We start from the raw sequence: 230,686 nt of genomic DNA, 5'->3' as shown, positions 1-230,686 counted from the left end.
TCCAGATCTTTGTTTTCACTTTCCAATCTGCGGTTCAGTTCTTCCGCAAGGCGAATACTGTCGAGCGCGTGAAACTCTGTGGCGAAACGTGTGAGATATTTGACCTTATTGGTCTGGAGATGGCCGATAATGCTCCAGTTAATCGCAAGATCATCGAGTTTCTCACGTTTATCGCGGGCTTCCTGAAGTTTGTTTTCGCTAAAATCTGTAATGCCTGCGGCAAACGCATAGCGCAGAATATGTGCAGGAACAGTTTTGGTAACCGGTAGCAGACGCACATCTTCTGGCCTGCGATCACTGCGCAAGGCTGCCGCAGCAATGCGTTCCTGTACCAGCTGCAAATTCTGCGCAAAGCGAATTGCGGGTGTTTCACCAAAGCGGGCAATATCTTCGGCAGAAAGCGGTGTGAGCAGTTGATCCATGGCATGTGTCTTTCAGTCTTACTGCCTTGAGTGCAGGCAAAATACGACACAGAGCATAGTATAGAAATGGCTGGTTTAGACCGGCCACTTTTGAATTCACTGGCAGGCCATTTGAAGTTTCAGATTTTGATGTTCTGAAAAGCTGTTTTGAGCTTTTTAACGGCGGTTTCCAGCTCCGCGGGTGTATAGGCCGCAAAACCCATCAGAAAACCGGCTCTGCCTGAGCCGGATGCATGAAGCGGGGAGAGCCCCAGCAATTCGATGCCGACACGTCTTGCGGCATCAATGGCTGCACGCTCCGATATTTCGCAGATCAGCAGGCACGGCATTTGCAAGCCGCCGATTGGTACACGCGGTTCAATAAATTCGCTCAGATGTATCCCGACGAGTTTTGTCAGAACCTCAAGACGCTCGGCATAAATATTGCGCATGGCACGGATATGCGCACCGAAATGTCCGCCCTCCATAAAACGGGCAAGGGTAAGCTGAGCCACGGATGCTGTATGACCGTCCAGCAAGGTACGGGCGACTGTCATGGGTTTAACCAGTTGCGGCGGCAGCACGATGTAGCCAATGCGAAGACCCGGAAACAGAGATTTGGTGAAAGTGCCGATATAGATGGTGCGGTCATGGGGATCGAGCCCCTGCACACAGGCTGTCGGCTTGCCCGTATAGCGAAACTCGCTGTCGTAATCGTCTTCGATAATCCAAGCCTGCTGGCGGGATGCCCATTCGATCAAAGCCAGACGTCTGTCCAGCGCCAGCGTAGCACCGGTCGGGAACTGATGGGACGGGGTGAGAAACACGGCTTTGGCTTTAAGCGGGTCTTCGAGAATGTGCTCGGCAATAATGCCCTGCCGGTCAACGGGAACTGGTACGGGGATCAGTCCCGCCGCATCAAAAGCTCTGCGAGCGCCGTAATAGACCGGATCTTCAATGAAAATACTGTCGCCTGCATCCAGCAACATATTGGCGCAGAGTGTGAGTGCCTGCTGTGAACTGGTCAGCACCAGCACACGGTCAGCGGTGGCACGGGCGCCACGCTCCAGATTGACATAATCGGCAATCGCACGGCGCAGCGGCTCAGTGCCTTGCGGATTGCCGTGCAGCAGTGCCTGCGTGCCGGTTTCTTTGAGAACCTGCCGTTCAAGCCGCTCCCAGAGTTGTATCGGGAAGCTGCGGGTTTCCGGCAGGCCCGGTGCAAAAGGGCGGGGAACCAATTGCTCGCGCACGCCGCCGCTGCGAAACATGGCATTGCCGCGTTTGCTCAGGTTTGGTGCCTGATTACGTGCCAGTGCATCCCGTTGAGAAAGCCTGCGTCCCGCAGAGAAGTCAGTCATCTCAGCCACGAAACTGCCGCTGCCGACCCGACGTTCAATAAAGCCTTCTGCATGAAGCTGGCTATAGGCAGCCTCAATCGTGTCCCGCGAGACATCCAGCGATTTTGCCAAAGTGCGGGAGGCGGGGAGCGGTTTACCCGATGCCAATGCACCATTGACGATCAGTTGGCGGATGGCGCGCTGTATCCGTGCATGAAGCGGAATCGTGGCATGAGCCGGATGGGCAATCCATGCTTTGACGGATTCAAGTTGGGAGTGCCTGAACAATTGGTCTGGCTCCAAGGCGATAAGTGGATGGAGATAACAGACCATTCACGGGTTAAAAGTCAAGCGCATCATGACCATCCTGTGACCGTCGGCTTTATGCAGAACCGGCAGCGTCACAGCCTACTGAAGAGAGCCCGTCTTATGTCTCAGACTATTCCGCCACCATCTCCTTTGCGTTTCAGCGATCTGACCCATCCTATTGTTGCAGGGCTGATTTCTGTGATCGTTAATTACGGAGGCACCTTCATTCTGGTGTTTCAGGCGGCGAAAATTGCCGGTCTCAGCCCTGAGCTGACAGCGTCATGGGTCTGGTCTGTGTCTATTGGTGTCGGCGTGACAGGGCTGATGCTGAGCTGGCATTTTCGCGAGCCGATCATCACCGCATGGTCAACACCGGCGGCGGCTTTTCTGGTTACTGCACTCGCTACAACGCCTTATGCAGAGGCGGTTGGTGCTTATATTATCTCGGCGCTTGCTTTTGTCGTGCTGGGGCTTTCCGGTACATTCGAGAAAGTGATCCGGCTTATTCCGGCAAGTATCGCTTCCGGTTTGCTGGCCGGTATTTTGCTTCAATTCGGTATCGGTGCCTTTGGTGGTGCAACCATTGATCCGCTGCTGGTTGGCGGGCTGATCGTGGCCTATGTTTTGCTCAAGCGCTTTACTGCACGCTATGCGGTGGTCGGGATTTTGGTGCTGGGCATCGGTTTCCTGCTGGTGCAGGGACGGGTGAATTTCTCCGGCCTTAGTCTCACACTGGCCGCACCGGTGTTTACAATGCCGGTCTTTTCGCTGAATGCGCTGCTGAGTGTGGCACTGCCGCTATTCCTCATCACGCTGACCGGTCAATATATGCCGGGCATGTTGGTGCTGCGGAATGACGGTTTTAAAACCAGTGCCAATCCGATTGTCACAGTTACCGGCCTCGGTTCGCTGATCATGGCGCCATTCGGCTCCCATGCTTTTAATATTGCTGCGATTACCGCTGCGATTGCCACGGGGCGTGAAGCGCATGAGGACCCGCGTAAACGCTGGGTCGCTGGTATTGCTGCGGGTGTTTTTTATGTGCTTGTAGGCGTGTTCGGTGTCACGCTTGCTGCGGTCTTTATGGCCTTTCCATCAACATTTATCACCACGCTCGCTGGTCTTGCTCTGCTCGGCACCATTGGCGGCAGTCTGGCAGGCGCGCTGGCTGATCCGAAAACCCGTGAAGCGGCTTTAATCACTTTTCTGGCCTCCGCTGCCAATATTAATCTGCTCGGTATTGGCGGGGCATTTTGGGGGCTAGTGATTGGTCTGGTTGCTTATATGTTGCTGAACGGACAGTTACCGAAGCGGGATCGTGAAGCGCTGGTCACTGTCAAAGAAGGAGTAAAGTAATGTCGCAGCCATTATCAATGCAGACATCGGTGATTTCTATTCAAAGTCAGGTTGTCTACGGCCATGTCGGCAATAGTGCTGCGGTACTGCCAATGCAGGCGCGCGGGCTGAATGTTGCGGCAGTGCCGACCACATTGCTCTCCAACCATCCGGGCTATGAAACTATGCGCGGACGTGTGTTGGAGCCGGAACTGGTGAGTGACCTGCTGCGCGGTGTGGAAGAGCGCGGCTTAATCAGTACCAGCCGCTATATTGTCTCCGGCTATCTGGGCTCGCGTGCCAATGGCGAGGTTGTTGCGGATTTCGTCAAACGGGCGCGTAAGATCAATCCGGAAATCATCTATATTTGTGATCCGGTGATGGGTGATACGGGGCTGGGGGTGTTTGTTGCCGATCCGGTGGTGGATTGTATTATCAATGAGCTGGTGCCGCTGGCCGATCTCCTGACACCCAATCAGTTTGAAGTCGGGCTGATTACCGGAAGCGACGCTTCATCCTTTGATCTTTTGCGGGAAAAGGTGCAGCAAATACAGGCGTTCAACAATGTGCGTTTGATTGCGACGGGTTGTGTGTTTCCCGATACGCCTTATGGCTCACTGGAGAATGTGGTGTTTGAAGGCGGGGAAGTGACAAGACTGACTTCGCCGCGTGTGCCCATTGTACCGGTGGGAACCGGTGATTTGTTCACCGGCACGCTGACGGCCAATCTTGCTCATGGCTGCACTCTAACAGAAGCTGCACGTAATGCTGCGTCGACAGTGCTGAATGTTGTCAGCCGTACAGCAGAGCAGGGCGAACATGAGATGCAATTGGGGAGTGCAATCGATATATTGGTGTCTGCTTAATCCGAATAAAATGGCCGCGTCTTCGATTAGAGGACGCGGCCATTTTGTTATTTGTTGCCGGTGGTGAAGAAAATATCCTTCGGCGACAGTGTGAAAATCTCACAGCCGTCTTTGGTCACACCGATTGTATGCTCATATTGTGCTGTCAGCGAGCGGTCGCGGGTTACGGCTGTCCAGCCGTCTTTCAGCACTTTCACATCCGGCTTGCCGAGATTGATCATCGGCTCGATGGTGAAGATCATGCCCTCGCGGATTTCCACGCCATCAGTCGCTTTGCCATAGTGCAGAATATTCGGGGCATCATGGAATAACTGTCCCACACCGTGACCACAGAAATCACGAACGGCAGAGCAGCGTTCCGCTTCTACATAAGACTGAATGGCCGCGCCGATTGCACCGGTTTTTGCACCGGGCTTCACAGCTGCAATACCGCGCAGCAGGCTTTCATAGGTGACTTCCATCAGGCGCTCGGCAGCGCGCTTGATCTGGCCGACTGCATACATACGGCTTGAATCACCATACCAGCCATCCTGCAGGAAGGTGATGTCGATATTGAGAATATCGCCTTCGCGCAGCGGTTTGTCATCAGGGATACCGTGACAAACAACGTGGTTGATCGAAGTACAGGAGCTTTTGGTATAGCCGCGATAATTCAGCGTGGCAGGCACCACACCGCGATCGGCACCGAATTCAAAGACAAAACGGTCGATCTCATTGGTGGTGACGCCCGGTTTGACAATATCGTTCAGCGCATCAAGGCATTCGGATGTGATTGCGCAGACCTTGCGCATCGCTGCAAAACCTTCAGGTCCGTAAAGCTTGATCTGGCCTGTATATTTAAGCGGGGCGCTGTCGGCATTGACATAGGTTACCATCGGGTGATCCGTATATATGTTAGGACAGCACTCAGGCTGTACCGGAATTGGCTGCCTTGCGACTAAGGCAAAGCAAAAGATTTACAGGTTCAGAACGGGAACCGTCTGATCCGCGATAATTGATTCAGGACTTATGTGGCACCGAATTGCGTAAGCCTCAACCCCATGCTGCCGCGCATTCGCAAATGCTGCGGCATAAGCAGGATCAAGATCGCCGCATATGGACAGAGAATCGCAATCCTGACGCTGAATAACGAAGACCATAACACCGCGGTGACCGGCTTTGACCATCTCGCTGAGCTCAAAGAGATGTTTGGCACCACGGGCAGTTACGCTATCGGGAAACTCTGCCAGTTGTCCTGTGCGCTTAAAATGCACATTCTTGACCTCTACATAGGTCTGCTGATGCGTTTCTCCAAGAAGCAATAAATCAATGCGGGAGTTCTGCCCGTATTTTTGTTCGCGCTTGAGCGTGGTGAAGCCGGATAATTGCGGAATCATACCGGACAGGATCGCTTCCTCAGCAATTTTATTCGGCAGACCGGTATTGATTCCGACCAAAGTGTCGTCGGCTTGAACGATTTGCAGCGTATGGGCATATTTGCGAGTCGGGCTGTCGGATACACTAAGCCATGCTTCTGAACCCAGCGTGGTCAGGCCGCGCATGGAGCCGGTATTCGGCACAGATGCGGTAATCAGTTCACCACTATCAAGCCGGATATCCGCCAGAAAGCGTTTATAGCGCTGCAATAATGTGCCGCGAATAAGGGGAGAAGGAAAAAGCATGTTTCTGGTTAGATCAAAGCTGATCTGAATGCAAAACTGAAATCTGTCTTTGGGAGATTTGTTTCCGGAAAACTGAATTTCTCAAGAGAGAAAGTGGTACGCCCAAGGGGAATCGAACCCCTGTCTGCGCCGTGAAAGGGCGCTGTCCTAACCGCTAGACGATGGGCGCCTGCCGGTGAGCGCTGTATAGCTAAGCCGTATTGAATGCGCAATAGGGAAAATGCAAAAAAATACAAAATATGTGAAAAAAATCTGATGCTTATGAAAAAGCAACGAAACAGCCGGAATCAGAATCGCGGCGGATTAAAGCGCAATATGAAGTTCGGTTTCGAGTGTTTTGATTTAGTTCAGAAGGGGAGGTTTTATATCTGATCCTGAGATCATTCATCTTCATCAGCTTGGAGAAGATGGTACGCCCAAGGGGAATCGAACCCCTGTCTGCGCCGTGAAAGGGCGCTGTCCTAACCGCTAGACGATGGGCGCCTGCTGGTGAACCGGCTTATAGCGGCATGATATTTATCGTGCAAGTGGGTAAAATAAGAAATTTGCAAAAAATGCAGATTTTTTTCATTTGGCAGCGATCTGCCTGTGAATAAAGCCACGGAAGCGCTGCTTTTGTCGTGTGGAATTAAGTGTTTAGCGCTGAATGACGGGAGCTGAGGCGTGTTCGGGTGCCATTTTGCCCTGCAAATAAATGCAAATCTGCCGCACAAATCACCAGAGCGGTTCAGAAAATGAAGACAGGCCGGAATCAGATAGCTGATCCGGCCTGTAAAATGATTTGTCTGACAGTATTTTTTAGCCGCGACGGCAGCGCCAGTTCCAGTCGCGCTCCGGCCCGACATCGATATGTACCGATTCTGTATGGCAATAGGTGCCGACACCGCCGCGACTTGGCCATGTGCGTACCTGACGGGCGATTTCCCATTTGGAAACGCCTGGAATCTGCAAGTCGGCCGCTGAACACGACATATGCAATGAGCGTTTCGCACCTCTGACCGAACGGTTGTGCGCCGGACTGCGGTAGCCGGAGGTGATGACAACCGGTTTGCGGTAGTGGCTTTCAAGGCGTTTAATCATTGAGACCAGCTGCGGTTTCAGGCAGGAAACCTGCACTTTATCATGCTGGGTGCGCAGGCCGTTCGGCGCAAGACGCGCCATGCCGCCTGCGGAGGCGAGTGTTACCGGCGCGCTGAAATCGTCTTCATCAAGATCAATATCGCTTTCGTCGAACACTTTATTACTGTGGCGAATCTCTACGCCGCCATTCGCACGCACACCCGGCAGCGTATAATTATAGTCGCTTGCTCTTTTAGGAGTGGCAGAAGCTGTAACCGTAGCTTCCTGTTTTCCGCTGCCGCGCACACTGTTTTTGCCCGGTGAGAAAAGACGGGCTGCCGCGCCTGCGCTCTGGCTTGTTCTGTCAATTGCATGAGTTTGTGCGGTATTTGCGCTTGCATCCGGCTTGGCAGTTTCGGCCAGAGCGGCATTATCCTGCGGTTTTGTCTGGCTTGTCGCCGGTGTTGCGGCTTCTGCCTGCGGAATCGCTGCTAAAGCAGCAGTAGGCTTGTTTCGTGTGCCGAAAAGTGCAGCCAGTGTGCTCGGTTGTTCGGCAGGGGCTGCGGTTTCCGGTGTCTGTACAATCTGATTGGTTGCGGCGGCGGCTGTATCAGCCAAGGCGACCTGTACCGGTTTTTCTGTCTGTGCTTCTGTCATCTGCTTTGCAGCTTCTGTTGTTGTGGCAGAGGCCGGAGCAGCTTTTGTCGCAGCGGTTGCAGCGGAGGCTGTATTTGCCGCCGGAGTATCAGAAGCGGAATCGCCGGATTTATTTTCGGCCAGAGTCGTATCATTGGCGACGCTTTCCAGCAGGGATGTGCCGGAAGATGTGGTACAGCCACTGATGCTTAAAGCGAGAATGATAGCTGAGCCGCAGAAAAGCTGAGCGTTTTTTTCTCGTATACGTTTTATCGTATCGAACAAAGCAGACCCTTCATTATGCTGCGACTTGTCTGAGTGCATCTGCGGAAACTGAACTCAAATCAAAGGTTTCCTGTGCAACTGCTGGCACAAAGGGCTGTAAAGAGGCTCCGTTTGTGCAAAATTCTGGCTATTATTAATATATGCGGAATGACTGTTTTCGTCGCAAAAATTGTTAATTCTTTATTAATTGGGGCGCAAGTTATGCCCTGTAACAATTCTTTTCAAAACAATAACAATTGTTACATTTCGTGTTCGCGGGCAGACTTGGCAGAATGACGTAAATAAGAGTGTTTTTCACGGCGGAAATGAAAGCTTCCTGTTGCGAAATGCGTCTATACGTTTATTGTCCGGTTATTCGGCCAGAGTTACGACCAGAATTCGATATGCAGGGAATTTCCTCTATGAGCGCACAACAGACACATCACTTCGCAACGCTGCGTAATGCAATGTTTGCCGTGGCTGCTGTGGCGCTCGCGGGTTGCACAAGCGGGCCTTCTGCCGGTGTGCCGCAAGAGGGTGCGCTGCGTACCGGAGCTTATCCGAATTTCGGGATTATGCCGCGCGGTGAAACCAAGCAGCTGACCTTTGAGGAAAAAGACCGGATTACCGGTAGCCTCAGCAGCGCCAAGGCGCGTCAGGGAAGTGCACCCGCAACCGGATCAAGCCGAGCGGAAATCGAAGCCCGCAAACGCCAGTTGCAGGCGGAAACTGATGCCACATTAAAGGCAATCGAAGCCACCGAGTAACAGGCTGATCTGACGACAGGCGTTTTGATACGCCATAAATTTATTCGCATTTTAGAATTTACAGATCGGAGTGCTGTTTTGGCACTCTGGATTCGGGTCGTACTGATCCGGACTTTTAACAGCCGTGCAGTTTTACAAGATTATGCTGCATCGCATTTTAATTAAACGGAAGAGAGATATGTCGGAACAATTCCATAAAATCCGTCGCCTGCCACCTTATGTCTTCGAACAGGTTAACCGCCTGAAGGCGAGTGCGCGAGCGGCGGGTGCCGACATTATTGATCTTGGTATGGGCAATCCTGATCTGCCGACACCGCAGGGCATTATTGATAAGCTTTGTGAGGCTGTGCAGGACCCGCGCACCCATCGCTATTCCTCATCCAAGGGGATTCCGGGACTGCGTAAAGCGCAGGCCAATTATTATGCGCGCCGTTTTGGTGTGAAGCTCAATCCGGATACACAGGTTGTTGCCACGCTTGGTTCCAAAGAGGGGTTCGCCAATATGGCGCAGGCAATTACTGCGCCGGGTGATGTTATTCTGTGTCCGGATCCGACCTATCCGATCCATACTTTCGGCTTTGTCATGTCCGGCGGTGTCATCCGTTCCATCAGTGCAAAACCGGATGACAGTTTCCTCGTCTCGTTGGAGCGCGGTGTTAAGCACTCGATTCCGAGCCCGATTGCGCTGATTCTGAGTTTTCCGTCCAACCCGACTGCGCAAGTGGCGACACTCGACTTCTATAAGGAAGTGGTGGCCTTCGCCCGTAAGCATAATATTATCATCCTGTCAGATCTGGCCTATTCGGAAATCTATTTCGATGAAAACAATCCGCCGCCATCGGTGTTGCAGGTTGAGGGCGCAATGGATGTGGCGGTTGAATTTACCTCCATGTCCAAGACATTCTCGATGGCCGGCTGGCGTATGGGCTTTGCGGTTGGCAATGAAAGGCTGATTGCGGCGCTCACACGGGTCAAATCCTATCTCGATTACGGTGCTTTCACGCCGGTTCAGGTGGCTGCAACGGCAGCGCTGAACGGCGACGGCAGCGATATTGAATATGTGCGTAATGTTTATAAGACACGCCGCGATGTTCTGGTCGAGAGTTTTGGCCGTGCAGGTTGGGAAATTCCGTCTCCTGAGGCGACAATGTTTGCATGGGTTCCGATCCCTGAACGTTACCGTGCCATGGGCTCGCTCGATTTTTCCAAACTATTGATCGAAAAAGCTGATGTAGCTGTTGCGCCCGGCCTCGGTTTCGGTGAACATGGGGATGAATTTGTGCGCATTGCTTTGGTGGAGAACGAACATCGTATTCGTCAGGCCGCGCGTAATATCAAACGCTTTTTGGGGAATGCTGACGGAGCTGCCTGATAAAAAGGCGGCTTCAGGGGAATGTCCTGAGCCAAGCGAATAAAGTGAGGCGGGAGCATACAGTTCCCGCCCGTTGAATTAAGTATATATTGCTGAGGCACAATAATGAGTAATGCATTGCGGATCGGTGTCGCCGGACTTGGCACCGTAGGAGCATCGGTTTTGCGCATTCTGCGCGATAAAGCCGAAATGATGACAAGGCAATGCGGACGCGAAATTGTAGTGACTGCGGTCAGCGCACGTGACCGTACGCGTGACCGTGGTGTTGATCTCAGCAATATTGAATGGTTCGATGATCCGGTTGCACTGGCAAAATCAGATAATATTGATGTTTTTGTTGAGCTGGTTGGCGGCTCGGAAGGTACTGCACGCGCTGCTGTTGAGGCTGCACTCAATTCCGGTCGCCATGTGGTGACAGCCAATAAAGCCTTGCTGGCCTATCATGGTGTGGACCTGGCCAAAATCGCGGAAGCCAAAGGCGTGTTGCTGAATTTTGAAGCAGCGGTTGCAGGCGGCATTCCGGTGATTAAGGCGATGCGTGAATCGCTGACCGGTAATACTGTGTCGCGCGTTTACGGTATTATGAACGGTACTTGTAACTATATCCTGACCCGTATGGGTGAGGAGGGGATTTCCTTCACTGAATGTCTGAAAGATGCACAGCGTCTTGGTTATGCAGAAGCTGATCCGACATTTGATATTGAAGGCAATGACACGGCGCATAAGCTGGCACTGCTGACCAGTATTGCCTTTGGCACGCAGATTGCCGCCGACGATATTTATCTGGAAGGTATCAGCAATATTTCGCTCGCGGATATCCGCGCGGCAGAAGAGCTTGGTTATAAAATCAAGCTGCTGGGCGTAGCGCAGAAGACAGAAACCGGTGTGGAGCAGCGTGTGCATCCGACATTGGTGCCAACCTCTTCTGTCATTGCGCAGGTGCATGGCGTGACCAATGCGGTGGCTATTGAAACCGACCTTCTCGGCGAATTGCTGCTCTCAGGTCCGGGTGCCGGTGGCAATGCCACAGCCTCTGCTGTGATTGGTGATATTGCCGATATCGGTAAAAGCCGTCCGGGCTTCCAGCACGGGCCGGTCTTCGGTACCCCTGCAAAAGATCTGAAGCCGACAGCGCGCGCGAAAATGCGTTCTCATGCCGGTGGTTATTTCATTCGTCTGAATGTGCATGATCGCGCCGGTGTGTTTGCAACGATTGCCAAGCGCATGGCGGAAAATGATATTTCGCTGGAATCTATCGTACAGCGCGGTACGGGTGCCAATGTCGAAGAGGCTGTGATTAAAACAGTTGTTCTCGTAACCCATGCAACGACGGAATCAGCGGTTAAGCAGGCTTTGAAGGCGATTACCGAAGATGGTGATCTCTTCGATAAGCCACAGATGATCCGCATTGAACGTGCGGGGTAGAGCATAATTCCTTAAACTTGGATCAGTTCAAGGTAAAATTATGCTCTCATTTTAAAGTGTTAGAGCGACCTTTGTGTGCCAAGTCTGGCACACGGCGCTCTAATAAAGACAGAGACTGATAAAACCGCCGGAATTTCCGGCGGTTTTTTGTTGCGGATAGCTCTTGTCAGTAAAAAATCTATTTGATAAATTTCTGAGCAGCTCAACGCAGTTTAGGAAAGGAGGGCCGTAAGATGTTTTCTCTGCGACATCAGCATCATCACACATTCGGCCCTGATTACGCCCTGTCTCATTAATTTGTGCAGGGCCGATTAAGACTGTAAAATCTGTCTTTATCAGCCTTTTCTGAAAGGTGCAGTTCTGCTTGGAGCATGCTGCATCTGATTTGAGCCATCCCGTTACCAGTTCGCATCTATGCGATGTTCTGTGCGGCTATGGCAAATTCTGAGCTGATCTTATGTCCTACCTTAATCTTCAAAATCTTTCTCTTACTCTGTCTGTCGAACTGTTTCGTAATTTAAGCCTCGTTGTCGGTGAGGGTGAACGTCTTGGTGTGGTTGCCGCCAACGGACGTGGTAAATCCAGCCTGATGCGTGTGATCAGTGGTGAGCTCGAACCGACAGACGGTATTGTGACCCGTGCCCGCGGGTTGAAAACCGGTGTGGTACCGCAATATGTACCGCAGGACTGGCTGGATATCTCATTATATAATGTGGTGCTGAGCGGGCTGGATGAAGACGCGCAGCTGCATGAAAGCTGGCGCGTTGATATTATTCTTGATGATCTGAGTGTACCGCAGGATATGCGCGACCGTGCAATGCGGCAGTTGAGCGGAGGCTGGCAGCGCCTTGCTTTACTGGCGCGAACGCAGATTGCCGAGCCCGATCTGTTGCTGCTGGACGAGCCGACCAACCATCTGGATCTGGAGAAAATAGCTTTGCTTGAAGGCTGGCTGAATGATCTGCCGCGTTCAACAGCGGTGATTATGTGCAGCCATGACCGTGCGTTTCTCGATGCAGTGACCAAGCGTACGTTGTTTTTGCGGCCTGAAAATTCGCAAATCTATGCTCTGCCTTATAGCCGTGCCCGTGTTGCATTGGATGAGGCCGATGCTGCGGATGCGCGCCAATATCAAAAAGATATGAAAACCGCACAGCAATTGCGCAAACAGGCAGCGAAACTCAATAATATTGGTATCAATTCGGGCAGTGACCTACTGGTGATAAAAACCAAACAGCTGAAGGACCGTGCTGAGAAGCTGGAAGATGCTGCTAAGCCTGCCCATCTGGAGCGGTCTGCCGGTGTTATCAGGCTGGCAGGGCAGAGCAGTCATGCCCGTGCACTGGTGGTGATTGAGAATCTTGATGTGGTCACACCGGATAATCGCGTACTCTATAAAACCGGCCGCTTATGGATCAATCCGGGTGACCGTATCGTGCTGCTGGGTGCCAATGGAACCGGCAAAACGCGGTTGCTGACCATGGTGCGCAATGTGATTACCGGTGCAGCGCCAGAAACCACGGCGCTTAAAGCAACGCCGTCACTGGTGCTGGGCTATAGCGATCAGGCATTGTCGGAACTCAATGACAAGCATACGCCGCTGGAAACCATCATTCGTCGTTTTGATGTCGGCGATCAGAAAGCGCGTTCGCTGCTGGCAGGGGCGGGTATGAATATTGATATGCAGGGGAAGGCGGTTGCACGACTTTCCGGCGGGCAAAAAGCGCGGCTTGCCATGCTGGTATTACGGCTGACACATCCGAATTTCTATATTCTCGATGAACCGACCAACCATCTGGATATTGAGGGGCAGGAGGCGCTGGAAGCGGAACTGCTGAACAGCGATGCCGCCTGTCTGCTGGTGTCGCATGACCGTAGTTTCGTGCGCAATACCGGCAATCGTTTCTGGCAGATTGTGAAGAATAAGCTGGTTGAAGTAGAAACGCCAGAAGCATTCTTTGAAGAAACCGGACAGCTTGCGGGCTGAATAGTCTGATATATAACAAAAGATACCGGCAGTGTAATTCTTGCGAAAATACACTGCCGGTATCACTCGTTTTCAAATGTGATGGTTTTTCAACCGAGTATAATCGATTTACTTTTTATCCCCGCGCTTTATCCCTTGCAGGGAGAGCCCGACTTTGCCAAAAGATGGCGACCATGTCTGACAATCCCCTGTCATCATAATCGGCTACAGCAGTTTTGTATCCGTTGCGCAGCGATACTATTCCGGATTGCAGGCATATCTTTCGATAACGAATTTAGGACTGTTTAAATGGCCAATTCTGCAGATCAGACCCCGCAGGGTCTCGACCGTATTCTGACACTCGAGCTGGTTCGCGTGACCGAGCGCGCCGCTGTGGCTGCTGCCCGTCTGCGTGGCCGCGGTGATGAAAAAGCTGCGGATCAGGTTGCTGTTGACGCAATGCGTAAAGAGCTGAACCGTCTGCCGATCTCCGGTACTGTTGTTATCGGTGAAGGTGAACGCGACGAAGCGCCGATGCTCTATATCGGCGAAGAAGTTGGTACCCGCAACGGTCCTGAAGTCGACATCGCGCTCGATCCGCTGGAAGGCACCACCATCTGCGCCAAGAACCTGCCGAACTCGCTGGCTGTTGTAGCAATTGCTGAAAAAGGCAATCTGCTTTACGCACCGGACGTTTACATGCAGAAAATCGCTGTTGGTCCGGGCTATCCGCGCGGCGTTGTAGATATTGACGCATCTGCCACTGAAAACCTGAACGCGCTAGCAAAAGCCAAAGGCGTTAAGGTCAATGAAATCACCGCCTGCATCATGGATCGTCCGCGTCACGCACGCCTGATCGAAGAAGTACGCGCAACCGGCGCTGCAATCCGTCTGATCGGTGATGGTGACGTTGCCGGTGTTATGCACACCACCAATCCGGATGAAACCGGCATTGATATCTATCTCGGCATTGGCGGCGCGCCTGAAGGCGTTCTGGCGGCAGCAGCTCTGCGTTGCATCGGCGGCCAGATGCAGGGTCGTCTGCAGTTCAATTCCGATGATCAGATCGCCCGCGCTCTGAAAATGGGCGTTACAGACCCGAACAAAGTTTACCTGATGGAAGAAATGGCCAAAGGCGACGTGCTGTTTGCAGCCACCGGTGTAACCGACGGCAATATGCTCTCCGGCGTTAAATTTGCCCGCGACTACATCCAGACCCACACCATCGTCATGCGTGCTCAGTCACAGACTGTGCGTGAGATTAAGGCGCGTCATCAAGACCTGTCCAAATTCGCATAAAGTAAAAATCGCCAGCTTGGTCTGCAAATGGCGTCTGTCTCGAAATCCGGTGCTCACGTACTATATGTACGCTCCGCTCCGGTTTCAAAACAGCCACCATTTTCGCCGCAACCTGACGGTTTTTAACCTCGGCGCTAGTTTGCCTGCTACGGCAGAGTTCAGACAGTGGCACCATAATTAAATTCTGCTATAAGGCGACATTGAAAAATGTCGCCTTTTGCGTTTGTAAGAACTCAATACCAACAGGAGTTGCCCGCGTGGATATGAATGAGCGTTTGTTTCTCGGAATACGTTCTTCTGCAACGGGCATGAAATGGGTTGATCGTCTAGGCCTGCGTGAAGCCAATACTGCACTCGCCATCGCCCAGAATTACGGCATCCCCGATCTGGTTTCCCGCGTTATGGCCGGTCGTGGCGTTGGCCTTGAAGCCGCTGAAGAATTTCTCAATCCGAGCATCCGCTCCCTGATGCCTGATCCGCTGACTTTGACGGATATGAAACAGGCTGCAGTTCGTATTGCCGATGCTATTCAGCGCCGTGAGAATGTAGCCATTTTCGGTGACTATGACGTGGATGGTGCCTGTTCTTCGGCGCTACTGTCCCGCTTTCTCAATGCTTATGACATCAGGAATGTCATTTATATTCCGGATCGCATTTTTGAAGGCTACGGCCCGAACCCCGATGCCATGCGTGAGCTGGTTGCCAAAGGCGCGTCGCTGATTGTGACTGTCGATTGCGGTACCAATAGTGCTGTCTCAATTACCGCTGCGAAAGATGCCGGTGCCGATGTTGTGGTTCTGGATCACCACCAGCTTGGTGGTGCCTTGCCGGAAGATGCCGCCGCGATTGTTAACCCGAACCGTGAGGACGATATTTCAGAGCAGGGGCATCTCTGTGCTGCCGGTGTTGTCTTTATGACTTTGGTGCAATTGGCGCGGGAATTGCGTGAGCGCGGTATAAAAGCGCCAAATGGTACGCCGGATTTGCTGGGTTATCTCGATCTGGTGGGCTTGGCCACGGTTTGTGACGTTGTGCCGCTGATCGGTGTGAACCGTGCTTTTGTTGTCAAAGGTCTGCTTGCTGCCCGCAATCAGAGCAATGCTGGCTTGGCGGCGCTGGCGCGGGTATCTCGCATTGGTGAGCCGCTCAATAGTTTCCATTTTGGTTTTCTCATTGGCCCCCGCATTAATGCGGGCGGGCGTATCGGTAATGCTGCTCTTGGCAGTCGGTTGCTGACGCTGGACGATCCGGTTGAAGCCAATACCATCGCCGAAGAGCTGGACAGGCTGAATGCCGAACGTCAGGCGATGGAAGCGGTGATGTTGCAGCAGGCAGAGGCGGAAGCTTTTGCTGAGCTTTCCGGCAAGTCAGGGCCGGCCGTATTGGTCACTGCTAATGAGGACTGGCATCCGGGTATTGTAGGCTTGTTGGCCTCCCGTCTGAAAGATAAGGCGAAACGCCCGACTTTTGCCATTGCCTTTAATGGTAATGGCGTGGGCACAGGATCAGGTCGCTCGATCAGCGGTTTTGATCTTGGCAAGCTGGTGCGCAAAGCCGTTGAGCAGGGTTTGCTGGTCAAAGGCGGCGGTCATGCTATGGCGGCAGGTATCACCGTGGAGAAATCCAAACTCGGTGCTTTGCGGGCTTTCTTCGAGGAACAGGCCGCTGAGCAGGTGGATGAACTGCGCGCTGAGCAAAGTCTGGCGATTGATGGTGCGGTTTCAGCCACCGGTGCCACGGTTGCGCTGTATAATGCCCTGGAAAAAGCAGGGCCTTATGGTGCCGGTCATGTGCAGCCGTTGCTGGCGCTGCCGAACCACACAATCGCTGATGTGCGTGTTGTCGGGCGCGATCATGTGAAAGTTGCCCTGAAAGGGCTGGACGGTAAACGCGTGGACGGTATTGCCTTCCGTGCTGCTGACAGTGATCTTGGGCGTTTCCTGTTCGATCAGGCCGGACACATGGTGCATGTTGCCGGCCATTTATCGCTCAATCACTGGAATGGTTCAGTCTCAACACAGATCCGTATCGTGGATGCGGCTAAGGTTGATCTCTCGCGCCAATAGTGCCTGATCCAAAATTCGCCTGATTTAGCTCAGTAGATTGGGCTGCAAATGGCAGGCGCTTTTTGATTCAAACCCTAGCCAAATTGCTGAGTTTTGCTCACCAGTTGCCGGTATTTTCCATAGATACCCATGGCTCCTGCGGTGCCAGTCTTTCGCCCTTTTGCAAAATTTCAATGGAAATACCGTCCGGTGATTTCACAAAAGCCATGCGGCCGTCACGTGGCGGACGGTTAATGACAACGCCTTTGTCTTTCAGATTTTGGCAGAAGTCATAAATATTATCGACCTCATAGGCGAGATGGCCGAAATTGCGTCCGCCGCTATAGGTTTCCGCATCCCAGTTATAGGTTAGTTCCAGCTCCGGTGCGCGGGAGCTTTCCGTATTTGCCTGATCTTTCGACGCGCTGAGGAAGATCAAAGTGAAGCGCCCCTGTTCACTTTCTGTGCGACGTGTTTCCACCAGTCCGAATTTTCCAACAAAAAAATCCAGTGACTCATCAATGTCACGAATACGGATCATGGTGTGCAAATAGCGCATGTTTGCCTCCTGTTTTACCCTGTTTGATCCTGTCTGTTTTAGCAGGTGTCATATTTAAAACAGGGCAGATTTGAAATAGTTCACCGCTGATTTAGCATGCCTGCTCATAAAGTCTGTGATCGAAACAGGAATATTGAAAGTTTGCTCTTGCCGGATACGGTTAAGGAAGTGTTATCTTGAAGATGAGAATCAACCTGATTTGCCCGGCAGATGAAAGGAGGAGCGTGCCATGACTGACAAGTCTTTGTCCCATGAGTTTATGGATGGTACCAACTCCGCTGAGGATGCAACCGATATTGTCGAGATTTCCGGCGCCATTAAATGGTTCGACGTCGCGAAGGGCTATGGTTTTGTCGTTCCCGATCAGGACGGCTACGGTGATATTCTTGTTCATGTGACGACATTGCGCCGTGACGGTTTTCAAACCGCACAGGAAGGTGCGCGTGTTGTTTGCGAAATTCGCCGCGGTGAACGCGGCTGGCAATGTTTCCGCGTTTTGTCTCTCGACCTTTCCGATGTTGCGCATCCTTCAACTCTGCCGCCTGCACGTACCCATGTTGTGGTTACCCCGTCGAGCGGGCTGGAGCGGGCAATCGTCAAATGGTTCAACCGTACCAAAGGTTTTGGCTTTTTAAGCCGCGGTGAGGGGACGGAAGATATTTTTGTTCATATGGAAACGCTGCGTCGCTTCGGTATGATGGAGCTGCGTCCGGGACAGGTGGTTCTGGTGCGGTTCGGTCATGGTGATAAGGGGCTGATGGCGGCAGAAATTCATCCGGATATCGGTTCGCCTTTTACTAATCCGCATTAAAGCCGGTCTCTGACCGGTTTTTTTATATTTGCTATAATGGCCTGCACGTATATTTTCTCTCAAACATGTTTTGAAGTATGGTTTGCCCGATGAAACAGTGGTTTGCTTGTTTGGTATTTGTGGCCGCGCTTTTGGGCGGCAGTTTTGCGGTGTCAGCGCAGGAAGAGCCGATGCGCGTTTCTGTGGATGCGCAGGCTTTGAAAATACAGACCGCATCGGGTGAGAAAAGTTTCGGGCTGGAAATTGCCGATACGGATCAGAAACGCAGTGCGGGACTGATGTATCGTAAGGATTTTCCCGCTGATCGTGCGATGATCTTTGTTTTCGGTGAAGAGCGTCCGGTGATGATGTGGATGGCCAATACGCCGCTGCCGCTGGATATGTTGTTTGTCCGTAATGACGGATCAATCGCGCGGGTTGCTGAAAATACGGTGCCTTTTTCAAAAGATACTGTTGCTTCCGGCGAGCCGGTGGCTTTTGTCATAGAAGTGAATGCAGGCATTGCCGCTAAACTTGGCATCAAGGCTGGTGATACAGTCAAGCACCGGATAATATGCGGGCAATGTCAGTGAATTTGAGTCCTGTTGCGCTAAACAGGGCGGAAGATAAATCTCGGAAGTGAACTATGGTCGTGAATGTGAATGAAGTCCGTTATTTTGAACATGACGGATTAAAACTGGCTTATCGTGACGAAGGACAAGGTGAGCCGGTTTTATTGATCCATGGTTTCGCATCTTCCGGTATGGTGAACTGGCTCAATCCGGGCTGGATCAAAACTCTGACCGATGCCGGTTACCGTGCGATTGCGATTGATAATCGCGGTCATGGCCGTTCTGACAAGCCGCATGACCGTGAACTCTATTACCCGTCATTAATGGCTGCTGATGCTGTTGCTCTGCTGGATCATCTGAATATCGATAAAGCCCATGTTATGGGCTATTCCATGGGTGCGCGGATCAGTGCTTTTGCGGCGCTGGAACACCCAAAACGGGTACATAGTCTGGTCTTCGGGGGCTTAGGCATTGGTATGGTCACCGGTGCCGGTGACTGGGATCCGATCTATGATGCGCTGTTGTCGGAGGATGTGGACAGTATCACCCATCCGCGCGGGCTGATGTTCCGTAAATTTGCGGATCAGACAAAGAGCGACCGTTTTGCGCTTGCTGCCTGTGTTATCACGTCCAAAGAGCTTATTCCCGCACAGGCAATGGCGATGATTAGCCAGCCTGCACTGGTTGCTGTCGGCACGAAGGATGATATTGCCGGTGATGCGCAGGATCTGGCCGATCTGATGCCGCATGCAACGGCAGTTGATATTCCTGACCGCGATCATATGCTGGCGGTCGGAGATAAAGTTTACAAGCAGGCTGTGCTGGAGTTTCTGAAGGCGCATCCGATTGCCTGAGTGCTGCCGGACAGGTTTTCTATGAAAATGTGACGATCCGCTCAGGTAATTTTACCGCAATAGCAGCAGAGGGATTTTCATCTCTTGTAATGCGGTTTAAACTCGCCCAGATAAATGCCGGAAGCAGCAATGTGAATGACTGGCGAAAATAATCGGAAATATTTGGTTTCCGGTAAGATTTTCCAGCTATTTCAAAGCATTTGGCGGTTTCCGGTGATTGAAGAATAAGTGAATGCTGTAAAGCCAGGAGTGATGCAATGGCCGCACATGGTTCTGTTCCGGTGAGCAAGGTCGTCGATCATATGGATCCGATCTGGTATTCCGTGCGTGCTGAAGCCGAAGCTGCAGCCGTGAAAGAGCCGTTGCTGGCGGCGTTTCTGTATTCCACAGTGCTTAATCAAGGCAGTCTGGAAGATGTGGTTATGCATCGCATTTCCGAGCGCCTCGGCCATGCCGATGTGGCTGCTGATTTGCTGCGCCAGACTTTTGTAACGATGAGCAAAGCCTCGCCGGAATGGTCGCAGACTTTGCGCATTGATTTGCAGGCGGTTTATGACCGTGATCCTGCGGCAAACCGTTTTCTTGATCCTCTGCTTTATATGAAGGGCTTCCATGCCATCCAGACCCATCGTCTGGCGCATTGGCTGTGGAAAGAGGGACGCAAGGATTTCGCCTATTATCTGCAGAGCCGCTCTTCATCGATTTTCCAGACCGATATTCATCCGGCGGCGAAATTCGGCAGCGGTATTTTCCTCGATCATGCGACCGGTGTGGTTATCGGTGAAACTGCGGTGGTCGGCGATGATGTGTCGATCCTGCATGAGGTAACACTGGGCGGTACCGGTAAGGCTGGCGGTGATCGTCATCCGAAAATCGGCCGTGGGGTGCTGATCGGCGCGGGGGCAAAAATTCTTGGCAATATCACTATCGGTGAATGTTCAAAAATTGCTGCCGGTTCCGTGGTGGTTAAAGCCGTGCCGGATAATGTGACAGTCGCCGGTGTTCCGGCGAAAGTGATCGGCAGTTGCGATTGTGCTGAACCTTCGCGTGCGATGGATCAGCTGATTAATGCTGCTGAATAAAAGCACGCCCCGAAAAGTGTAAGCGGTTTTCGGGTAAGGCGTGCGTAAGAATAAATGCACGCCCCGAAAGTGTGAGTGGTTTTAGGATAAAGCGACATGTTGCCCCTTTACATATCGGGCACAGGGGCGCATGAGACAGCCCCGTAAAATGAAACAGGAGAATCCGTTTGAAACCCGAAGAAATTAAGAAACTGGACGCCTATTTCAAGCGGACTTTTGATAATCAGAACCTGACTGTTAAGGCGCGTCCTCGTAAGGATGACTCCTGCGAAGTTTATATGGATGATGAGTTTCTGGGCATCATCTATAAGGATGAAGATGAGGGCGAACTGTCCTACAACTTCTCCATGGCCATTCTGGAAATGGACCTGTAATTTTAGCAACCCCGTTTGCTGAAGTTAAAAATCTTTTGAATTACAAATATTTATGGCGGCTTATGCATGAAGAGATTCATTCGCATCAGCCGCCGTTTTTATATGTAAGCCTTCAATCTGTGTAATCAGGTCGCAATAGCGTAAAATCTCTTGTCGTTTGTTATATTATAACATATCAATGTCGCCTTTCCGATAATGACGGGCTGTGCGCTGAAGCGCACATGACCCGTAACATGGCGATATTCAGGAGATGAAATGGAACAACGTTTACCTGTCACGGTTTTGTCCGGTTTTTTGGGCGCCGGAAAAACCACTTTGCTCAACCATATTCTGAATAATCGTGAAGAGGTACGTGTTGCCCTGATCGTGAATGATATGAGTGAAGTGAATATTGATGCGGCTTTGCTGCGTGATGGTGGCGCCAATCTGTCCCGCACACAGGAGCAACTGGTTGAGCTGACCAATGGCTGTATCTGCTGCACTTTGCGTGATGATCTTTTGCAGGAGGTGACGCAGCTCGCAAAACAGGGGCGGTTTGATTATCTGCTGATTGAATCGACCGGCATTTCCGAACCTTTGCCGGTGGCATCGACTTTTGAATTTCGTGATGAGGAAGGTTTCAGCCTTTCTGATGTGGCGCGGTTGGACACGATGGTAACTGTTGTCGACAGCGCCAATCTGCTGCGCGATTATGCATCGCAGGATTTTCTGAGCGATCGTGGCGAAACAGCCGGTGAAGGCGATGAGCGCGGTATTGTGGATTTGCTGGTGGAACAGATCGAGTTTGCCGATGTCGTGGTGCTGAATAAGATCAGCGAAGTTTCGCCCGCGCAAAGGCAGGATATTTATAAAATTATCCGCGCACTCAATCCGGACTGCGATGTGGTTGATGCTGATTTCGGCAAAGTGCCTTTGGCGAAGATCATGAATACCGGCCGCTTCAGTTTTGAAAAAGCCGAGCAACATCCGTTATGGTTTAAAGAACTCTATGGTTTTAAAGATCACGTGCCGGAGACAGAGGAATATGGCATCCGTTCTTTTGTTTATCGTGAGCGCCGCCCGTTTGATCCGGCTAAATTCCATGACTTTATTCAGCAAAGCTGGGCAGGGCTGATCCGCTCGAAGGGTTTTTTCTGGCTGGCCACCCGTCCGCGCTATGTGGGGGAGCTTAGTCAGGCGGGGGCATTATTGCGTACAGGAAAACGTGGTCTGTGGTGGGCCTCTATCCCGAAACAATACTGGCCGGAAGATGAGGGCTGGCGTCAGTCTATGCAGCCTTATCTTGATCCGTTCTGGGGCGACCGGAGGCAGGAACTGGTTTTTATTGGTACTGCCGCGATGGATGAGGGGGCAATACGGGCTGCGCTGGATAATTGTCTGGTTGAAGCCGATAATTTTGTGCCCGATGAATGGGCATCGCTTTATGATCCGTTCGAGCCATGGGATCAGCGCGCAGCATAATTTATTATTTTAAAACAATATTATACGCCTTTGCGTGAAGAAATAGATTCACGCAAAGGCTTTATTTTTAAATTCCGATTGCCGAGGTTTCTTTAACTTCTTCCATCACCGGATAGGTATGGGTTTCACGCACGCCCGGCAGCGAGAGCAGGGAGTCTGCCAGAAAGCGGCGATATTGTTCCATATCAGCCACGCGTGCTTTTACCAGATAATCAAAACCGCCGGCCACCATATGGCATTCCATCACCACCGGATTGTTTTTTGTGGCCTCGGCAAAGGTTTCAAAAACTTCCGGTGTTGTGCGGTCGAGCTTGATTTCTACGAATACCAGCATGGAGCGGTTGAGCATTTTTGGTGAGAGCTTTGCCGTATAACCCAGCACATAACCATCACGGGTTAAACGCTTGACCCGCTCGGCCGTTGCGGTCTGTGACAGGCTGATTTTCTCGGCCAGTTCGGCATTGGTCAGCTTGCCGTCCTCCTGCAAGGCACGGAGGATCTTTTTGTCCATAGCGTCAATTTGCTTCATTTTAGCTAAAATTCCGATTTTTGCAGTGATATCCACCGAATAAGGCACTTTAATTAGTGAGATAAACTATATGAGATAAAATATACAGTTAAAAACCCGTCGCAAGACTCTACAGGAGCCTTTTTATGACACTGCCCAATACAGCCCTTTCAAACGCCCCTCAGGTTGTTTCTGAAAAGGCTCAGAATACAACCCTGCCACTGCCGCCTTTTACCGCGCCTTATGCACCGGATGACCATGAGCTGGTCAGTGCATTGCTGGCCAGCGTAACATTCGATGATGCCGCCAACCGCCGCATTGATGCGCGGGCTTCGGAATTCATCACGAATATCCGCAAGCAGTCCAAAGGGATTGGCGGTGTTGAAGATTTCCTGCGTGAATATGGCCTGTCCACCCGTGAAGGTCTGGCGCTGATGGTGCTGGCCGAAGCGCTTCTGCGCGTGCCGGATAGTGCAACGCAGGACAAGCTGATCGAAGATAAGCTGAAGCAGGGTAACTGGTCCGAGCATCGTGCGCAGGGCGATACATGGTTTGTGTCTGCTTCCGCATGGGGTCTGGGTCTGGCGGCAAAAGTCATCCGCCCGGGCGAAACACCGGAAGGCGTTCTGTCTTCGCTGGTTAAGCGTATGGGCTTGCCGACAGTTCGCACAGCCACCAAACAGGCAATGCGCTTTCTCGGTTCGCATTTCGTGCTGGGTGAAAATATTCACGATGCATTGAAGCGCGCCAAAGTCGCTGAGAAAAAAGGCTATCGCCATTCTTTCGATATGCTGGGCGAAGGTGCCCGCACTGCAGAAGATGCCAAGCGCTATTATAAGTCCTATTCCGATGCGATTGATGAAATCGGCAAAGCTGCCGGCAATGGCAAACTGCCGGATCGCATGGGTATTTCGGTCAAGCTCTCGGCTCTGCATCCGCGTTATCTGGCGACCCATCATGCGCAGGTGATGCGTGAACTGGTGCCGGATGTGCTGGCGCTGGCTCAGAAAGCCAAATCCTATGATCTGAACTTCACCATTGATGCGGAAGAAGCAGACCGTCTGGAGCTGTCGTTAGATCTGATCGACCGCGTTTTCGCTGATCCGTCACTGGCTGGCTGGGATGGTTTTGGCCTGGCGATTCAGGCCTATCAGAAGCGCGCTCTGCCGGTTATCCAGCATATTGTTTCCCTGTGCGAAAAGACCGGCCAGCGCATGATGGTGCGTCTGGTGAAGGGGGCTTACTGGGATACAGAAGTGAAGCGTACGCAGGAACGCGGTCTGGAAGACTATCCGGTCTTCACCCGCAAAGCTGCAACTGACGCATCTTATATTGCCTGCGCCCGCTATATGCTGGATCAGCGTAAGCATATTTTCCCGCAATTTGCCGGACATAACGCCCTGACAGTGGCGATGATTCTGGAAATGGCCGGAAATGATAAGAGCGGTTTCGAGTTCCAGCGCCTGCACGGTATGGGTGAAAGCCTGTTCAAACAGGTGACAGAAGCCGGTGAAAAGATTGCCTGCCGCGTTTATGCGCCTGTTGGCGGCTATCGCGACCTGCTGGCTTATCTGGTGCGCCGCCTGCTGGAAAATGGTGCGAATTCGTCGTTTGTTTCCGTTGTGGGCGATGAAAATGTGCCGGTTGCAAGCCTGCTGAAGCGTCCGGTTGAAATTTTGAATGATGGCAGAGGCATGCGGAATGCAAATATTCCGTATCCCGTTGATATGTACGGGCAGCGTCGTAACTCTGCCGGACTTGAATTTGGTGACAGACTAGTATTGGGGACTTTTATGGACGGGATCGTTAAGGCGCGGGCGAATGTTGATGCAGTGCCATTATTTGCCGGTTTTGCTAAAAAAGGCTCCGGTCAGCCTGTATTGTCGCCGGTAGACGGTTCTCAGGTGGGTACAGTTGCTGAAGCAACTGCTGAAGATGCTGCAAAAGCTGTTGAAGTTGCACGCAAAGGCTTTGCCGGTTGGTCACGCATGAGCGTTGAAGACCGCGCAACAGCGCTGGAACGCGCCGGTGACCTTTTGGAAAAGAACCGCGACCGTTTCATCGATCTTCTGTCGCGTGAAGCCGGTAAGACAATGGATGACGGCATTGCCGAAATCCGTGAAGCCGTTGATTTTTGCCGTTATTACGCTGCGGAAGCCCGTCGTCATTTTGCCAATGAAACCATTATGCCTGGCCCTACAGGTGAGGATAACCGTCTGCGTTATCGCGGTCGCGGTGTGTTCGTTTGTATCAGCCCGTGGAACTTCCCGCTGGCAATCTTCCTTGGTCAGGTGACCGCTGCGCTTGCTGCCGGTAATGCGGTTGTCGCCAAGCCTGCGGAACAGACCCCACTGATCGCTTATGAAGCAATCAAGCTGCTGCATGAAGCCGGTGTACCACAGGATGCAGTGATTTATCTGCCAGGTGACGGTTCCGTTGGTGCTGCTCTGACCTCGCATACCCGCATTGACGGTGTATGCTTCACCGGTTCGACCGATACAGCATGGGCAATCAATCGCACATTGGCGGCCAAGAAGGGCCCGATTGTGCCGCTGATCGCTGAAACCGGTGGTCTGAACGCCATGATCGTTGATGCGACTGCTCTGCCTGAGCAGGTTGCTGATGATGTTGTTATGTCGGCATTCCGTTCTGCCGGTCAGCGTTGTTCGGCTCTGCGTATTGTCTATCTTCAGGAAGATGTTGCTGATGGCATGCTGAAGATGATCGAAGGTGCAGCGCGTGAAATGCATCTCGGCAATCCGGCTCTGGAAACCACAGATATCGGCCCGATCATTGATCGTGAACAACAGACCATGCTGAACGACTATGTTGAGCAGATGAAGGGCAAAGCCAAAGTGACCAAGGTTGGCGTGACACCGGAAGGTGAATTGCAGGCCGGTCATTTCTTTGCACCGCATATCATTGAACTGAAAGATGCATCAGAACTGACACGCGAAGTATTTGGTCCGGTTCTCCATGTTGTGCGCTGGAAAGCATCTGAACTTGATAATGTTCTCGATCAGGTTGCCAATTCGGGCTTCGGTCTGACCTTTGGTCTTCATAGCCGTATTGAAGCGGTTGTGGCCCGTGCGGTTGAGCGTCTGGATGTGGGCAATATCTATATCAACCGTAATACAATCGGTGCGGTTGTCGGCACCCAGCCATTCGGCGGTTCCGGACTGTCCGGCACCGGTCCTAAGGCTGGTGGCCCGAACTATCTGCTGCGCTTTGCGCTGGAGCAGGTTGTGTCAGTTAACACCGCAGCAGCCGGTGGTAACGCTTCGCTGATCGCGATGGGCGAATAACATAGCCAACGCGATTGCCCGCAATCAGGGTAATATATTGCGTTTTATCGAAAAAGAATCGCCTGCCGCATAAAATGTGGCGGGCGATTTTTTATTTTCTGTTTTGCACAGAATTTCGTTGACGAAAAATGCAACCTGAGGTAGTTTTGGCCTTGTACTGAAAAGCATACTTCACTTAGTTATTTTAGATCTGAGCATAATATTTTTTTGAAATTAATTGCTTTTGAAAAGCGGGACGGGCAAATCTTCCCCATATGATCGCCTGCCTGACAGTTCGCATATCGGACATTTTAACCCGGATCTTTTTGCTGATCCGGGTTTTCTTTTGGAAGTTTTTGATTGATGGCTTGATATAAGCTTCTGTTATTGTGCTTTTATATGGAATGTTCTCTTTACCGGATGGGGTGGTTCTCAGGAGCTCGATGTTATGAATGGGGTGTGAGCGTTTGAGCATTTGCAATGCGGTGGCTCATTGTGTGGGCTCATGTTGTGCATTGAATGCGCTTGATCGGTGTTTATTCGAATGAAATTTAAAATGCAATTTTAAGATGTATGTATTTGTTCTGCGCAATAATATCTTTTCCGCAAAATGGTGAAACAGAAGAGCTTGCAAGGTCTGAAAAACAGAGCTAAAAATAGAGCATGACTAATTTTACTTTTGCATCTCTTATTTGGTGGTGGGCTCGCTTCTAGCGGCCACGCAGACATTTGCATAAGTGTCATTCAGGTCGCTCAGGGTTCACCGGGCGGCCGTTTTTATTTTCTGCCCTGAAATCCTGAAACGCCTGAGTATCTATTTAAAATCAAAGCAGAGATGCTTTGTTGAAAAACAGGTGCGAAACCGGCCGTTTGGCAGTATAGGGATCGCAGCAACAGGAGCAGAGCGATTATGGCAAAAACTGCCGATCAGGATCAGCACGATCATATCACGCAGGGCGGCATCACTGTCGCACGCCGCCGTCATCTGGTGGATTACAAAACGGCTATCGACAAGCGTATTGATGCGCTGGATACAAGACGCGGCGCTGTCTTTTCATCCAATTATGAATATCCGGGTCGTTACACACGCTGGGATACGGCAATTATTGATCCGCCGCTGGTGATTACTTCCAAAGGTCGCTCTATGCGCATTGAAGCGCTGAATGCCCGTGGTGAAATTCTGCTAGGCGGTATCCGCCCTGTGATCGGCGCTTTGCAAGAAGTGACGATTAATGATGAAGCAGAGCAAAAAATTCAGCTGACGATTGCTGAGCCGACACGCCAATATATGGAAGAAGAACGCTCGCGTATGCCATCGGTTTTCACCGTGCTGCGTGAGATCGTCTCTCTGTTCTATTCCGAGGAAGACAGCAATCTCGGCCTTTACGGTGCATTCGGCTATGATCTGGCCTTCCAGTTTGAGCCGATTACTTACAAGCTGAAACGCCCTGAAGATCAGCGCGATCTGGTCCTGTTTCTGCCAGATGAAATTCTCGTCGTTGACCATTATTCTGCAAGAGCATGGGTGGATTCCTACGACTTCACTGTCGGCAATAAGAAAACAGATGGCTTACCGCGCGAAACACCGTCTGACGTGTTCAAAGCAGCTGAAAAACTGCAGGCAAAAGGCGATCACCAAAAGGGCGAATATGCTGCTCTGGTTGAACGTGCCAAAGAAAGCTTCAAATGCGGAGATCTTTTTGAAGTGGTGCCGGGGCAGATTTTCTATGAAAAATGCGAAAATCAGCCGTCAGCCATTTCCCGCAAGCTGAAAAGCATTAACCCGTCACCATATTCTTTCTTCATCAATCTGGGCGAGCAGGAATATCTGATCGGTGCCTCACCGGAAATGTTTGTGCGGGTGAATGGTCGTCGCATCGAAACCTGCCCGATCTCCGGCACCATTAAACGCGGTGAAGATGCGATTTCAGATTCCGAGCAGATTCTGAAACTGCTCAACTCCAAAAAAGATGAATCCGAACTGACCATGTGTTCTGATGTGGATCGTAACGATAAAAGCCGCGTTTGCGAGCCGGAATCAGTGCGTGTAATCGGTCGTCGGCAGATCGAGATGTATTCCCGGCTGATCCATACGGTTGATCATATTGAAGGTCGTCTGCGCGATGGTATGGATGCTTTTGACGGTTTCCTCAGCCATGCATGGGCTGTAACCGTGACCGGTGCACCAAAACTATGGGCGATGCGCTTCATTGAAGAAAACGAACGCAGCCCTCGCGCATGGTATGGTGGTGCGGTTGGGATGATGCATTTTAACGGCGATATGAATACCGGCCTGACACTGCGCACTATCCGCATTAAAGATGGTGTGGCACAGGTGCGGGCAGGGGCGACTTTGCTCTATGATTCAAACCCGCAGGAAGAAGAAGCCGAAACCGAGCTGAAAGCATCGGCGATGTTGACAGCGATCCGTGAGGCGCATATTAAGCCGGAATTGCAGGAGAAGGCGCAGTCTATGAAAGCAGGAACCGGAATTTCTGTTCTGCTGGTCGATCACGAAGATTCCTTCGTGCATACGCTTGCCAATTATTTCCGCCAGACTGGTGCCAATGTGGCGACCGTGCGCTCGCCGGTGAGCGATGAAATCTTTGCCCGCTTCAAACCGGATCTGGTGGTGCTTTCACCGGGGCCTGGTACGCCGAAAGATTTCGACTGCACGAATACAATCCGTAAAGCGCGTGACCGTGATCTGCCGGTTTTTGGTGTATGTCTGGGCTTGCAAGCCTTGACGGAAGCCTATGGCGGCTCACTGAAACAGCTGGAAATTCCGATGCATGGCAAGCCGTCACGGATTAAAATCCTGAAAAACGGCGTGGTGTTTGATGGTCTCGGGCAGGAAGTCACCGTTGGCCGCTATCATTCGCTTTATGCGGATAAGACGACACTGCCAGCAGATTTCATCGTCACTGCTGAGACAGATGACGGCGTTATCATGGGCTTTGAACATGCAAAAGAGCCGGTGGCTGCAGTACAGTTCCATCCGGAGTCAATCATGACACTCGGCGGTAATGCCGGTATGCAGATGATTGAAAATGTGGTGTCAAAGCTCGTAAAGAAATAACCGCAAGTGATGTTTAAAAGAAAAGCCGCAGGTGAAAATCTGCGGCTTTTCTTGTTTTTACGCATGTCGTTATCGGAAAACCGGTGCCCGCTTTTCCGCGACATGCTTTTAGTTTAAATCCACGCTTCGTCGCCGGTGAAACTCACTGTAATCCAGCGTTGCGGACCTGCGCCGCCGATTTCCTCACCGATCTCTTCGCGGATTGCATCCAGCGTTGCGATCGATGTTATCGGGAAGTTAGCGGGCAGAACGATGTGAATTTCAATGAAACGTGCGCGGCCGATCTTAGCTGCATAGCTGGCATATTTCTTGAAGCCATGTTTGGCCTTCATTCTATCCATAATCTTGCGCACCCGCAGATCCATGCGTTCCGGTGTGACCAGCAAAATCTCACGAAATGCACCCAGAACTGTTTTGAGCGGCACAAAGATAAGGCCTGCCGACAAAAACAGCAAAATGGCGGGGTCTGTATAGACCGTCCATGGCTCAAAATCTGTGCCCTGTAATAGCCATGCCAGACTGAAGGCGATCAGAAGAGCCAGCGTAATCAAAGCGGTCATCAGCCAGCTTTGCGTATCAAGCGTGATAAAGTTCGATTTGAGCCGTTTATTGATCTTGTGCTGATAGGCCATCATGACAAAACAGATGATACAGACAATGACGGCGTAGAGAATTGCCCAGTCAAAATTCAGCTCTGTGCCGCCTTGCAGCAAGGTGCTGACGGCGTTGATGAAAGCATAGAGACAAAACAATATCAGCACGATGCCGTTAAAAGCGAGAACCAGTGGTTCAATATGCCAGAAACCATGCTGGAAGCGGCGCGTTCCTTCGCTGGTCAGGAGCCGCGCGACAAAAAGGGCAAGTATCGACATGACAGCATCGGTTGAGGAGAACATACCGTCAAAAATGACTGCGCTGGAACCGGAGAGTATGCCGAAGACTATTCCGAAGAGGCCGATAAAGATTGTGACAAATATTGATCTTCGTAAAATCAGTTGTTCAAAACGTGCGAGACGTTGCATTTTAAAGGGTCTGCCTTTGTAGAAAGAACAACCATCTGTGAAACCGGAAGGCACAAGTATTTATGCCGTGAAAACGGTTTAGCTGGCTGCTTTTTTGTTTTTAGCACTTTTTCTACGCTGATCCGGACAGATATTGTCTTATTACTGCTATGCGTAATTTCGGATCGGGATGTTAAGCTGCGCATTTATGCATAGGCACTCTATATATTATTATTATGAAAATTAAAAGAGATGCCGTTTTTTGACTGTTTGGCACGTCAGTTTCGGATTGTTGTCTGATTCGAATTTTTGGTTTTTGCTGGCCAGTATTTGCAAATGATTTGCAGTTAAACCATATGTAAGTCTATGAATTTGCTGATTTATTAAAAATACAGCGCTGAGTGAAAACCAGTTGCAACTGGACGGCAGAAATTAGCGAAAAATGTCAGCTATAGTACTTTAGAGATTTGGAATTGGCACATTTTGCGCTAAGGGTAATTACATCTCAGCGAGTGCTGAATTGAATTTATTTCGATGAGGGCGGCTTTGGATGACTGTTAAGCAGTCTCTGCATAAGCTGCCGAATTTTATAAACTGCAAAATTGTAAATCTCCGGCTGTCCCGTCGTTTTTCAACAAAACGGCGCAATAACATGTTCGGAGAGATAAAAGGTTTGGGTATGGATGCTAATCTGAGAATTCGGCGACTGGCTACATGGACAATTCCGGTATCCATCGGCGTGATGGCGCTTAAATATCTGGCCTATCTGCTTACCGGTTCTGTTGCGCTTTATTCCGATGCGCTGGAATCGATTGTCAATGTCATCGCTGCTGTCGGTGCATGGTGGGCAATTACAGTCAGTATTATGCCGGCAGACGGTAATCACCCTTACGGGCACCATAAAGCGGAATATCTTTCTGCGGTGGTTGAAGGTGTGCTGATCGTTGTTGCGGCACTGCTGATTGTGCGTGAGGCATGGAGCGCGCTGGAAACACCGCGCACGCTGGACGAGCCATGGCTTGGGCTGGGTATCAATCTGATTGCAGGCGTGATTAATATGCTCTGGGCAGGGCTGCTGATCCGTGTGGGACGTGCTGCAAAATCACCGGCATTGCTGGCTGACGGCAAGCATATTATGACGGATGTGGTGACTTCCGCAGGCGTGCTGGTCGGTCTGGTTGCTGCAATTATCACCGGCTGGTCAATTCTTGATCCGATTTTGGCGATTGTTGTGGCGCTGAATATTCTCTGGCAGGGCTGGCATGTTATCAATGCTTCTGTGCAGGGACTGATGGATGTCGGTGTTGAACCTGTCGAGGAAATGCAGATCCGCGATATTATCTCCACCAATGCGGAAGGGGCACTTGAGGTACATGACCTTAAAACCCGCATTGCCGGACGTGTGACTTTTATCGAATTTCATCTGGTTGTCGCAGCCGATATGACAGTCGGTGAATCGCATATTATCTGTGACCGCATCGAAGATGCGCTGCATGAGAAAATTGATAACTCACGGGTTGTGATTCATGTTGAGCCTGAGGATGAGGCAAAGCTTCCGCCGGGAACTGCAGCCGTTCCTTTTGCATAATGGAAATTTAATGCATTGATTTTTCATAATAAAAACGCTGTCCTGCCATTGTGCAGGGCAGCGTTTTTATTTTTCTCTGAATATGCCTGTAATTTTATTTCGTTTGCGGGGAAGTCTCTTGCAACTTGTTATCAAGGCGTATAGCATTTATCCCATGAACAACGCGCATTATCATACCAGCTCTTTTGTGAGCTTCGGAGCAGATCAAGGCTTTGCAGCCGCTGAGTCTTGCGCGCGTCCACTCTCGCTTCTACTTCTACTCGGCCTTAGCGGCGATCGCCGGGCTCGTTGATTGGAGCGTCCGGCGGTCGTACAGAGCCGTCAGACTCATGCTCCGGTCAAAGAATCCGTTTCGATTGTGCCCGATTTTTCTGCATCTTCATTCTATAATTGAGCAGACAGGGCGTGTTTAAGGCGGCTGTATATTGCAGTTGCTGTGGCTGATGAGACTTTAAAATGACCAATATTATTTCCGCTTCCAAATCCCCTCGCAAAGGTATGCCGATTGCGGCTGAAAAATACACGCCGTTCAGAACGACAGTTTTGCAGGATCGCCAGTGGCCTTCGAAAATGATCGAAAAGGCACCGATCTGGTGTTCGGTTGATCTGCGTGACGGCAATCAGGCGCTGATTGACCCGATGGGGCATGATCGTAAAGCTCGTATGTTCCAGTTGCTGATGGATATGGGCTTTCCGGAAATTGAAATCGGCTTTCCGTCAGCTTCCCAGACTGATTTTGACTTCTGTCGCTGGGCGATTGAAGAAGGCAATGTGCCGGATGATGTGGATTTGCAGGTGCTGGTGCAGTGCCGTCCGGAATTGATTACCCGCACATTTGAGGCGCTGGAAGGCGCAAAGACCCCGATTATCCATTTTTACAATTCTACCAGTGAGTTGCAGCGCCGCGTTGTGTTCGGCAAGGATGTTGCCGGTATCAAGCAGATTGCCACTGATGCCGCCAAGATGATTATGGATATGGCTGCCAAAGCGGGCGGCGGTTATCGTTTCCAGTATTCACCGGAAAGCTTTACCGGCACCGAGCTGGAAGTGGCTTTGGAAATCTGTAATGCGGTGACGGAAATCGTTAAACCGACTGCTGAAAACAAGCTGATCCTCAATCTGCCGTCCACGGTGGAAATGAACACGCCGAATGTCTATGCCGACCAGATCGAATGGATGTGCCGTAATCTGGATAATCGTGAAAACCTGATTATCTCTCTGCATCCGCATAATGACCGCGGTACAGGTATTGCCGCAACCGAACTGGGTCTGATGGCCGGCGCCGACCGCGTGGAAGGCACATTGTTCGGTAATGGCGAGCGCACCGGTAACGTGGATGTGGTGACACTGGCGCTGAATATGTTCACGCAGGGTATTGATCCTGAACTGGATTGCTCGGACATCAACCGCATGAAGGAAGTGTACGAATATTCCAATCAGCTGGTTATTCCTGAGCGTCATCCATATGTCGGTGAGCTGGTTTATACAGCGTTTTCCGGCTCGCATCAGGATGCGATCAACAAGGGTATGAAAGCCAAGAAAGGCGCGAATACGCCGGTTTGGGAAGTACCGTATCTGCCGATTGACCCGCAGGATGTCGGCCGTTCCTATGAAGCGATTATCCGTATCAATTCCCAGTCAGGTAAAGGCGGTATCGCTTATATTCTGCAGCAGGATTACGGTCTGAATATTCCGCGCAAGATGCAGGTGGAATTCCGTGAGATCATTCAGCAGATTACGGATGATGAAGGAAAAGAACTGCAGGCACCCCGCATTTATGAAGAGTTCAAGAAAGCCTATGTGAGCCAGCCTGGCTCGCGTCTGGAATTTGTTGATCACCACACTTTTGCGGATCCGGACAATAAAGCTGTCCGTATTATGCAGGCCGAGATCATTGATAATGGTGTGACAAAAACCATTGAAGGACGTGGCACCGGTCCCGTGGATGGCTTTATTGATGCGCTGTCGAAACATATCGGCATTGATATTTCCGTTGCCGATTATTCGGAACATTCGTTGCAGCGCGGTTCGGATGCATCGGCGATCAGCTATGTGGAACTGTCACATCCGCAGGGATCAGTCTTCGGTGTTGGTGTGAACCATAATATTGTGACGTCATCGCTTGCTGCGATTGTTTCCGCCGCAAACCGTCTGATTAAATAAGATCACTCTGAGTGATACTAAAAAGGCCTGAAACTATACGGTTTCAGGCCTTTTTGTTATAATGCCAGTCTAAAGTCATAAAATCGCCATGCATGAGATTGCCTGTAAAGTGCAGCAAGATAAAAGGCGGCGGTATGAATAAAAGCGAAGATGATTTCACGATATATCCGTCTGCATCTGTGCCGGAGGCACATTTATCCGGCGAAGAACGGCTGAAGACTGCAATCCGGCAGGCGAAAACTGCACAGGCCGACCGTCTCGACAGTATTACCGATATCAGAGAGACGGATATTGCCCGTCTGGAATTGCTGTTGCAGGATTTGCAGCCGGTTTTTGATGCGGTGCCGGCAACGGATGAGCAGTGGGATTTCTGCCTGAATAAAGGTATGCAACCGCGTTTGTGGCTGGATGCCAGCGCCTTTGTGATGATTGCCCGCGACCGGCGCAGCTATCATTTTGTCCGCGATACCCGTCTGGGGCGGATTATTCTGGCTGATAATAAAGACATTAAGGTCATTTCAGAAGCTGTGACGCGCTATATTGCCTCGCGGATTCTTGAGCGCGAGCGGCTGATGGATGACTGGACTTCTGATGTCCCTGTTGCAGCGCAGCAGGCCGCTGTCGCTGAAAATTCCACAGAACAGAGTAGCAGCGCAGAAATTTCGGAAAATTCAGCGCTGAATAAACTATTATGGTTTGCAGGCGGTGCTTTGCTCGGCTGTCTGGTGCTGATTTTAGCGCTGCATTATTATGGCATCACTCTGCCGATGCTGCCGGAATTATTGCCGCGCTGATTTGCTGTGCAGCTTTGCCAAGCATTAATGTGCGTTCGCCGATCAGCTGCACATCTGTATTTTCACCGGTAAAACCATATTGCTGCCAGTGACATTGCCAGCTTTGCGGCTGATCAAGTGCTTCAATAGAAAACAGATTATAGCGCGCGGGTGGTTTTCGCCCTTCATGACCAATCGGATAGGGCGCCTGACTGGCCGATGGTACGCAGATCACCGGAACTGCGCCATTTGGAGACGCAATTTCATTATAGGTTGCCAGATGGGTATGGCCGTGCAGCACCAGTTCTGCACCGGCTTCACGGATCACTTTCTGAAAACGGCCAATGCCGAACAACCGCTTATAGGCCGGTGTTGCATTGCGGATCGGCGGGTGATGAATCAGGATAACGCGGCACAGACCTTGCTCGCCGGTTTCAATCAGCATTTTTTTCAGCCGCGCGGCCTGTGCAGGCAAAAAATCACCGCTGGCCATGAACGGACCGGTCGCACGTGCCGAGCTGACGCCAATGATCGCCACGCCGTCACGCACACGTAAATAGGGAAATTGCGGACGTTTTTCACGATTGTCGATGCCATCACCGCGCATCCACGGCTCCCATTTGCAGCAGGATTTATCCAGCGCACCCGGAACATAGGCATCGTGATTGCCCGGCACGAAAGAAACGTCTTCCTGTGAGCCGAGCTGCTTAAGCCATTCAAAGCCATTATCAATTTCAAGATTAAGCGCGAGATTTACCAGATCGCCGGTAACGGCAATATGATCCGGCTTGTGGCTTTGCAGATCTTTAATCAGCCCTTCCAGCACCCAGTCATGCATGGCACCTTTACGGTGACGCTTCCAGTTAATATAGCCGGTGATGCGTTTGGAGGCCAATTCGCGCAAGCGAACCTGCGGCAGCGGCGACAGATGAATGTCTGAAATATGGGCAAGTCTGAACATTGGCGAAGATTTAGCTTTCAACTGCGCGTAGTCAATGAAAAACATACATATAAGAGTTTGGAGTGTAAAAACGCTATGTGGGCTAATAGTTCTGTTAGTTGACTGGATCGTAAGCCGTACTCTTTATATTTAGTATCTTCGACCATTGCAGAAAAGCCGATTTATGAATTTTAAAAGCTGGTTCTTTCATACGTATTTTTTGTTCCGTCGTCCTATGACGCTGGGGGTGAGGGCTGTCGTGCTCGGGGATGAAGGGAAGAGTGTGTTTCTGGTGCGCCATACCTATGTCAAAGGCTGGCATTTGCCGGGCGGCGGTGTGGAGCGCGGCGAAACATTCGGGCAGGCTCTGATTAAAGAGCTGCGTGAAGAGGCCTGTATTGAACTGACTGCTGCGCCGGAACTTTTCGCTCTGTATAAAAATACCAAAGCTTCTAACCGTGATCATGTGGCGCTGTATATATGCCGGTCTTTTAAACAGACCGGAACGCGCTCACCTGATTGGGAAATTGCCGAGGCCGGATTTTTTCCGCTCAGTGACTTGCCTGACGGCGTAACAGAGGCCACGATGCGCCGTCTGAAAGAGGTCACAACCCATGCGGAGCCGGATGCGTTGTGGTGATTTGAGCTTGAGAAAATGGAGATACCACCATGCCGGTTTATGTGTTGGACGGCCATAATCCACAATTCGACCATCGTGCCAGTAACTGGCTGGCACCGGATGCGACATTGATCGGCAAAGTGCGTGTCGGTGAAAATGCGGGGATCTGGTTCGGCGTTGTCGCCCGTGGCGATAATGAGCTGATTCATATCGGTAAGGATACGAATGTGCAGGAACATTGTGTTTTGCACACCGATATCGGTTTTCCGCTGACCATTGGGGAGGGCTGCACAATCGGCCATCGGGCAATGCTGCATGGCTGCACGATTGGTGAGAATAGTCTGGTCGGAATCGGTGCAATCATTCTTAATGGTGCAAAAATCGGCAAAAACTCATTGGTCGGCGCCGGTGCTCTGGTCACCGAAGGAAAAGAGTTTCCGGATAACTCGCTAATTGTCGGCTCACCGGCGCGGGTGTTGCGGGAACTGACGGCAGAGCAGATCGAAAAATTACGTGATTCCGCACAAAATTACGTTGCCAATGGCAAGCGTTATCAGCGCGGTCTGGAAATTGCGCCTTAATTGCTCAACTGCATAATTTCTTAAGCTTGAATCAGTTTAAGGTAAAATTATGCTGTAAATATAAAGTGTTAGAGCGAGTTTTGTGCGCCCAAGAGGGCGCACGGCGCTCTAATTTCCCAGCGCTGATGTTGCAATACCGCTCATCAGCATTTCCGGTGCGTGACGGATATCGACCCACTGGCCGCTGTGACGGGCGGACTGACGCTTGAGATAGGTGTAGTCCGTCTGGCTCCAGTTTTTAACGCTGTCTTCAAGATTATCCAGAATGAAATCACCGCGGTCTGTGCGCACTGTCAGCACAGCATGGCCTTCGCCATTGCTCTGACGGACAACAGTAATCAGCAATGTATTCACCGGAAAACCGGCATTAATCAGCATACGGCGCTTGAGCAGCACATAGTCTTCACAATCGCCATATTGTGTCGGGTAAGACCAGACTTCTTCCTTGCCCCAGATTTCCATATCGGTGCGTGGCAGAATTGCAGTGTTTACCTGTGCATTGACCTGAACGATCTTGTTCCACAGAGCCTGTGTGAGCTGCAGCGGGGCTTCTGAACGGCTGGTTTGGCTGCATTCTTTTTTATACTGTTTGCAGAAGTCATAATGACCGACCGGCTGGGTTGTGCGGCCTTCCGTCTGCATCCATGGCTGAGCAGCCTGACTTGCCGTCGTGCCGCCAAACACTGTTCCTAAAACTGTCATTGTAAGCAGCAGAGTTGCGGCAGCCAGCTTATTCTTTGCTGTTGTGCTGCGGGCACTCTTTTTATGTGCTGTCTTTTTATACATTGTGACGCTCCTTGTTGAGAGCACCATGGCAGCGAGACATTGACACTATCCAAAGGGATATGAATAAGACAAAGTAAACGCAGAAGTGAAAATTTGTAAACCTTAACTGCCTGTAAAATCAGTGTTTTAACGAAAATTAGGACTTACTATACGCAAAATTCACGCAGGTTTCGGTTGTGTGAAAGCTTGAGGTTAACAGAGCGTTGTGCAGTTAACAGCGGGTTGAAATCCGCCGGATGTCCACAGCCTCTGGTTAATATGCGGTGTAAGACGTGCTGTGCGCGATAAGCTTATATTTACCTAGCCGTTTTGCGTTTTTACAAATTTGTAAAAATGAATTTCAGCGTTTGATAACTATAAAATATGAATGCGTGGCTTTTTACACAGGCTTGCCCTGAGAATGGTGATGCCTTGCCCTTAATACACAACAGCAAAGATCATTCAGAATCATAGATACAGGGGAAAAGGGGGCTTTAGTACCGGATCGTTTACGCGAGCCGGTTGATGAAATCTGCGCGCGTCAACACGTTCACCCGATGTCCGGGTAAAATCGAATAGGCAGAATTAAACAGGAGATGTTTTAGTCTTTTGGCAGATCGGTTTGCAGAACCAGAAACTCAATGCCGATGCCATCTTCAAAATGGCGCATGACTTTCGCCTGACTGTTGCCAAGCGTTACAATGCTGCGCAATGGCGGTCGCAGATTTGTGGCGACGGCTGCGCCGGACAGTGACAGATCAAGAATTTTACAGGCATGTTCCGAGCCGTCATCAAGGATCAGGATCGCTTCGGTACGTGCAGGTGTATGACGAGTGTGTCGTCTTTGCTCTGACTGCTGACTGGTGTTTTTGCTCAGCCAGTTGATTTTTGCAGCCAGTTTATTTTTCTGATGCACAGTCTGTATCAGCTGCAGGGTGAAATCATCCCGCTGAACACTGATGACAGTGCCTTCGAGCCGTCCCACATTATCCACATAAGCAATAATATGATCGTCCGCACGGATGATGATCTCATCATTGCTCAGAGTGAGGTCGGCATTATTAGTGGAGATGCGCCATAATTTGCAGGCATATTCACTGCCGTCAGCACGCATGAAGCGGCCGTCCAAAGGTGATTTCAGGGTCAGTCTTACGGCAGAATCCGATTGTTCCGCAGTCTTTGCAGGCGATGTGAATGAGGCGTGCGAAGATGGAGGTGTTTCTGCCGACATATGATTCAAAGGTGCCTTTGAGCGATTCTAAAAATATGAAAGCCGGTGCTTCCCCTGTCACCGGCCACAATACGATACGATAAAATTTAACGGTACGCTACTAAAAGCTTAATTTTGTAGCGTTTTTACTTCACCATTCTATGGGGATAACAAATTTTACATCAGTACTACCGGTTATACTGACTTCACAAATCAGGATTTGTCTTTGCCACCGGTTATCAGCTTGAGATGTGCTGCCTTGGGTGCCTGATAGGCAGATTCGGTTTCCGGTGCCGCTGTATGAATACTTTTAATGAGATCAGCAACCGTCAGAGGAGCAGGTGCGCCGGTTATTGTCGGTGCGGGGCGGGCAGAATGCGGAACAATTTGTTCTGTTGCCCGTGCAGCTGGCATCAAGGCTTCGATCTGGGGAAGTAAGGCTCTGGCAAAAGCCGTATCCGCTACACCGATACCGTCAATTCTGATGCTTTCATCAAGAAGAGGGGTAGTGCCCGCTGATGCGGTTTTCGCAATCGGCATATTTTCCGTATTCGGCAGAAGTTCGTGATGGCGATCGAGCAAGACCTGAAGAACAGATTTCATACCTTTCGCCGCATTCAGATTATCATCCTGAACAGGTAGCGCAGTATTATTGTCTGAGAGACCCATGCGGTTACTGATGAGTGGTTCACTGCCAAGCCAGAGCGGCTGATCCAGCGCAACCATGCTGCCGATCCATGCAAGGGAACCGTCTGCCTCATGCAACGGCAATAATAATGTTTCGAAATGGCAGTTTTTTTCGTTCAGCGTCTGGCCGGTATGTTCCAGCCGCAGCGGGCGGTAATCCAGACCGGAGAGATGCAGCTGTTCAGCAAGCCATGAACGGACATCATCATGCCAGAGAGATAAAAAGCGGGTATTGCGCAATTCTCTGCCATAAATTGTGCAGAGGCGGGTACCGGCCAGCCGAAACTGCCATTGCTTCGCCTGCGGAATATCTGCGGTCTCAGGCTGCTCTGTTGTGCCGCTGGTATCAGCATCACTGCGCAGAATGAAGATATTCGGTAGCTTGCCGCCCAGCGCACGCGGGCTGATGTCACGACGATCCGGCGCTGCGCGGGTTCCGCGCAACCTGTCCCAATATGTGAGCAGATCTGCCGTCCAATCATGTTTCATGATGTGGCGCTGTCCTCGTATCTTCCTGCGACCGGATATTTCTGCTTTTGCAGCGGAATACCGGCTGTGTGTAACATGTTGAGCGCGCATGTCTTTCAGATTGAAACACTGCTTTCGCGAAACATATTTTAATTTTCAGAACCCGATAGAAACTCCCAGCCGGTGCTGAGATTGACGGGTTTTTGAATATGTTTGATGGCGATAATATGCGCACAGGAACGTAAACAAGCCATGATTGTGCGCCGAACATCCACGAACAATAAAATTTATGGTTAACGCTTTGCTTCGATTGCATTAATCAATTAAGTATGTTTAGATACTTTTACGCAAAAGTTGCAGGCGTTTTATTGGGAAGCTGCCAATTGCATCTTATGCTTGAACTCCAGAATTTATGTCCGGACGATATTGTCCGTTCGCCGCCTGTTTAACAGGCGGTTTTTTCTTGTCTGGACAAGGTTTTCAAGAGTTTCACCGGAATGTTTCAGGCTTGCCTCACGCCTGCATATAAATGTGCGATGTAAAATGCCGCGACAAAACCGCTTTCCACTTTTACCGGAAGTGCTCTATGTTCCTGTTTGAGCGATAAATTCCGCAGACAGACCTTGTCGCATTGTGTTCCGACAGCACTCTGCCGATAAATTTGTAAATCATGATGAGGATAATATGCAGCAGCCGGTCAATGAAACCCGGACAGAGGACGACCGCGGACAAGGCGGTTCTCAGCCGGTCTTTAATATGCCGCCGGTGGTTGTGGCACTAATCGGTCTCTGTGCCGCTGTATATATTGTGCAGTTCTATCTGCTGAGCGATCCGCAATATATCTGGTTCCTGCTGAATTTTGCTTTTATCCCGCAGCGCTTCAGTGCGTGGGGCGGCTTTACCGATATTACAGCATGGTTCACTGCGATCAGCTATTCCTTCATGCATGGCGGATTTGCTCATCTGGCGGTGAACAGCGTGTGGTTTGCCGCTTTTGGTTCGCCATTGGCCGGTCGTATCGGGACGCGTAAATTTCTGCTGTTCTGGATACTTACATCCATTTTGGCGGCATTCACCCATTATGCGCTTTATCCGGACAGTAATATTCCGCTCGTCGGTGCTTCCGGTGCGATATCCGGCATGATGGGGGCTGCGGCGCGTTTCGGTTTCCGCCGTGTTACTTATTATACAGGGACGGGGCGGCAGGTACCTGCTTTCGGCGGGCCGCTATTGTCGGTGGCTGAAACCTTGCAAAACCGCACCGTTCTGACATTTGTCGGTTTCTGGCTGCTCATCAATGTGATTACAGGACTCTATGCAACGCCTGCCGGCGAATTGTCAGGCATTGCATGGGAGGCACATATCGGCGGTTTTGTTGCAGGATTCTTCGGCATAGCTTTGTTGCTGCGCGGGCGCTCCTGAAACTGCTTTGTTTTATCGCCTTCCGCGATTCTGTGTTAGACTGAATCAACGGTCACCAGTACACATGCTGCTCTTCCGTTCTTGTAACATTATGCAGTATTTTGTGTGCCGGTCAGCCGCCTGATGCCATAATCCTCTCTGTTTTCAGGAGGAAAATGTGATGTGTTTCATTATCGGGAGGAAATAATGACTGTACGCGCAATTCTGGAGCAGAAGGGCAGTGATGTTTTCACTGTCAGGTCAGATGCGAATCTGGAAACAGCAGCAAAACAACTTTCAGAGCACCGGATCGGTGCTTTGCTGGTTGATGACGGCAAAGGCCGATATACAGGGATTCTTTCCGAGCGGGATATTGTGCGCGCCTGCGCTAATCACGGAATACAGGCCTTGCAGCTGCCGGTTTCAAAAGCAATGACGACAAAAGTGCTGCATTGCAGCCCGCAGGACAATGTTCATTATGTCATGGAAATGATGACACGACATCGTTTCCGCCATGTACCGGTGGTGAATGAAGCCGGTGATCTTGTCGGTATTATTTCGATTGGTGACGTTGTGAAGCGTCGTATTGAACAGGCCGAACAGGAAACGGCCGAGATGATTCAGTATATCGCCACTGCCTGAGTGCCGAATTTTATAAAAAAGCCCTGCATTGAGTGATTCAGGAGAATGTCACGGTTAAAAGCGGCACTCAGCGAATCCCCGATACAGGGCTTTGTTGTTCAAACTTGTTATTTGCTCAGGAAACGCTGGGCAGCATAAAGTGAAATTGCAGCGGCGTTCGAGACATTGAGCGATTTAATTGCGCCCGGCATATCAAGCCGTGCCAATGCGGTAACTGTTTCGCGGGTTTTCTGGCGAAGACCTTTACCTTCCGCACCAAGCACGAGAGCAATCTTGTCGCCCTTGAGCGTGTGTTCCATTTCCTGAGGGCCTTCAGAATCAAGCCCGATAGTCATGTAACCCAGCTCATGCAGTTCCTGAATCGCTTCAGCAAGATTGCGCACTTCAATCTGGTCGATCATTTCCAAAGCGCCGGATGCTGATTTGGCCAGAACGCCTGATTCCTGCGGGCTGTGACGGGACGTGGTAATCAAAGCATCCGCACCGAAAGCCACAGCCGAGCGCAAAATAGCGCCGACATTGTGCGGATCGGTGACCTGATCGAGAATCAAAAGCAGGCTGCCTTCTTTAAGATCCTGCAATTTGCGCGGTTTAAGCGCTGCAGTTTCAATAAGAACACCCTGATGAACAGCATCGGAGCCGGTCAGCGCATCAATATCGCGCGGCTCAACCATTTCAGGAGCGAGACGGGCGATTGTTGCTTCATCCAGCTCCAGACGGGCGAGGGCGTTTTTAGTGACCATCATACGGAAAATTTTGCGACGCGGATTTTCCAGCGCGGCTTTTACCGTATGCAGGCCATAAAGACGGGTGATTCCGTCGCCCGCAGGCGTGCCTTTTACAGGTTTACGCTTAGGGAACCGGTTATTTTGCGAATTTTGTTCGCTGCCGCCGGATTTTTGATCACGAAACTGGCGCCGAAGACGCGCATAATGCGAATCTTTTGGTGTGCCGGAGGAGGAGCCGGATGAGTCCGGTGACGATTTTTTATCTTTCATGAGCGCTCTATACCGATTTTCCTGTCTTCAAGGTAGCATCTTTCCTTATTCACAGGCAGGAAAGTTTCATGATGCGAAAAAACTACCCCTGAAAAGCCCTATATTGTGGATGATTGATAAGCCTGTGAAAATTTTGTGCATTTTTTTCAAAAAGAGCTGTTGACTTATCAGGGTGTTATCGGCATAACCCGCCTCGTTCACAGCGACAAACGAGCCAAGCGCTACGGGGTCACAGTGAACGGAATGCCTAGTCGCTCAACTCTGCTTGCAGTGAGTTTCTGGAGGAGTGCCCGAGTGGTTAAAGGGGGCGGACTGTAAATCCGCTGGCTTAGCCTACGTTGGTTCGAAACCAACCTCCTCCACCACTGCCAGAGCAGGAGTTTAGAGTGCGCGGGTATAGCTCAATGGTAGAGCAGCAGCCTTCCAAGCTGAATACGCGGGTTCGATTCCCGCTACCCGCTCCAGATTTATTTCAGGGCGGTTTGGCGTGAGTAACTTGGCGGGCTTTGAATAAAGCTTAAGCCGGAAGCGAGTTGATAGAGTTCCGATCCGGTAGCGGGGCGGGGCTTTAGTTCTACTATATAATATCCTTGACTGTCAGGTCGTAGGGTAAGTTATATGGCAATTAAAATTGTTGCAGCGCATTAAATTAAGCGTTGTGGTGAAAGAGAGCGACAGCGATGGCAAAGAGCAAATTTGAACGTACCAAACCGCACGTCAATATCGGCACAATCGGTCACGTTGACCATGGTAAGACCTCGTTGACAGCTGCAATCACCAAATTCTTTGGTGACTTCCGCGCTTACGACCAGATCGATAACGCACCGGAAGAAAAAGCCCGCGGTATCACCATTTCGACCTCGCACGTTGAATATGAAACAGAAAACCGCCACTACGCACACGTAGACTGCCCAGGCCACGCTGACTATGTTAAGAACATGATCACCGGTGCTGCGCAGATGGACGGCGCGATCCTGGTTGTTAACGCTGCTGACGGCCCGATGCCACAGACCCGTGAGCACATCCTGCTCGCTCGTCAGGTTGGTGTGCCTGCAATCGTTGTGTTCCTGAACAAAGTTGATCAGGTTGACGATGCTGAGCTGCTCGAACTCGTAGAAATGGAAGTTCGCGAACTTCTGTCGAAATACGACTTCCCAGGCGATGATATTCCAGTTGTTAAGGGTTCGGCTCTGGCAGCTCTGGAAGACAGCAACAAGACAATCGGTGAAGATGCAGTTCGTGAACTGATGGCCGCTGTTGATGCTTACATCCCAACTCCGGAACGTCCTGTTGATCAGCCGTTCCTGATGCCAATCGAAGACGTATTCTCGATCTCCGGTCGTGGTACAGTTGTTACCGGTCGTGTAGAACGCGGTATCGTTAAAGTTGGTGAAGAAGTTGAAATCGTTGGTATCAAAGCTACCGGCAAGACAACTGTTACCGGCGTTGAAATGTTCCGCAAGCTGCTCGATCAGGGCCAGGCTGGCGACAACATCGGTGCGCTGGTTCGCGGTGTAGGCCGTGATGACGTTGAACGTGGTCAGGTTCTCTGCAAGCCAGGTTCGGTTAAGCCACACACCAAGTTCAAGGCAGAAGCTTATATTCTGACCAAAGACGAAGGTGGCCGTCATACACCATTCTTCACAAACTACCGTCCGCAGTTCTACTTCCGTACAACTGACGTAACCGGTATTGTGACCTTGCCAGAAGGCGTGGAAATGGTTATGCCGGGCGACAACGTAACTGTTGATGTTGCGCTGATCGTGCCAATCGCTATGGAAGAAAAACTCCGTTTCGCGATCCGTGAAGGTGGCCGCACCGTTGGTGCAGGTATCGTCGCTTCGATCATCGAATAATAGATTTCACAAGGCTGGTACGCCAGCCTTGTCCGCCGGTCTGGTAGATTAGGGCGGAAGAGTTTAGGGGTATAGCTCAGTTGGTAGAGCGACGGTCTCCAAAACCGTAGGTCGCGGGTTCGAGCCCTGCTGCCCCTGCCATTTAAGAAAAGCGGTGCTGTATTGATTTACAGTGCCGCTTTTTTGTGCTTAATAGGTGCCGAGTTGATCTTGTGTGTCAGCGCAGTCGTTTTATAAATAATATTAACCCGCCGCAGGGCAGGGGCGCCATGCACTTTCCGTGCATGATATGCGGGAATTTATTATATCTTAGCATATGGGCTTGTTTTTTTATGGAATCGGCTCTATGTAGGGCAATACGTAAACGGTGCGTGGGATTGAGTTTTCGTCCGACGTGCCGTAATCTTGTGAGTTCTTTCTGATTAATACATTCTTAACGGCTTGTTTTGATTGGGATTAATTTTTTTCAAGCGCAGAGTGGCAAATGGCGTCCAAAACAAATCCGATTACGTTTTTCCGTCAGGTTCGTGCTGAGACGGCTAAAGTAACGTGGCCAACCCGGCGTGAAACTGTTATTTCAACTGTCATGGTTGTTATTATGGCTTTTCTGGCGGCGCTGTTTTTCTTTTTTGCGGATCAGTTGATGGCTTATGGCGTTGAATTGCTTCTGAGTCTCGGTCGTTAATATAGGCTTGGTTGGCATTTGGCTGGTGTGAGCTATACGGGAGAAGCATAATGACTGCGCGTTGGTATATCGTACACGCATATTCGAATTTCGAAAAAAAGGTTGCTGAAGCAATCGAAGAAAAGGCGAAGCAAAAAGGTCTGTTTCATCTTTTTGAAAAAATTCTGGTGCCTACAGAAAAGATCGTGGAAGTGCGCCGCGGCCGTAAGGTTGACGCAGAGCGCAAATTCTTTCCGGGCTATGTTCTGGTTCGTGCCAATCTGACGGATGATGTCTATCATCTGATTAAGAATACCCCGCGCGTAACCGGTTTCCTCGGTACAGAGTCGAAGCCTGTTCCGATCAGTGACCGTGAAGTTCAGCAGATTCTTTCCCAGGTGGAAGAAGGTGTTGAACGTCCACGTGCTTCTGTATCGTTTGAAGTGGGTGAATCTGTTCGCGTTTCGGACGGTCCTTTTGCTTCCTTCAACGGTATCGTGCAGGAAGTTGATGATGATCGTTCGCGTCTGAAGGTTGAAGTGTCGATCTTTGGTCGCGCAACACCTGTTGATCTCGATTTTGGTCAGGTTGAAAAACTCTGATCATTTCAGCCTAAGGGCTGAATTGTCACCAAGGTGACAAATTGGGTGGAAGGGGCGCAGGCTTAGCCGCTCTGTTAACCGGACCACCCGCTGCAACGCTGCATATGCAGTGGTGATAGAGTGCCGTAAAGGCATTTAACATTGCCCTGAGGGGCAAGAAAAAAGGCAGATAGTAATGGCTAAAAAAGTTGCAGGCCAGCTGAAGCTTCAGGTAGCTGCTGGCGCCGCAAATCCATCGCCGCCAATCGGTCCGGCTCTGGGTCAGCGCGGTATTAACATCATGGAATTCTGTAAGGCATTTAACGCTGCCACGCAGGAAATGGAAAAAGGTTCGCCTGTTCCGGTCGTGATTACCTATTATCAGGATAAGTCCTTCACATTCGTGATGAAGACTCCTCCTGTAACCTACTTCCTCAAGAAGGCTGCTAATCTGAAGTCCGGTTCGAAAGAGCCTGGCAAGATTTCTGCCGGCACGGTTTCCCGTGATAAAGTGCGCGAAATTGCTGAAGCCAAAATGAAAGACCTGAATGCGTCTGACGTTGAAGCTGCAATGCGCATGGTTGAAGGTTCTGCCCGTTCGATGGGTCTGAAGGTGGAAGGCTGATACGATGGCGAAAATTTCAAAGCGTGTCGCTAAAATCCGTGAAGGCGTAGAGCCTATGAAACTTTACGACCTGAGCACTGCTCTTGGTCTCGTAAAGGAACGTGCTGTTGCGAAATTCGACGAAACTATCGAAGTTTCGATGAATCTCGGTGTAGATCCACGTCATGCTGACCAGATGGTTCGCGGCGTTGTTAATCTGCCAAACGGTACAGGCCGTACTGTTCGCGTAGCTGTATTTGCCCGTGGTGACAAAGCTGAAGAAGCTAAGAAAGCCGGTGCGGATATCGTTGGTGCGGAAGACCTGTTCGAAACCATCAATGCCGGCAATATCGATTTCGATCGCTGCATTGCTACCCCTGACATGATGCCACTCGTTGGTCGTCTGGGTAAGGTTCTCGGCCCGCGCGGCATGATGCCAAACCCTAAAGTCGGTACTGTGACTGTTGATGTTGCCGGTGCTGTTAAGGCTTCCAAGGGCGGCGCAGTTGAATTCCGCGTTGAAAAAGCCGGTATCATCCATGCAGGTATTGGTAAGGCTTCTTTCGAAGTTAAGGCTCTGGAAGAAAACATCCGCGCTTTCGCAGATGCAGTTCTGAAAGCCAAGCCAGCCGGTGCAAAAGGTGAATACCTGAAGCGCGTTGCGGTTTCTTCGACCATGGGCGTTGGCGTCAAGGTTGAACCTTCGAGCGTTAAAATCGCCTGATTTGCTTTTACGGAATAAATCTGTAAAAGCCTGATTCAAATGTTGCCCGAGTAATTGCGACATTCGAATTGAAACAAGTTTCCGGGGCCTCTGGGCCCGGATCACCGGAAGTAAAATTCCGGTATCCTGTCCGAGATTGCAGGTGGTTCGCCTTAATTTTATGAGCCTGCATGAGACGTGGAATGACCTTATTTTTTGCAGCTTTGCTGTGTTTTAAGGTTTGAACCGTAGTTGCCTTGACCGGATCTGCTCTCGGGCGATGAAGGGGAAGGGGACAGGAACCTCGTAAGTTGGATAGCACTTCTTACACGCTATCCGGCAAAGGCAACCCGGTAAGAATACTCCTGTGTATTCTTATCAACTGGAGAGAGACAGTGGAAAAAGCGGAAAAGCGCGAATTTGTCACTTGGCTGAACGGCACTTTCAAAGAGTCCGGTTCGGTCGTCGTGGCCCACTATAGCGGTCTCACAGTTGCACAGATGAGCGATCTTCGCGAAAAAGTCCGTGCAGCAGGCGGCGCCGTTAAAGTCGCGAAGAACCGTCTTGCCAAAATCGCTCTTCAGGGCACGGAGTCCGAAGGCATTGCAAATCTGTTCACCGGACAGACTGTAATTGCTTATGCAATCGATCCGATTGCAGCTCCGAAAGTAGCGGTAGAATTTGCTAAGACCAATGACAAGCTTGTCATTCTTGGTGGTTCTATGGGTGCGACTACTCTCGATGCAGAAGGCGTGAAAGCTCTTGCTTCCCTGCCGTCGCTCGACGAACTGCGCGCCAAGCTGGTTGGTATGGTTCAGACACCAGCCACCCGTCTCGCTGTGCTCACAAGCGCGCCAGCAGGTCAAATTGCTCGCGTTATCGGCGCACATGCCCGGAAGAACGAGGCGGCGTAAGGCCGTTCTCGCTGTTATAACAGTTCAAACCTTAATCAAAGGAATATACAAATGGCTGATCTCGCAAAGATCGTTGAAGACCTGTCCGCACTGACCGTTCTGGAAGCTGCAGAACTGTCCAAGCTTCTTGAAGAAAAGTGGGGCGTATCTGCTGCTGCTCCTGTAGCAGTTGCTGCTGCTGCTGGTGCTGCTGCACCAGCCGCTGAAGAAAAGACCGAATTTGACGTTATCCTCGCTGATGGCGGCGCAAACAAGATCAACGTGATCAAAGAAGTTCGCGCGATCACCGGTCTGGGCCTGAAAGAAGCTAAGGACCTCGTAGAAGGTGCTCCTAAGGCTGTTAAAGAAGGCGCGTCGAAAGACGAAGCTGAAAAAATCAAAGCTCAGCTCGAAGCAGCTGGCGCTAAGGTTGAACTCAAGTAATTTGAGTGATCCGGCGGGCTTAACGGCCCGCCGTTTTCCGCTTATGAGCGGACGTTTTTTGTAAGCGCCTGATTTTAGGTGACAAACAAAAATGGATAGCATAATGAACTGTATATGTCTTTCATGATACGTGGCAGATTTTATAGTTCAAACGGTTACAAACCCTTTTCCTGACAGAAGAGCAGCTGTCAGGAAACGGGTTTTGACCCGTTCATAGGACCGTCGTAAGACGGCAAGCAACAGGCCCTGGTATTCCCACGGGCTCAGAACGCCGTAAGGCACAGAACGAGGAGCGACGATGGCTCAGACCCACTCTTTTAACGGTCGTAAGCGCGTACGCAAATTTTTCGGCAAGATTCCAGAAGTCGCCCAGATGCCGAACCTCATTGAGGTTCAGAAGGCATCCTATGACCAGTTCCTTATGGTCGATGAACCTAAGGGTGGACGTCCTGACGAAGGTTTGCAGGCTGTTTTTAAGTCGGTGTTTCCGATCTCGGATTTTTCCGGGGCCTCTATGCTCGAATTCGTCAAATACGAATTCGACGCGCCAAAGTTCGATGTGGATGAGTGCCGCCAGCGTGATCTGACCTATTCAGCACCGCTGAAAGTGACACTGCGTCTTATCGTTTTTGATATTGACGAAGATACCGGCGCAAAGTCCATTAAAGACATCAAGGAACAGGATGTCTATATGGGCGATATGCCGCTCATGACCGACAATGGTACCTTTATCGTCAATGGTACGGAGCGTGTTATCGTTTCGCAGATGCACCGTTCGCCTGGTGTGTTCTTTGACCATGATAAGGGTAAAACCCATTCTTCGGGCAAGCTCTTGTTCGCTGCGCGCGTGATCCCGTATCGCGGTTCCTGGCTCGATATCGAATTCGATGCCAAGGATATCGTTTACGCACGTATCGACCGTCGCCGTAAGATTCCTACCACATCGCTGCTGATGGCGCTGGGTATGGACGGCGAAGAAATTCTTTCGACCTTCTATAACGCTGTCTCTTATACACGTGACGGCGAAAACTGGCGTATTCCGTATTCGGCTGACCGCTTCAAAGGTATGAAAATCATCGGCGATATGCTTGATGCTGATACCGGCGAAGTTGTTGCTGAAAGCGGTCGCAAGCTGACTGCGCGTGCTGCCAAGCAGATCGCGGAGAAGGGCGTTAAGGCTATCCGCGCGACGGATGATGATCTGCTCGGTTCCTATCTGGCAGAGGATATCGTCAACTATGCTACCGGTGAAATCTATCTCGAAGCCGGTGATGAAATTGACGAAAAGACTCTGAAGATTCTGCTCGAAACCGGCGGCAACGAGATCAATATTCTTGATATCGACCATGTGAATGTGGGTGCTTACATCCGCAATACACTGGCTGCTGACAAGAACCAGTCCCGTCAGGATGCGCTGTTCGACATCTATCGCGTGATGCGTCCGGGTGAGCCTCCGACAATGGATTCCGCAGAAGCGATGTTTGAATCGCTGCTGTTTGATTCAGAGCGTTACGATCTGTCGGCTGTTGGTCGTGTTAAGATGAATATGCGTCTTGACCTCGATGCAGCGGACACTGTTCGTGTTCTGCGCAAAGATGACATTCTGGCTGTTATCAAAACGCTCGTTGAGCTGCGTGACGGTAAGGGTGAAATCGACGATATCGACAATCTCGGCAACCGTCGTGTGCGTTCCGTTGGCGAGCTGATGGAAAATCAGTACCGTGTCGGTCTGCTGCGTATGGAACGTGCGATCAAGGAGCGTATGTCCTCGATCGAAATCGATACAGTCATGCCGCAGGATCTGATCAATGCGAAGCCGGCTGCTGCCGCTGTTCGCGAATTCTTCGGCTCCTCGCAGCTGTCACAGTTTATGGATCAGACCAACCCGCTGTCTGAAATTACCCATAAGCGCCGTCTGTCGGCTCTCGGACCTGGCGGTCTGACCCGTGAACGCGCAGGTTTTGAAGTCCGCGACGTTCATCCGACCCATTACGGCCGTATCTGCCCGATTGAAACACCGGAAGGTCCGAATATCGGTCTGATCAACTCGCTCGCAACTTTTGCGCGCGTCAACAAATATGGTTTCATTGAAAGCCCTTACCGTAAAATTATTGACGGCAAGATCACCAATGAAGTCGTTTATCTTTCCGCTATGGAAGAAGCCAAGCACTATGTTGCTCAGGCCAATGCTGAAATCGGTGAAAATGGCGAATTCGTTGAAGAATTCGTAATTTCCCGTCACTCCGGTGAAGTTCTGATGGCGCCGCGTGAAAACGTGGATCTGATGGACGTTTCGCCGAAGCAGCTGGTTTCTGTTGCTGCCGCGCTTATTCCGTTCCTGGAAAACGACGATGCCAACCGCGCTCTGATGGGCTCGAACATGCAGCGTCAGGCCGTGCCTCTGGTGCGTGCGGAAGCGCCGTTTGTCGGTACCGGTATGGAGCCGATTGTTGCCCGTGACTCCGGTGCAGCTATTGGTGCACGCCGCGGCGGTATTGTTGATCAGGTGGATGCGACACGTATCGTTATCCGTGCAACCGAAGACCTCGATCCTTCGAAGTCCGGTGTTGACATTTATCGTCTGATGAAGTTCCAGCGCTCTAACCAGAGCACCTGCATCAATCAGCGTCCGCTTGTGCGCGTTGGTGATCGTGTAGGGAAGGGCGACATCATTGCTGATGGTCCGTCGACCGATCTGGGTGATCTGGCGCTTGGCCGTAACGTGCTCGTCGCGTTCATGCCTTGGAACGGTTACAACTACGAAGACTCCATCCTGCTTTCTGAAAAGATTGTTTCGGATGACGTGTTCACTTCGATCCATATCGAAGAATTCGAAGTTGCTGCCCGTGATACCAAGCTCGGACCTGAGGAAATCACACGTGATATTCCGAACGTATCGGAAGAAGCACTGAAGAACCTCGACGAAGCCGGTATTGTCTACATCGGTGCCGAAGTTCATCCTGGCGATATTCTCGTCGGTAAGATCACGCCAAAGGGTGAAAGCCCGATGACGCCGGAAGAAAAGCTTCTGCGCGCTATCTTTGGTGAAAAGGCTTCTGACGTCCGTGACACCTCAATGCGTATGCCTCCGGGAACATACGGTACTGTTGTGGAAGTTCGTGTTTTCAACCGCCACGGCGTTGAAAAAGATGAACGCGCAATGGCGATTGAGCGTGAAGAAATCGAACGTCTGGCAAAAGACCGCGACGACGAACAGTCTATCCTTGACCGTAACACTTATGGTCGTCTGGCAGATATGCTGGAAGGTAAGATTACTGCTGCTGGTCCTAAGGGCTTCAAGAAGGGCGTTGCGGTTAACCGCGATATCCTGACTGAATATCCGCGTTCCCAGTGGTGGCAGTTTGCCGTTGAAGACGAAAAGAGCCAGAGCGAACTCGAAGCTCTGCGCAACCAGTATGACGCATCCAAGAAGCTGCTTGAAACACGCTTCATGGATAAAGTCGAAAAGGTTCAGCGCGGCGACGAAATGGCTCCGGGCGTCATGAAGATGGTTAAGGTCTTTGTTGCTGTTAAGCGCAAGATCCAGCCAGGCGACAAGATGGCCGGCCGTCACGGTAACAAGGGTGTGGTTTCCCGCATTCTGCCAGTAGAAGATATGCCGTTCCTTGAAGATGGTACCCATGCGGACATCGTGCTTAACCCTCTGGGTGTGCCGTCCCGTATGAATGTGGGCCAGATTCTGGAAACACATCTGGGCTGGGCATGTGCCGGTATGGGTAAGAAGATCGGGCAACTGATCGAGGTCTATAAAGAGACCGCAAATATCCAGCCGCTGCGTGACACTTTGGAACATATCTATCCGGACAATGACCGTAACGAACCGGTTCGCTCTTATGATGACGACAGTGTCCTCATGCTTGCAGATCAGGTGAAGCGCGGTGTGTCGATTGCAACGCCGGTCTTTGACGGTGCTGTTGAAGCAGACATCAATGCGATGCTTGCAGATGCAGGTCTGGCAACTTCCGGTCAGTCGACGCTCTATGACGGCCGTACAGGCGAACCTTTTGATCGTCAGGTGACAATGGGCTATATTTATATGCTCAAACTGCACCACCTGGTTGATGATAAGATCCACGCCCGTTCGATCGGACCTTACTCGCTCGTCACACAGCAGCCGCTGGGTGGTAAGGCGCAGTTCGGTGGTCAGCGCTTCGGTGAAATGGAAGTCTGGGCGCTTGAAGCCTATGGTGCAGCTTACACGCTGCAGGAAATGCTCACCATCAAGTCTGATGACGTGGCAGGCCGTACCAAGGTTTATGAAGCGATTGTACGTGGTGACGATACATTCGAAGCGGGTATTCCTGAGAGCTTTAATGTTCTCGTGAAGGAAATGCGTTCGCTTGGTCTGAATGTCGAACTCGACGACACACGCGACCTTGTAGCGCCGACAGAGCTGCCTGACGCAGCAGAGTAAAAACAAAGGCGTGACGCGGTTTTCCGCGCCACGCCATTATTGCCATTATTCGGCAGTATGTTTTGAAAGAATGACGGTTTCAGGCGCTGTGTCTGGCCGTTGCGCAGATTAGGGCAATTGCCCGTCAGAGAGTATCAGGGCGCTAAAGCCTGTGCCGGATACTGCTCTGCATATAGATTCAAACGCATGATGCTGTCGCGAAGTAGGCCAACTTTTGTGAAGCATGATGCCCTAAGGAGAACGGCATGAACCAAGAGGTCATGAATCTTTTCAATCCTCAGGCTCCGGTGCAGACATTCGATTCCATCCGGATTTCGATTGCCAGCCCTGAGAAGATTCTGTCCTGGTCATACGGCGAGATCAAAAAGCCAGAAACGATCAACTACCGTACGTTCAAACCTGAACGCGATGGTCTGTTCTGTGCCCGTATCTTCGGCCCGATCAAGGACTATGAGTGCCTGTGCGGTAAGTACAAGCGCATGAAATACAAGGGCATTATCTGTGAGAAGTGCGGCGTTGAAGTAACGCTGTCACGCGTGCGCCGTGAGCGCATGGGCCATATCGAACTGGCTGCTCCTGTTGCCCATATCTGGTTCCTGAAGTCGCTTCCTTCGCGTATCGGCACATTGCTTGATATGACGCTGAAGGATATCGAACGCGTTCTGTATTTCGAAAACTACATCGTCACAGAACCAGGTCTGACCTCCCTGAAAGAGCACCAGCTGCTTTCAGAAGAAGAATATATGATTGCTGTTGATGAATTCGGTGAAGACCAGTTCACAGCGCTGATCGGCGCGGAAGCGATTTATGATCTTCTGGCGACAATGGAACTCGAAAAGATTGCTGTGCAGCTGCGCACTGATCTGGCCGAAACCACTTCGGAACTGAAGACCAAGAAGCTGATGAAGCGTCTCAAAATCGTTGAGAACTTCATGGAATCCGGTAACCGTCCTGAGTGGATGATCATGAAGATCGTTCCGGTGATCCCGCCGGATCTGCGCCCTCTGGTGCCGCTGGATGGCGGTCGCTTTGCGACATCCGATCTGAACGACCTTTACCGTCGTGTGATCAACCGTAACAACCGTCTGAAGCGCCTGATGGAGCTTCGTGCACCTGGCATCATTATCCGTAACGAAAAGCGTATGCTGCAGGAAGCTGTTGACGCGCTGTTCGATAACGGCCGTCGCGGTCGTACCATTACCGGTGCGAATAAGCGTCCGCTGAAGTCGCTTTCGGATATGCTGAAAGGTAAACAGGGTCGTTTCCGTCAGAACCTTCTCGGTAAACGCGTCGACTATTCCGGTCGTTCGGTTATCGTGACCGGTCCTGAGCTGAAACTGCACCAGTGCGGTCTGCCGAAGAAAATGGCTCTGGAACTGTTCAAGCCGTTTATCTACGCACGTCTTGACGCCAAGGGTTTCTCTTCGACTGTTAAACAGGCGAAGAAGCTGGTTGAAAAAGAACGCCCAGAGGTTTGGGATATCCTTGATGAGGTTATCCGCGAGCATCCGGTTCTGCTTAACCGCGCGCCGACGCTGCACCGTCTTGGTATTCAGGCTTTCGAACCAACGCTGATCGAAGGTAAGGCTATCCAGCTGCACCCGCTTGTTTGTACTGCGTTTAACGCGGACTTCGACGGTGACCAGATGGCTGTTCACGTGCCGCTGTCGCTTGAAGCACAGCTCGAAGCACGCGTTCTGATGATGTCGACCAACAACATTCTGCATCCGGCAAACGGTCTTCCGATCATCGTGCCGTCGCAGGATATGGTTCTCGGCCTCTATTACCTGTCGATCGTTGCTGAAAACGAACCTGGTCAGGGCATGGTCTTCGCCGATATGGGCGAATTGCAGCATGCGCTGGAAACCAAGACCGTTACGCTGCACACCAAGATCAAAGGCCGCTTCAAGTCTGTTGATGCGGAAGGCAAGCCTGTATCGAAACTCTTTGACACAACACCGGGTCGTCTGATCCTCGGTGAATTGCTGCCGAAGAACGCCAATGTTCCTTTCGATATCTGCAATCAGGAAATGACCAAGAAGAACATCTCCAAGATGATCGATCTGGTTTACCGTCATTGCGGTCAGAAAGAGACAGTGATTTTCTGTGACCGCGTGATGCAGCTCGGCTTTGCACATGCTTGTCGTGCCGGTATTTCCTTCGGTAAGGATGACATGGTCATTCCTGATGCCAAGGCGAAGATCGTTGCCGATACAGAAGCTTTGGCCAAGGAATATGAACAGCAGTACAATGACGGTCTGATCACTCAGGGCGAAAAGTACAACAAGGTTGTTGATGCCTGGGGTAAAGCGACTGACAAGATCGCCGACGAAATGATGGCCCGCATTAAGGCTGTTGAATTCGATCCGGAAACCGGTCGTCAGAAGCAGATGAACTCCATCTACATGATGTCGCACTCCGGTGCCCGTGGTTCGCCTTCGCAGATGCGTCAGCTCGGCGGTATGCGCGGTCTGATGGCCAAGCCTTCGGGCGAGATTATCGAAACACCGATTATCTCGAACTTTAAAGAAGGTCTGACCGTGAACGAGTACTTCAACTCGACACACGGTGCGCGTAAGGGTCTGGCCGATACGGCTCTGAAAACCGCTAACTCCGGTTATCTGACACGCCGTCTCGTTGACGTTGCGCAGGATGCGATCATTTCTGAACCGGATTGCGGTGCAACCGTTGGTCTGACAATGAACCCGATCGTTGATGCGGGTCAGATCGTGGCTTCGCTTGGCATGCGTATTCTGGGCCGTGTTGCTCTGGACGACATCAATCATCCGGCTACGGGTGAGCTGATTGTTGCTTCCGGCGACATGATCGAAGAGCGTCATGTGGAAGTGATCGAAAAAGCCGGTATCCAGACCGTTCGTATCCGTTCGGCTCTGACCTGTCTCACCCGCTCCGGCGTGTGCGGTAAGTGCTATGGTCGTGACCTTGCACGCGGTACTCCGGTGAACAAAGGTGAAGCTGTCGGTGTTATCGCTGCGCAGTCGATCGGTGAGCCTGGTACCCAGCTGACCATGCGTACGTTCCACCTTGGTGGTACAGCGCAGGTTGTGGACAGCTCCTATCTGGAAGCTTCCTATGAAGGTACTGTTGCACTGCGTAACCGCAATGTGGTTCGTAATTCCGACGGTCATCTGGTGGTTATGGGCCGTAACATGGCCGTTCTCATCATGGATGCATCCGGCAAGGAACGTGCAAGCCATCGTGTAACCTATGGTTCGCGCCTGTTCGTCGATGACGGTGATGCAGTGAAACGCGGTCAGCGTCTGGCCGAGTGGGATCCGTATACCCGTCCGATCATCACCGAAGTTGAAGGTGTGATTGAGTTCGAAGATATGGTTGACGGTCTGTCGGTTGCTGAAAACACCGATGAATCCACCGGTATCACCAAGCGCGTTGTTATTGACTGGCGTTCGACCCCGCGCGGTTCGGATCTGAAGCCTGCTCTGGTTGTTAAAGACAAGAACGGCAAAGTTGCGAAACTGTCGAAGGGTGGTGAAGCCCGCTTCCAGCTCTCCGTTGAGACCATTCTCTCGGTTGAGCCAGGTGCAACGGTTCGCGTCGGTGACGTGATTGCCCGTCTGCCTATGGAAAGCGCGAAGACCAAAGATATTACCGGTGGTCTGCCACGCGTGGCTGAACTGTTCGAAGCTCGTCGTCCGAAGGACCATGCGATCATCGCTGAAGTTGATGGTACAATCCGTTTCGGCCGCGACTACAAGAACAAGCGCCGCATCATTATTGAACCGAATGACCATAATTTGGAGCCGGTTGAATATCTGATCCCTAAAGGCAAGCCTTTCCATCTTCAGGATGGCGATGCGATCGAAAAGGGTGACTATATTCTCGACGGTAATCCTGCACCGCATGACATTCTGGCGATCAAGGGCGTGGAAGCACTTGCTTCTTACCTCGTGAACGAAATTCAGGAAGTTTACCGCCTGCAGGGTGTGACGATCAACGATAAGCATATCGAAGTGATCGTTCGTCAGATGCTGCAGAAGGTTGAGATCACGGAATCCGGTGACAGCACCTATATTCCGGGCGATCATGTTGACCGTATTGAACTTGACGAAATCAATGATCGTCTGGTTGAAGACGGCAAGAAACCTGCTGAAGGTCTGCCGGTTCTGCTCGGTATCACGAAGGCATCGTTGCAGACACCTTCCTTCATCTCGGCTGCTTCCTTCCAGGAAACAACCCGCGTTCTGACTGAAGCCGCAGTTGCCGGTAAGATGGATACGCTGCAGGGTCTGAAGGAAAACGTGATTGTTGGTCGTCTGATCCCTGCCGGTACCGGCGGTATGATGAGCCAGATCCGTCGTATTGCGACAGCCCGCGATGATCTGATTATCGACGAGCGCCGCAAAACTTCCGGTGCGGATGCTGCAAATGCAATGCTGGTCGACATGACCAATAATGCAGCGGAATAATCCGACCTTATAAGAAATGAAAAGGCCACCTTCGGGTGGCCTTTTTTGTATGCGAGCAGGAGAAACTGTTCATAAAAAAAGCGCCGCATGAAGCGACGCTTTTTCATCGTTAAGGTGAGGGACGATTATTCTTCGTCTTCATCATCTTCATGGGAACCGTCAAACTCGATCATCGCAACCTGACCGGAGAGGGCGGTATTGTAACCGCTCAGATATGGTTCTTCTTCCGGCTGTTCGGTCAATGTACCGATTTCGGTAATTTCGGCTTCAGCAAAACCTTCATTGGCAAGGATTTCCAAAGTTGCCTGAATGACATCTTCTTCCGGTTCCGATTTCAACAGGATGTGGACATTGACGGGATCGCTCTCGCCGTCCTTCCATGCATCTGCAATAATGAGAAACACTTCATTCGAATCGGGATTTGTGTCTGACACGGGGCATTCCTTAATTTCCGGTTAAACTCGCCCTGTATCAGGGCCTGAAACGGCTGAATCAGACTGTCTGCATAAAAGATAATCATCCAAAAGGACAGTCGGATAAGGATTCTGCCGGTATTTTATGTGATTTGCATAACAAGTGATGCAATTTCAGACAAAATTACCCGCTTTTGAGGGCTGAAATTCCGATTTGTCTGTCATAAATCAGAAAACTCCGCTGCCGGTCTTGACGAAACGCGCCTTTGAGCGTATCAGCACACCATCTGAGCCGATGTGAGGCTGGCTGTTCCGGAGTGACATACTCTGGAGTTTGTCTCAAACAGGGTTCGTTTTACGATCTAAAATGCAAATTGCCGTTCGCATGAAGGTAACTTCCTCTGCTTTTGTTCGGGCATGCCAGCGCTAGCGTTGGCACAATGTCCGATTTTGTGCATATGCATAACGGTGAAACGGCCCATTTGGGCAAAAGATACGAGTTTATTTAGTAGAGGAAGGTTCAATGCCTACCGTAAACCAGCTGATCCGCAAACCTCGCCAGGCGCAGGTTAAGCGTAATAAGGTTCCTGCTCTGCAGGCAAACCCACAGAAGCGCGGCGTATGTACCCGCGTTTATACAACAACCCCGAAAAAGCCGAACTCGGCGCTGCGTAAAGTAGCAAAGATTCGTCTGACCAACGGCTTTGAAGTTATTGGTTATATTCCGGGTGAAGGTCACAACCTTCAGGAACACTCGGTAGTTATGATCCGCGGCGGCCGCGTCAAGGATTTGCCGGGTGTGCGTTACCACATCATCCGTGGTGTGCTCGATACCCAGGGTGTTAAAAACCGTAAGCAGCGTCGTTCGCTGTATGGTGCTAAGCGTCCTAAATAATAATTTTCCGGGGATACCGGCCACCTGATCCTCAGGTGAGTTGAGCCCGATGTAATTAAAGAGACAAATATGTCCCGTCGTCACAGTGCTGAAAAGCGTGAAATCAATCCGGATCCAAAGTTTGGTGATCTGGTTGTGACCAAATTCATGAACGCAATCATGCTTCATGGTAAGAAATCTGTTGCAGAGTCCATCGTTTACGGTGCTCTGGATTCTGTTGAAGCGAAAGCTAAGCAGGATGGTCTGGTGATGTTCCATCAGGCGCTTGACAATGTTGCGCCGCATGTGGAAGTGCGCTCCCGCCGTGTTGGTGGTGCGACTTATCAGGTTCCTGTTGATGTTCGCCCTGACCGTCGTCAGGCGCTGGCAATCCGCTGGCTGATCAATGCCGCTCGCAACCGCAACGAAACAACGATGATTGATCGTCTGTCCGGCGAATTGCTTGATGCTGCAAACAATCGTGGTTCGGCTGTTAAGAAGCGTGAAGATACGCACCGTATGGCTGAAGCTAACCGCGCATTCTCGCATTACCGCTGGTAATCGTCGAACTCTATTCAAAGAGCAAATATTATGGCCCGCGAATATAAAATCGAAGACTACCGTAATTTCGGTATTATGGCGCACATCGATGCCGGTAAAACGACAACGACTGAGCGTATCCTGTTCTACACAGGTAAGAACCATAAAATCGGTGAAACGCACGACGGCGCCTCCACAATGGACTGGATGGAGCAGGAGCAGGAACGTGGTATCACGATTACTTCTGCTGCGACCACCACATTCTGGGAAGGCCGTGATGGCAAGAAGCGTCGCTTCAACATCATCGATACTCCTGGTCACGTTGACTTCACGATTGAAGTTGAGCGTTCCCTGCGCGTTCTCGATGGTGCGATCGCACTTCTCGATGCTAATGCCGGTGTAGAGCCGCAGACTGAAACCGTATGGCGTCAGGCTGAAAAATACCACGTACCACGTATGGTTCTTGTCAATAAAATGGACAAGATCGGTGCGGATTTCTATCGCTGCGTAGAAATGATCAAAACCCGTCTGGGTGCAACTGCTCTCGTTATTCAGCTGCCAATCGGTGCTGAAAACGAATTCGGCGGTGTGATCGATCTCGTTGAGATGAAGGCCCTGACATGGGATGGCTCAATCGGCGCTCCGACGCAGGTTGGTGAAATTCCTGCTGACCTTCAGGCAAAAGCAGAAGAATATCGCGAAAAGCTGATCGAAACTGCTGTTGAAATCGATGAAGCTGCAATGGAAGCTTATCTGGAAGGCACTCTGCCAACCAATGATGAGCTGCGTGCACTGATCCGTAAGGGTACAATTGCTGTTCAGTTCCATCCGGTACTTTGCAGCACCGCGTTCAAGAACAAGGGCATTCAGCCTGTTCTGGATGCAGTTGTTGATTATCTGCCAGCTCCTAACGAAGTGCCTGCGATTAAAGGTATCGACGTAAAGACTGAAACAGAAACAACCCGTGAATCTTCAGACGAAGCTCCGCTTTCTCTGCTCGCATTCAAGATCATGAACGATCCGTTCGTTGGCTCTCTGACCTTCGCACGTATTTACTCGGGCAAGCTGACCAAGGGTGTTTCTCTCGAAAACACTGTTAAGGGCAAGCGCGAACGTATCGGCCGTATGCTGCAGATGCATTCGAACTCCCGTGAAGATATCGAAGAAGCATTTGCCGGTGACATCGTTGCTCTGGCTGGCCTCAAGGAAACCACAACCGGTGACACGCTCTGCGATCCGCTGAAGCCTGTTATTCTGGAGCGTATGGAATTCCCTGATCCGGTTATCGAAATCGCGATTGAACCAAAGACCAAAGCTGACCAGGAAAAGATGGGTATCGCCCTGAACCGTCTGGCTGCTGAAGATCCTTCATTCCGCGTTAAGTCGGACGAAGAATCCGGTCAGACCATTATTGCCGGTATGGGTGAACTTCACCTCGACATTCTGGTTGACCGTATGCGTCGTGAGTTCAAGGTTGAAGCTAACATTGGTCAGCCGCAGGTTGCCTATCGTGAAAGCATCACCCGTAAAGCTGAAATCGACTATACACATAAGAAACAGTCCGGTGGTTCCGGTCAGTTCGCTCGTGTTAAGATCGTATTTGAGCCGCATGAAGGCGATGACTTCATCTTCGATTCCAAGATCGTTGGTGGTGCTGTTCCTAAGGAATACATCCCGGGCGTTCAGAAGGGTATCGAAAGCGTTATGGGTGCAGGTCCTCTGGCAGGCTTCCCGATGCTCGGAGTTAAGGCGACCCTTATCGATGGTGCATACCACGATGTTGACTCGTCCGTTCTGGCCTTCGAAATCGCTGCCCGTGCAGCATTCCGTGAAGGTGCACAGAAAGCCGGCGCTCAGTTGCTCGAACCGATCATGAAGGTCGAAGTCGTGACTCCTGAGGATTACGTTGGTGACGTTATTGGCGATCTGAATTCCCGTCGTGGTCAGATTTCCGGTACTGAAGCCCGTGGTATTGCTACTGTAGTTAACGCAAATGTTCCGCTGGCCAGCATGTTTGGTTACGTGAACAACCTGCGTTCGATGTCACAGGGCCGCGCCCAGTACACCATGCAGTTCGACCATTATGAGCCGGTTCCTGCAGCAGTAGCCGCAGAAATCCAGAAGAAGTTTGCGTAAGCCTTTTGGCTTACGCTCGTTAAAATAAGAATGCCTGAGCAGGCTAAATTTATGGAGAGCTCAGATGGCAAAGAGCAAATTTGAACGTACTAAACCACACGTCAACATCGGCACCATCGGTCACGTTGACCATGGTAAGACCTCGTTGACAGCTGCAATCACCAAATTCTTTGGTGACTTCCGCGCTTACGACCAGATCGATAACGCACCGGAAGAAAAAGCCCGCGGTATCACCATTTCGACCTCGCACGTTGAATATGAAACAGAAAACCGCCACTACGCACACGTAGACTGCCCAGGCCACGCTGACTATGTTAAGAACATGATCACCGGTGCTGCGCAGATGGACGGCGCGATCCTGGTTGTTAACGCTGCTGACGGCCCGATGCCACAGACCCGTGAGCACATCCTGCTCGCTCGTCAGGTTGGTGTGCCTGCAATCGTTGTGTTCCTGAACAAAGTTGATCAGGTTGACGATGCTGAGCTGCTCGAACTCGTAGAAATGGAAGTTCGCGAACTTCTGTCGAAATACGACTTCCCAGGCGATGATATTCCAGTTGTTAAGGGTTCGGCTCTGGCAGCTCTGGAAGACAGCAACAAGACAATCGGTGAAGATGCAGTTCGTGAACTGATGGCCGCTGTTGATGCTTACATCCCAACTCCGGAACGTCCTGTTGATCAGCCGTTCCTGATGCCAATCGAAGACGTATTCTCGATCTCCGGTCGTGGTACAGTTGTTACCGGTCGTGTAGAACGCGGTATCGTTAAAGTTGGTGAAGAAGTTGAAATCGTTGGTATCAAAGCTACCGGCAAGACAACTGTTACCGGCGTTGAAATGTTCCGCAAGCTGCTCGATCAGGGCCAGGCTGGCGACAACATCGGTGCGCTGGTTCGCGGTGTAGGCCGTGATGACGTTGAACGTGGTCAGGTTCTCTGCAAGCCAGGTTCGGTTAAGCCACACACCAAGTTCAAGGCAGAAGCTTATATTCTGACCAAAGACGAAGGTGGCCGTCATACACCATTCTTCACAAACTACCGTCCGCAGTTCTACTTCCGTACAACTGACGTAACCGGTATTGTGACCTTGCCAGAAGGCGTGGAAATGGTTATGCCGGGCGACAACGTAACTGTTGATGTTGCGCTGATCGTGCCAATCGCTATGGAAGAAAAACTCCGTTTCGCGATCCGTGAAGGTGGCCGCACCGTTGGTGCAGGTATCGTCGCTTCGATCATCGAATAATAGATTTGTGCAGGGCGTTTGGTTTGGTGGTTTAAAATCATCTTCAAAGCCAAACGTCCCGCGTAATAAGGAACAAATCAAATGAACGGTCAAAATATCCGCATTCGCCTTAAGGCGTTTGACCATCGGATCCTTGACGCTTCGACCCGCGAAATCGTGTCGACTGCCAAGCGTACCGGTGCCAATGTGCGCGGACCGATCCCTCTGCCAACACGGATCGAAAAGTTCACAGTTAACCGGTCGCCGCACATCGATAAGAAGAGCCGCGAGCAGTTCGAGATGCGCACTCATAAGCGTCTTCTCGATATCGTTGACCCAACCCCACAGACTGTAGATGCGCTGATGAAGCTGGATCTGTCGGCTGGTGTTGATGTCGAGATCAAGCTGTAAGGCTTGAGGACGGAAGGAACGAACCGATGCGTTCAGGTGTTATTGCACAAAAGCTGGGCATGACCCGCGTTTATACAGACGCTGGCGAGCATGTACCGGTGACAGTACTCCGCATGGAGAACTGCCACGTTGTAGCTCAGCGCACAGTAGAAAAAAACGGCTACACAGCCGTACAGCTTGGCGTAGGATTGGCCAAGGTGAAGAACACGACCAAGGCTCTGCGCGGTCACTTCGCGAAGGCTGAAGTTGAACCGAAAGCGAAAGTAGCTGAATTCCGCGTTTCAGAAGACAATCTTCTGGATGTAGGCGCAGAAATCACTGCTGAGCATTTTGTAGCCGGTCAGAAAGTTGACGTTACAGGTACAACAATCGGTAAAGGTTTTGCCGGTGTTATGAAGCGTCACAACTTCGGCGGCGGCCGCGCAACTCATGGTAACTCGGTATCCCACCGTGCCCATGGTTCGACCGGTCAGCGTCAGGATCCAGGTAAAGTATTTAAAGGCAAGAAAATGGCCGGTCACATGGGTCAGACCCGTGTAACCACGCAGAATATCGAAGTCGTTTCTACCGACCTCGATCGCGGCCTGATCCTTGTTCGCGGTGCTGTTCCTGGTTCCAAGGGTGCATGGATCTATGTTCGTGATGCTGTAAAAGTATCGCTGCCAGAAAATGCTCCTAAGCCAGCTGGCCTGCGCCAAGCTAAAGGTGAAGCTGCTGCGGTTGCAGAACCTGCAGCGACTGAGGGAGCCGAATAATGGATCTCACAATTACAACACTTGAAGGCAAGGATGCCGGTAAAGTGCAGCTCTCCGAAGAAATCTTCGGTCTTGAGCCGCGCGATGACATCCTTCAGCGCGTTGTCCTTTGGCAGCTCGCTCGCCGTCAGCAGGGTACCCACCAGACTCTGACCCGTGGTGAAGTTGCACGTACCGGTGCAAAAATGTACAAGCAGAAGGGTACCGGCCGCGCCCGTCACCATTCCGCTCGTGCACCACAGTTCCGTGGCGGTGGTAAGGCTCATGGCCCTGTAGCCCGCAGCCATGCACATGATCTTCCTAAGAAGGTTCGTGCTCTGGCTCTGCGTCACGCCCTTTCGGCTAAGGTTAAAGCCTCTGATCTGATCATCATTGATGATCTGGCAGCTGCAGAAGCCAAGACCAAGCTGCTGGTAAGCCAGTTTGCTAATCTCGGTCTGGAAAACGCACTGCTGATCGGTGGTTCGGAAATCGACGCCAACTTCAAGCTGGCTGCATCCAATATCCCGAATATTGATGTGCTGCCGGTACAGGGCATCAACGTTTACGACATTCTTCGCCGTGGCAAGCTCGTCCTTTCCAAGGCAGCTGTCGAAGCCCTCGAGGAGCGTTTCAAATGACAGATCTTCGTCACTATGATGTGATCGTTAGCCCGGTCATTACCGAAAAGTCGACCATGGTTTCCGAATTTAACCAGATCGTCTTTAACGTAGCCCGCAAGGCCACGAAACCAGAGATCAAAGCTGCAGTAGAAGCGCTTTTCGGCGTGAAAGTTACAGCTGTGAACACCACTGTGCGTAAAGGCAAAGTGAAGCGTTTCCGCGGTATTGTTGGGCGCCAGAGCGATGTCAAGAAAGCGATCGTAACTTTGGCTGAAGGCCAGAGCATCGACGTTTCGACTGGTCTCTGAGAGGCCGTGGAGTAAAGACAATGGCACTCAAGCACTTTAACCCGATCACTCCTGGCCAGCGTCAGCTGGTCATCGTGGATCGTTCGGAGCTCTTCAAAGGCAAGCCGGTCAAAGCATTGACCGAAGGTTTGACTAAAAAGGGCGGTCGTAACAACACCGGTCGTATCACTGTTCGCTATCAGGGCGGTGGTCACAAACGTACGTATCGCTTTATTGATTTCAAGCGTACGAAACACGATGTGTCCGCTACTGTTGAGCGTCTGGAATACGATCCAAACCGTACCGCATTCATCGCGCTGATCCGCTACGAAGACGGTGAGCTGAGCTACATCCTGGCACCACAGCGTCTTGCTGTTGGCGACAAGGTTATCTCCGGCGCACAGGTTGACGTTAAGCCAGGTAACGCGATGCCACTCGGTGCGATGCCGGTTGGTACCATCATCCACAACGTGGAAATGAAGCCAGGCAAGGGCGGTCAGATCGCTCGCTCGGCCGGTACCTATGCACAGCTCGTTGGCCGTGACCAGGGCATGGCGATCCTTCGCCTGAACTCCGGTGAACAGCGTCTGGTACATTCCGGTTGTCTCGCAACTGTTGGCGCTGTATCCAATCCGGATCACGGCAACACCAACGACGGTAAAGCCGGTCGTTCCGTATGGCGCGGTAAGCGTCCACACGTACGCGGCGTTGCCATGAACCCGGTTGATCACCCACACGGTGGTGGTGAAGGTCGTACTTCGGGTGGTCGTCATCCTGTTACTCCGTGGGGCAAACCTACGAAGGGCAAGAAGACACGCTCGAACAAGGCGACGGACAAATTCATCATGCGTTCGCGTCATCAGCGTAAGAAATAAGAGAGGTAGTCTAAAGTGGCTCGTTCAGTTTGGAAAGGACCGTTTATTGACGGCTATCTTCTCAAGAAGGCTGAGAAGGTACGCTCCGGCGGTCGTAATGAGGTCATCAAGATCTGGAGCCGTCGCTCCACGATCCTGCCGCAGTTTGTTGGCCTGACCTTTGGTGTATACAACGGTAATAAACACATTCCTGTGTCCATCTCCGAAGAAATGGTCGGACACAAGTTCGGTGAATTCGCTCCAACCCGTACCTATTACGGTCACGGTGCGGACAAGAAAGCGAAGAGGAAGTAAGTATGGGCAAGGCCAAGGCTCCGCGCCAGCTTAAGGATAACGAGGCGAAAGCCGTCGCCCGCACGATTCGCGTTAGCCCGCAGAAACTTAATCTTGTCGCGGCTCTGATCCGCGGCAAGAAAGTCAACGCGGCACTTGCTGATCTGTCATTCTCGCGCAAGCGCATTGCAGAGACAGTTAAGAAGACGCTTGAATCGGCAATCGCCAACGCAGAAAACAATCACGACCTCGATGTTGATGCTTTGATCGTCGCGGAAGCTTCTGTTGGCAAGTCGATCGTCATGAAGCGCTTTCATGTGCGTGGCCGTGGTAAGGCGAGCCGGATTGAACGTCCGTTCTCTCACCTGACCATCGTTGTCCGCGAAGTCGCCGAAAAAGGGGAGGCCGCATAATGGGCCAGAAGATTAATCCGATCGGTCTTCGTCTGGGCATTAACCGTACCTGGGATTCGCGTTGGTACGCGAATACCGGCGAATACGGTAAGCTCCTTCATGAAGATCTGAAGATCCGCAAATACCTGACTGAAGAACTCAAGCAGGCTGCGATCTCCAAAATCGTGATTGAACGTCCGCACAAGAAGTGCCGTGTGACCATTCACTCGGCTCGTCCGGGCATCATTATCGGTAAGAAGGGTGCAGATATCGAAAAGCTCCGTAAGAAGCTCTCCGATATGACCAACTCTGATGCGGTTCTCAACATTGTTGAAGTTCGCAAGCCAGAAGTTGACGCTACCCTGATTGCTCAGTCGATCACTCAGCAGCTGGAACGCCGTGTGGCATTCCGTCGCGCTATGAAGCGTGCTGTTCAGTCCGCAATGCGTCTCGGCGCAGAAGGCATCCGTATTAATTGTTCGGGTCGTCTTGGCGGTGCAGAAATTGCTCGTATGGAATGGTACCGTGAAGGTCGCGTTCCTCTTCACACTCTGCGCGCTGATATTGACTACGGTACAGCTGAAGCACAGACCGCTTACGGTATCTGCGGCGTGAAAGTTTGGGTATTCAAAGGCGAAATCCTTGAGCATGACCCAATGGCTTCCGAACGTCGTGCGATTGAAGCCGACGCTCAGGGTCCGCAGTCGAACCGCCGCCGCGAAAACGCTTAATTTTAAGCGTTTTCGGTTAGAATATTGGAGTAGAGAACAATGTTGCAGCCTAAGCGCACAAAGTTCCGTAAGCAGTTCAAGGGCCGTATTCACGGTGAATCCAAGGGCGGTACGGATCTGAACTTCGGTGCTTTCGGTCTGAAGGCAGTCGAGCCTGAACGCGTTACCGCACGTCAGATCGAAGCCGCTCGCCGCGCTATTACCCGTCACATGAAACGTGCCGGTCGTGTATGGATCCGGATCTTCCCGGATCTGCCAGTAACTTCCAAGCCTACCGAAGTCCGTATGGGTAAAGGTAAGGGTTCAGTTGATTACTGGGCATGCCGCGTAGCGCCAGGTCGTGTTATGTTTGAGCTTGACGGCGTACCTGAAGATGTGGCACGTGAAGCTCTCCGACTCGGAGCTGCGAAGCTGCCGATCAAGACGCGTTTTATTCAACGCATCGCTGAATAAGAGAGACAGCTATGAAAGCCGCAGACATCCGGGCGAAAAGCCTCGACCAGCTGACTGAACAGTTGGGTGGATTGAAGAAAGAGCAGTTTAACCTGCGCTTTCAGAAAGCCACTGGTCAGTTAGAAAAAACCGCACGTGTGAAGCAGGTTCGCCGCGACATCGCACGTATTAAGACTATTGCCCGCCAGAAGGCGGCCGAAAGCAAGGCATAAGGAATTTAAATAATGCCTAAACGCATTCTGCAGGGCGTTGTCGTCAGCGACAAGAACGACAAGACTGTCGTTGTTAAAGTGGAGCGCCGTTTCGCGCATCCACTGCTTCAGAAGATTATTCGTCAATCGAAGAAGTACAAAGCGCATGACGAAAACAACCAGTTCAAGGTTGGTGATCAGGTTTCCATTCAGGAATCTGCTCCAATTTCGAAAGACAAACGTTGGGTAGTTCTCGCGAACTAAGCAACGGGCTAACATTAAACACGCAGCTTAGGTAGGGCAGGAGCCCTTAACCAGCTGAGAGATAAGAAGGCGGCCAGTCATGATTCAGATGCAAACAAACCTCGACGTGGCGGATAACTCCGGCGCACGTCGTGTCATGTGCATCAAGGTGCTGGGCGGCTCGAAACGGAAATACGCTTCCGTTGGTGACATCATTGTGGTGTCCATCAAGGAAGCGATTCCTCGTGGCCGCGTTAAAAAAGGTGACGTAATGAAAGCGGTTGTGGTTCGCACAGCCAAAGACATTCGTCGCCCAGATGGTAGCGTTATCCGTTTTGATAACAATGCTGCTGTTTTGATTGACAACAAGAAAGAGCCTATCGGCACTCGTATCTTCGGACCGGTTCCGCGTGAACTTCGCGCTAAGAGCCACATGAAGATCATCTCGCTGGCTCCAGAAGTTCTGTAAGGGAAGTTCGACGATGCAAAAGATTCGCAAAGGCGACCGCGTTGTTGTGCTTGCCGGTAAGGACAAGGGCCGTACCGGTGAAGTGATCAAGGTCTTGCCGAAAGAAGATCAGGCTTTCGTAAGCGGTATCAATATTGTTAAGCGCCATCAGCGTCAGACACAGACTCAGGAAGCCGGCATTATTTCGAAAGAAGCCGCAATCCATCTGTCAAACCTGGCGATTGCTGATCCTAAAGACGGTAAACCAACCCGCGTTGGTTTCGTCGAAAAAGACGGCAAGAAGGTACGCGTAGCAAAACGTTCCGGAGAGTCGATCGATGGCTGAAGCAAAGAGTGAACCACGCTTCAAGACGCTTTATAAGGATACAATCCGTAAAGCTATGCTTGAAGAGTTCAAATACAGCAACGAAATGCAGATTCCTCGCGTTTCGAAAGTTGTAATCAATATGGGTGTTGGCGAAGCCACTGCAGACTCCAAAAAGCCTGCACGTGCTGCCGAAGATCTGTCTCAGATCGCCGGTCAGAAAGCCGTTGTCACCCGTGCACGCAACTCGATCGCTACCTTCAAACTCCGTGAAGATATGCCGATCGGTACGAAAGTCACCCTGCGTGGTGAGCGTATGTACGAATTTTTGGATCGTCTGATCACGATCGCGCTTCCACGCGTTCGCGACTTCCGCGGTCTGAATCCTAAAAGCTTTGACGGTCGTGGCAATTTCGCCATGGGTATCAAGGAACACATCGTGTTTCCAGAAATCAACTACGATAAAGTTGATCAGATCTGGGGCATGGACATCATCGTTTGCACGACTGCACCAACGGATGATGAAGCCCGCGCTCTTCTGCGCGCCTTCAACTTCCCGTTCCGCCAGTAACGGCAAGCGTAGCGAGGTAATCAAAAATGGCCAAGACTAGCGCAGTCGAAAAAAACAAGCGCCGCGAAAAGTTGGTTAAGCGTCATGCTGAAAAGCGTGCACGTTTGAAGGCAATTGTTATGGATCAGTCCCTGCCTCTGGATGAGCGCTTCCGCGCTACCATTCAGCTGGCTGAGATGCCACGTAACTCCTCCAAGGTTCGCATTCGCAACCGTTGCGAAGTGTCCGGACGTCCACGCGGTTTCTACCGCAAGCTTAAGATGTCGCGTATTGCGTTGCGCCAGCTGGGTTCGCTCGGCCAGGTGCCAGGCATCGTGAAATCGAGCTGGTAAGGAGAGTTATAATATGACTATGTCAGATCCTATCGGCGATATGCTGACCCGCATCCGTAATGCTATCGGTCGTAAAAAGACCAAGCTTACAACCCCGGCTTCCAAGCTGCGTGCACGCGTATTGGACGTGTTGCAGGCTGAAGGCTATATCCGCGGATATACACAGACTGATTTTGACAACGGTAAATCCGAAATCGAAATCGAACTGAAATATTACGAAGGTATGCCAGTAATCCGTGAACTGACCCGCGTTTCCAAGCCGGGCCGTCGCGTTTACGTTTCAGTAAAGTCGATTCCTCAGGTCGCTAACGGCCTTGGTATCAGCATTCTTTCCACCCCTAAGGGTGTAATGGCTGATCATCAGGCTCGTGAGCAAAACGTTGGTGGTGAGCTGCTCTGCCGCATCTTCTGATGTGGCTGAGTGGTGAACATAGAAACGGACAGGGTTAACAATGTCTCGTATCGGTAAAAAACCCGTGCCGGTTCCGGCAGGCGTGACCGCCAGCGTTGATGGTCAGACTGTTACTGCCAAAGGCACGAAAGGCGAACTGAAGTTCGTCGTAAGTGATGAAGTAAGCGTGAAGATGGAAGAGGGCGCTGTAAGCGTTACTCCTCTGTCCCAGTCGAAAGACGCCCGCGCTAAGTGGGGCATGGCCCGTACCATGATCAGCAACATCTTCGTCGGTGTTAAAGACGGTTTCGAAAAGAAGCTTGAAATCTCCGGCGTTGGTTATCGTGCTGCTATGCAGGGCAAGAATCTTCAGCTTTCGCTGGGTTTCAGCCATGAAGTTGTATACGATGTTCCAGCTGGCATCACTGTTGCAACACCTAAGCCAACGGAAATCGTTGTCTCCGGTATTGACAAGCAGGTTGTCGGGCAGGTTGCTGCCGAGATCCGCGAATACCGTTCGCCAGAACCTTATAAAGGTAAAGGCGTTAAGTATGCCGGTGAAGTTATCGTCCGCAAGGCCGGTAAGAAGAAATAAGGAACACGTGTTATGGCATCGCCTAAACAAACTATTCAGCGCCGTGCTGCACGCGTTCGTCGTCAGCTCAAAGCTGTTTCGAATGGCCGCCTGCGCTTGAGCGTACATCGTACATCTAAGAATATCTATGCACAGATTATCGATGATGTACGTGGTCACACTGTTGCTGCTGCTTCCACCCTTGACGGTGACCTTAAAAAGTCCCTGAAGACTGGTGCAGACAGTGCAGCTGCCGCTGCAGTTGGCAAGCTGGTTGCAGAACGCGCCGCTAAAGCCGGTGTAGCAGAAGTTGTCTTCGATCGTGGTGCATATATTTTCCACGGCCGTGTGAAAGCTCTTGCAGACGCAGCACGCGAAGCTGGTCTCAGCTTCTAATAAAATTAAAAAATGTCGTCAGGTGCTTGCATTTGACGACATTTTTTCTGTATTACAGCGCCGTGAGGCTTAAGTGACTCACTTTTTATTGCTGTAAGCTGACTACGCATCATATTTTCATAACCGTTTACGGTTCTGGTCTGATGTAATGACACTTCCGGTTTGGTTTCTGATTTATCAGAGAGCTGAACTGCGGGTGTCAATTTGTGCATTTTCGGGTTTAATAGCTTGTTAATGTTTCACTTGTGCTTCCGGAAAAGAAAAAGGAATTAGGAAATGGCACAGAAAGAACGTAATCGCGAAGATCGCGCCCGCGAAGAGCGTGACAGCGAATTCGTCGATAAGCTGGTACACATCAACCGCGTTGCCAAAGTTGTTAAAGGCGGCCGTCGTTTCGGTTTTGCTGCTCTGGTCGTTGTTGGTGATCAGAAGGGCCGTGTAGGCTTTGGTCATGGTAAGGCTCGCGAAGTGCCTGAAGCAATCCGCAAGGCAACTGAAGCTGCCAAGCGCGATATGATTTTTGTTCCGCTGCGCTCAGGCCGTACACTGCACCACGATGTGCAGGGTCGTCATGGCGCCGGCAAGGTTCTTCTTCGCTCGGCACCTGCCGGTAAAGGTATCATCGCTGGTGGTCCAATGCGTGCGGTTTTCGAAACCCTCGGCGTTCAGGACGTTGTAGCCAAGTCGCTTGGCTCATCCAATCCATACAACATGGTGCGTGCAACTTTTGATGCGCTGAAGCATCAGATGCACCCGAAAGATATCGCTGCACAGCGCGGTATTAAGTATTCCACACTGCAGGCTCGTCGTCACGACGTAGTTGCCGGTGAAGAATAACCATTGGGTGAGGGGCGTTAGCCCCGCAAGGACTTAAGGAACAAAGTTATGTCTTCGACTAAAGGCAAAACGGTTACCGTTGAACAGATTGGTAGCCCAATTCGTCGTCCGAAAGAACAGCGCGCTACGCTCGTTGGTCTCGGTCTTAACAAAATGCGCCGCCGCAGTACACTGGAAGATACACCTTCCGTTCGTGGTATGATTGCCAAGGTTGCGCACCTCGTCCGCGTTGTGGACGAAGCTTAATCAAGCGCAGGAGAATTATCATGAAACTTAATGATCTGCGTGAAAACCCAGGTGCAACCAAGGCCCGCAAACGCGTTGGCCGTGGTATCGGTTCCGGCTCCGGTAAGACCGGTGGTCGCGGTGTGAAGGGTCAGAAGTCCCGTTCAGGCGTGTCCATCAATGGTTTTGAAGGCGGCCAGATGCCAATCTACCGTCGCTTGCCAAAGCGCGGTTTCACCAACATCTTCGCTAAGAAGTTCAATGTTGTGTCGGTTGGTCGCATTCAGGAAGCTGTGGATGCCGGTAAGCTGGATGCAAAAGCATCTGTTACCTCTGAAGCCCTGATCGCTGCCGGTGTAATCCGTCGCGCTCTGGATGGTTTCCGCGTTGTTTCCGATGGCGAAATCACAGCTAAGCTGGTGATTGAAGCTGCCGGTGCTTCTAAGGTTGCGATCGAAAAGATCGAAAAAGCAGGCGGTTCGGTAAAATTACCTGAAGCTGCTTCTGCCGAATAAGGCCTCAGAAATATCTTCAAGACGGCGGCCTTAGTGCCGCCGTTTTCAACTTTATGCCTATTGATTGCATGTGCCTACTTGCGCCTTGTTGTCTATGGGCATATCTGGGGAGGGGCGTCAGATTCTGACGTACGACAGACCGGAGTAATCTCATGGCATCGGCTGCTGAACAGCTTGCATCCAATTTGAATTTTTCAGCCTTCTCGAAGGCGACTGAGCTCAAGAAGCGTATCTGGTTTACGCTCGGGGCTCTGCTTGTGTATCGTTTCGGTACCTATATTCCTTTGCCGGGCATTAATCCTGACGCGCTGGCCCAGTCGTTCCAGCAGCACAGCCAGGGTGTGCTGGGGCTGTTCAATATGTTCGCCGGCGGTGCTGTTGCCCGTATGGCGATTTTTGCGCTCGGGATTATGCCGTATATTTCGGCATCGATTATCGTACAGCTTATGACCTCTGTGGTGCCTTCTCTTGAAGCGCTGAAGAAAGAGGGCGAAGCCGGACGTAAAGTTATCAATCAGTATACGCGTTACGGTACAGTGCTTCTGGCGCTTGTGCAGGCCTATGCAATCTCTGTGGGGCTTGAATCCGGCAGCGGTATTGTTTCTGAGCCGGGACTGTTCTTCCGCATCACTTCGGTGATTACGCTTGTCGGCGGTACAATGTTCCTGATGTGGCTCGGTGAACAGATCACTGCGCGTGGTATCGGTAACGGTATTTCGCTGATCATCTTCGCAGGTATTGTTGCAAACCTTCCGCAGGCTATCTCCGGTACGCTCGAACTCGGTCGTACAGGTGCTCTGTCAACCGCGCTGATCCTTGGTGTGATTGTTCTCGCAATTGCGCTGATCGCAGTGATCGTGTTTGTTGAGCGCGCACAGCGTCGTCTGCTGATCCAGTATCCGAAGCGTCAGGTGGGTAACCGTATGGCGCAGGGCGAAACTTCGCATCTGCCGCTGAAGCTGAATACTGCCGGTGTTATTCCTCCGATTTTTGCATCTTCGCTGCTCTTGCTGCCTGCAACTGTTGCCGGTTTCGCAAATACAGAAAATATGCCTGCCTGGGGAAGCACGCTGCTGGCCGCTCTCGGTCACGGTCAGCCGATCTATATGTTCCTCTATGCGGCGCTGATGGCATTCTTCTGCTTCTTCTATACAGCGATTGTCTTTAATCCTAAGGACACTGCTGACCAGCTGAAGAAACATTCGGGCTTTATTCCGGGTATCCGTCCGGGTGAACGCACTGCTGAATATATTGATTATGTTCTGACCCGCATTACAGTGGTTGGCGCTATCTATATCGTGATTGTCTGTCTTGTACCTGAGTTCCTGATTTCAGCGGCCGGTGTACCTTTCTATCTCGGTGGTACGTCCCTGCTTATTGTTGTCAACGTAACACTTGATACAGTTGCTCAGATTCAGGGTCATCTCATTGCTCATCAATATGAGGGGCTGATTAAAAAATCCAAACTTCGTGGGGGAAGACGGGCGAGATGAGACTCATACTTTTAGGACCTCCGGGTGCAGGCAAGGGAACTCAGGCAAAAATTCTGACAGAAAAATATGCCATTCCCCAGCTCTCAACCGGTGACATGCTCCGTGCGGCCGTTGCCGCACAGACTGAAGTCGGTAAACGTGCCAAAGCAGTTATGGATGCAGGTCAGTTGGTTTCGGACGAGATCGTGAATGCGATTGTTTCGGATCGCATCGATCAGCCGGACTGTGCAGGCGGATTTATCCTTGACGGTTATCCGCGTACAGTGCCTCAGGCGCAGGCGCTGACAGGTATGCTGAAAGAAAAGCATGCTGAACTGGATGCAGTGATTGAACTGAAGGTCGATGAGACCGCTCTGATTAAGCGTATGGAAAACCGCGTTGCGGAAACCATTGCTGCAGGCGGCACTGTCCGTTCAGATGATAATCCTGAGGCTTTCCGCAAGCGTTTGGTTGAGTATCGTGAGAAAACCGCACCTTTGTCTGACTATTATGCAGGTACCGGTGAACTGAAGCTGGTAGACGGCATGGCCGCTATGGCTGATGTTACAGCAGAGATTGAAAAGCTTCTGCTTCCTGCCTGATCCGGTCTTTTTTGAAAATTCAAAGCGCTGATCTGATAATATCGGGTCGGCGCTTTGTCTTTAAGGCGGCTATTGGCTATCCGCTTTTAACGAAATGATAAGCATTTACGCCTGTTCTCTCTTAGAGGTTGACTTTTCCTCACGATTCCGTCAAAGACAGCGACAATTCGCTTAATTCAGATGGGCGCAACCGGTTTTCCGGTTTCGTTCATTTTTATGCTGTCTGTATCCGGTGGTTCGGTGCAGGCATAGAGAACAGATCCGGCTTTGTTAAAAATCCGGTGGATCTCTTGGATTTCGGACGTGTTATTAGCCGTTAACTCGCAGATTTTTGTGAGAACAACTTGCGGATAGCGTTCGGTAGAGCTCATTACAGCGTGAACCGGCTTCCGGGGCTGTAATATTTTAAACTACCGCATGATTATAAACATGCCGATGCGGCTGTTATCTTGCGGTTCATACAGGAGAAAGCGCATGGCACGTATTGCTGGCGTAAACATTCCAACGAATAAGCGTGCGATCATTGCACTTCAGTATATTCACGGTATCGGCCCTAAATTTGCTGCTGAAATCATGGAAAAGGTCGGCATTGCGCTTGATCGCCGTGTAAACCAGCTGACAGATGCTGAAGTTCTGCAGATCCGTGAAACCATTGACCGTGATTACCGCGTTGAAGGTGATCTGCGTCGTGAAGTTTCGATGAACATCAAGCGTCTGATGGATCTGGGCTGCTACCGCGGTCTGCGTCATCGTCGCTCCCTGCCGGTTCGCGGTCAGCGTACCCACACCAATGCTCGTACCCGTAAGGGTCCTGCAAAGGCAATCGCCGGTAAGAAGAAGTAATTTGCTGGTACCGGAGCTGTTTTATAAAACGGCTCCGGTATTTGCTCGTCTCTGCCTCACCTTTATGGAACAAATCAGAGATAAGCGCAGATTATGCTCCGTTTACGGGGCATCTTAAAAGTTTGGCTCCGAGAGGTGCCAATAAACAGATCCAGACATGTCTTGCCTGATGGCTGGATATGTCGGTGGAGCCGCTGGTATTACGGCGGTGTCGAGATCAATTGGAAGGACTAGTTATGGCTAAAGATGCCGGTCGCGTTCGTCGTCGCGAACGTAAAAATATTTCCTCGGGTGTTGCTCACGTTAATTCGTCGTTCAACAACACACTGATCACTATCACTGACGCACAGGGCAATGCGATTGCCTGGTCTTCAGCCGGTGCGCAGGGCTTCAAGGGTTCGCGTAAGTCGACTCCTTTTGCTGCTCAGATCGCTGCTGAAGATTGCGCCAAGAAGGCTCAGGAACACGGCATGCGTTCGCTGGAAGTTGAAGTTTGCGGTCCGGGTTCCGGCCGTGAATCTGCACTTCGCGCTCTGCAGGCTGCCGGTTTCACAATCACTTCGATCCGTGATGTGACCCCGATCCCGCACAATGGTTGCCGTCCACGCAAGAAGCGTCGCGTCTAATCAGTCCATCGCCGCAAGGGCCCGAACTTATGTTCAGGTCTTTCGTGGTTTCCGCTCTCTGTTGCCACGATTGGATAGTGGCAAAGCTAGATTAAAGGAAAGCACATGATTCAGAAAAACTGGCAGGAACTGATCAAGCCTAACAAGGTTGATTTTCTTACCCAGGGCTCGAAGAATAAGGTCACTGTTGTGGCTGAGCCGCTTGAACGCGGTTACGGTCTGACATTGGGTAACGCGCTGCGTCGCGTTCTTCTTTCTTCGCTGCGCGGTGCTGCGGTGACTGCTGTTCAGATTGACGGCGTTCTGCATGAATTCTCGTCGATCAACGGCGTGCGTGAAGACGTAACCGATATCGTACTGAATGTTAAAGAAATCGCTATCCGTATGGAAGGCGATGGACCTAAGCGCATGGTTGTCCGCAAGGAAGGACCAGGCGTCGTAACGGCTGGTGATATCCAGACGGTTGGTGATGTTGAAATCCTTAATCCGGATCACGTCATCTGCACCCTCGATGAGGGCGCTGAAATCCGCATGGAATTCACTGTCAATACGGGCAAGGGCTATGTGCCTGCTGACCGTAACCGCGCTGAAGATGCTCCGATCGGTCTTATTCCGGTTGACAGTCTCTATTCACCGGTACGTAAGGTTTCCTACAAGATCGAAAACACCCGTGAGGGACAGGTTCTCGATTATGACAAGCTGATCCTCAATGTTGAGACCAACGGCTCTGTCACTGGTGAAGATGCAGTTGCTTATGCAGCTCGTATTCTTCAGGACCAGCTTGCGATCTTCGTCAACTTTGACGAGCCGCAGAAGGAAGCTCCGCAGGAACAGGTTGCTGAACTCGCATTCAATCCGGCTCTGCTTAAGAAAGTGGATGAACTGGAACTGTCTGTCCGTTCTGCAAACTGCCTGAAGAACGATAACATCGTTTATATCGGCGATCTGATCCAGAAGACAGAAGCCGAAATGCTGCGGACTCCGAATTTCGGCCGCAAGTCGCTGAACGAAATCAAAGAAGTTCTGGCGTCGATGGGACTCCATCTCGGTATGGAAATCCCGACCTGGCCGCCGGAAAATATCGAAGATCTCGCTAAGCGCTACGAAGATCAATATTGAGACCGGTTGCGACCGGAAGATAGATTTTAAAGGAGAAGGCTCATGCGCCACGGAAAGACACTCCGTAAGCTGAACCGGACTGCAAGCCACCGTAAGGCAATGTTCGCCAATATGGCTGCTTCGCTGATTGAACACGAACAGATCGTAACCACTTTGCCTAAGGCAAAGGAAATCCGTCCGATCGTTGAGAAGCTCATCACTCTCGGCAAGCGCGGTGATCTGCATGCACGTCGTCAGGCCATTTCGGCTATCCGCGATGTACAGCTGGTTCAGAAACTGTTCGACGTTCTGGCAACCCGTTATGCTGACCGTCACGGCGGCTATATCCGCATCATGAAAGCCGGTTTCCGTACCGGTGACAATGCTCCAATGGCTGTTGTTGAGTTCGTAGAACGCGACATTACTGCTAAAGGCGCTGCTGATCGCGCACGCGTTGAAGCTGAAGCTGCTGAAGCAGAAGCTGCATAATCTGTTTAACGCAGATAGCATAAATTAAGGGGCCTCACGGCCCCTTTTTTATTTTTAGGTTTAATATTTTTTGCCTCCCGCGATGAGGGCTTATTATCCACTTTTGTCTATGTTTTCGGGTTTGCTATGATCCTGTATTCTTTTGAGAACAGGGATTTATGTAAAATCGCTTCTAATGCACTGTTTTATTACAATAATTTAATTTTAGGTTTGTTGTCCGGCCTCTTTTCCGTCTGGTTTTGAAGCCTATATTCATCCTAATCAGTCGGTTTCCGAAAAGTGGGATACAAGTATGGCTTCACATCTGCAGAATGATCCGGTCAATAAATCGGGGCGCTTAGGTAAAATTTACAAGGCCGGTCTGGCTGTTTTACTCACCGGCGTTATTGCAGCGGGAACGATTTCTGTGTTTGCGCCTGCCGTGAGCACACCTGCAATTGCTGAGAAACAGGTGCCGCAGTCCCATAGCGACATTCAGCTTTCCTACGCGCCTTTGGTGAAGTCGACTTCCGGTGCGGTTGTGAATGTCTATGCCGGACGCAAAGTGCAGCAGCGCTCGCCATTTGCCGGTGATCCGTTCTTTGAACAGTTTTTCGGTGGGCAGATGCGTCCGAATAAGCCACGTTTGGAGCAGTCGCTGGGTTCTGGTGTGATCGTAGACAGTTCCGGTCTGATCGTGACCAATAATCACGTTATTGACGGTGCGGATGATATTAAAGTCGCGCTGGCTGATGGCCGTGAATTCTCATCAAAGCTGTTGCTCAATGATGTGACAACGGATCTGGCGATTCTGAAGATTGATGCCAAAGAAGAGCTGCCAACCATTAAGCTTGCTGATTCCGACAAGGTTGAGGTTGGTGATCTGGTGCTGGCAATCGGTAATCCGTTCGGTGTCGGGCAGACCGTGACCAGCGGTATTGTTTCTGCGCAGTCACGTACACAGGTTGGTGTCTCGGATTTCGACTTCTTCATTCAGACCGATGCCGCAATTAATCCGGGTAATTCCGGCGGTGCGCTGATTGATATGAACGGCAATCTGATTGGTATCAACACGGCGATTTATTCGCGCAGCGGCGGTTCTGTCGGTATCGGCTTTGCTATTCCGTCGAATATGGTTTCAGCTGTTGTGAAATCGGCTGAAAGCGGCAGTGACACGTTTGAGCGCCCTTATGTTGGTGCAACTTTTCAGGCGATTACGCCGGATATTGCTGCCGGTCTTGGCCTGAAACAGCCTTCCGGTGCGCTGATTACTGATCTGGCTGAAAAAAGCCCTGCGGCAGAAGCCGGTATCAAAGTCGGTGATGTGATTACCGCGATTGACGGTGTGAAGGTCGATAATCCGGATGCGCTGGCCTATCGCGTATCCACTGCCGGTATTGGCAAGACAGTGCAGATGACTGTGCTGAATGACGGTAAATCCCGTGAGGTTGCTGTGACGCTTGCTCAGCCGCCAAAAGAAGCGCCTGCACGGGAAGTCACAGGTCGTAATCCGCTGGCTGGTGCGCAGGTGCAGAATATTACACCGGAACTGGCACGCAAATCCGGCCTCGCACCGACAACACGCGGTGTGGTTATCAGCGGTGTAAAAAACAACACGCCTGCACAGGCAATGAATTTGAAGGCTGGTGACATTGTGCGCGGCGTGAATGGTACAGCCATTGCCAATGTCGACGATCTGCTGGCTGTGCTTTCTGCCGGACGCAGTGCATTATGGCGTTTGGATATTGAGCGCGATGGTGTAATTTACCGTCAGTTTGTTCGCTGATTTTTATCACAAGCGGTCGAGGGGAAACCTCATTTTCTAAAACCGCTTGTGCATGATTGAAACGGGGAGGCCGGTTTGCGAAAGCAATCCGGCCTGTTGCTATGAGTGATTTATTTTCATCTGCTGTTGATCCTTTAGCTGATCGTAACCGTCCGTTGGCGGATCGTTTGCGTCCGCGAGACTTGAGCGAAGTCACAGGACAGGAGCATCTGACCGGTGAGCAGGGCATTCTCTCGCGTATGATTGCTTCCGGCAGCCTCGGCTCAATGATCTTCTGGGGCCCTCCCGGAACCGGCAAGACCACGATAGCGCGATTGCTGGCTGGTCATACGGATTTGGCCTTTGAGCAGATCTCGGCAATTTTCTCCGGTGTTGCTGATCTTAAAAAGGTTTTTGAAACGGCACGGGCGCGGCGCATGTCGGGTCGTCAGACATTGCTGTTTGTCGACGAGATACATCGCTTCAACCGTGCTCAGCAGGATAGTTTTCTGCCTGTGATGGAAGACGGTACGGTTGTGCTGATCGGTGCGACGACGGAGAACCCGTCATTTGAGCTCAATGCCGCTCTTCTGTCACGTGCGCGGGTGCTGACCTTCAAGCCGCATGATGAAAGTAGCATCACCACATTGCTCGCCAGAGCCGAAGAGGTGGAGCAGAAGCCTTTGCCGCTGGATGCGGATGCCCGTGCCAGTCTGGTGCGTATGGCGGATGGTGATGGCCGTGCGGCGCTTACGCTCGCCGAGGAAGTCTGGCGTGCGGCAAGGCCGGAAGAAGTGTTTACCGCCGAACAATTGCAGGACATCGTTCAGCGCCGTGCGCCGGTCTATGACAAAGGGCAGGACGGGCACTATAATCTGATCTCGGCACTGCATAAATCTGTACGTGGTTCTGATCCTGATGCGGCACTTTATTATCTCAGCCGGATGTTTGATGCCGGTGAAGATCCGCTCTATCTGGGGCGGCGTTTGGTACGTATGGCGGTGGAGGATATCGGCCTTGCCGATCCGCAGGCGCTTGTCATCTGTAATGCTGCCAAGGATGCCTATGATTATCTGGGCTCGCCGGAAGGGGAGCTGGCGCTGGCGCAGGCTTGCGTCTATCTGGCAACCGCACCAAAATCCAACGGTGTTTATATGGCCTATAAAGCCGCCAGACGCGCTGCCAAAGAAAACGGCTCTCTGCTGCCGCCGAAACACATTCTCAATGCGCCTACCAAGCTGATGCGCGATGAAGGCTATAATGAAGGCTACCGCTACGATCATGATGAGCCGGATGCGTTTTCAGGTCAGGATTATTTCCCTGAAAAAATGGGGCGTCAGCAATATTATAATCCGCCGGAGCGTGGCTTTGAACGGGAAATCCGTAAGCGCCTCGATTATTGGGCGAAACTACGGATTGAACGCAATCAAAAATAATATCATATAATACAATAAAACCCGGTGGTTAGCCGGGTTTTATCATTTTTAGATTCATAGCTGTTTATGCGGAAGCCTTTGACGGAAAGCGTGTGACATTGCTGTTTTCGTCAATGTCATTTGTCAGGTCTGCTTCTTCGGCCATCAGGCCGCCTGCACGCAGCAGAGAGGCGAAACGACCGCCTTTGGCTGCCAGCTCATTGAAGCTGCCGCTTTCAATGATATGACCTTTATCAAGGAACAGCACCAGATCGGCATTGCGGACAGTCGAAAGACGGTGCGCGATGATGAAGGTTGTGCGGTCAGAGCTCAGATCATCAATAGCCTGTTTGACCATGCCTTCGGTTTCTACGTCGAGCGCAGAAGTAGCCTCATCAAGCACCAGAATTGGTGCATCTTTGAGGATAGCACGGGCAATCGCCAGACGCTGACGCTCACCACCCGAAAGCTGCGATCCGCGCTCACCGGCAACCGTGTCATAGCCTTCGCTTTTTGCGAGAATGAACTCATGAGCAGCGGCAGCTTTGGCAGCGGCATGCACTTCTTCATTGGTCGCACCTTCCGCACCGATACGAATATTATCCTCAATCGAGCGGTTGAACATACCGGCATCCTGAAACACGGTTGCCATGGCTTTGCGCAGCGATGAACGGCTGACATTGCGGGTATCTGTGCCGTCAATGCTGATATGACCGGCCACAGGATCATAAACGCGCTGCAGCAAATTAATCAGTGTGGTTTTACCGGCACCTGTCGGGCCGACAATCGCCACGGTCTGACCGGCTTTCGCGGTAAAGGAAATATCATAGACGCCCTGACCGGAATTGCGGAATTCATAGGTCACTTTGTCGAAAACGACTTCACCCTGCACATTTTTCAGATCATTGGCAGCTTGTGGTTCTTCATGCACAGCCACTGCATCTTCCATCGCGAAGAATTCTTCGAGTTTTGCGCGTGAAGAGGCGGTCTGGTTGATGAAGTTACTGATCTGGTCGAGACGACCGATCATCAGCTGGGCAAAACCGATAAAGGTAATCACTTCACCGACGCGCAGCTGGCCTTTGGAAACCAGATAGGCACCGATCAGCAGCACGATCACCATGGAAATGGTGGAAGCCATACGGTTCAGACCGCTGGCCAGCGCCCACCAGTTCAGCACCGGACGCTGGGTTTTTTCCAGAGTTGCCGCGTAATCACGCAGGGCAGAGGCTTCCGCATTGATGCGGTTATAGCTCTGCAATACGGAAATATTACTGATTGTATCGCTGATATGTTCAAACACTTTGTGATGGTGGCGCTCAACCGCAGCCTGACCATCTTTGGTTTTCTGAATAACCAGCTGGCCGATCATTACATAAATTGCACCGAGAACCATCAGTACCAGTGTCAGGCGCGCATCCATGCTGAGCGCGGTCGGGATCAGCACAGCCAGCGCTACAATGGTGGTGAGGTGGTTGCGCATGAATTCCAGCCACAGCGTGAACAGCGTGTCTGTTGCACGGATCAGCGTGTGCAATGCATTGGAAGTGCCGCGCTGCTGATGCCATGCCAGTGGCATGGTGATGATGCCTTCGTAAGATTTGGTCAGAACGCCGAGACGGCGCTTATGCGCCAGCCGGTCAGCGCCGCGGGCGACCAGCACTACAGCGATAATGTTGAACACACCGAGACCTGCCCACAGAGCGAGGGTCGGGATAATCACGGTCTTTTGCGAAATCGCATCAATGACCCGACCGAACAGCACAGGTTCAAAAATGGTGATCACGCCAAGCGCAATATTCGCCAGCACGATAAGCGCTGTCGCTGTTCTCTCGGCTGAGAGATATTGCAGGGATCTCCAGTAAACGCGCACAATAGACACGGGCCACTCCGGTATAATGTCTGACCGAATTATATCCGCCAGTCAGATTGCGGTCAGAAAAACAAATGTTTAGCGGCAGCGGGAACATGATCCTGATTGCCTGAAACTGCAATGGAAATTGGTGTTCATAAGTGGCAATTTAAGTGCGAAACCGACCATAAATTACAACGGATTGTAACCTGCTGTGATAGTTTTATGTAACATGCTGATAATGCATGATTTTATAGAATGTTCAGAAAGTTTAATGGATTTAAATATTCGGTGAGAATCCGGTGCCAGAGAGCTTATTCTTAAGTGTTTTTACGCTTTGCGGTTACAGACGGGGACAGGTCGCCTTTAAGCATGAGTCCTTGCAGAAAACATGTTCTGAACAGTTCCTGTGTCATCTAATGTTTCCATTTGGCTGCGAAATGCTCTAGGAGCATATTTCAGAGTATATTGGCTGCACGGAAGACATTGCATTTGTCGCCGTGATTGTGCCCCGAATTTTAGCGGAATAAACAGAATATGGCTGGCGTAGAACTTAAAACTGTAGATGCAGACGAAACAGGCATGCGCCTTGATCGCTGGTTCAAAGTGCATTTTCCGGGCTTGGGCTTCGGGCATTTGCAAAAGCTGCTGCGCTCCGGCCAGATCCGTGTGGATGGCGGGCGGGTGAAAGCTGACAGCCGTTTGCAGGCAGGGCAGTCCGTGCGTGTTCCGCCGCTGGGTCTTGATGAAAAAGAAGACAACACGCCGCTGACCGGCAAGACCATCCGCAATCAGGGCGATGGTGATGTTCTCAAAAAAATGCTGATTTTTGAGAATGAGAAGGTCTATGTGTTCAATAAACCATCCGGTCTGGCCGTGCAGGGCGGTTCCGGTGTGGTGCGCAGTGTCGATTCGATGCTGGAAGCATGGCGCAATAAAAAAGGCGAAAAGCCGCGTCTGGTGCACCGTCTCGACCGCGATACATCGGGCGTTCTGGTCGTGGCGAAAACCCGTGGTGCCGCACAGGCGCTGACCAAGGCTTTCCGTGAGCGCGACACCAAGAAAACCTATTGGGCTCTGGTGAAGGGCGTACCGCGCAAGCGCGAGAACAAAATCTCCACATGGCTGGTAAAAGACAGCACACCGGATGGCGACCGTATGCGCGTTTGCCAGCATGGTGAACCGGATTCCGATCACGCTGTATCGTTCTACCGCGTGCTGGAAACAGCCGGTCAGAACCTGTCCTGGCTGGAAATGGAGCCTTATACCGGCCGTACCCACCAGTTGCGCGTACATGCGCAGTATCTTGGTCATCCGATTATTGGCGATCCGAAATATTTTGAAGCTGATATCAACTGGGATTTCCCGGGCGGTGTGCAGAACCGCCTGCATCTTCATGCGCGCCGTATCCGCATTCCTAATCCGGGCGGTGGTATGATTGATGTTTCTGCGCCATTGCCGCCGCATATGGTGCAGTCATGGAACCTGCTTGGTTTCGATGCAGATGCGGAACAGGACTGATAGTTGATTGTATGTTCCGCCGCATAACAGGCCGGAATGTGTTTGAAGCGGGGATGAAATGGGCAGGGCAGCAGGGAGCGCGGCGTCGGCAACAGGACGGCTGGTGACAGGTTATGAGCGCCGCGCGACGATAGATACAATGGGCGTGGCGCTGATGCTGTTTATCTGCGTCAGCTGGGGGATGAATCAGGTTGCCATTAAAATCGGCAATCAGGGTTTCAATCCGATGTATATGGCGGCTGCGCGCTCTTTCGTTGGCGGCTTTCTCGTTTTTCTCTGGTGCCGTTTTCGCGGTATTGCCCTGTTTGAAAAAGACAAAACGCTTATTCCCGGTCTGGTGATTGGGCTATTGTTCGGTCTGGAATTCGTTCTGATTTTTGCAGGGCTGGATTTTACCAGTGCCGGACGCTCCACGCTGATGATGAATACTATGCCGTTCTGGGTGGCAATCGGTGCGCATTTTCTGCTGGGCGAGCGGATGCGGGTACTCACCGTCGTCGGAATGATTGTTGCATTCGGCGGTGTGGTGCTGGTTCTCTCGGATGAATTGTCGATGCCCGGCGAGAATGCGATTTACGGCGATATTCTCTGTCTGATTTCCAGCGTGTTCTGGGCGGCGACGACATTGGTTATCAAGAAGACACCGCTGAGCGACGCTGCACCGGAAAAAACCTTGCTCTATCAGTTGCTTATTGCGGCGATTGTACCTTTGCCTTTTGCGCCGATGCTGGGGGATGCGGTTCGTGATCCGACTATGCTGACCTATGCGGCTTTTGTGTTTCAGTCGGCCTTCATTGTCGCCTTTACCTATCCGCTGTGGTTCTGGATGATCCGCCGTTATCCTGCTTCAGCACTGTCGAATTTCGCATTGATGATCCCTGCCTTCGGGGTGATGCTGAGCGGATTGGTGCTGGGTGAGCCTATGAGCTGGAAGCTATTTGCAGCGTTGGGCCTGATCGCAGGCGGATTATTTATTGCCAATTATGCGCAGCGTATTGCTGTGCGCAAAGCAGCGCAGCAATTTGATACTGACTTGGCAAAAACTATGCAGGAAAAAGCCTCACTATGAAACTGGTGCTGTTTGATTGTGACGGAACGCTGGTGAATAGCGGCGGTGTTATTCATCGTTGTATGGTTGAAACCTTTGCCAATGCAGGTCTGCGCGTTCCTGAACTGAGCGAGACACAGGAAATTATCGGCCTGACCCTCAATCTGGCGATTTCGCAGATTTCCGGTATTCCTATGGGCGCTGAAATTGAGAACCTGACCGAGCAATATAAGCAGCAATTTCGTAAAATCCGGCTGGAGCATGATTTTGACGAGCCGCTTTATGACGGTATTGCCGAATTGATTGATGCTCTGGCTGCGCAGGATGATATTCTGTTGGGCATGGTGACAGGAAAATCCCGCCGTGGCGTGATCTCAGTGATGGAACGCCATGGTTTTGACCGGAATTTTCTTGTATCCCGCTGCGCAGATGATTGTCCGTCCAAGCCGCATCCGGCAATGGTGCTGGAATGTTGCCATGAGACGGGTTGCGATGTGTCGCAGACCTTTGTAATCGGTGACACGACTTACGATATGATGATGGCAGGCAGTGCCGGAGCCACAGCAATCGGTGTAAACTGGGGCTATCATAAGCCGGACAGATTAAGTGAAGCGGGTGCCGCAACTATATTGCATCATCCGTCGGATTTGTTGGGTCAGCTTGCCCGCTGAAGGCGTGGTGAGATTCTGAACCGAAATATTTAGGAAATAAAATGCGCAATATTCTTGAAGATATCGAACAGGCACGGCTCGATCACGAGGCGATGCTGTCTGATCCTGATCCGGTTATCCGCGCACAAAAGCAGATGCTGACGCCATTGCCGAAGCGTTTCTATAAAGACGTGACTGTCGGTGCCTATGAAGCCGGTGGTTTTGCCATATTGCTGGATGGCAAGCTGGTCAATACGCCGCTGCGAAACAAGCTGGTTCTGCCAACGGAAGCCGCTGCGCAGATCGTGGCAGAAGAATTTGCCCGTCAGGATACGCATATTAATCCGGCAGATATGCCGGCAACCCGTCTGGTCAATACGGCGATTGATGGTGTTGCTGCGGAAACGCAGGCGGTGCTGGAAGAAATTCTGCGCTTCGCCGGTACTGATCTGCTGTGCTATCGCGCAGACAGCCCGAAAGAACTGGTTGATCGCCAGCGTGAACATTGGGACCCGCTGCTTGATTGGGCGGCTACACTCGGTGCAAATTTCGAGGTTACAGAAGGCCTGATGCATGTGGCGCAGCCGCGCGAAGCACTGGCTGCTTTCGGCGCGCATCTGCGTATGGTTTCAGATCCTGTTGCGCTGGCTGCTCTGCATGTGATGACCACACTTTGCGGCTCGGCAATCACCGGTCTGGCATTGTTTGAGGGTGCCATTGATGTGGATACGGCATGGAAAGTCGCTCATGTCGATGAAGACTGGACGATTGAACAATGGGGCGAGGATGAAGAAGCACAGGCACGCCGTGCATGGCGGGAGCGGGAAATCCGTGCTGCTGATGCGCTGGTGCGTGCGCTCTAATTGACGCTGAAATTGATATGAATTTAAGCCGCGCCAGTTTGTCTGTCGCGGCTTTTTTTAAATCGATAAATGTAAAATAATCAGTATCTTACATGGATTATCTGGCCGTTAGATTCACTATTTGTCAGGCAAATAAAAAACCCCGCCAACGGCGGGGTTTCTTGTTTCGGGAGGATGTATCAGCAGGAGTAATACATATCGAATTCAACCGGATGCGGAGCCATTTCAAAGCGCATGACTTCCTGCATTTTCAGTTCAATGAAGCTGTCGATCTGGTCGTCGCTGAACACGTCGCCTGCTTTGAGGAAGGCGCGGTCTTTGTCGAGGCTCTGGAGGGCTTCACGCAGAGAACCGCAAACGGTAGGAATTTTTTTCAGTTCTTTAGCTGGCAGATCATAGAGATCTTTATCCATTGCCTGACCCGGATGGATCTTGTTCTTGATACCGTCAAGACCCGCCATCAGAATGGCAGCAAAGCAATAGTAAGGGTTTGCTGTCGGATCAGGGAAGCGGACTTCCAGACGCTTTGATTTTGGCGAATTGCCAAATGGAATACGGCAGGAAGCTGAACGGTTGCGGGCGGAATAGGCCAGCAGAACAGGCGCTTCATAGCCCGGAACCAGACGCTTATAAGAGTTGGTCGACGGGTTGGTGAAGGCATTCAGTGCTTTGGCGTGTTTGATTACGCCGCCGATGAAGAACAGGCAGCTTTCTGACAGGCCGGCATATTCATTACCTGCGAAAGTCGGCTTGCCGTCTTTCCAGATCGACACGTGAACATGCATACCCGAACCATTGTCACCGAAGATTGGCTTCGGCATGAAGGTTGCAGTCTTGCCATAGGCATTTGCAGTCTGGTGAACCACATATTTGAAGAGCTGCATCTTGTCGGCATTAGCGACGAGCGTGTCGAACTTCACACCGAGTTCGTGCTGAGCGGCTGCAACTTCATGGTGATGCTTTTCAACGGTTACACCCATTTCGGACAGAACTGTGAGCATTTCCGAGCGCATATCCTGACAGCTGTCGATTGGCGGTACAGGGAAATAACCGCCTTTAACGCGCGGACGGTGACCCATATTGCCGGTTTCGTAATCGGTGTCATCATTTGATGGCAGTTCGCTGGAATCCAGCTTGAAACCGGTGTTGTAAGGATCGTTTTTGTATTTCACATCATCGAAGATGAAGAATTCAGCTTCCGGGCCGATGAAAACAGTGTCGCCGATGCCAAGCGATTTCACATAGGCTTCTGCTTTTTTGGCAGTGCCGCGCGGATCGCGGTTGTAGTTTTCGCCGGTAACAGGATCGAGAATATCGCAAAGCAGAACCAGAGTGGACGCTGCAAAGAACGGATCCATGTGAGCGGAAGCCGGATCAGGCATCAGAACCATGTCGGATTCATTGATGGCTTTCCAGCCGCCGATGGAGGAGGCGTCGAACATAACGCCGTCGGTGAACATGTCTTCATCAACCATGCCCACATCCATAGTCACATGGTGCAGCTTGCCTTTAGGGTCAGTAAAACGCAGGTCAACGAATTTTACGTCGTTGTCAGAGATCAGTTTCAGAATGTCATGGGCGGTCGTCATATGCATTTTCCTATTGAACGACGTTAAACTGAGAAAATTTGTCCGGCAAAACCGGTGACTTACATATCAGATAGCATCAGGGCCGGTTTCGCCGGTACGGATGCGGATCACTTCTTCAACGCTGGAGATAAAGATTTTACCATCGCCGATACGGCCGGTTTGTGCGGCTTTGCGGATGGCTTCCACTGCTGCGTCCACTGCATCATCGGCAAGCACGACTTCGATTTTTACCTTTGGCAGAAAATCGACAACATATTCCGCGCCGCGATACAGTTCAGTATGGCCTTTTTGACGGCCGAAACCCTTGGCTTCCAGAACGGTGATACCTTGCAGGCCGACGTCCTGAAGTGCTTCTTTGACTTCATCAAGTTTGAAAGGCTTAATGATAGCTTCGATTTTTTTCATCAGAATGCTGCCTCCGTTTATTTCTGAGCCTTACATGGCCTTGAAATATCATAAGCATAAATCGTGCCAAAATCTGCGAATTTATAATCTGACGGGTAAAATTTTATAATTTTTTATGGGCAGGCAGAGCTTTAATTGGCAATTATTGATGCAGCTTGTTGAAATATTTGATTTATTTTCAAATTATGCCGAAAGGTGAAATTCACACGCGGCAAAAAATGTGCAGAAATTTCAGGCAAGGCTGCATATGTGTTGCCTTTGCATGAAAAAATGGCAGTGATAAATATGATTGCCGGATTTGAATTGCCTAAAATTTAGGCATTGTGCGTTTTAAATAAGCATGCGCGAAGCAATGAAGCATTCTTGCAGGAGCCTGATATGGAATTATTGACGCCGGAAGAGATGGGGCAGGCTGACCGGATTACCATTGCGGGTGGCACTGCAGGTTATCATCTGATGCAGTGCGCCGGTCAGGCGGAGCTTGAAGAGATTATCAGATTTTGGCCTGATGCCCGTTCTGTCGCTGTGCTCTGCGGCTCTGGTAATAATGGCGGCGATGGCTATGTCGTTGCAAAGCTATTGAAGGCGGCGGGCATATCTGTGGCTTGTTTTTATACGGAACAACCCAAAACGGACAGTGATGCTGCTCTTGCCTATGCTGACTATGTGTCTTCGGGTGGGCAGGTTCTGCCGCTTCATCATTTTATACCCGAAGATTATTCGTTGGTTGTGGATGCTTTGCTCGGTGCGGGGCTGGTGCGCGATGTAAGTGGGGAGCTGGCAACTTGTATCACAAGGCTGAACATGTCCGGTGTGGCTGTCTGTGCGATTGATCTGCCAAGCGGTGTATCAGGACTGGACGGGCAGGTTAAGGGTGTGGCTGTGCAGGCGCAGCATACGGCTACGTTTTTCCGCAAAAAGCCCGGACATTTATTGCAACCGGGACGTGAGTTATGCGGTGAAGTGCATGTCCGCGATATCGGCATTGAAAATACGGTATTCGAAACAATACCGGTCAGGCTTTATGAAAATCTGCCGGAGCTTTGGCGTGATGTTCTGCCTGTTGCACAGATCAATGCCCATAAATTCACACGTGGCCATGTCGGGGTGTTTTCCGGCGGGATGATGTCCACCGGCGCTGCACGTTTGAGTGCTTCTGCTGCTGCACGTACAGGAGCGGGGTTGGTGACAATGATTGCGCCGCCGGATGCATTGCCTATCCATGCCGCACATTTGACGGGCACAATGCTGTATCCGTTAGGTGAAACTGTAGATGTTCTGAATTTTATCAGAGCAAGAAAAGTCAAAGCTGCGGTTTTGGGACCTGCCTTTGGTGATTTGCCAAGGGCGCGGGAGCTGGTCTGTGCATTACTGGCGGATAGTGCAGATGAAGCCGGTTTGGAAGCACTGGTGCTGGATGCGGATGGCATCACAGCATTTAAAGATCAGCAGCAGTTGCTGTTTGCTGCTGCAGAACGATCAGGCTGTTCGCTGGTGCTGACACCGCATGAGGGAGAGTTTCAGCGGTTGTTCGGTGAATTGGTTACGGATAGTCAGAGTAAAGTTGAGAAAGCGCGGCTAGCTGCTCAGCTCAGCCATAGTGTGGTGATTTACAAAGGTGCGGATACGGTAATTGCCGCACCGGATGGCCGTGCTGCAATTAACAGCAACGGTAATGCATTACTGGCAACTGCCGGTTCCGGTGATGTGCTGACCGGTATTATCGCGGGGCTTTGTGCGCAGGGTATGCCGGTTTTTGAGGCTGCCTGTGCGGCGGTGTGGATACATGCGGAAACTGCAAATCGTTTTGCTGAGGAAGCACCGGTCGGTTTAATCGCCGAAGATATGCCCAACCTGATTGTAAAAGTATGGGCACGACTTGCGAAAAACGGCTTGCTCACAAATGACAGCATATCCATGAGAAATAGGAAGCGCTGAGATAAGGAAACCAGACCACAGAGCTGATTTTCCTTCCCGTATCATTCAATAAAAACGCCGCCTGTTTTATGGGCGGCGTTGTTATTTATTCAGCTGCGAGTGTTTTGCCGTCAGGACGGCGTTCCAGCAGTTCCTTCAGGAAGTGGCCGGTATAAGAACGCGGTTCGGCGACAATATCTTCCGGACGTCCGACGGCCACAATCTCACCGCCGCCGTCACCGCCTTCAGGACCGAGATCCAATACCCAGTCAGCGGTTTTAATGACTTCGAGATTATGCTCGATAACAGCAACGGTGTTGCCTTGATCAACCAGTTCGTGCAGCACTTCCAGCAGTTTGGCAACATCATGGAAATGAAGGCCGGTGGTTGGCTCATCAAGAATGTATAGCGTCTTGCCGGTTGCGCGGCGGGATAGTTCCTTAGCGAGTTTAACGCGTTGGGCTTCGCCGCCGGAGAGGGTGGTCGCCTGCTGGCCGATTTTGATATAGCCAAGACCAACGCGGTTCAGCGTTTCCATCTTGTCACGGATACTTGGCACCGCAGCGAAAAATTCAACACCTTCTTCAACCGTCATATCAAGAACATCGGCGATGCTCTTGCCTTTAAACAGAACTTCCAGTGTTTCGCGGTTGTAGCGTTTGCCGTTACAAACATCACATGTCACGTAAACATCCGGCAGAAAGTGCATTTCAATCTTGATAACGCCATCACCCTGACAGGCCTCGCAACGCCCGCCTTTGACGTTGAATGAGAAGCGACCTGGCTGATAGCCGCGTGCTTTCGCCTCCGGCAGACCGGCAAACCAGTCACGGATTGGTGTGAAGGCACCGGTATAAGTTGCCGGATTGGAACGCGGTGTACGGCCGATTGGTGACTGATCGATATCAATGACCTTGTCCAGCAGTTCCAGACCTTCAATCCGGTCGTGTTCTGCCGGATGTTCGCGGGAGCCCATGATTTTACGTGAGGCAGCTTTATACAGGGTTTCAATCAGGAATGTGGATTTGCCGCCACCGGATACGCCGGTTACTGCGGTAAAGGTACCGAGCGGAATTTCACCGGTTACGTTTTTAAGATTGTTAGCGCGGGCACCGACAACCTTGATGCGTTTGGATTTGGTGACCTTGCGGCGCTCCGCCGGAACCATAACCTGCATTGCGCCGGACAGGTATTTACCGGTGATAGAATTTGGATTGTTGATCACTTCGGACGGTGTACCCTTAGCAATAATCTGACCACCATGAACACCGGCTGCCGGACCAATATCGACCACGTAGTCTGCTGTGAGGATTGCATCCTCATCGTGCTCAACCACGATCACGGTGTTTCCGAGATCGCGCAGATGACGCAGCGTATCCAGCAGACGTGCATTATCGCGCTGGTGCAAACCAATGGATGGTTCATCCAGCACATAGAGAACGCCGGTCAGACCGGAACCGATCTGCGAAGCGAGACGAATGCGCTGGCTTTCACCGCCGGAAAGCGTGCCGGAATTACGCGACAGTGACAGATAATCCAGCCCCACATCATTAAGGAAGCGCAGGCGCTCGCGGATTTCTTTCAGAATACGGGCAGCAATTTCGTTCTGCTTGTCATTGAATTGCTGGTCGATTGTGCTGAACCATTGGTCAGCATTGCGGATCGACATTTCTGTCAGCTGGCCGATATGCATCATGCCGACTTTAACTGCCAGTGCTTCCGGTTTCAGGCGATAGCCTGCGCAGGAAGGGCAAGGTGTGGCAGACATATAGCGTTCAATCTCTTCGCGCGACCAGTTGGAATCGGTTTCCTTCCAGCGGCGCTGCAGATTAGGAATAACACCTTCAAATGTCTTGGTGGTTTCGTAAGAACGGGAGCCGTCTTTATAGACAAAGGTAATTTCTTTGCCTTTTGTGCCATGAAGCACGGCTTTTTGCGCATCCTCGCTCAAATCCTGCCATTTATCTGTCAGCTTGAAACCATAGGCTTTGCCCAGCGCTTCCAGCGTTTGATTGTAATATGGCGAGGAGGATTTTGCCCAAGGGGCAATTGCCCCGTCTTTCATGCGCAGGGCTTCATCCGGCACAATCAGGTTCGGGTCAATCGCTTGCTGTGAGCCAAGGCCGTCACAGGTCGGGCAGGCACCAAACGGATTGTTGAAGGAGAACAGGCGCGGCTCAATCTCGGCAATAGTAAAGCCGGAGACAGGGCAGGCGAACTTCTCTGAGAACAGCACGCGCTCGTGGGTGTCGTTCTTGGATTTGTTGACGCTGTCTGCTGCGGTTTCTTCTGGTGGCAGCGGCTTATCCGCAAATTCTGCAATCGCCAGACCTTCTGCCAGTTGCAGACAGGTTTCCAGGCTGTCGGCCAGACGCGAAGCCAGATCAGGACGCACCACAACGCGGTCAACAACCACATCAATGTCGTGCTTGTATTTTTTATCCAGTGCCGGTGCGTCAGCTATTTCATAGAAAACACCGTCAATTTTGACACGCTGAAAGCCTTTTTTCTGCAGTTCAGCGAGTTCCTTACGGTATTCACCCTTACGGCCGCGTACAATCGGCGCCATGATATAGAGGCGCGTGCCTTCTTCAAAAGCCATCACACGGTCAACCATCTGGCTGACTGTCTGGCTTTCAATCGGCAGGCCGGTGGCAGGGGAGTAAGGTACGCCAACGCGTGCATAGAGCAGGCGCAGGTAGTCGTAAATCTCGGTGACAGTACCAACTGTCGAGCGCGGATTGCGACTGGTGGTTTTCTGTTCAATGGAAATAGCCGGAGACAGACCGTCAATCTGGTCAACATCCGGCTTTTGCATCATTTCCAGAAACTGTCGCGCATAGGCTGAAAGACTCTCGACATAACGGCGCTGACCTTCCGCATAAATCGTGTCGAAAGCGAGCGATGATTTACCGGAACCGGACAGACCGGTCATGACAATCAGCTTGTCGCGCGGCAGATCAATATCAATATTTTTCAGATTATGTTCGCGGGCGCCGCGAATGGAGATAAATTTTTGATCGCTCATCAGCATTGTGCCTGCGGTTGGTGCGTAACAATTTGGCCGGAAACAGGAGAATGGCAGGATTTACAATGCCTCAGCCGAAACTCAGACATTTATATAGGTGCGCTCTGCTCAAACTCAATATTGACCGGATTTGTACTCTGTTTTGCGGAACCGCGCTGCACTGATGACAGTCCAGCCGCTCTCCCGCAATTTTGCAAAAGGTTATAGAACAAAATATGAACTTAAGTCCAGTCAGATTTTGGTTGTAATCGCAGCAAAGCAGAATTTCTTGTCTAAGCCCATCAAATGGCGATGTAATATAATGTGAAAACCTATCAGTTGACGATGCGCTGTCCTGAGAGCACACTGAAATTGTCTTCAGCATCAGCGGAGGAAAGGGATGTAAAGTCCCGAACAGCTGAAGACGGGCGAAAGCCCAGACAGGAACTTATACTGTTCCGCGCGAAACAGGAGGAATATAAGGATGAGTCCACCTGACCATGCATGACGATATTGTATCGTCGAAAAATAATGTTTTTTCTGAAACTACCGGATTTCTGTAAGGACTATCTGTGAAGATAGTATGCATAGAAAGATCAATGACTATATTCACCGGTCTGTGTGCTTCGGCAGCAAATCGCAGAATATAGGATTTGCTGAAAGTGGTAAGGTTCTGAAAATTATAGCTGAATGCTATATCTGCGGTTCAGAGCCAGACTGTCACAAATGAAAGTTGAAGTGTGGTTTTATTGAAAGAGCAACAATTTATCATTTCTGCAGATAACCTGCCTTTAGGGCAGCTTTCTGATAGCTTGTCGGCGAATGACTACCGACAAAATGGGATGAACCCCAATCAAAAGCCCTGCGCGCCAAAATAAGTGAGCGGCAGGGCATTTTTGTATGTTGCATAAACTTATTACCGAGGCAGATGTGCCTCTATCCTTTCTCATCTTCTCTTCCAGCTTAGTAGTGATGCCATAAGCCTGCTGATAACGGCGGATGAAAGCAATTGCGCGGATAAATTTGCGGTGCTTATATGCCCGTGGTGGTATCGGGGAGCATGACGACATACCGCCACGGAGGGTTCTCAAAAATCAGGGCAAAGACGCTGTGTTTTTGCCTGAAGACAGTTTGCGACAGCGGCGGCTCCTGCTTCTGGCGGAATTGTTTTGATTGCAGAATATGGAAATAATTTTAATGACAAGCATATCGCATAAGCCGCGCGCGCGTGATCTCGGTATTCCGTTTACAGGCACAACCGGCCCGAATAATGCCATTACCGATGTTGAAGGCGTGACGGTTGGTTATTCGACGATTATCGAGGGTGAGGGCAAGTTAGAGACCGGTAAAGGCCCTGCACGCACCGGCGTTACAGCCATTCTGCCACGGGGTAAGACATTCAATCCGGTGTTCTCCGGCTGGTATTCTCTCAACGGTAATGGCGAGATGACCGGCACAACATGGGTGGAGGAGAGCGGTTTTCTGGAAGGGCCGATAGCGATCACCAATACGCATAGCGTTGGCGTGGTGCGGGATTCTGTAGTTTCATGGCTGATTGATAATGATTTGACGGGGCCGCATTTCAAAGACCTTTACTGGCTGCTGCCGGTGGTTGCTGAAACATGGGACGGTATCCTGAACGATATCAACGGCATGCATGTGAAAAAAGAACATGTCTATGCCGCGCTGGATAATGCTGCGGGCGGTAGAATTGCAGAAGGCAATGTCGGTGGGGGCACCGGCATGAACCTGTTTCATTTTAAAGGCGGCACCGGCACATCCTCCCGTAAACTGAGCGAGGAAGAGGGCGGTTATACTGTCGGCGTCTTGGTGCAGGGTAATTTCGGCAGACGGCAGGATTTGATGATTGCCGGTGTACCGGTTGGTGAGGAAATCACCGAGCTTATGCAGGATACATCGTGGACGCGTGAAGAAAGCGGCTCGATTATTGTCGTCGTGGCAACGGATGCACCGCTGCTGCCGCATCAATTGAAACGGCTGGCGCGTCGTGTGCCTGTTGGCATTGGTCGTGTCGGCGGTTTTGGAGCCAATGGCAGCGGTGATATTTTTATCGCATTTTCAACGGCCAATCCTGAAGCTTTCAGCCGTGAAGAAACCACACAGATGGAGATGGTTTCCAATAATAAAATGGATCCGCTCATTCAGGCTGCTGCTTTGGCAACCGAAGAAGCGATTATCAATGCGATGATTGCTGCGGAAACCATGAAAGGGCGGGACGATAATATCTCTTACGCGCTTCCGCATGACCGGCTTGTTGAAGTTATGAAGAAGTATAACAGACACTCTGAATGAAATTTGTGACCGGGAGGCGGCTGAAAAGCCGCTTCTTTGTTGCGAACAGGGGCAGTTCGCTTTATTCGATGCTAAAGAGCGCCGTGTGCCAGACTTGGCACACAAAGGTCGCTCGAACACTTAAAAATTAGAGCATAATTCCTTAAACTATGATGAGTTCAAGGAATTATGCTCTAACAGCAGTTTTTGCAGCAGAGATATCTATGAATATTCACGACACAGCCCTGAACGGCGATACAGGTTCAGATTTGCAGGACAAATTGGCGAAACCTGTGCCGGTTTCCGATATCAGTCCGGAACTGGATGATTATGCATCCATGAGTGATGAGGATATGGGCGGCGACGGTTGTCATCCGCTGTTCCGCAATGTGCCGTCCTCGGTCGGGTTCAACAAGCTGCGCAAGCGTTTGCTGCGTCAGACCCGTCAGGCGATGGATGATTTCGCCATGGTGCGCCCGGGCGATCGCTGGCTGGTGGCACTGTCCGGCGGTAAGGATTCCTACGGTCTTTTGGCGCTGCTGCTTGATCTGAAATGGCGTGGTCTCCTGCCGGTTGATCTGATTGCCTGCAATCTTGATCAGGGACAGCCGAATTTTCCGAAACATATTCTGCCGGATTATCTGACCAAAAATCAGATTACCCATCGCATTGAATATCAGGATACCTATTCGATCGTGACAGATAAGGTGCCGGAAACTCAAACCTATTGCGCGCTTTGCTCGCGTTTGCGCCGCGGTAATCTCTACCGTGTTGCGCGTGAAGAGGGCTGCTCGGCGCTGGTACTTGGTCATCACCGCGAGGATATTCTCGAAACCTTTTTCATGAATCTGTTCCATGGCGGTCGTCTGGCTTCTATGCCGCCGAAACTGCTGAATGATGAGGGCGATTTGCTGGTCTTGCGCCCGCTGGCCTATGCGGCAGAAGATGATCTGGCAAAATTTGCCACAGCAATGGAGTTCCCGATCATTCCTTGCGATCTGTGCGGCAGTCAGGACGGCTTGCAGCGTAATATGATGAAGGCGATGCTGACCGATATTGAAAAGCGTATGCCGGGTCGTAAAGATACGATGATACGCGCGCTGGCCAATGTGCGCCCGAGCCATTTGCTCGACCGTAAGATTTTTGATTTTGCGTCGCTGGTAGCGCCGGAACTATCCTCCCCCTCAGACGAATAACGGAAGCAGACAATGTTTGATCATCACGAGATTAACTGGCTGGCTGATTTGCTCAGCTCGACCGCTGACACTGAAATTCTGCCGCGCTTTCGCCGGCTGGACAGTGGCGATATCCGCCAGAAAACCTCGGCAGATGATCTGGTGACTGAGGCTGATGTTAATTCGGAAAAGGTGATCACTGCTGCTCTGCGTGAGCGCTTTGCTGGTGCGATGATCGTTGGTGAAGAAGCCTGCAGTGACAATCCGGCGCTGTTGGATGGTCTGAATTCTGCGGATCTGGCTTTCACTATTGATCCGGTGGATGGCACATTCAATTTCGCATCCGGTGTGCCGCTGTTCGGCGTCATGCTCTCGGTTAATATCAAGGGCGAGACCGTTGCCGGTATTATCTATGACCCGATGGGGCGTGACTGGCTGATCGGTATTAAGGGGGCGGGCAGTTATATCCGCCGTGCCGATGGCAGTGAACATAAAGTGCGTGTTGCTGATGCTCCGGCGCTTAAGGAAATGACCGGCTGTGTGTCATGGCAATATCTGCCGGAGCCGGATCGTACGCTGGTTGCCGGTAATCAGGCGAAGTTTCTCTCGCATCTCGGCTATCGCTGTGCAGCGCATGAATATCGCGTGATTGCCACCGGTTCCGCGCATTTTGCGGTTTATAACAAGCTGATGCCTTGGGATCATCTGCCCGGCAATCTGATCCATCAGGAGGCCGGTGGTTATACTGCGCGGCTTGATGGTAGTGCTTATAAGCCCGGTCATGTCGATGGCGGTTTGATTATTGCACCTGATGCAGACAGCTGGCAGGCGATCAAACAAGCGCTGTGGCAGAAGTAATTATCTGTTCTATAAAGAAAAAGGCCGCATTAAGCGGCCTTTTCCTTTTATTTCTCAATCACATGCTGCGGTGAAGGCGATACCGCGCGGAACAATTTGCCTTGTTCTGCAATCAGCACAAACACCATCGCGATAGCACCGACAATGAAATAGCCAAGTGCCATAGGCACGGTTGTTCCGTTGAAGGACTGGCCGATCAGCATACCGATGGCTGCACCGGTCAGTGACTGTACAAAGCCGAGAACGGAAGAAGCTGTGCCTGCAACCTGTCCGAGCGGTTCCATCGCCAAGGCGTTGAAGTTGCCGCCGATAGAGCCGAAGCAGAACATAATCAGTGCAAAAATCACGATATAAATCGGGAATGGCACAGGGCCTTCAAAAAACACCGACAGCAGGAACAGCAGCAGGCTGAGGCTGATAAATGTAATCAGCAATACCTGCGAAATCCGGCGCATGCCGAAACGTCCGACCATCCGTGAATTCAGGAAGGCGGACAGTGCCATGAAGGCGGCAACGGCAGCAAAAGCGACAGGAAAGCCGCGCCCCAGATCATAAATGCCGACATAAATCTGCTGTGCAGAATTGATGAAGCCGAACAGCGAGCCGAGCATAAAGGATGCAGCCAGCGTGTAGCAGAATGCCACACGGTTACCGATAACAATGCCGAAGCCGCTGATAATGGATTTGGCTGTGAAAGGACGGCGGTTTTCCGGTGCCAGAGTTTCCGGCATACGGGAATAGGCCCAGAAACCGATCACACAGGCAAACAAAGCCATAAAGCCGAAGATCATATGCCATTCGGAGAAGATCAGAATGACTTCACCGGTTGCCGGTGCAATCACCGGAACAATCATGAAGACCATCATCGCCAGCGACATAATTTCAGCCATAGCACGGCCGGAATAACGGTCACGGACAATGGAGACGGTCATTACGCGGGTAGCCGCGGCACCGATCCCCTGCAGGAAGCGCAAGACCAGCAGCATATTGAATTCCGGCACCCAGACACAGGCCAGCGAGGTGACGACATAAATGCCGATACCGATCAGCAGTGGCTTTTTACGGCCAAAACGATCACTGATCGGGCCATAAAGCAGCTGTGAGACTGCAAAGCCGAACAGGTAGACTGTAACGACATATTGGTGATGGTTCGGTGTCAGAACACCGAGAGAATTGCCGATTTCGGCCAAAGCGGGCAGCATGACATCAATAGCCAGCGCATTGATTGCCATCAGTGCCGCAATAAGGGCAATAAATTCCGGTCTGGATAATTTAAATCCGTCGGAGGCTTGATTGCCGGATGCAGATATCGCATCTGCAGGAAGTTCACTTTTCATCTTTTACATGCCTTGTCCGGCCGGAAATGCGGTCGGAAAAATCTATTGCGGATCAGCAACCGGCAGACTGATAATGACACTATCTGCTCTTGACGTGTCTGTGGCCGGATACTGAAGCGATGTTCCGCAAACCGCTGAAACTCGGATTGTTTACGGAACAGAGGTGTTTTGAATAGCGCGCAGGCAGAAACAGTCCGGTATCTGCCGAGCTATAAAGGGCGAAAGCCGTGCAGCCTCAAAACGGTTACAGGGGCGTCCGCAATCTTGTGACCTGAAACTTCAGGAAGGGCATTTACCGCAGCAATTCGATGCAGCCTTATGCAGGCGGTGCCACAGATAAATACTGTTTGAAAATATTGATACCGGAAAAACTTTTCGCCGCATTCGTGAGATACTGCGCTCAAATTTCTGGCGAAGCAGTTTTACATGCCGGTATATTCCAACATATAGGGATTTGCGCAGAGCGCAATCTGGCCGGAATGATAAATTCTATTTAATAGTTTAAATGAAAAAAAAAACGGCAGAAGATCTGCCGTTTTTTGATAATCACATATTCGTGAAGTCTTTGCTGCGGATCAGGCTGCCTTGGTGGCAATGCCTTTTTCTGTCAGCAGAGCCTGCAATTCACCGGCCTGGAACATTTCGCGCACGATATCGCAACCGCCAATGAACTCACCTTTTACATAAAGCTGAGGAATGGTCGGCCAGTTGGAATATTCCTTGATGCCCTGACGGATTTCGTCAGAAGCCAGAACATTGATGCCTTTATAGTCGACGCCGATATAATCCAGCACCTGAACAACCTGACCGGAGAAACCGCATTGCGGGAAATCCGGTGTGCCTTTCATGAAAAGCACGACATCGTTGTTTTTGACTTCATTATCGATAAGCGCAGTGATGCCGCTCATGGGAGTGTCCTTTCATTGCCGGCGGGACAAATTCCGCCAGAGCTAGGCTTTAGAGCATTTCCGGTTTTGATTGTATCAGAGGAAATGCTCTATTTCTTTGTTTTAACGCATTTCCTGACGCAAAACCGGTTCCCACTTTTGCTGGAAATACTTTAAATATCGGCTGCTTTTTAAGCGATGCGGGAAACATCTTCCAGAACGCCTGTTGCCGCAGGGTATTTTGTGAGCCTGACTGCACTGCACTCAGGCTCAGTGAATTGTTATTCCGGTGCGCGGGTCTGCAATGCCAATGCGTGCAACACGCCGCCCATATTGCCGCCGAGGGCGTCATAAACCATCTGATGCTGCTGAACGCGGGTTTTACCGCGAAAGGCCTCCGCTACGACTTCGGCAGCGTAATGATCACCGTCTCCGGCAAGGTCGCGGATGCTGACAACAGCGCCGGGAATGCCTGCCTTGATCATGTCTTCAATATCACCAGGTGCCATAGCCATATTAAAATCCTCCGAGAGCATTTTTTCTGATCAGAGTGTGCCGCGACCGATCTGTTCCGTCGCACCAGCTCTGTTTTTTTGTTTTAGCATCTTGTCCAAAACCTGTCTTAAGCTTTTGGGGATACTCTTCTTAAATTGGAGCCTGCGTCTCGGTGTTTCAAGACGCAGGCTCCGTTATTAACGGGTATTAAAATCTGGTTTCAGATTTCGCCGTTCATATAGTCAGGGAACCATGATTCATAGGCCTGATGCAACTGTTCAACAGATACAGGCTTTGCTGAACCGAGGATAACAGACTTACCACCGGTGCGACCGATGAATGGTGCTGCAATACCGGCTTTTTCTGCGCGGCTCTGTACCTGTGCCAGATTGGCTTCGGTCACGGTCAGCACATAACGTCCCTGATCTTCACCGAAGAAGGTGAGAACCGGATTATGGGCTGCCGGTTCATTAATGGTTGCGCCGATTTCGCCTTTGATAGCCATTTCAGCGACAGCCTGTGCCAGACCGCCCGATGAGCAGTCGTGAACAGCGGTAACCAGACCATCTTCGATCAGGCCGCGGACGAAGTCGCCGGTTGCTTTTTCATGCGCCAGATCAACATGCGGAGCAGGGCCGTCGATGCGGTTGTGAACGTCACGCATATAGGCGGACTGGGCGATATGTGTACCCCAGCCTTCCGGTGCGCCTGCGAGCAGAATGGCTTCGCCTTCGCCCGCAAAGCGGATGCGTGCCATTTTCGACCAGTCTTTGATCAGACCAACGCCGCCGATGGTCGGTGTCGGCAGAATGCCCTGACCATTGGTTTCGTTGTAAAGCGAGACGTTACCGGAAACGATCGGGAATTCCAGCACGCGGCAGGCTTCGCCGATACCTTTGATCGCATGAACCAGCTGGCTCATGATTTCAGGACGCTCAGGATTACCGAAATTGAGGTTGTCGGTTGAAGCAAGCGGTATAGCACCGGTTGCTGTCAGGTTGCGCCAGCATTCGGCAACAGCCTGCTTACCGCCTTCAAACGGATCGGCTTCCACATAACGCGGGGTCACATCCGACGAGAAAGCCAGCGCTTTGGTTTCATGGCCGTCAACGCGGATCACACCGGCATCACCGCCCGGCAATTGCAGGGAGTTACCCTGAATCAGCGTGTCATATTGCTCATAGACCCAGCGGCGGGATGAGCCGTTTGCGGAGTTGAGCAGCTTGATCAGGCTGTCTGCAATATCGGCCGCCGGTACATCATCGGCAGCGAGCGGTTTTGGTGCAACAGCCGGTGTCCACGGACGATCATATTCAGGAGCCTCATCGCCGAGTTCCTTGATCGGCAGATCGGCAACCTGTTCACCCTGATGGAAGACGCGGAAACGCAGGTCATCGGTGGTTTTTCCGACGATGGCAAAATCCAGACCCCATTTTTTGAAGATCGCCTGTGCTTCTGCTTCCTGTTCCGGACGCAGCACCATCAGCATGCGTTCCTGACTTTCCGAGAGCATCATTTCATAGGCAGACATCTGCTCTTCGCGCACAGGTACGGTGTCGAGGTTCAGCTCAATGCCGAGATCGCCCTTGGCGCCCATTTCAACGGCGGAGCAGGTGAGGCCGGCAGCGCCCATATCCTGAATGGCGATAACCGCGCCGGAAGCCATCAGTTCAAGGCAGGCTTCAAGCAGGCATTTTTCAGTGAACGGATCACCAACCTGAACAGTCGGGCGTTTTTCATCAATCGATTCATCAAATTCAGCCGATGCCATTGTCGCACCGCCAACGCCGTCACGACCGGTTTTGGCACCGAGATAAACAACCGGCAGGCCAACGCCTTCAGCCTTGGAATAGAAAATCGCATCGGATTTTGCGAGACCCGCTGCAAAAGCATTGACGAGAATGTTGCCGTTGTAACGGGCATCAAATTCCACTTCACCGCCAACAGTCGGCACGCCGAAAGCATTGCCGTAACCGCCAACGCCGGAAACAACGCCGGAAACGAGGTGGCGGGTTTTCGGATGGTCTGGCTCACCAAAACGCAGAGCATTCATGGCTGCAACCGGGCGGGCACCCATGGTGAATACGTCACGCAAAATACCGCCGACACCGGTCGCCGCGCCCTGATATGGCTCGATATAAGACGGGTGGTTGTGGCTTTCCATTTTGAAAACAACGCAATCGCCGTCATCAATATCAACAACACCGGCATTTTCACCCGGGCCCTGAATAACGCGCTTACCTGTGGTAGGTAATGTGCGCAGCCATTTCTTGGAAGATTTATACGAGCAATGCTCGTTCCACATTGCCGAGAAAATACCCAGCTCCGTAAAGCTTGGCTCACGACCGATCAGGTCAAGAATGCGCTGGTATTCGTCGGGCTTGAGGCCGTGTGAGGCAATCAGTTCCGGTGTGATCGGGTAATCATTACGGATTGACTTTTTGCTGTCCATATCGGTGTCGCTGTCTTCTTTGATCTATGAGCCGGAGCTCGGATATGTGATAGGTTCGATGCTTAATTCTTATGTACCGCCAGCTTTGCTGGCATAATCGGTTAGCAGCTTTTTTGTCCGGAAGCCCAGCGCGCTGTATCGCGCTCGATGCGTTCGGAAAGCGGGCTTTGCATTAACGGGCCGAAACGCTCCATACGTCCCGGATTGCCTTCTGCCTGCACAACCAGCAAAGGCCGGTCATTCGGGGTCTTTGCTGGGACGACGAGAATACGCGGTCGGCCGGTATAAGAAACCAGTTCCGGCGCCAGCGTATATTGGCGGAACTGAGGGTCGCCGGATTTAAACCAGCATTGTCTTGCACCAAGCGCCACGCGTTCCATGGTCGCTAAAGCCGTATGGCTCACATTGCCCGATGCGGGAGACGGGGATTTTTTAGACGCGAGACATCCGCTTAAAGCAACTGCGGACAAAGCCATTACAATTATATGCGCCAATTTCATTAAAGACTGAGCTCCGCAGGGGAAATGATTGTATGGTATTTCAGCATTTGCAAAGCCTGACCATTGTTTGTCAGGCTTTGCGTTTCTTAGGCTTTAGAGCGGTTTACCTCCGGATTGGATCATGGCGCTCGCTCTAATTTTTTTAGTGGTCGCATTATCACGGACGTCTAAGTTGTTCCAACTTGACTGTGAAATGCTTTAGCTAGCTTTCGCCAGAGCTTTGCGGGCATCCTGCATCTCGCCCAAAACGGCAGCGATTTCAGGGATACCTTCTGCATTGGTTTTGTAGCCTTCGATATTCGGGCAATCATCCAGAATGGTTTCAAAACCCGGAAAACGACGCAGGCTTTCCAGCAGGAAACGCGTTGGCGCAAGCCATGCATCCGCCAGTGTCACATGCTCACCCAATGCATATGGGCCGGAAGAAATACGGTCTTCAACGGTTTTTAGCGCATGGTGTACATGGTTGAAGACTTTCGCTGCTTTATCCGCAGGAAGCGGATTGGCAGGGCCTGCCAGCAAAACAGGGATGATCGACGGCAGCACATCCAGATCGAGCAGACGCATAATAATACGAATCTGCGCACGGTCTTTCGGATCGGCCGGCAGCATTGGCTTTTCAGGGAAGCGTTCTTCCAGATATTCCGCAATTACAGAGGCTTCAAACAGTGTTTCACCGGAGCCGGTGACCAGCACAGGAATGCGGCGCATAGGGGAGATTTCACGGAAGCTCTCCGGCAGCGGTGGTCCGGCAGGCGCATCAATCAGTTTCAGCGGCAGGTCTTTGACCTCAGCAATAATGCGGATAAAGGCGCAGTAGGGTGATAAAGGCTTGTTATAGAGCTTCATAGTACTTCCTCCCGTTTTGCTGTTATGCAGGTCATGCTGCTGTAAAAGGAAATGCCCGCGCCGCGTTATTGCGCAAAGCGGGCATAACCTGATTTAGGAAGCCAGACGATCCAGCGCCGATGCAAACAGCGCGCGGCCGTCGGTACCGCCATGCGCCTGTTCGATCAGATTTTCCGGATGCGGCATCATGCCGAGCACATTGCCTTGTGCATTGGTAATACCGGCAATGTCATTGACTGAACCATTCGGGTTGGTGCCTTCCGCATAACGGAACACAACCTGACCATTGTCTTCGATCGATTTCAGAACATCGCTTTCAGCAAAATAATTGCCGTCATGATGGGCAACAGGGCTGCGAATGATCTGACCCTGTTCGTAACCGCGGGTGAAGACTGTCTGATTATTGGCGATTTCGAGCTTTACTTCGCGGCAAACGAATTTCAGCGAAGTATTACGCATCAGTGCGCCCGGCAGGAGACCTGCTTCGAGCAGAATCTGGAAGCCGTTGCAGACACCGATAACGCGCACACCGGCTTCTGCCTTTTTGCGCAATGCCTGCATCACAGGCATACGGGCTGCAATCGCACCGCAGCGCAGATAGTCGCCGTAGGAAAAGCCGCCCGGAATAACGATCAGGTCAACATCAGGAATTTCTGTGTCGGTCTGCCACACGGTCTGCGGAGCTTTGCCACCGATTTTTGTCAGTGCGGCAATCATATCGCGGTCGCGGTTCAGGCCGGGAAGAAGGATAACTGCTGATTTCATAGTGCAGATTACTTTCTTTTAATCCAACGCAGTAGCGGACGGATCGGAGCGGAAAATTATCAGCCGGCGAACTGCCGGTAATCTGATTGCCCGTAAAGGCGGTTTCCGCTTTTCCTGCAACTGCTTTAACTACTCTTCATAATATGATGTCAGATGACATCAAAAGAAAGAGATCAGGCGATGTCGAAGCTGTAATCTTCAATAACGGTATTGGCGAGAAGCTTTTCGCACATGGCTTTCAGCTCAGCTTCAGCCTTTGCCTTGTCCGCAGTTTCAAGAACAACATCAAAAACCTTGCCCTGACGTACAGAATTGACGCCATCAAAGCCGAGGCTGCCGAGAGCGCCGACAATGGCTTTACCCTGAGGGTCGAGAACGCCGTTTTTCAGTGTGACGGTGACGCGTGCCTTAATCACTTTGTTATCCTGTATTTTAGAAGAGGGAATGTACAGTCTCCGCAGCGCGGAAATACTGCCTGAAAGACACAGCCCGGAAAGCGGCAGACTTCCCGGGCTGAAATGACGTTACTTGACCAGTGTCGGGCCGGTAGGGCGCGGCGGCTCGTTCTCGTTGATAATGCCGAGACGGCGTGCCACTTCCTGATAGGCCTCAACCAGACCACCCATATCGCGGCGGAAACGGTCTTTGTCCATTTTCTCGTTGGTGGCAACATCCCAGAGACGGGCTGAGTCCGGCGAAATTTCATCGGCCAGAACCACGCGCATCATGTCGCCTTCGAACAGACGGCCGCATTCGATTTTGAAATCGACCAGCTGAATGCCGACGCCGAGGAACAGGCCGGTGAGGAAGTCATTGATACGGATGGCAAGAGCCATAATATCATCGAGTTCCGCAGGGCTTGCCCAGCCAAATGCAGTGATATGCTCTTCGGAGACCATCGGGTCATCGAGCGCATCGGCTTTGTAGTAAAATTCAATGATTGAGCGCGGCAGAACAGTGCCTTCTTCAATCCCCAGACGCTTGGCCAGTGAGCCGGCGGCAACATTGCGCACAACGACTTCAAGTGGAATGATTTCGACTTCTTTAATCAGCTGCTCGCGCATGTTGACGCGGCGGATAAAGTGGGTCGGAATGCCGATCTTGTTCAACTGCGTAAAGATGTATTCGGAAATGCGGTTGTTCAGCACTCCCTTGCCATCAATCACTTCATGCTTTTTGGCATTGAAAGCGGTGGCATCATCTTTGAAAAACTGAATGAGCGTGCCTGGCTCCGGTCCTTCGTAAAGGATCTTGGCCTTGCCCTCGTAAATACGGCGGCGTCGATTCATGGGGTTTAGGAACCTCTGGGGTTTGCTGAGACCGTTTTGAGACGTCTCGTCTCATCCCGATGTTTCAGGAAGCGGCCACTGCAGCCGCAATGTCTGCGTTCCCTAGCGCAAATGATAACTTTTAACAATCATCCTTTATGCCGCTATGCTGTTTTTCAGTGATTGTTTTATGCTTTTTCTGTGCGCAGCCTCTGGTTGTGCCATTATGCGAACCCTATATGCTTAAAGCAGCCACGCATTACACTGTGATTTCGTTGCGGGCGGCGTATAATAAAGATCAAGAATAAACCGACTAACTGATATGTGAGGGACCTATGAGCGGAATGGACGAACGTCGCAATACATTCGAAAACAAATTTGCCCATGACGAAGATCTGCGGTTCCGCGCGATTGCCCGGCGCAATAAAATGCTTGGCCTCTGGGCTGCCGAAAAACTCGGCAAAACCGGAGAAGACGCACAGGCCTATGCCGGTGAAGTGGTTCGTGCAGACTTTGAAGAAGCCGGCGACGAGGATGTTATCCGCAAAATTACCGCTGATTTCAGTGCTGCATCGGTAAATGTCAGCGATGCTGAATTGCGTGTGCAATTGCTTGATTTGCTTGAGGAAGCCGCCAAGCAGATCAGCGCTGAATAATCAGCGCCTTTATAGACTTTCTGAAAAGCCGCACGGAATGCTCCGTGCGGCTTTTTTATTTGATGTTTACTGTGAAGCACATAGACGCCTTTTTCATTGCGCTCTAAGGTGTCTGTCGGGAACATTCTGAAATATAAGACACATACAGGTGCATTCATGACAATATCACACTCTTTGGCCACCCGTTTGCGCTCCGGCGAAACGGTTCGTTCCGCGTGGAGTACTATCTCTGATCCGCTTTTGCTGGAGAATATCAGCGCTCTGGGTTTTGATGCGGTGACGATGGATATGCAGCATGGTTCGCATACCGAGGCCAGTATTTGTCAGGGTATCGGTATGATAAAAGCTGCCGGTAAGCCTGCTATTGTGCGTATTCCAGTCGGCCGCTTTGATACAGCCAGCCGCGCTCTGGATTTCGGAGCCAATGCGGTGATTGCCCCGATGATCAATTCCGTTGATGATGCGCAAGCCTTTGCCGCTGCCATGAAATATCCGCCGGTCGGTGAGCGCTCATGGGGGCCGTTGCGTAGTGATATCAGCTATGGGCAGGCCGGTTCCAATGAATATTTGCTCACGGTCAATCAGGAAACATTGAGTTTTGCGATGATTGAGACCCGTGCAGCCTATGAGGCACTGGATGATATTCTGGCTGTGCGCGGAATTGATGGTGTGTTTGTCGGGCCTGCGGATTTTTCAATTGCATGGAGCAATGGCCGTGAAGCCAATCCGCTTTCCGAGGATATTGTTGAGCCGCTGACGCGAATTGCGCAAAAAGCAGCCGCTAGTAACAAGCTGGCCGGAATTTATGCGCCCAATAGCGCATTTGCCAAACGGTATAATGCTCTCGGCTTCCGTTTCATAACGCTGGCTTCGGATCGGGGCTATCTGGCAGCCGGTGCATCGGCGATGCTGAAAGCATGGGATGAGTGATGAGATAATAAAAAAGCCGTTCAGATGATGAACGGCTTTTTTGTTTCAGAGTTTGGATAAAAATTGTGTGAAAACCATGGTGCCTTCCGGCCATGGGCCATGTCCGGATTCCGCATTGATGTGACCGGCTTCACCGGCATCAATCAGCAGTGAGCCCCATGCATTCGCAATATCTTCTGCCGACTCAAATTTTGAGAACGGATCATTGCGGCTGGCAATGGTGATGGCCGGAAACGGCAGACGTTCGCGCGGATAAGGGCCGAAAGTCATCAGATGTTTCGGACGAATCGTTTCATCCAGCACATCCGGCGGCGCGACGAAAAAGCCGCCGGCAACCTTGTCTTTGATATGCGGAATAGCATGCACAGCTGTTGGCACACCCAGCGAATGCGCGACAAGCACGACAGGCTTCGTTGCCTCATCAACATGCTTGATGAGCGAGGCGACCCAGTCTTCGCGAACAGGCTTTGACCATTCTGCCTGCTGCACACGGCGGGCGGTGGAGAGTTTATTCTCCCAGCGTGTCTGCCAGTGGTCAGGACCGGAATTGGTGTAGCCGGGAATGATGAGGATATCTGCGTCTTTAACTTTCATATGCCTGATTTACTCTGCCTGAAGTGTTTATTCAATATTGCTTCTGCGTATCTCTGCTTGGCGGAGAGCGCAGTTTTCACTGCCATTCATATTATTATTCAGAGACATATTTTAAAGATGATGCCGTAAATTGTTTCATCTCAGTGGACAGTTTTGCGATTTCTACGGTGATTGTATTTTATTTTGTGAACAGCGTGTTTGCCGCTCTGTGTCTTGCAACTTGTCCGGCGACGAGCGATTTATAGGTTATCTGAAAGTAACCGCTAAGCCTGTTATTGCTGTCGGCAGACAATTCCGCGGTGCAGAAACGGGGATGAAATTATGACAAAATTACCATTTGCAGTGACACGTCCGGCCTATGTTGAACGCGTCGGGCTGAAGTCGCGCGATGCTGAAACGCTGGCGCAATATTATGAAAATATTGTCGGTCTGCGTGAAATGGCACGCCGCGACTCCTCGATTATTCTTGGTGCAGGCGGGCGGGAATTGCTGGAGATTGAACAATCTTCGGCTTTGAAGCCGGAAGATCCGCGCAGTGCCGGTCTGTTTCATACCGCTTTTTTGTTGCCTGAACGCGCTGATCTGGCACGCTGGATACGTCGCGCTATTGACAAGCAGCTGCCGGTTGCCGGTGCATCCGACCATGCGGTGAGTGAAGCTGTGTATCTGACCGATCCTGACGGCAATGGTATTGAGATTTATACCGACCGCGAGCCTGATACATGGAAGTGGAATGGCGATCAGGTGCATATGGTAACCGATGCCATGGATGTGAACGGTCTTTTGCAGGAGTTGAACAATGCGCCGTCAGAGTGGACTAAAGCGCCGGAAGGCACTGTTGTCGGCCATGTGCATCTGCGTGTCGGGCAAATTCAGCCTGCGAATGACTGGTGGCATGATGAACTGGCATTCGATACCGTAGCAAAATACGGCTCAAAAGCTGTGTTTCTGTCTTCCGGTGGTTATCACCACCACATTGCCAATAATATCTGGCAGAGTGCTGGTGCCGGTAAACGTGATCTTGACCGCAGCGGTCTGTCTTTTGTGCAGATCAATGATACGCGTGATGTAAAAACGCGCGTGATTGATGATCCGTGGGGGAATGAAGTCCGCATCAACAAAGTATAAAAGTAAAAAAAGCCCCGCCTGAAAATCTCAGGCGGGGCTTTTAATTGCTTGAATATAAGCTCGATTATTTAAACACGCGGTTGAAAATCGTATCGACGTGTTTGGTATGATAGCCGAGGTCGAACTTCTCGCGAATTTGCTCTTCGGAAAGCGCTGCACGTACTTCCGCATCGGCCAGCAGTTCTTCGAGGAAGTCTTTGCCCTGTTCCCATACCTTCATCGCATTGCGCTGAACGAGGCGGTAGGAATCTTCACGGGATACACCAGCCTGTGTGAGTGCCAACAGCACGCGCTGCGAATGCACCAGACCACGGAACTTGTTCAGGTTGTTCATCATGTTCTCAGGATAAACAAGCAGCTTCTCGATCACGCCGGTCAGACGGGCGAGGGCGAAGTCGAGTGTGATCGTCGCATCAGGGCCGATCATACGTTCAACGGAAGAGTGAGAAATATCGCGCTCATGCCACAGAGCCACGTTTTCCATCGCAGGCAGCGCCATGGAACGAACCATGCGGGCAAGACCGGTCAGGTTTTCTGTCAGCACAGGGTTGCGCTTATGCGGCATTGCCGACGAACCCTTCTGACCCGGTGAGAAATACTCTTCCGCTTCCAGCACTTCTGTACGCTGCAAATGGCGGATTTCAACAGCCAGACGCTCAACAGAAGACGCGATAACCGCCAGAACCGAGAAATACATCGCATGACGATCGCGCGGGATAACCTGCGTTGAAACCGGCTCGGCTTTCATGCCGAGCGACTTGGCAACATGTTCTTCAACGCGCGGGTCGATATTGGCGAATGTGCCGACCGCACCGGAGATGGCGCAAGTTGCGATTTCTTCGCGTGCAGCAACCAGACGGGCGCGACAGCGTTCAAATTCCGCATAGGCCAGTGCCATTTTAACGCCGAACGTAATTGGTTCAGCATGGATACCATGGCTGCGGCCGATGGTGATGGTGTCTTTATGCTCGTAAGCGCGGGTTTTCAGCGCTGCCAGCAGCTTGTCGAGATCGGTGAGCAGCAGGTCGCTTGCGCGCATCAGCTGTACGTTGAAGCAGGTGTCGAGAACGTCTGAGGAAGTCATGCCCTGATGGATGAAACGGCTGTCAGGACCAACAAATTCAGCCAGATGGGTGAGGAATGCGATCACGTCATGTTTGGTGACAGCTTCGATCTCATCAATACGGGCAACGTCAAATTTCGCCGCGCCGCCTTTTTCCCAGATAGTTTTCGCGGATTCTTTCGGGATAACACCGATTTCAGCCAATGCATCACAGGCGTGAGCTTCAATCTCAAACCAGATGCGGAATTTGGTTTCCGGCGACCAGATGGCAACCATTTCAGGGCGGGAATAGCGCGGGATCATGTGCGTTTCCTAAAGTGGATTAGACGGGAAACCGGAGAACCGGTCGTTTTAAAAACTTCAGGCGGATATTGCTATCCGCCTGTCAGAACTCAATTATGCGCGGCCTTGTTCCGCAGCCTTGCGGATCGCCTCGACATTGGCACGGTAACCTTCAAGATTACCGGCTTTATAAATGGAAGAGCCGGCCACCAGAGAATTTGCACCGGCTTTGGCTGCAGCACCGGCGTTCTCTGCCGTGACACCGCCGTCAATCTGCAAATCAATCGGGCGGTCGCCAATGAGCGCATTGAGCTGTTCGATCTTTGGCAGCATGGAGGTGATGAATTTCTGACCACCGAAGCCCGGATTAACTGTCATCGCCAGAATGAGATCAACATCATCAATCACATTTTCCAGCACCGAGGCAGGCGTGCCCGGATTGATTGCAACACCGGCTTTTTTGCCAAGATTGCGAATGGCCTGCAGCGAGCGGTGCAGGTGAGGGCCTGCTTCTGCGTGAATGGTGATGATGTCCGAACCGGCCTTGGCAAATGCTTCGAGATAAGGATCACAAGGTGCAATCATCAGATGGGTGTCAAACACTGCATCTGTATGCGGGCGGATTGCCTTTACCACATCCGGACCAAAAGTAATATTCGGCACGAAATGCCCGTCCATCACGTCGATATGAATCCAGTCTGCACCGGCAGTCACAACATCTTTGATTTCCTGACCAAGCTTGGAAAAGTCAGATGCGAGAATAGAAGGTGCAATTATAATCGGGCGGGACATGAGGAGATCCTTGTTTCTAAGCCTTGAGCGAGGCTCTGTTCCGTTTGCAGGCGGTTAGCACGCTATGCGCATCCATACAAGTTTATGTGAGGTCGCATGTGCCTAAAGTCACGGATTAGCCCCAACGTTTGTGGAACCACATCCATTGACCCGGATATTCCCGCACCCAGCCTTCAACCGTGTCGTTGAGCAATTGAGCGGTGGCAGCAATATCCACCTGACCATTTGCATCACGCGGCAATTCCATCGCCTCCGACAATTCCAGACGGTAGCGACCGCCGGGAAGGCGGATGCAGCGTGCCGGATAAACATCGCAATCATATTGACGTGCAAGTTTGGCCAAAAGCGGATTGGTCTTCACCGGCAGGTTGAAGAATGTGCTCGGCACGCCGCGGGCGAACTTCTGGTCAACCAGCATGCCCACATTGTCATCTTGTCCCAGCACCGCAGCGAGCGACCATGCAGCACCGGCTTTGGACGGCACCAGATGCCCCATATTGGTGCGGCGTGCTTTCAGCACTTTGCGTGCGATGAACGGATTGTTCGGCGGACGGAAAAGCGCCGTAACATTGAGACCGAAAGTTGCGGCGCAAATCGGCAGCAGTTCAAAATTACCGGTATGTGCGGTGAAGAAAATATGCGGCTTTTTCTCATCGAGCAGACGACGGAAAATCTCTTCGCCCTCTACTTCAATCAGACCTTTTTCTTTCGCGTCAGGATCAAAATCAAAGATCGCATCGAGAAACACATATTCAGCCAGCAGACGCGCCATGCTGTCCCACATTTCTAGCGCGATTTCTTCAATTTCCTGAGGAGATTTTTCCGGATAGGCATTGGCGAGATTGCGTGTTGCCACTTTATGGCGTGACGACAGCGGGCCGATTTTGCGGGCAACCCAAGCGGAAAACCGGATGGCGGCTTTGGCAGGCAGCAAACGAAGCAGCGCCAGCAAAATGAAGACTGCCTGCGCCCACAGCCAGTAATTGGCAACTTTCAGCTTTTGCCAATATTTGAACGCAAGGAGTTTCAGCTTGAACATGTGGTGCCTTAAGTCTTGATAAATTTACAGCGACCTGTGCGTTAAAACACAGGGCGCTGCAAGATAATCCGCATTGATAAATTGAGGATCAGTCAATTTTCAGAATGATTTTGCCGAAGACGTCACGGGTTTCCATGCGCTTCAGGGCTGTGTCGATATCTTCAAAGCCGACCACAGTATCAATCACCGGAGAAACGATGCCCTGAGCCATTTTCTGCATGGCATCGGCCATGTTTTCCATACGGCAACCGAAGGAACCGAGCAGTTTAAGCTGCTGCTGGAACAGCATCATCAGGTTCATATTTGTCGAAACACCGGAGGTGGAACCGCAAGTGACCAGACGGCCGCCACGCTTCAGTGACAGCATGGAACCAGCCCATGTATCGGCACCAACATGCTCAAATACCACGTCGACACCTTTTTTCTTGGTGAGCTTGCGCATAACACCTTCAAAACGGTCTTCACGATAGTTGATAACGTGATCGGCACCGAGCGCCTTGGCTTTTTCGATTTTGTCGTCTGAACCAACTGTGGTGTAAACCGTGCAACCCATTTTCTTGGCAAGCTGAATAGCAGCCGTACCAATGCCGGAACCACCGGCCTGAATGAGAATGCTTTCACCCGGCTGCAGCTTGGCATTGTCAAACAGCATATGTTCAACGGTACCGAAAGTGACCGGAGCAACAGCCGCACCGATTGCATCAACACCCGGAGGTGCAGGGATCAGCAGGCGTGCTGGCAGATTGACCGCTTCACAGGCAAAACCATCAAGGTGGAAGCCATGAACACCGGAAACATGTTCGCAAAGATTGTCACGGCCTTCGCGGCAGGCTTTACACAGACCACAGGTACGGGCGCCGTAGATCGACACCAGCTGACCCGGCAGAACATTGGATACGCCTTCACCGATTGCGGTGACAACGCCCGAAGCTTCCGCGCCGATCACCAGCGGCATTTTGCGTTTGGCAAAAGCCATGCCACGCCAGCCCCATACGTCGATATGGTTGAGGGCAACCGCTTTGATATTGACGGTAACTTCACCAAAGCCCGGCTTTTCAGGAGCCGGAATGTCGGTGATTTCCAAGCGGCGGTCATCGAGAAGCTGTAATGCGCGCATGTTTGAGTTCTATCCTTATTAAATTTGAGTGCCTGATCGGGGAGCGCAAAGCCGCTTAAAGCGGCGCTGCAACCACGAGGCTGGCATTCTGACCGCCAAAGCCGAAAGAATTCGACAGAATGGCAGTAACATTGGCATCCCGTTTTACATTCGGCACCACGTCAAGTGCGATAGCCGGATCAGGATTGTCGTAATTGATGGTCGGCGGCAGTGTTCCGGTCTGAATAGTCAGTAGCGAGAACACGGCTTCAATCGCACCGGCAGCCGTCAGCGTATGACCGATCATCGACTTGTTGGAAGAGACCGGAATTGAGCTGATGCGTTCACCGAAGACGGAGGACAAAGTGTGATACTCCATCTTGTCATTTTCCGGTGTCGAGGTGCCGTGGGCGTTGACATAGCTGATATCGTCAATGGTCAGGCCTGCATCATCCAATGCGGCGCGAACAGTAGCGATAGCCGGTGAAGCGTCAGGGCTGGAACGGGTGCGGTGGAAATCATCCGCCTTTTCGCCGCAGCCTTTGAGAATACCGAGAATTTTTGCACCACGGGCAATGGCGCTTTCCAGCGATTCCATCACCAGAGCGCCGGAGCCTTCAGCCATAGCAAAACCGTCACGGTCTTTGCTGAATGGCTTGGAAGCCTTGTGCGGCTGGTCATTCTGTGTGGACAGAGCCGAGAGCAGCGAGAAGCGGATCAGTGCTTCAGCGGAAACGGAACCGTCTGTGCCGATGGCCAGAACGCGGTCGCTTTCACCACGACGGATTGCTTCAACGCCGGACTGAATAGCGGTCGCACCGGATGCGCAAGCGGTGGACATAGTCACCGGCAGACCACGCGTGCCGAAAATATCTGCCAGACGCTCGGCAATATAGCCGAACTGCGTGGTGTTGAATTCGTCCATACGCGGATTGTTGCGGCAGGCTTCGAGCAGCAGCTGATAGCTTGGCTCACCCTGATTTTTCACCAGAGCATCCAGAGCAAAGCGGCTTTTCCAATCGAGTTCAACTGGAGGAGCTGCCAGAAACAGCGGGCCGCCGAAATCGGTGACTGACAGGCCGGACTGGGCAATCGCTTCTTCACCGGCGAGACGTGCCAGTTTTTCAGACAGAGCAGATGCGCCGACTGTGCTTTCCGGCAGGAAATCAACAGTACCGGCGATGCGGGTCTTGAGATTTTCAGTCGGGAAGCGGTTGATTTCGTGAATACCGGACTGACCGCCAGTCAGGGCGTTCCAGTTATCTTCCTTGCCGGTTCCCAGCGGGGAAACAACACCGGCACCGGTAATGGCTACGAGAGGGCGGCCGAGATGATCGGTAAATTTTGACATGGTGACCTCCGATCAGGCTTTGGTAATAATGGCTGCACCTTCGGAGCGGGTGGCTCCGACGGTCAATGCTGTGGCGCGGTCAAGCGCACCGCTGCGAGCTGTTTCATCACCGGAAAGCGGAGCAAAAGCTTCGCCTTTCCAGACGCTGAGTGCGGCAAGCGCAAGTGCCAGCGGGAACTGTGCTTCACGCATATGGCCGAACAGGCCGGATACACCGCGATAGCTGGCAGATTTAGCGCTTAAAGCTGCTTTTTCTGCGGCTGTCGGCTGGTGGGCACCGGATGCGCCGGTCACAACAAAGCTGTTGTCTTCAATCAGCGCGGAAACAGCTGCGGTAAGGTCTTCCTTGCCGCGACGAATTTGACCGCTGGAAATGGATGCAATCTCACCATAGGCGCGCGCGCCACGGGCTTTGGCGTGTTCTGCTTCTTCGAGAACGAGGAAGATACCGCCGGAACCGGTAATCATACCGCCGCCCTGTGAGCCTTCACGTGCCCAGACCGAGGCCCAGCCGTCGGACTTCAGGAAGCCGCCGAGTTCATGGCCGAGCAGCATGTCGAAATGTTCCGCATTGTAAGAACCGCCAACGAGCGCATGTGTGCTCTGGCCGGTGCGGATGCGGGCTGCTGCGGTTTCCACTGCGGAAATGCCGGAGCCTTCTTCACCCATGAAGGTGCGCGAAGAGCCGGTAACTTTATGGACAATCGAAATATTGCCGGCAAGCAGGTTGGAAAGCTGCGCCAGAAACAGCGTCGGGCGCAGTTCTGTCGAGAGCTTTTCGTTGAGCATTAAACCAGGCTGGTTATTGCCGCGGCCTGCATCGAGAATTTGTGTGTCCACGCTGATATCGCGTTCGCCGCCACCGGCGCTCACAATCATATCCATTGTGGAGCAAAGCGCTTCATTTTCTTTGATCCCGGCATCCTGCAGGGCAAGACCTGCCGCATAGGTGCCGAGACGCTGCCATGTTTCCATCTGGCGCTGGTCGGAGCGCTTCGGAATTTGCTGAGACCAGTCAACTTCGCCCAACGGGTGAACTGTGTAAGGAGCGAAATTCTCTGTATCGAGCTTCGGCTGCGTCCCTGCTGATGTGAGGGCAGACCAATGGGCATCCACACCTTCACCCAGAGAGGTGATGAGGCCGATGCCGGTGATGAGAACTTTTTTGCTGTGCATGAGCTGCTCGCTTGATTTCCGGTCGTAACTTACCCGAAGGCAGGATCTTACAGTGGTATAATGATGACAGGGACAGATTTATCCCTGAAACATACTTATCAATGACAAAAGCCGCATCAAGCGGCGATCAATGTTTTGTGATTTACTCACATTTATAAAGCACTGCGTGTTTGAGATAACACGCGGTTATAAACCACTGCCTGTAAAAAGACGCGCGGTATGGTTTGTTTTCCACACTGCGCGTCAATTTAACTTAAATTAGGCCTGTTTGGCAGCGACGAGTTCGTCGATTTTTGCGCAGAGATTCTTCAGAACGAAATATTCTTCAGTATCTGCTTTGCCTTCGTTCACTTCCTGAGTCCACTGTTCCAGAGGAATCTTGATACCGAAAGCTTTATCAATTGCGAAAACGATGTCGAGGAAATCGAGGCTGTCGATGCCCAGATCGTCGATTGTATGGCTTTCAGGCGTAATGGAAGCGCGGTCAATTTCGCTGGTTTCAGCAATAATATCAGCTACTTTGTCAAATGTTGAGGACAATTTGAAAATCCTTGTATCAGGCCCGAACCAGCAGGCATCGTTGTTTAATCAGGGCGTGTCTAGCGTTTTTCGCTCAAAAGGGAAAGATATATTCCCCCTTCGGGTAAGACCCTGAGAATATGAAGATCTTCCGCTTGTGCCATTTTGCAACAGCTTGTCTGATAAGCGGGGATCAATTTACACATATTATATTCTGAAAAGTGTTATGCAATTTTCAGAATATGCCCTGACTGATCTTTCATATTGCGCAAATTTATGAAGAAATCAGCAAGAGTTTGGCGATTTACAAGAAATTTGTAAATCTGCGCAGGAATCAAGAATGCTTTAAAGCATAATTTCTTCGCGGCATTGCAGATAAGTATGGTGAAATATGGGTCTCGCGGCCACAATTACAATTATCTTCAGCATTATTATGCTTGGCTACCTATTTGCGAGGCTGAAGATATTGAGCGATACGACCGGAGACGGTCTCGCTGATTTCGTATTTGTCGTCTCTACGCCGCTGTTGCTTTTCCGCACAATGATGACCGCTGATTTTCAGTCGAGTAATCCTTGGGAATTGTGGCTGGTCTATTTTACCGGTGTCGTTGTTGCATGGACTGCCGCGCATTGCGGAATCCGTTTCATGTTCGGCCGTGACCGGCGGGCAGGCGTCGTGGCCGGTGTGACCGGCGCTTTTTCCAATCTGGTTTTTCTTGGCATGCCACTGATGCTCGGCGTTTACGGCGAGGCGGGGCTGGTGATTATTTCGCTGATTATCAGCATTCATATGCCGCTGATGATGGCCGCATCGCTGATGCTGAATGAATGGGCTTTGCGCAAAGACGGCATAATCAGCGGCGAAACCAGCCGTTATGACACGGCGGTTAAGTTTATCACGTCTCTGCTGCGCAATCCGCTGGTTATCGGCATTCTCGCCGGATGGCTGGTGCGGCTCACTGGCTTTTCCATTCCGCAATTGCCGATGCAGCTGATTTCGATGCTGGCGGATGTTTCGGGGCCTTTGGCACTGTTTGCGATGGGGATGGGGCTGAAGAAATTCGGCATTTCCGGTAATATGATTGCAGCAGGTGTGAATGCATCTTTCAAACTGATGCTGATGCCTGCCGTGGTCTTTGCAATGGCATGGCTGGTAGGCCTGCCGCCGCTGAGTGCTAAGGTTGCGATTACCGCTGCGGCGCTGCCGTCGGGTGTTAATTCCTATCTGATTGCTACGCGATTCGGCGTGGGACAGGGACTGTCTTCAACCTCGATGGTGCTGGCGACGGCCGCATCTGCTGTTACGCTGGCAATGTGGATCGGTCTGGCGCAGGCGGTTTGGGGGTGAGGCGGTTTTTCGCGCTGATCCCTTGACATTATCAGCGCTAAAGCTCTTGATCTGACAGGGAAACAAGCATGCAATTTTGAGGGTAATTGCATGTATTGTCGTGAGGAGAGAAGTTATGAATGCGAATACCAGCCGGTTTATCAAACAGGCTAATCTGATCGGCGGCCAGTGGGTGGCAGCAGATAGCGGTGCCACGATCGATGTTATAAATCCGGCGACCGGCAAGGCGATCGGCACAATCCCGAAATCCGGTAAGGCAGAGACTGCGCGCGCGATTGAAGCCGCTGCACAAGCTTTTAAAACCTGGCGCAAAACCACAGCCAATGAGCGCTCGCAGAAAATGCGCAAATTGCATGATCTGATTTTGGCCAATCAGGATGCACTGGCTGAAATTCTGACTATGGAGCAGGGCAAGTCGTTCACGGAAGCCAAAGGTGAGGTAGCAAGCTCTGCCGCTTATATTCTGTGGTATGCGGAAGAGGCGCGGCGCGTTTATGGTGATGTGGTGCCGTCCCCTTGGGCAGACCGCCGTATTATGGTGACCAAAGAGCCGGTGGGCGTTGTCGCGGCGATTACACCGTGGAATTTTCCGTCTTCTATGCTGGCACGCAAGATCGGCCCTGCTTTGGCAACGGGCTGTACAGTCGTGGTGAAACCGGCAACGCAGACACCTTATTCCGGTCTGGCATGGGGCGTGCTGTGTGAAGAAGCAGGGATTCCGGTAGGTGTGGTTAATATTCTCACCGGTTCTGCCAGCGAAATCGGCGGCGAACTGACCCGCAATCCGCAGGTTGCCAAACTGACCTTCACCGGCTCGACCGAAATCGGCAAGCTGCTGATGAAGCAGACAGCAGGCACTGTCAAAAAAGTCTCGATGGAACTGGGCGGCAATGCGCCGTTTATCGTATTTGATGATGCTGATCTGGATCGCGCGGTTGCCGGTGCGATTGCGGCCAAGTTCCGCAATTCCGGCCAGACCTGTGTTTGTACCAACAGGTTCTTCGTACAATCCAAAATCTACAGCCGCTTTGTTGAGAAATTCACAGAAGCTGTGGAGCAGCTTAAAGTCGGCAATGGTATGGATTCCGGTACCCAGCAGGGGCCGCTGATTGATATGAATGCAGTCGAAAAGGTTGAAGAATTCATCGCTGATGCGACCAAAAAAGGCGGCCGTATTGTCACCGGCGGTAAGCGCCACGCACTGGGCGGCAGCTATTTCGAGCCGACCGTGATTGCCGATGCCAAACCGCGTATGCGCTTCACCAAAGAAGAAATTTTCGGCCCTGTTGCTCCGGTTTATAAATTCAAATCCGAAGAAGATGTAATCGAACAAGCCAATAATACCGAATACGGCCTTGCCTGCTATTTCTATACGCAGGATCTCGGCCGCGCCTTCCGTGTGATGGAAGGGCTGAAATATGGTCTCGTCGGCGTCAATGAAGGACTGATCTCAACCGTTGAGGCGCCGTTTGGTGGTCTGAAAGAGTCCGGTCTTGGCAAAGAGGGCGGACATCAGGGAATCGAAGACTATCTCGACACCAAATATGTCTGCATCGGCGGATTAGGCCTGTAAGCCTGAGCATATTTTAAATCGCCGGATGGCATATGGATATCAATGCCATCCGTTTCAGGCTGAGATTTTTGGCAGTTATCGGAAATCTTTTCTGACCTATTTTACCAATGCGATTGCCGGATTGACCAAAAGACGTTTAACTCTGTTGATTCAAAACGTCTTTTTGTAAAAACCTGTCCGGTGTTTTTCAGTTTTTTGGGTATTGAGGCGTTTTTTCAGCATCTTGTCATAATAGGTGCGGACTGTGAGGGTATAGAGCCCGCATCATCAGGCCACTTATGGCAAAGCATGGTATGACATCGTCTGACATGCCGGTTCGTAAACCTGTGAAAAAGGGATTTTTATGCGATACGGAATATATTTCACACCCTCTGCTCATGATCCGTTGCTGCGGGTGGCTGCAAACTGGCTTGGCCGCAATGCTTTTAACGGTATGGTTGTGCGCACGCCGGTGATTGGTTCCGTCAGCCCTGATGAGGTCAGTGCTCTGACTGAAGAGCCGCGCCGCTACGGTTTTCATGCGACGCTGAAGGCACCGTTTCGCCTGCATGATGATTATGAAGAACATCAGCTTCTCTCTGCGATGATGCATTTTGCCTCCAGCTATCGGGCTGTGCAGTTGCCTAAGCTCAAAGTTTCGCAGATCGGACCTTTCTTTGCGCTGGTCGTGTCCGACCCTTGTGCGGAACTTCAGCAGCTGGCTAATGATGTGGTGGTGCATTTTGAGCGCTTTCGTGCGCCGTTGAATGCGCAGGAACTGGCCAAGCGCAGGCCCGAGAAAATGGATGCGATCCACCGTGCCAATCTCGACCAGTGGGGCTATCCTTATGTGTTCGAGCAGTTCCGCTTTCATATGACCCTGACCGGCGCAGTGCCGGAGGAAAAACAGGCGCATGTGCGTAATGTGCTGGAAGAGTTTTTCGCGCCCGTGCTGAATGAACCGGTCAAGATCACCAATCTGGCTCTGTTTACCGAGGCAGAATCAGGTGTACCATTTGAAGTGCACTCGCTTCACCCGCTGACGGGTAAGCCGGTTGCTGCGCAGAATACGGTTTCAGCGGAATTGCAGCTGGAAAAAGCCGCGGCTGAATAGTCCTATAAAACTTTAAGAGAAGATATGTCCGCTCCAAACCAAAGTAAATCTGCCGAAACAATCCTGACCAATGCACGGATTGTGCTGCCTGATGAAATTATCAGGGGCACCGTTGTCATGCGCGACGGAAAGATTGCTGCGATTGATAATACAATCTCGGCATCGGGTAAGGATATGCACGGGGATTATCTGATCCCCGGACTGGTGGAGCTGCATACGGATCATCTTGAAGGCCATTATGCACCGCGTCCGAAAGTGCGCTGGAACCCGCTGGCGGCTATTCAGGCGCATGATGCGCAGATCGCCGCCTCCGGTATCACTACGGTTTTTGATGCACTGCGCGTCGGCCATGACGGCGAATGCGAAGTCGTGATTGATGACATGCTATTGCTAGCAGATGCCTTGCAGGCGGCGCAAAGCAAAGGCCGTTTGCGCGCAGAACATTATCTGCATCTGCGCTGCGAAGTTTCTTCCAATGATTGTATCAGTGCGTTTGAGCAGCTGTGTGGCGCATCGGGTGTGCGTCTTGCATCCCTGATGGATCACGCACCGGGGCAGCGGCAGTTTCCGGATATGGAATCTTACCGCATCTATTTCATGCGCAAGAACAAAGTCAGCGAAGACGATTATCAGGTCTATTGTGAGCGCCGCGTTGGTGAATCACAGCGCAACTCCGCGAAAAACCGTGCGCTGATTGCTGATTATTGCCATGCCAACGGCATTATGCTGGCAAGCCATGATGATGCGACGCAAGCCCATGTCGATGAATCCGTGGCTCATGGTGTGGCGGTTGCCGAGTTCCCGACAACGGTTGAAGCCGCTGCGGCATCGCACTCCAACGGCATCGGCGTGATGATGGGCGGGCCGAATGTCGTGCGCGGCGGCTCCCTTTCCGGCAATGTCTCTGCTCTGGAACTGGCCGAAAAAGGCTATCTGGATATTATCTCGTCGGATTACATCCCTTTCAGCATGCTGCAGGGCGCTTTCAACCTTGCCCATGTGGTGGAGCATATTGATCTGCCGCAGGCTATCCGCATGGTCAGCACCAATCCGGCAAAAGCTGTCGGTATGACAGATCGCGGCTCAATCGCAGAAGGTCTGCGTGCCGATCTCGTGCGCGTTCACGCCATTGACGATGTGCCGGTGGTGCGTGCGGTTTGGCGAGAATCTAAAAGAGTGAGCTGATCTGCAGCACTCTTCGATCCTTGGGGACGTCCGAATGGACGTAAATTATTCCGCTGCCTGTCCCGCACGGGCGGCGTTATTTTCTTCCACCTCGGCAGCGGTTTCGCACATCACCTGATAGGCTTTGCGGATGATCTTGCTGTCCGCATCATTGCGTGTGGCGTCCGTCGAGAGAATTTGCCGCCAGCGGCGTGAACCCGCCTGACCCTGAAACAACCCGACCATGTGGCGGCTGATATGCGCAAGACGGCCACCTTCGGTAATATGCCGGTCAGCATAATCGCACATCACGTCCAGCACTTCTTCCATCGAAAGAGGTGCGGTTTCATCGCCATAGACAAGGCGATCCACATCACGCAGTACCATCGGTGTGTGATAAGCGGTTCGACCCATCATCACGCCGTCCGTGTGCTGCAAATGGAGCGCAGTTGCTTCCATGCTGGTAATGCCGCCGTTAATGCCGACAAAATGCTGCGGATAATCCTGTTTGAGGCGATACACGCGATCATAGTCCAGTGGCGGGATATCGCGGTTCTCTTTCGGAGACAGTCCCTGCAGCCACGCTTTGCGGGCATGTACCCAGAGTGCATCTGCACCCTCGGCAATCACCATCCGGCTAAGCTCTGAAAGCGCGACTTCCTGATCCTGATCATCGACGCCGATACGGCATTTTACGGTGACCGGAATATTCACTGCCTGCTTCATCGCGGCAACGCAATCTGCCACCAGTTGCGGTGTCAGCATCAGGCAGGCGCCGAAAGCACCGGACTGCACGCGGTCTGACGGGCAGCCGACATTGAGATTGATCTCATCATAGCCGAAAGATTCACCGATCTTCGCTGCTTCTGCCAGCTTCACCGGATCGGAGCCGCCAAGCTGCAAAGCGACCGGATGTTCCTGTTGGGAAAAGCCAAGCAAACGGTCGCGCTTGCCATGGATGGCAGCATCGGCCACCACCATTTCCGTATAGAGCAAAGTATGGCGGGTGAGCAGACGGTGCATAAAACGGCAATGCCTGTCCGTCCAGTCGAGCATAGGCGCGATGGAAAAGGTTTTGGCGGCATAGAGTTTTTCTGGTCTGGTCACAATGATCTTCTTTACGGCGTATTCTCTGCGGATGTTTCTGCGCGGACATAATGGTTAAAGACCGGCCTGTCCAGCTTGACGGCTTTTTCAGTCTGTCAGGATCAGCTGATCGCGCTGCACAGTATAGGCACTCAGGCTGTTCATGAAATTCATGCCCAGCAGACTGCCGCTGAGCTGGCCTTCCTGTGAAACCAGTGCGCGCAGGTTCTGGCGGGTGATGTTGCCGATGCGGATTTCCTGCAACCTTACCGATGCCGCCATGGTGCGGCCATTGGCTGTGCTGACAGGATTCGTATAGCTGAGACTGCTGACATCAATACCGACTTTTTCAGCATCAGCCTGTGTCAGCACGATTGTGGAGGCACCGGTATCGACCATGAAGCGCACGCGCTGGTCGTTCACCAGTGCATTGACTTCAAAATGACCATTGGACGACTGACCGATGCTGACCGTCTCGGCACCATCAACACTATTTCCGCTGATTGCATTACCCGGTATCAGCCCCGCGGTGACGCGATTGGCAATATTGGTCAGTTCATACTGATATTGATAGCCGGTTACGAGGCCGAGAATAATCACCGCCCAGATCGCAATATTGCGCATCATATGATTGAGCGGAATACCGGAACCCAGCAAACCGGCAGCCACGACAATGCCGAAAATGCTCATATAGGCCGCATCGGCAAAATCATCATTGGCAAGGCCGAGTGTTGTGCCGCTCTCGTCATTGACGATCAGAACGAGCAGGAGAATGGCAATTGCTGCGATAACCAGCCAGAATAAACGGTTCATGAGGTCATTGTTCCTGAGACTGTCGGATGATCCTGCCGAAGCAGGGCATGTCTTTATATGGAGGCTTTGGCCTGCGGGCACAATAATTTCATTTTTCTGCACTTTGAAAAACTGTGAGCAGGGCGTATAGCAGGCGCAGATGAATTTCCCCCACTACGGCTAAAAGACGGATTTGATAACGTGAGTACCAGCGGACTGCCATTTGATGATTTTCGTGAACTTATCAGCCAGCTTCCGGAAGCGAGCGAATTCGCCGGTGAAGCGGTGCGTGAACGTGAAGTGCGTTTGAGCAAACCTGTCGGTTCACTCGGACGTCTGGAAGAGATCGCGGAATGGCTGGCTGCATGGAGCGGTAAAGCCAAGCCGCAGATCATGCGTCCTCTGGTGGCAATTTTTGCCGGCAATCATGGTGTGCTGGCGCAGGGTGTAAGCTCGCAGCCGCAATCTCTGACTATGGATATGGTCAATAATTTTGCTGCCGGCGGCGCTGCCATCAACCAGATTTGCATTGCCAATGATCTGGGGCTGAAGGTCTTTGATCTGGCGCTGGAACATCCGACAGAAGACATTACCGTAACTGCGGCGATGGATGAGCGCACTTGTGCTGCAACTATGGCTTTTGGCATGGAAGCGATTGCCGGTGGTACGGATCTGTTGTGCATCGGTGAAATGGGCGTTGGTAACACAACCATTGCTGCGGCGATTTCTCTGGCGCTGTTTGGCGGTCAGGCTGAGGACTGGGTGTCACTGGCAGCCGGTGAAGATGCAAGTGTGTTGCCTGCAAAAATCGCTGCGGTGAAAAAAGCCGTTGCCCTCAATGAAGGTAATCTGCGTGATCCGCTGGAAGTGCTGCGCCGTCTGGGCGGTCGTGAACTGGCTGCGATCACCGGTGCAATTCTGGCCGCGCGTGCCGAGAAAATTCCGGTGCTGATTGACGGTTATGTCGCCAGTGCCGCCGCAGCCATTCTGCTGGTGATGAATGGTGATGCGCTGGATCATTGCCTGTTCTCCCACGTGTCTTCCGAGCCGGGGCATCGCTTGTTGCTGGAGAAAATGGGTAAGACACCATTGCTTGATCTGAATATCAGCCTTGGTTCCGGTACAGGTGCTGCACTGGCAGCCGGTCTGGTGAAAACCGCTGCTCAATGTCATATCTCTATGGCAACTGCTGAAGATGCCGGTATGAATGGCCGCAGCGTTTCGTAATTCGAAATGCAATCTTAGAAATAAAAAATCCGGCCGTGTGAGCGGCCGGATTTTTTGTAACTTTGAGGCGGTGCTTTTTCGGTAATTTTTTATTGGGATTCAAAAATAATTTGCCAATACTGCAATTAATTGCGGTTGTGCGCAGCCTGTCAGTTTTTAAGATGCAATCCATATTGGAGTATGAGGATTTTAAGAGCAGGCGGCAATTTTACTCAAAGTAATATTTGCTGAGCAGTCAGCCGGAGGATGTATTTACGCTGGTATATCCGCTGCGTTTTTTACAATTTATATTGGCCGGTGTTTTATGTCGCCTGTAGCATAAGTGGCACTATCCTTGCCGTGGGATAGTGCCATTTTTATAGGTTAGTTGCCGTCTTTATCCAGCACCATATAATCCAGCGGCAGTTCGGTTGTGTATTTGATCTGCTCCATCGCAAAAGACGATGAAACATTGCGGATTTCGATTTTGCTGATCAGACGCTTATAGAAAGCGTCATAGGCGGCAATGTCCGGCACGACAACGCGCAGCAGATAATCGATATCGCCGCTCATGCGGTAGAATTCCACCACTTCCGGAAATTCCTGCACGACTTCAGCAAAACGCTTCAGCCATTCATGGCTGTGAGAGCTGGTGCGCACAGAAACAAAGACTGTGACACGGGCATTGATCTTGACCGGATCAAGCACAGCGACGCGGCGCTTGATAATGCCGTCTTCTTCCAGTTTCTGAATACGGCGCCAGCACGGAGTGGTGGACAGGCCAACTTTTTTGGCAATATCTGCTACTGCCAGCGTTGCATCTTCCTGCAACAGACGGAGAATTTTTCTGTCAAGTCTGTCCATTTTGCCTCACATTAAGCGCCGAATTGTATAATTTTGAAACTATATACCTTATGGATGAGCGCGCGATTAAACGCGAAGAATATAATACTATCAAATTGCATTAAGTTAGAAATTATTTTTATCTCGACAATAAAGGCCGGATTTTTTGACGAAGCACCGGCAAAAGCTCGTTTTCAAACCACGGATTACGCTTCAGCCAGCCGCTGTTACGCCATGACGGATGCGGCAGCGGCAGTACAGCAGGGCCGTCATTCTGATTGCTCTCGATAAAGCGTCGCCAGTTTTCTACGGTCTCGGTCATATTGAGCGGTTTTTGCTGTGCCTGTAAATATTCGCGATAGGTAGGATTGCGCCCGAGATGATATGTTTGCGCATGGCTGCCAATGGCAATAATCAGCTCGATTTGCGGCATGAGATCAAACAACCGGTCATGCCATGTCAGGCGACATTCACGGCGCGGGGGCAGATCGCCGCCATGTTTGTCATAGCCCGGAAAGCAGAACCCCATGGGAATGATCGCAAAGCGCTCTGCGTCATAGAACTCTTCCGGTGTCACATCGAGCCATTGGCGCAACCGCACACCGGAGGGGTCGTTAAACGGAATGCCGGTATTGTGCACACGGATACCCGGTGCCTGACCGCATATGGCAATTCTGGCTGTCGGGGAGGAGATGCATACCGGTCTTGGCTCATGATCCAGCGGGCGTGGACCAAGCGGCTGGTCGCGGCAAATTCTGCAGTCATTGATCTGATGTTGCAGCGTCTGCAATGCCGTTGCCATATTACTGATTGCTCCGGTTACGCTCATTAGAGCGTGACTGATTTTCCCGCCGCCATTTGCCGGGGCGTTCAAATTCCCCCGCCCATAATCCGCGTTTATTCTTGCGTGCCTGTGCTTCCTCACGCTGATAGAGGCCGTAGGACACTGCCCAGCCTTGCTCGACCATCGTGCGGTTGAGATCCGTCTCTCCGGCCTTGCAGAAGGCAAGGATGCGGTCATACTGATCGCGTCCGTCCGCTGTGCAGGTAACAGTCTGATTGCCGATCAGGCGGCGTAATTCCGCAGTCGCATTGCGCCCGCAGCTATAATCTTTACCGTCCATATTACAGTTTTGTTGGGTTTCCGGCGTATCCATGCCTTTCAGCCGTATGCGCTGCCCCTGTATGGCAATTGTATCACCATCGTAAATATGCAGACTTCCGCCGCGACCGCTCAGTTGCGCAGGCAGAGCTTCATTCTTGTTCGCACGAACAGGCTGACGCGGTTGATTGCTGCCGGAAACAGTTTCTGCCCATTGCGGCATAAAGGTCTGCATCAACGCATATATGCCCAGCAACAGCAGTGCAGTCACAATCCCTGACCGGCGAAGGAAGGAATAGGGTTTGCGATAGTGCCTGCGATTGCTGCGGCGCTGCGGCTGTCGTCTGTAAGGTTGAGGTCTGCGCCCCGAAGCAGATGGTTTCATAAGGCGGACTATAAGGTGCTGTTGCCTGAAGAAAAGAGGATTATCGCAAGCACGGCTGAAATCGTATCTGTATCTCTGCTGACACACAGAGAATCGATTCTGGACAGCGATTCTTGAGGAAATCCTGCTTCTCTATAAAACCAAGATTTATAATCACTTGCTTAACTATATTTCGCAACGGGATGACAACTATGACGCTCTGAAACCGGATTGTTTTGTGGTTTTAGGATGGGAATTTTATATATCAGCGTAAATTTGTGTTGTTTTGGTAACAGTATTTACCTTTCAGCCGCGCTAAGGTTCACGGAGACGAACTTGGCCTATTTCCCGCCATAAATGCGGAGCACCGATAGGAGGCAGGCAAAGTTTAGTCCTGACAAAATGTGAAACAATCTTTGCCCTTCATTGAGGTCGGTAATTGCAGAATTCTAGTTTTTTTCAAAAAAATCCGCAGGTTAGCGTGCAGTCTTGCATGATGACTTCAGGTGCGGGCTCTGCTGAAGGAAATCTGTTTAGCCGACTTTATTCACAGGTCGCAATCTTGCCTGAAAAAATGGCTAGTTTTTCTCATCTTGTTAACTTGTCCTTTACCAAAGTTATTTTGGCAAACGATAATGAAAGAATGCTGTCGTGATCGGGTCGTTTAAGAAAATCGCGTATTCTGTGTGTGGAGCCGGTGTTGCACTCTATCTGGTGTGCAGCAGCGCGTTTGCTTTTGATATTCCGGACAATGCGGACAAGAAGAGCAATCCGTTTGAGGTTTTCAAATTCGGGGTATCCGCCTTTAAGAACGGCCATAAGGATGAAGCGCTGAAAGCTCTGCGCTATGCGGCAGATCAGGGACATCCGGGCGCGAACTGGAAACTGGCGAGCATGTATGCTCAGGGCGACGGTGTTCCGGAAAACGATTACGAAGCCTATAAAATTTTTGAAAAAATCGTCCATGAAGGCGCAGAGCCGGGTTCGCAGAACGAATCTTATGTGGCCGGTGCACTGGTGCAGATGGCACGCTATCTCAAGCGCGGTATTCCCGGCACCCCTGTGAATTCCAATCCCGATATGGCCCGTGATCTCTATGTGCAGGCCGCATCCAATTTTGGCGACTCGACTGCCCAATATGAGCTTGGCGCTATGCTGCTCAAAGGTGACGGAGTAGAGAAGAACAAAACGCAGGCTGCACGATGGTTCCAGCTGGCTGCCAGAAAAGGCAATGCCAATGCGCAGGCTATGCTCGGCAATATGCTGTTTCAGGCCGGCAAAACCGTTCGCGGCCTTGCGATGCTGACGGCTGCTTTTGAGCGTTGTTCGGATCAGGATTGCGAATGGATCCGTGCGATGCAGGAACAGGCGTTTTCGGTTGCCGGTGAGGCTGACCGCCGTAATGCGATTGCACTTGTCGGCCAGCACTAGCACTTGTTTGTTTTACTCTGAGTAGAAATAGTTGTGCAGGTACCGCAACTTAGCAAACTGATTCAGTTTGCGGCGCTATAGTCTTCTAATCTTTGAGATAATTTATTCCAGCAGCTAAGCTGAATAACAACCGGCACATGGTCAGATGGTTTGTCCCATGCGCGTGTGTGTTTCTCGATTTCCGCACCATCGAGCAGATTGGCAGCTTCCGGCGACAGCATAAGATGGTCAATGCGGATACCGTTATTCTTCTGCCATGCACCGGCCTGATAATCCCAGAACGAGAACATTTGCTCATCACTGACATTGCGGATCGCATCATAAAAGCCGAGATTTTCCAGACGACGGAATGCCTGTTTGCTCTGTGGCAGGAACAGCGCGTCATTCACCCAGTTTTCCGGATATTTGGCATCAATCGGCTGCGGGATGATGTTGTAGTCACCGGCGAGCACCAGCGGCTCTTCCAGTTCCAGCCGCTCTTTCGCCCAGTTTTCCAGACGCTGCATCCAGCCGAGTTTGTAAGGGTATTTTTCTGTATCTACCGGATTGCCGTTTGGCAGATAGAGCGAAACGACACGGATCACGCCTTTTTCCGTGGTAAAAACGGCTTCGATAAAACGTGCCTGCTCATCGCTGTCGTCACCCGGTAACCCGCGATTGACTTCAACCGGTGAGACCTTCGAGAGAATGGCAACGCCGTTAAAGCCTTTCTGACCGTGGGTTTCCACGTGATAGCCGAGGGCTTCAATTTCCAGCCGCGGGAACAGATCGTCTACGGATTTTATTTCCTGAAGGCAGGCCACATCAGGCTGGCATTCCTGCAACCAGTGCAGCAGATTTTCGATACGTGCTTTGACACCGTTAATGTTCCATGTGGCAATTTTCAAAGCCGTATCCCCGTATTGAGTTTTATAAAAAAATCTGCCGCATTTCAGATTATGCGGCAGCTATTCATGACAGAAACCGGTCAGATTGCGAAACTGACACCGCAGCCGCAGGATGACGTGACATTCGGATTGTTGATCTGGAAGGACTGTCCCATCAGATCGTCAATGAAATCGATAACCGAACCGTCAATATAAGGCACGGAAATGCTGTCGATCAGCACTTTGGCACCGTCTTTTTCAATAATCAGATCATCATCATTGGTATCGCTGACAAGATCGAATTTATAGGAAAAGCCTGAGCAACCGCCGCCCTCAACGGAAATACGCAGGGCTGATTTGTCGGCTTGCTTTTGCAGAATTTTGACAATGCGTTTGGCCGCCGCATCGGATACGGAAATGTCCGTCATAATAGTCACCTTAAAATCATGGGCGGTTCAAGTTCCGCACAGGATATATGTTGATAGGACTGTAATATAGGTCAGCAGGGCAGAGGGCGCAATCTCCTGTCACACGTCATTTGCCCTAAAGTTTTATACTGCGCTGCATATCAAACCTGTTATTTTGCACTGCAATCATGATAATGCAGCAGAGTGCAATTGTTGCGAAAGGCCTGATGTGCTTTGCGCAAGCTTGCGGATTTTGGTTGATGAAACACAAATCATAACAGGAAGAATGATGGACAGTATTGGTTTCGGCTATCGTGAACGTGCTCCTTATGCATGCGACCCTGCGCAAACGCGCGGACGCTTGGTGCATGAGACCGAGAGCCGAACACGCACGCCTTATCAGCGTGACCGCGACCGTATTATCCACTCAACTGCTTTCCGACGATTAAAGCACAAGACACAGGTGTTTATCGCTCATGAAGGCGACCATTACCGCACAAGGCTGACCCACACGATTGAGGTGGCGCAGATTGCCCGTGCTTTGGCGCGTGCATTGCGGCTGGATGAAGATCTGGCAGAAGCCGTGGCGCTGGTGCATGATTTCGGCCATACGCCCTTTGGCCATACGGGCGAAGATGCCCTGAATGAGAAAATGGCGGATTATGGCGGCTTCGATCATAATGCGCAGTCGCTGCGCATCGTGACCTTGCTGGAAAAACGCTATGCGGAATTTGACGGGCTCAACCTGTCATGGGAAACGCTGGAAGGTCTGGTCAAACATAACGGCCCGCTGACCGGCCCTTATTCGGATGGTGAGCCGGTTCCGGGTTCGATCCTCAAATATAATGAGCGGTTTGATCTGGAGCTTTCCGGCTTTGCCAGCCTTGAGGCGCAATGCGCGGCCATTGCCGATGACATTGCCTATAATGCCCATGATATTGATGACGGTCTGCGTTCCGGTCTGCTCACGCTGGAGCAACTGGAGGAAGTACCGCTGACACGGGATATTTTGCAGGAAGTGCAACGCCTTTATCCGAAGCTTGATCCGGTGCGTCGTGGCCATGAACTGATGCGCAGGCAGATCACCCGTATGGTTGAAGATGTGATTGCGCATGCGCAAGAGCAAATCAAGAAATTCAATCCGCAGAGTGTGGATGATGTACGCTCGGCCAGCGAGATGATGGTCGGTTTTTCGCCGGATATGGCGATTGCCGAGAAAACCTTGAAGAAGTTTCTCTACCGGAATCTCTATTTCAACGCGCAGGTCGTGCCGATCCGCAAAAATGCCGATCAGGTCGTGAAAGACCTGTTCGATGCTTATATGACGGCGCCGGATGCGATGCCTGCCGACTGGCGGGCAGGGATTGCCGGTAACGAGACTTCAGCCTTTGCGCGCCAGATTGCGGATTTTCTTGCAGGCATGACTGATAATTATGCCGTGCGTGAACACCGACGATTGTTTGACCATACGCCCGACTTGGCTTAAACGGGCTGCAAAACTGCCATTTCTGACTGTGTGATTTGCGAGGCGCTGAGCTTCCCCATTGCATGACGTTCAATTGATTGAATGTGAATTGCGGCTTGCTCCGCATTTATGTTCCGACAGGACAGATTATGAATATCTTTGCTGATTTCGACGTTAAAATTAAAAAGACACTGCAAGATCTTGGTTTGAAAGACAAAGACGGCGGTGAACTGGATGTTTCCCGTGTTGGTGTTGAACCGCCGCGCGATGCTACGCATGGTGATATTTCCACCAATGCGGCCATGGTGCTTTCCAAGGCGGTTGGCAGCAATCCGCGTGAACTGGCAGCCAAAATTGCCGAAGCGCTGAAAGGCGATGCAGATGTTGCATCCGTTGATGTGGCAGGTCCGGGCTTTATCAATCTGCGTCTGAATGATGATTACTGGCAGCGTCAGCTTGGCGTTATGCTGGCAGAAGGCACCGATTACGGCCGTTCGAAAATGGGCGGTATGCGCAAGGTCAATGTGGAATATGTTTCCGCTAACCCGACCGGTCCGATGCATGTCGGCCATTGCCGTGGCGCGGTTGTCGGCGATGTGCTGGCCAATCTGCTGAAATTTGCCGGTTATGACGTAACCAAAGAATATTACATCAATGATGCCGGTGCGCAGATTGATGTTGTCGCCAAATCCGTGATGCTGCGTTACCGCGAAGCACTGGGCGAAGATATTGGCGAAATTCCTGCCGGTCTCTATCCGGGTGATTATCTGGTGCCGCTGGGTCAGGCACTGGCCAAAGAATTTGGCTCGTCGCTGCTGGAAAAGCCGGAAGAAGAAGTTCTGCCGCTGATTAAAGACCGTTCGATTGATGCCATGATGGCGCTGATCCGTGATGATCTGGCCTCCCTCAATGTGCATCATGACCTGTTCTTCTCCGAGCGCAGCCTGCATGCTGACCATGCCAAGCTGATCCGCACCGCGATCAATGATCTGACGCTCAAAGGCCATGTCTATAAAGGCAAGCTGCCGCCGCCAAAAGGCCAGCTGCCGGATGACTGGGAAGATCGTGAGCAGACATTGCTGCGTTCAACTGAAGTCGGCGATGATATGGATCGTGCGCTGGTTAAGTCTGACGGCAGCTTCACTTATTTTGCTGCGGATGTTGCGTACTTCAAAAACAAGTTTGATCGCGGCTTTGAGGAAATGATCTATGTGCTCGGCGCTGATCATGGCGGCTATATCAAGCGTCTGGAAGCGGTGGCCAAGGCTGTTGCCGAAGGTAAGGCTGAACTGACCGTGCTGATCTGCCAGATGGTCAAGCTGTTCCGCGATGGTGAACCGGTGCGTATGTCCAAGCGTTCAGGCCAGTTCATCACACTGCGTGATGTGGTGGATGAAGTTGGTTCCGATGCTGTGCGTTTCATGATGCTTTACCGCAAGAATGACGCGTCGCTGGACTTTGACTTCGCCAAAGTCACCGAGCAGTCCAAAGACAATCCGGTATTCTACGTGCAATATGCATCTGCGCGTGCGAACTCGGTTTTCCGTCAGGCAAAAGAACAGCTTGGTCTGGAAAAAATCGAGCGTGAAGAGGCGGCAAAATACCTGTCTCTGCTCACCGATGAGAGCGAAGTGGCGCTGGTGCGTAAGCTTGCCGAATATCCGCGTCTGATTGAGACTGCGGCTATCCATCAGGAGCCGCACAGGCTCGCATTTTACCTCTATGACCTCGCCAGCGCGTTCCATTCTCAGTGGAATCGTGGCTCGGACAACCCGGACTTACGTTTTATTAAGGTTAACGATACAAACTTGTCACTTGCCAGGTTAGGGCTGGTGCAGGTTGTTTCTGATGTCTTGGTATCCGGATTGTCGATTATCGGCGCGGATGCTCCGACAGAAATGCGCTGAATAGAGTGAGGGCGGTTTAAGTTACCGCCTCTGATATTCAGGTAAAGACCGGCACGAAAGGCGCATTTGCTGCGTTTTCGTGCCGTTTTTGCAGGAAACTACTGTCAAGTTTTGCCCACATTGCCTTGCTATATTAGCAATGATTAGGGAGACGTCGGCGGGCGCTCCAGTTGAAATTAGGAAAACGCCATGACTGACAGTAGCGTGACGGGCCGCAATCAGAATCACAGTGATATTCGCGACGAATCGGCGCGGGATAATGATCCGCTGTTTGAATTGTCGCGCATTTTTGGCTTTGATGAACCGGCAGAACAAAAAAATATGCAGAATGCGCAGGCTGAACCGGAAATGTCTTCCGAGATGAGCCTTGAGCGGGAACTGATGGCAGATTTCGACGCTGAATTCGCGGCGGACTTCGCTGCTGAACCGGCACAGCCAGCCAGCAATTTCCAGCCGCAGGATGAAGCGTTCAGCCCTGTTCAGCAGGCAGCTACAGAGAGCCGCTCTTACCAGCAGGCTGTCGAGCCGCGCTTTACCGGCTATGCGCCGTTGCAGCGTGCCTATGCAGAAGAAAAAGCACCGGAACAGTCCCAGCCTGCCTTTCAGCAGGATATTCCGCAATATTATGCGGAAGAGCAGGATTATACGACTGCGGAACCGCAGAATGCTTATTATGAGGCCTATTCCGATCTGCCTCAGGATGCAGCATTTTCAGAGCCTGTACAGGCTGCGAATGAAGATTATTTCTCTTCGCTGGAAAATGAGCTGAGCCAGAGCTTTGAACCGGAAGCCGCTCCGCAGGTTGCTGCCGATCCGTATTATCAGGAGAACCAGTATGCCCAGCCTTATCAGGCGGGGTATGGTTCCCATGCGCCTGAATATTCGGAAGTCACGGCCAATGTTTCGCAAGAGCAGGCCGCTCAGGATTTTGATCTGCCTGAACTGAATGCAGATGATTTCGATTTTTCTGATATCGGCCGTGAGCCGCAACAGGAATTTGTTGCCCAGAGCTATGACAATGTTTTTGCGGAAAACGAGGCTTACCGCCCTGTGAATGCAGCACAGCAGTCTGATACCAGCTTTGAGGATGAGCTTTCATTCCTGCTGCAGGATGAAGCACCTGCTGCGGCACCGGCTCAGACGGATAATTATGCTTATCAGGCACCGTTTGAAGCAACACCTGAAGCAACGGCCTATGCTGATCCGGTCGCGGCTTATGAGGATGAAGTTGTTCCGCTAACTGATATCGAGCCATTGTTTGATGCGCCGTCCATTGAGGTTGCCCCTGCTGTTGCCGATTTTGACGGTCAGGAGCCGGTCGCGGATCATCATGCCCATGCAGATATGCAGGGCGAGGATGATTATACGCAGGCTGCACCGGTGCAGAATTACGATCAGATTGATGATGAGTTCTTTGCAGCTCCCGATCTGAGCCGCTTGCCAAACCGCACAGCCAGCGCCCAGACCAATTGGGAAGAGGACAGTGCTGATACAGCTGAAGCTCCGGTTGCCAGTTCCTTCGCGGATCTGTTCGGTGCCAGATCACAGTCTGATTACGCGGAAGAAACAACCGAAACCTATGAGCCGGAACAGGCTGTCGCTTTTGAAGAAGATCAGCAGACTGAAAATTTCAACTTCGGCGATGATTTCTACGAAGCAGAAGAAAATGCGCCCGTTGCAGAACAGGCCATAGAGCAACCTTATGTACCGGAGCCGGCGGCTCCATCGGCGTATAATGAGCCGGAGGCTCCATTGACGTATAATGAGCCTGTGGCTCCGTTGGCGCATAATGCAGTGCGTGGTTATTCTTCCTACACATTCGGTGCAGCGACACCGGCAGCTGCGGCTGCAACCACATCTGCAGCAAGTACAGCAGAACGCTCTGTCAGCAGCTTTGCGGATACGATTGCAGCTATTCCGTCTGCCTATGCTTCGCAGCCTGTGCGTGATGCCGCTCCTGTTGCAGCTTCCTACGAAGAACCAGCCTATGAGGAGCCGGTCGCGGCGGATAATTTCTTCAGCAACGATGATTTCGATTTCTCATTTGATGAAGACCTGCAGCCTGCCGATGATTTCGCCATTGCAGAAGCATTGGAAGAACTGCCGCTTGATCTTGATCTGAATGATGAACCGGAAATTCCGGCCTATCAGCCAGCTCAGAGTGTGGCCTCCAAGCCGTTTGTACCGGCACCGGAAATTGAATCCGTTGTTGTGTCGGAAAACAAGGTTGAGCAGACACAGGCGCTCGATCTGCCTGAGGTCAGCTATGGCGATGATGTTAAAGAAACGGGGCTGAACAGTCTCGAATCAGAATTTGCAGAAATTTTCAGCACGATCAGTGTGAATGAAGCTGCCGCACCGGATACAACCAGTGAGGCGGATAAGGCTTTTGAAAATATCCTGCAGGATAATTTCGCAGACTATCATACGAGCGTCAAAGCTGAGCCGGAAGACACCGGTTCCAATGGTGCAGGTTTCGGCACTATTGCCGGTGCTGCAGCTGGTCTTGCCGGTGCAGCCGTAGCGCGGGCAGCTTTGCGTGGATCTTCCGCGCAGAGCGGTGCAGGCCAGACAGGCAATGCCACGCAGGATGATTATTATAATCACTGGGCGGCTCAGGGCGCGCAGAATAATGATTTCGACACCTATAATCTGTCCGAGAATTTTGCCCGTGATGAGGATGACTATACGGAAGCCCGTCCGCGTGAAGAGAACCCGTTGCGTAAACCTATCCTCTGGGCATCGGTCGCTGCAGCAGCTCTGATCGTTCTGGGCGGCGGTTACTATATGCTCAAATCCGGCGGTGTTGTCGGCGGCGAACCTGCAGTTCTGCGGGCTGACAGCCAGCCGGTTAAAGTCCAGCCGGAAAATCCGGGCGGTATGGTTGTACCAAATCAGGATAAGGCTGTTTACGATCAGGTTTCCGGTACCAAACCTGCTGCGCCTGAACAGAAAACCCTTATCAATACGGAAGAAGAGCCGGTTGATGTAGGCCTGTTGCAGGGTGCAGATGCGGAAGAAGACCGTTTGCTGTCGGATGAACCGGAAAGCACCAATAGTGCAACGCCTCCGGCTGCCAATAATCCGGCACAAGAGGCTGAGCGTGAGCTGGTAACACCACGTACGGTTAAAACCATGGTCGTGCGCGCTGATGGTACAATCGTACCGAGTGAAGCACCGGCGGCCACTGCGCCTGCAAATAATAATGCAGCTGCAACCGATAATGGTCTTGATGAGGCATCCCGCCTGATCAGCCAGAGTGCTGTTCCTGAACGTCTGGGTACTGATGCACCGGCACCTTCTGCACAGAGTGCAGCAGCACCGCGCGTTGTACAGACGCAGACTTTCACCGCTTCCGGTGAACAGGTCAAACCGCGTGAAGTGACAGCTGCACCGGTTGTGCCATCCCGTCCTGCCGAACAGCCGGTTAATGTTGTGGGCAATGTGGAGCGTCCTGCGCAAAATACCGCGCCGCAGCAGGTTGCCAGCGCCACTGCGCCTGCAGCCAATGTTCCTGCGGGTACATGGTTCATTCAGATCGCCTCGCAGCCGAGTGCAGAACTGGCGCAGAAGAGCTATGCCAATATGAGCTCGCGCTATGGCAATGTTATCGGTGGTCGTGGTGTTGATATCAAAAGAGCGGATATTGCCGGTAAGGGTACTTATTACCGTGTCCGTATTCCGGGTGGTACCAAAGCTGAAGCCGCAGCGCTCTGTGAGCGTCTGAAATCTGCCGGCGGCAGCTGCTTCCCGACACTCTGATCTGAAAATATGTAAAACAAACATGAAATGCGCTGTGTATCTTTAAAATACGCAGCGCATTTTCTCTTTATGGGTTATGCAGAGAGCATTATCTGATTTGTCATATTCCAATAGGCGAGGAGCATTGCCGCAATGACATTTAAAGCCATGATTACCGGTTTCGAAGGTACAATGCTGACCGAAGCCGAGCAGGAACTATTCCGTCGTGTGCGTCCGTGGGGCTTTATTCTGTTTGCCCGCAATGTGGAAAGTCTGGAGCAGTTGCGCGCATTGACCGCGCAAATCCGCGATGTAACCGGACGGGATGAGACACTGATCTTTATCGATCAGGAAGGCGGACGTGTGCAGCGCCTGCGCCCGCCGCTGGTGCCGAACTATCCGTCAGCGTCGCAGATCGGTGCGCTTTATGAACAGGATGAAGAACAGGGTATGCGCGCCGCCTGGCTGCTCGGCCGTCTTCATGCTTTTGATCTGATGGGCGTTGGCATCAATGCCAATTGTCTGCCGGTGCTGGATGTGCCGGTTGAAGGCTCTCATGAGGTGATCGGCTCGCGCGCTTACTCCTATGATCCGGAAACTGTTGCGGTATTGGGCAATGCGGTTGCTGAAGGGCTGATGGCCGGTGGTGTGCTGCCGGTGATGAAACATATGCCGGGGCATGGCCGTGCATTTGCCGACAGCCATAAGGAACTGCCGAGCGTTGATGCACCTTTGAGCGAACTCTGCGCCCGTGATTTTGTACCATTCTGCCAGCTTGATGATCTGCCGGCCGCTATGACTGCGCATATTGTTTACAAGGCGCTCGATCCGGAACGTCCTGCAACGCTGTCGCCGGTGGTTATCAATTGCGTGATCCGTGATATGCTGGATTATGACGGTTTGCTGATGAGCGACGATATTTCCATGAAGGCGCTGTCCGGCAATCTGGATGATATTGCCCGTGAGATTATCGCTGCCGGTTGTGATGTGGTGCTGCATTGCAGCGGCGTGCTGGAAGAAACCATAGCCGTTGCCGCTGCTATTCCTGATCTGAAAGATGAGAGTCTGCGCCGTGCGGAACTGGCTGAAGTCTTTGCAGGTGAAGCGGATCTGAGCAATGAGGCAGCGATCCGTGCGGAATTTAACGCTTTATTCCCAGAGGTCGCTGTTGCCTGATAGTCAGGCAGAACTTCAATAAATAACAGGCCGGATGATGAGTACCGAAACCGCAAAGACGGATAATCCCCAGACACCAAAGGCCGATGTGCCGATGGATGATCTGTGGCAGTCAGAGACGGCACTCATCATTCCGCCTGACAGTGCGGAAGATCTGACCCTGCATGTGGATGTGCAGGGTTTTGAAGGGCCGATGGATTTGCTGCTGCATCTGGCACGCAATCAGAAGGTTGATCTGACACAGATTTCTGTGCTGGCACTTGCCGAGCAATATCTGAAATTTATCGAGCTGGCACGCGACCGAAAGCTGGAGCTGGCTGCCGATTATCTGGTGATGGCGGCATGGCTTGCCTATCTCAAATCGCGTCTGCTGATCCCTAAAGTCAAAGATGAGGATGGCGAGACCGGCGAACAGCTGGCTTCCGTTTTGCAATTCCGGTTGAAACGGCTTGAAGCCATGCGTGATGCGGCGGGCAAGCTGGTCAATCGTGACCGGTTGGGGCGCGATGTATTTGCCCGTGGTATGCCGGAAACGGTGCTGGTGGAAAAGACCAGCCTTTACAGCGCTTCGCTTTATGATCTGCTCACGGCCTATGCCTCGCAGCGCCAGAGACAGGCGGTTTCCCATGTACAGATTGCCAAGCGCACAGTCTGGTCGCTGAAAGAGGCGCGGGTGCTGCTGGTGCGCATGGTTGGGGAATTGCAGGATTGGGTGGCGCTGGATGCGTTTCTGCTGGATTATATTGCGCGACCGGAAGACCGTGCGAGTGCGATTGCCAGTTCTTTTGCCGCCAGTCTTGAGCTGGTGCGTGAAGGGCGGATGGAATTGCGCCAGAATGCAGCTTTCGAACCGATTTTTGTACGCGCTGCCGAACGCAAACCGGTAAGCAGTGTGCCAGATGATCTGAAGGCGGATCGCGAAGATAAGGATGAAGCGTGAGCGAGACTGAAATTTTGACAGCTGCTGAGGCTGAAATGCCGATCATATCTTCCGATGATACCAATCCGTCCGTACCGTCACGCGAGGCGCTGGGTGATGTGGTGCGTATGGTTGAGGCGATTATTTTCGCGTCTTCCGAGCCGGTGACGGAGAAAATGCTGTCGGAGCGACTGCCGCTGGATGTGGAACTGTTGCCGGTGCTGAAAGTGCTGCAAAGTGAGTATCGTCTGCGCGGTGTCAATCTGGTCAAAGCCGGTGACGGCTGGGCGTTTCGCACAGCATCGGATTTAAGCTTTCTGATGAGCCGCGATCTGGTCAAACAGAAGAAACTGTCGCGTGCGGCGCTCGAAGTGCTGGCGATTATTGCTTATCATCAGCCGGTAACCCGTGCGGAGATGGAAGATATTCGCGGCGTGGAAACCTCAAAAGGCACATTGGATGTGCTGATGGAGACCGGCTGGGTGAAGCTGCGCGGCCGCAGACGCACGCCGGGGCGTCCGGTGACCTATGGCACGACAGACAGTTTTCTGGATCATTTCGGTCTGGCAGAGATTCGCGATCTGCCGGGTATGGATGAATTGCGCGGGGCAGGGCTGCTCTCCGCACGTCTGCCTTCGAATTTCTCTGTGCCGGTGCCGAGTGTGCGGCCGGATGAATTGCTGGCGGATGAAGACCCGCTGACTGCCGGTGATATTGAAGAGCTAGGTCTTTTCATGCCGAAGGTCGAGGATGAACAAGATAAATAGCCCCTTTTTGCTGCTGTTACTGTTAAAATTGTCATAATTCTGTGCTTGTTAACTTTTAAGCAGCGGCGGGGTTGCAGCCATTTCAAACAGCGGCACGTTACCGGATAAGGGCTTCAGCGGGGTTCTGCCGGATAAATGTTTTTTATTTTTGTAACTATGCTGTAGAACAAAGAGAAATTTCACCGGTTCTGTTTGAACAATGCTGTGATTGCGCTTAAATAGAGACTGAATTTGGATAATCCTGCTCCGGTATGAATATGCCGCGAGAGCATTTAGGGGATATAAGATGGGTAGTTTTTCGATCTGGCACTGGCTTATTGTTCTGGCGGTTGTGCTGCTGTTGTTTGGCCGCGGCAAAATTCCTGAACTGATGGGCGATGTTGCCAAGGGCATCAAAAACTTCAAGCAGGGCATGAACGAGCCTGAAGAAACCGATGTTGCTTCTTCCAAGACCATCGACAATGAGACCGGCGAACAGGTCAAGCCGACGAAGAAAACGACAAAACTGTAATTACAGATCATTCTGCCGGACTGTGCCGCCTTATGCGGCGCAGAAAGACTTTGGCCACGCGTTCGCTTTGAACACAGGCCAAAGGCGGACAGATGGTGAAATGGAACGCCGATGTTAGATATAGGCTGGTCGGAGCTTCTGGTAATTGCGGTTGTTATGATCGTTGTTGTCGGCCCGAAGGATCTTCCGAAAATGTTGCGCGCCTTTGGCAAGGCAACAGGAAAGCTGCGCGCCACGGCGAACGAGTTCCGGACGCATTTTGATGAAGCTATGCGTGAGGCAGAGCTGGACGAAGTCAAAAAGACAATTGACGGCGTGAAGCAATATGACCCGCGCAAAACGGTGACGGATATTTTTGAACCGGTGCGCAGCGCCGGTGATGATTTGCGTGCCAGCCTGAATAATGCATCGCCGAAGCCGGAGGAAACACCGGCCGTGCCTATGGATTCGCCGCTGGATCTCTCTGAAATCAAAGAGGAAGAGGCGAAAGCGGCAACGCCTGCTGCACAGCCTGTTGCTGCAAAGCCTTCAGCTGCTGTTGCCGAGCCTGCTGCTGCCGAACCGGTGAAAAAAGCCGCGAAACCCAGAGCTTCAAAAACTACGGCTGACACAACGGCAAAACCTGCTGCAAAGAAAGCGCCGGCAAAAAGCGATTCTACGGTTAAAGCTGCACCGGCAAAACAAGCCGCAGAGAAAAAAGCTGCTGCACCCCGTGCAAAAGCCGCAGCGAAAACAACGAAAAAGACAGGAACTGAGCAGTGAGCAGTGATCAGGATGAAATAGACCAGAGCGCTGCGCCTTTGCTTGAGCATCTCATTGAGCTGCGCCGCCGCCTGATCTGGTCGATTGTGGCCTTTTTTCTGGCCTTTGTACTCTGCTTTGCTTTTGCCAAGCATCTCTTCAATTTGCTGGTTCTGCCTTATCAATGGGCGCTGGACTGGGCAGGGATGGATCGCAGCAAAGCCGCATTGATCTATACCGCACCGCAGGAATTCTTTTTCACGCAGGTGAAAGTGGCGATGTTCGGCGGTCTGGTTCTTGCCTTTCCGATGATTGCTTCGCAGATTTACAAGTTTGTTGCGCCCGGCCTTTATAAGCATGAGCGTATGGCATTCCTGCCGTTTCTGGTCGCTTCGCCTTTGCTGTTCCTGCTGGGTGGCGCGCTGGTTTATTTCTTCTTCACACCGATGGTGATGTGGTTCTTCCTTGCCATGCAGCAATCGGGTGCGGATGGCGAAGTGCAGATTTCTTTGCTGCCGAAAGTGTCGGAATATCTCAGTCTGATTATGACGCTGATTTTCGCCTTCGGTCTGGTGTTCCAGCTGCCGGTTATCACATCGCTGATGGCCAAGGTCGGATTGGTGACTGCACAGGGCCTGCGGGATAAGCGCAAATATGCGATTGTGATTGCCTTTGTGGTGGCTGCCGTGCTGACACCGCCGGATCCTGCAAGCCAGATCGGTCTTGCTATACCGGCAATCCTGCTCTACGAAATCTCGATCTGGCTGGCACAGATGATTGAGAAGAAGCGCGCTCAAGCCGAAATTCTCAATAATCTCACCCCTGCAGATGATAATGAGCAAAAATCGTCCTGATTTTCGTATCATGTGATAGAAATTGAAGGCAGCATTTATGCTGCCTTTTCATGCATTGCAGCGGATCAGTTGTGATCGTGTTGCGATATAAGAGCCTGCCGTAACCGCTTGTTGTGATTACGGTGAACCTGAACCTAAAAATAACGGTACTTCCAATGCTGGACATTAAATGGATACGCGAAAACCCTGAAGCTCTTGATGCTGCTCTGCAAAAGCGCGGAGCCTCTGCTGTATCCTCCGATGTGTTGGCGCTGGATGAAGCCCGCCGTCAGCATATCGCCAAGGTGCAGGAAGCGCAGGAGCGCCGCAATGCCGCCTCGAAAGAGATCGGCAAAGCGATGGGCGAAAAAGATATGGCGACCGCTGACCGTCTGAAGGCGGAAGTTGCCGAACTGAAAACCTTCCTCACCGAAGCGGAAGAAGAAGAGCGTCGCCTTGATAAAGCGCTGAATGATGTTCTCTCGAGCCTGCCGAATGTGCCTTATGACAGCGTTCCAGTCGGTAAAGACGAGAATGACAATGTCGAGACACGTCGTGTCGGCAATATCCGTAATTACGGTTTTGAACCGAAAGAGCATTTTGAACTGGGCGAAGCCCTCGGTCTGATGGATTTCGAGCGCGCTACCCGCATGTCCGGTTCGCGCTTTACCGTGCTGAAAGGTGCGCTTGCGCGTCTGGAGCGTGCGCTTGGTCAGTTCATGCTTGATCTGCATACCACAGAACATGGTTATTCTGAAACCATGGTGCCACTGATGGTGCGTGATGATGCGGTTTATGGCACAGGCCAGCTGCCGAAATTCTCGGAAGACCTGTTCCGCACCACTGACGGCCGTTGGCTGATCCCGACTGCGGAAGTGCCGCTGACCAATCTCGTTAATGGTGAGATTGTGGATGGCGCTGAATTGCCGATGCGTGTGACTGCGCTGACACCATGCTTCCGCTCGGAGGCAGGTTCTGCCGGTCGCGATACACGCGGTATGCTGCGTCAGCACCAGTTCTGGAAAGTGGAAATGGTATCGGTCACCGATGCGGAAAGCTCGGAAGCCGAACTTGAACGCATGACCGGTTGTGCTGAAGAAGTTTTGAAGCGTCTCGGTCTGCCATTCCGCACTGTTACACTTTGCACCGGTGATATGGGCTTCGGCGCACAGAAAACCTACGATATCGAAGTATGGCTGCCGGGTCAGAACACATTCCGCGAAATCTCCAGCTGCTCGGTCTGCGGTGATTTTCAGGGACGTCGCATGAATGCGCGTTACCGTGCTGCCGGTGAAAAAGCGACCCGTTTTGTTCACACGCTGAACGGTTCCGGTGTTGCTGTCGGTCGTGCGCTGATTGCAGTGATGGAAAACTATCAGGAAGAAGATGGCAGCATCACCATTCCTGAGGTTTTGGTGCCTTATATGGGCGGCATGACCCGTATCGAAAAAGCCTGATATTCAGGTTTGGATTAAGGAAATGCCGGAGGCGGAAATGTCTCCGGCATTTTTATTTCTTCGCATTATCTCTGAATTTACAATTTTAAAGGATGATGCTGCCTGATCGGCTATAAATCTGACTTCGGGCAGGGTTCATGAATATTCATATGCAGGCAAATACGGGCAAATATCGCATGAGCGGCAAAGAAGGTTTTGCCTCTTTTGTATTGCGTATGCGCAGTCGCGGTTTGCACGATCCGCGTTTGTTTGCAGCAATTGAAGCCACGCCGCGTCAGCATTTCATCAATTCAGCCTATCAGGATTTTGCCTATAGCAATCGTGTTTTGCCGCTGGCTTGCGGCGAATCAATTGAGGGGCTGGACGATCAGGCGCGTTTTCTTTCGGCTTTGTCGCTTGAAGCGGGACATCGCGTGCTGGAAATTGGCACAGGCTCGGGTTTCACTGCCGCTGTTATGGCGCGCCTAGCCGCGCGTGTGACAACGATTGAGCGTTATAAGACTCTGGCAGAAGCCGCGCGTAATCAGTTTCAGGCGCATCAGATCGAAAATGTTGTTTGCAAACATGCAGATGGCCGCCACGGTGTAGCCGGTGGTCCTTATGACCGTATTATCGTCTGGCTGGCTTCGGATGCAATGCCGCGGCAATATCTGGATCTGCTGGCAACGCATGGCGTGATGATTGCGCCGGTCGGGCAGGGTGACGGGCAACAGGTCATGTGCCGCATGGCCAAAGTCGGCAGCCGTTTTGAGCGCGAAGACCTGATGATGGTGCGTTATCAGCCGTTTATCGAAGGCTCTGCTGCGTTTCTCTGAAACTTCGGCTGATTTTATTTCCCGGTTTTTATAGTTGTCACAGTGCTCTGACAGGCTTCGGAGTAGCATATCGTGTATCAAATTTGCCTGATTTAGCGATTATGGTATCCGTTTGATGAATCTTTTAATTTTTTTACAGCAATTTTAACCAGCAGGTAACATTAACGCGCTTTAATAAGTCTACTTAGAGTTTCGGGTATGGACGGGTTGAATATGCGTAAAAAAGTTTTGCATCATGCGTCCGAGCGTCTTCTGCGTCATAGCGCGGTCATCCTGCTTGCAGGTGTGGTTGCTGGCTGTAGCGGGGATATGACACGCTTTACGGATGGCCTTACGACTGGATCGACGAATAATCAGCGCGCGATTATGCAGTCACAGAATCAGTCCTATCAGCAGAATAACGGCGCGGATAATTATCCGTCGATGCCGGCTGCGCAGCGTGTGGCTTCCGGTAATGTGCAGCGTAACGAGTTGCCGCCGGTAGGAACTGCCGCGCCGATGGGCGCTGCACAGGTTGTGCAGAATAATGTTCAGAACTCTGTTCAGTCCGTACGCGATCAGGTGACACAGCAGGTTGCAATGGCTGGCAGCAATATGACCAATGCTGCGGCAAGTTCGGTTAATAATGCGATGGTGCAGCCGGGTGAAACACTTTACGGCGTTGCCCGCCGGTTTAATGTGTCTCCGAATGATCTGATGGCTGCGAATAATATTACTGACCCGAATATGCTGCGGGCAGGGCAGACACTGACAATTCCGGGCGTTAAAGCCGCTGCCGGCGGCGCATTGGTTGCTGCTGCCAATGGCGGTACGCAGACCCTTGGTCAGCTGAAATCAAACGGCACACAGGCTGTTGCCAATGCTCAGCAGGCTGCAACGAATAAAGTGAATAATGCTGTTGCCAATGCAGGCGCAAAAGTAGCTGCTGCGACCGGCGGTTACACTGTGCAGAGCGGTGATACGCTGCATGCGATTGCCCAGCGCAATGGTGTGACGGCTGCAGCTCTGAAACAAGCGAACGGCATGAGCGACGGTACAATCCGCGTCGGTCAGTCTCTGGTGATCCCTGTTGCGGCGACTGCTGCAGCAACGCAGGTCGCGGCTGTTGCCAAGCCGGTTCAGGCCGCGGTTGATACGACAGTAAAAACAGCTTCAACCCCGCCTGCAGCTGCAAAACAGGTGCCGGATGGCAGCGTAAAGCCTTATACACCGCCGCAGGCGAGCAATAAGGTGATTGAAGAAGCCGAGCAGGATGTCGCCATGGCGCCTTCTGCAACCGGTATCTCGCAGATGCGCTGGCCGGTACGCGGCAAGGTGCTGACCAGCTTTGGTCAGCGTGACGGCGGTACTGTGAATGACGGTATCGACATTATGGTGCCGGAAGGTACGCCGGTTAAGGCAGCCGAAAACGGTGTGGTTATCTATGCCGGTGACGGGCTGAAGGAATTTGGTCAGACTGTTCTGGTGCGCCACGAAAATGGTCTTGTGACTGTCTATGGTCATAACAGCAAGATCAATGTGCAGCGCGGTCAGAAAGTGCGTCGCGGTGAGGAAATTGCCCGTTCCGGTATGAGCGGCAATGCAAAATCGCCAAAGCTGCATTTTGAAGTGCGCAAGAACTCAACGCCGGTTAATCCGTCGAAATATCTGGAAACATAATTCTCAGAATATAGAGCGCCATGTGCCATGCAAAGGACGTTCTAACTCTTTAAAATTATGCTCTGAATTGAAAAAAAGCCCGCTGCATCATGCCGCGGGCTTTTTTGTTTATGCATGAATGGAAATGCCAAGCCTGCCGGCCAAATCTTGTACATATTGCCAGGCAACGCGGCCTGAACGGTTGCCGCGTGTGGTTGACCATTCGAGAGCTTCCGCATGCAGCTTCTCAACCGGATAATTGAAGCCGTAATGCGCAGCATAGCCGTCGACCATCGCCAGATAATCATCCTGATTGCATTTATGGAAGCCAAGCCACAGACCAAAGCGGTCGGAGAGAGAGACTTTTTCTTCTGTCGCTTCAGACGGATTGATAGCGCTGGAACGCTCATTATCAATCATTTCACGCGGCATCAGATGGCGGCGGTTGGATGTGGCATAGAAAATCACATTATCAGGACGGCCTTCGACACCGCCTTCAAGCGCAGCTTTCAGTGATTTGTAGGATGTATCGTCATGGTCAAAGGACAGGTCATCACAAAACAGAATGAAACGGTAGTCGCTCTCCTTGATGAGATTCATCAATACCGGCAGGCTGTTGATATCTTCGCGGTGAATTTCAATGAGTTTCAACGGCTTTTCAGCGGTTTGGTTGACTGAAGCTTGTGCGGCCTTGACCAGTGAGGATTTGCCCATGCCGCGTGCACCCCAGAGCAGCACATTGTTGGCGGGCAGGCCGCGGGCAAAGCGCTCGGTATTGCTCACCAGCTGATCGCGCACATGATCAACGCCATGAATGAGGCCGAGATCAACACGGTTGACCTTTTTGACCGGTGCCAGTTCAAGGCGGGAAGGCTCCCAGACAAAAGTATCAGCACTCTCCGCCTGTAACGGTTTGGGGGCAGGTGGCGCCATACGTTCAAGAACAGCCAGCAGCTGATCCAGTTTTGTACTTAATAATTGCTCAGTCGTGTTCATTTTAAAGCCTGTATTCTATCCGCGGCACTCTTGTATCCGGTCCTCAGACTTATGACGGGATGCAAGAATGCCCGGATTTTAAGTAAAGCACTTGAGCTGTAGCTACCGGCTTTACCGGACTGTTTCTGTTTGCTTCTTAAAGACTGCCTTCAAGAACAGTCTGACTTTAGCAAGATTATTGTCTTTGAATAGTACTCATGGGTACGGTTGTGTGAAAATATTGTATTTGTGCCGGTAACCAAGGCCGGAGTGAAAAAAATGATGGCCGCACTGGTAAAGTGGATTAAGAATTTGCATCTATGGTTGCATAACGGCGTATAACCGTTGTAATGCGCAGTGAATAAATTTGATGCATGCCGGTGAAATATGACGGCTTTGGCTACATAATTCCCTAACCCGCAATCGGTTTAAGGAATTCTGCAGCCGAGAAGCATCGGACAGTTTTCAGTTTGACGAGGAGTCACTTACATGTTTGTTACCCCTGCTTACGCTCAGGCCGCCGGTGGTGCCGGTGGCGCGGATATGCTGATGAGCATTCTGCCGTTTATCCTTATTTTCGTTGTTATGTATTTCCTGATTATCCGTCCTCAGCGTAATCAGATGAAAAAACGCGGCGAAATGCTGACCAATATCCGCCGCAATGACACGATCATTACCGGTGGCGGCATCATCGCTAAAGTTACCAAAGTGATCGATGATAATGAACTGGAAGCTGAAATTGCTGACGGTATCAAAATCCGCGTTTTGCGTTCCACCATCGGTGATGTGCGCACCCGTGGTGAACCGGTTGCCGACAACAAGAACAAGTAAGCTTATTGCTTATTGTTATTAAAGCCCGCTTCGAGCGGGCTTTTTTATTGGCCTGAAACTATAATTTGATGTGCTGCAATAGCGCATCATCAGCTTAAAATCTGCGCCATCCGCCTGTGTGCCTGCTGAGATTTGTACGAATCACGTATAAGATCAGAAAATGAGGTGGTGTAAGCAGAATTTGCCGTGTTTTATTCGGCAGTTATTCTCAAAAACATTACTGTTACGTCTGATCCTGTCTGTTTTGCGGATTTGCTGCAAAGCGGCATCAATTTTACGGATGGATTGCCGATGCTCTATTTCCCGCGCTGGAAATCGGTACTGATCTGGCTGGTCGTTCTGGCCGGTTTTATCTTCGCATTACCTAATTTCTTTTCCGCTCAGCAATTGTCGGGTCTGCCTGACGGTTTCCCGAAAGGGCAGATTATCACCGGTCTTGATCTGACAGGCGGTACGCGCGTTGTTCTGGCATCGCCGAAAATTACTGCAGAAGATCTGGATAAAAGCGCAGCCGTTATGGCTGATCGTCTGTCTGAGCTGGGCTATGATAATGCCCGTATCAATGTGCAGAACAAAAACCAGATACGCGCTGAAGTGCCGGATGTTTATGATGCACAGCTCATCAAAGATCTCCTGAGCCTGAAGGGCGATATCAATTTCCGTCAGGCGAAAATAGTAACGACACCTGATCCGCTGGCTGAAGGGCTGGTTCCGCAGGATTCGGAAATCATCTATTCATTTGATGATCCGCCGGTTGGTTATATTGTTAAAAAAGCACCAGTTCTTACCGGTGAAGACATTGCCGATGCGGAAGTCGGTGTGAATACCGCGCAGGATTCAGTGATTACCATCTCCCTGACGGAAGAGGGCACAAAGGATCTGGCTGATTTTACGACCAAGAATACCGGCTCTGTTCTTGCTGTTGTGATTGATAATCAGATTGTGTCGGCTCCGCGTATTCAGGAAGCGATTACGACCGGTAATCTGCAGATCACCGGTGATTTCGATCTGGAAACACTGAGCAATCTTGGTGTTGTTCTGCGTTCGGGGCCGCTTGCTGCTCCGGTTCAGGTTCTGGAAGAGCGCAGTATCGCTTCGGCGCTTGGCCAGAATTATACAAGCTACGGACTGATTACTGCACTGAGCGCGCTTGTGGTTGTCGCCCTGTTTATGGTGCTGTCCTATGGTTTGCTTGGCCTGATCTCTGTGATTGCGCTCGGCGTCAATGTCATGCTGATGATTGCAGTCGTATCATTCTTCGGCGTTGCAGTCGGGTTGGCAACCATTGCCGGTCTGGTGCTGACCATCGGCATGGCCGTGGACAGCAATATCCTGCTGTTTGAGAAAATGCGTGAAGACCGCCGTAACGGTTATTCTGTTGTGCAGGCGATTGAATCCGGTTTTTCCCGTGCGCGTGCCTGTGTGGTGGATGCCAATCTGACAACGCTGATCGCCGCATTGGTATTGCTGATGTTCGGCAGCGGGCCGTTGCATGAATTTGCGATCATCGTGACCATAGGTGTTGCGACGTCACTTTTCACGACCTACACCTTCTCCCGTCTCTTGATTTCTCTCTGGGTTCGCCAGTCAAAACCAACAGTGATTCCGGCGCGTTTCCTCAAGCTGGTGCCAACCAATACCAAAATCGGCTTCATGAAACTGAGTGGTATTACGGCAATTATCTCTGCCGCTGCCTGTGTTGCTGCCCTCGTGTTTTATTTCACCATGGGACTGAATTACGGTATCGATTTCGACGGCGGTTCTTCCGTTGAGTTGCAATCGCGTGAAGGGCCTGCGGATCTGGATGATATTCGTTTGCGTCTGTCCGAGCTGAATATTGACGGTGCGCGGGTGGTGCAGGGTAAAAATGAAAACCTTGCCGAGCTGCTGATCGGTTCACAGGATGCCGGTGATGATGCCGAGCAGACCGTTGTTGTGAAATTGCGTGACGAGTTCGAGCAGGATTATGATTTCCAGCGTGTTGAAGTGGTGGGACCGACGGTTTCCGATCATCTGTCGCGTATTGGTAATGCAGCGCTCGGACTGGCATTGATCGGCGTTTTTGCCTATTTGTGGCTGCGTTTCCGCTGGCAGTTCGCTGTCGGTGCGGTACTGGCAACAACGCATGATATTATCATCATGATCGGTGTTTTTGCGCTGTTCCGCTTTGAATATAATTTGTGGAGCCTTGCGGCGCTGCTGACGGTCATCGGTTATTCGCTTAACGATACGGTGGTCGTGTATGACCGCGTGCGTGATAATTTGCGCCGCTATCCGCAGACGCGGGTCAGTATGCTGGTGGATGCTGCGATCAATCAGACGCTGTCCCGTACAATTCTGACCTCACTGGTCACGCTGCTGGCGCTAATCCCGCTCTACATCTTTGGTGGTGCGGATATCGGTTCTTTTGCAGTGATGATGTCGCTGGGGATTATTATCGCGACCTATTCGTCGATTTATATTGCGGGGCCGCTGCTATGGCTGCTCGGCATCAGACCGTCCGATGTCAGCGAAAATGCGGAACCGCAAACCGCAAGCTGAGTAATCAGCAATATATTAGAATAAACATTGCCCGCAGGTTCTCCTGCGGGCAATGCTGTTTTAATCAGGCTGAAATGCACTGTAATGAACTGGTAAAACTCCCATATTGTTGTAGAAGGGGCGCATATCAGTGCTTGCCATTCATGCGAGGCTAAGCAGATTATAGTGCTCAAGATAAAGAGAGACGAAATGAACACTGGCATTGAAATCCGTGAGGCGCATTTTCCGGGACGGGCACCGATTGATGCCTATGGAAATGGCGGGTTTCGTTTTGCGGAAATGTCGCATCGCGGTTCATTAATGTGTCTGCCGTCCGGCATTCATGGCTGGGAGCCAAAACAGCCGCCAATTCTGACTGTGGCTGATCTGGATATGATCCTGCAACAGGCAAGCGATATTGAAATTCTGCTGGTTGGTACAGGTATGGATCTGCGCCGGATACCGGAAGATGTTAAGGCTGTGCTGCGTGAGCACCGCATTTCATCTGATCCGATGAGCACCGGCGCTGCTGTGCGCACCTATAATGTGCTGCTTGCGGAAGACCGTGCCGTTGCCGCCGCTCTGATTGCCGTGGAGTGAGAGCGTGGCTGAAACTGACAATAAAGCCGTGACACTTTCAGCGGCCGAGACCGGACATTATCAGCATTGCCTGCAATTTCTGCGCCAGAGTGATTTTGACCGCTATCTGGCTGTGCTCTATGCGCCGGAAGATAAGCGGCCTGCGCTTGCTGCGCTCTATGCATTCAATGCAGAAATCGCCCGTATCCGTGATGTGGTACATGATGCATTGCCGGGGGAAGTGCGTCTGCAATGGTGGCGTGATCTTATCAATGGTACCGAGCATGGTGCTGTGACGGGCAATCCAGTGGCTGCTTTATTGCTGCAAGCCATTCAGAATTATCAGCTGCCACGTTCCGTATTTGATGCTTATTGTGAGGCAAGGATTTTTGATCTCTATAATGATCCGATGCCGAGCCGCAATGATCTGGAAGGCTATTGCGGCGAAACCGCCTGTGCCATTTTGCAAATGGCAGCAATGATCTTGGATGCCGATGCGGCGAAATCTTCGGCTGAACTCTCCGGTCATGCGGGTGTTGCGCAGGCTGTCAGCGGTTTGCTTCGACTGATGCCTTTGCATCGCCGCCGCGGGCAGGTCTATGTGCCGGAAGATATGTTACAGGCGGTGGGTGTTACAGCAGAGCAATTTATCAAGGGTGATGACAAAGCGGCTATGCAGCGTGTTGTGGCTGTGGTGACAGCTCTGGCGCGGGAACATTACGCGGCTTTTGAAAAACAGCCTATGCCGGTAAGCCTGAAAGCAGCCTATCTGCCGGTGCGTTTGGTTCCGTTGGTGCTGAAACGCGCAGAGCGCAAGGCTGATCTGTTGGCGGAGCAGGGCATTGACCTGTCACAATTACGGCGCCAGTGGATTTACTTAAAGTCCTCACTTAAAGCGTAATCAGAGCATTTTCGGTTTCGGCGTTTGACTGTGATCTAGAGCGGTTTACGTTCATGTTTGATCGCAGTGCTCGCTCTAGATTGCTTAGTTTATCGCATTATCCCAGACTGTCCAAGTTGACCCAACTTGACTGTGAAATGCTCTAGACGAGAAGGAGATAATCGTTTCATATTGGTGTTTCTTCTTCAGACCGTTTACGCTTATAAAAGTCGATACGTCCACGAACAGCTATATTGGGATCATTCTCCAAGCTTGCAGCGACTTTATCTAATTTCGAGCCGATTTCGGGATAATTTCGAAAGGCGATCAGACCAGAGGCGGCGCGTTTGCGAACCATGGCGGCGCGATCAAGTGCACCCGCTACGATAAGAGTGTAGGGGTCGATAGTTACTGTCACATCGCGTTTTATAAAGACCTGTTCAATTCTGTAGCGTCCCATATAACGATCAATCCAGACTTGTCGTCGCTCACGTGTTGGCCAAGTAACTGTTTGTGAAAGCAGCGCATCTAGTGCCATCGCACGAATATGAGGCAGCTGCGCCTTATAAAACATTCGTTCAAGATGTTGATCGGCTGCAGGATTGCGGCAAATTTCACGAAACTGATAACCTAATTGTGCCTGTCTGGTCGTGACTATATCGTCAATCAGCATCTCAAGCACATCTGGCCTCGTTAGCGTAACGTCAAGTGCCTCCTGGCCTTCTTGGGTCCAGCGCCCCCAATTCATGACGTGCGGCAGCAAAATCCGCAGAGCCGGAACGATGACAACCGCTGGTGTCACCGGCATCAAGCGGTTCATAGTATTTTGTGCAGCTTGGCGAACTTGAGGTGCCCAGTCATTCAGACGCCAGAACAGACCGTATACACTAGCGGGAGTTGTGAGTGGCTCATGAAGTTGATTCAGTGCTGCTTCACGAACCAGACCATCTCCATGAAATATGAAAACGCTGGATAGACCTTGTATTTGTTTTACAGCCTTAATCTCTGTATTGCGAAGTGCGTCTTGATATCGCTCACCTTGCCACCGAGAATAGAGTGAAAATTCTAAACGGATAAATCGCTCTGCATTGCGGATGTCATCAGGTTGTATCATAGAGCTGAGTAGCGATGTTCCGCGATTATAAGTGTTCCTGAAATTTTCAATATCCGCATTGCTAAGCACGGTTTCACTGGCTTCTTCGTAAGTTTTTCTTTTAAAAAAATTCCAGATCATTGCTGCAACCTTATAAATGACGTTCTGCTCTGTATTTCTATCACTGTGAATTTATTAATGTATGAAAATCAAGAAACAGTAAGTTTAAATATAAGTTCACTAATTAATTGAATGGTAACTATAATAATGTGTCAATTATTGGTTGGAATGAAATTGCAGTGAGAATATTCTATATGTCTCAGTATTTCTTGTGAATGAATATTTATGATAATGAAATAATAAAAAAGCCGCCCTTTGAGGCGGCTTTTTAAATGTTACTGCTGTTCTTGCAGCCAGACTTTGAAATCACTCAAAGCGCGGGCACTAAGAGCGCGTTTTTTGGCCTGTGTCTTTTCCTTGCCGCGCAGACGCACACCTTCCTGTTTCGGAACTGTAACTTCCGGAAACAGGCCGAAATTCACATTCATCGGCTGGAAAGAACGCTTGCCCGGTTCATCATCGCTAACCAGATGGCCGCCGGTAATGTGATTGAGCAAGGCGCCAAAAGCTGTTGTGACGGGCGGTGGCGGCAAAGTTTCACCACGCTGCTGTGCAGCTGCAAAACGACCGGCGAGCAAACCCATCGCTGAAGATTCCACATAGCCTTCACAACCGGTAATCTGGCCTGCAAAACGGATCTGCGGGCGGGGTTTCAGGCGCAGACTGGTATCAAGCAGGATCGGTGAATTGAGATAGGTATTGCGGTGCAAACCGCCGAGACGGGCAAATTCCGCATTCTCCAGACCAGGTATCATGCGCAAAATCCGGGTCTGTTCGCCATATTTCAGCTTGGTCTGGAAACCGACCATATTATAGAGCGTGCCGAGTGCATTATCCTGACGAAGCTGCACAACTGCATAGGGCTTCACATCGCGATTATGGGCATTGGTCAGCCCCATCGGTTTCATCGGACCGTGGCGCAATGTTTCAGGGCCGCGCTCTGCCATTACTTCAATCGGCAGACAGCCGTCGAAATAAGGTGTGCCTTCCCATTCTTTGAACTCGGTTTTTTCACCGTCAATCAAAGCCTGAATGAAAGCCTGATATTGCTCTTTATCCATCGGGCAGTTGATATAGTCTTTGCCTGTGCCGCCCGGACCAACTTTGTCATAGCGCGACTGGAACCAGCAGATATCCATATTGATACTGTCAAAATGGATGATCGGCGCAATCGCATCAAAGAAGGCGAGGGAATCGGCTTCGGTTTCCTGTGCGATTGCCTCCGCCAGTTCTGCGGCGGTCAGCGGACCGGTGGCGATGATGGTATTGCCCCAGTCTTCCGGTGGCAGGCCTTCAACCACTTCACGCTGAATAGTGATGAGCGGATGCGCTTCAAGCTTTGCAGTGACTGCATCAGAGAAGCAGTCACGGTCAACCGCCAGCGCACCACCGGCCGGAACCTGATTGGCATCGGCGCAGGCCATAATCAGCGAATTGGCCAGACGCATTTCAGCATGGAGCACGCCAACGGCATTGGTTTCAGCATCATCTGAGCGGAAGGAGTTGGAGCATACAAGCTCAGCCAGTCCGTGGGTCTTATGCGCATCTGTACCGCGCACGGGACGCATTTCATGAATGATGACGGGAATGCCTGCTTCAGCAATCTGCCATGCCGCTTCGCTGCCTGCGAGGCCGCCGCCGATAATGTGAACAGGTGAATAGGATGATAAATTGGACATGCTTTGTCCAATACCGCTTTTGCAACGCGGCATCAATCACCTCTGTGCCAGATCACAAGCTTTTGCGGATAGGAATAATGGATAAAAAAATAGCCCTGTCGCAGGAGGGAGGGCGACAGAGCTATCTTAAGGAGGACTGATATGGGGGGATATCAGTCAGCGCAGAATGGAGGACATAGTCCTGACAGCGCTATGCCTGCTGAAAAACGGGAGGGACAACAGCAGGCAATAAAACATGACCGGTACGGGAGGAGGAATACCGGTCATGAAAGGGGAGGATGTTTATCCGTCCGCGCCGGTGGTTGAAAAACTCCGGCACAGATATTTCGTGGCATACATAGTATCAGTTCAGGCGAATTCCAGATCCTGACAGTTTTAGCAATGACTTGCTTAAATTACATACCGGCAGTGTTGGACTTGCGGGCGATGTAAGGAATGTCGGAGCGGGAGATGCCGAGATCGCCGAGTTCACGGTTGGACAAACGGTTCAGTTCGGAAACTGTGTCACGGTAACGGCGCCAGTTGTTGAAAGAGCGAATGATGTTCATTTTTAAACCCTCGATTGTGTTCAGTTGTGTTGTGTAATCTGTTGTCCTGTATATAGCCTGTGTGTTTAGAAATGAGGAGAGACAAGATTGCATAGCTCCTCTGCGAGCCTTGCAGACCTCATTTAAACGATTTAAATCGCTATTTAGTCGCTATTTGGACAAAATTGGTGTCGGTCGCAATTTTCGTTCGTTAAACTGTGATTGCGGGTAATTTAAATGCGATATTGCGCATTAAGCCTCACAAAAATATCGCCTGTGGGTTGTGTAGAAATTGTGACATTTCAAGAGCTATGCAAAGCAGCACGGCATTAAGGTTAGCGACTGGTAAAATTGCGGGCTGGTTATTGAGTGGCAGTGCGATTTTTGGATACTTGAATGCGGGGAATTTTCGTGGGAACCTTGTTTTCATGAAGGGGAACGGCTTGTTTATAGGGGGAGATCAGGTCGCTTGCTGAGTTTGCCTGTACTCATTGGCATGATCGTCGCCGGTATTATCACCGGCGCAGTGGCTGTTCATCTGCTTGGCGGTAACCGGCAGGCGGTTTTAGACAGCGATAAGGATGTGCTGGAGCGTTTCCGGCAGGATTATCCGGAAAGCCTGATCACCCGCATTTATTATACTCAAGACCGGCGCACTGCTTTTTTCGACCTGCCGCAGCAGGGAACCGGTATTGTTCATGCGGTGGGTGCTAAATTTCTGACACGCATTTTAAAAGCGCAAGATATTGCGGAAATCCGGAAGCAGGATGAAACAAGACTGTTTCTGCAGATGCATGATTTTACATGGCCTGCGGCTGCTTTTTCTTTCGATGACAAAAAGACACGTGATCAGGTCTGTGAATGGCTGGAGCATTTCACAGTCAAGTTGGATCAACTTGACGCCCGTGATAGTGCGGCCAAATAAAGAATCTGGAGCGAGCGCTATGATCCAATCAGGACGTAAACCGCTCTAGCGCGGCCTCAACAATAAAAAGGGGAGTTGTCTTTATGAATGATCCGGCATTCTTCGACGTGACACTGCTGGCAGTGCCCTTATATCTCCTTGCGATCATGATCGAGCTGGTTGCGGTGCGTTATTGGCATCGCAAGGGCGAATTTGAAGCCCGTGATGCGCTGACCAGCCTGTTAATGGGCACCGGTAATGTTGTGGCAGGGCTGTTGCTCGGTTTTGTTTCTGTCACAGCTTTGCTGTGGGTATGGCAGTTCCGTTTCTTTGACCTCGGCCTGCATTGGTGGGTCTTTATCGCTGCCTTTATTTTTGATGATCTGCGCTATTACTGGTATCACCGTATTGCCCATCGGGTGCGCTGGGTCTGGGCGGAGCATGTCAATCATCATTCCAGCCAGCACTATAATCTGACCACGGCGCTGCGTCAGTCTTGGACAGGGCAGATTACCGGCATGTTTATATTGCAGGTGCCGCTGGTATTGCTGGGCTTTCATCCGGCAGTGATTGCTTTTGTCTATGGCTTTAATCTGATCTACCAGTTCTGGATTCATACCGAGGCAATCGGCAAAATGTGGAAGCCTATTGAACTCATATTCAATACGCCGTCGCATCACCGTGTGCATCATGCGACCAATCCGCGATATCTGGATGCGAATTTTGCCGGTACGCTGATTATCTGGGACCGATTATTCGGCACATTTGTGGAAGAATTGCCGGAGGATATGCCGCGCTACGGGATTGTGCGCAATATCGGTACTTTCAATCCGGTGCGGGTGGCATTTCATGAATGGGCGGGGATGATAAAAGATGTGTTTGCGCCGGGGCTGAGCCTGCGGCAAAGGCTGATGTATATGGCAGCGCCGCCCGGCTGGAGCCATGACGGCAGCCGTAAAACATCGGAAGATCTGAAAGCGGATTATGTGCGCCTGAACCCTGATGAAGCCGGCAAACCGGGATTGCCTGAGCACTCGTCTTAATTTAACACGATAATAAAGCTATGCGCTCGTCTCTTGCATCGGGCAGGTTTGTTCTTATGCAAGCCGCAGCAACCATTATAACAGGATCGCCATTTGTCCATTTTTGTTTCTCTTGCACATCAGATTGACCAATGGCAGTCCCAAGGGCTGCTGGATCAGGAAACCGCAGACAGGCTGCGTCTTGATGTTAAAACCCGCAAGAACGGCTTTGGTATTGGCGGTGTTCTCGCCGTGCTTGGCGCATTGTTGCTTGGCGCGGCGCTGATCCTGTTTGTTGCAGCCAATTGGGAAGTCATACCGCGTGTCTGGCGCGTGGCGCTTATCCTGTTTGTCATGTGGAGCGGTTATCTTGGCGGCGCATGGTTACAGAGGCGCAGCGACAGCGGGCAGGGCAGCACATTGGCGGCGGTTTTTGCACCGGCGCTCTATCTGCTCTCGGCCATTACCTATGGTGCCGGTATCGCGCTGATCGGGCAGATGTATCATATGTCCGGTGATATGACGACGGCGGCACTGGCATGGGGCGTTGGTGTGCTGGTTGCTGCGGTGCTGCTGCGCGCGCCGATTTTGACCGCTGCGGCATTGGGTATCGGTGGCTTTTATCTGTCAACCGTGCTGAATGAGCTTGGCGGGCAGGTCAATCTGGTTGCATCTTATCGCTGGGTTATGCCGCTTTATATTCTCGCCTGTGTCGGAGCCATTATCTACACAAAAGCGGATAAGGCCATGCATTTGCTGGCCGCGCTGACACTGGCTTATTTTCTCACTTTGTATTTTGATATTGAAAATCAGGCGATCCTGATCCTGATGATTGCCCTTGGCGCTGTGCTGGTGATTTGTCAGGGGCGTTGGCCGGCCTTTGAACGTTACAGCTACAGATTTGGCTCGCAGCTGGCCGGTTATGGTCTGGCCTCGTTGCTGATCGCGCTGTTTATCTTTCAGGTTGAGCATAAAGACCTGTTCAATAGCTATGAGGCCGGTGCCGATGCGGTCTATTCGCTGGTGGCAATTGCCGTCTGTGTTTTTGCGCTGATTATCGCCGGTGAAAAAAGCGGACAATTACGCTGGTTTGCCTATGCGGGCTTCTCTCTGCATGTGTTGTATCTGGCGACTGTGACCGTGGGGACGATGATTGGCACGTCCGGTGTCTTCCTGATTGGCGGTCTGCTGGTGATGGGGCTGGCTTATTTGGTTACCCGCATGGAAAAATATCTGCATGGCTCAACTGTTAAATCGGTGTCCGTTCATGATGGGGAGCAGCAGCCATGAGTTTTCTTAAAAAGCGCTGGCTTTATGTCGCTGCCATTATCGCGGCATTGTTGCAGTCGGGGGTGATGCTGGCAGGCGTTCAGCAGCGTATCAGTATTCTGCGCAGCGGTTCGGAAGTGGTGCTGCGGACTTTGCCGATTGACCCACGTGATCTGATGCGCGGCGATTATGTTATTCTGAGCTATGAAATTTCCCGCTTGCCTGCACATATGATTAGCGGTCAGCCGAAACGCAAAAGCGGGCTGAACTATATTTATGTCGTGCTGGCGAAACAGGCCGATGGTTTGTGGGAGGCGAAGCGGGCGCAATTTGATGTTCCGGATGCATTAAAAGACGGTGAAATCTTTTTGCGCGGGGAGGTTGAGGCTCCGTTTCAACTCTTTGACAGCTATTCAATCCTTCCTGTTGTTTATGGCATTGAGCGCTATTATGTGCCAGAGGGCGAGGGGCTGGCCGTTGAAAATGCCCAGCGCGACAGCAACGTGGATATCGTTCTGTCAGTGAATGAAAAAGGCGTCGCGGCGATCCGTGCGCTCAGGATTGACGGCAAACAGGTTTTTGATGAACCGCTGTTCTGAGGTGAGGCGGCAAAGGGAAAATGATAAGATCTGTGTATGACAGTCTCTTATCAAAAATAATCTGTTTTTTCCCTTTGAAGCCTGAAAATTGAATGCTATAGAGCGGCGCACATCAAAGCATACGTGCTTCGGTTGCGGATATGGCGAAATTGGTAGACGCACCAGATTTAGGTTCTGGCGGGAGACCGTGGGGGTTCGAGTCCCTCTATCCGCACCACTTTTATTCTCTCTGTTGTTTTAAAGTCTTTGTAATTGCTGCGTGTTTGATGCTGCAATTTTGGTGAAGGTGCGCTTTTTGCCGCTTTTGTGATACAAATTGTGTTACAAATTGCGTTGCAATGCAGTTTGATATGGCATCTTTTCTCATTGCCTGCTGTTTATAGTCTCCGCAGCAAATATATCCTGACGGATCGTGCTGAATTTCATCAATTCTAAAACTTTATGGCCGAAGTTTCCGCATAATATATTTATGCTGATGCAGTCTTATCAAAGCTTTAGAAAGGTTTGAGACTATGGGAAACTATGGTGCGCGTTACGGGCAATATGCTCATGGATTTGGATGCTTGTGCCATAGTCCGGCAATCACACAGCTGAATGAACGCATTGGCCGTGGGCTGAGCCGACGTTCCGTTCTGAGCGGCCTTGCGGCTGTAATGGCAGGTGCTGTGGTGGCTGATCCGGTTCAGGCGCTGGCTCAGACACCTGTTTCTGTTGCAGGCCAGCCTGTTTTGCTGAAAAATCTGCGCATTTTCGACGGAAAATCGTCAAAGCTGATTGAAGGACATAATGTTCTGGTGAGCGGCGGAAAAATTGCGGATATTCTCAAAGCTTCAGAGAATGTTACTGAGGCGCAGGTGATTGATTGCGGCAATCGCGTGCTGATGCCGGGTCTGATCGATGCCCATTGGCACAGTATTCTGGCGGCTATTCCGCAAATGGTGGCGATGACATCTGATATTGCTTATGTGCATCTCGTTGCGGCACAGGAAGCACAGCGCACTTTGATGCGTGGCTTTACGACCGTACGCGACATGGGCGGGCCTTCCTTTGCGCTGAAACGTGCGATTGATGAAAAGCGTATTCCCGGGCCTCGCATTTATCCGTCCGGCGCGATGGTCTCTCAAACCTCTGGTCATGGCGATTTCCGCCAGCGCAGTGATATTCCGCGCCATAGTGCGAATGATCTGAGCCTTGCGGAATCGGCAGGTATTGCTGCGATTGCAGACGGTGAGGCCGAAGTGCTGCGCCGTGTACGTGAGCAGCTGATGCTGGGTGCCAGCCAGATCAAGATTATGGTCGGCGGTGGTGTGGCTTCAGCCTATGATCCGCTGGATTCCCTGCAATTTACTGAAACTGAAATCCGTGCTGCAGTCATGGCTGCCAAGGATTGGGGTACTTATGTCTGTGCGCATGTTTATACCTCAGCCGGTATTCAGCGGGCGCTGGCTTGCGGTGTGCAGTCAATTGAACATGGCCAGCTGGCCGATGAGGAAACCGTCAGGCAAATGGCTGATGCCGGTGCATGGTGGAGCATTCAGCCGTTTTTGGCGGATGAGGATGCCAATGTTTATGCCTCGCAGATACAGCGCGACCAGCAGAAAATGATTGCCGAAGGCACGATCCGTGCATTTGAACTGGGGCCTAAATATAATGTCAAAATGGCATGGGGGACGGATATTCTGTTCAACCCGAAGGGCACAGCCTCGCAGGGACGTCAGCTGGCGAAACTGGCGCGCTGGTTTGATAATGGTGACGTGCTGAAAATGGCAACCGGCACCAATGCCGGATTGCTGGCGCTATCAGGAAACCGTAATCCTTATGGTGCAGCTGTCGGCGTTATCGAAAAAGGTGCAATGGCGGATATGCTGCTGATCGACGGTAATCCGCTGGAGGATGTGTCTCTGATTGCTGATCCGGACAAGAATATGAAGCTGATTATGAAAGACGGTGTTGTTTATAAAAATATACTGACTGCATAATCCGCATCGGTAAAAGGCCGATAAAATCCGATGGATTGCGGGTGAACATTCAATCGCATCTTGTATTTTGCGGGCGCTGATTGTAATGGGTTTGCGATAAATGGGATTCTGGCGCAATGCTGTCGCACGGGCTCTGTTACGAAATGTGACTTTATGCCGGTGAATGAGCAGATATTGTGCAGGAAATTCAATAGCAGAAATCAGGTATGGCTGCTTAAAATCCGTACCATTTATATATAGAGTCACTGTCATAATCCGGCAGGCTTTATATCCGTTCCGGGATGTCCCATAGCCTTTGCGCATATTTGTGCGCGGTATGTGACAAACAGAAAAACAAGAAATTTCGCTAGCCACGGCGGCTACGGTCATGTGGCCGGTCATGCGAAACGAAGACAAAGTGAAGGTTTTGACATGCAGGTTACCGAAACGCTCAATGAAGGGCTGAAGCGCGAGATCAAAGTCGTGGTTCCGGCACAGGATCTTGAAGCAAAGCTTGCTGAGCGCCTCGAAACCGCTCGCGGTCGCGCTAAGATCGATGGTTTCCGTCCTGGTAAAGTTCCTGCAGCACATCTGCGTAAGATGTACGGCAAGTCTTTCATGGCTGAGATCGTTAACGAAATTCTGAACGATTCAACCCGTTCGATCCTTGCTGACCGCAACGAAAAAGCTGCAACCCAGCCAGAAGTTGCAATGAGCGAAGACGAAGCAGAAGCCGAAAAGGTTCTGGCCGGTAAAGCTGATTTCGAATTCACCATGAATTACGAAGTTCTGCCGGCAATCGAAATCAAAGACGTTTCCGGTCTTAAAGTGACCCGTGAAGTTGTTGATATTTCGGACGAAGAAGTTGAAGAGCAGGTTAAGAAGATCGCTTCTTCCGCTCGTACTTTCGAAGCGAAAAAAGGCAAAGCTGAAGACGGCGACCGCGTTACCATGGATTACCTCGGTAAGCTGGAAGACGTTCCTTTCGAAGGCGGCGCAGATCAGGATGCACAGCTGGTACTCGGTTCCGGCCAGTTCATTCCGGGCTTTGAAGATCAGCTGGTCGGCGTAAAAGCCGGTGACGAAAAGCAGATCAAAGTAACTTTCCCTGAAAATTACGGCGCTGCCCATCTGGCCGGTAAAGAAGCAACCTTCGACATCACTGTGAAGGAAGTTGCTAAAGCTGCTGAGCTGGAACTGAATGACGAAGTTGCGAAGAAGCTCGGCATCGAAAGCCTTGACCGTCTGCGCACTGTTGTTCGTGAACAGATCGAAGGTCAGTACGGCCAGATCACCCGCCAGAAAGTTAAGCGTCAGATCCTCGACGGTCTGGATGCAGAATATCAGTTCGAAACACCAGAACGTCTGGTTAATGCTGAGTTCAACAACATCTGGCAGCAGATCAATTTCGACCTGCAGCAGGCTGGTAAGACTTTTGAAGACGAAGAAACCACTGAAGAAGCTGCTCGCGAAGAATATCGCAAGCTGGCTGAACGCCGTGTACGTCTTGGTCTGGTTCTCTCCGAAATCGGCGAAAAGGCCGGTGTAGAAGTAACCGAAGAAGAACTGCAGCGCGCTGTTTACGATCAGGTTCGTCGCTACCCGGGTCAGGAACAGCAGGTTTATGAATTCCTGCGTAAAACTCCTGATGCAGTTGCTAACCTGCGCGCACCAATCTTTGAAGAAAAGGTTGTTGACCATCTGCTCGGCACAATCTCCGTCACCGATAAGAAAGTGACCAGAGAAGAGCTGACAGCTGAAGAAGAAGGCGCAGCAGAAGAAGCAAAGCCTGCTAAAAAAGCTGCCCCAAAGAAAAAAGCAGCTAAAAAGGCTGATGATGCAGCTGAATAATCAGCCCGCATAAAGTTATGAGAAAGCCGCGTTGCAAAACGCGGCTTTTTTGTTTGCTGTCAGAGGTGCTTTACTGTCACTCGTGTTGCGCTATTGTGGTGTAATGCAACCAAGACCGTATTATCATTTATGTAAATCACTGAGTGGCGAGCAGCCGCAACCTGTCTGGCCACGAAATGTGGTTTTATCCTCTTTCCGGCCTGATATGATTGCAGAACTTCATGCTTTGCTGACAACTTCCTATGAAGCTGTTGGTAATACAGTGCCGCCATTGCGTGGCTGGTGGCAGGCCCTGTCTAATGATGAGGAATATGATGCCGGTCTGATTTTTCCTGTGACAGATATCCAAGGGCAACTTATTGCTTTTGCGCAATGCTGGAGCAGTGCATTTATCAAGGATATTGTCGTGCATCCCGACTGGCGCAGGCAGGGCATCGGCGAAGCCTTATTGCTGCATTGTTTTCAGGTTTTCCAATTACGCGGTGCGGAGAGTGTTTGTCTCAAAGTGGAGAGTAATAACCCCTTTGGAGCAGAGCGGCTCTACCGCCGCCTGGGTATGGTCGATGTATGACCGTGCTGTGAGGTCATTTATCTTTACAAGCCCATGCTTTGTTACGGGAATTTGTACTTTTTCTGCCAATGCAGGGTGCACTGTTGCACCATAATGTTTATAGTCCGCGCCATGATCGTTTATTGATGCTGAAACAGTGCTGTTGTGATGCACAGAACACTTGCCAGTCAGGCCGGTTTGTTTTAGCCAGAAGCATGAGAAAACGGCGGAGTTTAACTCGCGCCGCAAAACAGAGATTTAAGAGCCCATGTCCCTTATCGATACACGCACGCCAGACCCGAAACGCCTGATCTCCGGTGCCACCGGTGACTGGGAAATCGTGATCGGGATGGAAGTTCATGCGCAGGTAACTTCCAATTCCAAATTGTTCTCCGGCGCTTCCACCGAATTCGGTGCCGAGCCAAATGCCAATGTTTCGCTGGTGGATGCCGCGATGCCGGGTATGCTGCCGGTTATCAATGCGGAATGTGTGGCGCAGGCCATTCGTACCGGTCTCGGGCTGAAAGCGCAGATCAATCTGAAGTCGGTTTTTGACCGCAAAAACTATTTCTATCCGGATCTGCCGCAAGGCTATCAGATTTCTCAGTTCAAGCAGCCGATCGTGGGTGAGGGCACTGTGACTGTGTCTGTCGGCCCTGATTCCAAAGGCCAGTTTGAAGATGTTGAAGTTGGTATCGAGCGTGTACATCTGGAACAGGATGCCGGTAAATCCCTGCACGATCAGCATCCGAGCATGTCCTATGTTGATCTGAACCGTTCCGGTGTGGCGCTGATGGAAATCGTTTCCAAGCCGGATATCCGCTCATCGGATGAAGCGCGCGCTTATATGACCAAGCTGCGCAGCATTCTGCGTTATCTCGGCACCTGTGACGGTAATATGGATCAGGGATCTATGCGCGCAGACGTGAACGTGTCTGTTCGTCGTCCGGGTGGTGAATTCGGCACCCGTTGCGAAATCAAGAACATGAACTCGATCCGCTTCATCGGTCAGGCGATTGAATATGAAGCGCGCCGTCAGATCGGTATTCTTGAAGATGGCGGGAAGATCGATCAGGAAACCCGTCTTTATGATCCGGTAAAGGGCGAAACCCGTTCGATGCGCTCGAAAGAAGAAGCGCATGATTATCGCTATTTCCCTGATCCTGATCTGCTGCCGCTGGAATTCACACAGGCTTATGTGGATGAATTGGCATCAGCTCTGCCGGAACTGCCGGATGACAAGAAAACCCGTCTGGTCGAAACCATGGGGCTTTCTGTCTATGATGCATCCATCCTGATCACTGAAAAAGCCATTGCTGACTATTTCGAATCGGTTGCAGAAGGCCGCGACGGTAAAGTTGCTGCAAACTGGGTCATCAATGATCTGCTCGGTGCTTTGAACAAGGCCGGTAAAGATATTGAAGATGCTCCGGTTTCTCCGGAACAGCTTGGCGCTATTCTTGATCTGATCAAGGAAGGCACAATCTCCGGTAAAATCGCAAAAGACCTGTTTGAAATCGTCTGGAACGAGGGCGGTGATCCGAAAGAGATCGTCGAAGCCCGCGGTATGAAGCAGGTGACGGATACCGGCGCGATTGAGAAAGCCGTTGATGAAATCATCGCTGCCAACCCTGAAAAAGTGGCTCAGGCAAAAGAAAAGCCGACACTGGCGGGCTGGTTTGTTGGTCAGGTGATGAAGTCAACCGGCGGCAAAGCAAATCCGCAGGCTGTGAATGATCTGGTTAAAGCGAAACTGGGCATCGAATAATGTGGCTGCGCTCTGCAAATAAGGATGATCTGAAGGCCGTGCACCAGTTGCTGGTCAAAACCTGGCATGCCACATTTGATGATGTGCTGGGCGTTGAGACTGTCAATAAGGTGACAGGTGAATATCATTCTGTTGCTGCGCTGACACGCAATCTGGCCAAGCCTTATTCGGAATTTGTGGTGGCGGATGACGGCGAGGGCAACCTCGTCGGCATGGCTTATGCCAGCCAGAGCAAAGACGGTATTGCGGAGCTGCACCAGCTTTATGTCGACCCTGAACAGCAGGTTCAGGGTATCGGCACCATGTTGCTGGCGGAGATTGAAATGGCTTTTCCTGATGTGGAGAAGCTTGCTCTCGAAGTGATTGCCAAGAATCAGAAAGCTCTGGACTTCTACACCCGCAAAGGTTTTGAAAAGACCGGCGAGACGAATGACTGGGGTACACTGAAACTGGATATTCCGGTTATTAAAATGGAAAAGTCTCTGACAGGCTGGTCTATGTAACCGGAGCATCCCGCATTTAATTGTGCCTGTTGCGCCCGTACAAAGTTTTCTGAGTTAAGTGTTCTCTGGTATTAATTGGGATCACTTAACTGAGAAATGCTGAAAACAGCGGCAACTTGACCCTTGCGACGCGCCTCAGATAAGGGCATAAGCAGGGAATAATCTGCATGATCCTGTGCCTTTATGGTCAGGATAGTTCAGGATCCGGAAGTGCTATGAAAAAATTTATTATTCAGGTCTTTACCTGGTGGAACAGCCAGACTATCGGCACCCGTCTTCATACATGGCGCAAAGGTAAGCGCGTCGGTGAAGATGAGTTCGGTAATGTTTATTATACCGGTGGTAAGGATTCTGAAGGCCGCACCCGTCGTTGGGTTATCTTCAACGGCTATAGCGAAGCCAGTGCAATTCCTGCCGGCTGGCATGGCTGGATGCATCACCGCACCGATACGCCGCCGACTGAAGAAAACTATCAGCCGCGCGAATGGCAGAAGCCGCACCAGCAGAACCTGACCGGTACGCCTTATGCTTATCGCCCGCAGGGTGCGATCTCCGCATCCGGTCAGCGCCCTAAAGTGGGCGGCGACTATGATGCATGGACACCGAATTAAGTTTCAGTCCTGATAGATTTGACAGGCGGCATGGTTTTTCAGCTGTGCCGCCTTTATCTTTCCCCTAAAGTTATGTCCTGTGCAGTGGTATGCCGCTCTGGATTGGGGAAAACCCTGTCCGGCGAGTCTTTTTCTCACAAATGCCGTAAAGAACAGGCTAATTTTCCGGCGGGTGTTTTCTCCGCATCCGTTTATGCAACCAGTACCAAAGGCAGAATGTGTATGAATGTTTCTTCCGGGCGATCTTTTGGAACAACATTTCTGCTGGTTGCAGGGCTGGCTCTTGCCGGTCTGGGCGTAGCATCTGAGGCACGTGCCGAGCGTATTTCCAATAAAGTTGCTGAATTTTCCGGTCTGGACAAGATCACCGGCCGGATCACAACTTTTGACGTTTATATTAATGAGACAGTGCAATTCGGTGCATTACAGGTAACGCCGAAGGTTTGCTACAGCCGTACTGAAAATGAAGCGCCACGCACTGACAGCTTTGTGCAGGTGGATGAAATCACTCTGGATCGCAAAATTCGCCGTATCTTCTCCGGCTGGATGTTTGCCGATAGTCCGGGTCTGAATGCTGTGGATCATCCGGTTTATGATATCTGGCTGAAAGACTGCAAGCAGACGTCAGACATTCCTGCGCCGCAATAAGGTTTGGCAGGTTCAGAACTGCGCCGGCGTTAAAATCGCTGGCAGCAACATATCTTCATAATCCTTTGCAGGAATTTCAACAGCGCCAAAACGCTGTAAATGCTCCGTGGTAAACTGCGTATCCAGCAGTTTGAAACCATGTGCACGCAGCCGCTCTACCAGATGCACGAGGCAGACCTTGGAAGCATCGGTGACATGGCTGAACATGCTTTCACCAAAGAATGCGCCACCCAGCGACACACCATAAAGACCACCGACAAGCTGCCCGTCCTGCCATGCTTCAACAGAATGGCAGTGTCCGGCTTTGTGCAGGGCAATATAGCCGTCACGGATCGTCTGATTGATCCATGTACCGGCATTGGGATCCCGTCTGATTGCACAGCCCTCCAACACCTGTTCAAAGGCGGTATCATAGCAGATCTCGAACGGGGAGCGCTTCAGTGTTTTTTGCAGACTGCGGGAAATGTGGAACTTATCGAGCGGGATAATGCCGCGTTGTTCCGGTCGTACCCAGAATATTTCCGGATCATCAGCACTTTCTGACATAGGGAAAATGCCGGAGGCGTAAGCCCGGAGCAAAAGCTCCGGACTTAAATTTTGAGGCGGAGGGGATTTGCGTCCCGCCACCGGAGTTACTGACCCGATGCGTTTTTCTTTTCCAGATATTTTTCAAGCCAGTGGATATCATAATCGCCATTGGCGATATCCGGATTGGCAATCAAATCCTGGAAAAGCGGCAGGGTTGTATCAACGCCGTCAACGACGAATTCATCCAGCGCACGACGCAGACGCATCAGGCATTCCACGCGGTTACGGCCATGCACAATCAGCTTGCCGATCATGCTGTCGTAATATGGCGGGATTTTATAGCCGCTATAGACGCCGGAATCGACACGAATGCCCAGACCACCCGGTGTGTGATAATGCTTAATCGTGCCCGGTGACGGCGTGAATGTGCGTGCGTTTTCCGCATTGATACGACATTCAATCGCATGACCGGAGAAACGTACATCGTCCTGCTTGATCGACAGACCAAGACCGGCGGCAATACGGATCTGTTCATGAACCAGATCAATACCGGTGATCGCTTCGGTAATCGTATGTTCAACCTGAAGACGGGTGTTCATTTCGATGAAATAGAACTCGCCGTTTTCATAGAGAAATTCGATTGTACCTGCACCGCGATAGCCCAGTTCTGCAACCGCATTGGCGCAGATCATGCCGATCTTGTCACGGGCTTCGGAATTCAGGGCAGGGGAATTGGCTTCTTCCCAGACCTTCTGGTGGCGGCGCTGCAGTGAGCAGTCACGTTCGCCCAGATGCACAGCTTTGCCTGCACCATCTCCAACGATCTGAACTTCAATGTGACGCGGCTTTTCGAGATATTTCTCGATGTAAACAGCATCATCACCGAATGCAGCAGCTGCTTCCGAGCGTGCAGTATTATAGGCAACCGAGATATCTTCTGCCGATTTGGCAACCTTCATCCCGCGGCCGCCGCCACCGGAGGAAGCCTTGATGATGACCGGATAACCGATTTCGGAAGCAATACGAATTGCATCCTGTTCACTGGCAACCCCGCCGTCAGACCCCGGAACAACCGGAATGCCGAGGCGTTTTGCAGTCTTCTTGGCTTCGATCTTATCGCCCATGATGCGGATATGCGCAGCGGTCGGGCCGATGAAGGTAATATCGTGCGCTTCAAGAATTTCAGCGAATTTGGCATTCTCGGAGAGGAAGCCGTAACCCGGATGGATTGCATCAGCACCGGTGATTTCGCAGGCAGCAACGATCTGGTGAATATTCAGATAGCTGTCGCGCGATGATGGTGGTCCGATACATACGCTTTCATCTGCAAGACGCACATGCATGGCATCGGCATCAGCAGTGGAGTGAACGGCAACAGTCTTGATGCCAAGCTCCTTACAGGCGCGCAGCACCCGCAGGGCAATTTCGCCGCGATTGGCTATGAGGATTTTTTGAAACATCGGAGCTCCTGCCTCAGGCATAGTCTGAGGCAGACTATGCATTAATTCAAATTGGTCAGCGATGGCTGTATGTTTGAAAATACAGCCGTGATCTGTGAAAGATCTTATTCGATGACGATAAGAGGTTCGCCGAATTCAACTGGCTGGCTGTCGCTGACCAGAATAGCAGTCACTGTACCTGCACGCGGAGCAGCAATCTGGTTCATGGTTTTCATCGCTTCGATGATGAGAACGGTCTGGCCTTCTTTAACGCTCTGGCCGACTTCCACGAACTGCTTGGCACCTGGTGCCGGTGCGAGATAAGCGGTACCAACCATTGGCGAAGGCACGGCATTTTTGGATTTGTCAGCAGCTTTCGGTGCTTCTGCAGCCGGAGCAGGCGCAGCGGCGGCAACCGGTGCTGCGGCAGCAGGGGCAAAATATTGCTGGGGTGCTGCAGCCTGAACAGTGATATTGCGCGAAACGCGAATGCGCAGATCGTCCTGTTCAACTTCAATTTCTGTCAGATCGGTATCTTTGAGGATGTTCGCGAGATCGCGAATGATCGCCTGATCGATACCGGAGCTTTTGTTCGTCATGGGTCTGGCCCCTTTACCGCTGATATATATTGTTGTTTCTTCAGAGCCTATTCCGATCCGGTTAAGGCAGATCGGAATAGGCTCCCATTTTTATTTTCGCAGTTTTGAACTGCTTTTAGCATATGCCTGACGGTCAGGGTACATTATGCTGGTTAGGTATGCGTGGCATAATCCACTCTGAAAATCCGGTCAACTTTCAGGATTATGCTGATAGCCGGCGAGAGCCCGCAGACCCATCAAATAACCTTCCGCACCGAAGCCGCACAGTACAGCTTTGGCAACCGGAGAAACAAAGGATTTGTGGCGGAACTCTTCACGGGCGTGAATATTTGAGAGGTGAACCTCTACCACTGTCACCTGAGCTGCGCGAATGGCATCAAGCAGCGCAATGGATGTGTGTGTATAGGCTGCAGGGTTAATCAGAACCTGCGCGCCTTTCTCACCGGCTTCCTGAATCCATGTGACCAGATCGCCTTCGTGATTAGACTGACGGAAGTCAATTTCCACACCCAGCTTTTCAGCTTCTTTGCGGCAGTTTACGTGAATATCATCAAGGGTCGTCGAGCCGTAAATTGCCGGTTCTCTTTTACCCAGCATATTCAGGTTCGGGCCGTTCAGAATGAAAATCACTTGTGCCATCGGGTGTGGTGTCGCTTTACGATTCCGTTATTCGTATGAATTCAGCTTGTCTGAAGTCTTTAACTCTTCCCATATAATGGGGAATGCTTTGCGGTTAAAGCCTGTAAATTGTATCCGTACAGGCTTTAACTGCATTTTCCGGCACTAAATTCAAATTTTATAGATAAAATTATGAATTTTATTTGTTACCGGTGTTTGATTGACGCTGTTCAGCGATTTTTTCAGACAATGTTTCCAGGCCGACAGCGCCCGGAACCAGCTCATTACCGATAATATAAGACGGTGTGCCGGAAATATTCAGCGCCTGAGCAACATTATAAGCGCTCTGGAAGGAGGTCACGACCTCTTTGCTTTTCATCAGTTCACGCAGTTTCGCTTCATCAGCGCCCAAAGAGGTAGCGATCTTCATTGCGCTCTCTTCGGTAGAGCTTTTCGGCTCTTTCATCAGCGCTTCGTGCAATTCCATGTATTTTTCAGGCATCAGACGCTTGAATGCCTGTGCAACCAGATGGGTGCGCATGGAATCCGGTCCGAGAATCGGGAATTCTTTCAGGACAAAGCGGACATTCGGGTCAGATTTGAGCAGCGCCTGCATATCCGGCATTGCGCGTTTGCAATAGCCGCAATTGTAATCGTAGAATTCAACGATGGTCACATCGCCTTTCGGATTGCCGTAAACGGCATCATTGGCATCGTTGAAAATCGAATCATGATTTTCTGCAATAATCTTGGACTGGCTGTCACGGGCTGATGCAGCCTGTTTTTCTTCCAGAGCGTCCTGCACTTCAAGCATCACTTCCGGATTGGCGATCAGATATTCGCGGACGATTTTTTCAATGGCAGCTTTATCGAGCGGCTTTGCTTCTTGTGCATGGGAAGCTGCAACGGCAGAAACCAGAGCAGCTGCGCCGAAAACAGTGGTAGCTAAACGGCGCTTGAAATGAATGGTCATAGGATCACTCCGGATAAACCGGCCTTGTCGTTCGGGTTAATGGTGGTAGTTCGCCATGCTGGCGAAATGTGAAGTTCTGTTACGGAAAACCGGTGCTGGTTTTCTGTGGTTTATTTCTTTTTGGTCTTGGTATTGATGATGTCCTGCGCCCGCAGCCAGTCCGGCGAACCGGATTTCAGGCGTGTCTGCGCACGGGTTGCGAAAATCTTGGCCTCATTGATACGGCCTGCATAATAATGCTGATCCGCAGTTGCGAGGTCCGAAAGCCCCATCTGTCCGGACTGGCCATAGGCCTGTGCCAGATAGCCGTAACCTTCCGAAAATTCCGGATCACGAACCATACCTGCTTTCAACTCGCGGATAGCTGCTTCCATATTGGCTTTATTGCCGGTCAGCATCAAAGCGCGGCCATAGCTCATACGGATCAGGCTGGATTTGCGCGGATCAAGTGCGGCAGCCTGCTTGAACTCGGCAGCAGCACCGGCCGGATTATTGGCTTTCAGCAGCATTTCGCCCTTTATTTCGCGGAAATAAGGGTTTTTCGGCTGTTCTTTGATTAATGCATCGATTTTCGGAATAGCATTACGGGGATTGCCATTGAGGAATGTGTAAATCGCATCGCCGTAACGCGCGCCTACGCCACGCGGATTGTTACGGAACATGCGTTGCAGTGAGCCGAGGCCACCGGAATAGGCCGCGATTTTTGCCCGTGCCATATCATGACGAAGCTGCAGGGCTTCCGGGTCTTTTTTCTCAAAATACGGGCTTTGATGAGCCAGAGTCGTCAGATTGGCAATACGGTCACGTGGCAACGGGTGGCTGATGCGATAGGCATCAACCTGCGTGCCGCTGATCGACAAGGCGCTGGCAAAGCGCTCGAATGTTGTCAGCATGCCTTTGGCGGACTGGCCGGTTTTATTCAGATAATTGATTGCCGAGCGGTCGGCTGCGGCTTCTTCCGTGCGCTGATAGGACAGCAGGCTGCGCATGGCGATTTCACCGCCGCCCGCAGCAATACCGCCGCCGGCACCGGCAATGGCGCTGTTACGGGTCGCCGCACCGGCAATCCCCGCACCAAGGCCGAGCAATGTGCCGATAACAGCCATGGTTTTGGCCTGTTTGAGCTGTTCGCGCAGACGATCCTGATGGCCACCGGCAAGATGGCCGGTTTCGTGAGCGATAACACCGATAATCTCATTCGGGGTTTCAGACTGGAGCAGGGCGCCGGTATTGATAAAGATGCGCCGTCCGTCGACAAAAGCATTAAAGCTCGGGCTATTGACCAGAATTGTACCGATACGCTTTTTGCCAAGACCTGCGGCATTGAGAATTGGGGTCGTGTAATCGGTAACGAGGGCTTCAATTTCTGCATCACGCACGACCGGTACTGAGCGCGACTGCGCCGAGGCAGTGACTGCGGAGCTGGCCAAAATAGCGGCGGAAATCATCAGGGAAAGCGGGAGGTGCAGCCTGTTGCGGGCGGGAACCGGTGCCGGTGCTGCCGGTTGCGGCGCAGGGGCTGTATAAAGAGGTGCGGTTTCGGCCATCAATAAAATCCTGTTTTAAAAACGATCAAGAGCAGTACCACGACATCGCATTCGCTCCGGACACTTTCATTTACCGCATGATGTATCCAAACAGGTCAGTTTGGATAGGGACATGCATCAGGTGTGAATCAGCTGCAATATTTATAATGCTGTTTTAGCTTACAGAATGCGAAAAACAGAATGATATATTCCGTCAGGAATCCGCAGTTGTGAACCACAGTTTATTTCATGATATTTCAGGCCTTTTTTATGACCTGAACTGAAGTCAGGCTTAAGAAGTTTAAAGTTTCGGCTCGTTTTGCAGTTTTATAGCTAATATTTTGTGATTGTTATGCTGTTGTTGCACTGTGCAGTTCGGGCTATGGAACATCCGGTGTTTAAAGCTTAACCGGTTCTGCAGGCTGTTTTTCATAAAGCGGCAGGGCAGGTGTTTTTTGAGGGCAGAGAAGTGAGAGTTTTTTCCTACCGGAGTGAAGTTGATCCGTTTCATGCCATGGATGTGCTCGCTGAAGCGAACCGGCGCCGTGCAGAAGGCGCACCGATGATTTCCATGGCGGTTGGTCAGCCTGCTGATCCGGCACCGCTCCGCGTGCGTGAAGCTGCGCAAAAAGCCCTGATTGACGGCAAAATTGGTTATACGGATGCGCTTGGCTTGATCGGTCTGCGCGAGGCGATTGCTGCTCATTATGCTGAGCAATATGGCGTTGAAGTCAGCCCGCAGCGCATTGCCGTGACGACCGGCTCATCGGCTGCTTTCAATCTGGCCTTTCTTACTTATTTTGATGCCGGAGACCGTGTGGCAATTACCCGTCCGGGTTATCCGGCCTATCGCAATATTCTGAAAGCGCTTGGCGTTGAAGTTGTTGAAATCGGCACCGGTGACGGTGCAAGCGCCAATCTGACCGCCGAAAGCCTGATTGCTGCCCATGCGGAAAAACCGCTCAAAGGTGTGCTTTTCGCCAGCCCTGCCAATCCGACAGGCGCAATCATTGAAGATGATGAGCTGAAAGCCATTCTGGAGGCGGCGCGCGAACGCAATATCCGTGTGATCTCCGATGAGATTTATCATCGCCTGACCTATGATCGTCCTGACCAGACTGCACTGGCCTTTGATGATACTGTGACGGTTATCAATTCCTTTTCCAAATATTATTGCATGACCGGCTGGCGTATCGGCTGGATGGTGCTGCCGGAAGAGGCGGTGCGTCCGAACGAGCGGATTGCGCAAAGCCTGTATATTTCCGCACCGGAACTGTCACAGATTGCGGCGATTGAGGCTTTTAAGGCAACGGATGAGCTGGATATTATCAAACAGCGTTATGCGCTGAACCGCTCGATCCTCGGTGAACATCTGCCAAAAATGGGGCTGACACTGGCCGCGCCTATGGATGGTGCATTCTATGCTTATTGCGACGTGTCCCGCTTTACTAATGACAGCATGGCCTTTGCCCGCAAAATGATTGCCGAGATTAATGTGGCCGCTACACCGGGGCTGGATTTTGACCCGCTGGAAGGTCACCGCACAATGCGCTTCTCCTATGCGGGCACAGCTGATGAAATGCGTGAAGCAATGCGCCGGTTGGAAGGCTGGCTCTGAGGTCAGTCCTCTTTTTGTACAAATTTGAAATTTAGTATGTATACGAAATAAAAAAAGCCGCCGGAAATTCCGGCGGCTTTTTTATTCTATGGATTTTATCGGCAGGGCTTAAAAGAAGCCCTTTTTCTGCCACCAGCCGCCGCGTTTAGGCTGCTCTGCCGGTTCTTCCTGCTTTTCAGCCTGACTGATCTGCGAGGTCACAACCGGCTTGGATGCTTCCTGTGTGCTGCTGCGTTTACGGGCAGGCTTTTCTGCTTGCTGTTCCGCCGCAGGTTCTGCCACTTCAGTTACAATAACGGCTTCAGCAACTTCGGCCTGTGTTTCTGCAACCGGTTCCGCTGCTTTTTTAGCGCGCGGCTTGCGGGCAGGCTTGGCTGGCTTGTCCGCAGCTTTTTTGCGTGTGGTTTTGGCCGGAGCCTCGTCACTCACAGTTTCAGCTTCCGCAACCACTGCCTCTGCAACAACCGGTTCACCGGCAGGTTCTGCCACTTCAACCACAGTATCCGCAGCTGTTTCCGCCGTTGCTTTTGCACCGCGTGGCTTAGCAGGGCGTTTACGGGCAGGTTTTGCAGTCTTCTTCTCGGGTTTTGCCTCAGTCTGCGGGGCTGCTTCAGTCTTGGCCGGAGCATCCTGTGTCAGGGCAGCAGCCGGAGCCGCTGATTTCACCTGCGCGTTAAAGCCCACAAATTCCGGTGAAGGCAGAGGAGCCGCAGCTTTTTTCACTGCCTGTTTATAGGCAGTTAGACGGGTGACAGCTTCATCGCGGCTGAAGCCGACAAATTCCACCGCAGGCATGCGGTTGTCATTGTCATATTCACCGCGACGGTTTTTACGTCCGCCACGACGGCCACGACGACGCTTCTTGCGACGATCTTCTTCCGACTGGGAAGGTGCGTCATCTGCGTCTGCATCATCGCCTTCATCTTCATCAGAAGCGGCTTCGCCCTGTGTTTCCGAATTGTCGCGATCACGGGCACCGCGACGACGACGGCGACGACGGCTGCGCTTGCGGTCGTCATTATTATCATCGCGTGCGTTATCTTCATCGCCTGATGTTGCTTCGGTTTCCGCATCATCTTCCACATCGATGATTTCCGGATCATTTTCCTCGTCATAAGGCATGAACTGGATTGTCTGCGGAACCGGATTAACAGGACCGGCAGCCGGTGTGCCCTTATCAATCGCCAGATGCTGATGACCAACGGTTTCATCAATCTGCAATTCGATTGTCAGGCCGAAACGGCTTTCCATTTCTGCAAGCAGGTGGCGCTTGTGGTTCAGCACATACAGCGCTGTGGCCTGCGGTGCGCGAACAGTAATATTGTTCTGCGAATTGCGCTGCAGGAATTCTTCAATCGAGCGGATGACATAAAGCGCCATTGAGGAATCCGAGCGGATCAGACCTGTGCCTGCGCAATGCGGGCAAGGCTGCATGGTGCTTTCGAGAACCGATGCACGGATACGCTGACGCGACATTTCCAGAAGACCGAAATGCGAAATACGGCCAACCTGAATACGGGCGCGATCATCTTTCAGGCAATCTTTCATGCGTTTTTCAACGGCACGATTGTTACGCTTTTCTTCCATATCAATGAAGTCAACCACAACCAGACCGGCAAGGTCGCGCAAACGCAGCTGGCGCGCAACTTCTTCCGCGGCTTCCAGATTGGTCTGCAATGCAGTTTCTTCAATCGAATTTTCACGGGTTGAACGACCGGAGTTGACGTCAACCGCTACCAGAGCTTCAGTCTGGTTGATGATGATATAGCCGCCGGATTTCAGTGTAACCTGCGGATGCAGCATCCGGTCGAGCTGGGCTTCAATGCCGTTGCGGGCAAAAATCGGCGTGGTTTCACGGTAAGGCTGGACGACGCGCGCATGGGTCGGCATCAGCATCCGCATGAAATCTTTGGCTTCGCGGTAACCGGCTTCACCGGCAACCAGAATATCCGTGATATCCTTGTTATAAAGATCGCGGATCGAACGCTTGATGAGATTGCCTTCTTCATAGACGAGGGCAGGCGCCTGCGACTGCATGGTCAGCTGGCGGACATTATCCCACATACGCATCAGATATTCATAGTCACGACGCACTTCTGCCTTGGTGCGGTTGGCACCGGCTGTACGCAGGATCACACCCATGCCCTGCGGCACTTCGAGTTCCTTGACGATATCTTTCAGGCGCTTGCGATCCTGAATATTGGTGATCTTGCGTGAAATACCGCCACCGCGTGCAGTATTCGGCATCAGTACGGAATAACGGCCTGCCAGCGACAGATAGGTTGTGAGAGCTGCGCCTTTATTGCCGCGCTCTTCTTTAACCACCTGTACCAGAATAATCTGGCGGCGCTTGATAACTTCCTGAATTTTGTAGTGCTTGCGATGCGCACGGTTGCTGCCTGGCAGCTCTTCCATCGCATCTTCAGCGCCGACCGATTCAACCTGATCGTCTTCATCATCGTGATCGTCATCGTCGTCACTGTCTGATGCGTGCTGTTTGCGCGGAGCTTTTTCACGGATTACCGGCTGATCGGAAGAGGCAGCCATGACGGATGTGTTGTCATCCGCATCGTCATTTGCCTGTTCCTGAGCGGCATTGAGCAATGCCTGCGCATAGGCTTCCTGTGCTTCAACGGCGAAGTCACCGACAAATTCAGGTGCCGTTACAGCCGGTGCTGCAGCATGATCTCTGCTGTTGTTGTGATGACGGTGACGACCCGAGCCGCGACGGTCATTGTGACCGCGGCGATTGCGGCGTGGTGTTTCTTCACGCTCTTCATCATCTTCATCACGTGCTGCGCGGGCTTCTGCTTCCAGCAGCGCTTTACGGTCAGCTTCCGGAATCTGATAATAGTCCGGATGAATTTCGGAGAAGGCGAGGAAGCCATGGCGGTTGCCGCCATATTCCACAAAAGCAGCCTGCAATGACGGCTCAACGCGGGTTACGCGTGCCAGATATACATTGCCTTTTAACTGCTTCTTATGCTCAGATTCAAAATCGAATTCTTCGATCTTGTTACCGCGCACCACTACGACGCGCGTTTCCTCCGGGTGGGAGGCATCGATAAGCATTTTGTTCGACATAAGTGTTTTTCCTTCCGGCGGAAAAACGCAAATCAAGAGGAACCGGAGACGCTTCGGGAGCGCCGGTTCGTATATATTCGCGGTTGCCGGATAAATTAAGGTTCGCCGGAACGCAGAGTACAGTCTTCACGCGCTGATGCCTTGCGGCAATCGCGATTTTCAGGCTGGCAATGGTCAAGTCTGCGTGACCCATAGCGGTTCCGATCGAAACGACCTCGAAAGACCTGATAAACAGGCCGATTATAGTGCCGCATAAATCCCAAAGGATAAAATATGCAGCAATTCAAAAGTGTTGCGGCATTGTAAACTGCGTTTCTTACAACGCGTGATGCCGCAGATAACAGATTGCCGATTATGATTTCTCACATAGTCCGCAGTCTTTATGAGCAGTGGCCGGGGGAACCGTGCCAGTGCTGAATCCTTGTTCAGTTACGCTGAGCCGCCGGATAATCTTTCAAATCAGAATTATCACAAACGGCCGTTCTACAGTTTTCTGACGGTTGTAACGTCAGGTTCTGAGCTGATCTGCCACGATAAGAGCCTGTCCGCGGGTGTTAACCGGACGCTGGACAGAGAATGATTCCGATGGCGGATCTGTAACCTGATAATGCTTTTAGGACCTGATCGCCCCTCTGACAAGCAGAATATAATAATGCGTCACACTCCGTTCAAACTAATCAGGCATAAATTTTATAATTTCGACATTTATCTCAATGTTTTAGAATGATTTTCTGATGTCGCTGACACGGGATTTAAGTGAAGATACGGCGGGCGGAATCTAAGCCGGCTTTATTTCATGCGTGATTTGTGCATGCAGCTTTGTCAGTTGCCGGTTGCGACGGGAAATGGCATTGAAATTTTGTAATCATGAATGCCGGATGCAGAGACAGATTTGATGAAATTTGCAAAGGCTTCATTAACGATAAAGCTCTAGCATATCTGTGTTACGGGCGGTTGCAGCATCCGGCAGGAGCGGGTGAGGCGGTGTGGTTTTTCTGAAACAGGAGAAATGAAACTGCTCAGACGTCACCGAACTGCCGCAAAGGCAATCATAATGCCCGATCGCGGGCGGGTGTTCGTAAATGTTGATTTGCGGGCAGAGGATTGCAAACTATGTGCAGGATCTGAACGAATCTCAGCTTTGCAATAATTTGATCGAGACGATGTTTTTACGAATTCTGACAGCCAATCTTTTTTCTTTAAAACCGGCTTTTCGCAAGTTTTTGCGGCAGCAGGCGCTGCTTTCGGCTTTTGTGGCAATAATGCCGATAAATTTTGCATTTGCAGCGCAGGGCGGTAAGTCTGAGCTCTCTGCACTGACCTTCAAAATGGCCGGTGATGATCTGCGCAGTCGTATCGTGGTTATGTTTGACAATGAGCCGAATGTAGAGACTCATCTTCTGGAGCGTCCGCATCGCCTTGTGATCGATCTGCCGGAAACCAGTTTCGGTTTTGACAAGGAATCACTGACGCCGCGCGGTCTGATTTCCGAGGTGCGCTACGGATTGATTGCGCAGACGCGGTCGCGATTGATTCTCAATGCCAAAGGGCCTTTCAAAGTTGAAAAGCTGGAAGTTGTAAAAAACGAATCTTCGTCCGGCTATCGTATGGTCGCGGATATTGTCGCCAGTTCTGACCGTGAATTTGCACAGGCTCTTGCCGATCAGAAAGTGACTACGGCCTCATTAAATGCCGATGCTGGCGGGGCATCTCCTGCCATCAGCGATACGCTTGGCTCAAGCCACCAGTTTACTGTGATGATTGATCCGGGACATGGCGGCATCGACAGCGGCGCGGAAAGCGTGAGCGGCACGCTGGAAAAGAATGTGACGCTTGCTTTCGGGCGCGAGCTTCGTGATGAACTCATGAAGAACAAGAATATCAATGTTCTCATGACCCGCGAGGATGATACTTTCCTGCGGCTCGGGGAGCGGGTGCGTCTGGCGCGCCAGCATGAGGCGGATCTGTTTATCTCGCTTCATGCCGATACAATCCGCCATAAGGATATCCGTGGTGCAACGGTCTATACATTGTCTGACAAGGCATCGGATGATGTGGCCAGAGCCATGGCGGAACGTGAAAATAATTCTGATGCCAGTGCGGGTATTTACAGTGAAGAAGCGCCGGTTGTTCATGATATCCTCATGGAACTGACCCAGCGTGAAACGCATTCTTTTTCGCTGAATTTTGCTGAGGGGCTGGTCAAATCTCTGCAGGGCAAGGTTAATCTGATTAATAATCCTCATCGTTTTGCCGGATTTCAGGTGTTGCGTGCACCGGATGTTCCTTCGGTTCTCGTCGAAATCGGATATTTGTCGAATAAAGACGATGAGAAGCTGCTGAAAGATGCTTCATGGCGCAAACGTGCGGTGGAGCGTATTTCCCATGCAGTGGATAAATATTATACGCTGCGCAACAATGTTCAGGCGCAGCCGTAAAATCTGTGAGGGCTGCGTCAAAAGCGTCACAGAAATGAATAAAGAGTTAAAAACAGTAAATTCATCTTGTCTTTGACGTATTTGCTGTTCACTACCACGCTGTTGGTCTGGTTTAACACCGGATCAGGGTTCAGGTCAGGGCTCAGAGATGAATGGCTTGGAATGATTCATCAGGTTGAAAACAATTTACGCTGCAAAGCCTGCTAAAATTGCCTGTGAATTTTTACCGGAGCGGATTACGTCCAAATTGGATCGCGGCATTCGTTCTGGATTCTTTCGTAGCCGCATTATCACGGTCGTCAAATTGATCCAATTTGACTGTGAAATGCTCTAAGTTAATGATATGTAGCAGATAATCTGAAACGGACACCGGATAAAATATGGTACGGCTCATCGGATATTTTTTCGGCATCGGAACGGTGCTGATGCTGATCGTTGCGGGAGGCGTTGCCTTCTATGTCGGCAGCATAAGCAAGGACTTGCCGGATTATGAAGTGCTGGCCAAATATGAGCCGCCGGTAACAACGCGCGTGCATGCCGCAGACGGTAGTCTGATGGCGGAATATTACAAAGAGCGCCGCATGTTCCTGCCGATTCAGGCGGTTCCTGATCGCGTGAAAGCAGCCTTTGTTTCTGCGGAAGACAAGAGCTTTTATCAGCATCACGGGCTGGATTATCTCGGCCTTACCCGTGCGGTCTCCACCAATATTGTCAATAAGCTGACCGGTAATGACCGCCGCCCTGTGGGCGCGTCGACCATCACGCAGCAGGTTGCCAAAAATATGCTGCTCACTTCCGAGCAGACCTATGACCGTAAAATCAAGGAAGCGATTGTTGCGCTGCGTATGGAGCGTACTTTCAGCAAAGACCAGATTCTTGAGCTTTATCTCAATGAAATGTTCTTCGGTATGGGCGCTTACGGTATTGCCGGTGCTGCGCTGACCTATTTCGACAAGTCGGTCAATGAACTGACCATCAGCGAATCTGCTTATCTTGCAGCACTCCTCAAGGGCCCTGCCAATTATCATCCGTATCGTTATGCCCAGCGCGCGATTGAACGCCGCAACTGGGTGATCGATCGTATGCAGGAAAACGGCTATATTTCTGTTGAGGATGCAAAAGAAGCCAAAGAAACACCGCTGGGCGTGAAGCCGCATAATGCGGATGGCCGTCTGTTCGCCAGTGAATATTTTGCCGAAGAAGTACGTCGTCAGATTGTAACCCGTTACGGCAATGCTTCGCTGCTTGAAGGCGGGCTTTCCGTGCGCACAACGCTTGATCCGCAATTGCAGGTCATGGCGCGTAAAACCCTGCATAACGGTTTCATCCGTTATGATGAGGCGCAAGGCTATCGCGGCCCTGTCAAACATCTCAATCTGAGCACAGACTGGGGTCAGGAACTGGGTGAAGTTGCCGGTCTGACCGACGTGCCGGAATGGCATCTGGCTGTTGTGCTGGACGCCACACCGGATGCGCTGGAAATCGGGTTGCAACCGGCCCGTGATCCGTCCGGCAAGATCAGTGAAGAGCGTGCGACCGGCCGCGTTGCCGCTGCGGATATGAAATGGGCGATGCGCATGAATATCGGCGGCAAGCGCTCGACAGCGAAATCTCCGGCAGGTGTGCTTGAGGTCGGCGATGTGATCTATGTGGAGAAAAAAGACGAGGGCAGTGATGCTTACCGTCTGCGTCAGGTGCCGAAAATCTCCGGTGCGCTGGTTGCTATGGATCCGCATACCGGCCGTGTGCTGTCCATGGTTGGCGGTTTCTCCTATGCGCAGTCGGAATTCAACCGCGCCACGCAGGCCTATCGCCAGCCGGGTTCGGCCTTCAAACCGTTCGTTTATGCGGCAGCGCTGGATAATGGCTATACACCGGCATCCGTGGTGCTTGACGGCCCGATCTCTGTCGATCAGGGCGGTTCGCTCGGCGTCTGGAGCCCGAAAAACTATTCCGGCAAGTTCTCCGGTCCTTCAACGCTGCGTTATGGTATTGAACAGTCCCGTAACCTGATGACCGTGCGTCTGGCACAGGATATGGGCATGAAGACCGTTGCGGAATATGCAGAGCGTTTCGGTGTTTATGACAAGATGATGCCGGTGCTTTCCATGTCGCTTGGTGCTGGTGAAACCACTGTGCTGCGCATGGTAACCGGCTATTCGATCATGGCTAATGGCGGACGCTCGATCACGCCTTCAATGATTGACCGCGTGCAGGATCGTTACGGCAAGACTATTTTCAAGCATGATATGCGTCAGTGCCAGAATTGTAATGCGGAAGAGTGGAACAATCAGGAAGAGCCCGAGCTTGTTGACGAGCGCGATCAGGTGCTCGACCCGATGACCGCCTATCAGATTACATCAATGATGGAAGGTGTTGTTCAGCGCGGTACTGCGCGTATGCTGCTGAGCCTGAACCGTCCGATTGCCGGTAAAACCGGTACGACAAATGATGAAAAAGATGCGTGGTTTGTCGGTTTCACGCCGGATATGGTTGTCGGTCTGTATCTCGGCATGGATCAGCCCGCACCGCTCGGCCGCGGCGGTACAGGTTCCGGCCTCGCCGTGCCGGTGTTCAAGGATTTCATGACTGTGGCAATGCAGGGAGCGCCGAAAGTGGACTTCCGTGTGCCTGAAGGCATGACCATGATTGCAATCAACCGCCGTACCGGTATGCGTGCAACGCCGGGTGGCCCGGATGTGATTATGGAAGCCTTTAAACCGGGAACAGGCCCAGCTGACAGCTATTCTGTGATCGGTGCCGACAGCTTCCAGGAAGGTTCACCGGTGCAGCCGCAATCGCCGCAGGCGAATAAGGCAATTAATTCCGGATCGGGCGGTCTTTATTAAGCCTGCCCTGAGCCTGAAATATTGACAGGCTTAAACACAATCAGCATACAGGCTTATAGAGCGGTTATTTTTCCTAAGCAGGAAAACCGCTCTATATCTTTATATTAACGCAGTTTCGGACGAAAAACCGGTTTCCACTTTTTCTGAAACTGCTTGTAGCGCCTGTATGCTTTTGTATTTAAAGCTCAGGTTTGACTGCGAAATTATTAAGACTGACAAAGGAGCCGCAGCTATGCGTGCCGAGATTGAGAACTTGGTTGACGAAATCAAGCAGGCCATAAGCCTGCTGAGGAGGCATCTTTGACTGGGATCAGTCACTGAAGAAACTCGAATATCTGAACAGCCGCGCTGAAGATCCGACCCTGTGGAATGACCCGCAGGAAGCACAGAAGCTTATGCGTGAACGCCAGCAGCTGGATGACAGCATTAACAGTATTCTGGCGCTGACCCGTTCGCTCGATGATAATATCGAGCTGATCGCTATGGGGGAAGAAGAGGGCGACAAGTCCATCATCACTGATGCGGAAAACGGTATTCGCGAGATCAAGGCGGAACTCGACAAGCGTCAGATTGAAATGCTGCTCAGCGGTGAAGCTGACGGCAATGATGCTTATCTGGAAGTTCATGCCGGTGCCGGTGGTACGGAAAGTCAGGACTGGGCGTCCATTCTGCTGCGCATGTATTCGCGCTGGGGTGAGCGCGACGGCCGTAAGGTGGAAGTTCTGGAAGTTCAGGCAGGGGAAGAAGCGGGTATTAAATCCGCAACCATCCTCGTGAAAGGCCATAACAGCTACGGTATGCTGAAAACGGAATCAGGTGTGCATCGTCTGGTGCGTATTTCGCCGTTTGACTCCAATGCCCGCCGCCACACATCCTTTGCCAGTATCTGGGTCTATCCGGTGATCGACGACAATATTGAAGTCGAAGTATCGGAATCCGATGTCCGTATTGATACTTACCGCGCCTCCGGTGCCGGTGGTCAGCACGTTAACACCACAGATTCGGCGGTTCGTATTACGCATATTGCCACCGGTATTGTGGTGCAGTGTCAGACCCAGCGTTCACAGCATAAAAACCGTGAACAGGCCTGGTCGATGCTCCGTGCGCGTCTTTATGAAGAAGAGCTGAAGAAGCGTGAAGAAGCCGCCAATGAGGTGAATTCTTCCAAGACAGATATCGGCTGGGGACACCAGATCCGCTCTTATGTCATGCAGCCTTATCAGCTTGTCAAAGACCTGCGCACCGGTGTTGAAAGCACAAGTCCGGACGATGTTCTGGATGGTGATCTTGATGAGTTTATGGAAGCTGCTCTGGCGCAGCGCGTACACGGCAAGGATGCCGATGTACAGGATATTGACTGATCTGAGTTGATTGAATGAAAAAAAGCCGCCGGTGAGATGATCTTACCGGCGGCTTTTTTTATGATCGGTTATTTCGGAACCGGACCGGTGATGAAAGGATCAATTCCGGCAAAACTGGCAGCGGTGTTCAGATCAACAGCGCCTTCGTGGAATCTGGCATCATAAATCTGATCAGGCAGTGGCGGCATCGGCTGGGGGGCGACACTCTTCTCAGATTTCAGCATGGTCAGGGATGTGTCAGGCAGCGGAGCCTGAGCCGGCAGAACAGAGGCAGCCAAAGCACCGGCAATCAGCACACCTGCACTCACACTATAGCCGATGAGTCCGGCAAGCAGAAAATTGCCTGCGCGGGACGTCAAACGCAGTCGCGCAACCGATGCGGAGAGTGGTGAGAGATAACGGGTCATGATCTTACCTGTGACTGACATAGTCTTATCCCGTAAAGCCTGCTGTTCGTTCTGCTTTTCATCAAAGAAAAGCAGCTCTGTGATATTATCTCAGACAGATTTGCGGGTTTTGTATGGCAGAATAAGCTGCCTTTACTGCCCCGCAATTACCGTCTGAGCGGATCACTTCCAGAGCGGTTCTAGTAAAGTTGAATCGTAGAACCGCTCTGTTTCATCTTTATTACGCATTATCCAACGCAAAACCGGTTCCCACTTTTGCTGGAAATGCTGCAACTATAACAAACTGTGCGGACGGGTAAAACTGTTCTGGACTGTTGCGCAGATCATACACCGTAACAGAGTTAATAAAGGGTTTCCGTGCCGGATATTTTCGATACTCAACCGAGTTTACGGGCGGCTTCAAGCACAGCCTCGGCATGACCGGCAACTTTTACCTTGCGCCAGACCTGTGCGATTTTTCCGTCTTTGCCGATCAGGAAGGTGGAGCGCTCAATGCCCATATATTTACGGCCATACATGCTCTTTTCTACCCATACACCATAAGCATTGCTCAGAGCATTTTCTTCATCAGCAAGAAGCTCAATGGTGAGATCATGTTTATCGATAAATTTGTCATGCTTGCGTACGCTGTCAGGGGATACGCCGATAATGCTGACATTGATGGCATTAAATTCCGGTTTCAATGCGCTGAAGTCAATTGCCTCGCGGGTGCAGCCGCTGGTGTCGTCTTTCGGATAAAAATACAGCACATAGGCTTTACCCTGAAGAGCAGTAGATGAAAGCGTGTCATCACCGTTTTTAGGCAGGGAGAATGCCGGAGCCGGATCACCTGCCTGCAAAGCAATTGCGGCAACATTATCTGTCGGGTTGGTCATAAGTGCGCCTTTCTTCATCCTTATGGGAGCAAGGACTGAGCGTGTTACGTTTCATCTGATCCGCGACACCCGCTCTGCCTGTTATTCATGTGAATGGTTGAGGATGTGTTCTACAATGATTCTGCACGAGGATTAATGTTGTGCCGGATAATAGAAAAACTCAAAGCATCCGGTGTCATTTTCTCGGGGTTAGGTGAATTGATTTATTTCCGCGACTTGTAATCATGTGTTGTTTCTGAAATTTTGTCAGTTAATCAGGGCTTTGAAATAACGATTCATCAATGACAGCAATCTGATCTGTTTTATATTGATGAGAAATGACAGAATTTCTTTTGAAAATTATGCAGTTCAGGTGCAGCCAATCCGGATAGTGATTTAAGTTTTTGAAAGAAAAACCAAGAAAAATCCGCTTTAACAAGCGTGACATACAGCATCTTGATCAGTATCCGTCATCCGGTGCGGGGCCTGAGAATAAAGCTGTGCTGAAAGACTGCCCTGATTATAAGACCGGCTTACATAACAGAGCAGCCCGCAAGGCAGCGCGCAGAAAGCGCAAAGGCTTTATCGCAAAATGCTGGCGCGCCTTTATCTCTGTCAGTTTTGCTTTGATTGTACTGGCAGGTATCGGTTTTCTCGTGCTGCGTACCGGTATCAGCAGCGATATGTTGCGCGATGAAGCACAGCAAAGATTGCAGGAAATCTTAGGGCCTGATGCCGGTGTGTCGATCAGCAAGGCGCTGGTTTCGCTGGATGGTAACAGACATCTGGCGATTGAAGCGCGTGATGTTGCTCTGAACAGCCGCATTCAGGATGTTTCCGTAGAAAAGCTGGGTGTTGTCAGGCTGGGGCTGGCACCTTTGCCGCTGCTGACCGGCTCAGTTCAGGTTGCCCAGATTGAAATCGGCGATGCTTTGATCCGCCTGCAAGAGGGTGAAACCAAGCCGAAACCTTTTATCCTTTTGCCGTTTAATGACAGGGGACTGGTCGATTTTGATCAGCTGTCGCGTGAAGTCTTTGCGGGTATCGATCAGACACTGGCACTGCTGGATATGCGCGGCACAAAAGCAATTGCATTGCATGATGTGACATTTGCTTTTCGCGCGATGGAGAAAGATCAGGAAATCCTGATCCGTAATGCGCAGGTCAGGCAGAACGGGCAGAAAGTTACGCTGGATGCCGAATTTGTCTGGCAGGGCAAAAGCACGGCTTTGCAGGCGGAAATGATCCGTTCCGATGATCCCGCACATGCCTCTAACTTCTTTCTGACACTGGATAATATTCCGGTCAGTCTTGGCTCGCCGGAAGAAGTCATGCCGCAAATGGGCAATGACCGGCCAAATCCGGCTTATTTCCATGTGAACAGCACGGCATCTCTGGCTTTAACCGGACAGGCCTCTACTGAGGTGCAAAAAGAAACCCTCTCCGGCAAGCTGACGCTTGATGATGCTGTCGTGGATATGGGACGTGAGCGCGGCATCAAAGGCAATATGGCGCTGTCGTTTGAGCATATTGCCGGTGGTGAAAAGCTTGAGATTAAGGCGCTTGATCTCAATCTTGGCGGCTTGTCCACGGTGCTTGAAGGTGCATTCGGGGTAGAGCCGGTTGCTGAAACGGAAAGTGCAGCCCAGAAAATCCGCGAACAGGCAGCGCGTATTGCGAGTGGTGAAATGTCAGCTGCAGGGCAGCAGACAGACACTCTGCCTGTTTTGAAGAGCGCACGATCCGCGATCACGCAAACGGAAACCGATATTGCGGAGAAACCGGCTTACCGTTTTGAGCTTGTATCCAGAAATGCCGTCAGCGCGCCGGAAAACTCCGCCGAAGCGCCTTTGCCATTCGGCGTGAAGATTGCCGGTCGTCTGATGCAGAATGCCAGCCGTGTTGACTTCAATGATCTGAATGTCAAAACAGATTCCGGTGAGCTTTACGGTCAGGGGCGCATGATCTTTGGTCATGGCTCTCCGGCGATGATTTTTATGCTGCGCATACCGGGTATGCCGGTCGCACAGGCCAAGCAGCTCTGGCCACTCAATGTGGCTGATGGTGCACGCGACTGGGTGCTGAAGAATCTGTTTGGCGGTCATATGACCGAAGGCCGGATTGATATTGCACTGCCTGCCGGTCACTTCAACGGACCGGGACTGCCGCCGGATTTGACGGAATCCGATATCAAGGCTGATTTCAGGGTTGAAGGCACACGGTTTGACGTGATCGGTGAGATACCACCGGTGCGTGATGCAACAGGCACGATTGCGGTGCGCGGTGCGCATACAACCATCAAGCTTGAAAAAGGTACGGCCTTTACACCGGTTAACCGTCAGATCAATGTGGATGGCGGAACATTATTTGTGCCTTGGGGACGTCAGCGTCCGGTGATTGCGGATCTTGATCTGGATCTCAGCGGTGAGGCACCGGCGATCACAGAGCTTGTTGGCTATAAGCCGATCAATGCCTTGCGCAAATTGCCGTTCAGCGCTGAAGATCTCAGCGGCAATGTGAATGCGAAAGTAAAAGTTGCGTTTTCGGTTACCAAGGATGCACCGAAAGATAGTCTGAAATGGCAGGCTGATCTGGCTTTCAGCGATGTGACTTTGAAGAAACCGTTTAACGGTCAGAATGTGACGCAGGCCAAAGGCAATCTGAGCGTCAATGATGATGTGGCTAAAATCGATGCGACTGCACGGCTGAATAATATTCCGGCCAAGCTGGCTCTGGTTGAGCCTTTGGCGGATATGAATATCAAGCGCCAGCAAAATATCCGGCTGGAGCTGGATGATAAAACGCGTGAGACTTATTATCCGGGGCTGAACGATATTTTTAAAGGCCCGCTGACGCTGGATCTGGGCGAAGAACAGGGTGAGATGCGCAAAATCTCCGCTGATCTCGGCAAGACGCAGGTCAATCTGCCATGGCTCGGCTGGAAAAAAGGCACAGGCATTCCTGCAAAACTGACAATGGATATGAGGCTGCCGAAGGAAGGCAAAGGGCCGGTACTGGTTCGTAACTTTGTCTTTGACGGCACCGGTTTCCATGTCAGCGGTGATCTGACACTTGAAAATAATGAATTGCAGAGTGCAAATATCCGCAAGCTCAATATGACGCGCAATGATGATCTCAGCCTTGAAGTGCGCAAATCCGGTAATGGCTTCCGCGCGGATGTCCGTGGTACGGCTTTTGATGCGCGGGCGCTGATCCAGCAGGCGGTTTCAGGCAATACGGATGAAAAGAAGGCCAGCCAAAGTAAAAACGGGGTGATGCCGCGCATTGTCGTCAATGCACAGATTGATGATGTGAAAGGTTTCTATGATGAGAGCCTGCGCAATGTCACCGTGTCTTATGAAACAGCAGGGGCGAAAGTCTCCGGCGTGTCACTGAATGCGGTGACCGGAAATGGCGCACAGGTCAGTGCGACATCCAGCAATCAGAAAGGTGCCAGTTCTGTGGCGCTGAGCTCGGCTAATGCCGGAGCGGTGCTGCGCTTCTTTGATTTTTACGACAAGATGCGTGGTGGCAGAATTACCGTTAATCTGACCTCGCAGGGCACGGGGCCCCTTTATGGCGCGATTGATGCCCGTGATTTCTCGGTCATTAATGAGCCGCGTCTGGATAAGCTGGTTTCTACCAGTTCCAATGGCGGCAAGAGCCTCAATCAGGCCGTGCGCGGTAATATTGATGTGACGCGGGTCGACTTTGAACGCGGCTATTCGCAGATTGAAAAGGGCTCCGGTTATCTGACGCTGAAGAACGGCGTTCTTCGCGGCCCGCTGATAGGTGCGACTTTTCAGGGCATTCTCTACGACCGCAACGGCAATATGGCCGTTACCGGCACATTCATGCCTGCCTATGGTCTGAATCGTTTATTTGGTGAAGTGCCGGTGCTGGGTGCCATTCTCGGCAATGGCCGCGACCGTGGTCTGATCGGGATTACCTATAAGCTGGCAGGCAATGCCAAGCAGCCGAATATTATCGTCAATCCGATTTCTGCGATTGCGCCGGGGATTTTCCGCTCGATCTTCGAATTCTAATCTGGTTTTGAAATTTGATAATAAAAAAGCGCGGATTACTCCGCGCTTTTTTGATTTCTCGTGATGAGAATAGCTTATTCCGGACGAACCAGAATGTGTTTTTTCTTACCCAGCGACAGTTTGATGATACCGTCTTCGGTAACGTCACCGGCAGTGATACCGGCGCGTTCATCCTGAACAGCCACATCATTGATGCGCACTGCACCGCCCTGAATATGACGACGGGCTTCACCATTGGAAGAGGCAAGACCGGCTTTAACCAGCAGAGCCTGAATACCGAGACCAGCAACCAGTTCGTTTTTGGCAATGCTCAAACTTGGCAGATTGTCAGAAATTGCACCTTCTTCAAAAGTTTTGCGTGCAGTTTCCGCAGCCTGTTCCGCAGCTTCACGGCCGTGGAGCATGGCGGTGATTTCGGTGGCCAGAATCTTCTTGGTCTCGTTGATTTCCGAACCGCCAAGTGCTGCCAGACGCGCAATCTCATCCATAGGCATGGTGGTGTAGAGCTTGAGGAAGCGTTCTACGTCGGCATCTTCGGTATTACGCCAGTACTGCCAGAAGTCATACGCGCTCAGCATGTCAGCATTGAGCCAGACAGCGCCATTGAGTGACTTGCCCATTTTCGCACCGGAAGAGGTGGTCAGCAGCGGCGAAGTCAGCGCGTAGAGCTGCGGCGTGCCCATGCGATGGCCGAGATCAATACCATTGATGATATTGCCCCATTGGTCAGAGCCGCCCATCTGCAGGCGCATATCGTAGCGCTTGCTGAGTTCAACAAAGTCATAAGCCTGAAGGATCATGTAGTTGAATTCGAGGAAGGACAGCGACTGTTCACGATCAAGGCGGGTTTTAACCGAGTCAAAGGACAGCATGCGGTTGACGGAGAAATGACGGCCGACATCACGCAGGAACTCGAGATAGTTGAGACCTGCCAGCCAGTCGGCATTATTGACCATCAGCGCGTCGGTTTTGCCTTCGCCGAAAGTGAGGTAATTGGTGAAAACCTTTTTGATACCGGCAATATTGTCGGCAATGGTTTCAACCGTCATCAGCTTGCGGGCTTCTTCTTTAAATGACGGATCACCGACCATACCGGTGCCGCCGCCCATCAGCGCAACCGGACGGTGGCCGGTTTTCTGCATCCAGTGCAGCATCATGATCTGAATGAGGCCGCCCGCATGCAGACTGGATGCTGTCGGGTCGAAGCCAATATACGCAGTCACAGTTTCCTTGGTGAAGAGTTCATCCAGACCTGATTCATCAGAAACCTGATGAATAAAGCCACGTTCGGAAAGTGTGCGTAGAAAATCGGACTTAAAGCCGGACATTGATTTTTCCTGTCTGACAAAGGATTGTGATATGGGAAGACCCCAGAGAGCAGGCCGTGAATATTATTCCGGTGACTGACACAATCCAGCGTTTAACATTATTGCAGGGCAAATCACAATAAAGGTGTGACATCGTAAAAGGCGATTTTATCGCAAATTGCTGTCGTTTTGTGCCGTTTGTGTGGTTTATGTAACCTGCCTGTACCTGCCAACCGTGCAAAACCGGAAATATTGAAAACGGGAAGACAAAGATGACTGCACTCTATCGCGCACTCGGATTGATGAGCGGCACCTCTATGGATGGTATTGATCTGGCGCTGATCCGGACAGACGGTGAGCAGATGGTTGAGCGCATTGCTGCGGGTAACATGAATTATTCCGATGCTTTCCGCGCCCGTTTGAAACAGGGGCTTGTCGATGCCCGAAGCATCACGCAGCGTGATGAGCGTATTGGTATTCTTGAAAAACTTGAGCATGATCTGACATTGCTGCATGCGGTGGCGGTGCAGGATTTTCTGTTTGCCAATGGTCTGAATGGGGATGATGTTGATGTCATCGGCTTTCACGGGCAGACGGTGCTGCATCGCCCTGATGATGCGCTGACCGTGCAGATCGGTGACGGGGCGTTGCTGGCACAGGAAGCCGGTATTGATGTGGTATATGACATGCGCGCTGAGGATATGCGTCATGGCGGGCAGGGTGCGCCGCTGATCCCCGCCTATCATGCGGCCTTGGCACATAATCTGGAGCAGCAGCCGGATATGCCGGTTGTCTTCGTCAATATTGGCGGGATTTCCAATCTGACCTATGTCGATGAGACAGGGCGGCTGGCAGCTTTTGACAGCGGACCCGGTAATATGCTGATCGATCAGTGGATGGAACTGCACGGGCAGGGTAGCTTTGATGCCGGTGGTGCGCTGGCATTGAGTGGTGCTGTAAATACCGAGTTGGCCGCGCATTATCTGGGTAATGCATTTTTCACCGGTAATCAGCGCCGCGCACTGGATCGCGGGGACTTTGCTGTGCCTTCAATCGGTGTTGTATCGGTTGAGGATGGTGCCCGTACATTGGCCTATGTCGCGGCGGCTTCGATCCTGCAATCAGCGTCCCATCTGCCGCAGAAGCCTCGCAGCTATATTGTGAGTGGCGGCGGGCGCAAGAATGCAGCGATAATGTCTGAACTCTCTGCCTTGGCGCAGGCTGAAGGTGCCGTGGTGATTGATGCGGATACAGCCGGACTGGACGGTGATTCCATGGAAGCCGAGGCTTGGGGCTATCTGGCTGTGCGCAGTTTGAAAGGCTTGCCGCTGACTTATCCCTCAACAACCGGTTGCGACAAGCCGGTGAGTGGCGGGGTCTTGGTAAAGGCATAAATAAAAAAGACCGGCGATTAGCCGGTCTTTTGCTTTTGTCGATTAGCGCAGACGTTTTTGGCGAACTTCTGTCAGCTCACCCATCAGGCGGCGATCCAGATATTCTGAACATTCCGCAATCAGTTCATCACCCATGCCGGAGAAGAAGTGATTGGCACCGGCCATGGTGTTCTGCGTGATTGTGATACCCTTCTGGGTTTTCAGCTTATCAACCAGAACCTGCACATCCTTCGGCGGTGCAACCTTATCCTGATCACCATGAATGATCAGACCCGATGAAGGGCACGGTGCGAGGAACGAGAAATCATAGGTGTTCGGCTGCGGCGCAATCGACATGAAACCTTCGATTTCCGGACGTCGCATCAGAAGCTGCATGCCGATCCATGCGCCGAAAGAATAACCGGCAACCCAGCAGGTTTTGGAATCAGGATGCAGCGACTGCACCCAGTCCAGTGCGCTTGCCGCATCGGACAATTCACCCGCGCCGTGATCAAACTCACCCTGACTGCGTCCGATTCCGCGGAAGTTAAACCGCAGAGTCGTGAAATTGCGGCTCTGGAACATGTAAAACAGATCATAAACGATCTTGTTGTTCATGGTGCCGCCGAATTGCGGATGCGGGTGCAGGATGATGGCGATTGGTGCATTCTTCTCGCTTGAAGGCTGATAACGCCCTTCAAGGCGACCCGCAGGACCATTAAAGATGACTTCTGGCATATGTACTCCGCTATAACCGCCGGGTTGCGTGACCAAATGGCCGGTTCGCAACACAAGTGTCGTATTTGTTATTTATAAGCCTGATTGTTACCAATCACGACTTTACGGCTTAAATTCTGAGCAAATCCTTGACTGTTTCGCTCATAAATCTTACAACCGACTTTAGAATCTTTCAAAACTGGAGGGTGTAAAAAAACACTCATGCAGCTTAATAGTCTGCTCTGGTTTGAAATTTCAAGATAATTGCGCGTTTAACGCAAATATGGTGCTTCGCGAAAGAGTCTGCAATGCCAAAGCCGCGTATCTATTTCGATTATAATGCCAGTGCGCCGCTGAGTGAAGCCGCGCGCGAGGTTGTGGTCGCGGCATTGAATGTGACAGGCAATCCGTCTTCTGTGCATCAGGAAGGTCGTGCGGCGCGCGCGCTGGTTGAATCAGCGCGACGTGACGTGGCCGCCCTTTGCGGTGCGAAGCCGGATCATGTGTTTTTCACCTCCGGTGCAACCGAAGCAGCAAACACATTGCTGACACCGCTTTATAAAATGGGGCGCTCAGAACTGCGCCTGTCGCATCTTTATGTTTCGGCGACTGAGCATCCGTGTATGTTGTCCGGCGGGCGTTTTGCTGCGGAGAATATGACTGTGTTGCCGGTTGATCATCAGGGCATTGTTGATCTTGATGTGCTGGAACAGGCGTTAAAAGCGCATGATAAATCCAAAGGGCTGCCGCTAGTGGCAGTCCAGTGGGCGAATAATGAGACTGGTGTTATTCAGCCGGTGGAGAAAATCGGTGCGCTGGTCAAAGCTGCGGGTGGTTTCTTCATTGTTGATGCCGTGCAGGCTGCAGGGCGCATCGCGCTTGATATTGCTGCAGCTTCTGTCGATTATCTCATTCTCTCTTCCCATAAAATCGGCGGCCCTAAAGGTGTTGGTGCTGTGGTTGCGATCTCTGATCTGGTTATGCCGTCTGCGCTGGTACGCGGTGGCGGGCAGGAGAAGGGGCATCGGGCCGGTACTGAAGCCTTGCCGCTGATCGCCGGTTTTGGTGCCGCAGCGCGCGAAGCTTTGGCGGCGCAGCAAGAGGGCAGCAATCTGCCGCGCTGGTCGGATGCAATCCGCACTGTGATTGAAAGTGGTGTGCGCAGGCTGGCAGATGATGTGCTGGTGCATGGTAATGCCGTGCCGCGCCTGCCGAATACAAGTTTTATTTCCTTGCCCGGTATGAAGGCCGAGACCATGCAGATCGCTTTTGATCTGGGCGGTATTGCACTTTCTGCCGGTTCGGCCTGTTCATCCGGCAAGGTTGGCGCAAGCCATGTGCTTGCGGCGATGGGCTATGAGGATGAATGCGGTGCATTGCGCGTCTCGACAGAAAAGTCGGCGACAATGCAGGACGCGGAAGCATTTCTGACGATTTTCGAAAGACTGGTAGCCAGACGGGATCAGACACGCAGTCAGGTTCAGGCACAGTTTTCGGGCGAATCGGAAAATAATGCCGCCTGAGAGGGCAGGTATTTCTGAATGGCCATTGTGGTTTTGCGCACAGTAATGTGATGCAAAACCGGCCGGAGTTCAAAGTCTGAGGCGGTGCTCTTTAAAACATCGCCAGCTGACAGACTTTTATAGCGCCCCAATGCGCACTATATGTTTATGACAGCAAAATCTTTGCTGCCATAGCGTTTTTAACTGTCGGGCCTTGACCCTGACAAGGATGGAGAACGGCGATGCCTGCAGTGCAGGAAACGATCGATCAGGTCGCCACGCTTGACGTGGACCAGTACAAATATGGTTTTGAAACAACCATCGAAATGGATAAGGCTCCTAAGGGGCTGAACGAAGATATTATCCGTTTCATTTCCGCGAAAAAAGAAGAGCCGGAATGGATGCTGGAATGGCGTCTGGATGCTTACCGCCGCTGGCTCACTATGGAAGAGCCGAAATGGGCGCGCGTCAATTATCCGGAAATTGATTTTCAGGATATCCGCTATTATGCGGCTCCTAAAAATCAGACCGGCCCTAAGTCTCTGGATGAAGTTGATCCGGAACTGCTGCGCACTTATGAAAAGCTCGGAATTCCGCTACGTGAGCAGGAAATTCTGGCCGGCGTACGCAAACAGGGTGAGCCGAGCGAGATTGACGGTAATCCGGCAGACAATGTTTACGCATCAGGCCGTGTGGCTGTTGATGCGGTGTTTGACAGTGTTTCCGTTGTCACGACTTTTAAGGCTGAGCTTGCAAAAGCCGGTGTGATTTTCTGCTCGATTTCGGAAGCAATCCGCGAATATCCGGATTTGGTGAAGAAATATCTGGCTTCTGTTGTGCCGGTTTCGGACAATTATTACGCCACACTCAACTCCGCTGTCTTTACCGACGGATCATTCGTCTATGTACCAAAAGGCGTTCGCTGCCCGATGGAACTGTCGACCTATTTCCGTATCAATGAAAAAGATACAGGCCAGTTCGAGCGTACGCTGATTATTGCTGAAGAGGGCGCTTATGTGTCCTATCTGGAAGGCTGTACAGCACCGCAGCGTGATGAAAACCAGCTCCATGCAGCTGTTGTTGAACTGATCGCGCTTGATGATGCCGAAATCAAATATTCCACCGTCCAGAACTGGTATCCGGGCGATAAGGAAGGCAAGGGCGGTATTTATAACTTCGTGACCAAGCGCGGCGATTGCCGTGGCGACCGCTCGAAAATTTCATGGACACAGGTCGAAACCGGCTCTGCTGTCACATGGAAATACCCTTCCTGCATTCTGCGTGGTGATGATTCACGCGGTGAGTTCTATTCGATTGCGGTATCCAACGGTTATCAGCAGATCGATAGCGGTACCAAGATGATCCATCTCGGTAAGAACACATCGAGCCGCATCATCTCCAAGGGTATTTCAGCAGGTAATTCCAATAATACCTATCGCGGTCAGGTTTCTGCCCATCGTAAAGCAACCAATGCCCGTAACTTCACCCAGTGTGACTCATTGCTGATCGGCAATGATTGCGGTGCGCATACGGTACCTTATATCGAAGCGAAAAACTCGACTGCGCAGTTCGAGCATGAAGCAACAACCTCGAAAATCTCTGAAGACCAGCTGTTCTATGTGATGCAGCGCGGTATTCCGGAAGAAGAGGCTATTGCTTTGATCGTGAACGGCTTCGTTAAGGAAGTTATTCAGGAACTGCCGATGGAATTTGCCGTGGAAGCTCAGAAGCTTATCGGCATCTCGCTCGAAGGTTCGGTTGGTTAAACAGGGCTGGCGGAGTGTGATCTCCGCCCCTTTAATCAGCTCATTGATATTTTTCGGATCCTGAGAGATCCGGTATAAAAGGTTACACTCATGTTAGAGATCATTAATCTGCACGCCAAAATCGCTGACACGGATACAGAGATCATCCGTGGTCTGAACCTCACCGTTAAAGCCGGTGAAGTGGCTGCGATTATGGGCCCGAACGGTTCGGGTAAATCCACCCTGTCTTACATTCTGGCCGGTCGCTCAGACTACGAAGTTACCTCCGGTGACATTCTGTATAACGGCGAAAGCATTCTGGAACTCGATCCTGCGGAACGTGCAGCCAAGGGCATCTTCCTTGCATTCCAGTATCCGCTGGAAATTCCGGGTGTTGCCACAATGGAATTCCTGAAAGTTGCTATGAATGCGCAGCGTAAGGCACGCGGTGAGGAAGAGCTGAAAATTCCTGAACTGCTGCGTCGCGTTAAAGAAGCTGCCGGTGGCCTGAACATGGATATGGCCATGCTGAAGCGTCCTCTCAATGTCGGCTTCTCCGGCGGTGAGAAGAAGCGTGCGGAAATTCTGCAGATGCAGCTTCTTGAGCCATCACTCTGCGTTCTCGACGAAACCGACTCCGGTCTGGACATTGATGCGCTGAAGATCGTTTCCGATGGTGTGAATGCTCTGCGTTCGCCTGACCGTGCAGTGATCGTGATTACGCACTATCAGCGTCTGCTTGAATATATCGTACCGGACAGCGTGCATGTTCTTTACAAAGGACAGGTTATCAAATCCGGCGATAAGAGCCTCGCTCTGCATCTGGAAGAAAACGGATACGCTGAAATCATCGGCGCAGCTGCTTAAAGAGAGGGATGAATATGAACGTCCATCTTCAGAAGGTCAGAACGCCGGCTGAGAGTGCATTGATTGATGCATTCGCTGTTCGCGTTGGTGATCTGCCGGGTGATACGGAAGTCGTAAGTGCCCGCGATAACGCACTGGAAGCTTTGAAAATCAACGGTCTGCCTGGCCGTCGTATTGAAAGCTGGCATTATACAGATCTGCGCACATTGCTGCGCTCGGTTGCGCCGTTTGATGCGAATGTGAGCCATAAATCTGTTGCGCCGCTGCTCGACGGTTCTGCCGTGCTGACCGTTGCCAATGGTGTTGCGCAGAAGCCTGTGCAGATCGAAGGCGTACGCGTTGAAGCGATCCGCGATATTCTGGGACAGGGCATTGCTGCCCATACTCTGAAAACCCGTGGTGATGATGATGCGATCGGCCAGATCAACGCAGCCTATGCCAGCGATGGCTGGGGTCTATCCGTTGCTGACGGTACCGAGCTGGAACAGGCGATTGAGCTGCAGAATTTGCAGCCTTCCGGCCAGTCCCATGTGCGTTTTCCGGTGAAGATCGGCTCGAATGTCAAAGCGACATTTATCGAGCGCCAGATCGGCGGTGAAGCAGAAACTTTCGCAACCAGTATCGGTCATGTGACCATTGCTGATAATTCAGAGATCGTCTGGGTTATCGTGCGTGAGCATACGGATCTCTCCACACAACTGTCGCAGATCAATGTGACAATCGGTGAGAATTCCAAGCTGATCCTGTTCGTGATGAATGCCGGCGGCAAGCTGGTACGTCAGGAAATCAATGTGGATGTAAAGGGCGAAGGCTCTGACTTCCAGCTTCGTACGCTCAACCTGCTTGGCGGCGAAACAGTGACTGACGTGACCATGAATGTTGGTCATCTCGTTGAAAACACCACCTCGACCGAGGTTGTGCGCAATGTGGTGACAGACAAAGCGCGCGGTATTTTTCAGGGCATGATCCGCGTTGCGCAGATCGCTCAGAAGACTGACGCGAAAATGGCCTGTAACACTTTGCTGTTATCAGATGATGCGGAATTTGCGGCTAAACCTGAGCTGGAAATCTTTGCTGATGACGTGGCCTGCGGTCACGGTGCGACTGTGCGTGAGATTGAAAAGGATCACCTTTTCTATCTGATGGCGCGCGGTGTGCCTGAAAATGCAGCCCGTGGCCTGCTGGTCAAAGCCTTTATTGCAGAAGTGATCGAAGAGCTGGAAAACGAAACCCTCGTTGAAAAGCTGGAAGATATTTTGCAGAGCTGGCTCGAAAAACACGCTTGATGATGCAAAAAGAGCGGGAAATTTCCCGCTCTTCTTCCCTGATATAGAGCACATGGTGCCTTATTGATTTTTGTGAGCACCTAGTGCTCTTGCCTGCTTTTTTGAGCACAAAGTGCTCAGGAGTACGATTATGAATCAATTATCGTCTGTACTGCAAAATTATGATGTTGAAGCAATCCGCCGTGATTTCCCGATCCTGTCGCGTGAAGTCTATGGCAAGCCGCTGATCTATCTCGATAATGGTGCCTCGGCACAGAAGCCGCAGGCGGTTATTGATGCGGTGACGAATGCCTATTCCAACGAATATGCCAATGTGCATCGCGGCCTGCATTACCTCTCTAATGCGACGACCGATGCCTATGAGCGTGCGCGTGAAAAAGTACGCGGCTTTCTCAATGCCGGTTCTGTAGACGAGATCATCTTTACCAAATCAGCCACAGAGGCGATCAATACGGTTGCCTATGGTTATGGTATGCCGAAGATCGGTGAGGGTGATGAAATCCTGCTCACCATTCTTGAGCATCATTCCAATATCGTGCCTTGGCATTTCATTCGTGAGCGTCAGGGTGCCAAACTGGTTTTTGCGCCGGTGGATGATGAAGGTGTGTTTCATCTTGAAGAATTTGAGAAATGCATTACCCCGAAAACCAAGCTGATTGCTCTGACCCACATGTCCAATGTGACGGGTACGGTTCTGCCGATTAAAAAGATCGTCGAGCTTGCCCATGCGCGGGGTATTCCGGTTCTGGTGGATGGTTCGCAGGCTGCCGTGCATATGCCGGTGGATGTGCGTGATCTCGGTTGTGACTGGTATATTATGACCGGCCACAAGCTTTATGGCCCGTCCGGTATCGGTGTGCTGTATGGCCGTATGGAAATGCTGGAGCAGATGCGCCCGTTTATGGGTGGTGGTGAAATGATTGAAGAGGTAACCGTTGATAATGTTACCTATAATCATCCGCCGCATCGTTTTGAGGCCGGAACGCCGCCGATTGTGCAGGCTATTGGATTGGGCGCGGCGCTTGACTATATAGAGAGCATAGGTCGTGAGGCTATTGCTGCCCATGAGGCTGATCTGCGTCTCTATGCGCATGAGTCTCTGGCGAAGATTAACTCACTGCGTATTGTCGGCAATGCACCGGATAAAGGCGCGATCATTGCGTTTGAGATGCAGGGTATTCATGCCCATGACGTTTCAACCCTGATTGACCGTGCAGGAATTGCAGTGCGGGCAGGCACCCATTGTGCTCAGCCATTGCTGCAGCGCTTTGGAGTAACATCGACCTGCCGTGCTTCCTTCGCTATGTATAATACCCGCGCGGAAGTGGATGCTCTGGTTGCAGCGCTTGAAAAAGCAAGACAGTTTTTTGGATGATGAATATGGATACTAAACAGCAAGTGCCGGTCGCAGATGTGATCGCAGCAGATGAAGAAAACAGTGCTTCAAAAGTGTTTTCCGCTTCCGCAATTCCGGAAGAAGAATTGCTGCGCCTGACCGATGACATTATCGGCGCGCTGAAAACTGTCTATGATCCGGAAATTCCGGCAGATATTTATGAGCTCGGCCTGATCTACAAGGTTGATATTGAAGATGACCGCACGGTCAAAATCGATATGACTTTGACTGCCCCGGGTTGCCCTGTGGCCGGTGAAATGCCGGGTTGGGTAGAAAATGCTGTTGGTGCGGTTGAGGGTGTTTCCCATGTGGAAGTGACCATGACCTTTGATCCGCCATGGACACCGGACCGTATGTCCGAAGAAGCTCAGGTTGCTGTGGGCTGGTACTGATTTTAAACGCTGCGGAAACGCAGCGTTTTTTATTTAGCGTGCATGTAAGCTAAGATAATCGGACACGAGTAGTTTACTGGAAGGACTGATCTGCTGCTCGCCGTCCTGCATGAGATCGGCAACAGTCTGGCTGCGTAAAGCATCGCGCCAGAGCTGTTCCGCGGCCAGCATCCGCGATTTGATAAAACAATCTCTCTTATAGTTGCAGGGATCCTGTGATTTTCCGGGTGCGCAGCGGCGGATCTCCCTGCAAATAAAGGCCGGTTCTTTGCCGTCAATCGCTTCCACGATATCGAGCAATGTAATTTGTTGCGGAGCATGCGCCAGCCGGTAGCCGCCACGTGGCCCCGGAACAGCTATAATCACATCAGCAGCAGTGAGAGCACGCAGATGTTTGAGCAGGTAGCTCTCGGATACCCCATGCAGTTCCGCCAGATGTTTGCCCGCCAGAACCTTATTCTCCGGCAGCCCTGACAGCACGAGTGCGCAATGCAATGCCGCCTCAACTCCGTCGCTCATTCTGCGCATATCATACCTTTTAGATTTGTTATTCCATAATCATCGATATAATATATCGATGATTCTAGGGCAAACTCTTATTGCAAGGCATATGTGATGAAAAACAGAATGAATGTCGCGAAAGTCGCTCCGGCTCTTTATCAGTCCATACAGGCATTGGATGCAGCAGTTGATGCGGCGGGGCTGGATAAGCGTCTGCTGCATCTGGTGAAAATCCGCGCTTCACAGATTAACGGCTGTTCCTATTGCACGGATATTCATATCCGTGATGCTCATAAAGATGGCATGGATATGCAGACTTTATATATGACAAGCGCTTGGCGTGAATCGCCGTGTTTTGATGCGCGTGACCGTGCTGTGCTGGAATGGACCGAACATCTCACGCGGGTTGCAGAACTCGGCGTGCCGGATACTCTTTATGAAAGTGTCAAAGCGCTGTTCTCTGAAGAAGAAATTGCCAAGCTGATTGTGGCTATTGGCATGATCAATTTGTGGAACCGGATTGGTGTCAGCACGCAGCTTATTCATCCGCGTAAGCCGTAAAACAAAAAAAGCCTGTCAGTGATGACAGGCTTTTTAAAGTGCTGAATACAGAAATTAAGGTGCGCCGCATTCTTCCGGTACGCTTTTTTCAAGCGGCAGCGGAGATTTTGACAGCGTGCCTGCCATGATTGCCATTGGCTTAAATGGCGGCACTGCCTGCATGGCAGGATTGCTCATGCTGATCGTGTAGCAGCCGGTATAAACCTGCGACTTACCTTCAGCGAGTTTGGATTCGATAGCAATCGGCACAGACCAATAGATCTGACCGGCACCCGGATCAGGTTCGCTGCTGCCGAGTTTAATGCTTACAGATTCTGTACCGGCATAGCCCTTGGCATATTTCTCAAAATCATCGCCTTGCTGGCCTTCAGCATAATAGCTGTAGGCACGCACATATTCTTTGCGGTTAATGGCATTGTAATAGGATTCCAGCAATTTCTGCGGTGTGCTGCGGTCATCCACATAATCGGGCAGAACCAAACCCTCAGCCACTTCTTTTGTGGCTTCAGGTGTCGGAGCTTCGGGCTTGTCTGTGGCTTCTGTGGATTTTTTAGCATCCGGCTTATCCGCAGGCACAGCATCTTCTTTCGGCTTTTCAGCTTCAGTTTTCTCCGCTTTGGCTTTTTCGACCTTAGCTTTTTCTTCCTCGGAATCTTTAGCTGCTGCTTCACCGGCCTTTTTTAAGGCATCGGGCTTTACCTTTTGCTGTGCTGCAGGCTTATCTTTGGGTTCAGCTGTCCCTGCCGCCTTGGCATAAATCGCACTGCCGGTCAGCAAAGCTGCACCGATAATCGTGGTTCCAAGTAGTCGCATGATTGTAAGGCGCTGTTGCTGAGAGCGATCCTGCGTGATGGCCAATGCAACAGGACGGTGCGATGCGGGGTTATGACGGCTCTGCTGAATACCCATTAAAATCTCCGCTTAGCTGAGGCAAAGAACCTGAGATGCTCTTTTATTCGCAAAAGACTGCAAACAGATCATGGCAATTTTACGCGTTTTGCGAATTATTCATTTTATTCTTATGCGCTGTAAAGAGTAGAAAATCTTGCTTTAAATGCAGGATCAGAGCGTTGCTTTACTTGCAGTCAGGACTGTGTGAGACTAGATAGAGTATCAGAGGTAAACCGGACAATCGGGGCTTAGTGCAGGATTTCAGGTTGACCTCGTAAGTTGAAACTACATGGCCTTGAACCATGTAACAGATACAAGTGAGAAATTTTATGGGACGTTTTTCCATCATGACCCTGACCGACGCAGCAGCGGAACGCGTGCGCGAAATTCAGGCCTCTCATGAGGATGCTCTGGGTATCCGTGTGGGAGTGAAAAAGGGCGGCTGCGCCGGTATGGAATATACGATTGCGTTGGCTGAAGAAGCCAAAGCCGGTGATGATCTGATCGAGCTTGATGGTGCGAAAGTTTATGTCGCTCCGGAAGCTGCATTGTTTTTGCTCGGCACCCAGATGGATTTTGAAGTGACAACCCTGCGCACAGGTTTCGTCTTTAATAATCCGAACCAGACATCGGCTTGTGGCTGCGGTGAATCCGTTGAGCTTGCACCGGTTACTCAGGAAGCACTGGATGCTGCGCATCGCGCCGCCTGATTATCCCGTTAAATACAGATAATAAAAAACCCGCCATTCGGCGGGTTTTTCTTTTTTAAATGTTGATTGGTATCAGCATGAAGGCCGGAATATCATCGCCGAAGCCCAGCGGTGACGGCTCATCATCAAAATCACGACGATGGCGTTTATTCTGCTGGCCATTCTGGTTCTGGCGGCGATCTTCATGGCCGTTTTTGTGCGGAGCAGGGCGAACCGGTTCCGCTGTAACAGCAGTGCCGATGGAAACATTATCCGGCAGAACAGGCTGCGGCGCATTGAGCGCAGAAATGTCTGCCACAACCGGTGATTCAGCAGTTTTCTCTTCTGCAATACGTGGCTGCGCCTGTTTTTCCTTGTGCTCTTTTGCATCGCGAGGCTTTTTGCCGTTCTTACCACGGCTGTTACGACCGCGGCGACCGGTCTCTTCGGTCTCTTCCTGTGCAGGTAGAGTGGAGAGATCTCCATCCAGCCATTCAATCTTTTCGCCGATCATTTTTTCGATGGCATCAAGATATTTGGTATCTGCACCGGTGATGATCGAGAATGCCTTGCCCGAGCGACCTGCGCGACCGGTACGGCCGATGCGGTGGACATAATCTTCCGCATGGATCGGAATGTCATAGTTGAACACATGGCTGACATCCGGAATATCCAGACCGCGGGCAGCCACATCGGAAGCCACCAAAAGCTGAAGATTGCCGTCTTTAAAATTGCTCAGCATGGTCATGCGCGCGCGCTGATCCATATCGCCATGGAGCGCACCGGCATTAAAGCCGTGCTTTACCAGCGAGCGGAACAGTTCTGACACATCCATTTTGCGGTTGCAGAAAATGATCGCATTTTTTAGCTCATCACCTTCAGCCTGAATAAGATCACGCAGCACTGCACGTTTATCCCATGGCTTCTTGGCCGATTTAACCAGACGCTGCGTTACAGTCTTCGCGGTTGTCGATGCTTTCGCAACTTCAACGCGGGCTGGCGAATGCAGGAACTGCTCAGTCAGCTTGGTGATTTCCGCAGGCATGGTTGCCGAGAAGAACAAGGTCTGACGGGTGAAAGGGATCAGCTTGCAGATACGTTCGATATCAGGAATGAAACCCATATCCAGCATACGGTCTGCTTCGTCGATAACCAGAATTTCAACACCGGTCAGCAGCAGTTTGCCGCGCTCGAAATGGTCGAGCAGACGACCTGGTGTTGCGATCAGCACATCAGCGCCGCGCTCCAGCTTGCGTTCCTGTTCATCAAAGGAGACGCCGCCGATCAGCAGAGCAACGTTAATACGGTGATTAACGCCGTATTTTACAAAATTCTCTTCAACCTGCGCTGCGAGTTCGCGGGTTGGTTCAAGAATGAGTGTGCGCGGCATACGTGCACGTGCACGGCCTTTTTCAAGCAGGTGCAGCATCGGCAATACAAAGGATGCTGTTTTGCCGGTGCCGGTCTGGGCAATACCGAGAACGTCTTTACGTTCCAAGGCCTGAGGAATGGCGCCAGCCTGAATAGGAGTAGGGGTGGTGTAACCGGCGGCTTCTACCGCTGCCAGTATTTTCGGTGACAGACCGAGTTCTGCAAATGTCGTCAATGGAGGCGTAGCTCTCTTTTTGGAAGAAGCGCACTGGACCCGACCGGTAATGTCCGCATGACAACAGGACAGGAAAAGCGCTTATGTTTGCGCATTGCGTTAAAATTAATAAAGCCGTTACGGGGAACAGGCCAAAAAGTCAACAAAAATGCCGTTTTTGCTTCGATTTAGGTTGATTTAATTGATCTTCCGGCAGCCCACAACTGTATGATCTGCCAATAGAAGCATCGCATTGTTATAAAGCGATGCTGTTTATCTCTGTTTTATCAGTGGTTTTGCAGATCCGTGTATGACTAACTATGCGGTTTCGGCCGATTTTCCTTGTTTGCGCGCTTAATAACGGAACTGCTCATTGAGGATGCGCTCATCCCATGTATGCTCTTCATCAAAAAGCAGGGTGACGCGGTTTTGCGTATCTTCGCGCACGGTTACAGAAGTGACGGATTTCACTTCTGTATGATCCGCCACGGCATTGACCGGTCTTTTGTCGACTTCAAGAATATCCATACGTACAGTGACCGATTTCGGCAGCAATGCACCACGCCAGCGACGCGGGCGGAAAGGGCTGACGGGTGTCAGAGCCAGCAGCGGGGAGTCGAGCGGCAGGATTGGTCCCTGAGCGGAAAGATTATAGGCGGTGGAGCCGGCAGGGGTGGCCACCATCAGTCCGTCGCAGATTAGTTCTTCCAACCGCACCTTGTCATCAATACTGATGCGGATTTTCGCCGCTTGGTAAGATTGGCGCAAAACGGACACTTCATTAATGGCCAGTGCTTTGACCGTGCCGCTCTCACGCGATTCAGTAATCATTTCAAGAGGGCGGATAGTTTCGGCATGGGCGGCAGCAACACGCTTGGGCAAATCTTCCTCGTGATATTCATTCATAAGGAAGCCGACTGAACCGCGATTCATACCATAAATCGGTCGCTCGTGATTCATATGATCGTGCAAAGCCTGCAACATTACCCCGTCACCGCCAAGCACAATGAGGGCATCTGCTTCATCTGCAGGTGATTCACCATAGCGATTACGTAATGATTCCGCGGCAGAGACCGATTCCGGAGTGCCTGAAGTGATATAAAAGAATTTTTTATACGGGTATTTCATCAGTTTCTGCCGAAAAGCTGCATGATTGGATGAGGATTTGTAGCCTAAATGTGGATAAGAGGCAAAACATTGTTATTTTTTCTGCGTCTAAGCGATTTTCCGTTTTACAAACAAAAAGAATATGCTATCTAGCCGTCAGTTGCCCTTATAGCTCAGTTGGTAGAGCACCTGATTTGTAATCAGGGGGTCGGGAGTTCGAGTCTCTCTGGGGGCACCACTTACAATCTTCTCATTGTAATTGTTGTGCTTTTTCAACTAATCTCAGAATTGAGATTTGATATTGAGAAGCGTTTTATAATCTTTCCCCACACATGTTATTGCTTAATGCAAAGACTATTCCTGTCAGCTTCTTTGGCCGCATGTTTGATGCAGTTCAGTCGTTGATTGTTGAAGGTTGATTCTCCGCTGTCAGGATTCGGATTCCTGTTCGCTATTGTCAGAGCGCTGGGGAGATTAAATTATAGTTTTGAAAAGGCGGCTTAATGGCTGCTTTTTTTATGGACGAGCCATAGATGTAATATCTGCAAGCCAATCATTATGATGCCCAGAAAAACAAGGGATTGAGTTGTTGACTGTTCATGCTCTGAAATACTGGTGAGAATAAGCGCAGAGCTGATCGCCGCAAAAATGGCAGGAAATGAAGCCAGTGCTATAACTCTCGGAGCTGACCAGTTAACCTGTCCGGAAAGACTCCATTGCATCGGAAGTCTGTGCAGGTGATGAAGTTTATTATTTGCTGCTATGGCAATTAAACTCATTACCAACAGAACGATAAACCCAGCAGCATACATTATCGACCTCGGATGTTGGGGGGGGATTTTATTTATTCACTTTGATCATCGCTGCAATGTGTGAAGTTTTGGCGTGGATAGTGCCTGCTAACAATTAACATGTCGGCTGAAAGGCTGGTTTGTACTTAGCGGTAATGCCTGAGGTGATATGCTTTTAAGGCTGCGTTGCTGGCGCAGTCGGGTTTGAGCAGGGTTCTTGTCCTTTGAGGTTTTTGGACATGCAGGCGTAACGGTCAAAGTTTTTTCCTGAGTCCATTACAGCTTTGCTCGCGCCGCAGGCTGTTAATGCGAGTGCGGCAATGAGCAGAGGAATAGCCCTTTTCATTTCAAAACAAGCTCTTATCAAAATTTCATTCCTGTGCAGCGTGTTGCAATGTTCAGACAAGGAAATACATGGTGCGATTTTGGCAATTATACGTCGGCTGATTGATTGATGGATACATATATTTACCGAGCCTTTTTGTTTCGCATCGTGAGTGCGAGGCCTGCCAAAATAAGTGAGACACCGAGCAAAAATTGTAAACCAATATTGTCACCGAACAGAATGGCTGAAGCAATTATCCCAAATACTGGCTGAAGATATTGAATGCTGGCTGCAACCGGTGCCGGTACATTCTTTAAAATACTGATCCATAAGAATAATCCGGCTACACTCACTATTAACCCAAGATATGCAGCTGCACCGAATGAAACGGCTGTGAGTGTGAAGGGAGCCTGATAAGTTTCCCAAGCAGCAAGCGGGATCATTGCTAGCAGCCCGAAGAATGTGCTCCACGTTACGACTACAACGGTTCCATATTTAAGTGTCAGTTCAACACTCCAGACATAATAGAATGCAACCGCAATGGCCGAAATCTGTATCCAGACGGGCCCCGCAAACGTGGTGGTTATGTCGGAGGATGTGTTCTCAAATGCAACAACGACAATGCCAATAAACGCTGTCGCAACACCGCATATCTGAATAATCGTGATCGGCTGCTTTAACCGGTATGTTGCAAAGATCACAATAAACAAGGGAATGGTTGCGGAGAGAATGGTTCCGACTGAGGCCGATGTACCATTTACACCTATTGTTTGCGCGACCTGTCCCAAACCAATGCCGATGATGCCAAGCATAGCCACGGTGGGGACTGCTTTCCACGGCAAGGGCTTTTTCCCGATTAACAGCAACAGCATAAACGGTACGGCGACTGCATAACGCAATGCGGTGAGTGTCAACGGTGGTGTTGAGTTTAAACCCAGCTTGGTTGCCGGTATAGAGATTCCCCACATCAGCGCCAGAAGTAACATTGCACCAAAGCTGACAAGTGTGACCGGCTTGTGAGGAATTACCATATATGCAGTTTTGTTGCTTAAGGTTTGACTCATTGAGAAATCCTCAAAATAGCGCGAGCTTTTCTTAAGATTTACCGCTCTCTGCCTCTTGCAGACAAACCATTTATAATCACACTATGCGTGAGATTTTGTCATATATGGATGTAAAAATGGCAGGCCATCTTCCTCCGTTACAAACGCTTCGTGCTTTTGAGGCTGCGGGCAGGCGATTGAGTATGACGCTTGCTGCAGAAGAGCTGTGTGTCACGCACGGAGCCGTCAGCAGGCAGATCAAAGCTTTGGAAGATGATCTTGGTTGCAGGCTGTTTAAGCGCTTGACGCGGAAAATTGAGTTTACGGATGACGGGGCAAATTATTTTGCTGCAGTTACTCATTTGCTGTCGGAGCTGGCGCGGGAGACTGAAAATATCCGGACTAGAAATACTGACGCAAAACTGGTCATAAATTGCAGTATTTCATTTGCGAGCAAATGGTTAGCGCAGCGTTTGCACCGCTTGATGAGTTGTTACCCCGATTACGATATCCATCTCGAGGTGAATGAAAATGCTGTCGATTTTAATGTTTCCTCCGCGCATGTCGTTTTACGTTATGGGAATGGCATATATCCCAATGCGGATAGTGAGCGCATCATGGACGAGACTGTAAGTCCGGTTTGTTCACCTGCTTATCGTGAGAAAACGGGCGGTATAGCGACTGTCTCAGATTTACTTTCCTGTAAATTGATACATGAAAACGGAATGAAAACAGACTGGCATCGTTGGTTTGAGCTCTTCGGGGTAAAAGGCAGTAATATACGCGGTGCCGGTTACAGTCATGGAAGTATGTCCATAGAGGCGGCAATCAGAGGTGAGGGCGTGGCGCTGGGACGCAGCGTACTTATTGCCGAGGATCTGGCCTCAGGCCGGCTGGTGGAGCTGTTTCCTGCATTCCGTCTGGAAGTTGAGCATGGCTATGATCTTATTTATGCAAAAGGTAGCCGTGATCATCCGAAGATCTGTGCATTCAGAGATTGGATAAATGAGGAAATCCGCCGGTTTAATATGTCTGAATAGCACTCTTATCCTCGGGAAAGTGCTTGGAGCGCCAATCATTTTAAATGAGAAGGATAATGCCGAAGGGCGGTTTGTAAAAAGAGGCTGGAATATCTTATTGTGTTTAGAAAATAAAAACACGGCGAGATGTTGATCTCCCGCCGTGTCCCGTGAGCGTAGCTGAATGGATAGTATTTTGATGACTGGAGGTCATAACCAAGTCTAGACTACGCTCTTAGGGAGATGAGTTATATTCATCCCCCTAATGAATTTTATTAGAACGAACGCTGGAAGCGGATCATACCACCGAATGCGCCTTCGCCACGAACGGCTGGAGCGTATTTGTCGGTGTCTTTCCACTTGGTGTAGGAAACTTCAGGAGTAATTGTGAAGCCTGGAACCAGCTGGTAAGCTACGTTTGCAGTGTAAGCCTGTTTGCCGAAATCTTCGTAAGCAGCCTGCAGGTTGAAAGTAGCTTTGTCGGTTGCCTTGTACTTCAGGCCACCCCAGACAGCCCAATCGCCACCCCAGTTGCCGTACATGCCAACAGGAGCTTCGTAAGAAGCATAACCGCCCTGTACCCATACAGAGAATACGTCAGTTACGTTTACGTCGAGGCGAACTTTACCAGCCCACTCTTCGATTTCAGAGTCGTAAGCTGCAGCAGCTGCGATCGAGCCCCAAGCCTGTTCGAACTTCAGACCACCAACAACGTGTGGCATGTAGTCGTCGATTACGCCGTCATACTTGTTGCCGTTGATGTCGGTGAATGTGTCAACGCGTTCGCCCTGTTCGGCAGAGATGATTGCCGAGAAGCCGTTGCCGCCTTTGAAGGTGTAGCTGATGATGTTTGTGTTGTATGCACCTGGCGATACAACGTCATCGTTGATTACGTCGCCGAGGTAACCTGTGAAGGTGTGGAATGCTGAATCGGTTTTACCGATGAGCAGGCCGCCCAGCTGAATGTAAGCGTGCTTCAGAGTGTGGCTGCCCTGAGCGCCGTCACCGAAGTTGAAACGGTTTTCGGTGAAGGTCTTCAGTGTACCGAGTTCGGTTTCCGAAGCTGTGTGTGTACGCAGTGTGAAGCGGGTGTTGGTTGACCAAGTTTCGCGGTCATGACCTTTGTAAACGTCATCGCCAGCTTTAAAGTCAGCGCGAACATAACCGGAAAGACGCAGGCAGGTTTCTGTGCCTGGAATGTAGAAGTAGCCAGCGCCGTAAGCGTCGCAAACGCGCACATATTCTACTGCTTCTGGTTCTGGTGCAACGATGGCGTCGGCAGCCTGAGCGCCGGTTGCTGCAACGAGTGCTGCAGCGGAGCCGAGAAGAAGGCTCTTAATGGTCATTGTGTATTCTCCCGCGTAAGCGATTGATTGTTGAGACTTTCCAATTTTGAGATTCGGAAACATCTTGCGCTTCGGTTGATATGGAAGGCGGGAGGGTATGGAAATATGAAAAATTACTGAAATATGAGATGGAAATGACCCTGTATCTTTTTGGTCACAATTTAGTGAGTGGTAAAATTGTTGTGAGATTGGCGTGGAAAAACGCCTGATCGGATGAGACATTTTTAAAGAGGTGACTTATCTTAAAATTAGTGTCATGAATATGAATATTCGTAAAATTACTTAATAAAATCAATTGCTTGTATTGAATTTGCTCGAGGTAATTTTTGTTGATTTCTATGATATTTGTGACGTGTTTATTACAGCGCTATTTTTAATGACTGGCAGCACTTTTTTTGACTCACAATAAGTTGAAAACAGTGTTTTTCATCACGCGTCAGCTTTCCTGAACTTTTCCGTCATATCGCTGTCTGTAAAATAATTGGCGGACAGGCATGTCGCATTTTGACTTGAAATGCACATTGAATATTCATGATTCTTGTAGTGAGCTGCTTTCGCAAAGTGCAGATTATGTGCTGGTGTGCATGTATTCTCGCTTTATTTGTAAAATGGAAATTCGTTGCAGACCTTGCAGCAGTTTGGCCCTGAGAACACGAATATTGACCTGTATTTGGCCTGCAGTTATCATCAGGAGGTCAAAAACAGGTTAGGTTCGGGAAGGTTGGCCCGGCCCCCGCTTTGCGGGTCCTTCTGTCACAAATGGTGACGGCCCATGACTATTGAAGTGTTCGTATGGTGCGGACGCTAAATAGGAAGGGTATGGATATGAAACCGCGTATTTCTGTTCTCACACTCGGTGTGGCCAATCTCGAACATTCTTTTTCATTCTATCATGATGGGCTGGGATTGCCGTCTGAAGGCATTTTCGGGCGTGAATTCGATCATGGTGCCGTGGCGTTTTTTGATCTCTCCGCTGGCCTGAAACTCGCAGTTTTCGCGCAGGATGATCTGGCCTATGACTGCGGATTGCAAAAGCATCCGGTCAGCTCTACCGCTGCCAGTATCGGGCATAATGTTCTGCTGCGGGAAGAGGTTGATGATATAATGCTCAAAGCTGAGCGCGCAGGTGCAAAAATCGTTAAGGCACCACAGGAGACTTTCTGGGGTGGTTATGCGGGCTATTTTACCGATCCCGACGGGCATTTATGGGAAATAGTCTGGAATCCGAAGATGCTTCCAGCGGATTGATATCTGCCAGCAATAAGTCTTCGCAAAATATAGCCTGATTATAGCATCAAATATGGCGGCCATTCGGAGTCTTGAATGCGGGCTGTATTGCACGCGACTATCAGTTCAGGCTTTTGTTGAGGCAAAGCAAAGCCCTGCCGCATATGGCTGCGGCAGGGCTATTATTTAAATCTTATTCGTCGTCTTTATCCGGCTGAACCAGATAAATCAGAACCAGAATGATGGTCACGAAGAAGCGGAATGCGTCAGGTACGCCATTCCACTGTTTGGACATCCACATTCCGAACCATTCACCGCCCACCGACATAAAGGCGACCTGCCATGTCAGAAAGCCGAGGGTGAGACCTGCAACTGCAAGGTTTTTGCTTTTATTGAAAACTTTGGCAGGTTCATTGCGTGCTGCCAGCAGTTTGAAACCGGCAACCCAGCAGATAATGGCCGTCAGTGTTTCGAGGGTTATAATGCCAATATAACCTACGTGATGAAGCCATTCAGATTCAATGGCTCTGTACTTGATTGTTGCATCAGGAAAGATTGTATCCATGAGGAATACGTGATGAACAAATGCAAAATTTGAGCCGTAATCTGTGATGTTGCCAAATGCTACCAAGGATGAAAATAGGGCAATTGCCATCACCATAAAGATTTTTGATAGACGTATGATCATATTGTAACTTTCATTATTTAACGGGCGCGTAAGCACTCGGATATAATAAGCGCTTATCTGCGGGAGTGCTTAGGTTGGTTTTATAATTAAAACAATAATTTTAAGCTGATATATTTTTTATAAACAAAATACTCGCATTCAGATGCGGAATTTTCTACGAGAATATACCGGTATTATATACTTTTTGGGTGCTGAATGATTGTCAAAAGCAACTCAGACGAACTGATCGCTTGAAAACTTCCTGTTGAAGTATTTACTGCGCGATTATTATTTCGGCCGTGGAAGATCGCAGATGAATATTCGAACTCGCCTGATAGCTGCAGTCGTCGTGGCACTCATCGTAGGTTTCGGTTTTATGGCCTATGATAAATATGCGGATGCAGAGTGGGTTGTTTCACCGCAGAAAATTGAACAGGCACGCAATAGCGGCCAAACGGCCGTAGAAACGCGCCCCGGTACTGTAGCCGTTCGTGCTATACGCAGCGAAGTCGCTGATCTGTTGCCTTATAAATGGGCTGCCTATGGTTTTGCAGCAGGGCTTTTGGTGCTGTTTTCTACCCGTCAGCGCAAAACGGCCTGATATGAGCTCAGATCAAGCCTCACGCTGCGGGGCTTATCTATATAGCTGTATTTCAAGAAAGCGGGCTCCTTAGAGGATAAGGAGCCCGTTATATTTTAGCCTTTTATAGCAGACAGTAAGTCATCATATGCCTTACATGCCTGAGAATCATCAGCGCCATTGTATTTTGTGGCAAGTTCCTGAACTTTTGCCGACAATTCCTGCACTTTAGTCGGGTCTTTCATGATCGATTCTTGTAAAGCAGCATTCAGTTCCTGCGCTTTCTTGGCAATTATTTCCGATGTGCATGCTGGCTCCTTCGAGCAACCTGCTATCGCTGTTGCAGCAACAATAAGAGCAATGCCTAAAATGCTTTTCATCGGTGTATCTCTCTGATCTGTGAATGAGATTTATTAACTGCCTGATCCTGATAAAGAGCAGGTGTCTCTTTCAGTATGAATTTTGCTTGGGAATCGGCAGTAATACCGGTTCAGACAAAAGATTATCTTGGAAACTGATGCATTCTAAATCACTACTTGCGATATTCTGATGCAATATGTGTATTGTCTTTAAATGCGGGTGTGATTTTAAAATAGCTGTTTAAGTGAGTGTGCGAATTATCATGGCGCCAAAGATAAAGCACAGCAATCCTGTCAGGACATAGGTGACGGAGAAGGCGAAGAGCCAGCATTCGTTCAGGTTATAACGAAGCATATCCGCTTCTGTAACTGCTCTTGTTGCCAGATATTTCTTATATTGTGTTGATGCAAAAGCGATCAGCAATAAGAAACCGAAAATCAAAAAATAGGCTACGATCTGTAAGAACGGAAAGAAATTCCGGTGAATGCCCGGAACGCTCATTGTTGTGCGAAACAGGGCTTTCTGATGGGATAAGGGCGCAAAGATCAGCAATAATGAAATGATTGCGAACAGATACAGAGCGATGCGAAGCAGATGAATGCTTGCCGGATTTTTTATATAAGGAACCGGCGGAACCGCTGTGCCCCAAGGTGGAATTTTTGAGTTTGGATTGTTCTGCACACACCAAAAATACCGGTGCATGCCGCGTTGCATAAGCGGCATTGTCAGCAGAACTGTGATGCCGACGGTGACGTAATTCATCACATCTTCTAAGGTAATCGTCGAATCCGGATAATATTTATTGATGAAAATCAATGTGCCAATCACGGCAAACATAACCACTGCCGTCATGGGCATGGTAATGAACATGACTTTCAGAATTTCAATAACGGTTCTGCCTGGTGTTTTGGGTGCAAATGATGACATTGAGAGCCGTTCATTGATTTTATACTGAGGGACTTCTGTTCCCGTATTCTGAAGTGCTGAAATTAAAGCACAGACCGTTCGCTGTGAAGTGCAGGGCAGACAGATATCTGTGCGGGTGTACCTCACTTTCAGGAGGCCGCAGCAAAGATAAAAGCGGCCGTCTTTGCAGAGGCCGCTTTCAGGTCGTGCATACCGGCCAGTTCTGGCCGGCGCTATGTTGCGCTGTTATTTGCAGCGTGCGGTATAAATCTGGCCGCGGCTGTTACGGTATTCACAATAACCGTTACGCAGATTGCGAACCAGAAGACCACCGAGAGCGCCTGCACCTGCGCCAATCAATGCGCCTCTGCCGCCGCCGGCTATGCCGCCGATGACTGCGCCTGCCGCTGTACCAACGCTGAGATCTTTTTCTGTCGTTGTGCAGCCGGAAAGTGCAACAATGGCGGCCACAGCAATTATAAACATACGCATGATAAGACCCTTATTGTTTGAGACCCTGACCTGTACCTATCAAAAACTTCCGGTTTTGTGGTTTCTGTTCTGCCAGTACCGGTTTCGCATGCGCGGTGCCATGAACCAGGCGATAAATGGTGTAATCAGAAAACTGCAGCCAATAACCAGAGGAATAAGATATTTGGCGTTTTGTGCCAGATCAGGGATTGTGAGAACGATGATCATCCCAATTCCGAAAAGAACTGCGTTAATCATCAGGCTGAGTAAAACGGCAATCTGAAAACGAGTGGACATTTCATTGCCTCCCTTATGCTCTGTCATATCAACGTAACCACAAAGAAATGGTTCCGCTGACATGGTTCTCAGGGCAAGATCTGAGGAGCAATGTCAGGATAAATCAAGTATTTCAGGCAAGCGGAAATTTAGCAAGTGATTGCTGATATGCTCTCACATTCTTGATGCATATTCTGCAGATGCGATATTTATGCTTCACCTGCAGAATACAGGGACTTACCGTTGTATACGGGTTGCAACATACCACCCGATAACCGGTGTGATGAGCAGAGCCGCACCGACAACCGCCAGCATCGGATAAATAGGTTTTTGTGCCAGAGAAGGCACTGTCAGAACGACAATGAATCCTGAGCCGACCAGAACAATAAATGCGATTGAGCCGATCATTGATGCCAGATGGAAATTAGTCGACATTTGTCCCTCCGAGAGTGGTTCTCAATATGAACCAGAAGCTCTGTGCCTTTGTCTCTGGCCGGTTTCGTGAAAAGCTGCAGGCAGATGTGAGCTGCATTCGCAGGCTGTTCTCTGCACAAGCGGCAATTTCCGAAGCGGTCAGTTCTTTCAAAGATTACAGGGAGGTTTTATCGCGCAAGTGATGGTGGTGCATTGATTAGGATCAAGCAGAACAGGTTTCAGGCAGGTTCAGGAGCGGAGATTTTCAATGCGGGCGATCAATCCGGCGATTTCCTTCGGATCTTTTATTCCGCTTTCATAAATACGGATGACGGTGCGCGCTAACTGATCTTTATTCTCGTCTGTTGTCGGGCAATAACCGAGAATCTCGCAGACCTCATTATAGGCGGTCTGAAGTGTCTTTATTTGTTCAGGCTTGTAAATTCCAAGATAATCAGTCTTTTGAAAAGGCATGATATCTCTCCTGTTTCTATAATTTGGTACTAAAATAAAAAGAAAATCAATGACTAAAAATTTCACTTTTTGATGAGCGGGACGGGTTTTTGCTCTGGAAAAAAGAAAGCCCGGCATTGAGCCGGGCTTTTGGTTTTATGGCTTCGGATGTTCACCCTGACCATGTTTGCCATGGTGTCCGTCTTTGCCATGGCGCTTACCGGCTTTTAACTCGCTCCGGTCCAGTTTGCCGTCTTTGTTTTTATCCAGTTCGGCAAAGCGTTCCGCGCGCTTTTTCTCAACGGCTTCAAGCGAGATTTTTCCGTCGCCATTCACATCAAGGCGGCGCTCCATGCGGTCTGCCGAGCGTTTCACCATCATTTTGAGAGCATGGGCTTCAATTTCTTCGCGGGAGAGGATGCCGTCCTTGTCGGTGTCGGCCGCTTTTAACTCATCCATGCGGGAGAATTTTGCGAGATCAATCGGCTCACGCTCAGGTTTTTTGGAGATTTGTTCAACAGTTTTTTCAGTATTCGTTTTCGATGCATCCTGTGCAAGAACAGGTGATGCGAGTACAGATGAAGCAACGAGTGCAAGAATTAAAGTTTTTGTATTCATGGTAATTATAACTCCGTCACAAATTAACTTGAGCCTTTAATTGGCATAGGAGTAATATCTAGCTGTAAATGTGTACTGAATATGAACAAGCCAATTACAAATTTGTAATGTTCTGCAGTATGAATTTCAGGCTGTCATATTTTCAATCCGGCCTGTAATTTGCCATGACCAGATAATGCCCGATAATAAATGAATGTTGGTACTGATGCGCATTTTGAATAAGACGTCTGAACTACTTTATCTCATTGCATTTCTTGGCAGTTTTTTAGCGATGCAGCTTTATGGAATGGCCAATGTGATGGCGGCAGAGCAGGGTGATCCGGTGACTTCAGTTTTTGATATGCGTGCAAACGGGATTGATTACCGGATTTTTGTTGCTGCGCCAAAAACTGCGGAAAATGACAAGCCCATGCCGGTCATCTATATGATTGACGGCAATTCGACCTTTCCGATGGCCGTGGATGTGGTGAAAAAAAGGCCGCAATTGCGCGCACTGATTGTCGGTATCGGTTATCCGACACAATCACGCGAAGATATTGTGCGCTCCAGATATTATGATCTGACACCAGAAACACCTGCGGAACTGATCCCTTCACGCGGAAATGGTGCTGATCTGCCGCGCACCGGAGGCAATGCCGCATTCCTGAATTTCATTGAACAGCAAGTGAAACCGGAAATAGAGCGGCGCTTTGCCGTTGATAAAAACAATCAGACCCTGTTCGGCCACTCACTCGGGGGCTTATTCACGCTGCATGCGCTTTTCAGTGAAAGAGGAAGTTTTCAGACTTATAGCGCCGCTGATCCGTCTGTCTGGTGGAATAACCGCTCAATTCTGAAAGAGAAGGATCGTTTCATTGAGCAGGCAACAGAGACGGGTAAGCCGGTCAAAGTGCTGATTGAGACAGCAGGCAAGTCAGTGATGCGTGAGGGCGTTGACAAGGATCGTGCTGCGCAGCTGAAGGCATTGCGTGGCGGACCGAATGGCAGGGATATTTATCAGGAGCTGGTTGCGTTGCCTGGCGTTTCAGCAAGCTTCCATCAGTTTGCCGGTGAAAGTCACGGCTCAATGCTGCCTTATGCCGTTGAAGATATGCTGCGTTTTGTACTGGAAGATGTGAAGCCGGTTCAGCCGCCGGAGTAAACGGCGGCTGAAGGTCTCTGATATTTTAATGGGACGGATGCAATGCATCATTCAGATACATGCAAGTGAGCATGGTGAAGACATAGGCCTGAATCACTGCCATCAGAAATTCGAGGGCTGTAATGCCGACAGTCATTGCCAGTGGCAGAATGGCGGTGATAACGCCCAATGTGCCAAGGCCTGTCAGCGAGACAACAAATCCTGCGAAAACTTTCAGCGTAATATGTCCTGCAAGCATAACGGCGAAGAGACGAACCGAATGGCTGACCGGTCTTGAGAGAAAAGACATAATCTCAATCGGTACAATAATCGGCGCCAGAATAAGCGGCACGCCTGACGGCATGAAAAGGCGGAAAAATTTGGTTCCGTTGCGCACAAAGCCATAGATTGTCACGGTCAGGAAGACAGTCATGGCAAGGCCGAATGTTACAATAATATGCGCAGTTACAGTGAAGGCATAAGGGAACATTCCGAGCAGATTGGCCGTGAGAATGAACATGAAGAGGGAAAAGACCAGCGGAAAGAAGCGTCTGCCTTCTTCACCGGTATTATCCCGCAATGTCGTGGACACAAATTCATATAAAATTTCGGACGAGGATTGCCAGCGGTCAGGGATAAGGGTTCTGCCGCGTGCCGATAAAAACAAATAGGCACCGGCGCCGATTGTGGCAATCAGCATGAACAGGGCTGAATTGGTAAAAGCGATCTGAAAGCCGCCGACTTCACCAAATTCTGCCAGTGGTTTGATTTGAAATTGTTCAATTGGTCCGGCCATATGATGTACTCCCTGGCAGGCGGGGTCGTCCCCGTGGGTTACACCGGCGCAGGTCGTCCTGCGCTATGTACTTGCAGCAGAGTAGAGCGATTCGGACAGGGCACGCTATCAATTGTAGAAAATAATTGGCCGGTCAAAAAAAGAGCATTTTCAATGGTTGAGATTGAAAATGCTCCTGAGGACTGTGTTTTCAGTCGCTATGCGAGATATCAGGCCTGCTGGCTGAGTGCCTGTTCGATCTCGTCTTTCAATGCAAGACGACGCTTGCGCAGAGCTGTTTCATTGTCCTGACTGGTCGGCTCAATCTTTGTCTCTGCGCGGTGAATCTGATCATTCACGTCGTCATATTCCTCAAGCACTTTGGCAAAGCGCGGATCAGCGGCTTTCAGGGCATGAATTTCATCCAGTTTGCCCGGAAATTCTTCGCCAAGTGTATGTGGTGTGTTGGACATGCTGTTTCCTTCCTTGAATTATTTTGTTGAAGGATTCTTCGCATGAGTCTGCGCTCTTTACATTGATCAGGATCAATCAGAACTTGACTGACCAGCGTTCAATATCATTGCTCTGACCGATCAGTGCGAGGCCGGTGGCAATGGAGTCGAACTGGTTGCTGCTGGAAACATCCGCATGTTCAAATTGCTGCGAGAACAGGGTTTTAATCGCCGGCACAAAGGATGTGCCGCCGGTGAGGAAGACGCGGTCAATATCTTTATCTTGCAAGCCGGCATTCCGTACTGCGCTGTCAACGGAGGCGGAGATTGCCTGCATATCTTCGGCAATCCATTTCTCAAAATCCGAACGCTGAATTTGGGCTTCGATTTTAAAATTCTCGGCTTTGAAATGCAGATCGGATGTCTGGGATGAGGACAGGCCTGCTTTGACATCTGATACGACACGGTAAAGCTCAAAGCCGTAATCGCCTTCAATCATTTCAATGAAGTGGTTGAGGGCTTGCGGATGCTCTGCCTGCGATGCAAGTTCATGAAGCTCCCGAAGTGTGGACGGGGAGTTCATCAGAAACAGGGTATTCCAGCGGGCAAAATTCGCAAAATAATGGTTCGGAACCTGCAGCACCTTGCCAAAAGACTTGTAATTGCTCTTCTTGCCGAGTTTGGGAGAGACCACATTATCAATGATGCGGTAGTCAAATGTATCACCGGCAATGCCCAGACCAACCTGACTGAGTGGTGTTGAAGTCAGGCCGCTTGCGCCGACCTCAAAATTTACGATCGAAAAGTCGCTCGTTCCGCCGCCAAAGTCGGCAACCAGCACCGTCGATGTATCTGTCAGCTTCTGCGCATAGAAATATGCCGCGGCAACCGGCTCATAAACATAATGAATATCGGTGAAGCCGAAGGCGCGCAGTGCTTTTTCATAGCGTGCCATTGCCAGCGCTTCATCAGGATTATGGCCTGCAAAAGTAACCGGACGACCGACAATGACTTTGTTGCCGCGGGAGGGCAGTCTGTCTCCGAGGCGTTCAGCCAGTGTTTCCAGAAAAGTCTGTAGCAGATCTTCGAATTTAAAGCGTTTACCGTAGACCGGCGTATCGGTGAAAGATTTGCTCGCGGCGAAGGATTTGAAAGATTGCAGAAAACGGCAATTATGCGGATCAGCAATGAAACGATCCATCGCCCACGGGCCGCTCTCGACATTGCGATGGCCTTTATTACCATCCTGCCAGAAGCACAGCACGGAACGATAGGCTGAAACTATAGCATCATCTTTCGGGAAGCTCATAACTTCGGCAATGCCATTACCGTCTGCCACGGCAATAACGGTGTTGGTGGTGCCGAAATCGAGGCCGAGGGTTATCTTCTCCGAGGGTGAGTGATTTCCCGCAGTCATTGTTCAAATCCTTGCATCTGTGCCCGAGAGAGATATTGGGGAGGCATCTTTGAGAAAACCGCCTTTATAGCTGTTTGGAACGCAGGGTCAATTGAACAGAGAGCAGGATTTCAAGAGTGAAGAGACTTATTCCACGCCTTGTGTGCTGAGCCAGTTTTGCATGCGACGGATGGCCAGATCCGGCCTGTCGAGCACATTGGCCTGATCTGCCAGCCGGAAAATATCGGTGTAATGCAACAGGCCGCGTGCCGATTGCATACCAGCAGGCATGGTGAAATGATTTTGATGGCCGTTCAGCCATGCCAGAAACACCACGCCTGCCTTGTAATATTGTGTCGGCGCTTCAAAAATTTTGCGTGATAAGGGCACTGTCGGCTCAATTGCCGAGCGGAATGTTGCAGTGTTACCGGCGGCAAGCGCACTCAGCGCATAGGAGGCGGAAGGGGCAACAGCATCGAAAATGCCGAGCAGGGCATGACTGTAGCGATTGCCGTCTCCCTCAATGAGTTCTGCATAATTAAAGTCGTCGCCGGTGAAGCACAGTACATTCTCAGGCAGGCGATTGCGCAGTGCAATCTCGCTGGCACTGTCGAGCAATGAGATTTTAATGCCTTCAACACGGGAACGGTTATCATTGATGATCGTCAGAACACTGGTGAGTGCATCTTCAAAGGGGCTGTCTGCCTGCCCCGTCCAGTAGCCGCCAAGTTGCGGGTCAAACATTTCACCCAGCCAGTGCAGGACAATTTTGTTCTGTGCCTGAGAGAGAATACGATTATAGACAAGCGCATAATCATCGGGGCTGCGGGCGATATATGCCAGAGCGCGACTGGCCATCATAATGGCGCGGCCGCCGTGTTTCTCCACAAATTCCAATTGGGTTTCATAGGCCCTGATCACATCATCAAGAGATTTGGCCTCAACTGGGGCAAGTTGGTCAGTTCCGATCCCGCAGGCGAGATCTGCACCTTTGACTGTACGGGCGGTTTCCAGCGAGCGGCGGATGAGTTGCTGTGCGCCGTTCCAGTCCAGCCCCATACCGCGTTGCGATGTATCCATAGCTTCGGCGATTTTGAAACCGAGGCTCCAGAGATGATGACGAAACGCTATGGTCGCGTCCCAGTCGATGGCAGGGCGGTTCCACGGATCAGTTTCACGCAGCGGATCGGAGACGATATGGGCGGCAGCATAGGCGATGCGATTGAACTGCGGCAGTGTTTGTGGACGAGGCACGACAGTGCCTGTCAGATGATAGTCAGTGATAGTGCCGTCTGCATTCGGAAGCCGCAACATTGCCATGGTGCTGTAATCTCCGGAAAAGCTATAAAATTTAGATCGTTCCAATTTTTGAAAGAGTAATTCAATTTTTTGCAGATGCAACAGGCAATTTGCATCGATTTTCCGGATTAATCTTCACTTGACAAATTTGGAACGATCTAATTTTATGAAGGGAGACAGGGAGAATGCCGTGAATAAAAAGCGTGTCACCGTTGTTGAAATTGCACAGGCTGCGGGCGTGTCCAGGTCGACCGTATCGCTTGTTCTGCAAAATTCTCCGCTGGTGAATGAGGCCACAAGAGCTAAAGTGACCGCTGTTATCCGCGAGCTTGGTTATGTCTATAATCGCGGTGCGGCCAATCTGCGCCAGTCCGGCTCCAATTCAAAAATTATCGGCCTTGTCGTCAATGATCTGACCAACAGCTTCTTCGCAGAACTTGCGGTCGGGGTTGATATGGTGGTGCAGTCGGCAGGCTATGTGCAGTTTCTTTCGCATACGGGAGAAAGTCCGGATCGTCAGCGCGAAGTCATTACCTCTATGCGTGAGCACGGTATTTCCGGACTGATTGTGTCGCCTGCGCGCGGCACGCAAGCCATTGATCTGAAGCCGCTGATCGCCGGCGGAATTCCGGTAGTTGCGACTGTGCGTAATGTAGCTGGTGCCAAAGTTTCTTCTCTGATGTCGGATAATCACGGCGGGGCGATGGCTGCGGTTGAGCATCTGGTGGCGCTGGGGCATCGCCGCATCGCTTTTCTCGGCGGTTTTGCTGATACGGGCGTGTTTACTGAGCGCTATCAGGGTTATGCGGATGCTCTGCAACGGGCAGGCATTGTGCTTGAAGAGGCGCTGATTATCGGTTCTGCGCCGTCCCGCGCCGGTGGTGTGGATGCCATAATGCGCGCAATGCAGCTTGCGGACAAACCGACAGCCGCGCTTTGTTTTAATGATGCGGTTGCATTCGGTGTGTGTGACGGGTTGCGGGCACAACGTATGGAGCCGGCTGCTGATTTTGCCGTTATCGGTTTTGACGATGTGATTGAGGCCAAATCTGCGGTTCCGGCACTCACTACAGTCTCCGTCGATCCGCAGGGCATGGGGCAGAAAGCGGCACAGTTACTGCTCAAGCAAATCAATGCAGGGCAACCGGAAGCCGAAGCGATTGTCAGTTCCGTGCGCCTGGTCGTGCGGGAAAGCTGCGGTGCGACAAGGCAAGGGGAACAGCGGAGGATTACAGGATGACAGTGCGGTGGGGTCTTATCGGCGCAAGTACAATCGCCTCAGAATGGGTGATTGATGCAATCCGTGCAACGGGTGGTGAGGTTGTCAGTGTGATGAGCAGCAGTGCTGAGCGCGGCGCCGCCTATGCGGAAGAGAACAGAATTCCCCGATCTGTCACTACGCTTGATGCGCTGGTCAATGATACGGAAACCGATGCTGTCTATATCTCGACAACAAATGAGCTGCACCGCGATCAGGCTATCGCTGCGATAAAAGCAGGCAAGCATGTGCTGTGTGAAAAACCGCTGGCACTTTCCCTTGAAGATGCCCGTGCCATGGTTGAGGCGGCCAGAGCGGCGGGGGTGGTTTTTGCCACCAATCATCATTTGCGCAATGCTGCCAGTCATTGTGCCATGCGCGATGCAATCGCAGCAGGCAGGATCGGCAAACCGCTTTCCGCGCGGGTTTTTCATGCGGTTTATCTGCCGCCGCATTTGCAGGGCTGGCGGCTTGATAGGCCGCAGGCCGGTGGCGGTGTTATCCTCGATATAACCGTGCATGATGCGGACACTCTGCGCTTTGTGCTGAATGATGATCCGGTTGAGGCGGTGGCTTTCGGCCAGTCCGGCGGGATGGGAAAACAAGGGCTGGAAGATGCGGTAATGGGTGTCTTGCGCTTTAAATCCGGTGTGCTGGCTCAGTTTCATGATGGGTTCACCACGCAATTTGCCGAAACAGGTTTTGAAGTGCATGGCACAGAAGGCTCACTGATTGCCTGTAATGTGATGACGCAGAAGCCGGTTGGTTCTGTCATTTTGCGCAATGCGGAGGGCGAGCAGGTTTTGCCGCTGGAGCAGCGCAATCTCTATGAAACCGCGCTGGAGGCATTTCACAATGCGGTCAAAGGTAAAGGCGCAGTTTCTGCCAGCGGTGAAGATGGTGTCTGGTCACTGGCAACCGCACTTGCCGTGGCGCAATCCGTGAAAAGCGGCAGTGCCGTGCAAATCAGAACCGGTTTGGGAGAGTGATAATATGAGCAAGCATATTACTCCCGCACAGGCCGCGGCTCTGATCCCCGATCATGCAGTGGTTACTGTTTCCTCATCAAGCGGACTTGGCTGCCCTGATCTGATGCTCAGAGCTATCGGTGAGCACTTTGAGGCAACGGGGCATCCGCGTAATCTCACGACGCTGCATCCGATTGCGGCTGGGGATATGAGCGGTATCAAAGGCATCGATCATATTGCTAAAAAAGGTCTGCTGGCGAAAATTATCGGCGGGTCTTATCCGTCCGGCCCGTCATCGGCAGAACCGCCGCTGATCTGGCAGATGATCGGTGCGAATGAAATTCCTGCCTATAATGTGCCTTCCGGCATTCTGTTTGATATGCATCGTGAGGCTGCTGCCAAACGACCTGGTGTGATAACTAAAATCGGACTGGACACTTTTGTCGATCCTGACCGGCAGGGCTGCGCCATGAACGAGGCAGCACAGCGGGAGCCGGTTGTGCGCAAGATTGAGTTTGCGGATGAAGAATGGCTCTATTTTCCCAATATCATACCGCAGGTCGCCATTATTCGTGCAACAACGGCTGATGAACACGGCAATCTCACTTATGAGCATGAGGGAGCCACTCTCGGCGGGCTGGATCAGGCATTGGCCGCCCGCAATAATGGCGGCATTGTTATCGCGCAGGTGAAGCGCATTACCAAGCAGGGCTCGCTGAAACCGCATGATGTGCGTGTTCCGGGTATGTTGGTCGATTATATTATCGTTGATCCGGAACAGAAACAGACAACGCAGACAGTTTATGATCCGGCGATTTCCGGTGAGATTTTCAGACCATTGGAGAGTTTCCGCGTGCCGGAATTCAATGTGCAGAAGGTCATTGCACGGCGTGTTGCGCAGGAGCTTGAAGCGGGAAGCTGCGTTAATCTCGGTTTTGGTATTTCAGCCAATGTGCCGCGTATTTTGATGGAAGAAGGGCTGCACGGCTCAGTCACGTGGGTGATCGAGCAGGGCGCTGTCGGTGGTGTGCCGCTATTGGATTTTGCATTCGGCTGTGCCTCCAATGCCGATGCCTATATGCCTTCGCCCTATCAGTTTACCTATTTTCAGGGCGGCGGCTTTGATGCCTCGCTGCTGTCCTTTCTTGAAATCGGACGTGACGGTTCCGTCAATGTATCGCGGTTGTCTTTCCGCCCGCATGTGACAGCGGGCGCTGGTGGCTTTGTCGATATTACTGCACGGGCAAAGAAGATTGTCTTTTCCGGCATGTTCAATGCAGGTGCAAAGCTCGGCATTGAGGGCGGCGGACTGGTTATTGAAAAAGAAGGCAAGCTGAAGAAGCTGGTCAATGAAACGGAGCATGTCACATTTTCCGGCAGCCGCGCCGTCGCGCAGGGACAGGATATTACCTATGTGACTGAGCGCTGTGTGATGAAGCTGACACCGCAGGGCATCATGCTCACGGAAATTGCACCGGGTGTGGATTTGCAGGCGCATATTCTGGAGCAGTCGGAATTTCCGCTCATTATTTCGCCGGAACTGAAACTGATGGATGCTGCTTTATTCAGGGAAGAACCACTTGGCCTGACTTTGCCGGAAAAACCGCAGCGTATCTTGCAAGAGCAGATCGAGGGGGCAGATCATGACTGAGCCGCGTATCATAACCTCCCGTGACGGCGCCATTGCCACGATCACTGTCACACGGCCGGATAAGCTCAATGCATTTGATATTGAAATGCTGAAGGAATTGTCGGCGGCCTGTGATGCGGTTGAGGCGGATAGTGCAGTGCGGGTTGTTATTCTTACCGGCGCGGGCAAAGCCTTTTCCGCCGGTGGTGATATCAAGGCATGGGGCGCGATGCAGGCCAATGAATTCGGCCATCAATGGGTGCGTTTCGGTCATCGGGTTTTTGACCGGCTGGCAACGTTAAGAATGCCACTGATCGCCGCGATAAACGGCCATGCGCTTGGCGGCGGGCTGGAACTTGCCGGAGCGGCGGATATCCGCATAGCCGAAAAGCATGTTACAATCGGCCTGCCGGAAACATCACTCGGCATGGTTCCCGGCTGGTCCGGCACACAGCGTCTGGTGCAGCGTTTGGGTGCGCAGATTATCCGGCGTATGGTGCTGGGCGGCGAGATGTTCGCTGCCGAAGAAGCCTGCAAATTTGGGCTGGTGGATCAGGTTGTTGAAAGCGGATCAGCTTTGGAGGCTGCCAAGGCCTATGCAGCGCGTATTGTTACACGCGGGCCTGCGGCGCTTGAAATATCCAAGCTGATGATCGGTGTTGCCAATGGCGAGGATAATGGCGCAGCGGTTGAAACGCTTGGTTCCATGCTGGCCGCCAAAACCGGTGATCTCAGAGAAGGGGTTGCTGCTTTCAGTGGCAAACGTCCGGCAAATTTTAAAGGAGAATGGTAATGGCCGTTCTGATCGCGCCCAAGCCTCCGGCAGATATCGCTGTTCGTGATTTTAAAATGCTGATTGATGGCGAATGGGTGGTCGCAACCTCCGGCAGGATGCTGGAACGCATTGCGCCGGGGCACGGAGTGCCGGTGAGCCGTTATCCTGAAGGCAGTCATATTGATGCAGAACGCGCGATTGCTGCTGCAAAACAGAGCTTTGATACTGGAATATGGAACAGCAAAACCGGTGCCGAGCGCTCCAATATCCTGCTGAAAATCGCGGATATGATTGAGAAACGTGCAGAAGAACTGAGCTTCTGGGATGCTGTTGAAGCCGGAAAGCCGATCAGTCAGGTGCGGGGCGAGATTGCCGGTGCTGTTGATATCTGGCGCTATGCGGCGGCACTTGCCCGTGATTTGCATGGTGAGAGCTATAATACGCTCGGTGACGGCACGCTGGGCGTTGTGCTGCGCGAGGCAATCGGCGTTGTGTCGATGATTACGCCGTGGAATTTCCCGTTTCTGATTATCAGCCAGAAGCTGCCTTTTGCTCTTGCTGCCGGATGTTCCTGTGTGGTCAAACCTTCGGAAATGACATCAGCTTCCACACTGATCCTCGGTGAAATTCTGACCGAAGCAGGTGTTCCTGCCGGTGTTGTAAATATTATCACCGGTACAGGTGCCGGTGCGGGTGCACTGCTGAGCACACATGCTGATGTGGATATGGTGTCTTTCACCGGTTCAACCGGTGTCGGTCGTCTGATTATGGCGAATGCAGCGCAGACACTGAAAAAAGTGTCGCTGGAGCTTGGCGGTAAGAACCCGCAAATTGTCTTTCCTGATGCTGATCTGGATGCATTTATCGATGCTGCGGTATTCGGCGCTTATTTCAATGCCGGTGAGTGCTGCAATGCGGGTTCACGTCTGATTCTGCATAAAGATATCGCGGATGATGTGATCTCCCGTATTATTGCCCTCACAAAAAAGGTGAGACTGGGTGATCCGCTTGATCCGCAAACGCAGGTCGGTGCAATTATCAGTCAGCAGCATCTGGAGAAAATCAAAACCTATATATCCGGTGCCAAAGCGGATGGCGCAGCAGTGAGTGCCGGCGGCGGAACCGTGGATTTTGACAGCGGCCAATATATGGAGCTGACTTTGCTGTCGGGCGTTACGCCGGATATGGCTGTGGCGCGTGAGGAAGTGTTCGGCCCTGTCTTGTCTGTACTGACATTTGAAACTGCGGAAGAGGCAATTCATATTGCAAATTCCATAGATTACGGCCTGTCAGCGAGTGTCTGGAGCCGTGATTTCGATACATGTCTGACTGTGGGGCGCAAGGTGCGATCCGGCACAATCTGGATGAACACTTTTATGGATGGTGCATCGGAATTGCCGTTTGGCGGCTATAAACAATCCGGACAGGGCAGAGAGCTTGGCCGCCATGCCGTTGAAGATTACACGGAAACAAAAACTCTGAATATGCATATCGGCTCGCGAAAAACGCATTGGGTGCGTGACGGGAGCGCGGCTGAAGAATAATATTTTAATCGATTTGAATTTTGCAGAACACTGCTTGACGAACGGAGAATTGTAACGTCCTATTTCGCCTGACGGTTGGTCGTAAAAGAATAGCCCGATCAATCTTGCGAGCCGAAAATTTATGCTGTTCGGGAGGACAGCAGGTAATGACCAAGCGGGAGGTTTCCGCTGCTGACAACTTGCAAACGGGAGGAATACGATGCGCAAGTTTATGACAACAACAGCAATGGCTTTAGGTTTTATGGCAGGTGCGGCTCAGGCTGCGGAGAATGTAGAGGTGCTGCACTGGTGGACAGCCGGCGGCGAAGCGGCAGCTCTGGATGTATTGAAGAAAGATCTCGAAGGTAAAGGGATCGGCTGGACGGATATGCCGGTTGCCGGTGGCGGCGGTACAGAAGCGATGACCGTTCTGCGTGCCCGTGTTACCGCGGGAAATCCGCCGACCGCCGTACAGATGCTCGGTTTTGATATTCGTGACTGGGCAAAAGAAGGCGCACTCGGCAATCTGGATGAAGTCGCGGGTAAAGAAGGCTGGGAAAAGGTTATTCCCGCACCGTTGCAGGAATTTGCCAAATATGACGGTCACTGGATTGCCGCTCCGGTGAATGTTCACACCACCAACTGGATGTGGATCAACAAAGCAGCACTCGACAAGGCGGGCGGTAAAGAACCGGCCAATTGGGATGAGCTGATTGCACTGCTGGACAAGTTTAAAGAAAAGGGCATTACCCCTGTAGCGCATGGCGGTCAGCCATGGCAGGACGGCACGATTTTTGATGCCGTGGTGCTGTCATTCGGCACGGATTTCTACAAAAAAGCCTTTATTGATCTCGATCCGGAAGCCCTTGGCAGTGATACGATGAAACAGGCTTTCGATCGTATGACCAAGCTGCGCTCCTATGTGGACGATAATTTCTCCGGTCGTGACTGGAATCTGGCATCAGCGATGGTGATTGAGGGGAAAGCCGGTCTGCAATTTATGGGCGACTGGGCAAAGGGCGAATTTGTCAAAGCCGGTAAGAAGCCGGGGGAGGATTTCGTCTGTATGCGTTATCCGGGGACACAGGGTGCTGTAACTTTCAACTCCGATATGTTTGCGATGTTCAAAGTTGCGGAAGACAAAGTTCCGGCACAGCTGCAAATGGCTTCCGCGATTGAAAGCCCGACATTCCAGTCCGCTTTCAATGTCGTTAAAGGTTCGGCACCGGCACGTACCGATGTACCGGATACCGCTTTTGATGCCTGCGGTAAAAAGGCAATCGCCGATGTGAAGGAAGCCAGTGAGAAGGGCACAATGCTCGGTTCCATGGCGCATGGCTATGCCAATCCTGCCGCTGTTAAAAATGCGATTTACGACGTTGTAACCCGCGAATTTAACGGTGAGCTGACTTCGGAAGAAGCTGTGAAAGAGCTTGTGGCAGCCGTTGCCGCCGCTCAGTAAACTGATTGCAAAACCGGAGGCTGCCTTTGCGCAGCCTCTGTGATCCGGCACGGATTGTGACCGGTCATTTATTGACAGCATTTGAAATTGAATTTTTTTAAGCGCCTGTCCGGTTGTCTGGCCGGATATGTGCCAAGTGTGGTGATTGACCATGAATAGCCGCAGCTGGTTGCAGGAGCTGTTGCCAAAACTTGTCTTGGCTCCGAGCTTTTTTATTATCCTGATTTTTGTGTATGGCTTCATTGCCTATACGGGGCTTCTGTCGCTGACAGACAGTAAGATGCTGCCATCCTATAATTTCGTAGGATTGGAGAATTATTCCAAGCTCTGGGCGCTGCCGCACTGGTGGCGGGCAATTTCCAATCTGGCGATTTTTGCGTCACTTTATATCATTATTTGCTCGGTAATCGGGCTGTTTCTGGCGATTATGCTGGATCAGAAGATACGCGGCGAAGGGTTTCTGCGCCCGATTTATCTTTATCCGATGGCGCTGTCCTTCATTGTAACCGGCACGGCATGGAAGTGGTTTCTCGATCCGGGTATCGGGCTTGAACATACGATGCAGGTCTGGGGCTGGGAGAGCTTTCACTTCAACTGGATTAAAGATCGTAATTACGCGATTTACTGTGTGGTGATTGCAGCTGTCTGGCAGTCTTCCGGTTTTATTATGGCGATGTTTCTGGCCGGTTTGCGCGGCGTGGATAATGAAATCATCAAGGCCGCGCAGATAGACGGCGCATCGACATTTACGACCTATCGCCGGATTATTATCCCGATGATGCGGCCGGTCTTCCTGTCGGCTTTTGTGGTGCTCGCGCATCTGGCGATCAAGGCCTATGACCTTGTTGTTGCTTTGACCGGCGGCGGCCCCGGACAGGCAACCGAAGTGCCTGCAACTTTTATGTATTCCTATACATTTACCCGTAATCAGATGGGGATCGGTGCTTCTTCGGCGATTATCATGCTGGCGATGATTTTCTCGATCATCATCCCTTATCTTTATGCAGAAATTCGCGGAGGGAAGCGCTGATGAGTGGTTCTGACAATCCGCAAAATGCAATCTCGCATAAAAGGCTGACGCGAGCGCTGATCTATACGCTGTTGCTGATCTTCGCCGTTTATTATCTGCTGCCGCTTTATGTGATGGTGGTCAATTCTTTCAAGCCGCTGGAGGAAATCCGGCAGGGCGGTATGCTCAATCTGCCGCAAAGCTGGACGATCGAGCCGTGGCTGTCTGCATGGTCAACAGCGCAGATCGGTGTGCAGCCAACCGGCGTGAAGCCGTTCTTCATCAACTCCATTCTGATGGTGGTGCCTGCTGTTGCGATTTCCACCATTGTCGGTGCGCTCAACGGCTATGTGCTGACCAAATGGAGTTTTCGCGGTTCGAATATTTTCTTCGGATTGCTGCTTTTGTCCTGCTTCATTCCGTTTCAGATTGTGCTGATCCCGATGGCGCGTATTCTCGGAATGCTGGGGCTCTCCGGTTCAATTTGGGGGCTTATCATGGTGCATGTCATCTATGGTCTTGGCTTCACAACGCTGTACTTCCGGAATTATTACGAGGCATTTCCGACGGAGCTGGTGCGTGCCGCCCAGATCGACGGGGCAAGTTTCATGCAGATTTTCCGGCGCATTCTGCTGCCGTCTTCGGGGCCGATTATCGTGGTTTCAGTCATCTGGCAGTTCACGAATATCTGGAATGACTTTCTGTT

210 protein-coding genes, 7 tRNA genes and 2 pseudogenes (2 of these 219 cut by a window edge) are annotated in these 230,686 nt (G+C 51.2%); 140 read left to right on the top strand and 79 right to left on the bottom strand.

Annotated features, from left to right (window positions below; all coding sequences use genetic code 11):
• Both K1X45_RS04400 and K1X45_RS04395 read right to left on the bottom strand, forming a co-directional pair.
• Positions 1-422: the 5' portion of a YggS family pyridoxal phosphate-dependent enzyme gene (locus K1X45_RS04400; RefSeq protein WP_220159924.1), read on the bottom strand. Its footprint begins 382 nt before the window's first position; only the first 422 of its 804 coding nucleotides appear in the window; it begins with the start codon at positions 420-422; its stop codon lies off the left edge, out of view.
• A gap of 119 nt (positions 423-541) precedes the next feature.
• On the bottom strand, positions 542-2,029 hold the full coding sequence (locus tag K1X45_RS04395) for a PLP-dependent aminotransferase family protein (RefSeq protein ID WP_220159923.1): 1,488 nt from the start codon (positions 2,027-2,029) through the stop codon (positions 542-544).
• A 141-nt stretch (positions 2,030-2,170) separates the two neighbouring features.
• Here K1X45_RS04395 and K1X45_RS04390 point away from each other — a divergent pair, with 141 nt between their 5' ends.
• Together K1X45_RS04390 and pdxY are read left to right on the top strand one after the other, a co-directional pair.
• Positions 2,171-3,406, top strand: coding sequence for a benzoate/H(+) symporter BenE family transporter (locus K1X45_RS04390; RefSeq protein ID WP_220159922.1), 1,236 nt, complete (start codon positions 2,171-2,173; stop codon positions 3,404-3,406).
• Complete coding sequence (gene pdxY, locus K1X45_RS04385; RefSeq protein ID WP_220159921.1) at positions 3,406-4,251, top strand: pyridoxal kinase; 846 nt, start codon at positions 3,406-3,408, stop codon at positions 4,249-4,251. The genes K1X45_RS04390 and pdxY overlap by 1 nt, the downstream gene beginning before the upstream one ends.
• A gap of 47 nt (positions 4,252-4,298) precedes the next feature.
• Here pdxY and map read toward each other — a convergent pair whose 3' ends face one another.
• The 5 genes from map to K1X45_RS04360 all read right to left on the bottom strand — a co-directional run bounded on the left by map (position 4,299) and on the right by K1X45_RS04360 (position 7,892).
• Positions 4,299-5,126 carry a type I methionyl aminopeptidase gene (map, locus tag K1X45_RS04380; protein ID WP_022710902.1) on the bottom strand — a complete coding sequence of 276 codons (828 nt, stop codon included), beginning with the start codon at positions 5,124-5,126 and terminating at the stop codon, positions 4,299-4,301.
• Positions 5,127-5,207: 81 nt separating this feature from the next.
• Positions 5,208-5,912 carry a DNA/RNA nuclease SfsA gene (sfsA, locus tag K1X45_RS04375; protein ID WP_220159920.1) on the bottom strand — a complete coding sequence of 235 codons (705 nt, stop codon included), beginning with the start codon at positions 5,910-5,912 and terminating at the stop codon, positions 5,208-5,210.
• Between the two features lie 94 nt (positions 5,913-6,006).
• A tRNA-Glu gene (locus K1X45_RS04370) sits at positions 6,007-6,081 on the bottom strand.
• A 239-nt stretch (positions 6,082-6,320) separates the two neighbouring features.
• A tRNA-Glu gene (locus K1X45_RS04365) sits at positions 6,321-6,395 on the bottom strand.
• A 315-nt stretch (positions 6,396-6,710) separates the two neighbouring features.
• On the bottom strand, positions 6,711-7,892 hold the full coding sequence (locus tag K1X45_RS04360; protein ID WP_255560561.1) for a YcbK family protein: 1,182 nt from the start codon (positions 7,890-7,892) through the stop codon (positions 6,711-6,713).
• A 401-nt stretch (positions 7,893-8,293) separates the two neighbouring features.
• Between K1X45_RS04360 and K1X45_RS04355 the strand changes: the two genes are divergently transcribed.
• The 6 genes from K1X45_RS04355 (at position 8,294) to recJ (ending at position 16,766) form a co-directional block, all read left to right on the top strand.
• The gene (locus K1X45_RS04355) at positions 8,294-8,638 is read left to right on the top strand and encodes a hypothetical protein (protein WP_022710906.1); all 345 of its coding nucleotides are present in this window, start codon (positions 8,294-8,296) and stop codon (positions 8,636-8,638) included.
• Positions 8,639-8,816: 178 nt separating this feature from the next.
• Positions 8,817-10,010: an LL-diaminopimelate aminotransferase gene (locus tag K1X45_RS04350; protein ID WP_022710907.1), complete on the top strand. Its 1,194-nt coding sequence runs from the start codon at positions 8,817-8,819 to the stop codon at positions 10,008-10,010.
• 105 nt (positions 10,011-10,115) lie between these two features.
• The gene (locus tag K1X45_RS04345; protein WP_220159918.1) at positions 10,116-11,435 is read left to right on the top strand and encodes a homoserine dehydrogenase; all 1,320 of its coding nucleotides are present in this window, start codon (positions 10,116-10,118) and stop codon (positions 11,433-11,435) included.
• A 457-nt stretch (positions 11,436-11,892) separates the two neighbouring features.
• Complete coding sequence (locus K1X45_RS04340; protein WP_220159917.1) at positions 11,893-13,422, top strand: ABC-F family ATP-binding cassette domain-containing protein; 1,530 nt, start codon at positions 11,893-11,895, stop codon at positions 13,420-13,422.
• Positions 13,423-13,710: 288 nt separating this feature from the next.
• Positions 13,711-14,700 carry a class II fructose-bisphosphatase gene (glpX, locus tag K1X45_RS04335; RefSeq protein ID WP_022710910.1) on the top strand — a complete coding sequence of 330 codons (990 nt, stop codon included), beginning with the start codon at positions 13,711-13,713 and terminating at the stop codon, positions 14,698-14,700.
• 263 nt (positions 14,701-14,963) lie between these two features.
• A complete protein-coding gene (gene recJ, locus K1X45_RS04330; RefSeq protein WP_220160377.1) occupies positions 14,964-16,766 on the top strand; it encodes a single-stranded-DNA-specific exonuclease RecJ in 1,803 nt (600 codons plus the stop codon).
• Positions 16,767-16,863: 97 nt separating this feature from the next.
• Here the strand turns inward: recJ and K1X45_RS04325 are convergent, their stop codons facing one another.
• Positions 16,864-17,304, bottom strand: a complete 441-nt coding sequence (locus K1X45_RS04325) for a VOC family protein (RefSeq protein WP_220159916.1) — start codon at positions 17,302-17,304, stop codon at positions 16,864-16,866.
• A 229-nt stretch (positions 17,305-17,533) separates the two neighbouring features.
• Here K1X45_RS04325 and K1X45_RS04320 point away from each other — a divergent pair, with 229 nt between their 5' ends.
• The 6 genes from K1X45_RS04320 (at position 17,534) to zigA (ending at position 22,437) form a co-directional block, all read left to right on the top strand.
• Complete coding sequence (locus K1X45_RS04320; RefSeq protein ID WP_075656306.1) at positions 17,534-18,115, top strand: cold-shock protein; 582 nt, start codon at positions 17,534-17,536, stop codon at positions 18,113-18,115.
• A gap of 89 nt (positions 18,116-18,204) precedes the next feature.
• Positions 18,205-18,687, top strand: a complete 483-nt coding sequence (locus K1X45_RS04315; RefSeq protein ID WP_220159915.1) for a DUF192 domain-containing protein — start codon at positions 18,205-18,207, stop codon at positions 18,685-18,687.
• Positions 18,688-18,740: 53 nt separating this feature from the next.
• On the top strand, positions 18,741-19,520 hold the full coding sequence (locus K1X45_RS04310; protein ID WP_370627070.1) for an alpha/beta fold hydrolase: 780 nt from the start codon (positions 18,741-18,743) through the stop codon (positions 19,518-19,520).
• A 257-nt stretch (positions 19,521-19,777) separates the two neighbouring features.
• Positions 19,778-20,602: a serine O-acetyltransferase gene (gene cysE, locus K1X45_RS04305; protein ID WP_022710916.1), complete on the top strand. Its 825-nt coding sequence runs from the start codon at positions 19,778-19,780 to the stop codon at positions 20,600-20,602.
• Positions 20,603-20,769: 167 nt separating this feature from the next.
• Complete coding sequence (locus K1X45_RS04300) at positions 20,770-20,976, top strand: DUF3126 family protein (RefSeq protein WP_022710917.1); 207 nt, start codon at positions 20,770-20,772, stop codon at positions 20,974-20,976.
• Positions 20,977-21,231: 255 nt separating this feature from the next.
• On the top strand, positions 21,232-22,437 hold the full coding sequence (gene zigA, locus K1X45_RS04295; protein WP_151159994.1) for a zinc metallochaperone GTPase ZigA: 1,206 nt from the start codon (positions 21,232-21,234) through the stop codon (positions 22,435-22,437).
• Positions 22,438-22,504: 67 nt separating this feature from the next.
• On the opposite strand, the gene K1X45_RS04290 is transcribed toward zigA, so the two are convergent.
• Positions 22,505-22,966 carry an Lrp/AsnC ligand binding domain-containing protein gene (locus tag K1X45_RS04290; RefSeq protein WP_075656316.1) on the bottom strand — a complete coding sequence of 154 codons (462 nt, stop codon included), beginning with the start codon at positions 22,964-22,966 and terminating at the stop codon, positions 22,505-22,507.
• A gap of 125 nt (positions 22,967-23,091) precedes the next feature.
• Between K1X45_RS04290 and putA the strand changes: the two genes are divergently transcribed.
• Positions 23,092-26,250, top strand: a complete 3,159-nt coding sequence (gene putA, locus K1X45_RS04285; RefSeq protein ID WP_220159914.1) for a bifunctional proline dehydrogenase/L-glutamate gamma-semialdehyde dehydrogenase PutA — start codon at positions 23,092-23,094, stop codon at positions 26,248-26,250.
• A gap of 886 nt (positions 26,251-27,136) precedes the next feature.
• A complete protein-coding gene (locus K1X45_RS04280; protein ID WP_220160375.1) occupies positions 27,137-29,308 on the top strand; it encodes an anthranilate synthase in 2,172 nt (723 codons plus the stop codon).
• A 113-nt stretch (positions 29,309-29,421) separates the two neighbouring features.
• Here the strand turns inward: K1X45_RS04280 and K1X45_RS04275 are convergent, their stop codons facing one another.
• Entirely contained in the window at positions 29,422-30,330 is a 909-nt protein-coding gene (locus K1X45_RS04275) for a cation diffusion facilitator family transporter (protein WP_220159913.1), read from the bottom strand.
• Between the two features lie 658 nt (positions 30,331-30,988).
• On the opposite strand from K1X45_RS04275, the gene K1X45_RS04270 reads away from it, so the two are divergent.
• From K1X45_RS04270 to K1X45_RS04260, 3 genes are all read left to right on the top strand, one after another.
• Positions 30,989-31,897, top strand: coding sequence for a cation diffusion facilitator family transporter (locus K1X45_RS04270; RefSeq protein WP_028233639.1), 909 nt, complete (start codon positions 30,989-30,991; stop codon positions 31,895-31,897).
• A gap of 456 nt (positions 31,898-32,353) precedes the next feature.
• On the top strand, positions 32,354-34,060 hold the full coding sequence (leuA, locus tag K1X45_RS04265) for a 2-isopropylmalate synthase (RefSeq protein WP_075656326.1): 1,707 nt from the start codon (positions 32,354-32,356) through the stop codon (positions 34,058-34,060).
• Positions 34,061-34,194: 134 nt separating this feature from the next.
• Positions 34,195-34,854: a hypothetical protein gene (locus K1X45_RS04260; RefSeq protein WP_220159912.1), complete on the top strand. Its 660-nt coding sequence runs from the start codon at positions 34,195-34,197 to the stop codon at positions 34,852-34,854.
• On the opposite strand, the gene K1X45_RS04255 is transcribed toward K1X45_RS04260, so the two are convergent.
• Complete coding sequence (locus tag K1X45_RS04255) at positions 34,817-35,794, bottom strand: metallophosphoesterase (RefSeq protein WP_220159911.1); 978 nt, start codon at positions 35,792-35,794, stop codon at positions 34,817-34,819. The two genes, K1X45_RS04260 and K1X45_RS04255, sit on opposite strands and share 38 nt — an antisense overlap.
• 163 nt (positions 35,795-35,957) lie before the next feature.
• On the opposite strand from K1X45_RS04255, the gene K1X45_RS04250 reads away from it, so the two are divergent.
• Together K1X45_RS04250 and K1X45_RS04245 are read left to right on the top strand one after the other, a co-directional pair.
• A complete protein-coding gene (locus K1X45_RS04250; RefSeq protein ID WP_220159910.1) occupies positions 35,958-36,413 on the top strand; it encodes an NUDIX domain-containing protein in 456 nt (151 codons plus the stop codon).
• Positions 36,414-36,442: 29 nt separating this feature from the next.
• Complete coding sequence (locus K1X45_RS04245) at positions 36,443-36,973, top strand: gamma carbonic anhydrase family protein (RefSeq protein WP_022710930.1); 531 nt, start codon at positions 36,443-36,445, stop codon at positions 36,971-36,973.
• Positions 36,974-37,081: 108 nt separating this feature from the next.
• Here K1X45_RS04245 and K1X45_RS04240 read toward each other — a convergent pair whose 3' ends face one another.
• The 3 genes from K1X45_RS04240 to K1X45_RS04230 all read right to left on the bottom strand — a co-directional run bounded on the left by K1X45_RS04240 (position 37,082) and on the right by K1X45_RS04230 (position 40,124).
• A complete protein-coding gene (locus K1X45_RS04240; protein ID WP_220160374.1) occupies positions 37,082-37,675 on the bottom strand; it encodes a transglutaminase-like cysteine peptidase in 594 nt (197 codons plus the stop codon).
• 664 nt (positions 37,676-38,339) lie between these two features.
• On the bottom strand, positions 38,340-38,969 hold the full coding sequence (locus tag K1X45_RS04235) for a PilZ domain-containing protein (protein ID WP_220159909.1): 630 nt from the start codon (positions 38,967-38,969) through the stop codon (positions 38,340-38,342).
• A gap of 192 nt (positions 38,970-39,161) precedes the next feature.
• Positions 39,162-40,124 (bottom strand): PAS domain-containing protein, encoded by a 963-nt coding sequence (locus K1X45_RS04230; RefSeq protein WP_220159908.1) that lies wholly within the window; start codon positions 40,122-40,124, stop codon positions 39,162-39,164.
• A gap of 663 nt (positions 40,125-40,787) precedes the next feature.
• Here K1X45_RS04230 and K1X45_RS04225 point away from each other — a divergent pair.
• Together K1X45_RS04225 and K1X45_RS04220 are read left to right on the top strand one after the other, a co-directional pair.
• Positions 40,788-41,525: a rhomboid family intramembrane serine protease gene (locus tag K1X45_RS04225; protein WP_116087614.1), complete on the top strand. Its 738-nt coding sequence runs from the start codon at positions 40,788-40,790 to the stop codon at positions 41,523-41,525.
• Positions 41,526-41,711: 186 nt separating this feature from the next.
• Positions 41,712-42,146: a CBS domain-containing protein gene (locus K1X45_RS04220; RefSeq protein WP_022710935.1), complete on the top strand. Its 435-nt coding sequence runs from the start codon at positions 41,712-41,714 to the stop codon at positions 42,144-42,146.
• A 107-nt stretch (positions 42,147-42,253) separates the two neighbouring features.
• Here K1X45_RS04220 and rlmB read toward each other — a convergent pair whose 3' ends face one another.
• Positions 42,254-43,144 carry a 23S rRNA (guanosine(2251)-2'-O)-methyltransferase RlmB gene (rlmB, locus tag K1X45_RS04215; RefSeq protein WP_075656338.1) on the bottom strand — a complete coding sequence of 297 codons (891 nt, stop codon included), beginning with the start codon at positions 43,142-43,144 and terminating at the stop codon, positions 42,254-42,256.
• A gap of 280 nt (positions 43,145-43,424) precedes the next feature.
• Here rlmB and K1X45_RS04210 point away from each other — a divergent pair.
• From K1X45_RS04210 to rpoC, 12 genes are all read left to right on the top strand, one after another.
• Positions 43,425-43,509: transfer RNA gene (locus tag K1X45_RS04210), tRNA-Tyr, on the top strand.
• A gap of 25 nt (positions 43,510-43,534) precedes the next feature.
• Positions 43,535-43,608, top strand: a tRNA-Gly gene (locus tag K1X45_RS04205).
• Positions 43,609-43,824: 216 nt separating this feature from the next.
• Positions 43,825-45,000 carry an elongation factor Tu gene (tuf, locus tag K1X45_RS04200; RefSeq protein ID WP_022710937.1) on the top strand — a complete coding sequence of 392 codons (1,176 nt, stop codon included), beginning with the start codon at positions 43,825-43,827 and terminating at the stop codon, positions 44,998-45,000.
• A 65-nt stretch (positions 45,001-45,065) separates the two neighbouring features.
• Positions 45,066-45,141: transfer RNA gene (locus tag K1X45_RS04195), tRNA-Trp, on the top strand.
• A gap of 343 nt (positions 45,142-45,484) precedes the next feature.
• A complete protein-coding gene (gene secE, locus K1X45_RS04190; protein WP_022709972.1) occupies positions 45,485-45,685 on the top strand; it encodes a preprotein translocase subunit SecE in 201 nt (66 codons plus the stop codon).
• 50 nt (positions 45,686-45,735) lie between these two features.
• Positions 45,736-46,266 (top strand): transcription termination/antitermination protein NusG, encoded by a 531-nt coding sequence (gene nusG, locus K1X45_RS04185; protein WP_116087609.1) that lies wholly within the window; start codon positions 45,736-45,738, stop codon positions 46,264-46,266.
• Positions 46,267-46,441: 175 nt separating this feature from the next.
• A complete protein-coding gene (gene rplK, locus K1X45_RS04180) occupies positions 46,442-46,870 on the top strand; it encodes a 50S ribosomal protein L11 (protein ID WP_022709970.1) in 429 nt (142 codons plus the stop codon).
• A gap of 4 nt (positions 46,871-46,874) precedes the next feature.
• A complete protein-coding gene (rplA, locus tag K1X45_RS04175) occupies positions 46,875-47,573 on the top strand; it encodes a 50S ribosomal protein L1 (protein ID WP_075657644.1) in 699 nt (232 codons plus the stop codon).
• Positions 47,574-47,947: 374 nt separating this feature from the next.
• On the top strand, positions 47,948-48,466 hold the full coding sequence (gene rplJ, locus K1X45_RS04170; protein ID WP_022709968.1) for a 50S ribosomal protein L10: 519 nt from the start codon (positions 47,948-47,950) through the stop codon (positions 48,464-48,466).
• Between the two features lie 51 nt (positions 48,467-48,517).
• On the top strand, positions 48,518-48,889 hold the full coding sequence (gene rplL / locus K1X45_RS04165) for a 50S ribosomal protein L7/L12 (protein WP_075657645.1): 372 nt from the start codon (positions 48,518-48,520) through the stop codon (positions 48,887-48,889).
• Between the two features lie 298 nt (positions 48,890-49,187).
• Positions 49,188-53,324, top strand: a complete 4,137-nt coding sequence (rpoB, locus tag K1X45_RS04160; protein WP_121994030.1) for a DNA-directed RNA polymerase subunit beta — start codon at positions 49,188-49,190, stop codon at positions 53,322-53,324.
• 245 nt (positions 53,325-53,569) lie between these two features.
• The gene (gene rpoC / locus K1X45_RS04155) at positions 53,570-57,772 is read left to right on the top strand and encodes a DNA-directed RNA polymerase subunit beta' (protein ID WP_075657647.1); all 4,203 of its coding nucleotides are present in this window, start codon (positions 53,570-53,572) and stop codon (positions 57,770-57,772) included.
• Between the two features lie 125 nt (positions 57,773-57,897).
• Here the strand turns inward: rpoC and K1X45_RS04150 are convergent, their stop codons facing one another.
• The gene (locus K1X45_RS04150) at positions 57,898-58,206 is read right to left on the bottom strand and encodes a hypothetical protein (RefSeq protein WP_022709964.1); all 309 of its coding nucleotides are present in this window, start codon (positions 58,204-58,206) and stop codon (positions 57,898-57,900) included.
• 502 nt (positions 58,207-58,708) lie between these two features.
• On the opposite strand from K1X45_RS04150, the gene rpsL reads away from it, so the two are divergent.
• From rpsL to K1X45_RS04015, 27 genes are all read left to right on the top strand, one after another.
• A complete protein-coding gene (gene rpsL, locus K1X45_RS04145; protein ID WP_022709963.1) occupies positions 58,709-59,080 on the top strand; it encodes a 30S ribosomal protein S12 in 372 nt (123 codons plus the stop codon).
• 69 nt (positions 59,081-59,149) lie between these two features.
• Complete coding sequence (gene rpsG / locus K1X45_RS04140) at positions 59,150-59,620, top strand: 30S ribosomal protein S7 (protein ID WP_022709962.1); 471 nt, start codon at positions 59,150-59,152, stop codon at positions 59,618-59,620.
• 30 nt (positions 59,621-59,650) lie between these two features.
• Positions 59,651-61,735 carry an elongation factor G gene (gene fusA / locus K1X45_RS04135; RefSeq protein ID WP_022709961.1) on the top strand — a complete coding sequence of 695 codons (2,085 nt, stop codon included), beginning with the start codon at positions 59,651-59,653 and terminating at the stop codon, positions 61,733-61,735.
• Between the two features lie 64 nt (positions 61,736-61,799).
• Positions 61,800-62,975: an elongation factor Tu gene (tuf, locus tag K1X45_RS04130; protein ID WP_022710937.1), complete on the top strand. Its 1,176-nt coding sequence runs from the start codon at positions 61,800-61,802 to the stop codon at positions 62,973-62,975.
• An 81-nt stretch (positions 62,976-63,056) separates the two neighbouring features.
• Positions 63,057-63,365, top strand: coding sequence for a 30S ribosomal protein S10 (rpsJ, locus tag K1X45_RS04125; protein ID WP_002964363.1), 309 nt, complete (start codon positions 63,057-63,059; stop codon positions 63,363-63,365).
• A 26-nt stretch (positions 63,366-63,391) separates the two neighbouring features.
• The gene (gene rplC / locus K1X45_RS04120; protein WP_022710938.1) at positions 63,392-64,120 is read left to right on the top strand and encodes a 50S ribosomal protein L3; all 729 of its coding nucleotides are present in this window, start codon (positions 63,392-63,394) and stop codon (positions 64,118-64,120) included.
• Positions 64,120-64,740 carry a 50S ribosomal protein L4 gene (gene rplD, locus K1X45_RS04115; protein WP_022710939.1) on the top strand — a complete coding sequence of 207 codons (621 nt, stop codon included), beginning with the start codon at positions 64,120-64,122 and terminating at the stop codon, positions 64,738-64,740. Before rplC ends, rplD begins: the two co-directional genes overlap by 1 nt.
• Positions 64,737-65,030, top strand: a complete 294-nt coding sequence (locus K1X45_RS04110; protein WP_022710940.1) for a 50S ribosomal protein L23 — start codon at positions 64,737-64,739, stop codon at positions 65,028-65,030. Before rplD ends, K1X45_RS04110 begins: the two co-directional genes overlap by 4 nt.
• Before the next feature lie 20 nt (positions 65,031-65,050).
• Positions 65,051-65,884, top strand: coding sequence for a 50S ribosomal protein L2 (rplB, locus tag K1X45_RS04105; RefSeq protein ID WP_022710941.1), 834 nt, complete (start codon positions 65,051-65,053; stop codon positions 65,882-65,884).
• Between the two features lie 15 nt (positions 65,885-65,899).
• The gene (gene rpsS, locus K1X45_RS04100) at positions 65,900-66,178 is read left to right on the top strand and encodes a 30S ribosomal protein S19 (protein WP_022710942.1); all 279 of its coding nucleotides are present in this window, start codon (positions 65,900-65,902) and stop codon (positions 66,176-66,178) included.
• Between the two features lie 2 nt (positions 66,179-66,180).
• The gene (gene rplV / locus K1X45_RS04095; RefSeq protein WP_022710943.1) at positions 66,181-66,570 is read left to right on the top strand and encodes a 50S ribosomal protein L22; all 390 of its coding nucleotides are present in this window, start codon (positions 66,181-66,183) and stop codon (positions 66,568-66,570) included.
• Positions 66,570-67,280 carry a 30S ribosomal protein S3 gene (gene rpsC / locus K1X45_RS04090; protein WP_022710944.1) on the top strand — a complete coding sequence of 237 codons (711 nt, stop codon included), beginning with the start codon at positions 66,570-66,572 and terminating at the stop codon, positions 67,278-67,280. The genes rplV and rpsC overlap by 1 nt, the downstream gene beginning before the upstream one ends.
• 39 nt (positions 67,281-67,319) lie before the next feature.
• Positions 67,320-67,733 (top strand): 50S ribosomal protein L16, encoded by a 414-nt coding sequence (gene rplP / locus K1X45_RS04085; protein ID WP_022710945.1) that lies wholly within the window; start codon positions 67,320-67,322, stop codon positions 67,731-67,733.
• 11 nt (positions 67,734-67,744) lie between these two features.
• Positions 67,745-67,945: a 50S ribosomal protein L29 gene (rpmC, locus tag K1X45_RS04080; protein ID WP_022710946.1), complete on the top strand. Its 201-nt coding sequence runs from the start codon at positions 67,745-67,747 to the stop codon at positions 67,943-67,945.
• A gap of 12 nt (positions 67,946-67,957) precedes the next feature.
• Positions 67,958-68,188 carry a 30S ribosomal protein S17 gene (rpsQ, locus tag K1X45_RS04075; protein ID WP_022710947.1) on the top strand — a complete coding sequence of 77 codons (231 nt, stop codon included), beginning with the start codon at positions 67,958-67,960 and terminating at the stop codon, positions 68,186-68,188.
• A 79-nt stretch (positions 68,189-68,267) separates the two neighbouring features.
• A complete protein-coding gene (rplN, locus tag K1X45_RS04070) occupies positions 68,268-68,636 on the top strand; it encodes a 50S ribosomal protein L14 (RefSeq protein ID WP_022710948.1) in 369 nt (122 codons plus the stop codon).
• 13 nt (positions 68,637-68,649) lie between these two features.
• On the top strand, positions 68,650-68,961 hold the full coding sequence (rplX, locus tag K1X45_RS04065) for a 50S ribosomal protein L24 (protein WP_022710949.1): 312 nt from the start codon (positions 68,650-68,652) through the stop codon (positions 68,959-68,961).
• The gene (rplE, locus tag K1X45_RS04060; protein WP_022710950.1) at positions 68,954-69,511 is read left to right on the top strand and encodes a 50S ribosomal protein L5; all 558 of its coding nucleotides are present in this window, start codon (positions 68,954-68,956) and stop codon (positions 69,509-69,511) included. The genes rplX and rplE overlap by 8 nt, the downstream gene beginning before the upstream one ends.
• 26 nt (positions 69,512-69,537) lie before the next feature.
• Positions 69,538-69,843 carry a 30S ribosomal protein S14 gene (gene rpsN / locus K1X45_RS04055; protein ID WP_022710951.1) on the top strand — a complete coding sequence of 102 codons (306 nt, stop codon included), beginning with the start codon at positions 69,538-69,540 and terminating at the stop codon, positions 69,841-69,843.
• Between the two features lie 13 nt (positions 69,844-69,856).
• Complete coding sequence (gene rpsH, locus K1X45_RS04050; protein ID WP_022710952.1) at positions 69,857-70,255, top strand: 30S ribosomal protein S8; 399 nt, start codon at positions 69,857-69,859, stop codon at positions 70,253-70,255.
• Positions 70,256-70,295: 40 nt separating this feature from the next.
• Positions 70,296-70,829, top strand: a complete 534-nt coding sequence (rplF, locus tag K1X45_RS04045) for a 50S ribosomal protein L6 (RefSeq protein WP_022710953.1) — start codon at positions 70,296-70,298, stop codon at positions 70,827-70,829.
• A gap of 12 nt (positions 70,830-70,841) precedes the next feature.
• Positions 70,842-71,204 (top strand): 50S ribosomal protein L18, encoded by a 363-nt coding sequence (gene rplR, locus K1X45_RS04040; protein ID WP_075654833.1) that lies wholly within the window; start codon positions 70,842-70,844, stop codon positions 71,202-71,204.
• Positions 71,205-71,480: 276 nt separating this feature from the next.
• Positions 71,481-72,041, top strand: a complete 561-nt coding sequence (gene rpsE / locus K1X45_RS04035; RefSeq protein ID WP_022710955.1) for a 30S ribosomal protein S5 — start codon at positions 71,481-71,483, stop codon at positions 72,039-72,041.
• Positions 72,042-72,089: 48 nt separating this feature from the next.
• Positions 72,090-72,287 carry a 50S ribosomal protein L30 gene (rpmD, locus tag K1X45_RS04030; protein ID WP_022710956.1) on the top strand — a complete coding sequence of 66 codons (198 nt, stop codon included), beginning with the start codon at positions 72,090-72,092 and terminating at the stop codon, positions 72,285-72,287.
• 20 nt (positions 72,288-72,307) lie between these two features.
• The gene (rplO, locus tag K1X45_RS04025) at positions 72,308-72,781 is read left to right on the top strand and encodes a 50S ribosomal protein L15 (RefSeq protein WP_220159907.1); all 474 of its coding nucleotides are present in this window, start codon (positions 72,308-72,310) and stop codon (positions 72,779-72,781) included.
• 152 nt (positions 72,782-72,933) lie between these two features.
• Entirely contained in the window at positions 72,934-74,274 is a 1,341-nt protein-coding gene (gene secY, locus K1X45_RS04020; RefSeq protein ID WP_022710958.1) for a preprotein translocase subunit SecY, read from the top strand.
• Positions 74,271-74,855 carry an adenylate kinase gene (locus K1X45_RS04015; protein ID WP_022710959.1) on the top strand — a complete coding sequence of 195 codons (585 nt, stop codon included), beginning with the start codon at positions 74,271-74,273 and terminating at the stop codon, positions 74,853-74,855. Before secY ends, K1X45_RS04015 begins: the two co-directional genes overlap by 4 nt.
• 176 nt (positions 74,856-75,031) lie before the next feature.
• Here K1X45_RS04015 and K1X45_RS04010 read toward each other — a convergent pair whose 3' ends face one another.
• On the bottom strand, positions 75,032-75,226 hold the full coding sequence (locus K1X45_RS04010; protein ID WP_220159906.1) for a hypothetical protein: 195 nt from the start codon (positions 75,224-75,226) through the stop codon (positions 75,032-75,034).
• Positions 75,227-75,329: 103 nt separating this feature from the next.
• Between K1X45_RS04010 and rpsM the strand changes: the two genes are divergently transcribed.
• From rpsM to K1X45_RS03980, 6 genes are all read left to right on the top strand, one after another.
• A complete protein-coding gene (rpsM, locus tag K1X45_RS04005; RefSeq protein ID WP_022710961.1) occupies positions 75,330-75,698 on the top strand; it encodes a 30S ribosomal protein S13 in 369 nt (122 codons plus the stop codon).
• Between the two features lie 236 nt (positions 75,699-75,934).
• Positions 75,935-76,324, top strand: coding sequence for a 30S ribosomal protein S11 (rpsK, locus tag K1X45_RS04000; protein WP_022710962.1), 390 nt, complete (start codon positions 75,935-75,937; stop codon positions 76,322-76,324).
• A 105-nt stretch (positions 76,325-76,429) separates the two neighbouring features.
• The gene (locus tag K1X45_RS03995) at positions 76,430-77,443 is read left to right on the top strand and encodes a DNA-directed RNA polymerase subunit alpha (protein ID WP_022710963.1); all 1,014 of its coding nucleotides are present in this window, start codon (positions 76,430-76,432) and stop codon (positions 77,441-77,443) included.
• 42 nt (positions 77,444-77,485) lie between these two features.
• Positions 77,486-77,911 (top strand): 50S ribosomal protein L17, encoded by a 426-nt coding sequence (gene rplQ / locus K1X45_RS03990; RefSeq protein ID WP_022710964.1) that lies wholly within the window; start codon positions 77,486-77,488, stop codon positions 77,909-77,911.
• 292 nt (positions 77,912-78,203) lie between these two features.
• Positions 78,204-79,676, top strand: a complete 1,473-nt coding sequence (locus tag K1X45_RS03985) for a DegQ family serine endoprotease (RefSeq protein WP_220159905.1) — start codon at positions 78,204-78,206, stop codon at positions 79,674-79,676.
• A gap of 101 nt (positions 79,677-79,777) precedes the next feature.
• Positions 79,778-81,091, top strand: coding sequence for a replication-associated recombination protein A (locus tag K1X45_RS03980; protein ID WP_220159904.1), 1,314 nt, complete (start codon positions 79,778-79,780; stop codon positions 81,089-81,091).
• A gap of 64 nt (positions 81,092-81,155) precedes the next feature.
• Here K1X45_RS03980 and K1X45_RS03975 read toward each other — a convergent pair whose 3' ends face one another.
• Entirely contained in the window at positions 81,156-82,952 is a 1,797-nt protein-coding gene (locus K1X45_RS03975) for a glucan ABC transporter ATP-binding protein/ permease (protein WP_022710967.1), read from the bottom strand.
• 507 nt (positions 82,953-83,459) lie between these two features.
• Here K1X45_RS03975 and K1X45_RS03970 point away from each other — a divergent pair.
• The 4 genes and pseudogenes from K1X45_RS03970 (at position 83,460) to K1X45_RS03955 (ending at position 87,004) form a co-directional block, all read left to right on the top strand.
• Complete coding sequence (locus tag K1X45_RS03970) at positions 83,460-84,443, top strand: RluA family pseudouridine synthase (RefSeq protein ID WP_022710968.1); 984 nt, start codon at positions 83,460-83,462, stop codon at positions 84,441-84,443.
• Positions 84,444-84,582: 139 nt separating this feature from the next.
• A pseudogene (locus K1X45_RS03965) lies at positions 84,583-85,443 on the top strand (DMT family transporter); the annotation flags it as partial.
• Between the two features lie 65 nt (positions 85,444-85,508).
• Positions 85,509-86,162: an HAD-IA family hydrolase gene (locus K1X45_RS03960; protein ID WP_220159902.1), complete on the top strand. Its 654-nt coding sequence runs from the start codon at positions 85,509-85,511 to the stop codon at positions 86,160-86,162.
• Between the two features lie 41 nt (positions 86,163-86,203).
• Positions 86,204-87,004 (top strand): ATP12 family chaperone protein, encoded by an 801-nt coding sequence (locus tag K1X45_RS03955; protein ID WP_220159901.1) that lies wholly within the window; start codon positions 86,204-86,206, stop codon positions 87,002-87,004.
• Between the two features lie 179 nt (positions 87,005-87,183).
• On the opposite strand, the gene glnA is transcribed toward K1X45_RS03955, so the two are convergent.
• On the bottom strand, positions 87,184-88,593 hold the full coding sequence (gene glnA, locus K1X45_RS03950; protein WP_022711540.1) for a type I glutamate--ammonia ligase: 1,410 nt from the start codon (positions 88,591-88,593) through the stop codon (positions 87,184-87,186).
• Between the two features lie 66 nt (positions 88,594-88,659).
• Positions 88,660-88,998 carry a P-II family nitrogen regulator gene (locus K1X45_RS03945; RefSeq protein ID WP_028233793.1) on the bottom strand — a complete coding sequence of 113 codons (339 nt, stop codon included), beginning with the start codon at positions 88,996-88,998 and terminating at the stop codon, positions 88,660-88,662.
• 378 nt (positions 88,999-89,376) lie between these two features.
• Between K1X45_RS03945 and K1X45_RS03940 the strand changes: the two genes are divergently transcribed.
• Positions 89,377-90,936: an NAD(P)H-hydrate dehydratase gene (locus tag K1X45_RS03940; RefSeq protein WP_220159900.1), complete on the top strand. Its 1,560-nt coding sequence runs from the start codon at positions 89,377-89,379 to the stop codon at positions 90,934-90,936.
• A gap of 85 nt (positions 90,937-91,021) precedes the next feature.
• On the opposite strand, the gene uvrA is transcribed toward K1X45_RS03940, so the two are convergent.
• Positions 91,022-93,943: an excinuclease ABC subunit UvrA gene (gene uvrA / locus K1X45_RS03935; RefSeq protein WP_220159899.1), complete on the bottom strand. Its 2,922-nt coding sequence runs from the start codon at positions 93,941-93,943 to the stop codon at positions 91,022-91,024.
• A 1,176-nt stretch (positions 93,944-95,119) separates the two neighbouring features.
• Between uvrA and K1X45_RS03930 the strand changes: the two genes are divergently transcribed.
• From K1X45_RS03930 to K1X45_RS03920, 3 genes are all read left to right on the top strand, one after another.
• Positions 95,120-96,235, top strand: coding sequence for a P1 family peptidase (locus K1X45_RS03930; RefSeq protein ID WP_220159898.1), 1,116 nt, complete (start codon positions 95,120-95,122; stop codon positions 96,233-96,235).
• 317 nt (positions 96,236-96,552) lie between these two features.
• Positions 96,553-97,410, top strand: a complete 858-nt coding sequence (ttcA, locus tag K1X45_RS03925; RefSeq protein ID WP_220160373.1) for a tRNA 2-thiocytidine(32) synthetase TtcA — start codon at positions 96,553-96,555, stop codon at positions 97,408-97,410.
• A gap of 12 nt (positions 97,411-97,422) precedes the next feature.
• Entirely contained in the window at positions 97,423-98,247 is an 825-nt protein-coding gene (locus K1X45_RS03920) for an inositol monophosphatase family protein (RefSeq protein WP_220159897.1), read from the top strand.
• 47 nt (positions 98,248-98,294) lie between these two features.
• On the opposite strand, the gene K1X45_RS03915 is transcribed toward K1X45_RS03920, so the two are convergent.
• From K1X45_RS03915 to purC, 9 genes are all read right to left on the bottom strand, one after another.
• Complete coding sequence (locus tag K1X45_RS03915) at positions 98,295-99,584, bottom strand: multidrug effflux MFS transporter (RefSeq protein ID WP_220159896.1); 1,290 nt, start codon at positions 99,582-99,584, stop codon at positions 98,295-98,297.
• Positions 99,585-100,159: 575 nt separating this feature from the next.
• The gene (grxD, locus tag K1X45_RS03910; RefSeq protein WP_022711528.1) at positions 100,160-100,492 is read right to left on the bottom strand and encodes a Grx4 family monothiol glutaredoxin; all 333 of its coding nucleotides are present in this window, start codon (positions 100,490-100,492) and stop codon (positions 100,160-100,162) included.
• A 260-nt stretch (positions 100,493-100,752) separates the two neighbouring features.
• Entirely contained in the window at positions 100,753-100,986 is a 234-nt protein-coding gene (locus tag K1X45_RS03905) for a BolA/IbaG family iron-sulfur metabolism protein (protein WP_022711527.1), read from the bottom strand.
• A gap of 200 nt (positions 100,987-101,186) precedes the next feature.
• Complete coding sequence (gene purL, locus K1X45_RS03900; RefSeq protein ID WP_220159895.1) at positions 101,187-103,418, bottom strand: phosphoribosylformylglycinamidine synthase subunit PurL; 2,232 nt, start codon at positions 103,416-103,418, stop codon at positions 101,187-101,189.
• Positions 103,419-103,519: 101 nt separating this feature from the next.
• The gene (locus tag K1X45_RS03895) at positions 103,520-103,918 is read right to left on the bottom strand and encodes a hypothetical protein (protein WP_220159894.1); all 399 of its coding nucleotides are present in this window, start codon (positions 103,916-103,918) and stop codon (positions 103,520-103,522) included.
• Between the two features lie 198 nt (positions 103,919-104,116).
• Entirely contained in the window at positions 104,117-104,767 is a 651-nt protein-coding gene (locus K1X45_RS03890) for a glutathione S-transferase family protein (RefSeq protein ID WP_151159021.1), read from the bottom strand.
• Positions 104,768-104,860: 93 nt separating this feature from the next.
• Positions 104,861-105,532 (bottom strand): phosphoribosylformylglycinamidine synthase subunit PurQ, encoded by a 672-nt coding sequence (purQ, locus tag K1X45_RS03885; protein ID WP_022711523.1) that lies wholly within the window; start codon positions 105,530-105,532, stop codon positions 104,861-104,863.
• 173 nt (positions 105,533-105,705) lie between these two features.
• Positions 105,706-105,948, bottom strand: coding sequence for a phosphoribosylformylglycinamidine synthase subunit PurS (gene purS, locus K1X45_RS03880; protein WP_022711522.1), 243 nt, complete (start codon positions 105,946-105,948; stop codon positions 105,706-105,708).
• Positions 105,949-106,056: 108 nt separating this feature from the next.
• Positions 106,057-106,821 carry a phosphoribosylaminoimidazolesuccinocarboxamide synthase gene (gene purC, locus K1X45_RS03875; RefSeq protein ID WP_022711521.1) on the bottom strand — a complete coding sequence of 255 codons (765 nt, stop codon included), beginning with the start codon at positions 106,819-106,821 and terminating at the stop codon, positions 106,057-106,059.
• 314 nt (positions 106,822-107,135) lie between these two features.
• Here purC and K1X45_RS03870 point away from each other — a divergent pair, with 314 nt between their 5' ends.
• Together K1X45_RS03870 and K1X45_RS03865 are read left to right on the top strand one after the other, a co-directional pair.
• On the top strand, positions 107,136-107,456 hold the full coding sequence (locus K1X45_RS03870; protein ID WP_075654849.1) for a DUF1476 domain-containing protein: 321 nt from the start codon (positions 107,136-107,138) through the stop codon (positions 107,454-107,456).
• 162 nt (positions 107,457-107,618) lie between these two features.
• The gene (locus K1X45_RS03865; RefSeq protein ID WP_220160372.1) at positions 107,619-108,386 is read left to right on the top strand and encodes an HpcH/HpaI aldolase/citrate lyase family protein; all 768 of its coding nucleotides are present in this window, start codon (positions 107,619-107,621) and stop codon (positions 108,384-108,386) included.
• Between the two features lie 45 nt (positions 108,387-108,431).
• Here K1X45_RS03865 and K1X45_RS03860 read toward each other — a convergent pair whose 3' ends face one another.
• Positions 108,432-108,980, bottom strand: a complete 549-nt coding sequence (locus K1X45_RS03860) for an alpha/beta hydrolase (RefSeq protein WP_220159893.1) — start codon at positions 108,978-108,980, stop codon at positions 108,432-108,434.
• Positions 108,981-109,271: 291 nt separating this feature from the next.
• On the opposite strand from K1X45_RS03860, the gene K1X45_RS03855 reads away from it, so the two are divergent.
• The gene (locus K1X45_RS03855; RefSeq protein WP_370627140.1) at positions 109,272-110,108 is read left to right on the top strand and encodes a VOC family protein; all 837 of its coding nucleotides are present in this window, start codon (positions 109,272-109,274) and stop codon (positions 110,106-110,108) included.
• Positions 110,109-110,172: 64 nt separating this feature from the next.
• Here K1X45_RS03855 and purB read toward each other — a convergent pair whose 3' ends face one another.
• The 7 genes from purB to K1X45_RS03820 all read right to left on the bottom strand — a co-directional run bounded on the left by purB (position 110,173) and on the right by K1X45_RS03820 (position 117,447).
• The gene (gene purB / locus K1X45_RS03850) at positions 110,173-111,474 is read right to left on the bottom strand and encodes an adenylosuccinate lyase (protein WP_220159891.1); all 1,302 of its coding nucleotides are present in this window, start codon (positions 111,472-111,474) and stop codon (positions 110,173-110,175) included.
• 93 nt (positions 111,475-111,567) lie between these two features.
• Positions 111,568-112,245 carry a ribulose-phosphate 3-epimerase gene (gene rpe, locus K1X45_RS03845; protein ID WP_022711513.1) on the bottom strand — a complete coding sequence of 226 codons (678 nt, stop codon included), beginning with the start codon at positions 112,243-112,245 and terminating at the stop codon, positions 111,568-111,570.
• Positions 112,246-112,360: 115 nt separating this feature from the next.
• Positions 112,361-113,284, bottom strand: coding sequence for a lipid A biosynthesis lauroyl acyltransferase (locus K1X45_RS03840; RefSeq protein ID WP_220159890.1), 924 nt, complete (start codon positions 113,282-113,284; stop codon positions 112,361-112,363).
• Between the two features lie 88 nt (positions 113,285-113,372).
• Positions 113,373-114,401, bottom strand: coding sequence for a zinc-binding dehydrogenase (locus K1X45_RS03835; RefSeq protein WP_075654854.1), 1,029 nt, complete (start codon positions 114,399-114,401; stop codon positions 113,373-113,375).
• 55 nt (positions 114,402-114,456) lie between these two features.
• Positions 114,457-115,731, bottom strand: a complete 1,275-nt coding sequence (locus K1X45_RS03830) for a beta-ketoacyl-ACP synthase (protein WP_122010579.1) — start codon at positions 115,729-115,731, stop codon at positions 114,457-114,459.
• Positions 115,732-115,743: 12 nt separating this feature from the next.
• A complete protein-coding gene (locus K1X45_RS03825; protein WP_220159889.1) occupies positions 115,744-116,907 on the bottom strand; it encodes a beta-ketoacyl-ACP synthase in 1,164 nt (387 codons plus the stop codon).
• 258 nt (positions 116,908-117,165) lie between these two features.
• Positions 117,166-117,447: an acyl carrier protein gene (locus tag K1X45_RS03820; protein ID WP_022711508.1), complete on the bottom strand. Its 282-nt coding sequence runs from the start codon at positions 117,445-117,447 to the stop codon at positions 117,166-117,168.
• Between the two features lie 370 nt (positions 117,448-117,817).
• Between K1X45_RS03820 and K1X45_RS03815 the strand changes: the two genes are divergently transcribed.
• The 4 genes from K1X45_RS03815 to K1X45_RS03800 all read left to right on the top strand — a co-directional run bounded on the left by K1X45_RS03815 (position 117,818) and on the right by K1X45_RS03800 (position 122,625).
• The gene (locus K1X45_RS03815; protein WP_220159888.1) at positions 117,818-118,774 is read left to right on the top strand and encodes an AEC family transporter; all 957 of its coding nucleotides are present in this window, start codon (positions 117,818-117,820) and stop codon (positions 118,772-118,774) included.
• A gap of 115 nt (positions 118,775-118,889) precedes the next feature.
• Positions 118,890-120,347 (top strand): NAD-dependent succinate-semialdehyde dehydrogenase, encoded by a 1,458-nt coding sequence (locus K1X45_RS03810; protein ID WP_220159887.1) that lies wholly within the window; start codon positions 118,890-118,892, stop codon positions 120,345-120,347.
• Positions 120,348-120,690: 343 nt separating this feature from the next.
• Positions 120,691-121,440 (top strand): DUF1045 domain-containing protein, encoded by a 750-nt coding sequence (locus K1X45_RS03805; RefSeq protein ID WP_220159886.1) that lies wholly within the window; start codon positions 120,691-120,693, stop codon positions 121,438-121,440.
• Between the two features lie 24 nt (positions 121,441-121,464).
• Complete coding sequence (locus K1X45_RS03800) at positions 121,465-122,625, top strand: alpha-D-ribose 1-methylphosphonate 5-triphosphate diphosphatase (RefSeq protein ID WP_220159885.1); 1,161 nt, start codon at positions 121,465-121,467, stop codon at positions 122,623-122,625.
• Positions 122,626-122,670: 45 nt separating this feature from the next.
• Here K1X45_RS03800 and dusA read toward each other — a convergent pair whose 3' ends face one another.
• Positions 122,671-123,711, bottom strand: coding sequence for a tRNA dihydrouridine(20/20a) synthase DusA (gene dusA / locus K1X45_RS03795; RefSeq protein ID WP_255560529.1), 1,041 nt, complete (start codon positions 123,709-123,711; stop codon positions 122,671-122,673).
• Positions 123,712-123,798: 87 nt separating this feature from the next.
• Positions 123,799-124,503 carry a TIGR02281 family clan AA aspartic protease gene (locus tag K1X45_RS03790; RefSeq protein ID WP_022711501.1) on the bottom strand — a complete coding sequence of 235 codons (705 nt, stop codon included), beginning with the start codon at positions 124,501-124,503 and terminating at the stop codon, positions 123,799-123,801.
• 180 nt (positions 124,504-124,683) lie between these two features.
• Between K1X45_RS03790 and cobT the strand changes: the two genes are divergently transcribed.
• The gene (gene cobT / locus K1X45_RS03785) at positions 124,684-125,709 is read left to right on the top strand and encodes a nicotinate-nucleotide--dimethylbenzimidazole phosphoribosyltransferase (RefSeq protein WP_220159884.1); all 1,026 of its coding nucleotides are present in this window, start codon (positions 124,684-124,686) and stop codon (positions 125,707-125,709) included.
• 363 nt (positions 125,710-126,072) lie between these two features.
• Here the strand turns inward: cobT and K1X45_RS03780 are convergent, their stop codons facing one another.
• From K1X45_RS03780 to K1X45_RS03770, 3 genes are all read right to left on the bottom strand, one after another.
• Positions 126,073-126,552, bottom strand: coding sequence for an Lrp/AsnC family transcriptional regulator (locus tag K1X45_RS03780; RefSeq protein ID WP_022711499.1), 480 nt, complete (start codon positions 126,550-126,552; stop codon positions 126,073-126,075).
• A gap of 118 nt (positions 126,553-126,670) precedes the next feature.
• Positions 126,671-127,333 carry a uracil-DNA glycosylase family protein gene (locus tag K1X45_RS03775; protein WP_213598239.1) on the bottom strand — a complete coding sequence of 221 codons (663 nt, stop codon included), beginning with the start codon at positions 127,331-127,333 and terminating at the stop codon, positions 126,671-126,673.
• Position 127,334: 1 nt separating this feature from the next.
• A complete protein-coding gene (locus K1X45_RS03770) occupies positions 127,335-127,904 on the bottom strand; it encodes a thermonuclease family protein (RefSeq protein WP_255560527.1) in 570 nt (189 codons plus the stop codon).
• A 777-nt stretch (positions 127,905-128,681) separates the two neighbouring features.
• Here K1X45_RS03770 and K1X45_RS03765 point away from each other — a divergent pair.
• The gene (locus tag K1X45_RS03765; RefSeq protein ID WP_183956639.1) at positions 128,682-129,428 is read left to right on the top strand and encodes a tetratricopeptide repeat protein; all 747 of its coding nucleotides are present in this window, start codon (positions 128,682-128,684) and stop codon (positions 129,426-129,428) included.
• Between the two features lie 62 nt (positions 129,429-129,490).
• Here K1X45_RS03765 and xth read toward each other — a convergent pair whose 3' ends face one another.
• Positions 129,491-130,315 carry an exodeoxyribonuclease III gene (gene xth, locus K1X45_RS03760; protein ID WP_220159883.1) on the bottom strand — a complete coding sequence of 275 codons (825 nt, stop codon included), beginning with the start codon at positions 130,313-130,315 and terminating at the stop codon, positions 129,491-129,493.
• An 80-nt stretch (positions 130,316-130,395) separates the two neighbouring features.
• Positions 130,396-130,722, bottom strand: a complete 327-nt coding sequence (gene erpA / locus K1X45_RS03755) for an iron-sulfur cluster insertion protein ErpA (protein WP_075654866.1) — start codon at positions 130,720-130,722, stop codon at positions 130,396-130,398.
• Between the two features lie 265 nt (positions 130,723-130,987).
• Between erpA and K1X45_RS03750 the strand changes: the two genes are divergently transcribed.
• The 12 genes from K1X45_RS03750 (at position 130,988) to K1X45_RS03695 (ending at position 146,692) form a co-directional block, all read left to right on the top strand.
• The gene (locus tag K1X45_RS03750) at positions 130,988-132,187 is read left to right on the top strand and encodes a deoxyguanosinetriphosphate triphosphohydrolase (protein WP_220159882.1); all 1,200 of its coding nucleotides are present in this window, start codon (positions 130,988-130,990) and stop codon (positions 132,185-132,187) included.
• A 128-nt stretch (positions 132,188-132,315) separates the two neighbouring features.
• Positions 132,316-134,073: an arginine--tRNA ligase gene (gene argS / locus K1X45_RS03745; RefSeq protein WP_220159881.1), complete on the top strand. Its 1,758-nt coding sequence runs from the start codon at positions 132,316-132,318 to the stop codon at positions 134,071-134,073.
• 189 nt (positions 134,074-134,262) lie between these two features.
• The gene (locus K1X45_RS03740) at positions 134,263-137,835 is read left to right on the top strand and encodes an SPOR domain-containing protein (RefSeq protein ID WP_220159880.1); all 3,573 of its coding nucleotides are present in this window, start codon (positions 134,263-134,265) and stop codon (positions 137,833-137,835) included.
• A 132-nt stretch (positions 137,836-137,967) separates the two neighbouring features.
• Positions 137,968-138,990 carry a beta-N-acetylhexosaminidase gene (nagZ, locus tag K1X45_RS03735; protein WP_255560525.1) on the top strand — a complete coding sequence of 341 codons (1,023 nt, stop codon included), beginning with the start codon at positions 137,968-137,970 and terminating at the stop codon, positions 138,988-138,990.
• A gap of 37 nt (positions 138,991-139,027) precedes the next feature.
• A complete protein-coding gene (locus K1X45_RS03730; RefSeq protein ID WP_370627065.1) occupies positions 139,028-139,930 on the top strand; it encodes a ScpA family protein in 903 nt (300 codons plus the stop codon).
• On the top strand, positions 139,927-140,676 hold the full coding sequence (gene scpB, locus K1X45_RS03725; RefSeq protein ID WP_370627064.1) for an SMC-Scp complex subunit ScpB: 750 nt from the start codon (positions 139,927-139,929) through the stop codon (positions 140,674-140,676). The genes K1X45_RS03730 and scpB overlap by 4 nt, the downstream gene beginning before the upstream one ends.
• 286 nt (positions 140,677-140,962) lie before the next feature.
• The gene (locus K1X45_RS03720) at positions 140,963-141,187 is read left to right on the top strand and encodes a twin-arginine translocase TatA/TatE family subunit (protein ID WP_022711486.1); all 225 of its coding nucleotides are present in this window, start codon (positions 140,963-140,965) and stop codon (positions 141,185-141,187) included.
• A 111-nt stretch (positions 141,188-141,298) separates the two neighbouring features.
• Positions 141,299-141,949: a Sec-independent protein translocase protein TatB gene (gene tatB / locus K1X45_RS03715; protein WP_220159879.1), complete on the top strand. Its 651-nt coding sequence runs from the start codon at positions 141,299-141,301 to the stop codon at positions 141,947-141,949.
• Positions 141,946-142,782 (top strand): twin-arginine translocase subunit TatC, encoded by an 837-nt coding sequence (gene tatC / locus K1X45_RS03710; RefSeq protein ID WP_022711484.1) that lies wholly within the window; start codon positions 141,946-141,948, stop codon positions 142,780-142,782. Before tatB ends, tatC begins: the two co-directional genes overlap by 4 nt.
• Positions 142,783-142,937: 155 nt before the next feature.
• Positions 142,938-144,218 (top strand): serine--tRNA ligase, encoded by a 1,281-nt coding sequence (serS, locus tag K1X45_RS03705; protein WP_220159878.1) that lies wholly within the window; start codon positions 142,938-142,940, stop codon positions 144,216-144,218.
• Positions 144,219-144,355: 137 nt separating this feature from the next.
• The gene (locus tag K1X45_RS03700) at positions 144,356-145,033 is read left to right on the top strand and encodes a protein-L-isoaspartate(D-aspartate) O-methyltransferase (RefSeq protein WP_022711482.1); all 678 of its coding nucleotides are present in this window, start codon (positions 144,356-144,358) and stop codon (positions 145,031-145,033) included.
• 423 nt (positions 145,034-145,456) lie between these two features.
• The gene (locus tag K1X45_RS03695; protein ID WP_370627139.1) at positions 145,457-146,692 is read left to right on the top strand and encodes a LysM peptidoglycan-binding domain-containing protein; all 1,236 of its coding nucleotides are present in this window, start codon (positions 145,457-145,459) and stop codon (positions 146,690-146,692) included.
• A gap of 108 nt (positions 146,693-146,800) precedes the next feature.
• On the opposite strand, the gene K1X45_RS03690 is transcribed toward K1X45_RS03695, so the two are convergent.
• The gene (locus K1X45_RS03690; protein ID WP_116087530.1) at positions 146,801-147,667 is read right to left on the bottom strand and encodes an ATP-binding protein; all 867 of its coding nucleotides are present in this window, start codon (positions 147,665-147,667) and stop codon (positions 146,801-146,803) included.
• 468 nt (positions 147,668-148,135) lie between these two features.
• Between K1X45_RS03690 and yajC the strand changes: the two genes are divergently transcribed.
• From yajC to K1X45_RS03670, 4 genes are all read left to right on the top strand, one after another.
• Positions 148,136-148,477: a preprotein translocase subunit YajC gene (gene yajC / locus K1X45_RS03685; protein ID WP_022711479.1), complete on the top strand. Its 342-nt coding sequence runs from the start codon at positions 148,136-148,138 to the stop codon at positions 148,475-148,477.
• Positions 148,478-148,768: 291 nt separating this feature from the next.
• The gene (gene secD, locus K1X45_RS03680) at positions 148,769-151,018 is read left to right on the top strand and encodes a protein translocase subunit SecD (protein ID WP_075655705.1); all 2,250 of its coding nucleotides are present in this window, start codon (positions 148,769-148,771) and stop codon (positions 151,016-151,018) included.
• Between the two features lie 189 nt (positions 151,019-151,207).
• Positions 151,208-151,597, top strand: a complete 390-nt coding sequence (locus K1X45_RS03675; protein WP_213598225.1) for an Mth938-like domain-containing protein — start codon at positions 151,208-151,210, stop codon at positions 151,595-151,597.
• A 4-nt stretch (positions 151,598-151,601) separates the two neighbouring features.
• Complete coding sequence (locus K1X45_RS03670; protein WP_255560516.1) at positions 151,602-152,477, top strand: phytoene/squalene synthase family protein; 876 nt, start codon at positions 151,602-151,604, stop codon at positions 152,475-152,477.
• A 166-nt stretch (positions 152,478-152,643) separates the two neighbouring features.
• Here K1X45_RS03670 and K1X45_RS03665 read toward each other — a convergent pair whose 3' ends face one another.
• From K1X45_RS03665 to K1X45_RS03655, 3 genes are all read right to left on the bottom strand, one after another.
• Positions 152,644-153,690, bottom strand: coding sequence for a hypothetical protein (locus K1X45_RS03665; protein ID WP_220159876.1), 1,047 nt, complete (start codon positions 153,688-153,690; stop codon positions 152,644-152,646).
• 254 nt (positions 153,691-153,944) lie between these two features.
• Entirely contained in the window at positions 153,945-155,348 is a 1,404-nt protein-coding gene (gene trmFO, locus K1X45_RS03660) for a methylenetetrahydrofolate--tRNA-(uracil(54)-C(5))-methyltransferase (FADH(2)-oxidizing) TrmFO (protein WP_220159875.1), read from the bottom strand.
• Positions 155,349-155,743: 395 nt separating this feature from the next.
• Positions 155,744-155,896, bottom strand: a complete 153-nt coding sequence (locus K1X45_RS03655; protein ID WP_022711474.1) for a DUF1127 domain-containing protein — start codon at positions 155,894-155,896, stop codon at positions 155,744-155,746.
• Positions 155,897-156,344: 448 nt separating this feature from the next.
• On the opposite strand from K1X45_RS03655, the gene K1X45_RS03650 reads away from it, so the two are divergent.
• From K1X45_RS03650 to K1X45_RS03595, 12 genes and pseudogenes are all read left to right on the top strand, one after another.
• Positions 156,345-156,800, top strand: a complete 456-nt coding sequence (locus K1X45_RS03650) for a hypothetical protein (RefSeq protein WP_220159874.1) — start codon at positions 156,345-156,347, stop codon at positions 156,798-156,800.
• 83 nt (positions 156,801-156,883) lie between these two features.
• Positions 156,884-157,822: a sterol desaturase family protein gene (locus K1X45_RS03645; protein ID WP_220159873.1), complete on the top strand. Its 939-nt coding sequence runs from the start codon at positions 156,884-156,886 to the stop codon at positions 157,820-157,822.
• A 93-nt stretch (positions 157,823-157,915) separates the two neighbouring features.
• Entirely contained in the window at positions 157,916-159,091 is a 1,176-nt protein-coding gene (locus K1X45_RS03640; RefSeq protein ID WP_220159872.1) for a DUF2157 domain-containing protein, read from the top strand.
• Positions 159,088-159,669 (top strand): GDYXXLXY domain-containing protein, encoded by a 582-nt coding sequence (locus tag K1X45_RS03635; protein WP_220159871.1) that lies wholly within the window; start codon positions 159,088-159,090, stop codon positions 159,667-159,669. The genes K1X45_RS03640 and K1X45_RS03635 overlap by 4 nt, the downstream gene beginning before the upstream one ends.
• Before the next feature lie 134 nt (positions 159,670-159,803).
• Positions 159,804-159,886 (top strand) — tRNA-Leu (locus tag K1X45_RS03630).
• A gap of 295 nt (positions 159,887-160,181) precedes the next feature.
• Positions 160,182-161,648 (top strand): amidohydrolase family protein, encoded by a 1,467-nt coding sequence (locus tag K1X45_RS03625; RefSeq protein WP_220159870.1) that lies wholly within the window; start codon positions 160,182-160,184, stop codon positions 161,646-161,648.
• Between the two features lie 411 nt (positions 161,649-162,059).
• Positions 162,060-163,478: a trigger factor gene (gene tig / locus K1X45_RS03620; protein ID WP_220159869.1), complete on the top strand. Its 1,419-nt coding sequence runs from the start codon at positions 162,060-162,062 to the stop codon at positions 163,476-163,478.
• A 205-nt stretch (positions 163,479-163,683) separates the two neighbouring features.
• Positions 163,684-164,049 carry a GNAT family N-acetyltransferase gene (locus K1X45_RS03615; RefSeq protein WP_220159868.1) on the top strand — a complete coding sequence of 122 codons (366 nt, stop codon included), beginning with the start codon at positions 163,684-163,686 and terminating at the stop codon, positions 164,047-164,049.
• 247 nt (positions 164,050-164,296) lie between these two features.
• Entirely contained in the window at positions 164,297-165,796 is a 1,500-nt protein-coding gene (gene gatB / locus K1X45_RS03610; protein WP_022711466.1) for an Asp-tRNA(Asn)/Glu-tRNA(Gln) amidotransferase subunit GatB, read from the top strand.
• Positions 165,796-166,299 (top strand): GNAT family N-acetyltransferase, encoded by a 504-nt coding sequence (locus K1X45_RS03605; protein WP_022711465.1) that lies wholly within the window; start codon positions 165,796-165,798, stop codon positions 166,297-166,299. The genes gatB and K1X45_RS03605 overlap by 1 nt, the downstream gene beginning before the upstream one ends.
• A 215-nt stretch (positions 166,300-166,514) precedes the next feature.
• Positions 166,515-166,910: an NADH:ubiquinone oxidoreductase subunit NDUFA12 gene (locus K1X45_RS03600; protein ID WP_022711464.1), complete on the top strand. Its 396-nt coding sequence runs from the start codon at positions 166,515-166,517 to the stop codon at positions 166,908-166,910.
• Positions 166,911-167,213: 303 nt separating this feature from the next.
• Positions 167,214-167,558: pseudogene (locus K1X45_RS03595) on the top strand (DUF2155 domain-containing protein); the annotation flags it as partial.
• A gap of 12 nt (positions 167,559-167,570) precedes the next feature.
• On the opposite strand, the gene aat reads toward K1X45_RS03595, so the two are convergent.
• From aat to K1X45_RS03565, 6 genes are all read right to left on the bottom strand, one after another.
• Positions 167,571-168,185 (bottom strand): leucyl/phenylalanyl-tRNA--protein transferase, encoded by a 615-nt coding sequence (aat, locus tag K1X45_RS03590; protein WP_220159867.1) that lies wholly within the window; start codon positions 168,183-168,185, stop codon positions 167,571-167,573.
• A 5-nt stretch (positions 168,186-168,190) separates the two neighbouring features.
• Complete coding sequence (gene accC / locus K1X45_RS03585) at positions 168,191-169,546, bottom strand: acetyl-CoA carboxylase biotin carboxylase subunit (protein ID WP_121993417.1); 1,356 nt, start codon at positions 169,544-169,546, stop codon at positions 168,191-168,193.
• A 104-nt stretch (positions 169,547-169,650) separates the two neighbouring features.
• Positions 169,651-170,124: an acetyl-CoA carboxylase biotin carboxyl carrier protein gene (gene accB / locus K1X45_RS03580; RefSeq protein WP_022711460.1), complete on the bottom strand. Its 474-nt coding sequence runs from the start codon at positions 170,122-170,124 to the stop codon at positions 169,651-169,653.
• A gap of 189 nt (positions 170,125-170,313) precedes the next feature.
• Complete coding sequence (gene aroQ, locus K1X45_RS03575) at positions 170,314-170,763, bottom strand: type II 3-dehydroquinate dehydratase (protein ID WP_213598203.1); 450 nt, start codon at positions 170,761-170,763, stop codon at positions 170,314-170,316.
• Positions 170,764-170,941: 178 nt separating this feature from the next.
• Complete coding sequence (locus K1X45_RS03570; RefSeq protein ID WP_220159866.1) at positions 170,942-171,715, bottom strand: DsbA family protein; 774 nt, start codon at positions 171,713-171,715, stop codon at positions 170,942-170,944.
• 110 nt (positions 171,716-171,825) lie between these two features.
• The gene (locus tag K1X45_RS03565; RefSeq protein WP_116087922.1) at positions 171,826-173,163 is read right to left on the bottom strand and encodes a M48 family metalloprotease; all 1,338 of its coding nucleotides are present in this window, start codon (positions 173,161-173,163) and stop codon (positions 171,826-171,828) included.
• A 592-nt stretch (positions 173,164-173,755) separates the two neighbouring features.
• Here K1X45_RS03565 and K1X45_RS03560 point away from each other — a divergent pair.
• The gene (locus K1X45_RS03560; protein ID WP_370627138.1) at positions 173,756-174,859 is read left to right on the top strand and encodes a pyridoxal phosphate-dependent aminotransferase; all 1,104 of its coding nucleotides are present in this window, start codon (positions 173,756-173,758) and stop codon (positions 174,857-174,859) included.
• 108 nt (positions 174,860-174,967) lie between these two features.
• Here K1X45_RS03560 and K1X45_RS03555 read toward each other — a convergent pair whose 3' ends face one another.
• Positions 174,968-177,943 carry a ribonuclease E/G gene (locus K1X45_RS03555; protein WP_220159865.1) on the bottom strand — a complete coding sequence of 992 codons (2,976 nt, stop codon included), beginning with the start codon at positions 177,941-177,943 and terminating at the stop codon, positions 174,968-174,970.
• 1,026 nt (positions 177,944-178,969) lie between these two features.
• Positions 178,970-179,224, bottom strand: a complete 255-nt coding sequence (locus tag K1X45_RS03550) for a hypothetical protein (protein ID WP_220159864.1) — start codon at positions 179,222-179,224, stop codon at positions 178,970-178,972.
• Here K1X45_RS03550 and K1X45_RS03545 point away from each other — a divergent pair.
• The 3 genes from K1X45_RS03545 to prfB all read left to right on the top strand — a co-directional run bounded on the left by K1X45_RS03545 (position 179,206) and on the right by prfB (position 184,591).
• On the top strand, positions 179,206-180,381 hold the full coding sequence (locus K1X45_RS03545; protein ID WP_220159863.1) for an N-acetylmuramoyl-L-alanine amidase: 1,176 nt from the start codon (positions 179,206-179,208) through the stop codon (positions 180,379-180,381). The genes K1X45_RS03550 and K1X45_RS03545 overlap by 19 nt on opposite strands.
• A gap of 380 nt (positions 180,382-180,761) precedes the next feature.
• Positions 180,762-183,230, top strand: a complete 2,469-nt coding sequence (locus tag K1X45_RS03540; protein WP_116087505.1) for a penicillin-binding protein 1A — start codon at positions 180,762-180,764, stop codon at positions 183,228-183,230.
• Positions 183,231-183,462: 232 nt separating this feature from the next.
• Positions 183,463-184,591, top strand: a protein-coding gene (gene prfB, locus K1X45_RS03535) for a peptide chain release factor 2 (RefSeq protein ID WP_116087919.1) whose coding sequence is annotated in 2 segments (ribosomal slippage) — positions 183,463-183,531 and positions 183,533-184,591 — 1,128 coding nt in all. Because the reading frame shifts where the segments join, the coding sequence is not laid out codon by codon here.
• Positions 184,592-184,659: 68 nt separating this feature from the next.
• Here the strand turns inward: prfB and K1X45_RS03530 are convergent.
• A complete protein-coding gene (locus K1X45_RS03530; protein ID WP_220159862.1) occupies positions 184,660-185,019 on the bottom strand; it encodes a hypothetical protein in 360 nt (119 codons plus the stop codon).
• A gap of 356 nt (positions 185,020-185,375) precedes the next feature.
• Entirely contained in the window at positions 185,376-185,873 is a 498-nt protein-coding gene (gene bcp / locus K1X45_RS03525; RefSeq protein WP_220159861.1) for a thioredoxin-dependent thiol peroxidase, read from the bottom strand.
• 563 nt (positions 185,874-186,436) lie between these two features.
• Between bcp and K1X45_RS03520 the strand changes: the two genes are divergently transcribed.
• A complete protein-coding gene (locus tag K1X45_RS03520) occupies positions 186,437-189,898 on the top strand; it encodes a DUF3971 domain-containing protein (protein ID WP_370627137.1) in 3,462 nt (1,153 codons plus the stop codon).
• 74 nt (positions 189,899-189,972) lie between these two features.
• Here the strand turns inward: K1X45_RS03520 and tyrS are convergent, their stop codons facing one another.
• Complete coding sequence (tyrS, locus tag K1X45_RS03515; protein WP_220159859.1) at positions 189,973-191,226, bottom strand: tyrosine--tRNA ligase; 1,254 nt, start codon at positions 191,224-191,226, stop codon at positions 189,973-189,975.
• Positions 191,227-191,477: 251 nt separating this feature from the next.
• Between tyrS and K1X45_RS03510 the strand changes: the two genes are divergently transcribed.
• Positions 191,478-192,599: an anhydro-N-acetylmuramic acid kinase gene (locus tag K1X45_RS03510; RefSeq protein WP_220159858.1), complete on the top strand. Its 1,122-nt coding sequence runs from the start codon at positions 191,478-191,480 to the stop codon at positions 192,597-192,599.
• A gap of 42 nt (positions 192,600-192,641) precedes the next feature.
• On the opposite strand, the gene K1X45_RS03505 is transcribed toward K1X45_RS03510, so the two are convergent.
• Entirely contained in the window at positions 192,642-193,316 is a 675-nt protein-coding gene (locus K1X45_RS03505; protein ID WP_022711445.1) for an alpha/beta hydrolase, read from the bottom strand.
• A 287-nt stretch (positions 193,317-193,603) separates the two neighbouring features.
• Here K1X45_RS03505 and K1X45_RS03500 point away from each other — a divergent pair, with 287 nt between their 5' ends.
• The 6 genes from K1X45_RS03500 (at position 193,604) to K1X45_RS03475 (ending at position 200,483) form a co-directional block, all read left to right on the top strand.
• A complete protein-coding gene (locus K1X45_RS03500) occupies positions 193,604-194,818 on the top strand; it encodes a cysteine desulfurase family protein (RefSeq protein WP_220159857.1) in 1,215 nt (404 codons plus the stop codon).
• Between the two features lie 221 nt (positions 194,819-195,039).
• On the top strand, positions 195,040-196,563 hold the full coding sequence (sufB, locus tag K1X45_RS03495; RefSeq protein ID WP_121993428.1) for a Fe-S cluster assembly protein SufB: 1,524 nt from the start codon (positions 195,040-195,042) through the stop codon (positions 196,561-196,563).
• Between the two features lie 90 nt (positions 196,564-196,653).
• On the top strand, positions 196,654-197,409 hold the full coding sequence (gene sufC, locus K1X45_RS03490) for a Fe-S cluster assembly ATPase SufC (protein ID WP_022711442.1): 756 nt from the start codon (positions 196,654-196,656) through the stop codon (positions 197,407-197,409).
• A gap of 8 nt (positions 197,410-197,417) precedes the next feature.
• Positions 197,418-198,695: a Fe-S cluster assembly protein SufD gene (gene sufD / locus K1X45_RS03485; protein ID WP_370627063.1), complete on the top strand. Its 1,278-nt coding sequence runs from the start codon at positions 197,418-197,420 to the stop codon at positions 198,693-198,695.
• Between the two features lie 130 nt (positions 198,696-198,825).
• Positions 198,826-200,070: a cysteine desulfurase gene (locus tag K1X45_RS03480; RefSeq protein ID WP_220159855.1), complete on the top strand. Its 1,245-nt coding sequence runs from the start codon at positions 198,826-198,828 to the stop codon at positions 200,068-200,070.
• Positions 200,071-200,075: 5 nt separating this feature from the next.
• Positions 200,076-200,483, top strand: coding sequence for an SUF system Fe-S cluster assembly protein (locus K1X45_RS03475; RefSeq protein WP_139316353.1), 408 nt, complete (start codon positions 200,076-200,078; stop codon positions 200,481-200,483).
• Between the two features lie 33 nt (positions 200,484-200,516).
• Here the strand turns inward: K1X45_RS03475 and K1X45_RS03470 are convergent, their stop codons facing one another.
• Positions 200,517-201,002 carry an Rrf2 family transcriptional regulator gene (locus K1X45_RS03470; protein ID WP_220159854.1) on the bottom strand — a complete coding sequence of 162 codons (486 nt, stop codon included), beginning with the start codon at positions 201,000-201,002 and terminating at the stop codon, positions 200,517-200,519.
• Between the two features lie 96 nt (positions 201,003-201,098).
• On the opposite strand from K1X45_RS03470, the gene K1X45_RS03465 reads away from it, so the two are divergent.
• Positions 201,099-201,545, top strand: coding sequence for a carboxymuconolactone decarboxylase family protein (locus K1X45_RS03465; protein WP_121993434.1), 447 nt, complete (start codon positions 201,099-201,101; stop codon positions 201,543-201,545).
• 54 nt (positions 201,546-201,599) lie between these two features.
• On the opposite strand, the gene K1X45_RS16040 is transcribed toward K1X45_RS03465, so the two are convergent.
• Positions 201,600-202,454 (bottom strand): hypothetical protein, encoded by an 855-nt coding sequence (locus K1X45_RS16040; RefSeq protein WP_220159853.1) that lies wholly within the window; start codon positions 202,452-202,454, stop codon positions 201,600-201,602.
• Positions 202,455-202,765: 311 nt separating this feature from the next.
• On the opposite strand from K1X45_RS16040, the gene sufA reads away from it, so the two are divergent.
• The gene (gene sufA, locus K1X45_RS03455) at positions 202,766-203,146 is read left to right on the top strand and encodes a Fe-S cluster assembly scaffold SufA (RefSeq protein WP_220159852.1); all 381 of its coding nucleotides are present in this window, start codon (positions 202,766-202,768) and stop codon (positions 203,144-203,146) included.
• A 55-nt stretch (positions 203,147-203,201) separates the two neighbouring features.
• Here the strand turns inward: sufA and K1X45_RS03450 are convergent, their stop codons facing one another.
• Both K1X45_RS03450 and K1X45_RS03445 read right to left on the bottom strand, forming a co-directional pair.
• Positions 203,202-204,731 (bottom strand): DEAD/DEAH box helicase, encoded by a 1,530-nt coding sequence (locus K1X45_RS03450; RefSeq protein ID WP_220159851.1) that lies wholly within the window; start codon positions 204,729-204,731, stop codon positions 203,202-203,204.
• A 333-nt stretch (positions 204,732-205,064) separates the two neighbouring features.
• Positions 205,065-205,838, bottom strand: coding sequence for an NAD kinase (locus K1X45_RS03445; protein ID WP_022711433.1), 774 nt, complete (start codon positions 205,836-205,838; stop codon positions 205,065-205,067).
• A 141-nt stretch (positions 205,839-205,979) separates the two neighbouring features.
• On the opposite strand from K1X45_RS03445, the gene K1X45_RS03440 reads away from it, so the two are divergent.
• Positions 205,980-206,055 (top strand) — tRNA-Thr (locus tag K1X45_RS03440).
• A gap of 1,021 nt (positions 206,056-207,076) precedes the next feature.
• Here the strand turns inward: K1X45_RS03440 and K1X45_RS03435 are convergent.
• On the bottom strand, positions 207,077-207,997 hold the full coding sequence (locus tag K1X45_RS03435) for a DMT family transporter (protein WP_255560511.1): 921 nt from the start codon (positions 207,995-207,997) through the stop codon (positions 207,077-207,079).
• 116 nt (positions 207,998-208,113) lie between these two features.
• On the opposite strand from K1X45_RS03435, the gene gcvA reads away from it, so the two are divergent.
• Entirely contained in the window at positions 208,114-209,016 is a 903-nt protein-coding gene (gcvA, locus tag K1X45_RS03430) for a transcriptional regulator GcvA (protein WP_220159850.1), read from the top strand.
• Between the two features lie 254 nt (positions 209,017-209,270).
• Here gcvA and K1X45_RS03425 read toward each other — a convergent pair whose 3' ends face one another.
• Positions 209,271-210,341, bottom strand: a complete 1,071-nt coding sequence (locus K1X45_RS03425; RefSeq protein ID WP_220159849.1) for a porin — start codon at positions 210,339-210,341, stop codon at positions 209,271-209,273.
• An 825-nt stretch (positions 210,342-211,166) separates the two neighbouring features.
• On the opposite strand from K1X45_RS03425, the gene K1X45_RS03420 reads away from it, so the two are divergent.
• Positions 211,167-211,589 (top strand): VOC family protein, encoded by a 423-nt coding sequence (locus K1X45_RS03420; RefSeq protein ID WP_220160367.1) that lies wholly within the window; start codon positions 211,167-211,169, stop codon positions 211,587-211,589.
• A 172-nt stretch (positions 211,590-211,761) separates the two neighbouring features.
• On the opposite strand, the gene K1X45_RS03415 is transcribed toward K1X45_RS03420, so the two are convergent.
• Positions 211,762-212,256, bottom strand: coding sequence for a DUF2165 family protein (locus tag K1X45_RS03415; protein WP_213598162.1), 495 nt, complete (start codon positions 212,254-212,256; stop codon positions 211,762-211,764).
• Positions 212,257-212,548: 292 nt separating this feature from the next.
• On the opposite strand from K1X45_RS03415, the gene K1X45_RS03410 reads away from it, so the two are divergent.
• Positions 212,549-212,836 carry a hypothetical protein gene (locus K1X45_RS03410; RefSeq protein ID WP_220159848.1) on the top strand — a complete coding sequence of 96 codons (288 nt, stop codon included), beginning with the start codon at positions 212,549-212,551 and terminating at the stop codon, positions 212,834-212,836.
• Positions 212,837-212,931: 95 nt separating this feature from the next.
• Here K1X45_RS03410 and K1X45_RS03405 read toward each other — a convergent pair whose 3' ends face one another.
• From K1X45_RS03405 to K1X45_RS03375, 7 genes are all read right to left on the bottom strand, one after another.
• Positions 212,932-213,195: a hypothetical protein gene (locus K1X45_RS03405; RefSeq protein ID WP_220159847.1), complete on the bottom strand. Its 264-nt coding sequence runs from the start codon at positions 213,193-213,195 to the stop codon at positions 212,932-212,934.
• A gap of 220 nt (positions 213,196-213,415) precedes the next feature.
• Positions 213,416-214,102: a hypothetical protein gene (locus K1X45_RS03400; RefSeq protein WP_220159846.1), complete on the bottom strand. Its 687-nt coding sequence runs from the start codon at positions 214,100-214,102 to the stop codon at positions 213,416-213,418.
• A 225-nt stretch (positions 214,103-214,327) separates the two neighbouring features.
• Positions 214,328-214,573: a hypothetical protein gene (locus K1X45_RS03395; protein WP_022709409.1), complete on the bottom strand. Its 246-nt coding sequence runs from the start codon at positions 214,571-214,573 to the stop codon at positions 214,328-214,330.
• Positions 214,574-214,612: 39 nt separating this feature from the next.
• Positions 214,613-214,849, bottom strand: coding sequence for a hypothetical protein (locus tag K1X45_RS03390; RefSeq protein ID WP_028233249.1), 237 nt, complete (start codon positions 214,847-214,849; stop codon positions 214,613-214,615).
• A gap of 216 nt (positions 214,850-215,065) precedes the next feature.
• Positions 215,066-215,263: a hypothetical protein gene (locus tag K1X45_RS03385; RefSeq protein ID WP_022709411.1), complete on the bottom strand. Its 198-nt coding sequence runs from the start codon at positions 215,261-215,263 to the stop codon at positions 215,066-215,068.
• 228 nt (positions 215,264-215,491) lie between these two features.
• Positions 215,492-215,833 (bottom strand): hypothetical protein, encoded by a 342-nt coding sequence (locus tag K1X45_RS03380; RefSeq protein WP_245257278.1) that lies wholly within the window; start codon positions 215,831-215,833, stop codon positions 215,492-215,494.
• Positions 215,834-215,851: 18 nt separating this feature from the next.
• Complete coding sequence (locus K1X45_RS03375; RefSeq protein ID WP_220159845.1) at positions 215,852-216,313, bottom strand: EF-hand domain-containing protein; 462 nt, start codon at positions 216,311-216,313, stop codon at positions 215,852-215,854.
• Between the two features lie 214 nt (positions 216,314-216,527).
• On the opposite strand from K1X45_RS03375, the gene K1X45_RS03370 reads away from it, so the two are divergent.
• The gene (locus tag K1X45_RS03370) at positions 216,528-217,454 is read left to right on the top strand and encodes an alpha/beta hydrolase (protein ID WP_255560510.1); all 927 of its coding nucleotides are present in this window, start codon (positions 216,528-216,530) and stop codon (positions 217,452-217,454) included.
• A gap of 25 nt (positions 217,455-217,479) precedes the next feature.
• Here K1X45_RS03370 and K1X45_RS03365 read toward each other — a convergent pair whose 3' ends face one another.
• The 4 genes from K1X45_RS03365 to K1X45_RS03350 form a co-directional block, all read right to left on the bottom strand.
• Complete coding sequence (locus K1X45_RS03365) at positions 217,480-218,229, bottom strand: F0F1 ATP synthase subunit A (protein ID WP_022709414.1); 750 nt, start codon at positions 218,227-218,229, stop codon at positions 217,480-217,482.
• Between the two features lie 209 nt (positions 218,230-218,438).
• A complete protein-coding gene (locus K1X45_RS03360) occupies positions 218,439-218,681 on the bottom strand; it encodes a YdcH family protein (protein WP_028233253.1) in 243 nt (80 codons plus the stop codon).
• Positions 218,682-218,757: 76 nt separating this feature from the next.
• On the bottom strand, positions 218,758-220,077 hold the full coding sequence (locus K1X45_RS03355) for an Hsp70 family protein (protein ID WP_022709415.1): 1,320 nt from the start codon (positions 220,075-220,077) through the stop codon (positions 218,758-218,760).
• Positions 220,078-220,203: 126 nt separating this feature from the next.
• Positions 220,204-221,376 carry a dihydrodipicolinate synthase family protein gene (locus K1X45_RS03350; protein ID WP_220159844.1) on the bottom strand — a complete coding sequence of 391 codons (1,173 nt, stop codon included), beginning with the start codon at positions 221,374-221,376 and terminating at the stop codon, positions 220,204-220,206.
• A gap of 169 nt (positions 221,377-221,545) precedes the next feature.
• Here K1X45_RS03350 and K1X45_RS03345 point away from each other — a divergent pair, with 169 nt between their 5' ends.
• The 8 genes from K1X45_RS03345 to K1X45_RS03310 all read left to right on the top strand — a co-directional run.
• On the top strand, positions 221,546-222,595 hold the full coding sequence (locus K1X45_RS03345; RefSeq protein WP_220159843.1) for a LacI family DNA-binding transcriptional regulator: 1,050 nt from the start codon (positions 221,546-221,548) through the stop codon (positions 222,593-222,595).
• A complete protein-coding gene (locus tag K1X45_RS03340) occupies positions 222,592-223,602 on the top strand; it encodes a Gfo/Idh/MocA family protein (RefSeq protein ID WP_220159842.1) in 1,011 nt (336 codons plus the stop codon). The genes K1X45_RS03345 and K1X45_RS03340 overlap by 4 nt, the downstream gene beginning before the upstream one ends.
• Before the next feature lie 4 nt (positions 223,603-223,606).
• Positions 223,607-225,232: an acyl CoA:acetate/3-ketoacid CoA transferase gene (locus tag K1X45_RS03335; protein ID WP_220159841.1), complete on the top strand. Its 1,626-nt coding sequence runs from the start codon at positions 223,607-223,609 to the stop codon at positions 225,230-225,232.
• A complete protein-coding gene (locus tag K1X45_RS03330) occupies positions 225,225-226,004 on the top strand; it encodes an enoyl-CoA hydratase/isomerase family protein (protein ID WP_220159840.1) in 780 nt (259 codons plus the stop codon). Before K1X45_RS03335 ends, K1X45_RS03330 begins: the two co-directional genes overlap by 8 nt.
• On the top strand, positions 226,004-227,530 hold the full coding sequence (locus K1X45_RS03325) for an aldehyde dehydrogenase family protein (protein ID WP_220159839.1): 1,527 nt from the start codon (positions 226,004-226,006) through the stop codon (positions 227,528-227,530). The genes K1X45_RS03330 and K1X45_RS03325 overlap by 1 nt, the downstream gene beginning before the upstream one ends.
• 199 nt (positions 227,531-227,729) lie before the next feature.
• The gene (locus K1X45_RS03320) at positions 227,730-228,971 is read left to right on the top strand and encodes an ABC transporter substrate-binding protein (protein WP_220159838.1); all 1,242 of its coding nucleotides are present in this window, start codon (positions 227,730-227,732) and stop codon (positions 228,969-228,971) included.
• Positions 228,972-229,122: 151 nt separating this feature from the next.
• Positions 229,123-230,001 (top strand): carbohydrate ABC transporter permease, encoded by an 879-nt coding sequence (locus K1X45_RS03315; RefSeq protein ID WP_022709423.1) that lies wholly within the window; start codon positions 229,123-229,125, stop codon positions 229,999-230,001.
• Positions 230,001-230,686, top strand: partial view of a carbohydrate ABC transporter permease gene (locus K1X45_RS03310; protein WP_022709424.1) — the 5' portion only. Its footprint extends 199 nt past the window's final position; 686 of the gene's 885 nt are visible here — the first part of the coding sequence; the start codon lies at positions 230,001-230,003; the stop codon falls past the right edge of the window. The genes K1X45_RS03315 and K1X45_RS03310 overlap by 1 nt, the downstream gene beginning before the upstream one ends.

It is taken from the genome of Pseudochrobactrum sp. Wa41.01b-1 (genome assembly GCF_019464455.1).
GTDB lineage: Bacteria > Pseudomonadota > Alphaproteobacteria > Rhizobiales > Rhizobiaceae > Pseudochrobactrum > Pseudochrobactrum saccharolyticum.
Note: the sequence above shows the minus strand (reverse complement) of the source record. Positions and strands in the feature narration are given on the sequence as shown.

What these genes read in the sequence shown, in the direction of transcription:
- K1X45_RS03530 (WP_220159862.1), bottom strand. Translation starts at nt 185,019, where the DNA reads ATGTCAGTCACAGGTAAGATCATGACCCGTTATCTCTCACCACTCTCC.
- map (WP_022710902.1), bottom strand. Translation starts at nt 5,126, where the DNA reads ATGGTAACCTATGTCAATGCCGACAGCGCCCCGCTTAAATATACAGGC.
- K1X45_RS03615 (WP_220159868.1), top strand. Translation starts at nt 163,684, where the DNA reads ATGATTGCAGAACTTCATGCTTTGCTGACAACTTCCTATGAAGCTGTT.
- K1X45_RS03475 (WP_139316353.1), top strand. Translation starts at nt 200,076, where the DNA reads ATGGATACTAAACAGCAAGTGCCGGTCGCAGATGTGATCGCAGCAGAT.
- K1X45_RS04355 (WP_022710906.1), top strand. Translation starts at nt 8,294, where the DNA reads ATGAGCGCACAACAGACACATCACTTCGCAACGCTGCGTAATGCAATG.
- K1X45_RS03675 (WP_213598225.1), top strand. Translation starts at nt 151,208, where the DNA reads ATGAACACTGGCATTGAAATCCGTGAGGCGCATTTTCCGGGACGGGCA.
- K1X45_RS04315 (WP_220159915.1), top strand. Translation starts at nt 18,205, where the DNA reads ATGAAACAGTGGTTTGCTTGTTTGGTATTTGTGGCCGCGCTTTTGGGC.
- K1X45_RS04270 (WP_028233639.1), top strand. Translation starts at nt 30,989, where the DNA reads ATGGATGCTAATCTGAGAATTCGGCGACTGGCTACATGGACAATTCCG.
- K1X45_RS03350 (WP_220159844.1), bottom strand. Translation starts at nt 221,376, where the DNA reads ATGGCAATGTTGCGGCTTCCGAATGCAGACGGCACTATCACTGACTAT.
- rpsG (WP_022709962.1), top strand. Translation starts at nt 59,150, where the DNA reads ATGTCCCGTCGTCACAGTGCTGAAAAGCGTGAAATCAATCCGGATCCA.
- rplN (WP_022710948.1), top strand. Translation starts at nt 68,268, where the DNA reads ATGATTCAGATGCAAACAAACCTCGACGTGGCGGATAACTCCGGCGCA.
- rpsQ (WP_022710947.1), top strand. Translation starts at nt 67,958, where the DNA reads ATGCCTAAACGCATTCTGCAGGGCGTTGTCGTCAGCGACAAGAACGAC.
- K1X45_RS04350 (WP_022710907.1), top strand. Translation starts at nt 8,817, where the DNA reads ATGTCGGAACAATTCCATAAAATCCGTCGCCTGCCACCTTATGTCTTC.
- rplA (WP_075657644.1), top strand. Translation starts at nt 46,875, where the DNA reads ATGGCGAAAATTTCAAAGCGTGTCGCTAAAATCCGTGAAGGCGTAGAG.
- K1X45_RS04240 (WP_220160374.1), bottom strand. Translation starts at nt 37,675, where the DNA reads ATGACAGTTTTAGGAACAGTGTTTGGCGGCACGACGGCAAGTCAGGCT.
- K1X45_RS03740 (WP_220159880.1), top strand. Translation starts at nt 134,263, where the DNA reads ATGACTGACAGTAGCGTGACGGGCCGCAATCAGAATCACAGTGATATT.
- trmFO (WP_220159875.1), bottom strand. Translation starts at nt 155,348, where the DNA reads ATGTCCAATTTATCATCCTATTCACCTGTTCACATTATCGGCGGCGGC.
- tuf (WP_022710937.1), top strand. Translation starts at nt 61,800, where the DNA reads ATGGCAAAGAGCAAATTTGAACGTACTAAACCACACGTCAACATCGGC.
- K1X45_RS03860 (WP_220159893.1), bottom strand. Translation starts at nt 108,980, where the DNA reads ATGAAAGTTAAAGACGCAGATATCCTCATCATTCCCGGCTACACCAAT.
- grxD (WP_022711528.1), bottom strand. Translation starts at nt 100,492, where the DNA reads ATGAGCGGCATCACTGCGCTTATCGATAATGAAGTCAAAAACAACGAT.
- K1X45_RS03945 (WP_028233793.1), bottom strand. Translation starts at nt 88,998, where the DNA reads ATGAAAAAAATCGAAGCTATCATTAAGCCTTTCAAACTTGATGAAGTC.
- K1X45_RS03960 (WP_220159902.1), top strand. Translation starts at nt 85,509, where the DNA reads ATGAAACTGGTGCTGTTTGATTGTGACGGAACGCTGGTGAATAGCGGC.
- K1X45_RS04260 (WP_220159912.1), top strand. Translation starts at nt 34,195, where the DNA reads ATGAATAAAAGCGAAGATGATTTCACGATATATCCGTCTGCATCTGTG.
- K1X45_RS03750 (WP_220159882.1), top strand. Translation starts at nt 130,988, where the DNA reads ATGATGGACAGTATTGGTTTCGGCTATCGTGAACGTGCTCCTTATGCA.
- rplD (WP_022710939.1), top strand. Translation starts at nt 64,120, where the DNA reads ATGGATCTCACAATTACAACACTTGAAGGCAAGGATGCCGGTAAAGTG.
- K1X45_RS04275 (WP_220159913.1), bottom strand. Translation starts at nt 30,330, where the DNA reads ATGCAACGTCTCGCACGTTTTGAACAACTGATTTTACGAAGATCAATA.
- K1X45_RS03315 (WP_022709423.1), top strand. Translation starts at nt 229,123, where the DNA reads ATGAATAGCCGCAGCTGGTTGCAGGAGCTGTTGCCAAAACTTGTCTTG.
- pdxY (WP_220159921.1), top strand. Translation starts at nt 3,406, where the DNA reads ATGTCGCAGCCATTATCAATGCAGACATCGGTGATTTCTATTCAAAGT.
- K1X45_RS04345 (WP_220159918.1), top strand. Translation starts at nt 10,116, where the DNA reads ATGAGTAATGCATTGCGGATCGGTGTCGCCGGACTTGGCACCGTAGGA.
- K1X45_RS03435 (WP_255560511.1), bottom strand. Translation starts at nt 207,997, where the DNA reads ATGAGTCAAACCTTAAGCAACAAAACTGCATATATGGTAATTCCTCAC.
- argS (WP_220159881.1), top strand. Translation starts at nt 132,316, where the DNA reads ATGAATATCTTTGCTGATTTCGACGTTAAAATTAAAAAGACACTGCAA.
- rpoB (WP_121994030.1), top strand. Translation starts at nt 49,188, where the DNA reads ATGGCTCAGACCCACTCTTTTAACGGTCGTAAGCGCGTACGCAAATTT.
- K1X45_RS03840 (WP_220159890.1), bottom strand. Translation starts at nt 113,284, where the DNA reads ATGTTCAAGCTGAAACTCCTTGCGTTCAAATATTGGCAAAAGCTGAAA.
- cysE (WP_022710916.1), top strand. Translation starts at nt 19,778, where the DNA reads ATGGCCGCACATGGTTCTGTTCCGGTGAGCAAGGTCGTCGATCATATG.
- K1X45_RS03400 (WP_220159846.1), bottom strand. Translation starts at nt 214,102, where the DNA reads ATGTCATCATTTGCACCCAAAACACCAGGCAGAACCGTTATTGAAATT.
- K1X45_RS04250 (WP_220159910.1), top strand. Translation starts at nt 35,958, where the DNA reads ATGAATTTTAAAAGCTGGTTCTTTCATACGTATTTTTTGTTCCGTCGT.
- K1X45_RS03385 (WP_022709411.1), bottom strand. Translation starts at nt 215,263, where the DNA reads ATGTCGACTAATTTCCATCTGGCATCAATGATCGGCTCAATCGCATTT.
- secY (WP_022710958.1), top strand. Translation starts at nt 72,934, where the DNA reads ATGGCATCGGCTGCTGAACAGCTTGCATCCAATTTGAATTTTTCAGCC.
- K1X45_RS03775 (WP_213598239.1), bottom strand. Translation starts at nt 127,333, where the DNA reads ATGGCAACGGCATTGCAGACGCTGCAACATCAGATCAATGACTGCAGA.
- rpsM (WP_022710961.1), top strand. Translation starts at nt 75,330, where the DNA reads ATGGCACGTATTGCTGGCGTAAACATTCCAACGAATAAGCGTGCGATC.
- K1X45_RS03790 (WP_022711501.1), bottom strand. Translation starts at nt 124,503, where the DNA reads ATGAACCGTTTATTCTGGCTGGTTATCGCAGCAATTGCCATTCTCCTG.
- K1X45_RS04245 (WP_022710930.1), top strand. Translation starts at nt 36,443, where the DNA reads ATGCCGGTTTATGTGTTGGACGGCCATAATCCACAATTCGACCATCGT.
- K1X45_RS03940 (WP_220159900.1), top strand. Translation starts at nt 89,377, where the DNA reads ATGGAATTATTGACGCCGGAAGAGATGGGGCAGGCTGACCGGATTACC.
- K1X45_RS03930 (WP_220159898.1), top strand. Translation starts at nt 95,120, where the DNA reads ATGACAAGCATATCGCATAAGCCGCGCGCGCGTGATCTCGGTATTCCG.
- K1X45_RS03340 (WP_220159842.1), top strand. Translation starts at nt 222,592, where the DNA reads ATGACAGTGCGGTGGGGTCTTATCGGCGCAAGTACAATCGCCTCAGAA.
- rplC (WP_022710938.1), top strand. Translation starts at nt 63,392, where the DNA reads ATGCGTTCAGGTGTTATTGCACAAAAGCTGGGCATGACCCGCGTTTAT.
- rpsE (WP_022710955.1), top strand. Translation starts at nt 71,481, where the DNA reads ATGGCACAGAAAGAACGTAATCGCGAAGATCGCGCCCGCGAAGAGCGT.
- K1X45_RS03415 (WP_213598162.1), bottom strand. Translation starts at nt 212,256, where the DNA reads ATGATCATACGTCTATCAAAAATCTTTATGGTGATGGCAATTGCCCTA.
- K1X45_RS03985 (WP_220159905.1), top strand. Translation starts at nt 78,204, where the DNA reads ATGGCTTCACATCTGCAGAATGATCCGGTCAATAAATCGGGGCGCTTA.
- rplQ (WP_022710964.1), top strand. Translation starts at nt 77,486, where the DNA reads ATGCGCCACGGAAAGACACTCCGTAAGCTGAACCGGACTGCAAGCCAC.
- K1X45_RS03500 (WP_220159857.1), top strand. Translation starts at nt 193,604, where the DNA reads ATGCCAAAGCCGCGTATCTATTTCGATTATAATGCCAGTGCGCCGCTG.
- K1X45_RS04310 (WP_370627070.1), top strand. Translation starts at nt 18,741, where the DNA reads ATGGTCGTGAATGTGAATGAAGTCCGTTATTTTGAACATGACGGATTA.
- K1X45_RS03375 (WP_220159845.1), bottom strand. Translation starts at nt 216,313, where the DNA reads ATGAATACAAAAACTTTAATTCTTGCACTCGTTGCTTCATCTGTACTC.
- sufC (WP_022711442.1), top strand. Translation starts at nt 196,654, where the DNA reads ATGTTAGAGATCATTAATCTGCACGCCAAAATCGCTGACACGGATACA.
- K1X45_RS03690 (WP_116087530.1), bottom strand. Translation starts at nt 147,667, where the DNA reads ATGAACACGACTGAGCAATTATTAAGTACAAAACTGGATCAGCTGCTG.
- K1X45_RS03560 (WP_370627138.1), top strand. Translation starts at nt 173,756, where the DNA reads ATGGATGTGCTCGCTGAAGCGAACCGGCGCCGTGCAGAAGGCGCACCG.
- K1X45_RS04235 (WP_220159909.1), bottom strand. Translation starts at nt 38,969, where the DNA reads ATGTCGGCAGAAACACCTCCATCTTCGCACGCCTCATTCACATCGCCT.
- K1X45_RS03395 (WP_022709409.1), bottom strand. Translation starts at nt 214,573, where the DNA reads ATGCGTATGTTTATAATTGCTGTGGCCGCCATTGTTGCACTTTCCGGC.
- K1X45_RS03665 (WP_220159876.1), bottom strand. Translation starts at nt 153,690, where the DNA reads ATGATCTGGAATTTTTTTAAAAGAAAAACTTACGAAGAAGCCAGTGAA.
- K1X45_RS03565 (WP_116087922.1), bottom strand. Translation starts at nt 173,163, where the DNA reads ATGATTTCCGCCGCTATTTTGGCCAGCTCCGCAGTCACTGCCTCGGCG.
- rlmB (WP_075656338.1), bottom strand. Translation starts at nt 43,144, where the DNA reads ATGAAAGATAAAAAATCGTCACCGGACTCATCCGGCTCCTCCTCCGGC.
- secE (WP_022709972.1), top strand. Translation starts at nt 45,485, where the DNA reads ATGGCGTCCAAAACAAATCCGATTACGTTTTTCCGTCAGGTTCGTGCT.
- glpX (WP_022710910.1), top strand. Translation starts at nt 13,711, where the DNA reads ATGGCCAATTCTGCAGATCAGACCCCGCAGGGTCTCGACCGTATTCTG.
- K1X45_RS03815 (WP_220159888.1), top strand. Translation starts at nt 117,818, where the DNA reads ATGGGTCTCGCGGCCACAATTACAATTATCTTCAGCATTATTATGCTT.
- putA (WP_220159914.1), top strand. Translation starts at nt 23,092, where the DNA reads ATGACACTGCCCAATACAGCCCTTTCAAACGCCCCTCAGGTTGTTTCT.
- tuf (WP_022710937.1), top strand. Translation starts at nt 43,825, where the DNA reads ATGGCAAAGAGCAAATTTGAACGTACCAAACCGCACGTCAATATCGGC.
- nusG (WP_116087609.1), top strand. Translation starts at nt 45,736, where the DNA reads ATGACTGCGCGTTGGTATATCGTACACGCATATTCGAATTTCGAAAAA.
- K1X45_RS03895 (WP_220159894.1), bottom strand. Translation starts at nt 103,918, where the DNA reads ATGAAATTGGCGCATATAATTGTAATGGCTTTGTCCGCAGTTGCTTTA.
- K1X45_RS03810 (WP_220159887.1), top strand. Translation starts at nt 118,890, where the DNA reads ATGAATGCGAATACCAGCCGGTTTATCAAACAGGCTAATCTGATCGGC.
- K1X45_RS04230 (WP_220159908.1), bottom strand. Translation starts at nt 40,124, where the DNA reads ATGAAACATGATTGGACGGCAGATCTGCTCACATATTGGGACAGGTTG.
- purB (WP_220159891.1), bottom strand. Translation starts at nt 111,474, where the DNA reads ATGATCCCGCGCTATTCCCGCCCTGAAATGGTTGCCATCTGGTCGCCG.
- K1X45_RS16040 (WP_220159853.1), bottom strand. Translation starts at nt 202,454, where the DNA reads ATGGGTATTCAGCAGAGCCGTCATAACCCCGCATCGCACCGTCCTGTT.
- bcp (WP_220159861.1), bottom strand. Translation starts at nt 185,873, where the DNA reads ATGACCAACCCGACAGATAATGTTGCCGCAATTGCTTTGCAGGCAGGT.
- K1X45_RS03980 (WP_220159904.1), top strand. Translation starts at nt 79,778, where the DNA reads ATGAGTGATTTATTTTCATCTGCTGTTGATCCTTTAGCTGATCGTAAC.
- accC (WP_121993417.1), bottom strand. Translation starts at nt 169,546, where the DNA reads ATGTTTCAAAAAATCCTCATAGCCAATCGCGGCGAAATTGCCCTGCGG.
- K1X45_RS03355 (WP_022709415.1), bottom strand. Translation starts at nt 220,077, where the DNA reads ATGACTGCGGGAAATCACTCACCCTCGGAGAAGATAACCCTCGGCCTC.
- secD (WP_075655705.1), top strand. Translation starts at nt 148,769, where the DNA reads ATGCTCTATTTCCCGCGCTGGAAATCGGTACTGATCTGGCTGGTCGTT.
- leuA (WP_075656326.1), top strand. Translation starts at nt 32,354, where the DNA reads ATGACCAATATTATTTCCGCTTCCAAATCCCCTCGCAAAGGTATGCCG.
- rpsN (WP_022710951.1), top strand. Translation starts at nt 69,538, where the DNA reads ATGGCCAAGACTAGCGCAGTCGAAAAAAACAAGCGCCGCGAAAAGTTG.
- K1X45_RS03420 (WP_220160367.1), top strand. Translation starts at nt 211,167, where the DNA reads ATGAAACCGCGTATTTCTGTTCTCACACTCGGTGTGGCCAATCTCGAA.
- rpoC (WP_075657647.1), top strand. Translation starts at nt 53,570, where the DNA reads ATGAACCAAGAGGTCATGAATCTTTTCAATCCTCAGGCTCCGGTGCAG.
- K1X45_RS03550 (WP_220159864.1), bottom strand. Translation starts at nt 179,224, where the DNA reads ATGCAAAATTTATCGGCATTATTGCCACAAAAGCCGAAAGCAGCGCCT.
- rplO (WP_220159907.1), top strand. Translation starts at nt 72,308, where the DNA reads ATGAAACTTAATGATCTGCGTGAAAACCCAGGTGCAACCAAGGCCCGC.
- K1X45_RS03540 (WP_116087505.1), top strand. Translation starts at nt 180,762, where the DNA reads ATGGTACGGCTCATCGGATATTTTTTCGGCATCGGAACGGTGCTGATG.
- sufB (WP_121993428.1), top strand. Translation starts at nt 195,040, where the DNA reads ATGCCTGCAGTGCAGGAAACGATCGATCAGGTCGCCACGCTTGACGTG.
- fusA (WP_022709961.1), top strand. Translation starts at nt 59,651, where the DNA reads ATGGCCCGCGAATATAAAATCGAAGACTACCGTAATTTCGGTATTATG.
- K1X45_RS03360 (WP_028233253.1), bottom strand. Translation starts at nt 218,681, where the DNA reads ATGTCCAACACACCACATACACTTGGCGAAGAATTTCCGGGCAAACTG.
- K1X45_RS03480 (WP_220159855.1), top strand. Translation starts at nt 198,826, where the DNA reads ATGAATCAATTATCGTCTGTACTGCAAAATTATGATGTTGAAGCAATC.
- K1X45_RS03335 (WP_220159841.1), top strand. Translation starts at nt 223,607, where the DNA reads ATGAGCAAGCATATTACTCCCGCACAGGCCGCGGCTCTGATCCCCGAT.
- K1X45_RS03825 (WP_220159889.1), bottom strand. Translation starts at nt 116,907, where the DNA reads ATGCACAGCAAAAAAGTTCTCATCACCGGCATCGGCCTCATCACCTCT.
- K1X45_RS04110 (WP_022710940.1), top strand. Translation starts at nt 64,737, where the DNA reads ATGACAGATCTTCGTCACTATGATGTGATCGTTAGCCCGGTCATTACC.
- purC (WP_022711521.1), bottom strand. Translation starts at nt 106,821, where the DNA reads ATGAATCGACGCCGCCGTATTTACGAGGGCAAGGCCAAGATCCTTTAC.
- K1X45_RS03445 (WP_022711433.1), bottom strand. Translation starts at nt 205,838, where the DNA reads ATGAAATACCCGTATAAAAAATTCTTTTATATCACTTCAGGCACTCCG.
- rpe (WP_022711513.1), bottom strand. Translation starts at nt 112,245, where the DNA reads ATGTCCCGCCCGATTATAATTGCACCTTCTATTCTCGCATCTGACTTT.
- K1X45_RS03510 (WP_220159858.1), top strand. Translation starts at nt 191,478, where the DNA reads ATGACTGCACTCTATCGCGCACTCGGATTGATGAGCGGCACCTCTATG.
- K1X45_RS03655 (WP_022711474.1), bottom strand. Translation starts at nt 155,896, where the DNA reads ATGAACATCATTCGCTCTTTCAACAACTGGCGCCGTTACCGTGACACA.
- K1X45_RS03320 (WP_220159838.1), top strand. Translation starts at nt 227,730, where the DNA reads ATGCGCAAGTTTATGACAACAACAGCAATGGCTTTAGGTTTTATGGCA.
- erpA (WP_075654866.1), bottom strand. Translation starts at nt 130,722, where the DNA reads ATGACGGACATTTCCGTATCCGATGCGGCGGCCAAACGCATTGTCAAA.
- K1X45_RS03390 (WP_028233249.1), bottom strand. Translation starts at nt 214,849, where the DNA reads ATGTCCACTCGTTTTCAGATTGCCGTTTTACTCAGCCTGATGATTAAC.
- K1X45_RS03870 (WP_075654849.1), top strand. Translation starts at nt 107,136, where the DNA reads ATGAGCGGAATGGACGAACGTCGCAATACATTCGAAAACAAATTTGCC.
- K1X45_RS04225 (WP_116087614.1), top strand. Translation starts at nt 40,788, where the DNA reads ATGCAGCAGCCGGTCAATGAAACCCGGACAGAGGACGACCGCGGACAA.
- K1X45_RS03720 (WP_022711486.1), top strand. Translation starts at nt 140,963, where the DNA reads ATGGGTAGTTTTTCGATCTGGCACTGGCTTATTGTTCTGGCGGTTGTG.
- rplB (WP_022710941.1), top strand. Translation starts at nt 65,051, where the DNA reads ATGGCACTCAAGCACTTTAACCCGATCACTCCTGGCCAGCGTCAGCTG.
- K1X45_RS03835 (WP_075654854.1), bottom strand. Translation starts at nt 114,401, where the DNA reads ATGCGCGCATTACAGCTTCTCGATGACCGCCGCTTGGAAATCACCGAC.
- K1X45_RS03730 (WP_370627065.1), top strand. Translation starts at nt 139,028, where the DNA reads ATGAGTACCGAAACCGCAAAGACGGATAATCCCCAGACACCAAAGGCC.
- rplP (WP_022710945.1), top strand. Translation starts at nt 67,320, where the DNA reads ATGTTGCAGCCTAAGCGCACAAAGTTCCGTAAGCAGTTCAAGGGCCGT.
- K1X45_RS03410 (WP_220159848.1), top strand. Translation starts at nt 212,549, where the DNA reads ATGAATATTCGAACTCGCCTGATAGCTGCAGTCGTCGTGGCACTCATC.
- rpsJ (WP_002964363.1), top strand. Translation starts at nt 63,057, where the DNA reads ATGAACGGTCAAAATATCCGCATTCGCCTTAAGGCGTTTGACCATCGG.
- K1X45_RS03920 (WP_220159897.1), top strand. Translation starts at nt 97,423, where the DNA reads ATGTTTGATCATCACGAGATTAACTGGCTGGCTGATTTGCTCAGCTCG.
- yajC (WP_022711479.1), top strand. Translation starts at nt 148,136, where the DNA reads ATGTTTGTTACCCCTGCTTACGCTCAGGCCGCCGGTGGTGCCGGTGGC.
- K1X45_RS03505 (WP_022711445.1), bottom strand. Translation starts at nt 193,316, where the DNA reads ATGCCAGAAGTCATCTTTAATGGTCCTGCGGGTCGCCTTGAAGGGCGT.
- sfsA (WP_220159920.1), bottom strand. Translation starts at nt 5,912, where the DNA reads ATGCTTTTTCCTTCTCCCCTTATTCGCGGCACATTATTGCAGCGCTAT.
- glnA (WP_022711540.1), bottom strand. Translation starts at nt 88,593, where the DNA reads ATGACGACCGCCCATGACATTCTGAAACTGATCTCTGACAACGACGTA.
- serS (WP_220159878.1), top strand. Translation starts at nt 142,938, where the DNA reads ATGCTGGACATTAAATGGATACGCGAAAACCCTGAAGCTCTTGATGCT.
- K1X45_RS03365 (WP_022709414.1), bottom strand. Translation starts at nt 218,229, where the DNA reads ATGGCCGGACCAATTGAACAATTTCAAATCAAACCACTGGCAGAATTT.
- ttcA (WP_220160373.1), top strand. Translation starts at nt 96,553, where the DNA reads ATGAGTGATGAGGATATGGGCGGCGACGGTTGTCATCCGCTGTTCCGC.
- sufA (WP_220159852.1), top strand. Translation starts at nt 202,766, where the DNA reads ATGGGACGTTTTTCCATCATGACCCTGACCGACGCAGCAGCGGAACGC.
- K1X45_RS03955 (WP_220159901.1), top strand. Translation starts at nt 86,204, where the DNA reads ATGCGCAATATTCTTGAAGATATCGAACAGGCACGGCTCGATCACGAG.
- K1X45_RS03695 (WP_370627139.1), top strand. Translation starts at nt 145,457, where the DNA reads ATGCCGGCTGCGCAGCGTGTGGCTTCCGGTAATGTGCAGCGTAACGAG.
- rpmC (WP_022710946.1), top strand. Translation starts at nt 67,745, where the DNA reads ATGAAAGCCGCAGACATCCGGGCGAAAAGCCTCGACCAGCTGACTGAA.
- tyrS (WP_220159859.1), bottom strand. Translation starts at nt 191,226, where the DNA reads ATGTCCGGCTTTAAGTCCGATTTTCTACGCACACTTTCCGAACGTGGC.
- aroQ (WP_213598203.1), bottom strand. Translation starts at nt 170,763, where the DNA reads ATGGCACAAGTGATTTTCATTCTGAACGGCCCGAACCTGAATATGCTG.
- gcvA (WP_220159850.1), top strand. Translation starts at nt 208,114, where the DNA reads ATGGCAGGCCATCTTCCTCCGTTACAAACGCTTCGTGCTTTTGAGGCT.
- rplX (WP_022710949.1), top strand. Translation starts at nt 68,650, where the DNA reads ATGCAAAAGATTCGCAAAGGCGACCGCGTTGTTGTGCTTGCCGGTAAG.
- K1X45_RS03700 (WP_022711482.1), top strand. Translation starts at nt 144,356, where the DNA reads ATGAATATTCATATGCAGGCAAATACGGGCAAATATCGCATGAGCGGC.
- tatB (WP_220159879.1), top strand. Translation starts at nt 141,299, where the DNA reads ATGTTAGATATAGGCTGGTCGGAGCTTCTGGTAATTGCGGTTGTTATG.
- rplL (WP_075657645.1), top strand. Translation starts at nt 48,518, where the DNA reads ATGGCTGATCTCGCAAAGATCGTTGAAGACCTGTCCGCACTGACCGTT.
- K1X45_RS04390 (WP_220159922.1), top strand. Translation starts at nt 2,171, where the DNA reads ATGTCTCAGACTATTCCGCCACCATCTCCTTTGCGTTTCAGCGATCTG.
- K1X45_RS03380 (WP_245257278.1), bottom strand. Translation starts at nt 215,833, where the DNA reads ATGCCGGGCTTTCTTTTTTCCAGAGCAAAAACCCGTCCCGCTCATCAA.
- recJ (WP_220160377.1), top strand. Translation starts at nt 14,964, where the DNA reads ATGAATGAGCGTTTGTTTCTCGGAATACGTTCTTCTGCAACGGGCATG.
- rplE (WP_022710950.1), top strand. Translation starts at nt 68,954, where the DNA reads ATGGCTGAAGCAAAGAGTGAACCACGCTTCAAGACGCTTTATAAGGAT.
- K1X45_RS03995 (WP_022710963.1), top strand. Translation starts at nt 76,430, where the DNA reads ATGATTCAGAAAAACTGGCAGGAACTGATCAAGCCTAACAAGGTTGAT.
- rpsK (WP_022710962.1), top strand. Translation starts at nt 75,935, where the DNA reads ATGGCTAAAGATGCCGGTCGCGTTCGTCGTCGCGAACGTAAAAATATT.
- K1X45_RS03890 (WP_151159021.1), bottom strand. Translation starts at nt 104,767, where the DNA reads ATGAAGCTCTATAACAAGCCTTTATCACCCTACTGCGCCTTTATCCGC.
- K1X45_RS03600 (WP_022711464.1), top strand. Translation starts at nt 166,515, where the DNA reads ATGAAAAAATTTATTATTCAGGTCTTTACCTGGTGGAACAGCCAGACT.
- rplV (WP_022710943.1), top strand. Translation starts at nt 66,181, where the DNA reads ATGGGCAAGGCCAAGGCTCCGCGCCAGCTTAAGGATAACGAGGCGAAA.
- K1X45_RS04340 (WP_220159917.1), top strand. Translation starts at nt 11,893, where the DNA reads ATGTCCTACCTTAATCTTCAAAATCTTTCTCTTACTCTGTCTGTCGAA.
- rpmD (WP_022710956.1), top strand. Translation starts at nt 72,090, where the DNA reads ATGTCTTCGACTAAAGGCAAAACGGTTACCGTTGAACAGATTGGTAGC.
- uvrA (WP_220159899.1), bottom strand. Translation starts at nt 93,943, where the DNA reads ATGAGCGATCAAAAATTTATCTCCATTCGCGGCGCCCGCGAACATAAT.
- K1X45_RS03645 (WP_220159873.1), top strand. Translation starts at nt 156,884, where the DNA reads ATGAATGATCCGGCATTCTTCGACGTGACACTGCTGGCAGTGCCCTTA.
- K1X45_RS04220 (WP_022710935.1), top strand. Translation starts at nt 41,712, where the DNA reads ATGACTGTACGCGCAATTCTGGAGCAGAAGGGCAGTGATGTTTTCACT.
- K1X45_RS03830 (WP_122010579.1), bottom strand. Translation starts at nt 115,731, where the DNA reads ATGTCAAAATTTACCGATCATCTCGGCCGCCCTCTCGTAGCCATTACC.
- tig (WP_220159869.1), top strand. Translation starts at nt 162,060, where the DNA reads ATGCAGGTTACCGAAACGCTCAATGAAGGGCTGAAGCGCGAGATCAAA.
- K1X45_RS04255 (WP_220159911.1), bottom strand. Translation starts at nt 35,794, where the DNA reads ATGTTCAGACTTGCCCATATTTCAGACATTCATCTGTCGCCGCTGCCG.
- K1X45_RS03325 (WP_220159839.1), top strand. Translation starts at nt 226,004, where the DNA reads ATGGCCGTTCTGATCGCGCCCAAGCCTCCGGCAGATATCGCTGTTCGT.
- K1X45_RS03570 (WP_220159866.1), bottom strand. Translation starts at nt 171,715, where the DNA reads ATGACCATTCATTTCAAGCGCCGTTTAGCTACCACTGTTTTCGGCGCA.
- K1X45_RS04290 (WP_075656316.1), bottom strand. Translation starts at nt 22,966, where the DNA reads ATGAAGCAAATTGACGCTATGGACAAAAAGATCCTCCGTGCCTTGCAG.
- K1X45_RS03780 (WP_022711499.1), bottom strand. Translation starts at nt 126,552, where the DNA reads ATGGACAGACTTGACAGAAAAATTCTCCGTCTGTTGCAGGAAGATGCA.
- nagZ (WP_255560525.1), top strand. Translation starts at nt 137,968, where the DNA reads ATGACATTTAAAGCCATGATTACCGGTTTCGAAGGTACAATGCTGACC.
- K1X45_RS03555 (WP_220159865.1), bottom strand. Translation starts at nt 177,943, where the DNA reads ATGTCGAACAAAATGCTTATCGATGCCTCCCACCCGGAGGAAACGCGC.
- accB (WP_022711460.1), bottom strand. Translation starts at nt 170,124, where the DNA reads ATGACGAACAAAAGCTCCGGTATCGATCAGGCGATCATTCGCGATCTC.
- K1X45_RS03905 (WP_022711527.1), bottom strand. Translation starts at nt 100,986, where the DNA reads ATGGCTATGGCACCTGGTGATATTGAAGACATGATCAAGGCAGGCATT.
- K1X45_RS03800 (WP_220159885.1), top strand. Translation starts at nt 121,465, where the DNA reads ATGTCCGCTCCAAACCAAAGTAAATCTGCCGAAACAATCCTGACCAAT.
- purQ (WP_022711523.1), bottom strand. Translation starts at nt 105,532, where the DNA reads ATGAAATCAGCAGTTATCCTTCTTCCCGGCCTGAACCGCGACCGCGAT.
- K1X45_RS03470 (WP_220159854.1), bottom strand. Translation starts at nt 201,002, where the DNA reads ATGAGCGACGGAGTTGAGGCGGCATTGCATTGCGCACTCGTGCTGTCA.
- rpsH (WP_022710952.1), top strand. Translation starts at nt 69,857, where the DNA reads ATGACTATGTCAGATCCTATCGGCGATATGCTGACCCGCATCCGTAAT.
- rplR (WP_075654833.1), top strand. Translation starts at nt 70,842, where the DNA reads ATGGCATCGCCTAAACAAACTATTCAGCGCCGTGCTGCACGCGTTCGT.
- K1X45_RS03625 (WP_220159870.1), top strand. Translation starts at nt 160,182, where the DNA reads ATGGGAAACTATGGTGCGCGTTACGGGCAATATGCTCATGGATTTGGA.
- K1X45_RS03545 (WP_220159863.1), top strand. Translation starts at nt 179,206, where the DNA reads ATGCCGATAAATTTTGCATTTGCAGCGCAGGGCGGTAAGTCTGAGCTC.
- K1X45_RS03465 (WP_121993434.1), top strand. Translation starts at nt 201,099, where the DNA reads ATGAAAAACAGAATGAATGTCGCGAAAGTCGCTCCGGCTCTTTATCAG.
- K1X45_RS04320 (WP_075656306.1), top strand. Translation starts at nt 17,534, where the DNA reads ATGACTGACAAGTCTTTGTCCCATGAGTTTATGGATGGTACCAACTCC.
- zigA (WP_151159994.1), top strand. Translation starts at nt 21,232, where the DNA reads ATGGAACAACGTTTACCTGTCACGGTTTTGTCCGGTTTTTTGGGCGCC.
- K1X45_RS03915 (WP_220159896.1), bottom strand. Translation starts at nt 99,584, where the DNA reads ATGAAAAGTGAACTTCCTGCAGATGCGATATCTGCATCCGGCAATCAA.
- sufD (WP_370627063.1), top strand. Translation starts at nt 197,418, where the DNA reads ATGAATATGAACGTCCATCTTCAGAAGGTCAGAACGCCGGCTGAGAGT.
- K1X45_RS03970 (WP_022710968.1), top strand. Translation starts at nt 83,460, where the DNA reads ATGGCTGGCGTAGAACTTAAAACTGTAGATGCAGACGAAACAGGCATG.
- rpsL (WP_022709963.1), top strand. Translation starts at nt 58,709, where the DNA reads ATGCCTACCGTAAACCAGCTGATCCGCAAACCTCGCCAGGCGCAGGTT.
- K1X45_RS03635 (WP_220159871.1), top strand. Translation starts at nt 159,088, where the DNA reads ATGAGTTTTCTTAAAAAGCGCTGGCTTTATGTCGCTGCCATTATCGCG.
- K1X45_RS03425 (WP_220159849.1), bottom strand. Translation starts at nt 210,341, where the DNA reads ATGACCATTAAGAGCCTTCTTCTCGGCTCCGCTGCAGCACTCGTTGCA.
- gatB (WP_022711466.1), top strand. Translation starts at nt 164,297, where the DNA reads ATGTCCCTTATCGATACACGCACGCCAGACCCGAAACGCCTGATCTCC.
- K1X45_RS04010 (WP_220159906.1), bottom strand. Translation starts at nt 75,226, where the DNA reads ATGAGCTCTACCGAACGCTATCCGCAAGTTGTTCTCACAAAAATCTGC.
- rplF (WP_022710953.1), top strand. Translation starts at nt 70,296, where the DNA reads ATGTCTCGTATCGGTAAAAAACCCGTGCCGGTTCCGGCAGGCGTGACC.
- K1X45_RS03330 (WP_220159840.1), top strand. Translation starts at nt 225,225, where the DNA reads ATGACTGAGCCGCGTATCATAACCTCCCGTGACGGCGCCATTGCCACG.
- K1X45_RS03805 (WP_220159886.1), top strand. Translation starts at nt 120,691, where the DNA reads ATGCGATACGGAATATATTTCACACCCTCTGCTCATGATCCGTTGCTG.
- K1X45_RS03605 (WP_022711465.1), top strand. Translation starts at nt 165,796, where the DNA reads ATGTGGCTGCGCTCTGCAAATAAGGATGATCTGAAGGCCGTGCACCAG.
- K1X45_RS03405 (WP_220159847.1), bottom strand. Translation starts at nt 213,195, where the DNA reads ATGAAAAGCATTTTAGGCATTGCTCTTATTGTTGCTGCAACAGCGATA.
- rpsC (WP_022710944.1), top strand. Translation starts at nt 66,570, where the DNA reads ATGGGCCAGAAGATTAATCCGATCGGTCTTCGTCTGGGCATTAACCGT.
- K1X45_RS04325 (WP_220159916.1), bottom strand. Translation starts at nt 17,304, where the DNA reads ATGCGCTATTTGCACACCATGATCCGTATTCGTGACATTGATGAGTCA.
- purL (WP_220159895.1), bottom strand. Translation starts at nt 103,418, where the DNA reads ATGGACAGCAAAAAGTCAATCCGTAATGATTACCCGATCACACCGGAA.
- rplK (WP_022709970.1), top strand. Translation starts at nt 46,442, where the DNA reads ATGGCTAAAAAAGTTGCAGGCCAGCTGAAGCTTCAGGTAGCTGCTGGC.
- K1X45_RS04015 (WP_022710959.1), top strand. Translation starts at nt 74,271, where the DNA reads ATGAGACTCATACTTTTAGGACCTCCGGGTGCAGGCAAGGGAACTCAG.